Annotated in this window: 206 protein-coding genes and 3 pseudogenes (2 of these 209 cut by a window edge); 171 read left to right on the forward strand and 38 right to left on the reverse strand. The window is 41.2% G+C overall.

Features of this window, described 5'->3' with window-relative positions:
* The 11 genes from MKY52_RS19320 to MKY52_RS19370 form a co-directional block, all read left to right on the forward strand.
* On the forward strand, positions 1-542 hold the end of the coding sequence (locus MKY52_RS19320) for an ROK family transcriptional regulator (RefSeq protein WP_341044248.1). 622 nt of this gene lie to the left of the window's left edge; the window shows 542 of its 1,164 coding nt (coding positions 623-1,164); its start codon lies beyond the left edge, outside the window; the stop codon is at positions 540-542.
* Between the two features lie 28 nt (positions 543-570).
* Complete coding sequence (locus tag MKY52_RS19325; RefSeq protein WP_341052857.1) at positions 571-1,575, forward strand: asparaginase; 1,005 nt, start codon at positions 571-573, stop codon at positions 1,573-1,575.
* Positions 1,576-1,664: 89 nt separating this feature from the next.
* On the forward strand, positions 1,665-3,269 hold the full coding sequence (locus tag MKY52_RS19330; RefSeq protein ID WP_341052859.1) for a glutathione ABC transporter substrate-binding protein: 1,605 nt from the start codon (positions 1,665-1,667) through the stop codon (positions 3,267-3,269).
* Positions 3,270-3,382: 113 nt separating this feature from the next.
* On the forward strand, positions 3,383-4,306 hold the full coding sequence (locus MKY52_RS19335) for an ABC transporter permease subunit (RefSeq protein WP_042189920.1): 924 nt from the start codon (positions 3,383-3,385) through the stop codon (positions 4,304-4,306).
* Between the two features lie 69 nt (positions 4,307-4,375).
* Positions 4,376-5,287, forward strand: coding sequence for an ABC transporter permease (locus MKY52_RS19340; RefSeq protein WP_042189918.1), 912 nt, complete (start codon positions 4,376-4,378; stop codon positions 5,285-5,287).
* A 13-nt stretch (positions 5,288-5,300) separates the two neighbouring features.
* A complete protein-coding gene (locus tag MKY52_RS19345) occupies positions 5,301-6,302 on the forward strand; it encodes an ABC transporter ATP-binding protein (protein WP_042189916.1) in 1,002 nt (333 codons plus the stop codon).
* A complete protein-coding gene (locus MKY52_RS19350; RefSeq protein WP_341052860.1) occupies positions 6,299-7,291 on the forward strand; it encodes an ABC transporter ATP-binding protein in 993 nt (330 codons plus the stop codon). Before MKY52_RS19345 ends, MKY52_RS19350 begins: the two co-directional genes overlap by 4 nt.
* A 41-nt stretch (positions 7,292-7,332) precedes the next feature.
* A complete protein-coding gene (locus tag MKY52_RS19355; RefSeq protein ID WP_341052862.1) occupies positions 7,333-8,787 on the forward strand; it encodes a M17 family metallopeptidase in 1,455 nt (484 codons plus the stop codon).
* Between the two features lie 24 nt (positions 8,788-8,811).
* The gene (locus MKY52_RS19360; protein WP_341052864.1) at positions 8,812-9,504 is read left to right on the forward strand and encodes a copper homeostasis protein CutC; all 693 of its coding nucleotides are present in this window, start codon (positions 8,812-8,814) and stop codon (positions 9,502-9,504) included.
* Positions 9,505-9,531: 27 nt separating this feature from the next.
* A complete protein-coding gene (locus MKY52_RS19365; RefSeq protein WP_341052865.1) occupies positions 9,532-10,482 on the forward strand; it encodes an ROK family protein in 951 nt (316 codons plus the stop codon).
* A gap of 49 nt (positions 10,483-10,531) precedes the next feature.
* Entirely contained in the window at positions 10,532-11,806 is a 1,275-nt protein-coding gene (locus tag MKY52_RS19370) for an alpha-L-fucosidase (protein ID WP_076286578.1), read from the forward strand.
* Between the two features lie 404 nt (positions 11,807-12,210).
* On the opposite strand, the gene MKY52_RS19375 is transcribed toward MKY52_RS19370, so the two are convergent.
* Together MKY52_RS19375 and MKY52_RS19380 are read right to left on the reverse strand one after the other, a co-directional pair.
* Positions 12,211-13,206 carry an HAAS signaling domain-containing protein gene (locus MKY52_RS19375; RefSeq protein ID WP_341052867.1) on the reverse strand — a complete coding sequence of 332 codons (996 nt, stop codon included), beginning with the start codon at positions 13,204-13,206 and terminating at the stop codon, positions 12,211-12,213.
* Positions 13,193-13,540: a PadR family transcriptional regulator gene (locus MKY52_RS19380; RefSeq protein ID WP_341052869.1), complete on the reverse strand. Its 348-nt coding sequence runs from the start codon at positions 13,538-13,540 to the stop codon at positions 13,193-13,195. Before MKY52_RS19380 ends, MKY52_RS19375 begins: the two co-directional genes overlap by 14 nt.
* 529 nt (positions 13,541-14,069) lie before the next feature.
* Between MKY52_RS19380 and MKY52_RS19385 the strand changes: the two genes are divergently transcribed.
* The 4 genes from MKY52_RS19385 (at position 14,070) to MKY52_RS19400 (ending at position 18,106) form a co-directional block, all read left to right on the forward strand.
* Positions 14,070-14,537, forward strand: coding sequence for a MarR family winged helix-turn-helix transcriptional regulator (locus tag MKY52_RS19385; RefSeq protein WP_341052870.1), 468 nt, complete (start codon positions 14,070-14,072; stop codon positions 14,535-14,537).
* Between the two features lie 96 nt (positions 14,538-14,633).
* Complete coding sequence (locus MKY52_RS19390) at positions 14,634-15,605, forward strand: ring-cleaving dioxygenase (RefSeq protein WP_341052871.1); 972 nt, start codon at positions 14,634-14,636, stop codon at positions 15,603-15,605.
* Between the two features lie 32 nt (positions 15,606-15,637).
* Positions 15,638-16,699, forward strand: coding sequence for an LLM class flavin-dependent oxidoreductase (locus MKY52_RS19395; RefSeq protein ID WP_341052872.1), 1,062 nt, complete (start codon positions 15,638-15,640; stop codon positions 16,697-16,699).
* Between the two features lie 312 nt (positions 16,700-17,011).
* The gene (locus MKY52_RS19400) at positions 17,012-18,106 is read left to right on the forward strand and encodes a winged helix DNA-binding domain-containing protein (RefSeq protein ID WP_341052874.1); all 1,095 of its coding nucleotides are present in this window, start codon (positions 17,012-17,014) and stop codon (positions 18,104-18,106) included.
* A 210-nt stretch (positions 18,107-18,316) separates the two neighbouring features.
* Here the strand turns inward: MKY52_RS19400 and baiCD are convergent, their stop codons facing one another.
* The gene (baiCD, locus tag MKY52_RS19405; protein WP_341052875.1) at positions 18,317-20,242 is read right to left on the reverse strand and encodes a bile acid Fe-S flavoenzyme BaiCD; all 1,926 of its coding nucleotides are present in this window, start codon (positions 20,240-20,242) and stop codon (positions 18,317-18,319) included.
* 176 nt (positions 20,243-20,418) lie between these two features.
* Here baiCD and MKY52_RS19410 point away from each other — a divergent pair, with 176 nt between their 5' ends.
* Positions 20,419-20,952 carry a PadR family transcriptional regulator gene (locus MKY52_RS19410; RefSeq protein ID WP_341052876.1) on the forward strand — a complete coding sequence of 178 codons (534 nt, stop codon included), beginning with the start codon at positions 20,419-20,421 and terminating at the stop codon, positions 20,950-20,952.
* Positions 20,953-21,010: 58 nt separating this feature from the next.
* Positions 21,011-21,541: a hypothetical protein gene (locus MKY52_RS19415; RefSeq protein ID WP_341052877.1), complete on the forward strand. Its 531-nt coding sequence runs from the start codon at positions 21,011-21,013 to the stop codon at positions 21,539-21,541.
* Between the two features lie 105 nt (positions 21,542-21,646).
* Here the strand turns inward: MKY52_RS19415 and MKY52_RS19420 are convergent, their stop codons facing one another.
* Positions 21,647-22,912 (reverse strand): alkaline phosphatase, encoded by a 1,266-nt coding sequence (locus MKY52_RS19420; RefSeq protein ID WP_341052878.1) that lies wholly within the window; start codon positions 22,910-22,912, stop codon positions 21,647-21,649.
* 128 nt (positions 22,913-23,040) lie between these two features.
* Positions 23,041-23,514 (reverse strand): methyltransferase family protein, encoded by a 474-nt coding sequence (locus tag MKY52_RS19425; RefSeq protein WP_341052879.1) that lies wholly within the window; start codon positions 23,512-23,514, stop codon positions 23,041-23,043.
* A 242-nt stretch (positions 23,515-23,756) separates the two neighbouring features.
* Between MKY52_RS19425 and MKY52_RS19430 the strand changes: the two genes are divergently transcribed.
* Positions 23,757-24,290, forward strand: coding sequence for a peptidase M56 (locus MKY52_RS19430; protein WP_341052881.1), 534 nt, complete (start codon positions 23,757-23,759; stop codon positions 24,288-24,290).
* Here MKY52_RS19430 and MKY52_RS19435 read toward each other — a convergent pair.
* The gene (locus MKY52_RS19435; RefSeq protein ID WP_341052882.1) at positions 24,260-24,808 is read right to left on the reverse strand and encodes a MepB family protein; all 549 of its coding nucleotides are present in this window, start codon (positions 24,806-24,808) and stop codon (positions 24,260-24,262) included. The genes MKY52_RS19430 and MKY52_RS19435 overlap by 31 nt on opposite strands.
* 119 nt (positions 24,809-24,927) lie before the next feature.
* Between MKY52_RS19435 and MKY52_RS19440 the strand changes: the two genes are divergently transcribed.
* The 12 genes from MKY52_RS19440 to MKY52_RS19490 all read left to right on the forward strand — a co-directional run bounded on the left by MKY52_RS19440 (position 24,928) and on the right by MKY52_RS19490 (position 34,483).
* Positions 24,928-25,809: a phosphotransferase family protein gene (locus MKY52_RS19440; protein WP_341052883.1), complete on the forward strand. Its 882-nt coding sequence runs from the start codon at positions 24,928-24,930 to the stop codon at positions 25,807-25,809.
* A gap of 131 nt (positions 25,810-25,940) precedes the next feature.
* A complete protein-coding gene (locus MKY52_RS30380) occupies positions 25,941-26,138 on the forward strand; it encodes a cysteine-rich CWC family protein (protein ID WP_197071231.1) in 198 nt (65 codons plus the stop codon).
* Between the two features lie 87 nt (positions 26,139-26,225).
* The gene (locus tag MKY52_RS19445; RefSeq protein ID WP_341052885.1) at positions 26,226-26,792 is read left to right on the forward strand and encodes a 5' nucleotidase, NT5C type; all 567 of its coding nucleotides are present in this window, start codon (positions 26,226-26,228) and stop codon (positions 26,790-26,792) included.
* Positions 26,793-26,948: 156 nt separating this feature from the next.
* Entirely contained in the window at positions 26,949-27,275 is a 327-nt protein-coding gene (locus tag MKY52_RS19450; RefSeq protein WP_042189881.1) for a PadR family transcriptional regulator, read from the forward strand.
* Between the two features lie 6 nt (positions 27,276-27,281).
* Complete coding sequence (locus MKY52_RS19455; RefSeq protein ID WP_341052887.1) at positions 27,282-28,055, forward strand: permease prefix domain 1-containing protein; 774 nt, start codon at positions 27,282-27,284, stop codon at positions 28,053-28,055.
* A gap of 18 nt (positions 28,056-28,073) precedes the next feature.
* Complete coding sequence (locus MKY52_RS19460) at positions 28,074-28,235, forward strand: hypothetical protein (RefSeq protein ID WP_341052888.1); 162 nt, start codon at positions 28,074-28,076, stop codon at positions 28,233-28,235.
* 152 nt (positions 28,236-28,387) lie between these two features.
* On the forward strand, positions 28,388-29,011 hold the full coding sequence (locus MKY52_RS19465) for a TetR/AcrR family transcriptional regulator (protein ID WP_339242482.1): 624 nt from the start codon (positions 28,388-28,390) through the stop codon (positions 29,009-29,011).
* Positions 29,012-29,056: 45 nt separating this feature from the next.
* On the forward strand, positions 29,057-31,396 hold the full coding sequence (locus MKY52_RS19470; protein ID WP_341052891.1) for an ABC transporter permease: 2,340 nt from the start codon (positions 29,057-29,059) through the stop codon (positions 31,394-31,396).
* Between the two features lie 15 nt (positions 31,397-31,411).
* Positions 31,412-32,176 carry an ABC transporter ATP-binding protein gene (locus MKY52_RS19475; protein WP_341052892.1) on the forward strand — a complete coding sequence of 255 codons (765 nt, stop codon included), beginning with the start codon at positions 31,412-31,414 and terminating at the stop codon, positions 32,174-32,176.
* 23 nt (positions 32,177-32,199) lie between these two features.
* Positions 32,200-33,231, forward strand: a complete 1,032-nt coding sequence (locus MKY52_RS19480; protein ID WP_341052894.1) for a phosphotransferase — start codon at positions 32,200-32,202, stop codon at positions 33,229-33,231.
* A 14-nt stretch (positions 33,232-33,245) separates the two neighbouring features.
* On the forward strand, positions 33,246-33,734 hold the full coding sequence (locus MKY52_RS19485; RefSeq protein WP_341052895.1) for a GNAT family N-acetyltransferase: 489 nt from the start codon (positions 33,246-33,248) through the stop codon (positions 33,732-33,734).
* A complete protein-coding gene (locus MKY52_RS19490) occupies positions 33,731-34,483 on the forward strand; it encodes a hypothetical protein (RefSeq protein ID WP_341052896.1) in 753 nt (250 codons plus the stop codon). The genes MKY52_RS19485 and MKY52_RS19490 overlap by 4 nt, the downstream gene beginning before the upstream one ends.
* Before the next feature lie 23 nt (positions 34,484-34,506).
* Here the strand turns inward: MKY52_RS19490 and MKY52_RS19495 are convergent, their stop codons facing one another.
* On the reverse strand, positions 34,507-35,772 hold the full coding sequence (locus tag MKY52_RS19495) for an MFS transporter (protein WP_341052897.1): 1,266 nt from the start codon (positions 35,770-35,772) through the stop codon (positions 34,507-34,509).
* Between the two features lie 49 nt (positions 35,773-35,821).
* The gene (locus MKY52_RS19500) at positions 35,822-36,733 is read right to left on the reverse strand and encodes a LacI family DNA-binding transcriptional regulator (RefSeq protein ID WP_341052898.1); all 912 of its coding nucleotides are present in this window, start codon (positions 36,731-36,733) and stop codon (positions 35,822-35,824) included.
* A gap of 311 nt (positions 36,734-37,044) precedes the next feature.
* Here MKY52_RS19500 and MKY52_RS19505 point away from each other — a divergent pair, with 311 nt between their 5' ends.
* The gene (locus tag MKY52_RS19505) at positions 37,045-37,596 is read left to right on the forward strand and encodes a polymer-forming cytoskeletal protein (protein WP_042189865.1); all 552 of its coding nucleotides are present in this window, start codon (positions 37,045-37,047) and stop codon (positions 37,594-37,596) included.
* A gap of 138 nt (positions 37,597-37,734) precedes the next feature.
* The gene (locus MKY52_RS19510) at positions 37,735-37,980 is read left to right on the forward strand and encodes a hypothetical protein (RefSeq protein ID WP_042189863.1); all 246 of its coding nucleotides are present in this window, start codon (positions 37,735-37,737) and stop codon (positions 37,978-37,980) included.
* 64 nt (positions 37,981-38,044) lie between these two features.
* On the opposite strand, the gene MKY52_RS19515 is transcribed toward MKY52_RS19510, so the two are convergent.
* Positions 38,045-38,662: a histidine phosphatase family protein gene (locus MKY52_RS19515; RefSeq protein WP_341052899.1), complete on the reverse strand. Its 618-nt coding sequence runs from the start codon at positions 38,660-38,662 to the stop codon at positions 38,045-38,047.
* Positions 38,663-38,818: 156 nt separating this feature from the next.
* Here MKY52_RS19515 and MKY52_RS19520 point away from each other — a divergent pair, with 156 nt between their 5' ends.
* Complete coding sequence (locus tag MKY52_RS19520; protein WP_341052901.1) at positions 38,819-39,754, forward strand: LysR family transcriptional regulator; 936 nt, start codon at positions 38,819-38,821, stop codon at positions 39,752-39,754.
* 42 nt (positions 39,755-39,796) lie between these two features.
* On the opposite strand, the gene MKY52_RS19525 is transcribed toward MKY52_RS19520, so the two are convergent.
* The 3 genes from MKY52_RS19525 to MKY52_RS19535 are packed head-to-tail and all read right to left on the reverse strand — an operon-like array spanning position 39,797 to position 44,634.
* Positions 39,797-41,626: an ABC transporter ATP-binding protein gene (locus tag MKY52_RS19525; RefSeq protein ID WP_341052902.1), complete on the reverse strand. Its 1,830-nt coding sequence runs from the start codon at positions 41,624-41,626 to the stop codon at positions 39,797-39,799.
* Positions 41,623-43,464, reverse strand: a complete 1,842-nt coding sequence (locus MKY52_RS19530) for an ABC transporter ATP-binding protein (protein ID WP_341052903.1) — start codon at positions 43,462-43,464, stop codon at positions 41,623-41,625. Before MKY52_RS19530 ends, MKY52_RS19525 begins: the two co-directional genes overlap by 4 nt.
* A gap of 42 nt (positions 43,465-43,506) precedes the next feature.
* On the reverse strand, positions 43,507-44,634 hold the full coding sequence (locus tag MKY52_RS19535) for a helix-turn-helix domain-containing protein (protein WP_143759557.1): 1,128 nt from the start codon (positions 44,632-44,634) through the stop codon (positions 43,507-43,509).
* A 183-nt stretch (positions 44,635-44,817) separates the two neighbouring features.
* Here MKY52_RS19535 and MKY52_RS19540 point away from each other — a divergent pair, with 183 nt between their 5' ends.
* From MKY52_RS19540 to rbsB, 8 genes are all read left to right on the forward strand, one after another.
* Positions 44,818-45,294, forward strand: coding sequence for a DinB family protein (locus MKY52_RS19540; RefSeq protein WP_341052904.1), 477 nt, complete (start codon positions 44,818-44,820; stop codon positions 45,292-45,294).
* A gap of 42 nt (positions 45,295-45,336) precedes the next feature.
* Positions 45,337-45,732, forward strand: a complete 396-nt coding sequence (locus MKY52_RS19545; RefSeq protein WP_341052906.1) for a VOC family protein — start codon at positions 45,337-45,339, stop codon at positions 45,730-45,732.
* A gap of 140 nt (positions 45,733-45,872) precedes the next feature.
* On the forward strand, positions 45,873-46,853 hold the full coding sequence (locus tag MKY52_RS19550; protein WP_042189849.1) for a LacI family DNA-binding transcriptional regulator: 981 nt from the start codon (positions 45,873-45,875) through the stop codon (positions 46,851-46,853).
* A 27-nt stretch (positions 46,854-46,880) separates the two neighbouring features.
* Positions 46,881-47,759 carry a ribokinase gene (rbsK, locus tag MKY52_RS19555; RefSeq protein WP_341052908.1) on the forward strand — a complete coding sequence of 293 codons (879 nt, stop codon included), beginning with the start codon at positions 46,881-46,883 and terminating at the stop codon, positions 47,757-47,759.
* A gap of 2 nt (positions 47,760-47,761) precedes the next feature.
* A complete protein-coding gene (gene rbsD / locus MKY52_RS19560; protein WP_042189845.1) occupies positions 47,762-48,160 on the forward strand; it encodes a D-ribose pyranase in 399 nt (132 codons plus the stop codon).
* 18 nt (positions 48,161-48,178) lie between these two features.
* Positions 48,179-49,660, forward strand: coding sequence for a sugar ABC transporter ATP-binding protein (locus tag MKY52_RS19565; protein ID WP_076286606.1), 1,482 nt, complete (start codon positions 48,179-48,181; stop codon positions 49,658-49,660).
* A gap of 2 nt (positions 49,661-49,662) precedes the next feature.
* On the forward strand, positions 49,663-50,631 hold the full coding sequence (locus MKY52_RS19570) for an ABC transporter permease subunit (protein WP_042189841.1): 969 nt from the start codon (positions 49,663-49,665) through the stop codon (positions 50,629-50,631).
* 12 nt (positions 50,632-50,643) lie between these two features.
* Positions 50,644-51,561: a ribose ABC transporter substrate-binding protein RbsB gene (rbsB, locus tag MKY52_RS19575; RefSeq protein WP_076286607.1), complete on the forward strand. Its 918-nt coding sequence runs from the start codon at positions 50,644-50,646 to the stop codon at positions 51,559-51,561.
* 68 nt (positions 51,562-51,629) lie between these two features.
* Here rbsB and MKY52_RS19580 read toward each other — a convergent pair whose 3' ends face one another.
* Positions 51,630-53,498 carry an LTA synthase family protein gene (locus tag MKY52_RS19580; RefSeq protein WP_341052910.1) on the reverse strand — a complete coding sequence of 623 codons (1,869 nt, stop codon included), beginning with the start codon at positions 53,496-53,498 and terminating at the stop codon, positions 51,630-51,632.
* Between the two features lie 207 nt (positions 53,499-53,705).
* Here MKY52_RS19580 and MKY52_RS19585 point away from each other — a divergent pair, with 207 nt between their 5' ends.
* From MKY52_RS19585 to MKY52_RS30385, 19 genes and pseudogenes are all read left to right on the forward strand, one after another.
* The gene (locus MKY52_RS19585) at positions 53,706-54,257 is read left to right on the forward strand and encodes a sigma-70 family RNA polymerase sigma factor (RefSeq protein ID WP_149646933.1); all 552 of its coding nucleotides are present in this window, start codon (positions 53,706-53,708) and stop codon (positions 54,255-54,257) included.
* Positions 54,247-55,545 carry a DUF4179 domain-containing protein gene (locus tag MKY52_RS19590; RefSeq protein WP_341052911.1) on the forward strand — a complete coding sequence of 433 codons (1,299 nt, stop codon included), beginning with the start codon at positions 54,247-54,249 and terminating at the stop codon, positions 55,543-55,545. The genes MKY52_RS19585 and MKY52_RS19590 overlap by 11 nt, the downstream gene beginning before the upstream one ends.
* Positions 55,546-55,613: 68 nt before the next feature.
* The gene (locus MKY52_RS19595; protein ID WP_341052912.1) at positions 55,614-56,075 is read left to right on the forward strand and encodes a hypothetical protein; all 462 of its coding nucleotides are present in this window, start codon (positions 55,614-55,616) and stop codon (positions 56,073-56,075) included.
* A 143-nt stretch (positions 56,076-56,218) separates the two neighbouring features.
* Positions 56,219-56,704, forward strand: a complete 486-nt coding sequence (locus MKY52_RS19600) for a hypothetical protein (RefSeq protein WP_341052913.1) — start codon at positions 56,219-56,221, stop codon at positions 56,702-56,704.
* A gap of 194 nt (positions 56,705-56,898) precedes the next feature.
* Positions 56,899-58,869, forward strand: a complete 1,971-nt coding sequence (locus tag MKY52_RS19605) for a serine hydrolase (RefSeq protein WP_341052914.1) — start codon at positions 56,899-56,901, stop codon at positions 58,867-58,869.
* Between the two features lie 142 nt (positions 58,870-59,011).
* The gene (locus tag MKY52_RS19610) at positions 59,012-59,743 is read left to right on the forward strand and encodes a class I SAM-dependent DNA methyltransferase (RefSeq protein ID WP_341052915.1); all 732 of its coding nucleotides are present in this window, start codon (positions 59,012-59,014) and stop codon (positions 59,741-59,743) included.
* A 65-nt stretch (positions 59,744-59,808) separates the two neighbouring features.
* A complete protein-coding gene (locus tag MKY52_RS19615) occupies positions 59,809-60,405 on the forward strand; it encodes a hypothetical protein (RefSeq protein WP_341052916.1) in 597 nt (198 codons plus the stop codon).
* 20 nt (positions 60,406-60,425) lie between these two features.
* The gene (cysC, locus tag MKY52_RS19620) at positions 60,426-60,965 is read left to right on the forward strand and encodes an adenylyl-sulfate kinase (protein ID WP_341053462.1); all 540 of its coding nucleotides are present in this window, start codon (positions 60,426-60,428) and stop codon (positions 60,963-60,965) included.
* A gap of 191 nt (positions 60,966-61,156) precedes the next feature.
* Positions 61,157-63,136: an AraC family transcriptional regulator gene (locus MKY52_RS19625; protein WP_341052917.1), complete on the forward strand. Its 1,980-nt coding sequence runs from the start codon at positions 61,157-61,159 to the stop codon at positions 63,134-63,136.
* An 86-nt stretch (positions 63,137-63,222) separates the two neighbouring features.
* Complete coding sequence (locus MKY52_RS19630) at positions 63,223-64,251, forward strand: FecCD family ABC transporter permease (RefSeq protein WP_379423697.1); 1,029 nt, start codon at positions 63,223-63,225, stop codon at positions 64,249-64,251.
* Positions 64,244-65,245, forward strand: a complete 1,002-nt coding sequence (locus tag MKY52_RS19635; protein WP_341052918.1) for a FecCD family ABC transporter permease — start codon at positions 64,244-64,246, stop codon at positions 65,243-65,245. The genes MKY52_RS19630 and MKY52_RS19635 overlap by 8 nt, the downstream gene beginning before the upstream one ends.
* A gap of 39 nt (positions 65,246-65,284) precedes the next feature.
* Entirely contained in the window at positions 65,285-66,346 is a 1,062-nt protein-coding gene (locus MKY52_RS19640; RefSeq protein WP_341052919.1) for an NAD(P)/FAD-dependent oxidoreductase, read from the forward strand.
* A gap of 107 nt (positions 66,347-66,453) precedes the next feature.
* The gene (locus MKY52_RS19645) at positions 66,454-67,233 is read left to right on the forward strand and encodes an SDR family oxidoreductase (protein WP_340971289.1); all 780 of its coding nucleotides are present in this window, start codon (positions 66,454-66,456) and stop codon (positions 67,231-67,233) included.
* A 139-nt stretch (positions 67,234-67,372) separates the two neighbouring features.
* Positions 67,373-67,849, forward strand: coding sequence for a GNAT family N-acetyltransferase (locus MKY52_RS19650; RefSeq protein ID WP_094874754.1), 477 nt, complete (start codon positions 67,373-67,375; stop codon positions 67,847-67,849).
* Between the two features lie 68 nt (positions 67,850-67,917).
* On the forward strand, positions 67,918-68,622 hold the full coding sequence (locus MKY52_RS19655; RefSeq protein WP_341052921.1) for a class I SAM-dependent methyltransferase: 705 nt from the start codon (positions 67,918-67,920) through the stop codon (positions 68,620-68,622).
* Positions 68,623-68,641: 19 nt separating this feature from the next.
* Positions 68,642-69,394, forward strand: coding sequence for a DUF4184 family protein (locus MKY52_RS19660; protein WP_341052923.1), 753 nt, complete (start codon positions 68,642-68,644; stop codon positions 69,392-69,394).
* A gap of 169 nt (positions 69,395-69,563) precedes the next feature.
* On the forward strand, positions 69,564-70,802 hold the full coding sequence (locus MKY52_RS19665; RefSeq protein ID WP_341052924.1) for an ATP-binding protein: 1,239 nt from the start codon (positions 69,564-69,566) through the stop codon (positions 70,800-70,802).
* Between the two features lie 125 nt (positions 70,803-70,927).
* Positions 70,928-71,590 (forward strand): DUF421 domain-containing protein, encoded by a 663-nt coding sequence (locus tag MKY52_RS19670; protein WP_341052927.1) that lies wholly within the window; start codon positions 70,928-70,930, stop codon positions 71,588-71,590.
* Between the two features lie 41 nt (positions 71,591-71,631).
* Positions 71,632-72,105, forward strand: a pseudogene (locus tag MKY52_RS30385) (GNAT family N-acetyltransferase).
* 47 nt (positions 72,106-72,152) lie between these two features.
* Here MKY52_RS30385 and MKY52_RS19685 read toward each other — a convergent pair.
* Both MKY52_RS19685 and MKY52_RS19690 read right to left on the reverse strand, forming a co-directional pair.
* Positions 72,153-73,562 (reverse strand): MDR family MFS transporter, encoded by a 1,410-nt coding sequence (locus MKY52_RS19685; RefSeq protein ID WP_341052930.1) that lies wholly within the window; start codon positions 73,560-73,562, stop codon positions 72,153-72,155.
* An 86-nt stretch (positions 73,563-73,648) separates the two neighbouring features.
* Positions 73,649-74,074 carry a MarR family winged helix-turn-helix transcriptional regulator gene (locus MKY52_RS19690; RefSeq protein WP_341052932.1) on the reverse strand — a complete coding sequence of 142 codons (426 nt, stop codon included), beginning with the start codon at positions 74,072-74,074 and terminating at the stop codon, positions 73,649-73,651.
* 223 nt (positions 74,075-74,297) lie between these two features.
* Between MKY52_RS19690 and MKY52_RS19695 the strand changes: the two genes are divergently transcribed.
* The 6 genes from MKY52_RS19695 to MKY52_RS19720 all read left to right on the forward strand — a co-directional run bounded on the left by MKY52_RS19695 (position 74,298) and on the right by MKY52_RS19720 (position 78,910).
* Entirely contained in the window at positions 74,298-74,819 is a 522-nt protein-coding gene (locus MKY52_RS19695) for a CAP domain-containing protein (protein ID WP_341052933.1), read from the forward strand.
* Between the two features lie 169 nt (positions 74,820-74,988).
* Positions 74,989-76,242 carry a stalk domain-containing protein gene (locus MKY52_RS19700; RefSeq protein ID WP_341052934.1) on the forward strand — a complete coding sequence of 418 codons (1,254 nt, stop codon included), beginning with the start codon at positions 74,989-74,991 and terminating at the stop codon, positions 76,240-76,242.
* 127 nt (positions 76,243-76,369) lie between these two features.
* Complete coding sequence (locus MKY52_RS19705) at positions 76,370-76,741, forward strand: AraC family ligand binding domain-containing protein (protein ID WP_341052935.1); 372 nt, start codon at positions 76,370-76,372, stop codon at positions 76,739-76,741.
* Between the two features lie 4 nt (positions 76,742-76,745).
* Positions 76,746-77,042, forward strand: a complete 297-nt coding sequence (locus MKY52_RS19710) for a helix-turn-helix domain-containing protein (protein ID WP_341052936.1) — start codon at positions 76,746-76,748, stop codon at positions 77,040-77,042.
* Between the two features lie 73 nt (positions 77,043-77,115).
* Positions 77,116-78,345, forward strand: coding sequence for a multidrug efflux MFS transporter (locus tag MKY52_RS19715; protein WP_341052937.1), 1,230 nt, complete (start codon positions 77,116-77,118; stop codon positions 78,343-78,345).
* Positions 78,317-78,910, forward strand: coding sequence for a hydrolase (locus MKY52_RS19720; RefSeq protein ID WP_341052938.1), 594 nt, complete (start codon positions 78,317-78,319; stop codon positions 78,908-78,910). The genes MKY52_RS19715 and MKY52_RS19720 overlap by 29 nt, the downstream gene beginning before the upstream one ends.
* A 69-nt stretch (positions 78,911-78,979) precedes the next feature.
* Here the strand turns inward: MKY52_RS19720 and MKY52_RS19725 are convergent, their stop codons facing one another.
* Positions 78,980-79,792: an undecaprenyl-diphosphate phosphatase gene (locus MKY52_RS19725; RefSeq protein ID WP_042189788.1), complete on the reverse strand. Its 813-nt coding sequence runs from the start codon at positions 79,790-79,792 to the stop codon at positions 78,980-78,982.
* Positions 79,793-80,068: 276 nt separating this feature from the next.
* Between MKY52_RS19725 and MKY52_RS19730 the strand changes: the two genes are divergently transcribed.
* The 4 genes from MKY52_RS19730 to MKY52_RS19745 all read left to right on the forward strand — a co-directional run bounded on the left by MKY52_RS19730 (position 80,069) and on the right by MKY52_RS19745 (position 87,529).
* Positions 80,069-80,635, forward strand: a complete 567-nt coding sequence (locus MKY52_RS19730) for a GNAT family N-acetyltransferase (protein WP_341052939.1) — start codon at positions 80,069-80,071, stop codon at positions 80,633-80,635.
* A 149-nt stretch (positions 80,636-80,784) separates the two neighbouring features.
* Positions 80,785-82,290 carry a hypothetical protein gene (locus MKY52_RS19735; RefSeq protein WP_341052940.1) on the forward strand — a complete coding sequence of 502 codons (1,506 nt, stop codon included), beginning with the start codon at positions 80,785-80,787 and terminating at the stop codon, positions 82,288-82,290.
* A gap of 12 nt (positions 82,291-82,302) precedes the next feature.
* A complete protein-coding gene (locus MKY52_RS19740) occupies positions 82,303-83,061 on the forward strand; it encodes a DUF6063 family protein (protein WP_042189773.1) in 759 nt (252 codons plus the stop codon).
* Positions 83,048-87,529: a hypothetical protein gene (locus tag MKY52_RS19745; protein WP_341052941.1), complete on the forward strand. Its 4,482-nt coding sequence runs from the start codon at positions 83,048-83,050 to the stop codon at positions 87,527-87,529. Before MKY52_RS19740 ends, MKY52_RS19745 begins: the two co-directional genes overlap by 14 nt.
* Positions 87,530-88,357: 828 nt before the next feature.
* On the opposite strand, the gene MKY52_RS19750 is transcribed toward MKY52_RS19745, so the two are convergent.
* The gene (locus MKY52_RS19750; RefSeq protein ID WP_341052942.1) at positions 88,358-89,821 is read right to left on the reverse strand and encodes an ATP-binding protein; all 1,464 of its coding nucleotides are present in this window, start codon (positions 89,819-89,821) and stop codon (positions 88,358-88,360) included.
* Between the two features lie 205 nt (positions 89,822-90,026).
* Here MKY52_RS19750 and MKY52_RS19755 point away from each other — a divergent pair, with 205 nt between their 5' ends.
* Together MKY52_RS19755 and MKY52_RS19760 are read left to right on the forward strand one after the other, a co-directional pair.
* Positions 90,027-90,749 (forward strand): MOSC domain-containing protein, encoded by a 723-nt coding sequence (locus MKY52_RS19755; RefSeq protein ID WP_341052943.1) that lies wholly within the window; start codon positions 90,027-90,029, stop codon positions 90,747-90,749.
* An 83-nt stretch (positions 90,750-90,832) separates the two neighbouring features.
* Positions 90,833-92,902: a serine hydrolase domain-containing protein gene (locus MKY52_RS19760; protein ID WP_341052944.1), complete on the forward strand. Its 2,070-nt coding sequence runs from the start codon at positions 90,833-90,835 to the stop codon at positions 92,900-92,902.
* Positions 92,903-92,997: 95 nt separating this feature from the next.
* Here the strand turns inward: MKY52_RS19760 and MKY52_RS19765 are convergent, their stop codons facing one another.
* Positions 92,998-93,429 (reverse strand): flavodoxin domain-containing protein, encoded by a 432-nt coding sequence (locus tag MKY52_RS19765; protein WP_340971244.1) that lies wholly within the window; start codon positions 93,427-93,429, stop codon positions 92,998-93,000.
* Between the two features lie 413 nt (positions 93,430-93,842).
* Between MKY52_RS19765 and MKY52_RS19770 the strand changes: the two genes are divergently transcribed.
* The 4 genes from MKY52_RS19770 (at position 93,843) to MKY52_RS19785 (ending at position 95,363) form a co-directional block, all read left to right on the forward strand.
* Entirely contained in the window at positions 93,843-94,184 is a 342-nt protein-coding gene (locus tag MKY52_RS19770) for a DUF4181 domain-containing protein (protein WP_341052945.1), read from the forward strand.
* 80 nt (positions 94,185-94,264) lie between these two features.
* The gene (locus tag MKY52_RS19775; RefSeq protein WP_341052947.1) at positions 94,265-94,645 is read left to right on the forward strand and encodes a phosphatase PAP2 family protein; all 381 of its coding nucleotides are present in this window, start codon (positions 94,265-94,267) and stop codon (positions 94,643-94,645) included.
* An 84-nt stretch (positions 94,646-94,729) separates the two neighbouring features.
* Complete coding sequence (locus MKY52_RS19780; protein WP_341052949.1) at positions 94,730-95,044, forward strand: MFS transporter; 315 nt, start codon at positions 94,730-94,732, stop codon at positions 95,042-95,044.
* On the forward strand, positions 95,019-95,363 hold the full coding sequence (locus MKY52_RS19785; RefSeq protein WP_341052951.1) for an MFS transporter: 345 nt from the start codon (positions 95,019-95,021) through the stop codon (positions 95,361-95,363). Before MKY52_RS19780 ends, MKY52_RS19785 begins: the two co-directional genes overlap by 26 nt.
* Positions 95,364-95,615: 252 nt before the next feature.
* On the opposite strand, the gene MKY52_RS19790 is transcribed toward MKY52_RS19785, so the two are convergent.
* The gene (locus MKY52_RS19790) at positions 95,616-96,461 is read right to left on the reverse strand and encodes a lipase family protein (RefSeq protein WP_341052952.1); all 846 of its coding nucleotides are present in this window, start codon (positions 96,459-96,461) and stop codon (positions 95,616-95,618) included.
* 492 nt (positions 96,462-96,953) lie between these two features.
* Complete coding sequence (locus tag MKY52_RS19795) at positions 96,954-97,730, reverse strand: hypothetical protein (protein ID WP_341052954.1); 777 nt, start codon at positions 97,728-97,730, stop codon at positions 96,954-96,956.
* 184 nt (positions 97,731-97,914) lie between these two features.
* On the opposite strand from MKY52_RS19795, the gene MKY52_RS19800 reads away from it, so the two are divergent.
* Entirely contained in the window at positions 97,915-98,949 is a 1,035-nt protein-coding gene (locus MKY52_RS19800) for a YheC/YheD family protein (protein ID WP_341052956.1), read from the forward strand.
* A 390-nt stretch (positions 98,950-99,339) separates the two neighbouring features.
* Here the strand turns inward: MKY52_RS19800 and MKY52_RS19805 are convergent, their stop codons facing one another.
* Complete coding sequence (locus MKY52_RS19805) at positions 99,340-99,483, reverse strand: hypothetical protein (protein ID WP_341052957.1); 144 nt, start codon at positions 99,481-99,483, stop codon at positions 99,340-99,342.
* A 139-nt stretch (positions 99,484-99,622) separates the two neighbouring features.
* Between MKY52_RS19805 and MKY52_RS30390 the strand changes: the two genes are divergently transcribed.
* From MKY52_RS30390 to nagA, 7 genes are all read left to right on the forward strand, one after another.
* On the forward strand, positions 99,623-99,760 hold the full coding sequence (locus MKY52_RS30390) for an extracellular solute-binding protein (protein ID WP_445671025.1): 138 nt from the start codon (positions 99,623-99,625) through the stop codon (positions 99,758-99,760).
* A 417-nt stretch (positions 99,761-100,177) separates the two neighbouring features.
* Positions 100,178-100,885, forward strand: coding sequence for a DNA alkylation repair protein (locus MKY52_RS19810; RefSeq protein ID WP_341052958.1), 708 nt, complete (start codon positions 100,178-100,180; stop codon positions 100,883-100,885).
* A 111-nt stretch (positions 100,886-100,996) separates the two neighbouring features.
* The gene (locus tag MKY52_RS19815) at positions 100,997-102,286 is read left to right on the forward strand and encodes an L-cysteine desulfidase family protein (RefSeq protein WP_076299336.1); all 1,290 of its coding nucleotides are present in this window, start codon (positions 100,997-100,999) and stop codon (positions 102,284-102,286) included.
* A gap of 196 nt (positions 102,287-102,482) precedes the next feature.
* Positions 102,483-103,949, forward strand: a complete 1,467-nt coding sequence (locus tag MKY52_RS19820; protein WP_341052959.1) for a protein adenylyltransferase SelO — start codon at positions 102,483-102,485, stop codon at positions 103,947-103,949.
* A gap of 38 nt (positions 103,950-103,987) precedes the next feature.
* Complete coding sequence (locus tag MKY52_RS19825; RefSeq protein WP_341052961.1) at positions 103,988-104,467, forward strand: DinB family protein; 480 nt, start codon at positions 103,988-103,990, stop codon at positions 104,465-104,467.
* 164 nt (positions 104,468-104,631) lie between these two features.
* Complete coding sequence (locus MKY52_RS19830) at positions 104,632-105,417, forward strand: DeoR/GlpR family DNA-binding transcription regulator (protein WP_081382852.1); 786 nt, start codon at positions 104,632-104,634, stop codon at positions 105,415-105,417.
* A 23-nt stretch (positions 105,418-105,440) separates the two neighbouring features.
* Entirely contained in the window at positions 105,441-106,583 is a 1,143-nt protein-coding gene (nagA, locus tag MKY52_RS19835) for an N-acetylglucosamine-6-phosphate deacetylase (protein ID WP_341052962.1), read from the forward strand.
* 27 nt (positions 106,584-106,610) lie between these two features.
* On the opposite strand, the gene MKY52_RS19840 is transcribed toward nagA, so the two are convergent.
* A complete protein-coding gene (locus MKY52_RS19840) occupies positions 106,611-107,384 on the reverse strand; it encodes an AraC family transcriptional regulator (RefSeq protein ID WP_341052963.1) in 774 nt (257 codons plus the stop codon).
* 18 nt (positions 107,385-107,402) lie between these two features.
* On the reverse strand, positions 107,403-107,984 hold the full coding sequence (locus tag MKY52_RS19845) for a LysE family translocator (RefSeq protein WP_341052964.1): 582 nt from the start codon (positions 107,982-107,984) through the stop codon (positions 107,403-107,405).
* A gap of 86 nt (positions 107,985-108,070) precedes the next feature.
* Here MKY52_RS19845 and MKY52_RS19850 point away from each other — a divergent pair, with 86 nt between their 5' ends.
* The 12 genes from MKY52_RS19850 to MKY52_RS19905 all read left to right on the forward strand — a co-directional run bounded on the left by MKY52_RS19850 (position 108,071) and on the right by MKY52_RS19905 (position 122,580).
* Positions 108,071-108,619: a GNAT family N-acetyltransferase gene (locus MKY52_RS19850; RefSeq protein WP_341052965.1), complete on the forward strand. Its 549-nt coding sequence runs from the start codon at positions 108,071-108,073 to the stop codon at positions 108,617-108,619.
* A gap of 141 nt (positions 108,620-108,760) precedes the next feature.
* Positions 108,761-109,765, forward strand: a complete 1,005-nt coding sequence (locus tag MKY52_RS19855) for a Gfo/Idh/MocA family protein (RefSeq protein WP_076286539.1) — start codon at positions 108,761-108,763, stop codon at positions 109,763-109,765.
* Positions 109,766-109,795: 30 nt separating this feature from the next.
* Positions 109,796-110,713: a helix-turn-helix domain-containing protein gene (locus tag MKY52_RS19860; protein WP_231573306.1), complete on the forward strand. Its 918-nt coding sequence runs from the start codon at positions 109,796-109,798 to the stop codon at positions 110,711-110,713.
* 17 nt (positions 110,714-110,730) lie between these two features.
* Positions 110,731-111,813, forward strand: coding sequence for a Gfo/Idh/MocA family protein (locus MKY52_RS19865; RefSeq protein WP_149646976.1), 1,083 nt, complete (start codon positions 110,731-110,733; stop codon positions 111,811-111,813).
* 140 nt (positions 111,814-111,953) lie between these two features.
* On the forward strand, positions 111,954-112,658 hold the full coding sequence (locus tag MKY52_RS19870; protein WP_341052968.1) for a response regulator transcription factor: 705 nt from the start codon (positions 111,954-111,956) through the stop codon (positions 112,656-112,658).
* 3 nt (positions 112,659-112,661) lie between these two features.
* Entirely contained in the window at positions 112,662-114,044 is a 1,383-nt protein-coding gene (locus MKY52_RS19875; RefSeq protein WP_341052971.1) for a sensor histidine kinase, read from the forward strand.
* Positions 114,045-114,137: 93 nt separating this feature from the next.
* Complete coding sequence (locus MKY52_RS19880; RefSeq protein ID WP_341052972.1) at positions 114,138-114,671, forward strand: hypothetical protein; 534 nt, start codon at positions 114,138-114,140, stop codon at positions 114,669-114,671.
* 128 nt (positions 114,672-114,799) lie between these two features.
* Positions 114,800-115,921, forward strand: a complete 1,122-nt coding sequence (locus MKY52_RS19885) for an FtsW/RodA/SpoVE family cell cycle protein (RefSeq protein ID WP_341052975.1) — start codon at positions 114,800-114,802, stop codon at positions 115,919-115,921.
* Between the two features lie 30 nt (positions 115,922-115,951).
* On the forward strand, positions 115,952-116,971 hold the full coding sequence (locus MKY52_RS19890; protein ID WP_341052977.1) for an LCP family protein: 1,020 nt from the start codon (positions 115,952-115,954) through the stop codon (positions 116,969-116,971).
* 176 nt (positions 116,972-117,147) lie between these two features.
* Positions 117,148-118,323 (forward strand): MFS transporter, encoded by a 1,176-nt coding sequence (locus MKY52_RS19895; protein WP_341052979.1) that lies wholly within the window; start codon positions 117,148-117,150, stop codon positions 118,321-118,323.
* 218 nt (positions 118,324-118,541) lie between these two features.
* Positions 118,542-121,718, forward strand: a complete 3,177-nt coding sequence (locus tag MKY52_RS19900) for a GNAT family N-acetyltransferase (RefSeq protein WP_341052981.1) — start codon at positions 118,542-118,544, stop codon at positions 121,716-121,718.
* Complete coding sequence (locus tag MKY52_RS19905) at positions 121,705-122,580, forward strand: amidohydrolase family protein (RefSeq protein ID WP_042189698.1); 876 nt, start codon at positions 121,705-121,707, stop codon at positions 122,578-122,580. The genes MKY52_RS19900 and MKY52_RS19905 overlap by 14 nt, the downstream gene beginning before the upstream one ends.
* A gap of 130 nt (positions 122,581-122,710) precedes the next feature.
* Here MKY52_RS19905 and MKY52_RS19910 read toward each other — a convergent pair whose 3' ends face one another.
* A complete protein-coding gene (locus tag MKY52_RS19910; RefSeq protein ID WP_341052983.1) occupies positions 122,711-123,265 on the reverse strand; it encodes a helix-turn-helix domain-containing protein in 555 nt (184 codons plus the stop codon).
* Between the two features lie 124 nt (positions 123,266-123,389).
* On the opposite strand from MKY52_RS19910, the gene MKY52_RS19915 reads away from it, so the two are divergent.
* From MKY52_RS19915 to MKY52_RS19925, 3 genes are all read left to right on the forward strand, one after another.
* Positions 123,390-123,971 (forward strand): LysE family transporter, encoded by a 582-nt coding sequence (locus MKY52_RS19915; protein ID WP_341052985.1) that lies wholly within the window; start codon positions 123,390-123,392, stop codon positions 123,969-123,971.
* Between the two features lie 118 nt (positions 123,972-124,089).
* Entirely contained in the window at positions 124,090-125,490 is a 1,401-nt protein-coding gene (locus tag MKY52_RS19920; protein ID WP_341052988.1) for an ADP-ribosylglycohydrolase family protein, read from the forward strand.
* Positions 125,491-125,578: 88 nt separating this feature from the next.
* Positions 125,579-126,382: a CAP domain-containing protein gene (locus MKY52_RS19925; RefSeq protein ID WP_341052990.1), complete on the forward strand. Its 804-nt coding sequence runs from the start codon at positions 125,579-125,581 to the stop codon at positions 126,380-126,382.
* A 137-nt stretch (positions 126,383-126,519) separates the two neighbouring features.
* Here the strand turns inward: MKY52_RS19925 and MKY52_RS19930 are convergent, their stop codons facing one another.
* A complete protein-coding gene (locus tag MKY52_RS19930) occupies positions 126,520-126,798 on the reverse strand; it encodes a hypothetical protein (protein ID WP_341052992.1) in 279 nt (92 codons plus the stop codon).
* Positions 126,799-126,902: 104 nt separating this feature from the next.
* Between MKY52_RS19930 and MKY52_RS19935 the strand changes: the two genes are divergently transcribed.
* The 7 genes from MKY52_RS19935 to hcp all read left to right on the forward strand — a co-directional run bounded on the left by MKY52_RS19935 (position 126,903) and on the right by hcp (position 135,779).
* Entirely contained in the window at positions 126,903-128,459 is a 1,557-nt protein-coding gene (locus tag MKY52_RS19935; RefSeq protein WP_081382849.1) for a spore germination protein, read from the forward strand.
* Complete coding sequence (locus tag MKY52_RS19940) at positions 128,449-129,630, forward strand: Ger(x)C family spore germination protein (protein WP_339797060.1); 1,182 nt, start codon at positions 128,449-128,451, stop codon at positions 129,628-129,630. Before MKY52_RS19935 ends, MKY52_RS19940 begins: the two co-directional genes overlap by 11 nt.
* A gap of 33 nt (positions 129,631-129,663) precedes the next feature.
* Positions 129,664-130,770 carry a GerAB/ArcD/ProY family transporter gene (locus tag MKY52_RS19945; protein ID WP_339242306.1) on the forward strand — a complete coding sequence of 369 codons (1,107 nt, stop codon included), beginning with the start codon at positions 129,664-129,666 and terminating at the stop codon, positions 130,768-130,770.
* A 92-nt stretch (positions 130,771-130,862) separates the two neighbouring features.
* A complete protein-coding gene (locus tag MKY52_RS19950) occupies positions 130,863-131,288 on the forward strand; it encodes a MarR family winged helix-turn-helix transcriptional regulator (RefSeq protein WP_042189684.1) in 426 nt (141 codons plus the stop codon).
* Positions 131,289-131,440: 152 nt separating this feature from the next.
* The gene (locus MKY52_RS19955) at positions 131,441-132,826 is read left to right on the forward strand and encodes an MFS transporter (RefSeq protein ID WP_341052998.1); all 1,386 of its coding nucleotides are present in this window, start codon (positions 131,441-131,443) and stop codon (positions 132,824-132,826) included.
* Positions 132,827-132,992: 166 nt separating this feature from the next.
* Positions 132,993-134,393 carry an MFS transporter gene (locus tag MKY52_RS19960; RefSeq protein ID WP_341053000.1) on the forward strand — a complete coding sequence of 467 codons (1,401 nt, stop codon included), beginning with the start codon at positions 132,993-132,995 and terminating at the stop codon, positions 134,391-134,393.
* Positions 134,394-134,486: 93 nt separating this feature from the next.
* Positions 134,487-135,779, forward strand: a complete 1,293-nt coding sequence (gene hcp, locus MKY52_RS19965; protein WP_042189677.1) for a hydroxylamine reductase — start codon at positions 134,487-134,489, stop codon at positions 135,777-135,779.
* Positions 135,780-135,972: 193 nt separating this feature from the next.
* Here hcp and MKY52_RS19970 read toward each other — a convergent pair whose 3' ends face one another.
* Positions 135,973-136,863: a LysR family transcriptional regulator gene (locus MKY52_RS19970; protein ID WP_341053003.1), complete on the reverse strand. Its 891-nt coding sequence runs from the start codon at positions 136,861-136,863 to the stop codon at positions 135,973-135,975.
* Positions 136,864-137,037: 174 nt separating this feature from the next.
* On the opposite strand from MKY52_RS19970, the gene MKY52_RS19975 reads away from it, so the two are divergent.
* Positions 137,038-137,616, forward strand: coding sequence for a sugar O-acetyltransferase (locus MKY52_RS19975; RefSeq protein WP_341053006.1), 579 nt, complete (start codon positions 137,038-137,040; stop codon positions 137,614-137,616).
* A gap of 139 nt (positions 137,617-137,755) precedes the next feature.
* Here the strand turns inward: MKY52_RS19975 and MKY52_RS19980 are convergent, their stop codons facing one another.
* Entirely contained in the window at positions 137,756-138,229 is a 474-nt protein-coding gene (locus MKY52_RS19980) for a hypothetical protein (RefSeq protein WP_341053009.1), read from the reverse strand.
* 269 nt (positions 138,230-138,498) lie between these two features.
* Between MKY52_RS19980 and MKY52_RS19985 the strand changes: the two genes are divergently transcribed.
* From MKY52_RS19985 to MKY52_RS20035, 11 genes are all read left to right on the forward strand, one after another.
* On the forward strand, positions 138,499-139,776 hold the full coding sequence (locus tag MKY52_RS19985) for a hypothetical protein (RefSeq protein WP_341053011.1): 1,278 nt from the start codon (positions 138,499-138,501) through the stop codon (positions 139,774-139,776).
* A gap of 75 nt (positions 139,777-139,851) precedes the next feature.
* Positions 139,852-140,262: a DUF6855 family protein gene (locus tag MKY52_RS19990; RefSeq protein ID WP_341053013.1), complete on the forward strand. Its 411-nt coding sequence runs from the start codon at positions 139,852-139,854 to the stop codon at positions 140,260-140,262.
* A gap of 182 nt (positions 140,263-140,444) precedes the next feature.
* A complete protein-coding gene (locus tag MKY52_RS19995; RefSeq protein WP_341053015.1) occupies positions 140,445-141,989 on the forward strand; it encodes a flavocytochrome c in 1,545 nt (514 codons plus the stop codon).
* Between the two features lie 155 nt (positions 141,990-142,144).
* Entirely contained in the window at positions 142,145-143,752 is a 1,608-nt protein-coding gene (gene dcuS, locus MKY52_RS20000) for a DcuS/MalK family sensor histidine kinase (protein ID WP_341053017.1), read from the forward strand.
* A complete protein-coding gene (locus MKY52_RS20005; protein ID WP_341053019.1) occupies positions 143,749-144,456 on the forward strand; it encodes a response regulator in 708 nt (235 codons plus the stop codon). The genes dcuS and MKY52_RS20005 overlap by 4 nt, the downstream gene beginning before the upstream one ends.
* A gap of 179 nt (positions 144,457-144,635) precedes the next feature.
* Complete coding sequence (locus tag MKY52_RS20010; RefSeq protein WP_076299311.1) at positions 144,636-145,979, forward strand: 2-hydroxycarboxylate transporter family protein; 1,344 nt, start codon at positions 144,636-144,638, stop codon at positions 145,977-145,979.
* Between the two features lie 74 nt (positions 145,980-146,053).
* A complete protein-coding gene (locus MKY52_RS20015) occupies positions 146,054-147,238 on the forward strand; it encodes an NAD(P)-dependent malic enzyme (protein ID WP_341053021.1) in 1,185 nt (394 codons plus the stop codon).
* Positions 147,239-147,434: 196 nt separating this feature from the next.
* The gene (locus tag MKY52_RS20020; protein WP_339265816.1) at positions 147,435-147,989 is read left to right on the forward strand and encodes a MarR family winged helix-turn-helix transcriptional regulator; all 555 of its coding nucleotides are present in this window, start codon (positions 147,435-147,437) and stop codon (positions 147,987-147,989) included.
* A gap of 108 nt (positions 147,990-148,097) precedes the next feature.
* Complete coding sequence (locus tag MKY52_RS20025; protein WP_341053023.1) at positions 148,098-149,906, forward strand: ABC transporter ATP-binding protein; 1,809 nt, start codon at positions 148,098-148,100, stop codon at positions 149,904-149,906.
* A 12-nt stretch (positions 149,907-149,918) separates the two neighbouring features.
* Positions 149,919-151,127, forward strand: a complete 1,209-nt coding sequence (locus MKY52_RS20030) for an MFS transporter (protein ID WP_341053026.1) — start codon at positions 149,919-149,921, stop codon at positions 151,125-151,127.
* A 1,144-nt stretch (positions 151,128-152,271) separates the two neighbouring features.
* Positions 152,272-154,266 carry a serine hydrolase gene (locus MKY52_RS20035; protein ID WP_341053028.1) on the forward strand — a complete coding sequence of 665 codons (1,995 nt, stop codon included), beginning with the start codon at positions 152,272-152,274 and terminating at the stop codon, positions 154,264-154,266.
* Between the two features lie 222 nt (positions 154,267-154,488).
* Here the strand turns inward: MKY52_RS20035 and MKY52_RS20040 are convergent, their stop codons facing one another.
* A complete protein-coding gene (locus MKY52_RS20040; protein ID WP_341053030.1) occupies positions 154,489-155,667 on the reverse strand; it encodes an MFS transporter in 1,179 nt (392 codons plus the stop codon).
* Positions 155,668-155,791: 124 nt separating this feature from the next.
* Here MKY52_RS20040 and MKY52_RS20045 point away from each other — a divergent pair, with 124 nt between their 5' ends.
* The 9 genes from MKY52_RS20045 to MKY52_RS20085 all read left to right on the forward strand — a co-directional run bounded on the left by MKY52_RS20045 (position 155,792) and on the right by MKY52_RS20085 (position 162,568).
* Positions 155,792-156,370 (forward strand): TetR/AcrR family transcriptional regulator, encoded by a 579-nt coding sequence (locus MKY52_RS20045; RefSeq protein ID WP_341053031.1) that lies wholly within the window; start codon positions 155,792-155,794, stop codon positions 156,368-156,370.
* 143 nt (positions 156,371-156,513) lie between these two features.
* On the forward strand, positions 156,514-157,113 hold the full coding sequence (locus MKY52_RS20050; protein ID WP_068585996.1) for a short chain dehydrogenase: 600 nt from the start codon (positions 156,514-156,516) through the stop codon (positions 157,111-157,113).
* 99 nt (positions 157,114-157,212) lie between these two features.
* On the forward strand, positions 157,213-157,374 hold the full coding sequence (locus MKY52_RS20055) for a hypothetical protein (protein ID WP_341053035.1): 162 nt from the start codon (positions 157,213-157,215) through the stop codon (positions 157,372-157,374).
* An 863-nt stretch (positions 157,375-158,237) separates the two neighbouring features.
* The gene (locus tag MKY52_RS20060) at positions 158,238-158,867 is read left to right on the forward strand and encodes a TetR/AcrR family transcriptional regulator (RefSeq protein ID WP_341053037.1); all 630 of its coding nucleotides are present in this window, start codon (positions 158,238-158,240) and stop codon (positions 158,865-158,867) included.
* A gap of 175 nt (positions 158,868-159,042) precedes the next feature.
* Positions 159,043-159,300, forward strand: a complete 258-nt coding sequence (locus MKY52_RS20065) for a hypothetical protein (protein ID WP_341053039.1) — start codon at positions 159,043-159,045, stop codon at positions 159,298-159,300.
* Positions 159,297-159,839 (forward strand): alpha/beta hydrolase, encoded by a 543-nt coding sequence (locus MKY52_RS20070; RefSeq protein WP_341053040.1) that lies wholly within the window; start codon positions 159,297-159,299, stop codon positions 159,837-159,839. The genes MKY52_RS20065 and MKY52_RS20070 overlap by 4 nt, the downstream gene beginning before the upstream one ends.
* A 562-nt stretch (positions 159,840-160,401) precedes the next feature.
* Positions 160,402-160,872, forward strand: a complete 471-nt coding sequence (locus MKY52_RS20075) for a hypothetical protein (RefSeq protein ID WP_341053042.1) — start codon at positions 160,402-160,404, stop codon at positions 160,870-160,872.
* A 361-nt stretch (positions 160,873-161,233) separates the two neighbouring features.
* Complete coding sequence (locus MKY52_RS20080) at positions 161,234-161,839, forward strand: YkoP family protein (protein WP_445670999.1); 606 nt, start codon at positions 161,234-161,236, stop codon at positions 161,837-161,839.
* Positions 161,840-161,917: 78 nt separating this feature from the next.
* A complete protein-coding gene (locus MKY52_RS20085; RefSeq protein WP_445671026.1) occupies positions 161,918-162,568 on the forward strand; it encodes a polysaccharide deacetylase family protein in 651 nt (216 codons plus the stop codon).
* 21 nt (positions 162,569-162,589) lie between these two features.
* Here the strand turns inward: MKY52_RS20085 and MKY52_RS20090 are convergent, their stop codons facing one another.
* Positions 162,590-163,429 (reverse strand): AraC family transcriptional regulator, encoded by an 840-nt coding sequence (locus MKY52_RS20090; protein WP_341053043.1) that lies wholly within the window; start codon positions 163,427-163,429, stop codon positions 162,590-162,592.
* A gap of 271 nt (positions 163,430-163,700) precedes the next feature.
* Here MKY52_RS20090 and MKY52_RS20095 point away from each other — a divergent pair, with 271 nt between their 5' ends.
* Together MKY52_RS20095 and MKY52_RS20100 are read left to right on the forward strand one after the other, a co-directional pair.
* Entirely contained in the window at positions 163,701-164,573 is an 873-nt protein-coding gene (locus MKY52_RS20095; protein WP_445671027.1) for a chitosanase, read from the forward strand.
* A gap of 89 nt (positions 164,574-164,662) precedes the next feature.
* Positions 164,663-167,251 (forward strand): metallophosphoesterase, encoded by a 2,589-nt coding sequence (locus MKY52_RS20100; RefSeq protein WP_341053046.1) that lies wholly within the window; start codon positions 164,663-164,665, stop codon positions 167,249-167,251.
* Between the two features lie 99 nt (positions 167,252-167,350).
* Here MKY52_RS20100 and MKY52_RS20105 read toward each other — a convergent pair whose 3' ends face one another.
* Positions 167,351-168,640: a lytic polysaccharide monooxygenase gene (locus MKY52_RS20105; protein ID WP_445671028.1), complete on the reverse strand. Its 1,290-nt coding sequence runs from the start codon at positions 168,638-168,640 to the stop codon at positions 167,351-167,353.
* Positions 168,641-169,349: 709 nt separating this feature from the next.
* Between MKY52_RS20105 and MKY52_RS20110 the strand changes: the two genes are divergently transcribed.
* From MKY52_RS20110 to MKY52_RS20120, 3 genes are read left to right on the forward strand one after another with little or no spacing between them, the layout of a single operon-like run.
* Positions 169,350-170,675, forward strand: a complete 1,326-nt coding sequence (locus MKY52_RS20110; RefSeq protein ID WP_341053048.1) for a glycosyltransferase — start codon at positions 169,350-169,352, stop codon at positions 170,673-170,675.
* Between the two features lie 44 nt (positions 170,676-170,719).
* Entirely contained in the window at positions 170,720-171,820 is a 1,101-nt protein-coding gene (locus MKY52_RS20115) for an acyltransferase (protein ID WP_341053049.1), read from the forward strand.
* A gap of 4 nt (positions 171,821-171,824) precedes the next feature.
* A complete protein-coding gene (locus MKY52_RS20120; protein ID WP_341053465.1) occupies positions 171,825-172,961 on the forward strand; it encodes a glycoside hydrolase family 18 protein in 1,137 nt (378 codons plus the stop codon).
* Between the two features lie 193 nt (positions 172,962-173,154).
* Here the strand turns inward: MKY52_RS20120 and MKY52_RS20125 are convergent, their stop codons facing one another.
* Positions 173,155-173,946 (reverse strand): M23 family metallopeptidase, encoded by a 792-nt coding sequence (locus MKY52_RS20125; protein ID WP_341053050.1) that lies wholly within the window; start codon positions 173,944-173,946, stop codon positions 173,155-173,157.
* A gap of 281 nt (positions 173,947-174,227) precedes the next feature.
* On the opposite strand from MKY52_RS20125, the gene MKY52_RS20130 reads away from it, so the two are divergent.
* Together MKY52_RS20130 and MKY52_RS20135 are read left to right on the forward strand one after the other, a co-directional pair.
* Positions 174,228-174,602, forward strand: coding sequence for a hypothetical protein (locus MKY52_RS20130; protein ID WP_340971142.1), 375 nt, complete (start codon positions 174,228-174,230; stop codon positions 174,600-174,602).
* A 174-nt stretch (positions 174,603-174,776) separates the two neighbouring features.
* Positions 174,777-176,417 (forward strand): alkaline phosphatase, encoded by a 1,641-nt coding sequence (locus tag MKY52_RS20135; protein WP_341053051.1) that lies wholly within the window; start codon positions 174,777-174,779, stop codon positions 176,415-176,417.
* Positions 176,418-176,549: 132 nt separating this feature from the next.
* Here MKY52_RS20135 and MKY52_RS20140 read toward each other — a convergent pair whose 3' ends face one another.
* Entirely contained in the window at positions 176,550-177,596 is a 1,047-nt protein-coding gene (locus MKY52_RS20140; RefSeq protein WP_341053052.1) for a DUF418 domain-containing protein, read from the reverse strand.
* A 184-nt stretch (positions 177,597-177,780) separates the two neighbouring features.
* On the opposite strand from MKY52_RS20140, the gene MKY52_RS20145 reads away from it, so the two are divergent.
* From MKY52_RS20145 to MKY52_RS20160, 4 genes are all read left to right on the forward strand, one after another.
* Positions 177,781-178,929, forward strand: coding sequence for a VanZ family protein (locus MKY52_RS20145; RefSeq protein WP_076299299.1), 1,149 nt, complete (start codon positions 177,781-177,783; stop codon positions 178,927-178,929).
* A gap of 152 nt (positions 178,930-179,081) precedes the next feature.
* Positions 179,082-179,849 (forward strand): ABC transporter ATP-binding protein, encoded by a 768-nt coding sequence (locus MKY52_RS20150; protein ID WP_341053054.1) that lies wholly within the window; start codon positions 179,082-179,084, stop codon positions 179,847-179,849.
* The gene (locus MKY52_RS20155; RefSeq protein ID WP_341053055.1) at positions 179,836-181,755 is read left to right on the forward strand and encodes an ABC transporter permease; all 1,920 of its coding nucleotides are present in this window, start codon (positions 179,836-179,838) and stop codon (positions 181,753-181,755) included. Before MKY52_RS20150 ends, MKY52_RS20155 begins: the two co-directional genes overlap by 14 nt.
* Before the next feature lie 5 nt (positions 181,756-181,760).
* The gene (locus MKY52_RS20160; protein WP_341053056.1) at positions 181,761-182,114 is read left to right on the forward strand and encodes a YxeA family protein; all 354 of its coding nucleotides are present in this window, start codon (positions 181,761-181,763) and stop codon (positions 182,112-182,114) included.
* Positions 182,115-182,196: 82 nt separating this feature from the next.
* Here MKY52_RS20160 and MKY52_RS20165 read toward each other — a convergent pair whose 3' ends face one another.
* Together MKY52_RS20165 and MKY52_RS20170 are read right to left on the reverse strand one after the other, a co-directional pair.
* Positions 182,197-183,588, reverse strand: a complete 1,392-nt coding sequence (locus MKY52_RS20165) for a sensor histidine kinase (RefSeq protein ID WP_341053057.1) — start codon at positions 183,586-183,588, stop codon at positions 182,197-182,199.
* 6 nt (positions 183,589-183,594) lie between these two features.
* Positions 183,595-184,296, reverse strand: a complete 702-nt coding sequence (locus MKY52_RS20170) for a response regulator transcription factor (protein ID WP_341053058.1) — start codon at positions 184,294-184,296, stop codon at positions 183,595-183,597.
* Between the two features lie 88 nt (positions 184,297-184,384).
* Here MKY52_RS20170 and MKY52_RS30395 point away from each other — a divergent pair.
* From MKY52_RS30395 to MKY52_RS20230, 14 genes and pseudogenes are all read left to right on the forward strand, one after another.
* A pseudogene (locus MKY52_RS30395) lies at positions 184,385-184,537 on the forward strand (hypothetical protein); the annotation flags it as partial.
* A 13-nt stretch (positions 184,538-184,550) separates the two neighbouring features.
* A complete protein-coding gene (locus MKY52_RS30400) occupies positions 184,551-184,745 on the forward strand; it encodes an MMPL family transporter (protein ID WP_445671000.1) in 195 nt (64 codons plus the stop codon).
* A 41-nt stretch (positions 184,746-184,786) separates the two neighbouring features.
* Positions 184,787-184,972, forward strand: coding sequence for a hypothetical protein (locus MKY52_RS30405; protein ID WP_445671001.1), 186 nt, complete (start codon positions 184,787-184,789; stop codon positions 184,970-184,972).
* Between the two features lie 305 nt (positions 184,973-185,277).
* Positions 185,278-186,141 (forward strand): MurR/RpiR family transcriptional regulator, encoded by an 864-nt coding sequence (locus tag MKY52_RS20180; RefSeq protein ID WP_060622962.1) that lies wholly within the window; start codon positions 185,278-185,280, stop codon positions 186,139-186,141.
* Between the two features lie 570 nt (positions 186,142-186,711).
* Positions 186,712-187,617, forward strand: a complete 906-nt coding sequence (murQ, locus tag MKY52_RS20185; protein ID WP_341053060.1) for an N-acetylmuramic acid 6-phosphate etherase — start codon at positions 186,712-186,714, stop codon at positions 187,615-187,617.
* Positions 187,618-187,674: 57 nt separating this feature from the next.
* Entirely contained in the window at positions 187,675-189,129 is a 1,455-nt protein-coding gene (locus MKY52_RS20190) for an ABC transporter substrate-binding protein (protein WP_036688723.1), read from the forward strand.
* A 104-nt stretch (positions 189,130-189,233) separates the two neighbouring features.
* A complete protein-coding gene (locus MKY52_RS20195; protein ID WP_060622964.1) occupies positions 189,234-190,136 on the forward strand; it encodes a carbohydrate ABC transporter permease in 903 nt (300 codons plus the stop codon).
* Between the two features lie 18 nt (positions 190,137-190,154).
* Positions 190,155-191,015 (forward strand): carbohydrate ABC transporter permease, encoded by an 861-nt coding sequence (locus MKY52_RS20200; protein ID WP_341053061.1) that lies wholly within the window; start codon positions 190,155-190,157, stop codon positions 191,013-191,015.
* Positions 191,015-192,235: an anhydro-N-acetylmuramic acid kinase gene (locus MKY52_RS20205; protein WP_341053062.1), complete on the forward strand. Its 1,221-nt coding sequence runs from the start codon at positions 191,015-191,017 to the stop codon at positions 192,233-192,235. The genes MKY52_RS20200 and MKY52_RS20205 overlap by 1 nt, the downstream gene beginning before the upstream one ends.
* Complete coding sequence (locus MKY52_RS20210) at positions 192,236-193,207, forward strand: GNAT family N-acetyltransferase (RefSeq protein WP_341053064.1); 972 nt, start codon at positions 192,236-192,238, stop codon at positions 193,205-193,207.
* 2 nt (positions 193,208-193,209) lie between these two features.
* Entirely contained in the window at positions 193,210-193,917 is a 708-nt protein-coding gene (locus tag MKY52_RS20215; protein WP_341053066.1) for a PIG-L deacetylase family protein, read from the forward strand.
* A gap of 98 nt (positions 193,918-194,015) precedes the next feature.
* Positions 194,016-195,158 carry an exo-beta-N-acetylmuramidase NamZ family protein gene (locus MKY52_RS20220; RefSeq protein ID WP_076316285.1) on the forward strand — a complete coding sequence of 381 codons (1,143 nt, stop codon included), beginning with the start codon at positions 194,016-194,018 and terminating at the stop codon, positions 195,156-195,158.
* A 17-nt stretch (positions 195,159-195,175) separates the two neighbouring features.
* Positions 195,176-196,738: a glycoside hydrolase family 3 protein gene (locus tag MKY52_RS20225; protein WP_341053070.1), complete on the forward strand. Its 1,563-nt coding sequence runs from the start codon at positions 195,176-195,178 to the stop codon at positions 196,736-196,738.
* A gap of 128 nt (positions 196,739-196,866) precedes the next feature.
* Positions 196,867-197,784: an N-acetylglucosamine kinase gene (locus tag MKY52_RS20230; RefSeq protein ID WP_341053072.1), complete on the forward strand. Its 918-nt coding sequence runs from the start codon at positions 196,867-196,869 to the stop codon at positions 197,782-197,784.
* Positions 197,785-197,880: 96 nt separating this feature from the next.
* Here the strand turns inward: MKY52_RS20230 and MKY52_RS20235 are convergent, their stop codons facing one another.
* Positions 197,881-199,089, reverse strand: a complete 1,209-nt coding sequence (locus tag MKY52_RS20235; protein WP_341053073.1) for a GNAT family N-acetyltransferase — start codon at positions 199,087-199,089, stop codon at positions 197,881-197,883.
* Between the two features lie 228 nt (positions 199,090-199,317).
* Here MKY52_RS20235 and MKY52_RS30410 point away from each other — a divergent pair.
* From MKY52_RS30410 to MKY52_RS20300, 11 genes and pseudogenes are all read left to right on the forward strand, one after another.
* A pseudogene (locus MKY52_RS30410) lies at positions 199,318-200,154 on the forward strand (MurR/RpiR family transcriptional regulator).
* 131 nt (positions 200,155-200,285) lie between these two features.
* Positions 200,286-200,804 (forward strand): GyrI-like domain-containing protein, encoded by a 519-nt coding sequence (locus MKY52_RS20255; RefSeq protein WP_341053468.1) that lies wholly within the window; start codon positions 200,286-200,288, stop codon positions 200,802-200,804.
* A gap of 134 nt (positions 200,805-200,938) precedes the next feature.
* Complete coding sequence (locus MKY52_RS20260; RefSeq protein WP_341053076.1) at positions 200,939-201,640, forward strand: hypothetical protein; 702 nt, start codon at positions 200,939-200,941, stop codon at positions 201,638-201,640.
* 773 nt (positions 201,641-202,413) lie between these two features.
* Positions 202,414-202,551, forward strand: coding sequence for a hypothetical protein (locus MKY52_RS20265; protein ID WP_341053077.1), 138 nt, complete (start codon positions 202,414-202,416; stop codon positions 202,549-202,551).
* A gap of 529 nt (positions 202,552-203,080) precedes the next feature.
* Positions 203,081-204,625: a TIGR02677 family protein gene (locus tag MKY52_RS20270; RefSeq protein ID WP_341053078.1), complete on the forward strand. Its 1,545-nt coding sequence runs from the start codon at positions 203,081-203,083 to the stop codon at positions 204,623-204,625.
* Positions 204,597-205,790: a TIGR02678 family protein gene (locus MKY52_RS20275; RefSeq protein ID WP_341053079.1), complete on the forward strand. Its 1,194-nt coding sequence runs from the start codon at positions 204,597-204,599 to the stop codon at positions 205,788-205,790. The genes MKY52_RS20270 and MKY52_RS20275 overlap by 29 nt, the downstream gene beginning before the upstream one ends.
* 2 nt (positions 205,791-205,792) lie before the next feature.
* A complete protein-coding gene (locus tag MKY52_RS20280) occupies positions 205,793-209,980 on the forward strand; it encodes a TIGR02680 family protein (RefSeq protein WP_341053081.1) in 4,188 nt (1,395 codons plus the stop codon).
* Between the two features lie 199 nt (positions 209,981-210,179).
* On the forward strand, positions 210,180-212,306 hold the full coding sequence (locus MKY52_RS20285) for a protein kinase domain-containing protein (protein WP_341053082.1): 2,127 nt from the start codon (positions 210,180-210,182) through the stop codon (positions 212,304-212,306).
* A 529-nt stretch (positions 212,307-212,835) separates the two neighbouring features.
* Positions 212,836-213,504: a hypothetical protein gene (locus MKY52_RS20290; protein ID WP_341053084.1), complete on the forward strand. Its 669-nt coding sequence runs from the start codon at positions 212,836-212,838 to the stop codon at positions 213,502-213,504.
* A 160-nt stretch (positions 213,505-213,664) separates the two neighbouring features.
* Positions 213,665-214,210, forward strand: a complete 546-nt coding sequence (locus MKY52_RS20295) for a hypothetical protein (protein WP_341053085.1) — start codon at positions 213,665-213,667, stop codon at positions 214,208-214,210.
* 241 nt (positions 214,211-214,451) lie between these two features.
* On the forward strand, positions 214,452-215,666 hold the full coding sequence (locus tag MKY52_RS20300) for a Shedu immune nuclease family protein (protein ID WP_341053087.1): 1,215 nt from the start codon (positions 214,452-214,454) through the stop codon (positions 215,664-215,666).
* A gap of 862 nt (positions 215,667-216,528) precedes the next feature.
* Here the strand turns inward: MKY52_RS20300 and MKY52_RS20305 are convergent.
* Together MKY52_RS20305 and MKY52_RS20310 are read right to left on the reverse strand one after the other, a co-directional pair.
* Positions 216,529-216,741 (reverse strand): hypothetical protein, encoded by a 213-nt coding sequence (locus MKY52_RS20305; RefSeq protein WP_341053088.1) that lies wholly within the window; start codon positions 216,739-216,741, stop codon positions 216,529-216,531.
* A gap of 230 nt (positions 216,742-216,971) precedes the next feature.
* Complete coding sequence (locus MKY52_RS20310) at positions 216,972-217,205, reverse strand: hypothetical protein (RefSeq protein WP_341053089.1); 234 nt, start codon at positions 217,203-217,205, stop codon at positions 216,972-216,974.
* 1,346 nt (positions 217,206-218,551) lie between these two features.
* Here MKY52_RS20310 and MKY52_RS20315 point away from each other — a divergent pair.
* Positions 218,552-219,640, forward strand: coding sequence for a DUF1648 domain-containing protein (locus MKY52_RS20315; RefSeq protein WP_341053091.1), 1,089 nt, complete (start codon positions 218,552-218,554; stop codon positions 219,638-219,640).
* Positions 219,641-219,850: 210 nt separating this feature from the next.
* A complete protein-coding gene (locus MKY52_RS20320; protein WP_076179944.1) occupies positions 219,851-220,840 on the forward strand; it encodes an aldo/keto reductase family protein in 990 nt (329 codons plus the stop codon).
* A gap of 8 nt (positions 220,841-220,848) precedes the next feature.
* On the opposite strand, the gene MKY52_RS20325 is transcribed toward MKY52_RS20320, so the two are convergent.
* A complete protein-coding gene (locus MKY52_RS20325) occupies positions 220,849-221,748 on the reverse strand; it encodes a LysR family transcriptional regulator (protein WP_341053092.1) in 900 nt (299 codons plus the stop codon).
* Positions 221,749-221,995: 247 nt separating this feature from the next.
* On the opposite strand from MKY52_RS20325, the gene MKY52_RS20330 reads away from it, so the two are divergent.
* The 6 genes from MKY52_RS20330 to MKY52_RS20355 form a co-directional block, all read left to right on the forward strand.
* Positions 221,996-222,853 carry a sugar phosphate isomerase/epimerase family protein gene (locus tag MKY52_RS20330; protein ID WP_341053094.1) on the forward strand — a complete coding sequence of 286 codons (858 nt, stop codon included), beginning with the start codon at positions 221,996-221,998 and terminating at the stop codon, positions 222,851-222,853.
* Between the two features lie 140 nt (positions 222,854-222,993).
* A complete protein-coding gene (locus MKY52_RS20335; protein WP_341053095.1) occupies positions 222,994-224,493 on the forward strand; it encodes a sensor histidine kinase in 1,500 nt (499 codons plus the stop codon).
* Complete coding sequence (locus tag MKY52_RS20340) at positions 224,471-225,163, forward strand: response regulator transcription factor (protein WP_341053097.1); 693 nt, start codon at positions 224,471-224,473, stop codon at positions 225,161-225,163. The genes MKY52_RS20335 and MKY52_RS20340 overlap by 23 nt, the downstream gene beginning before the upstream one ends.
* Before the next feature lie 149 nt (positions 225,164-225,312).
* Positions 225,313-226,824: an S-layer homology domain-containing protein gene (locus tag MKY52_RS20345; RefSeq protein WP_341053098.1), complete on the forward strand. Its 1,512-nt coding sequence runs from the start codon at positions 225,313-225,315 to the stop codon at positions 226,822-226,824.
* Between the two features lie 141 nt (positions 226,825-226,965).
* On the forward strand, positions 226,966-227,574 hold the full coding sequence (locus tag MKY52_RS20350; protein WP_262495720.1) for an ankyrin repeat domain-containing protein: 609 nt from the start codon (positions 226,966-226,968) through the stop codon (positions 227,572-227,574).
* A gap of 167 nt (positions 227,575-227,741) precedes the next feature.
* On the forward strand, positions 227,742-230,686 hold the 5' portion of the coding sequence (locus tag MKY52_RS20355; protein WP_341053100.1) for an ATP-binding protein. 178 nt of this gene lie beyond the right edge of the window; the window shows 2,945 of its 3,123 coding nt (coding positions 1-2,945); the start codon lies at positions 227,742-227,744; the stop codon falls past the right edge of the window.

A 230,686-nucleotide genomic window follows, 5' to 3' on the forward strand; every position in this document is an offset into this window, starting at 1 on the left:
GATCTGTCCGTACCGCACTATTGGGCTTCGGGCAAGGCGTTGGCTCGGCGATGATCCTTGAGGGAGAGATCTATCGCGGGGTGATGAACAGTGCTGGTGAAATAGGCCATACGACAGTGGATCCTAACGGAATGATGTGCGAGTGCGGTAAGGCGGGTTGCTTACAGACCTACATAAATATCAGTTCATTGTTGTCGGAAGCCAATCGGATTCGTCCGATTCGCACGATTGAGGAGTTATTTGAAGCAAAGGATGCAGGAGAGCATTGGGCGGTTCATTTGATCGAGCGTGCACTCATGTATATGGCGATTACTATCAACAATGTCGTATGCATGTATAACCCCGATAGTGTGATCCTGAGTGGAGAACTCGTAGACAAATTCCCGGATATTTATGAAGCAGTTGAGAAGCTATATCTTTCACGCTTCACATGGGAACCCCTTCGTGGGTCTTTCTCCATTCATCGTTCGATGTTGAACGAGAATGGTGTAATTATCGGATCTGGACTACTATCGCAAAATCGTTTTTTCGCATTGGATTAAAATAATTACATCGAAGGAGGTTGTACAGATGGGGTTTACAACATTAGTAGAAGAATATCGCGGTGGCTTACTGGAGAATGTCCATTATGGTGCAGTTAGCGTGGTCGATGAGAAAGGTAATATTTTGTATAAAGCAGGTAATCCGGAGCATATGACCTATCTTCGTTCAGCTGCTAAACCATTCCAAGCTTTACCGGTTATGAAGCGTCGGATCGATGAAGTTTACGGTTTGACAAGTAAGGAAGCCTCACTCTTTACTGCTTCGCATCGGGGAGAGGCCTTTCATATTGAAGCACTTGAATCTCTTTTTCAGAAAATGGGATTAAAAGAAGAGGGACTTCATTGTTGTTCTACATACCCACTGAATGAGGAAGCCAAGGCAGAACGCCATCGGGCGAATGAGCCCACTCGCAAAATCTTTCATAATTGCTCAGGTAAACATGCAGGGTTAATGGGCCTTAGCAAATATATGGGTTGGGATATAGATACTTATTATGATCCTAACCATCCCGTGCAACAGGAGATCATTGATATCATGGCTTATATCGCAGAAGTATCGAAGGAATCCATTCCTCAAGGGATTGATGGTTGTGGTCTTCCTATCTTCGCACTCCCTCTTCATAAAATCGCTTATTCATATTTAAAGCTAGCCTGTCCTGATTTGATTGAGAATACGGAAATACGTAACGCAGCTGCTGCGACTGCAAAGCTTATGAACGATAATCCGGTGATGATTGCAGATACGAAATTCGTCTGCTCAGAGCTACTGAAGGATGATAATCTGACGGCAAAGGGCGGCGCTAAAGGTGTATATGGGATTGGACTCCGAAAGGAGCGAATTGGTATCTCACTAAAAGTATCCGATGGTTCTGAGCAAGTCTGGCCTTGTATCATCGCATCGATTCTGGAACGTTTAGGCTATAGCAATCAAGATACGATTGATCGTTTATATGCACTCGTGCCGAACACTATTGTTAATGATGGCGGCACAGTTGTAGGCGAACGCCGTGCTATATTCCAATGGGAAGTCTGATTATAAGGATCGAGAATAATCTTCAAGTCTCATGAATAATTGGACTGGGAGCTTTTCTAATACATCGTTTCTAAAGGGGAGTGTATAACATGAAAGCAAAAGGAAAAGTATGGTCAATGTTTTTGCTGCTGCTTATTACAGTAGTAGTGACTGCAGGGTGCGGCAACAAAGCGAACAACGAGGGACAAGGCGGCAATACCGCTGGTGGAACTGAAACTAGCACCCCAACTACAAAAAATGATAAAGACATTGTAATTGCCATCAATGCTAACTTTATTACGCTGGACCCTCATAACGCAAGCGATACACATTCAATCAGCGCTGCCAGAACGATGTACGAAGGTCTAATGGGTTTTGATGAGAATATGAACGTAGTTCCTGTCCTTGCTGCTAGCCATTCCATAAGTGAAGACGGGTTGGTCTACACGTTCAACTTACAAGAGAACGTTAAATTCCAAGACGGTACTGACTTCAATGCTGAAGCGGTTAAAGTAAACATCGCCCGTATTCAAGATGAGAAGAACAATCTGAGACTGCGCAAAAGCTTTGCAAAGGTAGCCAAAGTGGAGACTCCTGATGCCAAAACCGTGGTTATTACACTCAGCGAGCCATACAACGCATTTTTAAATAAAGTAGCTATGGCACCTATTATTAGCCCGAAAGCTTTAGAAGAAAACGGAGCTGATATTTCGAAAAAACCTGTAGGAACGGGTCCGTTTAAGTTCAAAGAATGGGTGCAAGGTGATCGTCTAGTTGTTGAGAAGAATCCGGATTACTGGCAAAAGGACTTGCCGAAAGTGGATAGTATAACCTTTAGACCCGTACCAGAGAATGGCTCACGGATTGCGATGCTGAAGACTGGTGAGGCTGATTTCATTTATCCAATGCCTACCGAGCAAGTATCCGAGGTTGAAGGCCTTGAAGGAATTACTATAGATACCATCGATTCAACCATTGTTCGTTATGTAACTTTGAATACGATGAAGAAACCTTTCGATGATGTAAAGGTACGTCAAGCCATTAACTATGCTATCAACAAAGATGCGTATATCAAGGTGGTGAAATCGGGTCTTGGCGCTAAGCTCGATTCCACGATGTCATCCAAAACACAATATTATTCCCCACAAACAGGTTATGACTATGACATTGAAAAAGCTAAACAATTGCTTGCTGAAGCGGGATATCCTGACGGATTCGAAACCGAAATTTGGGGAGAAAACGAATCTGAAACGATGAAGGGTATGCAATTTATCCAACAACAGCTAGCGCTTGTAGGCATTAAAGTAGAAGTGAAGTCCATGGAAGGCGGTACTTTATCCGACCAAATTAACGCTGCTAAAACACCTGAAGAAGCAAAAATTCAAATGTGGTATGTCAGCTGGTCTCCATCCTCCGGTGATGCAGATGGTGCTACTAGAGGTTTGTTCAGTAGTGAAATGTTCCCACCTGCTGGCTCGAATACAGCTTATTATAAAAATGACAATGTAGATAAATGGATTGCTGAAGCAAACAAATCTGTTGATCCAGAAGCGGCTAAATCCATTTATGCAAATATTCAGAAAACAGTATGGGAAGATGCTCCGTGGGCATTTATGGGCGTTGACCAAATCATCTCAGGCAAAAGATCGAATCTGGAAGGTGTCAAAGTCTTCCCGGATGGTTCCATTAATGTCCTAAATGCAGAAGTGAAATAATTCAAGTCAAACGCAAGATTTAATTTCCCAAGAATTGAACGAGGCCGCTTCTTAAGAATGGTAGGAAGCGGCCTCAACTAAATCATTTGTCGATACTGAAGGGGGCTTATGAGTTGGGTAGATATGCTTTACAAAGACTCCTCGGGGTTATTCCGTTGCTATTCATTGTATCGGTATTAGTCTTTCTGTTTATTCACTTAATTCCGGGCGATCCGGCCCGGCTTATTGCGGGTAAAGACGCCACACTTGAAGAGATTCATGGCATTCAAGAGCAACTAGGTCTCAATCTGCCGCTGTGGAATCAATACATAAACTACATGAGCGATCTACTAAGTGGTAATCTGGGCAATTCGATTCGATCAGGGATTCCAGTAACCGATATGCTAGAAAGTAGAATAATGCCTACCTTGTGGTTAACGTTTCTCAGCATGGCTTGGGCGCTTGTCATTGGTCTTCTAATTGGTGTTATTTCAGCGGTTTATCGTAATAGATGGCCTGATCACTTAGGCACATTGACAGCCATTTCGGGGATGTCGATTCCTGGATTCTGGTTAGGTTTGGTACTCATTCAAATTTTCTCGGTAGAGCTTGGTTGGTTTCCGACCGGTGGTGTAGATTCCTGGAAGTCGTATATTCTTCCTTCCATTACACTTGGAATGGGAATTATGTCGATGCTGGCTCGTTACTCACGGTCATCGATGCTAGAAACGTTACGGGAGGATTATATCCGTACTGGACGTGCGAAAGGCTTACGCGAGTATGTTGTTATTAGCAGGCATGCGCTGCGCAATTCTCTTATACAGGTCGTTACTGTAGCTGGACTTCAATTTGGGTTCTTGCTTGGTGGATCGGTAATGGTTGAGACAGTGTTCAGTATTCCTGGCCTTGGTAGACTGCTGGTGGATTCCATTTTGTTCCGGGATTATACAGTTATTCAAGCTTTGCTGCTGCTGTTTTCAACACAATTTATCCTTATCAATTTAATAGTAGATTTATTGTATGGCGTGCTCAATCCGAAAATCAGGTTTTCTCAGTAAGGTAGAGTAACTGAGAGGCAGAATTACGATAGTTTTCTATAGGGTGAATATAGGATTAGGAGGGATATCATGAGCGACAATTCGGCGGTAATGGGAACTAATTCTCCTATACCCGGAGAGGTAATAGCCCCGGAGAAAACAAAAGGCCGCGCGGGTGTTTTTATTCGCAAGTTCAGCAAACAAAAGATGCCCCTTGTGGCTGCATTTTTTATCATATTGCTTTTTTTAATTGCCATTTTCGGGCCATTTCTGACCCCTTATAATCCTGATGAACCGAACTATGATGCGCTAATGCAGGGTCCGTCTGCCAAGCATTGGGCGGGAACGGATGAATACGGCCGTGATATTCTAAGTCGCTTAATTGATGGTACAAGGTTGACTTTGGCGGTCAGTCTGAGTTCCGTATTGATAGCAGGTGTACTTGGAACCATCCTTGGTCTTGTCAGTGGATATTATGGCGGTTGGCTGGATCGGATTATTATGCGTGGCAGTGACGTATTGTTCTCATTCCCTGATTTACTGCTTGCCATTGGGATCGTCGCTATACTTGGGCCTGGTTTATCCAACGTTGTGATTGCCGTTGCAGTCTTCGGTACACCCTCGTTTGCCCGCATTATTCGGAGCGTAACATTGTCTGCGAAGGAAACGTTGTTTGTTGAAGCTGCCCGTTCAATGGGTGCAAAGAATCGTCGAATCATTTGGCGACATATTTTTCCTGAAACAGTCCCTAGTATCATCGTTAATCTATCCATGAAAATTGGTGGGGCAATCTTAGCCGCTGCGTCACTGAGCTTTCTTGGAATGGGTGCGAAGCCAACGGAGCCCGATTGGGGGGCAATGTTAAGCATGGGGCGCGATTATTTAAGTATAGCTCCACATATCGTTTATTTTCCTGGTTTAGCTATATTTTTAACAGTACTTGCATTTAACCTGGTCGGGGACGGACTGCGCGATGCTCTTGATCCCAAAATGAAAAACTAAGGAGGGACAAGACATGACTCAAAATTTGCTGGAAGTACAAGGGCTGAAAACGGAGTTTAAACGCGGCGATGGAAGTATAACGGCAGTTGCAGGTGTTGACTTTGTGATTAAGAAAGGTGAAGTGCTGGGTCTAGTTGGAGAATCCGGCTGTGGCAAAAGCGTTACCTCACTGTCGATTATGCGGCTCCTTAAGGATACGCCAGGCAGAATTTCTGGCGGATCTGTTCGTTTCGAGGGAACGGATCTGACAAAGGTTACGGACAAAGAGATGCGCCAGATACGGGGAAATGAAATGGCGATGATTTTTCAGGAGCCGATGACTTCGCTTAATCCTGTGCTGAAGATTGGTTTGCAATTGATGGAGCCGATAATGTTGCATTTGGGTTATGGTCGGAAGAAGGCTCGTGAACATGCCATTCATATGTTGCGGTTAGTTGGTATACCACGTGCGGAAGACTTGGTGGATGAATATCCGCATCAGCTCTCTGGCGGTATGAGGCAGCGTGTCATGATTGCGATGGCGATGTCTTGCCACCCGAAACTGCTGATTGCAGATGAACCAACAACGGCGCTTGATGTAACGATTCAAGCTCAAATCCTAGATCTAATGAAGCACCTGAAAGAAGAACAGGATATGGGAATGCTGCTCATTACCCATGACCTTGGTGTAGTAGCAGAACTATGCGACCGTGTAGTCGTTATGTATGCTGGTCGTGTAGTGGAGGAAGCTTCCGTTCATGAGCTATTTGCAAGACCGCAGCATCCATATACGAAGGGATTAATTCAATCCGTTCCTAAGCTGCGTCAAAACGTACGTCGCTTGGATTCCATTAAAGGGAATGTACCTGATCTATCACAAATGCCAGCAGGTTGTAAGTTTGCGCCACGCTGCGATTATGTCACAGAGCGTTGTCTCTCGCAGGAGCCAGAGTTACTCCCGATTGAGGGACTAGAGCGAAAGAGTCGTTGTTGGCTTACACAGCAGGAGAACACGGAAGGAGGGGAACGTTTGTGAAGGAGACTCCACTCATTGAAGTTAAAAGTCTGAAAAAGTTGTTTTCGGTGAAGAAGGGCTTTTTCGGAACTACTAGATATTTGCACGCAGTTGATGGGATCTCATTCGCTATACGTAAAGGAGAAACGTTCAGCCTTGTGGGTGAAAGTGGCTGTGGTAAATCTACTACGGGTAGATTAGTGACTCGCTTGCTGGAGCCGAATGACGGTGAAGTGTGGTTTAAGGGTCAAAATATTAGCCATATCTCAGACAATCAAATGCGGCCTATTCGTAAAGATATACAGATGGTGTTCCAAGACCCCTATGCTTCGCTTAATCCACGGTTGAAGGTGAAGGATCTTGTGGCTGAACCTCTGCTCATTCATACAAAGCTCTCGTCCAAAGAACGGGATAAACTAGCATGCGAGTTACTAGAGACAGTGGGATTGAATAGTATCCACGCCGAGCGCTACGCTTTTGAGTTCAGCGGTGGACAGCGACAACGGATTGGAATCGCCAGGGCGTTGTCTGTTCGCCCAAGCTTAATCGTGGCAGATGAGCCTGTGTCAGCACTGGATGTTTCAATTCAGTCACAAGTGCTAAATCTGTTGCAGGATCTGCAGGAAGAGTATGGCCTGACATATTTATTCATTTCACACGATCTAAGTGTTGTTGAGCATATTAGTGATCGAATCGGAGTTATGTATCTTGGTTCGCTCGTAGAGACGGCGGATAAGGATACCTTGTATGATCGTCCAATGCATCCATACACACAAGCACTTCTATCTTCTGTACCTGTACCCGATCCTACCTTAAAGAAGGAGCGCATTATTCTGAAGGGAGATCTTCCAAGTCCGGTTGATCCACCGTCGGGATGCCGTTTTCATACAAGATGTCCTTCCTGTATGGAAATCTGTAAGCAGCATGTTCCGATATTCCGAGAAGTCGAACCAGGTCATGAGGTTGCGTGTCATTTATTTGATGAAGAAATGCTGAAATTAGAGCGGTAACTGAAATTGTGAGATAACTTTACGGAAAAGAAGGGACAGCGATGAATATCTTATTCGATTCCGCTAATGTGGCGGATACTATTGTCTATTTAGCTTATGACGAGGAGTCTTTTCCTTTTAAGCTGGGAGCGCCCCACAAACAGTGCAGCAGTGTGACTTGGTTACATGCTCGCACTGAGGAAGAGTCTGATGTGTTAGCGGTAGGAATGGGAAAGCGCAAGGATATTACGCTTGAGAGGATTCGCCGAGCGGGTGGAGCTGCTGCTCGTGCAATTCTGAAGGAAGGACGCAGTAGTGCTACGCTTGTTCGCTTAGCATCCGAGGCTATAAATAGGAATAAGGATATTACTGCTGCTGATGAATTACAAGCTTGGATGGAAGGTTGGATTCTCGGCTTGTACCGTTTCCAAACTTATCGGGGAACTACCAAGGTGGAAGGCTCTGTTGATTTACAACTTCAATCGATAGATTGGCCTGAGCTGTCATCGATTGAATTGGAAGCTGTACGGGTTTCTGCACAGATACGCGCTGAAGGAGCCGTAGTTGCTCGCGATCTTGTGAATGAGGTACCTGGGACACTGAACCCTGATCGTTTTGCGGAATGGATGGCAGAATTTTTCGACCGTGATGATGATGCTTTGAAAGTCCATATCTATCGAGGACAGGAGCTTGTGGAACTTCAGATGAATGGGTTGCTCGCAGTTGGAGCGGGGAGTAAGCACGCTCCAGCCCTAGTTGAAATTCGTTACAAGAGTAACCCTGAATTACCGATGTTAGCACTGGTAGGTAAAGGTGTAACCTTTGACTTAGGTGGCATGAATGTGAAGACGGCTAGCGATATCAGCGATGCACGCATGGATATGGGGGGTGCAGCTGCTGTAATTGGGGCTATGGATATTTTGATACGGAAGCGTGCCAATGTAAATGTGACCGCACTTATTCCAGTCGTTGATAATGTGCCAGATGCTGAGGCGATGTTACCTTCGTCTGTTATCCGCTACCCTAACGGGGTAACTGTTCAGGTTGCGAATACGGATGGCGAGGGTCGACTTATCATAGCGGATGCGCTTATTCATGCCGCGAATATCGGAGCAAACCAAGCTGTTGATATCGCTACCCTAACTGGAAATGTCGGTGCGGCGCTCGGATTAGGCATCGCGGGCATATGGGGCGATGCAGATATAACGCAGAGCCTGGTTGAGATCGGGGAGCGCAATGGAGAACGACTGTGGCCCATGCCGTTAATGGATGAATATGAAGCAGATCTCCGGAGTAATTACGCTGATCTCCGCAATGTTAGTACTTCCCCCTTTGCAGGTGCGATTACAGCAGCCCTATTTATTCGGCGCTTTGTAGCAGAATCGATGAGCTGGGTTCATATTGATATGGCTGGGACAGTACAGTACAAACAGGATGTAGGGTACTCAGAAGCTGGAGCGACGGGATATGGTGCACGCCTGCTCGCCGATTATGTCATGAAGCAAGTGCATCATTAACAACTGGAAGAGTGGGTGAAAGTTATGAGATTGGAAATCATCGCTACTTGTATGGATGATGCTCTAACGGCTGAGGCGAATGGCGCAGATCGTCTTGAGCTCATTACTGCCATTACGGAAGGTGGATTAACACCAGGAATAGGGTTGGTGGAGCAGGTAGCCAAATCGGTTAGCATTCCTGTCTTTGTTATGGTCCGTCCGCACAGTCGATCATTCAACTATTCCAAGGATGATATTTTGACCATGGCTGCAGAGATCAGGCAGATTGCAGCCAGTGGTGCTTCGGGAGTTGTTCTTGGCGCATTAACACCGGAAAAAAAGATCGATGAGCATGCGCTTGAAATATTATTGCCGTTGACAGATAGCTTACAAGTAACCTTCCATCGTGCTTTTGACGAGCTGGAGGACCAAATTGCAGGTTATCGGACGCTTTGTAATTACCCGCAAATCACTCGTATACTTACCTCTGCTGGACCAGGTCCGGCACCTGAAGCCATTCCCGCTATGCGTAGGCTAGTAGAGGAATCAAGAGGTAGTTCGATAAGTATATTGGCTGGAAGTGGTTTGAAGCCAGAAGGTATTACATCGTTTATTCAACAGACGGGAGTCACAGAAGTACATTTTGGATCGGCTGTTCGTCATGGCAAAGATGCTTTGTCGCCAATCGATCCAGTAGCCCTGCGGGCGTTAGCTAAGAATATTCATTCGAACGGCTAATAATAGATAGTGAAAAGGTGAATGGTTATGCATAAGGCTGAGAGCTATGTAGTAGGAATTGATTTAGGCGGAACAAAAATTGCCGCAGCATTATTCGATTCAAAGGGTACCGTGTTGAATCGGGAATTAATGGAGACAGCTGGCGCGCACACCGCTGAAGAGGTGGTGCAGCGAATGATCGGAATGATCCGCTCTGTATCCGAAGGGCGACCGCTGATTGGAGTTGGACTGGCTTCTCCTGGAGCTGTGAATAGCCAGGATGGAATCGTAATTCACGGTACCAATCTTCCTGAATGGGATAATGTTCCACTGAAACATTGGATGGAGTCAGAACTTGGCATAGAAGTGAAAGTGGTAAACGATGCGAACGCTGCGGCTTGGGGCGAGTATGTAAGAGGAGCTGGCAAAGGCTCGAACAACATGGTGTATGTTACCTTCAGCACAGGAATTGGAGCTGGAATTGTTATGGATGGTGAGCTACTGCTCGGAACGAACTCGTTTGCTGGAGAACTCGGTCATAATATTATTGACCCGAACGGAACGGAATGTAGCTGTGGAAGATATGGATGCTGGGAAGTATTTGCTTCGGGTACAGCAATTCGGGATATGGCACTGCGGAGTATGGAGAGCAGAACGTCGATGATTACAGAGCTGGCTAGTAGAAGTGGTGAAAAGATTAATTCTCGACACGTCTTCGAAGCGATGGCACTAAAAGATCCGGTGGCTGTCGAGGTGATTGAGCGAACGATTCATTATATGGCGATTGGATTAGCTAACGCGGTACATACGTTTAATCCTGATCGCATTGTAATTGGTGGAGGCGTAAGCAAAGCTGGTGAACTACTGTTTCCAGCGCTGAGAGAGAAAACAGAGGAACTTGTCATGAAGCCATATAAAGGAACTTATACTATTGAATCAGCAGGTCTGAGGGATGACGTAGGTCTTATAGGCGCTGCAGCATTATTTCATACCGTCTAGACTATCTGATCTATTTATCAAAGCTAGCGAAAACGGAGGGGCTGAAGAGATGGGTACAAGAGAAGAAAGAACGAGATGGTTCTTACAGGATAGATTCGGTATGTTCATTCATTGGGGATTATATTCCATTCCAGCACGAGGTGAGTGGATTCGTGGAAACGAGCGAATGAGTAGAGAGCATTATATGACGTATTTCGATGAATTTGACGCATCTCGATATGACCCGAAGAAGTGGGCCAGCGCAGCAAAAGCAGCGGGGCAGAAGTATGCGGTTCTTACGACCAAACACCACGACGGATTCTGCTTGTTTGATAGCAAGCTAACAGATTTTAAAGCGACTAACACGCCTGCTGGACGTGATCTCGTTCGAGAATATGTAGACGCTTTCCGGGCGGAAGGTATTGCTGTAGGTCTGTATTACTCTATTATTGATTGGCATCATGATGACTACCCTGGATATGGTGATAAAGCGCATCCGGATCGGGATAACGAAGCGGCTAAAGACAAGCCCATTGATTTTGATCGATACTTGGAGTATATGCATGGACAAGTGAAGGAACTGTTGACGAATTACGGCAAAATCGACATCATGTGGTTTGACTTCTCCTACGACAATATGACCGGAGAGAAATGGAAAGCAACGGAGCTAATCCGTATGATTCGCTCTATCCAGCCGGATATTATTATCGACAATCGTTTGGGTGGGAATATCCGCGCGGCCGAGCCAGAAGAATATGCTGGAGATTTCTTTTCTCCAGAGCAGATCATTCCTCCCGGTGGCATTGTTGACGTGAATGGTCAATCCATTCCATGGGAAGCATGCATTACGCTTAATGATAACTGGGGTTACCATTCCGAAGATAAAAATTATAAATCAACCCAGCAGGTCATTCGCTCAATGGTCGAATGTATCAGCAAGAATGGCAACCTCCTCCTTAATGTTGGACCAGATGCTAAGGGTGAAATGACAAGGGAATCACTGGTTATCCTTGACGAAGTTGGGGAGTGGATGCGCCTTAATGGCGATAGTATTTATGGATGCGGGAAGTCTTCGCTGCCTAAGCCAGAGTGGGGACGTTATACGCAAAAGGGCAACAAGTTGTATGCACACGTCTACGACCGTGGAATTGGCCCGATCTATTTCCAAGGCCTGAAAGGTAAGATTAAAAAGGCTAGATTACTACGTGATGGTACCGAGCTAAAGGTGGAGGTGCCGTGGATGGCTGAGGAATATTCGGATGTTGACGGTGGAGCGTTTATTACATTAAAAGGGGCTAAGCTTCCCGACGAGATGGATACGGTTATTGAGCTTGAGCTTCTTTAATTAAACCAGATAGAGTGTCCCATAAGTCATGAATGGCTGCTGGGGCACTCTATTGTTTTTTGATTGATTCCTATAATAATTACGACATATACAAAGTACCTATCGGGCACAGATAACTCTAATCGAAGTATTATTGCATTTTGGGGATGTTAACGGACCGTATAGACACTATTGGTATGAAAAACACCATTTATGAACCTCTTTCAAGGGAATAGCTGCACTGGAGTCCGAAACTCTGTTTGAAAGGCTGGAAATTCGCAAATAACGTCCTCTGGGTCCGTAACACTTAGAGGGTGCTGACTGACACTGTGAAAGCTGTTGAAGCTGTTGAAGCAGGCAGCCAACGAATCAGAATACAAAGCGGCGATTCTCCAAATAACAGGAGAATCGCCGTTCTGTGCATACTAAAGGCGAGCCTTGCGGAAGCCTTCATATATATTGAGGACCGCAATTAAAATCAAGACCGCTATTCCTCCACCTACTAGCCCCGTTTCAAACTGGTTAGCTGTAGTGGTTAATAAATTAGACATGTAGTTAATGAATTCTTGGTTAAATACATTCGGATTTATAAGGATAATAGCGAATACAATAAGCACAATGAGCTCGAGGGCCGTATTACATAATGCTAATTCTCTAGTCCATTGTCTCTTGATTAATTTATATATAGTTAATGCGACTTCTAATCCGATCACAATAAGAATAATAGGCCAATAATCAAGTAACACATGCTGATTAAAAGCTGGGGCTACGAAGTTAAGTGCGCCTTCACCGCCTCTATAGACTCTGATCAGGTGTTCAGCATTAAAATAAACAGTAGCCCAAATGGCAGTCCACAGTAAACTTCCGAACACTTCGAAGCTTGTAATTGCTTTTTTCTTATGGACAAGCGCGATATCCTTCAAATCATCAGGAGTCCATTTCCTTAATTTTGTAGTAAGTGGATGACCTTCTTTTCCTTTATCCGCACGTTCGATAATAGCGAACACAACAGTTATCCAAAAAAAGACTTGGATTCCTACTTCAAGGAAGGTTCCAATTCCTGTACTTAAAACAGTAGTAACAATATCCGCAACTGTTTTATCGCCGTTATAGCCAATCAAGTAATCAGCAACCAGAGCGATTAAAGAAACAACTACAGCGATGGGTATAATCATTTTTAATAACGTAACATATAAATCGAAATAGCGTGGGCCGATGAGATACATGGGCTGATCGCGGTACTCACTAGCTAAAATAGCTGGATTGCCCAATTTTGTAAGGACTGCTTTTACCTCTTTTTCGTCATAATCATCCGGTAACATATCCTCGATGGTTGATCGTAATTCGAGAGCGATATCCTCCCGATTTTGTTCCGGTAACCTCCGAGTCACTTCGTGAATGTAAATCTCAATCAGATTCATGGTCATCCTCCCCTTGTAATAGGCCGTAGAGTTCTTTCGAATTCTTAAGCCATTCTTCCTTTAGCTGTAAAAAAATTTCTACGCCATAGTCACTTAGAACATAATACTTACGGGGTCTGCTCTCGGATGTGTCCCAGCTGCTAGTCACTAATTCCTGTTTCTCTAATCGGCGAAGTAATGGATATAGGGTGCTTTGATCGATGGTGATGCTGGATTCCTCCAACAATTGAACAAGCGAATATCCATACTGGGGTGTTCGTAATTGACTTAAAACGGCTAGCGTTAACGTACCTCTTCTAAGCTCTGTGATTAAAGAATTTAATAAAGTACTCATTCACCCACCTCATTATTTAAAATATAAGGATTTATAATCTCTTATAAATTGTTCTTATATTTTTGGTTTAAACGCTTGCTGTCCTTGAGAGGACGTCGAAGCCGTTTATACTTACTATGTGTCATACAGTATTCGATCTATACTATGCATCATACACTATTGTTGTTCTAACATCAATTGAATAAAATAATCTTCTAAGAAATAAATAAGAAAATTTTTCTGTTTTGTGAAGCAATTTGATTAAAAGGAGGTTGTGAAATGATTCCATTTTTTAGTGACATCCCGAATGCTTCTACATGGGAGGTAGTTAAACCGGTTCATAGCGGTTGGTCAAAGGGAAGTTACTAATATGCTGAGCCGAGCGGAGAGTGTTCTGGAGTGGTATGATGATTTTCAAACCTATAATCCGAAGTGGTATTTGGCAAGCGTGTAGGATTTCTACTGAGCTTGACTCTTCGTCAGTTTACTAGTATACTCATATTAACAAATCAAATAACACATAAAATAAACAAACGATGGACGTGACCAAATGAGAAACAATGGATTCACTGAAGAGAACCAATTAAGCTTATTGATCTGGTTGCGGCTGGTTAGGGTATATGAGAATAGTAACGATCTTTCCAATGAATTCTTGAAGCAATTTAACTTAACAGTTAATCAATTCGATACCTTGGTACAAATATTATTACATCAGCCTGTAACACAGATGGAAATTGCCGAGCATCTAACCATTACTAAAGGTGGGGTATCCCATATGCTTGGCAGATTAGAGAAAGAAGGATGGATTGAACGCAAACAGGATTGGAAAGTGAAGTACATTACTTTAACGGAAAAGGGCCAAACACTTATTGAGAAGGTACTGCCCTTGCAATCGGATTTCCAAGCCTCGTTATTCGATCCACTGACAGATGAGGAGAAGAAAGTGTTTTACAGCATGCTTAAAAAGATTCATCGCCATAGCCAAGATGAGAATCGACTCCCGCGAGGTGTTCAGTAGTATCGCAAAAGCTTTATTGATAATAAAGCTTACTTTTTTCCTCATCAGTATACTAGTAAACTTAAATTCGACAAAACTCATTAGGAGGTTTTTAAAATGAAACAACAACCCATAAACGGACAACATCATGTGTCTATGCTTACTAAGGACGCTAAACAAAACTTATGGTTTTATACAGAGGTACTGGGACTGAGACTTGTAAAGAAAACGGTCAATCAAGATGATCCATCCATGTACCATCTATTTTATGGAAATCGTAATGGTGCTCCTGGAACCGAAGTATCTTTCTTTGAAATGCCAAATGCAGGTCAGACCCGCAAAGGGACGAACAGTATTAGCTCTTTCTCCCTTCTTGTTCCTAGCGATGAAGCCTTGTCATATTGGGCTAGTCGATTAGATTCTTTTGAAGTTCCTCATGAAGCGATTGTAAGTATCGGGGAACGTAAGTCGCTTACATTTTATGATAGAGATGAATTGACGGTCCATTTAGTATCGGCTGAAAAAGATAACGGTATCGAGCTAGTTGAACCGTGGATTACAGAAGACATCCCTCCAAAGTATGCCATCGTTGGGTTAGGACCCGTTGAATTGACTGTACGTGAAGCTGGCCGCACAAAGGCGGTTTTGGAAGATATTTTGGGCTATACACAAGGTCGGACAGTACCCTCCATGGGGGATTCGAAAGTGATGGTAGATATATATGAAACGGGGAAGGGTGGTTTATACACCGAGCTCCACGTCAAAGAAGTAAATGATAAAGATCGGGAGAGACCAGGTAAAGGGAGCATCCATCATGTGGCTATAAGAGTGAAGGATATCGAAGAACTAACCGAATGGGCCGCCAAGATCACTGCTGCAGGCTTTAAAAATACAGGGGTCATTGATCGTTATTACTTCCATTCCTTGTATTTCCGGGATCCGAACCATATTCTTTTTGAGCTTGCTACAGATGGCCCGGGATTTGAGATTGATGAAACTTTTGACGCGCTAGGAGAGAATTTAACCTTACCTTCATTTCTGGAAGAACGTCGTGAAGAGATTGAATCGAAGCTTCATCCTATCCGCTAAACCTAATACAACTTTGAAAAGAGGACATAATCATGATGGAACAATATAGAATCGATGAGAAAAAAGGGTTGGAGCTAGGTTTATACACGTTAGGTGATCACACCACAGACGCCTTAACAGGAAAAGCAATTAGTGAACGACAACGGATTCAAGAGATCGTAGCTGCTGCCAAATTAGCTGAGGATGCTGGATTAGATGTATTTGGAGTAGGCGAGAGTCATCAACCGAAATTCATTACCTCAGCTGCTTCGGTTGTCCTTGGAGCCATTGCAAATGCAACCGAACGTATAAAGCTTGTCAGTTCAGCAACTGTGCTAAGTACAGCAGATCCTGTACGTGTATATGAGGACTTTTCAACATTGGATTTGTTATCAGGCGGTAGAGCAGAGATTGTTGCTGGACGTGGATCGCGTCTCGGGGCCTATGAACTTTTTGGTTATGACGTAAGAGATTATGAAGAATTGTTCGAAGAGAAAATTGAATTGCTCATGAAAATAAATGAGTCCGATCGCATAACGTGGGAAGGGAAATTCCGCCCTGCATTAAATGATATGGAAATCTTCCCTAAGCCCTTAAATGGAAAGTTGCCAATTTGGCGAGCGGTTGGGGGACCTCCAGCAAGTGCAATTAAGGCGGGAAGAATGGGGATCCCGATGATGCTGACCACCCTTGGTGGACCGTCATCTGCCTTTAAAGGTTCTGTAGACGCGTATCGTATGGTTGCTGCAGAGTCAGGGTTTAATCCAGCAGAACTTCCCATCAGTACAACTTCTTTAATGTATATTGATCCGGATTCACAAAAAGCATTTCGCGATTATTATCCATATATCAACCACTTGATGAAAGAACTTCGTGGGTCATACTATCCGAAAGAACAATTTGGGGAAGCGATGAGTGTGAGAAATGCACTGCTCGTGGGAAGCCCGCAACAAATTGTGGAGAAGATCCTCTATCAACATGAGATGTATGGCCATAATCGTTTTCTAGCTCAGATTGATGTCGGTGGGTTACCTTATGCTCAAGTGGAACAAATTATTGACCTGTTCGCATCTGAAGTAGCACCAGCCGTAAGACGTGCTACAGCTAAGAAATAAGAAAGAGGGGATAGTATGAAGATCATTGGGATTTCAGGATCCATTGTTGGATCGAAGACTAGAATTGCTGTACAGCAAGCACTTAACAACATCATCTAATGTACGAAGTGCAACAGAAACCTTTTTTTGAGGTCTGTATATGACTTTCTATTGCACATTATGCAATGGAATGGAGCTCATATTCTAATTTAATCTCGTATTTCAATAGAATCAATAGTAATATCGACATAGACATGAGCAAGGACGTAACCATTTTGTTAAATAACTGGAAGTATATAATTTGAGGATTCATTTCTGAAAAGGGGGAGTAGTGTGACGAATAACCTTATTGCAAATAGTAGGTTGTATAATCAAATGATTGCAGGCTCTTTACATCACACACCAGAGCAGGTCGTGAAAAAAATGGGGGCTATGCAAGCGCAAGACTATATGCAGGCGGTTTGGGCCATCGGACTACGTTCTCCTGCTACGAAATTAGCTGATATAGAGCGTGCAATCGCTGGGCGTAAGATTATTCTTACTTGGACGCTGCGAGGTACGCTTCATTTCGTCCCAGCAGAAGATGTAAAATGGATGCTACAGCTCTCTGCACCGCGTTTAGCATCACAAACGAAGCGGCGAATGGCTGAGCTTGGACTTGATGATCAGACACTGGAGCGATGTAGAGAAATTATTGTGGATGCTCTAAAGGGCGGGAAGCAGATGGATCGTTCGGTCCTACTTCAGCTAATAGAAGAGGAAGGCATCCACACGGGGAATCAACGCGGTTATCACATGCTCTGGAATAGTGCCTATCAAGGACTGATTTGTTTTGGTCCGATGAATGGTAAACAGCAAACGATTGTATTGTTAGAGGAATGGGTGCCAGATTGCCGAGAGCTATCTTACGAACAATCGTTGCAAGAACTCGCGTTGCGGTATTTTACAGCCCGTGGATTGGCGACCGTTCAGGACTTCGCTTGGTGGGCAGGCATAACTCTTACTGATGCAAGACATGGGCTGGAGTGTGTGACCAATGAACTTCAATCGGCGGATATAAATGGCAGCGAGCATTGGATGTCTAGCCATCGAGTAGTTTCAGCGGATGAAGAGTCAGGTATCTATTTACTTCCGGGTTTCGATGAGTACATTCTTGGTTATAAAGACCGGAGTGCTGTACTTGAACCTGAGACGGCTCCTTTGATTGTGCCTGGGAATAATGGTGTTTTCCTTCCGATGATTGTTGTTGGTGGCCAAGTTATAGGTACATGGAAACGTTCGATTAAGAAAAAAGGAATTGAGATAGTCATTCATCCATTTAGAGTGCTTGGAAATGCTGAAGAAGCTGTGTTTAAAGCTGCTGAAAGATATGCTGCTTTTATCGGGCTGCCGATACTCAATTTTAGCGTGTCTTCTACATTGACATGAAAATGAAAATATCGTTCAGGGGTGAAGATCATGTTCATGAATGAGGACGAGTTAAGGTGCTTTATTGAAGACGAATACATATGGAACAGGTGCAGGCACTAACGCACTTATTAGCCCCTGAAAGTTGATTTTTCAGATAGTTCTGATAAGAACGTAACCCGGCAGGTGCGACCTGCCGGGTTTATTCATAAATCTAATTGACTATATGAACTAGATTCGTCTAGCTAATTCTGCACCCTCCCAAATAGCATTAAGCGCTCTGCGAGCTTGCACTGCATCCCCAATTACATGATAAGGAATGGAGCTTTCCTCCAAGAAGTTCTGAAGGGATTGCTTGTTTAGGGCACGTGATCCTACTGCGATTACTACATAATCGGCTGGCAGGCTGAAAAGCTCCCCATCTTTTTCAACCATCACGCTATTCTTTTGGATCGTCATGCACTTGCTGTTGGTCATTAATTTAACATTGTGGCCATATAAGCTTTCCATTACACAGATCTTACGAAGGATACCCAGATCATTTGCTACATCGGCTTGCATTTCTACAACAGTGATTTGATTTCCGCGTTCGACCAGGAGCTCAGCGACCTCGAGACCGACCAAACCCCCTCCAATAATAACAACTCGACCTTCAGGATGAGCTGTTCCCCATAATACATCATGTGAATTTACAACATGACTACTCAGAACACCTTCTACTGGAGGAATAATCGGGGCTGATCCGATTGCAAGAATGACTTCATCCGGACTGATTTCTTGAATAAGCTCTGGAGTAACCTCCGTATTCATTCGGATTTCTACACCTTCACGTTTAGCGGTCTCTCCCATATTCAGAGCAGCCGCGGCCATTTCTTCTTTACGCGGTGCGGCACCAGCGATATAAAGCTGTCCGCCTAGAATGTCATTCTTTTCGCATAAAATTGGAGAATGCCCACGACGTTTCAGTGTGATTGCTGCTTCTAATCCGGCTGGCCCACCACCGGCTATAAGTACTTTTTTTGGTGTGCTCGCTCGCTGTAATTCATATTCACTTTCTCTTCCGGTAGCAGGATTAAATAAACAGCTGATGAAAGGCACCTTCGGATTTACGAATCCATCGAAGCAGCCTTGATCACAACCCACACATTTAACAATGGTGTCCGCACGTCCAGCTAATGCTTTGTTACAGAATTCAGGATCTGCCAATTGAGCGCGGCCAATAGCTACGAAATCAGCCAGCCCTTCGGCAATAATTCGATTAGCAATAGCTGGATCGTTAATACGACCTACAGCTATAACTGGAATGTTAACCACGGATTTAATTTGTGCTGCATTATCTACATTGAAGCCCACAGGTAGATCGATAGGTGGTACTTCATATTTGATAGCTGCGCCTGCTGGAACTCCGCGCGATACATTAATCGCATCAATACCAGCATCCTCAGCGAGCTTCGAGAAGAGCTTCATATCTTCCAGGGTAAGTCCGCCGGGAAGATCCTCGATAGCAGAGATTCTCATCAAGATAGGGAACCTAGGTCCAACGGCTTCTCGAATGGCACGGATACAAGCGAGCGGAAAGCGACAACGATTCTCCCAGGAACCGCCGTACTCATCCTGACGGAAGTTCATCGCTGGGCTTAGAAATTGTTGTGGCAAATAACCATGACCAGCATGGAATTCTACACTGTCAAATCCAGCTTTTTTCGCACGTGAAGCAGCATCTGCGTAAGCTTGAACCATCTCACTAACTTCGTGATTCTTCAGCTCTCGGGGGATATGTGTTACACCCTCGAAAGGGACAGGGGAGGAGGAGACTTGAATCAGGTTGGGAGTTACTTTCCCTCCATGCCATAACTGAAGACAGCTTTTGCCGCCTGCATCACGAATAGCATGAGCCAATTGGCTCATACCAGGAATGAATTTATCATCAAAAATGGCTGGAGCATCCTCAGAAGCAGCCGTTGGGTGAACGGTTGTTACTTCAACTGTATTTAAGCCGTTACCTCCTTTTGCGCGTGCTACATGGTAATCAATCAAGCGCTCGCTGACATACCCACCCGGAGCATTCATTTTTGTTCCCATGGCAGGCAAAATGACCCGGTTCTTAAGCTCCATATTTCCTATCGTACCTTTGCTGAACAAATGTGCGAATTCCATGCTATAACTTCCTCTCTATATATAGGTTAAAAATAACTAGGTTATTTTAACCTATAATATCGAACGGAACGATAAAAGTATGTGCATTAAATCACGAAGTATTTGGCACAAATGCAGTCCTTGAGGTAAGATAAGAAAATGACCGGAAATGAAGTCCGGTAGTTCGGAGGATGAATATGGATATTGAAGTCTTGATTCTGGCTCAATTAATGAAAGGGTCAAAACATGGTTATGAGATTAAAAAAAATATCATTTTCGTAATGAGTAACGATAAAATCGTTAATAATAATTCGCTGTATCCGAAGCTGAAATTGTTTGAAAAGCGAGGTTGGGTGATTAAAAAAACGGAAATGCAGGAAAACCGGCCTAAACGGTATGTGTATTCCATCACAGCCGAGGGTGAGGAGCGGTTTCATATCTGCTTGAACGAATTTTCACTGGAGACTATTCGTATTGATAATGAATGGTCTATTCGTCTTGCTTATTATGAGCTACTGGATCAGGAGGCCCGCCGAAGATTACTTGATTACAGAGAAACTTACATGAAAGAGAAGCTGGAACATTTACAACAGTTATCCCTAGTGGTTGGGAACGGTAAAGATTTGGATTACTCTGAAGAGCTATATTTTTATACCCGAAGTATGGTATTACATGAGCTAGAGTTAATCCATGAGCTTTCCCATAAACTGGACGCCTTGGATATGCATTGATCCGTATCTCGCTGTCGATCATCATTGTAACTGAAATTAATCAAGAAGGGGGTTTTCCTTGAGAAAAGTATACTTATTAACCCTTGGTCTTGTACTCCTGTTTATTTTTTCAGCCTGCGATCAAGAACAGGCAAGTGATTCTGTAATTAAGGAAGTAACGGTTACATCCAAGGGGAGAGTCATTCAATCTGTCTTAAAGCCACTTGAAAGGAACACTAATTCAGAAGAAGTTAATGTATCTTTCCAAAGCCTTATGGCTGAACCGGATGTTTCAATTCCCTATGTGAAGCTTGGAGAAATCATAGAAATCAAATTTAGCAATACAGCCCCAAACAGCTACAAATTGACAGATTATATTTTGAAAGATAATGGTACTTTAAAGTATAAAAAAGAAACAGCAGAGCCGGTAAATGTTGAATGGGCGGATAAGACAGCTACTTTTAAGCTCGATTCGAATATGGCGGCTTTTCTTAGTTCAGATAGTAAGGATTATGAATCAGGGGCAACTATACGGGGATTTCGACTGACAGGCGAGTGGCTAGACCAGACTAAGGAAATCACGTTTGTTATTCGAACAGATGCTAAGTAGGTATGGAGATCATCATAGTGTATAAGGGAGAACCCGGGATTGCGATTCATCAATCAAAAAGACTAACCAGAAAGTCTGGCTAGTCTTTTATGTTGTTCGATCTTTTTATTTCACTTTAATACCCATGGCTTGCGCAACCTTAGTGAATACTTCGGTATTTTCGTATACTCCTGTAAACAACTGAGCGTTTTTGCCCATGGCCGTAATTGGAATATCCACTGCTGTATGACCTGAAGTTGTCCAGTCTACAACGAAATTCTGTTTGGAGTTAGCGATGGCAAACGGACCATCTTCTTTGGAAATGCCGTCACCTGATTCATCTTCAGCGTCTACGGCTTCAATAGAGAATCCACCTGTTTCATGGTCGGCGAGAACTAGGACAAGGGTATCCGGATTCTTTTTAGCGAAATCTTTGGCAATCTGTACGGACTTATCTAACTCTTGCCCCGCTTTAATCGTCATCTTGGCATTGTTTTGGTGTGCAAATTCGTCAGTACCCTCTTCTTCAACCATCAGGAAAAATCCTTTTTTATTTGCTGCAAGCGTGTCTATCGCTTTCTTCGTCATTTCAGGGAGGGATACAACCGGGTTGTAGATATCTCCTTCACCCTCTGGCTTTTGCTGGAACATTTCCTCATTTGCAAATAACCCGAGAAGCTTGCCGCTTTTCGCCTTTTGCATATCGGTTTTGTTCGTTACGTAGGAGTATCCAAGCTGTTTAGCTTTGTCTACAAGGTTCCCTTGCGTTCCTTTGCTCTTCTCTGAAGGATCTTCAGCTGGCTCATCTGCGAACTTACCTGGATTCCCAGCAGGATACCAGAAGTCTTCGCCTCCACCGAGAAGAACGTCAACTTTGCTCTTGGTCAGAAGCTGCAGAGCGATATCACTTTGTTTGGAGCGATCTTCAACATGAGCACCGAAGGCAGCGCCTGTAGCATCAGTAATTTGGCTGGTAGTTACAACGCCTGTAGATTTCCCTGCTGATTTTGCATATTCCATAATGGTTTGTACGGACTTTTTATCTGCATTCATCCCAATGGCACCGTTATAAGTCTTGACTCCGCTGGCATAGGCTGTGGCTGAAGCAGCTGAATCTGTAATAGGGACAGTGGAGCTTGTATGAATTAGTCCAGCATATGGCATAGAATCCATCGCTAGATTTCCTTTTTCACCTACTGTAGCTAGGCGGATGGCATTGCGCTGGGCAGTACCCATTCCGTCACCGACAAACAGAATCACATTTCTTGTGTTTGATGAAGCTGCATTGGCCTGATTTGGTGCTTGTGTAGTGACTACGTTGGAAACGAAGAGAGCAGTTGCTGCAGTCGCTACAATTGCCGTCTTAACGCCGTACTTTTTCGGTGATTTCATAATTTCCCTCCTAATGTATGTTTACAACCTCATACTATAGTAATTACATTAAGAGAATGTTTTCGGATATTGTAAAAAATGTAAATTGTAGCGTGCTTGAAAGGATAGGATTTACAGCAGGTAAGATTTCAAAATAAAATATATCTAGGTGTATTATTACAATATTGAATATATTCATCTCCGAATACAGATTTTAAATGCTGCTCTTCCTGAAGTATAAGTAAATGAATGGCTACAATGTTAAGAAAGAATATAATTATTGTTAATGAATTTGGATACATAAGATACAATCCAAGAAACATGAGATCAAAACCGACAAATGCGGCATTTCTACTGAATTTATATATACCGTGCGTGATGAGTTTTGTTACAGTAGACTTATCAATCCCAACTCTCCACGAAGTACGCATGGCAATCATTGCTTGTATGAAAATGGAACATCCGAGGGCTACTACACCAACACCGATAAAGTGAATCGCCGGATGATTAAAATGTTCTCTTACTAGTGTAACTATGTATGACTCCGCTAAGGAAAACGTAAACCACGCTGCTCCCCACACAAAAGTAGTAGTCTTAACGAACAGCTCGGTATAATGGATCATAGATCGTTTATTTCCTTTAGCTAATACGTTTCCTTTAATGTGGTTCTTTTTGTAAAGTATAAGGAGCTTTAAAAGGTAAGAAATAAGGAATATGGAGAAAAGAATTAGGGATAGGATATTTTTTAGATTACTCAATGTAATTTCCCCCTCACTAATACATATGAATGATTGCTCATATGTTTGCTTATATCTTATTTCCTGATGCTGTGCATGTCAACTAAATATTGATTTAGGGGGATAATGTGAAAACGTCAACGTATAAAAGATGGTGGTTAGGGGTCCTGATTATTGCGGCTATTGCATTAGTAAGTACTGGAATCGGAATGCTGGTCAAGTCATCGGGGTTGTCAACATATATTTCAAAAGAGTATAAGGTCACTTTGAAGTATCCCTCCGAGTGGGTAGTGAATCCAGAATATGCTGAGAGGTATCAGGGGGATGACGGATTTTTTCAATTATCCGCTATTTCTGGAGAGGGGTTATCCATCGATGAAGTAGCAAACATGGATGCATTTCATCAACTGAAGCCTTATGGCTCCGATCCACAAATCATTGAACTGACACTAGAGGGGCTAAAAGCGGAAGAGAAAGCACGATTGATTGTGCCTTCTGCTGATCAGGAAGAGGAATGGAATCATCAGGCTGCTATTATTTTGAAATATCCAGAAGCGGTGAAAATAGGAGATTCTTTGTACAATTATTTTATTTTATGGGGGGCGGATATAAAACATGTGGAGGACATAGGTCAGACTGTTCGATTTACTGGAAAACCGTAAAGTGTTTGCACACGAAGAAAGTCTGCTGGCTTAATTACCGGTATTTCTAGGAAATATTCCAACTGCCATTTTTGTGTTTTTTGAGCTTGACGACTCGTGGGATTATCCCATGGCGGGTACACTCGTAGTGCTCTTTTGCCACCGTCACCTTTATTGGATAATATATCTTGTATACCTAGCACAGCTTTTGGAAATACAAATTGACCAAAGTGATTCTCGTTGCGCGTACTTATAACGAAGAGATCAGCAGGATCTGATATATCATAGGGTTGGATGGGGCCATCTCCAATTCTCTCCCATAACGTGACAAACTGCCCGATCTTTGTAGGTGTGATTTTTGCAACACGGAATCTAATGGATAGCGCGTTTAAATTAAAGATATACGCCCCATAATCAGCATTGTGTGGTTCATGAATGAGGTCAGAGCAATCAAGATTGCACGGGTTATATACAAGCTCTTGGGTAGCAAGCAGATCACTATGAATGATACCTGAAAAGCTATGATTCTTAAATTTCATCTGTTCAAATCTCCCGGTTGAGTTCCTTAGAAACTCCTAATGTTCTCAATCTTAATGCAAGAATAGGGAGTTCACAACCGTGAACAGAGCACCTTTCCCTTGAGACTGGAGGTAGTCGTATGAAATCCATACATAAATTAATTGAAATTTTTAAGCTGAGTGTTTTGAATATAGAGTCTGTTCCAGAGTCGTTTAGTTCTGAAGTGTATAAACTTACTCTTAATAATCTAGACAACGTATACGTGAAAATTCCATACAACAGGGATAAACTGGTTCGCGAATTTGATATGCTTGAAAGACTAAAGGGTGTTATACCTGTTCCAAAAGTATTGGATTTCTGGGACGGAGATAATAGGAGTGTCGGTGCATTGCTTCTCTCCGCTATAGATGGGGTGCCTTGTAGGAGTAACATTGATCAGAGTCTTGCGTTTAAAATCGGTAATTATCATGCCATGCTTCATGAAGTTACCATGCCAGCGTATGGATGTTATGGATCCGATGGTTTTCAGATGGTAGAGAACAATAGCTGGAGATTATACCTGAAAAATAATTTTGAAAAGTGGAAAGAACCTTGTAAGGAACTCCTTCATCCTGATTTATTTGAGAAATGTATTACTCACTTTGATAGCGTATATTCGGCGTTACCTGAACCTGATGGGCCTTGTGTTGTTCATATGGATTTTCGACCAGGCAATATATTAATAAAAGATAATGAAGTCGTTGGTATAATTGATTACGAGAGCGCTCGTGGTGGTTCCTCTGAAATTGATTTTACAAAAATAAACCGATATGTCTGGGAAGTGAACCCGCTAACACGGCTCCCGTATGTGCAAGGCTACGAATCGGTTCGTCCTTTACTTGATCTGGAAGCTATAATACCGTTTTATAGTTTTTATGATGCTTTTAGTGCGGTAGTTTGGTGTAAAACCAGAGGGATTGAGAACAATAAGGCATTTCTTCAGGAAAGTATAGAGGTATTGCAAAGATCTATGCTTTATTGAATAATCCTTTGCTTGGTAACGCTAGACTTAGAATGTTTAGAGGCGGTTATGAAGGAAGTATTTGAATTTCAAGGAAAAGAAAAGTAAATAAATAGAAGTGAAATGTTTAATCGTATGGGGGAGTAGAAGCTTTGGAAATAAAAAATAAACAAGTTGAACAACGGTATTGTCCTTTATGTAAAGAATTAAATCATTGTGGTGCTAATAGTGGTGATTGTTGGTGTTTTCATACGGAAATTCCTGCAGAACTACTAGAAAGGGTGCCTTTGGAACTGAGTGGTAAAGCCTGTATCTGTCAAAGATGCGTAGAGGCGTTTAAAAAACATTAAATTGAAATTTAACTAACTCAAGACGAAAACAGTAATTATATTGTGTATACTTAAATAGTAATATAAAAAAACATATGGGGGACACAGATGAGAAAGCCTATAATTGCAGTTGATATGGATGACACGATATGCCATCTAGTCAAACGAGCTATATACCATAACAACAATGATTTCCCCACTCATGTACTGAAGTACGAGGAAATGCTTGATTGGAATACGGATCATTTACGTCATCCAGATTGTACACAAGATGTATTCTATGGGCGGCCTGGTTTATATGAGGAGCTTGAATTATTCGACGAGCATGTTGTAGGTGAAATGGAGAAGCTGCACAATGCTTATGATGTTATTATTGTTACGGCGGCCCAGCCCAGTGCGGTTGTTGAAAAATGGAACTGGCTGCAGAAGCATATGCCGTTTATTCCCATCGAAAATTTCTTCCCATGCAAACGAAAGAATCTTATTAATTATGATCTTCTGATCGATGACGGGGTTCACAACTTGGTTCCTGCATTGCAGGACGGAAGGAAAGTACTTTGTATTCCGCATCCATGGAATTTGAGAGCCCGTGAACAATATGGATTTCCATTATTGACCTCCTGGGAAGGTGCGAAAGAGAAGATTGATCAGATTTTTGAAAATTCAAGAGACTAGCTGATTTGAGGAGAGTTGCTCACATAGAGCAACTCTCTTTTTTAATACTTTTTAGATTTTTTTGCCTATTTTTTTCGTAACTACTTCATCTGTCGTAGTAATTATGGTATACTGCAACTACTACGACAGATGAAGTAATCATAGGGGGTACCATTTTTGATCAGCAGTGATGTTATACGTGGTTACAATGATACGATGATCCTCTACATGCTGCTCGATGGGGAATCCTACGGGTACGAGATTTCTAAGAATATCAGGCAGCTGACTCAGGAGAAGTATGTCATGAAGGAGACAACGCTGTATTCCGCCTTTACCCGGCTGGAGAAGAACGGGTACATTGAATCCTTTTATCTGGATGAGAGTCTTGGCAAGCGGCGCACATATTACCGGATTACCCCGCTGGGTCTCGCCTATTACCGAGAAAAATGTGAGGAATGGAAGGTTACGCAGGAAGTTGTAAACCAATTTATCAAGGAGTGGTGATAGTGCATGGAGACGATCATAGTATATCTGGATAATATGTTTGCGGGTCTGCCGAAGACTCCGGAACTGGAGCATTTGAAGCAGGAGCTGCTGTCCGGGATGGAAGATAAGTACCTGGAGCTGAAGCGGGATGGCAAGTCTGAGAATGAGGCGATCGGTATCGTTATTTCGGAATTCGGCAATATTGAGGAGCTGACTGCTGAGCTAGGCATCCGTCCAGCCGGACAGGAGAAGACTGTGCCCATGCTTAGTGAAGAAGAGGTTTATGCTTATGCGGCTGCTAAACGTAGCTCTGGATTATGGACCGGTCTTGGTGTTTTTCTCTGCGCATGCGGGGTGGCGCTATTGATTACTCTTAGTACATTGTTTGAAAATAATGCTGATATGGCTGATAAAGGTTCGATGCTGGGGATGGTCGGAATGTTCGTGCTGGTCGCTGTGGCCGTTGGGATGTTCATTCATAGCGGCATGAAACTCGAGCGCTTCGAAAGTCTAGAGCAAGGCTTTCAGCTACCTTATGCGCTCAAAACGGCGCTTCAGCGCAGTCAAGCCCTTTATGCTCCGACTTATCGCCTTGCTTTGATTGTGGGCGTCTGTCTTTGTGTGCTGTCGCCAACCTTTATCTTCGCAACTTCGTATTTCAACGATGATTACGCTGCTTATGGAGTTTCTGCCTTTCTGGTGATTGCAGCAACTGCGGTGTTCTTGTTTGTCTATTACGGAAATATCCAAGAAACTTATAAGAAGCTACTGAATGAGCCACATATCGATGCAAAGTAGAAGGGAAAAGAACAATTTGTGAGGGCTGTGTTGTGGCCGTTGGCGACAGCGATTTTTCTGTTTACGGGCTTTGTCTATGGACGCTGGGACGTCAACTGGGCTGTGTTCCCAATTGCTGGCATCCTGTCCGGTATGTTCAGCAATGTGTATCATATTTTAAAGCGCAAAAAAGTCTCCTGATTATGCTGACTGCACATTAAGGTAACCTCATCCTTTGGAGGTTACCTTTTTTCTTTTGTCCAATTTGCTGGAACATCATTGACATGATGTATTAAATGTATTTAAATGGAATAGACCGACGGTCGGTCTATGAAAAGGAGGACTCAGCATAAATGAGAATTTCCAAAGAAGCGGAAGAACGCAGAAATGAAATATTAGATAAGGCAGAAATGCTTTTTTTTACGAAAGGTTATGCGAGAACTACAGTGAACGACATCTTGCAGGAGATCGGGATTGCCAAGGGCACGTTCTACTATTATTTCAAGTCGAAGGAGGAGGTTATGGAAGCAGTGGTCACACGATTCATCGATGCTGGAGTAGACGTTGCGAAGATCATTGCTGCTGATTCAAAGCTCTCCGTACATGAAAAGCTACTACAAATCATAATGGCACAGAAACCTGATTCGGAGAGAAAAGGTCACATGATTGAACAGTTTCATCAAGCTGAGAATGCACTAATCCATCAGAAAAGCTTGGCTGAAACTATTTTGAAGCTAACACCTGTGTTGACAGAGGTGATTGAGCAGGGAATCGAGGAGAGCTTGTTCCACTGTCCTTATCCTAAAGAAACGATGGAATTTCTGTTGGTTGCCTCACAATTTTTATTGGATGAAGGGATTTTCAAGTGGCAGCCGGAAGAGATCATTCTCAAAATTCAGAGCTTTATTTATATTATGGAGACTACGTTGGGAGCTGAAAAAGGAAGCTTTTCCTACGTAACGCAAATGTTTGAGTAAGGTCCGGGCAGGGAGGATGAATGAGACGTAGGGGAGAGATCGTCAATGCTGCTACAAATTGTGAAAAAAGATTTTCAAAGAAATAAAATCATAACGATCGTCTTATTTATTTTTATGATGTTATCGGCGTTGCTTGCTGCTTGTGCTTCTCAAGTCATTATGGAATTATCCGGTTCTTTAAGTGATTTGCTGGATAAATCAAAGGCTCCCCATTTTGTTCAAATGCATTCTGGTCCAATAGATAACGCAGATATTCAAAAATTCGCCTCTACAAATCCACTTGTTAAGAATCAACAAACAGTAGAAATGCTAAGGATAGATGGCTCGCAGATTGTCTTAGGTAACAGCAATAAGTCGGAAGAGAACAGCGTAATGGATATAGGTTTTGTTAAGCAGAACCCATCATTTGATTTGCTGCTGAACTTAGAGAATCAAGTGATTAGGGTAGCTGAAGGAGAAATCGCAGTTCCTATTTATTATATGAAGCAGAATGATCTGAACATTGGTGATCAGGTTACCCTTTCCAATGGACAGTTAGATCAAAAATTTATTGTTACGGATTTTGTTCGAGACATCCAAATGAATCCAGCTATTGTTAGCTCTAAGCGCTTTGTCGTAAATGACACGGATTATAATGTACTAAAGAAGAACCATGGAGAAGTTGAGTACTTAATTGAATTTCAAATCACCGATTTAAGTAGACTTAGCGAGTTCCGGAATATCTATCAATCCTCAGATATGCCCGCTAAAGGACCAATGATAGACTATCCTTTGTTTAAGACGCTGAATGCGCTGACAGATGGGATTATTGCAGTTGTCATTATTTTGGTAAGTATCCTTCTTATGATTATTGCCGTCCTATGTTTAAGGTTCACGATGATCGCGACTTTAGAGGAGGATTATAGAGAGATTGGCGTCATGAAAGCAATTGGGATCTCACAGCGAGATATTAGAAGGATCTATTTGGCAAAATATATGGTGATGGCAGCATGCGCTTCACTGCTAGGATATTTATTATCTTTGGGTGTGGTGCGATTGTTTACAGCGAATATCACATTGTATTTGGGGACTGCTCCGAAAACGATCCTTCAGCCTATTGTTCCAGTCTTAGCGGTCGGTTTGATCTTCGGGATGATTGTGTTCTTTTGCAGAGTTATTCTTAGAAGGTTTAATCGTATAACAGTAGTAGACGCTTTAAGGTCAGGGACTGTGGGAGAGTTGAAAGGCAATAAAAGTAGAGTAGTGCTGAGTAAGCGCAGGCATATAAATGTGAATCTTTTTCTTGGCCTAAAGGATGTTTATGGACGCTTCACCATGTTTGGATTGTTATTCTTCGTATTTGTGATCTGTCTGTTTATCATTCTTGTACCAGTAAATATATTGAATACCCTTCAGTCTCCTCGGTTTATTTCTTATATGGGTGTAGGTCAGAGTGACATGAGAATAGATTTGCAGCCATCTGATCAAATAGAGAAGCGATTTAATGAACTGATAACGACGCTAAATAAGGACTCCGAAATAGCTAAATTCTCACCATTAATTACTTCTCGATTTAAAGTGCTAGGCAGCGATGGCGTATGGGAGAACATCAATGTTGAAACAGGAGATTTCTCTTTTTTTCCGCTCACCTATATTAACGGAGGAATCCCTGAAAGTGGGGATGAGATTGCCCTTTCTGATCTGAATGCCAAGGAATGGAACAAAAGGGTAGGGGATAGCGTTCTTTTGGAGGTAGATGGCACTTCGAAAAAATTGACGGTTAGCGGGATCTACCAAGATATAACGAACGGTGGTCGAACTGCAAAAGCCCGATTACCTTATGACCCGAAGTCCGTGCTATGGTATATCGTAGCTTTAGATGTGAATCCGAATGTTTCCGTTCAGGAGAAAATGGATCAATATGCAAAGTTATTTTATCCAGCCAAAGTTACTCATCTAGAAAGCTATTTATCTCAGACGCTCGGGAATACGATTCGCCAATTAAAGCTGGTCACTGGCTTATCCATTGCTATCTCGATATCAATTTCAGTATTGATTACAGCTTTATTTCTAAAAATGCTGCTAGCGAAGGACGTCTCGCAAATTGCAATTTTGAGAAGCATTGGCTTTACGTTAGAAGATATTCGAAAGCAATATCAGGTAAGGCTACTACTGGTTTCTGGTCTTGGAATCATTCTCGGAACCTTTGCAGCTAATACCATCGGTCAAAAATTCACTCAATTACTCGGATCCTTTATGGGAGCATCCCAAATACAGTTTGTAGTTAATCCGGTAATAGCTTATCTTGTTCTCCCTCTTTTTTTCATGCTCATTGTAGCACTCACAACCGTAGTAAGCACGATATCGATGAAGAAATCCAATTTATCTAAACTGATTGTCGAATGAGGGTGAGGTGGTAGTATGTTCATATTAGAGACGAAGGGTTTAAATAAAACCTTTGTAACCGGGCAAGGAACCCCGCAGACGGTATTAAAAGATGTTCATCTACAGGTATCAAAGGGAGAATTCGTAGCTATAATGGGGCCTTCTGGCTCAGGGAAATCAACATTGCTCTATACGATCAGCGGCATGGACCGGATGACTTCAGGAAGTGTTGTTTTTAAAGGGCAGGACATCAGTGGTCTTTCTGAGAGTGAATTAGCTGAACTGCGTTTAAATCAAATGGGATTTATTTTTCAGCAGATGCATCTTTTAAAAAACCTGACTATTCGGGACAATATCATCTTATCCGCTTATCGAGCTAAAATCGTTAGTCGTAGAACCATCAATAACAGAGCCGCTGAGTTAATGAAAAAAACCGGAATCTCCGCACTCGCTGAGCGTGATATTACACAAGTGTCGGGTGGACAACTGCAAAGAGCAGCGATCTGCAGGTCAATCATCAATGAGCCTGATATTCTATTTGGTGATGAACCAACAGGTGCATTGAACTCTAAAGCTGCTAGTGAAATTATGGAGATATTAATAGATATTAATCAGACGGGTACAACGATTCTACTGGCTACACATGATGCGAAAGTCGCTGCTCAGGCAGAACGTGTCCTGTATATGCTGGATGGCAGCATAGCTTCTGAGCAATGGCTTGGCAAATTCAATCGCATAAATGAAGATTTAAAAGAGCGGGAAGAGAAGTTGTCGGCTTGGTTATTGAAGTTGGGATTCTGATTGATAGGAAAGGGATACATAACATGGGAAATCTGAATTATAACTTAAATTTCGAAATGCTATGTGCAAAATACGGGTTAGGTCATTTGAAAAATGAACCAGAACAGGTAACAGGTGGTCTTCTACACAGAATGTATCGTCTACAAACGGATAAAGCACTCTATGCAGTGAAAGCTCTAAATCCTCAAATTATGCATCGGGATACAGCCATGAACAACTATACTCTTTCTGAAAAAGTTGCGAATATGGCTTATCAAAATGGAATAAATGCAGTACCGGCCATCGTATCCAAAGATAGTTTTATGCATGAATTCGAGGGTCAATTCTATTTATTATTTCCATGGATCGAAGGTAAGGCATTGCCATCAGGAGGTATTAATATAGGGTGTTGTAAAAAGATTGGCGAAAACCTTGCTAAAATTCATAAGATCGATTTCGCTACACTTCTTGATCATCATTCTAATGGAAAGCTTGAGGCAGTAAATACATCAACTGTTCGTTGGAATGAATATGCACTAACAGCAAAACAGGATGGTTTGGAATGGTCTAGCTTGCTATTAGATAACCTGAACCAAATAAATCATTGGGAACAACTTGTAGATTCTTCAGCGGAACAATTATTGAATCATATGGTGATCAGCCATCGGGATTTAGATCAAAAAAATGTACTATGGGATGAGCATCAGATACCCATTATTATTGACTGGGAAGCAGCAGGACCTATCCATCCAACCCAAGAGCTAATAGATGTAGCCCTTTATTGGTCAGGCTTTGAATCGGGAAGTGTAAGCAAAGATGCTTTCTGTACGCTTATTAATGCATACCGCGATCATGGCGGCGAGATTTATGCTAACTGGTCCGATGTGCTAAACTATGGTTTTCATGGGAAGCTAGAATGGTTAGCTTATAATGTCAGACGATCACTCGGACTGGAGAGTACGGATGATGCGGAGCGAGAGCTTGGAACGCTTGAAGTAATAAATACAATCACTGCTTTAAATGACTATGATCACTTTATTCCTCAGTGTATCGAATGGTGTAACCAAGATTACTAAAGGAGAACTTATATATGAATGTAGTAAACGCTACTATGGAGGATATAAGAGGATGGCTGGAGCTGGCGGCAGAGGTGGAGTCCCTTTTTGGGCCGATGGTCGATGATCCGAATTTCACTCTAGCGTTAGAAAAAAATATCAGTCGACAAAGCGCTTTTTGTGTACGAGAAAACAATGGTTCGCCAGGTTCAAGATTACTTGGAGCTGTGTTATTCTCTTCATCCAATGCCCCTAATTACAAGATTGGGTGGTTATCTGTTTCAGCCATAGAGAGAAATAAAGGAGTTGCGACAGCCCTTCTTAACAATATTCTCGAAAGTATCGAAACCCCAGCAGAGATATTCGTTACTACATTTGGTGAGGATCATCCAGAGGGTCAACCTGCTAGAAGATTTTATCAGAAGTTTGGTTTCTTTCCTATGCAGGATGGGGTTCCAAATGGCCTCGAAGGTGGCTCAAGACAAAATTTCAAGCTGACGATCGCTCACAAGGATTCATTATGAAAAAAATAATTTATTTATCGGTGATTTCATTTTTCTTGCTAGCGATTTCTTTCAGCCCATTGTTCAACTATATCCGTGAGTATATGATTTCAGATCAAATCAATCAGCGTTATGAGATCAACCATGCTGAGAAAGGGTATAACACGTTAAACGTTCAAGAACTAACGGTTGATGATAAGCATATTAAGATCCAAGAAGAAAATACAGGCAGGAAAGCAGAATTGACCCTTTGGGATGAAGAGGAGAGTGTCCCGCCTGGAGATATTGTGAAAGTTCAGTTTTTATTAAATGGTCAAAAAATCTCAACCCCTGATGAAATATGGTTGTCTAATCGGGAACGAGGAAGCAGATATTTCTCATGGATAGATATCCTTACTGTTACGGATCGAAAGACTGGCGAGAAAGAAATTAATATAGTCCAAAGACTTACAGATGATAGTCAGCCGATGGAAAAGAGAAAATGGAAAATAATCACGATCTCACATGATGGCAGTATAGAAGAAAAGGTGCTGAGTTATGCTCAAAGAAGTGACAATCATCTAGGGGTGAAGCTTATCGAGTTCTCGGGTACATCACTTATGGGTATGGGCTACTATTCGGATATTACTAAAAGTTATCCAAGTGTATTTTTCCCTCTAATTTATCCATTTTTAACAGGTATCGTGGGAATCTTCTTATTGATCATTATAGTTGTTCAATTACTGATCGAGCTTCATAATAGGCGTGTTATTAGGAGAAACGGGCGATAACGGTCATAAGATATGTTCTAAAATTACTTATAATTACGAATCACCTTTAACTTGGTCAAGATTAATAAAGCAAATAGTAGTAGCAGGACTCCGATGGAACCCATGACAGGGGCTGGACTGAAGTGATCGGACAGGAATGAAACAGCTGTAAGACCAAGTGAGGGTGCTACACTCATAATGGAGCCAAGTACACCGAAGACTCTACCTTGTATATCCTCCGAAACTTCCAGTCTGAGGATTGTATTTATCAGCAATGTACAGAATGAGAACATAAAGCCGATTAGAAGAATGAGGGGAATGGCTAAGGCAGCAGTAGTGACGAACGATAACAGGAGGTACAGGGGACCCAGACACAGCAGTCCAGTCATGATAAAGAAGCCGCGATTCTTTAATTTGGAGCCGAGAAACAAGATCATGCTGGAACCAATCATATAACCTAGAGGAATACAGGCTTCCATGAGTCCAAACTGAAAGGGACTAGAATTCCATACTTTGACGGCCATAACTTGCGTTAGCATCAGTGAAGGCATAAAGAACAAAGTGAGCGTAGGAAGCATGATGATTATTGCTCGGGCGAAGGGGTATCTCCATATATAACGAACGCCATCCGCAAGATCCTGTTTAAATTTTCTTTCTTCTTTAGGTCCGGTATTCACTCGGTTTGGGAGTGGAAGGGAGCGGACAGCAAGAACTAGTAGAAAGGAAACGAAAAATGTAGCTCCATCAAATAATATGGCATCTGCCGCTCCAAAACTCGCTACAAAAATACCTCCAGCGGAATACCCAATCGTCCGAAAGACATTCTCTGACAGGTTCAGAATCCCGACTGCTTTTTGTACATGTTCTTTTCCAACTACAGTGGTAATTGAAGCTTGATACGCAGGGGATTGGAATAATGCTGAGACTGTCGTAAGTCCCGTTAATATGGCCACGATAATGAATGATGTAGAAGACATGGAAATGGCCAAAGCAAGCGTAACTGCTAGACCGCAGCTTATCAAATCAGTGATTAACATAATACTTCTGCGATTGATCCTGTCTGCGAGTGTGCCTCCTATCGATCCGAGTAAAGAACTGAGCAATAAATTGATTATCGTAATAATGGCAATCATTTTAGCGCTTCCGGTCGTCTGAAGTACCCATAAACTTAAAGCAATGCTGTGAAAGGTATTTCCAAACAAAGAAATGGAATAGGAGCTGAGTAGCAGCATAAATCTCCGGTTTCCCCAAAGGGTTGGATAGGATTGAGCGGTGGTGGATGCATGTTTTGCTAATACAGGATCTGTCATGGGTAACTCTCCTCTCAACTTAAACGCTTAAGTGAATATCGAAAAAAAATTAATCAACAAAATAACGATTATTCTCTTGTTTGGAGTAGTCAGGACGATGTAATAACTCCTGCATTAGTTCAAAAGCAGTGGCTGATTTATCCCCAGTGAATATGAATTTCTGAACGTCTTCTCCAAGCATTTCTGGGCAATTACAGGTACATAGAACAGAAAGACGTGCGAATACCCCGGATTTTTCAACACAACTTCCGATAAACTCATTAATAATTATGGCCTCTTTGTAGATCCCCTCCGATAAGATTGTATTCAATTCTTTCATATTTTGAACTTTGAATATTGCTTTCTCAGGTAAAGGAAGACTATCTTGGATAAAGTTAGTGAGCAGGGAGTTATTGAAGCTCTCCATAATTAAACAAACCTGTGAAAGATCCTCCGGCATTACCTTTTGTAGAGCTGAACGATAATTGTAAAGAACTTGCTTAAACAGCTTATCTTCAATCATGCTGTCGATCAAAATCAAGGGGATACCTTCTACAAAATGATTGGAAATCGAATAGAAGGATTCATCGTGCACATCGATCAGAAAGACGGCTTCGAGCTTTCTTTCGACGATGATATTCAGAGAAGGATGGTCAGTACCAAGAGAATATAGCAGCGTATGATATCCGGCATCCGTTAAACGCTGTTCCAAAGCACGAATAAATGTGAATTGGGCATAGAGTTTCCAAGTTGGCATATAAGCAGAATTATGGACAAGTACCCCTACTAATCCCGTTTTTTTATTGGCAAGCGAACGGGCTGCTAGATTAGGAATGTAATGAAGTTCTTCGGCAAGTGACAGAATTTGATTGCGGGTCTTCTCAGGAATGGTTTGGTTATCGACGCGGTTCAGAACATAGCTTACAGTCGCAACGGAGACATTAGCTTGTAGCGCGATGTCTTTCATTGTAGTTTTTTTCACCAGTAAACTTCTCCCTTGCTGAGATATTTATTTCCAAATATTATCATTAACACTTGAAAAGAGTCAACGATTGACTTTATACCAAGAAGCAAATGATGCTTGTGTTCATTTTTATAATTTGGGTAAATAGATTTAAGAACCTAAATCAGTCAGCGAGAAGAGGTGTGACTCATGGGAACGAATCTTAATCGGGAAGAGCGCGCGCTGTGAAACCGCTTTAGATACTGACACAAATTTGTGAAATTATTCACTTAATTATTAAGAATTTTAATATATAATTAATTCATAATCAAAATTAGGGGGAATCGAAAATGAGACTATTTAAAATGATTTTAGTGGCTGGGGTTTCGGTAGCAGTATTGGCAGGTTGTGGAGCAAATGAGGATAAAGCAAACAATTCGGCGGCAACTTCAGCTCCGGCTGCTGAGCAGACAGATGCTGTCACTACAGCTTCGATCGTGAATCAAGCAGATGCATTTACTAAGGCTGTTAGCAAAGATGGAAACTGGATTGTTGCGATTCTAAATGATGTAACGATTCCTGATGAGGTTGTTGTAGCTGGAGAATTCCGTAATAAAGGAGCCGCAGATGGCGACATCTACCGTAAGATTGCCCTTTATTCGCAAGATGCTGATCACAAGATCACTGCTACTTATACACTAACCGTACCAAAGTTTACAGTACAAAGTGAGAATTTGAAAGTTGAAGGCGGAACGATTAAAGGCGATGTTTATGTAGAAGCGAAAGGCTTTACTCTGCCTGAAACCGCCACTATTGATGGTAACCTCTACTTCGCAAGCGAAGATCTGAAAACATCAGCTGTTATTGATGGAAAAGTGACTGGAACAACAGAAGTTAAATAATTTCGTAATCAACTTATACAGTAGAAGCCAATCCATAGACTATGGGTTGGCTTTTTTCTTTTTGTGATTATGTGATCTTCAGTTGATTTTCTTAATATTGAACTTATAATATTACTACCACTACTAGGAGGAACACATATGTCTAAGGAGTATTCACGCACATATATCGAAAGTGTAAAACTTGAAATGTTAAATAGATTGGGACTTAAGCAAGTGTTTTTTAAGGAGCAAATAGGTGACGGCCTGATTTTTGAAGCGGTTGGTTTTGATAAAGGGAGCAAGCATCGTTTTTGTGTTAGACCGAAGACGAAAACAATTGACGAATTTATTTCAGGAAAATGGATGAAGGTCCGCAGCTTTACAATCAAAAGTGTGGAAATTTAAAATTCAAGTCTAAAAAGGGAACCCCATTTAAATCGGAGTTTCCTTTTTTATTTTTGAGAAGGATTCATTGATAATGTGAAGTATCGCCGTACAGATCGATGGTTGTATGGTTGTCAGTTAGGGTTACTTTACACAATGCTGTAGAGAGAATATCCGGTAGTTCCCCTAATTCCTGCAATGATTTATTGAGAAAATGAGCCATAATTACTTTCAGGGTCATCCGATGCGTGACAATAAGTACCTCATGTCCTTCATTATCGTTAATGATACGCTCAATAGTCGGCGTTACTCTTTGTTCAAGCTGACTATAGGTCTCACCTGGGGCTAGAGGAATAAAAAGATCAGGTCTGGTGAAAAAATGGGTGTACTGTAATGGATATTCTTGTTCAATCTGATCTGTGTTCATTCCTTCCCAAATGCCCATGTTAATTTCCATTAATGAAGCTTGCTGTTGAATCGGTAAACTCCGATTTCCTCGTAAAATCTGCGCAGTATGCAATGCTCTTGGACTAGTACTAGAATAAATGGCTCCTAAATTCTCACCTTCCAAACGTTCTCTCAACCATTCCGCTTGCTGTTCACCCAAGGTTGTTAACGCTGAATTTTGATGTCCTTGCATTCTTTTCTGCAAATTCCATTCGGTCTGCCCGTGACGGGTTAAAAATAATACTGTCTCTTTCATTAACGAAACCTCCCTTTTGAATAGTTGTAAGTATAAGATAAATAATTATAAATAAAAAATATATAATAGTTAATATCCATAATGTATAGTTATAGTAAGAAAGCCGAAGGTCTGTTAAACAATGATTTTATTTTATATAGTTAGGAAGAATTCAGGATGAACTATCATGTATTAAAATTGTTTTATTATGTTGCAATAACAGGGAGTGTGACCAAAGCCTCTGAACGTTTGCACATCAGTCAACCCGCTATATCAGCGCAGATCCGCAAATTTGAACGGGAGAATAATATCGTATTATTAGAGGTCATAGGAAAGAGAATGGTGCTAACACCGATTGGGAGAAAACTGATCGATCCACTTGAAAAGTTATTTGCTATGGGTGAACAGGTACAGCAGATTATTGAGGATTATCATAAATTTCCTGCGGGCCATATTCGGATTGCAGGTAATTATCTGGCCACAAGCATACTCATTCCCCGGTGGGCATCATTATACAAACAATCTTTTCCGGAGGTTAAAATTCAGATCTCTACTGCTAATTCTCATGAAGTCATGGAAAAATTAAATAACTTTGAAGCAGACGTAGCGATTTATAGTGATATGGCGTTTCCTTCTCATCATACAGGGGTGTTCGAACATCGGGAGTTGTACAAGGACGAGTATGTGTTCGTAGTTTCTTCAAATCATTCTTTAGCCAAGCAGGAGGTTAGCTTTGAGGAAGTGATGGCTGAGGCATTTATTATGAGGGAGGAAGGTAGTGCAGCCAGAGAGAGAATTGTACAATTATGTGAAGAAAGAAAGGTACAACAACCGAAGATCGAACTGCAATTTAATGGAGTAAATGAGGTTATTCAAGCCGTGATTGCCGGTTATGGGATTAGTTTTGTATCTGCGTTGTTAGCAAAGCCTTATCTTGATCACGGTATGTTAGCCAAGGTCGAAGTGGAAAATGTAGTCTCTAAGCATTCGATATGGATGAGCCACAGAAAGAAAGAGCTTCAAGAAAGCTATATCCAGTCATTTATTAAGCTCGTCATGAAACGATTAAAAGAAGAGGATAATTTATACTCGATTCCAACGCATACACCTTAATTAAAATAACTAATGAATTACGGTGTATGCATTGAACTGAGATCAAAGACTGGAATGTAATTGAAGCAACTCAGGTGCACTAATGTCTTCTGCTTCAGAAGATTTAAATTGAATGTTATATAATTGTGAGTATAGCCCATTCATTTCTAATAAAGACTCATGTGTACCTTCCTCAACAATCGAACCCTGATTTAACACGATAATTCTAGATGCTTCACGTATGGTGGATAGTCTGTGTGCAATAACCAATGTGGTTCGATTCTTCATCAACAAATCAAGAGATTGCTGAATCATTCGCTCAGATTCGTTATCGAGTGCGGAAGTTGCTTCATCTAGAAGAAGGAGTGGAGCATCACGAAGAAAAGCTCTGGCAATGGCTATGCGTTGTCTTTGTCCACCAGATAAAGTCGATCCATGTTCACCTAGGATAGTGTCATAACCATGGGGCATCTTCGTAATAAACTCTTCTGCACCTGCGAGCCGAGCGGCTTCTCGAATATCCTCTTCGCTAGCTGTACTAGAACTGAAGGCGATATTGTCTCGTATAGTTCCTGAGAACAAATAAGGGGTTTGGGGAACATAGGTAATCATTGCACGTGCTTCTTCAAGCTGATCATGTACAGACTTTCCATAAACCGTGATGCTTCCTGCAGTAGGCTCATAAAGTCCATTACATAATCGAACGAGCGTCGTCTTCCCTGACCCGCTTGGCCCGACAACCGCGATAGTTTCTCCATGTTGTATATGAATATTAAGCCCTGTAAATAGGGAGGCTTCATTATCCGTTTTACCCGAATAGTTGTAGTGGACATCCTCTATTTGTAATGCAGCTACCTCTACGGAAGCGAATGTTGATGAGCTGGATTCTGGCAAAGGATGAGTAGCTCCTTCATCAGGTGCATCAAGTATAGCGAATACGCGGTCAGCTGCACCTAAAGCCTCCTGGACACCTCCCCATGTTTGAGACATATGGACAAAAGGCCATTGAACCCTACCCATCAAAATAATAAAAGCGAGTACTTCACCTGCTGATGTTCCGCCACTTAGAGCTGATAACGCAATTAAAGCGGCGCATGTCACCATTACGAGATTGTTGATAAAGGCAGAAGATTGCCATAAGAGACCATTCAGAAGCGATTTTCGCAGCTGCATTCTTCTTAACTTCTCACGTTCTAACGCATATTTATTTAAGAGAGTTTCTTCAAGCGAAAAGGCTCTGACGACCTTCATTCCTTGAAGCGTTTCTTGTAAGATTCCTCGCAATTCCGCCTCTTTTGCATATATTTGAGTAGATAATTTTCGTAATCTGCGATCAAAGAAACGTCCGGAAAGAAAAACAAGGGGGCCTGATCCAAGAGCTAACAGGGCGATCCAGACATCCATTCTGGCCAAATATAGAAAGGAAATGAAACACAGAAGTAGATTATAGCCTAAATCGTATACAATGCTATTTATCATCCCCATGGCCATCCCTGCATCCTTAGTGTTACGCGAAGTCAAATCACCTGAATGCATGGACTGAAGGTAACGAAATGGAAGTCGGTGACTTTTGTCAAACAGCTTCGCACGAATATCCCAAGCCATCCGACTTTGCATAACAAAGCGGAAGTAATGCTGCACCATAAGACAGCAGATAATGATGACACAAGCAATGGCACAGATTACAGTTATACGTGTTAATGCATCCATATTGGCGTTGTTGATCGTATCAATAAATACTTGCTGAATGGCTGCAAATCCTATGTCCATTACGAGTTTAGCAGAGAGCAGGAGTACAGCCACAATAAATCCAATTCGATAAGGGCTAGCGTAAGAGATTAATCTACGTAGAGCATACCCCAATTTTAGATTTTTGAATTCCATCTCATTCATATCTCTACCTCCCTGACCAGAGTAGAAATATCAGCCTTCTTCATTGAGGTCTCAACCATATTGTAATACTGACCTTGTAAAGTCATTAACTCCAGATGAGTCCCAGCTTCAACAATAGAACCCGCCTCCATATAATAAATGTGATCTGCATTTCTGATGGTAGATAGTCTATGCGCGATAACAACCGTTGTACGATCATGCATGAGTTCTTGCAGGGCCTGGCCGACAATCTCCTCATTATGGCTATCAAGTGCAGCTGTGGGTTCATCAAGAAGGAGAAGCTTAGGCGCTCGGACAAACGCTCTGGCAATAGATAGCCGCTGCCTTTCGCCGCCAGATAAGGTATGGCCCCGTTCCCCAATAGAAGTCTGATATTGAAGTGGAGTTCTCATAATAAATTCATGTATCCCCGCACTTTTTGCTGCTTTAATAATTTCTTCAAAGGTTGCGTCAGGTCTTCCCCATGCAATATTTTCATATAGAGTTCCAGTGAACAGATAAGGCTCTTGAGAAACATAAGCCAAATGATTACGCCAAGACCGAGGGGGAATGCTGCTTAACGGCAACTTACCAGATTGGATGACCCCTTCATTAGGTTCATAGGTTGCGAGTATTAATTGAAGGAGGGTGCTTTTCCCACTGCCACTAGGACCGGCAAACGCAGTTACTTTACCTGGTTCTATGGTTAGATTAACGTTAGTTAATACTTGATGATTACCATAATGAAAACCTACATTCTCAAAGGTGATAGGGTACAAGCCACTAATTGCTTGGTTGTTATTCATCGGCGTTTCTTTATGAGAATCTTCCTGATTACATTCACGGCTTGCGTCTTCTTCTGGTAAATCGATGACTTCAAACAATCGTTTACCTTGCGCCAGCGAGGCTTGTAATTCTGTCCATAGATTAGCCAGCTTTGATACAGGGTTTGTAATTTGCTCGAAACAAATAAGAAATGCCGCTACTGCTCCCACATCCAATCTCCCTTGGATAACTAGATATCCGCCGTAGGAGAGAACATATAGCAATCCACTAAGAATAACGGCAAAGGGCATATTATAGCCCACAGCTTCTAAGCGTGTGACAGGTAAATGAATGTTGAAATATTGCCTAACACGTTGTGTGAATTGATTATGCAGCTTAGGTGCAAGGGAGAAGGCACGCACAACCTCAGCACCCTGTACCGTATCTTGAATAAACATTTGTTGAGCGGTTTCAATTTGCTGTCTTTGCTCGTGCATGGAACGTAGGCGGGAAGTGAAGGGAATCATCACAAGTGGAACAAGCGAGCAAATCAATATAGTTCCGAGCGTTAAGACATATTGGAGTGAGAGCAGATAAGTTAGGAGAAATGTAATTTGCATCAGATTACTGAATAGTTCAATGGTCTTCTGATTGATACCTTGCTGAGCAGCTGGGGCAGAATCATTGATACGACTAATGAGATCAGCAGAATGATAACGATCCAAATCTTTCATCTGTACGTTTAATAATCTAGCTAGCAGTGATACCTGAAGCTTGGAGGTCGACTTGAATTCAAGCACACCTGATAAGTAAGTCAATAAGAAGCTGGCTAAAGCATCTACAATAACGATTACTAGAGCAAAGATAGCACCAGACATCAAAAAGGACATGTTCTGATTCGTAGCAGCGTTGATTATACGTCGTAAAGATTCGGCTATCCCAACTGTTGCAAGGGAAACGACGGCAGCTAAGAGACATAATATGAGGTACCAGCCTAAATAGGGTTTTCCAAGTTTCAGTAAACGCATAAAAGTGTTAGAAACTACTTTGGATTTTTTGATCGAGTCTGCTTCTATGTTTGTAGATCCATTCAATTTAGACCCTCCCCACTATGGTTTTAATTTGCTGTGGTTCACTTAAAAGATAGGAGGTTCCTCATCGAGCATGACTTTTGTGGTGACGGCAAGTAATTCTCTCAATTTATCCATTCGAAGATGGTAATATAATCGATGATCGGTTCTTTTTAGTTCGATAAGGTCTAAAAAGAATAGGAAGTTGGCATGATAAGTTACTGCCGCGGGCGTTATGCCAAGTGCTGATGCAATTTCTTGTCCATAGTGAGGGCGATTCCTTAATAGTAGCAAGAAGTCTAAACGTCGTTTATCCGAGAATGCTTTTAAAAAAAGTTCAGTTTTCTCTCGATCAGCAGCAGGTCCGAATACATGATCATTAAAAATGCCGAATATAACCCAAGCGATACGAGAACTTCCTGCGTAAAAGAAGAGAACATGATTCCCAACTTGTGAGAAAAAGCTGACATGAAAAGTAGTGGGAACATCATAAACTGCAGGTTCATTTTTGTTGATATCACGAATGAATCTTTCAGGATTCGCTAGGAACAAACCTTCATAACGCTGAGAGGCTTGTTCAGACTCCCTTTTTAACTCCTCTTTCCAAAGTGAAAAGACATCCTTGTAGAACTGGTTTAAGAGCTGCATATAACGTAGCTTAGTTTCTTCGGGATAAGCAAGGCACTCTAGTAATGGCCCCTGCGCTTCAATCACATCCAGCTGCGGTTTTGTTCTTGCCACAAGCTCAGCCATTAAGCGGGTATCCTTCTTGACGATTTCCCAATCGTTTCCTTCTAGCAACTCATCTAATTTATCGTAATACACACCATATACCATTTCAGCGACTACCTTTTCTGCAGGACTCTTTTCCAGTCGATTTATCCATGCTTCAGCTGTTTGTGGTTCTGGACAGGTGCAAATGGATTCATAGAAAGCAAAATCGAGTGCTTTATGAAAAAAGTTGTACTGGAAAAAAAACTGAAGTTCTCGGTAGGAGTGAGGTGACAACCGTGCTCGTGCATCTTTATGATAAGACAACGCTTGTGGGTCCATTTCAAGTTTGTAATCCTCAGCTGCCTTAAGCAACTGCTCTTCACAAGCAATCATTCCCATAGAAACAATGAATTCCAAAGCTTCGTTGTACGCAAATTTTATGTTCGATAGTAAGGTATCTTTCATGTTATCTTCCATCATAACCTCCGATAATTCTTGTTATAGAATTTAAATGTTGGGATAATACAAGTAATATTTAATGATTACTTAATGTTAAAATAAACCATTCGCTTTCTTTTGTAAAGGGATATTTTACAATTCGTACTAACTGCTGGGATTCGGTTGTCGTGCATGGTAAACTATGGATAAAAGATAGGAGGGGCTATGATGGAGCAAATCGTGTTCAAACAAATTGAATTTGTACGTAGTGTTACTGTTCGTGCAGTTGAAGAACTTTCCGAGGAACTACTAGATATCATTCCACAGGGCTTTAATAACAACATTAGATGGAACTTGGGACATATTTATTTGGTGCAAGAGAAGTTCGCTTTTCATTCCGCTAGGGAGCTTATGCAATTGCCGGAAAGCTTTGAACGATTATTTGCAAAAGGTACTAAACCTGCAGAGTGGAGCGAGAAACCACCAACACTTGAAGTGTTAATTGAGATGCTTTCGGAGCAACCCAAACGCATTCAGGAAGCTATGCACAATCGCTTAAGTGAGCAAGTAACCCCTCTTACAACGGGTAGTGGATTAACCTTAAATACAATCGGAGAATTCATAAATTTCACGCTTTACCATGAAGGGATGCATTTTAATTCAATCAAACTATTAAATCGATTTGCTGATAAAAGTCTTTAGAGATCTTTAGTAGACAAAAGTCTAAGGTCAAGGAGGTATTCGATGGAGGTTGGAAGAATTTTAGGTATTGCATATAATGTGATCCCAGTTAAAGACTTGGAGAAATCTGCAGCTTGGTTTGTGAAACATTTTGGTTTTAATATTAGGGATCGAAGAGAAGGCAATCTAAGCTTATTTAGAGAGAATAGACCGATCCTATGTTTAACACAAAGTGATCATGATTCTAGAGCTGTGTTCGAGGTAAGGGATAAGAAAAGATGGGTGATCACTTTCTTTACTAATGATGTCGTAACACTTCACTACAATTTGAGTTGTGAAGATGTGAAAGTCGGAAACATTAGCGATGAAGGTGAGTATGGGAAGTTTTTTGTATTTGAAGATCTGGATGGTAATTTATTTGATGTTTGGGAACACCATGATTGTGAACTGGTTTATTAGCCTCACTAAGGATATCGAGTTCAATCGATATCTTTTGTTATATATTGGAACGAAAAAAGATTTGTAATGAAAACGGTTTTATGATAATCTAATTAATGTAATACATGTAACCGGTTACACATTGGGGGATGAAATAAATCATGATGACGATTAAAGATGTTGCAAAAATAGCTGGAGTGTCGGTAGCAACCGTTTCTAGGGTGTTAAATGAATCTGGTTATGTGAATATCGATACTCGAAAAAAAGTTGAGGCAGCTATCAAAGAAATGAATTATACCCCTAATGAGGTTGCAAGGTCATTGTATAAACGGAAATCCAAATTAATAGGACTTCTATTGCCTGACATTACGAACCCATTCTTCCCGCAATTAGCACGTGGGATAGAAGATCGGATGCAGGAGCATGGTTATCGGATAATCTTTGGTAATAGTGATGAGAACGAGGAAAAGGAATTGGATTATATTCAAACCTTTATCCAAAATAATGTCATTGGCATGATCTCATCAACCAATTTTCCCGAGAAAGATATTTATTCTAATTTGAAAATTCCGGTTGTATTTCTTGACCGTACTTCTAATGACAGTCCCTCCGTATATGCAGATGGCAGAAAAGGCGGACGCCTTGCTGCTCAAGAAATCATTGCACGGGGAAGCACCAAGATTACAGTTATGCAAGGACCGGCGCATATTAAACCGGCGCAAGATCGATTTCAAGGTGCAATTGAAGTACTTGATGAAATGGGAATCACTTATCAAGTGATCCAGACTTCATCCTTCTCCCACACGGAAGCGGAACAATGGGCTGTAGAGTTGTTTGATAAATATATAGATACAGATGGTGTAATTGCCAGTAATGATATCGTGGCGACAGCAGTTATTCATGAAGCACATCGCTTAGGTAAAAGAGTGCCACAGGATCTCCAAATCATTGGATTCGATGATATCCCACTCAGCAGCCTGTTGTCACCTTCGTTATCTACTATCCGTCAGCCTGCACATGACATGGGCCGTGAAGCAGCTGGTTTACTTATTAAGTTAATTGAGCAAGATAAAGTAGAAGATAAAATCATTCAATTACCCGTCAGCTTTGTGGAGCGGGAAACAACAAGAAGAAAAGAATAGATGACAACATAAGAAAGGTTGATGGACATGGCTAAGATTTGTGTAATCGGAAGTTGTTCAATGGATTTGGTGGTGACCTCATCCAAGCGACCTCACGCAGGGGAAACTGTTCTTGGAGAGAGCTTCGCTACCGTTCCAGGAGGCAAGGGAGCGAATCAGGCTGTAGCTGCTTCACGTTTGGGCGCAGAAGTTACGATGGTTGGTTGTGTAGGTGAAGATTTCTATGGTACGGAGATCATGGAGAATCTCAAGAGAAATCGGGTTCTTACCACTAATGTGGAACCGGTTACACATGTTGAGAGCGGGACAGCTCACATCATTTTGGCAGAAGGTGATAACAGCATTATCGTTGTAAAAGGAGCTAATGATTTAGTCACTCCTGAGTTGGTTGAGCGAGCACTTGATGTTATAAAAGGGTCTGATATGGTGCTAATCCAACAAGAAATACCCGAAGAAACGGTGTCTTATGTAAGTGAGCTTTGCCATAAATTCAATGTACCTATGCTGCTTAATCCAGCACCTGCTCGTCCCATCAGTGAAATGATTATAGAAAATGCCGCCTATCTGACACCGAACGAACATGAATGTACGATTTTATTCCCTGGGATGAGTACTACAGATGCTTTACGGAAGTATCCCAACAAGCTGTTTATAACAGAAGGAAGCAATGGCGTACGATTTTACGATGGAGAACAAGAAATTCTGGTTCCTACTTACAAAGTGAACGCTATAGATACGACTGGAGCTGGAGATACTTTTAATGCGGCATTTGCAGTTGCTTTAGCTGAAGGCAGCTCCATTCTGGATAGTGTAAAGTTTGCCAATCGAGCAGCATCTTTATCCGTTACTAAATTTGGTGCTCAAGGTGGTATGCCAACAAGAGCAGAGGTGGAGGCGAATCTGTAATTATGAAGAAACACGGAGTATTAAATAGTCATATTTCTAAAGTGCTTGCGGACTTAGGTCACACCGATACGATTGTCATCGCAGATGTTGGGCTTCCTGTTCCACCGGGTATTCCGAAGATTGATTTGGCGGTTAAACTAGGGGTTCCTAGCTTCCAAGATATCGTTGATATGATTTCAGAGGATATGGTCATCGAAAAGGTGATCGTTGCAGAGGAATTAGAGACTGATAATAAAGTCACCTCTCAATACTTGAATAATAAATTTAAGGGAATACCGATAGAGGCGTATTCACATGAGCAATTTAAGCAGCTGACCCAGCAGGCTAAGGTTATTATTCGCACGGGTGAAGCTAAGCCATATGCAAACTGTATTTTACAAGCTGGGGTCTATTTTGGATAAAAAGGGGGTTCTAAGTGTATGCACATTACGATGAAAGATATTCATAAGTCTTTTGGCGCTAACCGTGTATTGACCGGTGTGGATTTTGAACTTAAGGATGGTGAAGTTCATGCCCTGATGGGTGAGAATGGCGCAGGTAAGTCTACGCTGATGAATATTCTGATCGGTCTGCACCAACGTGACCAAGGTACCATTCGTATAGATGATCAGGAGAAATACTTTACGAATCCCAAAGAGGCAGAACAATATGGAATCGCATTTATCCATCAGGAGCTGAATGTATGGCCAGATATGACGGTTCTGGATAATCTGTTCATTGGCAAGGAACGAACATCCAAATTCGGCCTGTTAAATAGGAAAGAGATGAAAGCGTTAGCAAATGAACAGTTTGCTAAGCTCTCTGTGACCATTCCTTTGAACCAAGAGGCGGGGGAATGTTCAGTAGGTGAAAAACAGATGATTGAGATCGCTAAAGCGCTTATGACTCATGCGAAAGTTATTGTTATGGACGAACCTACCGCTGCATTAACCGAGAGAGAAATACAGAAACTATTTGAAGTCATTGCCTCGCTAAAGAAAGAAGGCGTCTCAATCGTCTATATTTCGCATCGGATGGAAGAAATTTTTACGATATGTGATCGAATCACCGTGATGCGAGACGGGAAAACCGTAGACACGAAGCCCATTCCTGAAACTAATTTTGACGATGTAGTTCGGAAGATGGTAGGTCGTGAATTAACGGATCGGTTCCCTGAGCGTACTTCTAAACCCGGAGAAGTGGTTCTTGAAGTTAAGAATGCTTCAAAGAAAGGGCAATTTAAAAATGCTAATTTCTCTGTGCGAGCTGGCGAAATCATAGGATTCTCTGGATTAATGGGATCTGGACGTACAGAGATGATGAGAACCTTATTCGGATTAGAATCATTAGACCAAGGTGAGATTTGGGTGAAGGGACAGAAGATTACCATTCGGAATCCCAATGACGCTATGCAAGCTGGAATCGGCTTTGTTACAGAAGACCGCAAAGATGAGGGGTTAATCCTAGATTTCTCTATTCGAGATAATATGGTACTGACGAATTTATACGACTTCGCCCCTAAGGGTGTAATCAATGCTAAGAAGGAACAAGAATTCGTGGACATGCTTATTAAACGGCTACACATTAAGACACAATCATCATCCACTTTGGTCCGGAATTTATCTGGGGGTAATCAACAAAAAGTAGTTATCGCCAAATGGATTGGTATTGGCCTCAGTGTTCTTATCCTTGATGAGCCTACACGCGGCGTCGATGTTGGGGCAAAACGGGAAATTTATCAGCTTATGAACGAATTAACTGAACGAGGTGTCGCCATTATTATGGTATCCTCAGAACTTCCTGAAGTCTTAGGGATGAGTGACCGCATCGTAGTTGTTCATGAAGGGGAAATCAGTGGAGAACTTTCACAACAAGAAGCTACGCAAGAAAAAATCATGACGTTAGCTACAGGGGGGCAATAGTAATGACTACTATCAAAGATGAGAGTGTAAAGAAAGGTTTCCAAATTGGGCAAATCACGCAGAAATTAGGGCCATTACTAGGGCTAATCATTCTAATTATTATCGTAACCGTGCTGAACCCAAGCTTTATGGAACCCCTTAATATACTGAACTTGCTTAGACAAGTCGCAATTAATGCGCTTATCGCTTTTGGAATGACCTTTGTTATTCTAACGGGTGGTATCGATTTATCAGTAGGGTCTATTCTAGCTTTATCCAGTGCCTTCACAGCCAACTTGATGTTGTCAGGCTGGGATCCAATCTTAGCTATTGTTGTGGGTTGTTTAGCGGGTGGACTGATGGGGATGGTCAACGGACTGATGATTACGAAAGGCAGAATGGCGCCTTTTATTGCTACACTGGCGACCATGACTATTTTCCGCGGATTAACGCTTGTATACACGGACGGTAATCCGATCACAGGTCTTGGTGACAGCATGACGTTCCAATTGTTTGGTCGTGGATATTTACTAGGAATACCTGTACCTGCTATCACGATGATTATTGTATTCGCTGTCTTGTGGATTGTACTGCATAAAACGCCATTTGGCCGTAAAACGTATGCCATTGGGGGTAATGAGAAAGCTTCCATTATTTCAGGGATCAAAGTAGACCGCATCAAAATAATGATCTATTCCTTAACCGGTATGTTATCAGCATTGGCTGGCGCCATCTTGACCTCTAGATTGAACTCAGCGCAACCAACAGCAGGTACATCCTATGAGTTGGATGCGATCGCGGCAGTAGTATTAGGGGGGACGAGCTTAACAGGTGGCCGTGGCCGTATCGTAGGCACATTAATTGGTGCTCTTATTATCGGGATTCTGAACAATGGCTTGAACTTGCTCGGCGTATCATCATTTTACCAAATGGTAGTTAAAGGGATCGTTATTGCGATTGCTGTACTCATAGACCGTAAGAAAGCCGTATAAGGGGGATTCCACATGAAAAAGCTCACATTAATTTTTACTTCCTTACTCTTGATTCTTATGACGGGCTGTTCCTTAGAGCCTCCAGAGTGGGCAAAGCCGAACAGCGGCGGGGGCCCAGGGAATATGAAGATTGGATTATCCATATCTACCTTGAACAATCCGTTCTTTGTATCTGTTAAAGATGGAGTTTTGGCAGAAGCTAAGAAGCTTGGTATGGAGGTTCTCGTTATCGATGCGCAGAATGATTCAGCTAAGCAAAGTAATGACGTTGAAGATTTAATGCAAAAAGGTGTAAATGCGCTGTTAATCAATCCAGTAGACTCTTCAGCGATCTCGACGGTTGTTCAGACAGCTAACAGTCTAGATATTCCAGTCGTTACTTTGGACCGTTCTGCAGATAAGGGAGATATTAAAGCCCTTGTTGCCTCTGATAATGTAAAAGGTGGATCAATGGCAGCTGAATATATTGTAGAGCAGCTTGGAAAAGGTGCAAAGGTTATAGAACTAGAAGGATCACCGGGAGCATCAGCTACCCGTGAACGCGGGAAAGGATTCCATGAAATTGCCGACACGCAGCTTGAGGTGATTGCGAAGCAAACTGCTGATTTTGACCGTACGAAAGGGTTGACCGTTATGGAGAACCTTCTCCAAGGAAATCCAGATGTACAAGCGGTTTTCGCTCATAATGATGAGATGGCTCTTGGTGCTATAGAAGCGATTCAGAGTTCAGGTAAGAATATTCCTGTCATCGGTTTTGATGGAAATGAAGATGCACTTAAATCCATTGAGGCGGGTAAACTCACAGGAACCGTTGCTCAGCAGCCTGCATTAATTGGGCAGTTAGCGATTCAAGCAGCGAAAGACGTATTAGATGGCAAGACGGTTGAGAAACTGATTGCCGCACCTCTAAAACTGGTCGTAAAAGAATAAGTAAATGACTATAGAAAAACACTGCATTCGCCGATTTGGTGAGTGCAGTGTTTTTGATATATATAAGCTTATTTTTCCTCAATTACTCTATCCGGTAACTGTGTTACATAACTATCTGATAGATGGAGAAGCTCTAAAGCACGATCGAACTCATCCTCGGTCGTTTGTTGCGTGTGGTTACCATCGCCAGATAAGGTATAATGCTGACCATCCTCGAAGCCACTGCCAGATAGGAAGAGCTCTTCATTATTCACGAACGATCCTGTTGGCAAATAATAGCGCTGAGGAAGTAGGTTATAAGTCGATTGATTCAATAAATCTTGTCCGAAATGAATATGATCCGCAAGAGAAACACCTAATAAATTAGATACAGTAGGCAAAATATCCACTTGACCGCCCAACTGTTCTTTTACACTTGGCGTTGTAATCCCCGTCGCTGATAGGATCAATGGAATATTAATTAATTCGCGTTCCGTATATTCATGACCAAGGATTTCCTGTAATAAGACGTGATCGTTCTCTTTTAGAGAGAAGATAGGAAGTCCGCGGTGATCTCCGTACAATGCAATCAAGCTGTTATCCCATACCCCATTTTGTTTGAGCTCATCAATAAAAAGCCCCAGTGCATAGTCAGCATAATTTTGAGCACGAATATAATCTCCGACTAATGTTCCTTCGAATCGTTCTGGAAGGGCCATTTTGTATTTATCCTCAGGGATCGAGAACGGATTATGCGCTGACATCGAAATAACATGGGAGTAGAATGGCTGATCCTTCTGATCCATCCTTGCTAGCTCTGCAGCTGTTTTCTCATACAACACCTCATCAGAAGCTCCGTAAAATACCGTGTCCTCTTCACCATAATATTCCTTATCGTAATATCGATTAAATCCTAAGGCAGTATAAAGCTCGCCACGGTTCCAAAAGTCGACTTCATTGGTATGGAATGTTGCCGTATCATAACCTTGCGCTTGAAGCAGCTTAGGTAAGCTTGGAAGCTCTTTTGGCGCATACATTTGAGTGGCTGGACCATCAGGTGGAACATAGAAAGAAGTATTTACAATAAATTCGGCGTCAGAAGTATTTCCTTGTCCAACCTGCTGGTAGAAACGCGGAAAGTAATAACTGCTAGCCGCAAGCTTATTCATATTCGGCGTAATTTCTACTCCATCAATCTTTAGATTGATTAAGAAGTTCTGGAAAGACTCCATCTGAAGAATGACCAGGTTCTTTCCTTTGGCGGCTCCAAATTGAACCGGATTTGAGGTTGCTTGAATTCCTTTGGTCTCGTTAATCGCTGTTTGTGTAATCTTAGCGACGTCGATTTGTTCTTCTTCTTGATTGGCTAATAGAGAGTAAGCTTCATAATTGAGAATGCCCATTTGCTCGGCTTTAACGGTTTCGTTCATACTGGCTCGGTTTGGAAAAATATTCATTGCGCAAATGACGATGGAAATACAGAACAAGATCGCAACCGCTTTCCGGTTACTTTTACGCGACATGGCTTTTTTCCAATTAAGTGCCTTCTGTTTTCTCAACATGACCAAACCAATGACAATGATATCCACGAAAATAAGCATATATTGCGGACGCATGACTGAGAAAATACTTTTCTTAACGGCTCCAACTTGCTTGACCTGATCTAATACTTGTGAAGTAGCAATAATGCCAAAATGATTATGATATACAATGAGTGAGAAAAATAGTGTAGTGATCAACACATTGACCAGCATGTAGATGGCAATTTTTCGTTTCGTTGCAAACCATTCAATCATGCAAAAGACTAGAAGCACAAAAGGGATTTCTTTAAGCCATGTGTTCCACGTTGGCCCGTCTTCAAAGAGAAAATACCAAGCAAAATAACTTTTAACTAGCATAATGAGAGAGAAAAATAATAGGGATCTTTTACTGAGTGTACGAGGTTCTTTAAACGGCATCTCTTATGCCCATCCTTTTCTTTTAGATTAGTTCATTCTATTACTTGAAGTGTTTAAAATCAACTAGATTGGGGTATAGAAGAAACTTATTTTCCTTAATATTACATTTAGGTGAATGAAACCATACATAGTATATAAAAAATTATTTTTATGGGAAATGAACTTTTTAAGTTACTCCTAACTCTTATAGGGGAGAGAGGTGAAGGCATGGATGTTGCTCGTTGGGTGAAAAAAGCCAAAAAGGGAAATAAAGAAGCATTGCTCCACTTAATCATGTCTGAAAAAGACGTTTATTATAGGCTAGCGTTCAGCTATATGGGGAATGCGCATGATGCCATGGATGCCATGGACGAAATGATCGTCACACTTTATGAAAAGATCGGTCAACTAAAGAAAGAAGAAGCATTTTATAGCTGGAGTAAGACGATTTTGGTGAATGGCTGTAAACGACTCCTTCATAAGCGCGGCAAGCTGGTGCTGTTAGAGGATTGGAGTAAGGTTGACGACAGGGAAATAGGCCAAGTAGTGAGTAGTAATGATCCTTATCGCAGAAGTGAGCAGCAAATGGATATGGAGACCTTGTTGTTACAAGTAAATGAACATCAGAGAGAAGCGATTCAATTAAAGTATTTTCATGATCTCGATTATCAAACGATAGCTGACATTACAAAGGTTTCGATAGGAACGGTTAAATCAAGAATTTATCATGGATTACAAACGCTCAAAAATCAGTACAGAGGTGATGTTGATGAACAATAATATCGAGCAACAATTAGCTGATGAGAAGACGCGCATAGCGTCCATTACCGCACCTGAAGAATTAGAAATGAGATTAAGAAAGGCTTTGAATTCGGTTCCCGCAAAAAGAACGAAAAGAATAGCACCGATTTGGAAGGTTGCGGCGGTTGTTTTATTGGTGACAGTAATCTCTGGACAAAATTACAATGCTTTTGCTTATTATGGTAAGCAGCTTTTTGGCTTTGATGAATTGCTTAATGGTACGACTTTACAACAGCTAAATGAAGAAGGGTTGGGACAAAACATCAACAAGAAAACTACGTTACTAGACGGAACAACTCTTACCATTAACGGAATTATGGCGGACGCCAATCAATTCATTATGTATTACACCTTAACTAACCCCAATGGACTAGAGGATATGTCTGTAGACGCTTTTAGACCCTCAAAAATAAGTGGTTTTTTAACCGATTCTAACGTAGTAAGTGGTACATCATTAATCAATGAAGAGCATACGGAGATTAAAGGACAGATGTCGTTTGACAGCGTAAATCCATTTTCGAAAAAACTAACGTTACACTTTTGGCAGCAGCTGGAAGAGAACAGTCAGATGAGCGAAGGAACAGTTACGTTTCCTTATAACCCTAATGAGGCCATGGAAACTCAGATTAAACAATCGATTAACAAGAAGGTTAAAGTCGACAAAGGTACGATTACCTTCAAGTCGATCACAGCTACACCAACGATGACTGTAATAAAAGGGAAGCTGGATGTCGATAATTTTGATCGAGTGAATCTAGGATTACATGGAATACAATTAATTGTTAATGGAACGCCTGTAGAGATCTTGGGTAGTGGCAATCAAACCTCATTAGGTGGAAGAACATTTGATATTCGCTTCGACACATTGCCTAAGGAGCTACATTCCATGCAGCTAGTCGTAAAAGAGTTTCCTGGATATCAAAAGCTGGACGAAAAGTATTCTCTGACTTCCCTTAGTGATAAGCTTTTTATGTTGGGCGATAAAGAATTATGGTTAAAGGATGTGTCCAAAACCGCTCAAGGCATCGAAATAACAATCGCTACGGATGATGATGTAATGCTGGATGGTGTGTCTATTGAAACGAACAACGGGAGTACAACTTTAAAAACAACGATTAATCAAAAAGAGGTAAAACAAACGGATGGTAAACTAATGAAAGAACGAACTTTATTATTTGATACACAAAGTGAGCCTGAGTCATTACTAATAGAAGGATTGCATTATTTGAAAGCATATAATAAGGTGATTGAGATTCCAGTAAAGTGAAGAAATGTGCAATATCCATTTTTTATAACATATGGTAATCTATATGGACGTGAGAAAAGGAGGGGCACATGGATAATACAGGGGTATACGAGGTGAGTCGTCCTTCTTTAATGTCACTTCTGCTATCTATGATTTTTTCAAGTGGCATACTTTTGACAAGCGTCATAAATAATATGGATGGTAAAGTACTTCCATATATCGGATTTTTTTGGGTAATCTTTTGTCTGATAGTTGTAATCGTATTGCTCTATAGGATCATTACGATTAGAAGGTTCATTGAAATCAAGTTTCTTCCGGACTCAATAATAGTTGAAAATAAAGAAATTGAAGCAAACCGAATTGAGAATATTTATGTAAAGGGCTATTTCAAACCGGTAATAGGGATTAAACCTGTAGATCATAAATTTGCTCCCTATAGATTATGTTTTAGTTTTCTTGAACAGGAATACAGGGGAATGAAAGAACTAACCAAATGGGCTGAACGTAATCAAGTTAAACTGTCTCACAGAAGATTTATGAGATGGCTCTAAAGGGCTTTGACAATACAAGGGTGTTCCAAGAGCCTTGAAATGGCTGATGGGGCGCCCCGTCTTTTTTCTCCATATACCAAGATGTAATATCCATTTTTTATAACATATGGTAATCTATATGGACGTGAGAAAAGGAGGGGCACATGGATCATATAGGGGTTTATAGAGTAAGGCGTCCGTCGTTAATACCACTGCTGATAAGCATCAGTGTGCTATTGGGTATTCAATTATTTCAAATTTATAACCTGAACCATCGCTATACAGCTAGCGACGATTTAGTGCTTTCTTGTTTACTTTATGGTCAGGCTATTTTTTGTCTGATTGTCGCAATCATGTTAGTCTACAGGATATTTACCATCAGAAGGGTTGTTGAAATTCAGATTCAACCGGAATCTATATTAATAGAAGATCTAAGAATAGAAGCAGATCGGATTAATGATATTTATATAAAAGGATATTTTAGCCCTGTAGTTGGGATTAGACCTAAAGTGAATAAATTTGTTCCTTATAAGTTATGTTTTAATTTTCTTTCCCAAAAAGATGAAGATGAAGTGATGAAACAGTTAAAAGCTTGGGGCGAACGAAATCAGATCAAAGTAACTCATAAAAATTTTTCGAGATGGTTATAAGCTACTCTAGTAGAATATGCGAAATGAAAGACACTGACTCCTTGTTGGTGTCTTTTTTTGATTAGACTGACACGTCATATGACATGTAACAAAGCTAAGTGGTGACAGAACGTTTCTAGCTTGAATGACATTCCGTTTGTGATACTCAGAGCAGGTTCACTGTTCACAAATCACCCAATAGAGGAGAATGGATTATGAAGAAAAAGACACGCAGGCTCAGCGTCATCGCACTATTATTATCAACAGCTGTATTTACAGCATGTTCAGCACCAGTCTCCACTAACGCAACCAGTTCGAAAGGATCTTTTAATGGAAAAGAAATCGAGGCTTTCGCGGATCCTATATTTGCGCAGAAAATGAAGGAATACAATGTGAACGGATCTAATTTTGTAGTGGTTAAAGACGGAAAGGTGCTCGTGAATAAAGGGTACGGATATGCGGACAAAGAAAAGAAAACACTTGTCGATAAGAATACCGTCTTTCAGATCGCATCCGTGTCGAAGACATTTACTGCTTTAGCAGCTTTGCAGCTAGTGGAACAAGGAAAGATGGATCTTGATCACGATATCAATGCGTATCTTGGAGGAATGAAAGTACCTAATGAAACGGAAACTCCGTTAACCTTAAGAAGTATGTTGTCATACACTACGGGCTTTGATTACCCGGATAAAGCTAACTTTGTTGCACCGGAATATGTAGATCAAGACATCCCCATGAAAAAGTTTATGACGGAGCATATGCCGACGGTGGTTCGGACACCTGGTGAAGCTTACACCTATGATAATTTTGCATTTTTACTTGCGGGTTATGCGATTCAGAACGTAAGTGGTATCCCGTTTTATAAGTATATGGAGAACCATGTGTTCAAACCGTTAGGAATGAATTCTACTAGTGCTCGATTTACCCCAGAGCATTTAGCTAGAATGGCCACGCATTATGGACCAGATGGTAAACCTCATCCAACCTTTGGGCATGCGCCTACCGATGGACCACAGGGCAGCATCCTTTCCACAGGAGAAGATATGGCTAAATATTTAACTCTTTTTCAACAACAAGGTAGTGTGAATGGGAAGCAAATCATTAGTAAAGAAACCACGAAGATGATGCAAACCTACTCTGTATTTGCGAATGAATCGCTTCCGATGACGACGGTTGGAGGATTTGAAGGGTATCGTAATGATCTGATGAATGGCTATCATGTAGTTCTCAAAGGTGGAAATATGCCTGGTCATCAATCACTGATTGTATTATTACCAGAGGAGAATACCGCTTTCTACATGTCTTATAACAATGACACAATGATGAGCTTAGATATTTATGAAGCCTTGATGGATCACTATTTCCCTGAAAAGAAAGCACCAGAGGCGCCAACGTATCTCCCATTGCCTGCATCAGAAGCTGCTAAATATACTGGAACTTATTTGAATACCAGATTCTATTTCTTGAAATCGAACTTCACCTATGCAGATGGCAATCTGATTATGGAAACTGGAACAAGCGGTACACATACGTTACGAATGATTAATCCGCTATTGTTCGAAGATGAATCCGGCAATAAATTAGCCTTTAAAAAAGATCATAAAGATCAGATCGAATACTTTTATTATACGAATCCTAATAGCCCAGACTTTGTTTCAGATGCTCGAAAGGTTCACACGAAGCCAGCATTCGATGATGTATCTGAGAAGAGCGCTTATAAATCTTACATCGACAACCTGTATTCGCTTGATGTGATAAGTGCTAAATCTGGCAACAATTTCGAACCACAGGGAACGATGACGCAAGGTGAGTTTATGGATGCTCTAATTCTTGCCCATGGATGGTACGGCTTTCCTCATTTAATTGAGGGGAATAAAGAATTAACGAAAAAAGGAATCCCTGGTTTTGATCGTAATGCTGTCATCACAAGACAAGTAGCAGCCGTTATGATTCAAAATCTAAAACAAGCTAAGCAAGCTTCAGAAATTAAGCTTAAAGGTGACACAGACTCATGGGCCACTGATTCGATCATAGCATTAGTGTCACAAGGCATTGTAGATCCTGATACAAAAGTGAATGATAATGGGTCTGTCGATTTTCGTTCTAAAAAGCCTTTGCTTCGCCAAGAAGCGAGTGCATTACTTGATCTTGCTTTTGGATACTATACGTTGCCAATCAAACACTAAGAATTGGACACCTCAGAGAGACTCTTTGGGGTGTTTTTTTTAATGATAGGTTTAAGAGGTAAATGAAATTATCGGTAGTATAAGGTTGTTTTAAATGCTAAAATTACCCAAAAGAATTTTCTTACAGCAAGGAGGTATTCTGTTGGATTACAAGGGGTCATCGGTGTATGACAATGAAGATTTTTTCTATAACTATTTATTGAGAAGAAACAGAGCGGATAGCCCAAATAACATTATTGAAAAGCCGGTTATATATGATCTTATGGGTGATGTACTTGGGAAAAAGGTGCTCGATTTAGGATGCGGGGATGCTAAGTTCGGATATGAGTTGCTTGAGCAGGGATGTATCTTTTACGAAGGTGTGGAAGGTTCAAGTAATATGGTCAAAGCGGCAAAAGAACTGTTAAATACATCTAAAAGTGAGATTCACCATGCTACTATGGAGAGTTGGAATTACCCAAAAGAGCAATATGATTTGGTAATCTCTCGGTTGGCTATTCATTATTTACAAGACCTAGAACCAATCTTTGGTAGTATCCGTAGTGCGCTTATCCCTAATGGTCAGTTTATTTTTAGTGTACAGCATCCGGTTCTAACATCATCCATGAAAAGTGCAACAACTTCAGAAAGAAAGTCGGACTGGACCGTCGATAACTATTTTGAAATGGGTAAGAGAATGGAGCCTTGGATTGGAGAAAGTGTAGTTAAGTACCACAGAACTTTTGAAGAGTATTTTCAGTCACTGAAAAATGTAGGATTTAAAATAGAGGATATTAGAGAATGTAAACCAAATCCTCAGTTTTTTGATAGTGAAGGCGAATATAAGAGAAGGATGAGAATCCCACTTTTTCTCGTGTTTAAATGTATAAAATAGTTTGTTGAAGTAACGCTAGTCTAATGAGCATATGAATGAAAAGAATTGCAATAAGGAGGACTAAGATGAAACGGATGCAGTTTATACGCCCAACCGAGCATTACGATCAAAGAATAACTGATATCGATGAGCAGATTTGTGCATTGATAAAACAACGTAAGGAACGCTCGGATAATAATCCAGGATTCCCATCTTTTGAGTATATTTCAGATTGGGCGGCGAAGTTTGAACTCTACGAGGATTTTTTGAAAACGGTATTTGGGACATTATTTAGTGAAGATCATTTTAAGCCGATGGTCGAGCCAACGGGTTTTAGAAAACATATTGCTGTTCTACAATCTATTGAGGCAGATGAGTTCTTCTATACACTGACCTCTATACGACAATACAGTAATGCAAGTGTTGTCACGCTTAGTATAGATTGGGATATTACCTCTGAATTATATGCCAATAAACTTAACCATTTTGAGCTGTATATAGGAGAAGCGTATGACAGTAGAATGACGAATGGCGGAAGTTCATCAGGGCATGCAGCTTATAACTACGTAGTATCTCCGCAACTCCCCGACGATATCTCCGGTATTAAATTAGAGTTCAGGGAATTTAGTTCACCCTTAAAGAAGGATGGGACAGGTACTGAAATTGTGTTTAAGCTAGAATAACTATACAAAGTATTTTAACAATAGAATCTAGCAGGAAGAGGTACGTATCTATGAATCAAATGATCTGGCTAACTGGACTATCGGGTTCAGGTAAATCTACGCTTGCAGAGGAACTGAAAAATCACATTGAGAATTGCTACATTCTGGACGGTGATACATTGAGGAGAGGTATTAATCAGGATCTTCAATTTAGCGAAGAGGATCGATTGGAAGTTGGCAGAAGAATTGGTGAGATTGGTAAGATTCTGCTTGATGCGAACCTGAATGTGATCGTTGCCTCGATCTCTCCCTATCGCTCTACACGCGATAAGGTCCGTTCTCTCATAGGGGATTCCTACAAGGAAGTTTATGTTCAATGTCCTTTGGAAGTATGTGAGGAGAGAGATCCGAAAGGTCTATATAAACAAGCAAGAGCCGGACAAATCAAGCATTTTACGGGCATTGATTCTCCATATGAGGAGCCCATTAGCCCGGATGTGATCGTGGAGACGGATAAGTTTTCCTTAGATGAATGTGTGTCGAAAATCCTTCAACACACATCAGCTATGGGGAGGAAATAAAACATTTATTAAATTTGATAGAAAAGACGAGCAAACGAATCAACTGTTGCTCGTCTTTTTTACGTTCCATTGTCAGTAACACCGCTGGAAAATAGTTCTGAGAATATCATTGTAAATGATAATCATTATCATATATGATGGGGGTATAAATCTCTCAACATGGAGTGATAGAGAAGGGGGAGCGCAAGACGGTGACATTGAATGATCAAGCTTTGCTATGGAATCAGGCATTCATCAAGATCATAGATATACGACATACAAGAATGGAACAAGGCGAGGAGCAGCATGCGTACAGAATGCCCTCAAGCGTCTTCTTATATGTGACTAGAGGTAGCGCACATCTCCAATTGGACGGCATAGCACACCGCATCAGCCGGTTTTCCTTGCTCCATGGGGGCAAGGGTCTCTACCTTGATATTACGGCAGATGAGCTGCTGGAATACTATATTATTTTGTATAAAGCGGTACTAGCACTACCATCCCGTCAAGAAACGATCAAGCTGATGGAGAAGCACAATCCGTTTCAAATGCAATATGTATTTAAGCCCCATTATCCGATTTCCGTTTTCCATCATGTCACCTCCATGAGCAAGGAGTGGCATCGTTCAGATCTACTCAATAAGCTTCAAGTTAAAGCGATATTTTATCAAATGGTTTATGAAATTCTAGAGCAGATGGAACGCCAGAATATCATAGCCGTTAAGCCTGACTTGGTGGCCCAAGCGGTTCGTTATATTCATGAACGCTATCGGGAGCCGATAACGCTTGAGACGCTGCTTGAACATCTTAGTTGCAGCTCCAGACAGCTACTGCACGCCTTTAAGAAGCAAGTGAGAACGAGCCCGATCGATTATTTGATTCAATTGCGGATGAGCAAAGCGAAGCAGTTGCTTCTATCCACAGATTTCACGCTGAAGGAAATTGCCGAGAGTGTAGGCTATACCGACAGCTATTATTTCAGCCGTATCTTCAAGAAATACGAGGGTGTTTCTCCCACCAGCTTTAAAGAAGCAGCGTTGCAACAGGAGCAGCGTCGAAATAATCCATCCTTCGTGTTCAGATCTCCCATTGTTGCTAGAAGGCAGCAACGTTATATTGGTAATGAGTTTGAGAATCATTATCAATATAAAAGAGAAGGGGAAATACCGATGTATCGTAAGTCAAGAACAACAATGGCAGCAACCTTATTATTTTGTTTCGTTCTCTTTTTGAGTGCATGCTCGACAGGGGGAACGAATGTCACGCCGACTAGCAACAGCACTTCTACTAATAATGTTGCAACTTCCTCAAGTCCAGCTGCGAGTCCGTCGACGGATGTAAGCAATGACACAAGAGTGATTAAGCATGCGATGGGGGAAGAAACGCTTACCGGCGCCCCTGAACGTGTTGTCATATTGACCAATGAAGGAACAGAGGCACTTTTGGCACTGGGCATCAAACCGGTCGGAGCCGTTCAGTCTTGGATTGGTGACCCTTGGTACGACCATATCAAGAAAGACATGGAAGGCGTTACGGTTGTGGGAGACGAGCTTCAGCCGAATATTGAATTGATCGCGAGCCTCAAGCCGGATCTGATTATCGGTAATAAGGTCAGACAAGAGAAAATCTACGACCAATTAAAGCAGATAGCTCCGACGATATTCTCCGATGACCTGGCAGGAGATTGGAAGATTAATTTCAAGCTCTACTCCGAAGCTTTAAACAAGCAGGAAGAAGGAGCGCAGGCGATGGCGGACTTCGATAAACGAGTTGCGGAAGTAAAGGCGAAGCTCGGTAGCAAAGCAGACACGAAAGTGTCGGTGGTGCGCTTCTCCGCGAAACAAGTGCGTATTTATCAGAAGCAAACGTTCTCCGGCGTGCTCTTGAGCCAATTAGGAATTGCCCGGCCTGAGTCGCAGGATAAAGACTCCTTTATCGAAGTTATGACCAAAGAGACGATTCCTAGCATGGATGGTGATGTGCTCTTCTATTTCGTGTCGGAGACTCCGGGCAAGGACGATGCATCGAAGGTCGTGGAGGAATGGAAAAAAGATCCGTTGTTCCAAAATTTGAGCGTTTCAAAGAACAACAAGGTGATTCAAGTCGATGAAGCGATCTGGAACTCGGCAGGCGGATATGAAGCAGCCAATCTGTTGCTGGACGAACTCGTTAAATACTTTGATGTGAAATAATAAAGGCGGATCGAATCAACAAGCTGGCGCTGTATTCGCGTCAGCTTGTTGACGATTCCGGCAGTTTAGTTGTTAAGACTGCTCTAATGAATAGGAGGCTCGGTGCAGACGTGAATGGTTCTTTCCTAAGCAAGCGAAAGCTCGCCGGCCTAGTTGTCGGCGCGATTCTACTTCTAATTAGTATGTTATGCAGTGTATTGTACGGTCTTCATCAATTCAGCTTGAAAGATCTATGGCTGGCTTACAGTCAATTCAACGGTTCCAACGAACATCTTATTCTGACGAAGGTTCGTGTTCCCCGAACCCTGATTGCGGCACTGGTGGGGGCAAGTTTAGCAGTAGCCGGGGCTATTATGCAGGTTCTGACAAGAAATCCGCTGGCTTCGCCCTCTGTCTTCGGTGTAAATGCTGGCGCTGTGCTATTTATTGTCATCGGGCTACTCGTATTCGGTTCCTCGTTAACGATGAGCGGCATGGTCTGGCTTGCTTTCGCAGGTGCGGTCGCAACATCGGTGGTCGTCTATACGCTTGGATTGCAAGGAGGCGGTTTCGAGCCGGTAAAGCTGACCTTGGCCGGCGCTTGTATGGCAGCTTTCGCTTCCTCTATTACATCCGGCATTATTCTAATTAATAAGCAGTCGTTGGAATCTGCCCTATTCTGGATGATTGGCTCTGTAGAAGGAAGAAATCTGGAGCATTTACTGATGGTTCTGCCTTATATGGCGATAGGAATGACGATCTCACTATTACTCTCGGGCTCGTTAAATATTATGGCGATTGGAGACGATAGCGCGAAGAGCTTGGGACAGCGTCTAACGCTGGTCCGCGTGCTGTCTGCTACGGCAATTGTACTATTGGCGGGAAGCTCGGTAGCAGCAGCTGGTCCGATTGCTTTCATAGGACTTATTGTCCCTCACTTATGCAGATACATCGTTGGGCATGATTTTAGATGGCTGCTTCCTTATACCGCATTAGTTGGGGCGATCCTTTTGGTGACTGCGGATTTAGCATCGCGCTTTATTCTGGAATCCAGAGAAGTTCCGGTTGGTGTCGCAACGGCGATTATCGGCGTTCCCTTTCTGATCCATGTGGCTAGGAGGAAACAGCATGCTTAAAGCGCGTATAGCGAAGCATTCGTTCTTGTTGTTTTTAGGTTTAACTTGTCTCGTTGCCGCCTTGTCGCTCCTTAGTTTATCCGTTGGGGGAGTTAGCGTACCATTAAAAGAGGTACTTGCTTCTCTTACGGGGCGAAACGCAGAAGCCAGTAACCTGATCATTATGCAGTTCCGTTTGCCTCGAATAGTAGCCGCTATACTCATTGGCGCAGCATTGGCAGTAGCGGGTGCGCTTTTACAGGGCGTCATCCGCAATCCTCTCGCTTCGCCCGATCTGCTGGGTGTAACCGGAGGGGCATCGGTAGCTGTGGTTGCCTTCATGACTTTCGTGACCGGCTACAGTATCCACTGGGTACCGTTCATTGCCATCGGCGGCGCGTTGGTTGCGACAACTATTAATTATGTATTTGCTTGGAAAAAAGGCGTGTCGCCGTTTCGGCTGGTGCTGATCGGCATTGGCATTTCTACCGCAATGGGCGCGCTCACTACGTTTCTTCTAATTAGCGGGCCGGCTTATTTGGCCGCACAAGTGCTGAATTGGATGACGGGAAGCATCTACGGCACCAATTGGAGTTATATTGAAGTGCTGTGGCCGTGGGTAGCGGTATTCATTCCTTTATCGCTACTGCTCGCGAAGGAATTAAATGTGCAATCCTTAGGTGAGGATGTCGCTCGCGGGCTTGGAAGCAGGCTTCAGCTAAGCCGAATGATTCTCTTATTTTATAGCGTTGCACTTGCCGGTGCTGCAGTTGGTGTAGCCGGGACGATATCGTTCATCGGATTGATGGCACCGCATATCGCCAGAATGCTTGTTGGAAATTCTTACAAGCTGATCATCCTGGTATCCGCATTAATTGGTGCAATCATTCTACTGTTGGCGGATTTGGCAGGAAGAATGCTTTTTCAACCGCTAGATGTTCCGGCAGGCGTGTTCACAGCAGGCATTGGAGCTCCTTTTTTCATGTATCTGCTGTTTAAGCGCAAGAAGATTTAGATCTTCTTTCAAGAGGATGAGAATAGAGGGAGGCAAAGAATGGTTCAGAAATTGGAGCTTTTTGACGTAACTATAATCGGTGGAGGACCGGCGGGGTTGTATGCTGCCTTTTACAGTGGAATGCGCGACATGAAGACGAAACTGATTGAGGCGAGAGAGGAACTCGGAGGAAGGACATTAATGTATCCGGAGAAGATCGTCTGGGATGTCGGCGGCATGGCCCCGAATCGCGCAGCGCAGCTGACAAAGCTCATGATCCAGCAAGCTCAAACTTTTGATCCGACCATTGTACTGGGTCAACAAATTACCGGGTTGGTGAGATTGGTTGATGGCACGATGCGTATAACATCTGCGACCGGAGAGCAGCATTGGAGCCGGACGCTGATTTTGGCCATAGGCCATGGTGCGCTAAAGCTTGCTAAGCTTAACCTGCCCGGAGCTGAAAATTACGAAAAGGATAATCTCCATTATAACGTTACGGATGTGGCAAGCTTTCGCGGTAAAAGAGTGCTAATCTCCGGAGGCGGTGATTCAGCTGTCGATTGGGCTAATGAACTAGTAGGAATCGCTTCATCGGTTACGCTCGTGCACAGGCGGGATCGATTCAGTGGTATGGAACGGAATGTGAGGCGGATGAACGCATCGAACGTTCAAGTTCTTACGCCATATGCCATTAAGAATTTATACGGGAATGGCAATCGCCTTTATGCTGTTTCAATCGCTCCATTAAATGCGGATGGGGAATGGACGGATGAAACAGAACAGGAGCGTCTTGCGGTGGATGCCGTCCTAATTAATCATGGGCTACGCGGGGATTTAGGTCCTATTGTGGATTGGGGGTTAGTGAGAGAGGATAGGAATTTTAATGCGGACGAGAAGCTGGCAACCAATCTTCCAGGAGTGTTCGTGGCTGGAGATACGGCAAATTACGGCAGCAAGCTTTATCTTATTGCTGGAGCTTTTACGGATGCAGCGTTAGCCGTGAACAGCGCCAAGTTGTATATCGAGCCGGATGCGTCAACAAGAGCGCAGGTCTCCTCACATAACAGTAAGTTTGATGAGAAGAACAGGGCGTTAGAACTTGTAGAGGAACGAAGCTGAAGGAAGGAATTCACACTATTTTTTTATAGTATAAGTTTGTTGCATCTGCTAATGTCTATGTATTCCTACCTTTCTATCCTTCTACTTAATGATCGGAGGTGTTATAGATGAACTCATTGAAAAATAAAATAGCAATCGTTACTGGAGCAAGCAGATCCACAGGAATTGGAACAGCCATATGCCGTTCACTTGCAAGCCAGGGGGCAGATATTTTCTTTACGCATTGGCATCCTTTTGATGAAACGGAAGGGAATGGTGGAGAAAAGGAATGGCCGGAGCAACTTTGTGCAGAACTGAAAAGCTTGGGAGTCAGGGCGAGTCACATGGAAGCAGATTTTTCCAATCCTGAAATCTCAATAAAGATTATGGATCAGGTAGAACAAACTTTAGGAAATGCTTCCATTTTGATTAACAATGCAGCTTATTGCGTGCCCACGAATTATCAGAACCTGAGCATCACTTCGTTAGATCAACACTATGTAGTGAACAATCGTGGCACGGTTTTACTCAGTACTGAATTTGCCAGAAGATTCGAAAAGAATCATTCAAAGGGGACTCCAGGTAGAATTATTTTTATGGTTTCTAAAGGGCCTGACCCTGATAACCTGGCTTATATATTGACAAAGGGTGCATTAATTGGATTAATTGAACCTCTTTCTGTTGGTTTAGCTCCGCTTCATATCACAGTCAATGGTTTTGATCCGGGTCCTACGGATTCCGGGTGGATAACGGATGAGATGAAAACTCATTTTTTACCTATGTTTCCAATGGGAAGAATCGGTTTGCCAGAAGATGCAGCTAGAGGCATTAGTTTCTTAGCGAGTGATGATTCGCAGTGGATTACGGGGCAAGTGATTAAGTCTGAAGGTGGATTTCTAGGGAAATAAAAGACATAAGTACTTCATCCTGGCTACCGATTGAACGGTAGCCTTTTTTAGCTAGTGGGCAGACTTTCGCTACAAAACATGGAAATTGATGATATAATATCCAAACTCAATAATTTAGATATGAAAGGAGAAGCCCGGCATGATTACTCTCAGAAAGATCACACTAGAAAACCGACGTGCTATTTTCAATTTGGAGGTTTCAGACGATCAACGTCGCTTCGTAGCGTCCAATTTATCAAGCATGGCTTCGTGTTATGTCCTTGTAACCAATGGTGGTCATCCATTTCCGTTTGCGATTTACGCGGATGAAGAGCCGGTTGGTTTTGTGATGATGACTTATGGTATTACTGGATATGAAGTGCCATCCTTTGTAAATGATAGCTATTGTATCCTGCGACTAATGATTGATAAACGATACCAGAATCAGGGCTACGGCCGAGAAGCCATGACAAGAATTTTAGAATTTATCCGCACTTTACCGGCAGGCCCCGCACAATATTGCTGGATTTCTTATAAGGCTGATAACTTGCCCGCTAAAAGGCTCTATGAAAGCTTCGGTTTCCGTGACAGCGGCGAAATTATTGAAGAAGAGCTAACAACCGTATTGCGACTTTGATTTGCTTTATACTTTTCAAAGGTAGTTTCTTCAGCATAATGCTTGATTTAGAAAGCCCGAGGTGTGATATGGAAAGAGTAGCGAATATTAGAACGGAAGAGAAGAGATATCATGATATGTGTTACGATAGTTATAATTTATTCGAGCCAGGTTCCTGGCTATATAGACCTGTACAAACGGCAATCGATCTATTAGAAGCGTACACTGATCAAGAATATTTAAGTGTACTAGATTTAGGATCTGGGATTGGTAGGAATAGTATACCCATAGCGGAATCCATGAAAAATCGAAATGGTAAGGTTGTTTGCGTGAATTTATTAGAGTCGGCCATAGAAAAATTAGAGAGTTATAGTCAGAAATTTGGGGTCGAACCCTTTATTGTGACAAGATTATCAGACATTGAACATTTCGTTATCGATAAGGAGGAGTATGATATTATTTTAGCAGTGTCTTCTTTGGAACATGTAAGTTCGGAGAAGGTACTTCACAGAAAACTTAATGAAATGATTTGTGGAACAAAAACAAATGGGACCAATTGCATTATTATCGGATCGAACATACAAGAGGTAAACCTTGAAAATGGACAAGAATTAGATCCAATGTTTGAAGTGAATTTATCTACAGAAAAAATGCTGGACTTATTAGTTCATCAGTACACTGAATGGGAAGTTCAACATCAATTTGTAAAACAATTAGAATATGAAATTGAAAGAAACGGACAAGCTGTAAAACTTACAACAGATTGTATTACCTTTGTTGCTAAGAAGTTATAAATAACACTAGGAGATGGTTATGCCTTTTACCTTTGCTCATCCTATATTTGCACTTCCGTTTAAATATGTGAAACCAAAATATTTTAGTATTACAGGCTTGATATTAGGAAGTATGTCGCCTGATTTTGAGTATTTTATTATGCTTGAGCCCTATCAAAGTATAGGCCATTCTATAACAGGACTATTTTTGCAGGCGATTCCCCTATGTGTGATCCTTGCAGTGATTTTTCATGTCATCGTAAAGGAAATATTAGTATTGCATCTTCCTTCAAACTATAATATTGATCAACGAGCATACAATACCTTAAGCAAGTGGAGATTGAATCCTAAGGGCTGGGTAGTGTTTATCCTATCTGTGATTATTGGTTTTTTAACTCATGTGTTCATCGATGGATTTACACATTTCAATGGTTACTTTGTTGAGCGATATTCCCCTCTAAGAGACCTAATGATTTATAATCTTCCTCTTTATAAAATACTGCAGCATTCTTTTTCGGCATTCGGATTACTCATGCTAACCTGGATGATAATTGGTTCTTTGAATCGACACCATGAAACGATAACGATAATACCAGCGGTTTCTACGAAACAAAAGATTGTTTTCTGGACATCAGTAGTTGTTGTAGCAGTTGTTTTGACCAGTATAAAGTTATTTTTTAGTTCGAGCGGGAATATAATCGGTATTCTTGTGGTTTCACCTATAACGGGGATATGCTTAGGAATTGTACTTGTATCGCTCATTATAAGATTGCTACAAACAACAAAACAATAAAAATCATCGCTTCATCAAAGCATCCATAGGGTGCTTTTGTTTTTTATTATTTAAAAAATGGTTGAGAAATACATAGTTAATAAGGGGAACTTTACTTATAATATTATTTTAGCGTATTTTTCCAGTACGCTGTATTTTAAGCAACACTAGGCTGAAAGGAAGTTATCCCTTGTTTGAGACTTTGCTTTTGAATTTCTTGTTTTTATTGTTTCCAATCTTAATTTTTCTACTTTTCTTTGAGAATCGTGCTTTTGCTTATAATAGTAAGATTCTAGTTCTACTGTCGGCAGTGACCATGTGTCTCTGTATAGCCAAACCTTTTAAACTCGATATGGGCTTTATTTTTGATTTGAGATATGTTCCGTTTATTATTGTGGCTCTTTTTGGTGGATACAAGAACGTTCTACCGCTATATATCCTTTTAAATATCTATCGATTCTATGTAGGTGGAGAGGGTACGTTACAATCCTTTCTTTTCGCCACTTCAATCCTGATTCTGGTTCCTCTATATAGTAAAAAGTTCCTAAAACTAGATTCGAAAAGTCGCATCATCGCGGCAACAATAATTTCTTTTCTGACAATGGGATTTTACCTAATTATATTAGGTTTTACACAGGGGAGTTTAAATAGGGAATATTGGTTTCTCACCTTAAATGCCTTTACGACGCATGTCGGGGTAATGTGTATCAATATGATCTTAATAGAAAAGATTATTACTAATATTAAGAATCGCGACCGAATTATGCAATCTGAAAGATTAAATGTCGTGAGCGAGCTAGCGGCAAGTGTATCACATGAAATCAGAAACCCGCTTACAGTGACCAGCGGTTTTTTGCAGCTGTTGAATAAATCTAAGACGATCACAAGGGAGGAGAAACAGTACGTAGAGTTATCTCTATTAGAATTACAGAGGGCTGAAAAAATCGTGAGTGACTATCTTTCATTTGCTAAGCCGCAATCCGATAATATGGTTTATTCCAACATGCAGGAGGAGTCAGAATATACTAAGAATATCATCATGCCTTATGCCACTATGCACAAAGTAGAGGTCAAATTTAATTTTAATAATTCACTATTCAAAAATTATGATCGGAACCAAATACAGCAATGTCTTATTAATCTATATAAAAACGGAATCGAAGCCATGAAGGAAAAGGACGGTGGTACGCTGTTCATCGATATTTCGGAAAAAAAACAAAATATTATTATCAGTATTCGCGATACTGGCATTGGAATGACAAAGGAAGAAATATCGCGTCTCGGTAAACCGTATTATTCGACCAAAGCTGAAGGTACGGGACTGGGGATGCTTATGGTCTACAGTACCATTGATAAAGTGAAGGGCATTGTTGAAGTTGATAGTGAAAAAGGCAAAGGCACAACGTTCCTTATCACCATTCCAACATAAGGGCAAGTTGCAGAGCGTCTCGTTTGCTGTTTATCCCCCACTAGGAGTGTGTAATACCTTTCATGAATGGATTTCGTGTCATAAGGGCAACGACCCTGTGCGAAGTCCCATCTGGGGGTGCAGTAATGGAGATATTTGTAACTATAGGTGTCAAACTGATCATTAGTTTCTTTGGTTTGTGGATCATTACCTTTATTACTGGCCGCAAGACGCTTAGCCAATTGACACCTCTCGATTTCTTGTCATCATTGATTTTAAGTGAGATTGTAGGGAATACGATATACGATGATGAGGTGAAGATCTGGCATCTGCTTTTTGGGCTTTTCATCTGGACCGCTTTTTCTTATTTGTTTGAAAAGGCAACGACCCATTTTGTGAAGTTCGGGAACATGGCGGAAGGCCGGACGGTGTTGCTTATTGACGATGGCAAAGTGAATCAGGATTTGATGGAGAAATACGATATTGAGTTTACCCAACTGCTGTTTATGCTGCGGCAGCAGAATATTTTTTCTCTAAGTGAAGTGAAGTATGCTCTGCTCGAAACGAATGGCTCACTGTCGGTTATGCGCAAGTCTGAAGAGGAGCAATCGGAGCAGTCTTCCTCTTTTTCCATTACAGTTATTGATAAAGGTAGGCTGCTGGAAGATTCGATGCGTGGCAGAACGATGAATAAGATACAGATCCAGGAATGGATCGAGGAGCAAGGTTATAAACGCGTTGAGGACATTGCTTATGCTGAATACAAGGAAGACGGATCACTCTATATCATACCTAAAAACAAACCATAAACCTTGTTAATAGTAATATATTTTAATGGAGGTACATCTTTATGGGGATTTCTTTATGTAAAGCAGACGTAAGTGATGCGGAATTTATTCATCAAATGCAAGTCAAAGCCTTTATGCCATTACTGGAGAAATATAAGGATTATGAAACCAGCCCAGCCAATGAATCCGTAGAACAAATGATAAACCGAATTAATCAGTCTTTTACAGAGTATTAAATAATTAAGACTTCTGATATTGCTGTGGGCGGTGTCCGAATCGTTAAAAAGGAAAACAATACTTATCGTGTCAGCCCCATATTTATTATGCCAGAATACCAGGGGATGGGGATCGCCCAACAGGTTTTTGCAATTATTGAACAGAGATATAATGACGCGAAAAAATGGGAGCTGGATAGTATTGAGCAAGAGCAGAGGAACTGTTATTTATATGAAAAGGTAGGATATAAACGAACGGAAGAAACAAAGCGAATAAACGATAAATTAACTTTAGTATTTTATGAAAAAACTATTGATTAAAATATAGACAGCGGACAGCTTATGTCCACTGTCTTTTTTGATTAAAATTAATAAACTCTAATACGCTTCACAAATAACGATAAAATTAATCCGATAACTGCAATTGCTGCGATAAATAAGTATGCATGTGTAATTCCTGCGGTTAAAATTTCAGCCTGTGCAGCAGTTGGATGTGTATTAGCGAATCGTGTTTGTCCGCTAGACATTAGTGTAACAGCGAACGTTGTACCAAGAGCACCTGCGATTTGTTGAAGTGTGTTCATAACAGCAGCACCATCCGGATAGTATTTCACGGGTAATTGATTTAAGCCATTGGTTTGAGCGGGCATAATGACCATAGCTAATCCGATAAACATAGCGCAGTGTATTAAAATAAAGGTCAGGTTACTGGTTTCAGTAGAATTGCTTGTAAATAGAAAACCTGCAATGGTTGCGATGGAGAATCCAAGCGGCAGCAATAATTTTGGACCGAATTTATCAAATATTCTACCCGTAACTGGAGCCATAGCTCCGTTAATCACACTGCCTGGAAGGAGTAGAATTCCTGCAGCTGTAGCTGATAACAATAAACCTCCTTTTAAATATAACGGTAATAAAATGGCAGAGGATAAAATGATCATCATTCCTAAAAAGACCATTATCAGACCTATTGTAAACATAGGATATTTAAACACTCGTAAATTTAGCATCGGCGTTTCCAACTTAAACTGTCTTAATACAAACAGGATTAAGCTGATGACACCAACGATAAGAGGCAGATAGACAATGATTTCACTTAAAGCATGATCAGCGATGTTGCTAAATCCAAATACGATGCCACCAAATCCGAAAGTAGAAAGTAGAATGGATAAAATATCTATTTTAGGTTTAGAGATTTTGGCTACATTTTTGATAAATGTTAATCCGAATCCAAATGTAAATAATAATAAAGGTAAACTTGTCCAAAAGATAAACTCCCAGCCAAAATGATCCACGATCAAACCAGACAAAGTTGGCCCGATGGCCGGTGCGCACATAATAACAAGTCCCATCATCCCCATGACAGTTCCACGTTTATGTGCAGGGAAAATTATTAGAATAATGTTCGTCATTAGGGGCAGCAATAAACCAGTTCCCATGGCTTGCACTAAACGCGCAATTAATAAGGAGGTGAAATTGGGGGAGAGGGCAGCAATTAAAGTACCAATGATAGATAATAACAAGGATGCTGTGAATAATTGTCTAGTGGTAAACCATTGCATTAATAGGGCGGATATCGGAACGAGGATACCTAATACAAGTAAATATCCTGTGGTTAGCCATTGAACCGTTGAGGCGTTGATTGAAAATTCATCCATTAAGTTGGTAAAAGCCATATTTAAGGCGGTTTCACTAAATAGCCCGACGAATGCTCCTAGCATAAGGGAGAAGGCCATTAGGGCGGGACGTTTAACTTGAACAGCTGCTGTTGATTCCATGATAGGGATAAACCTCTTTTCAGAATTGATTCGTATTATTTTTGAAGAATAGATGATATGTCAACTATAGAGCGGAGGATATGCATTTATGCCTCACTTACATTATTCTGCACACGAGTTAACAAAGTTTTTAGCGCTGAGTACTCCGCAGGAGAGAATCCTGTCGCTATAATTTCGTTTAATTTAATTGTCACCTCATTGATTGTAGTCTCTAATTTCCTGCCTTCGTCTGTGACAAAAACATTTACCGAACGACGGTCTTGCATACTTGTTACTTTATGAATGTACCCTTTGTTCTCTAAGCTAGCGATCATTCGGGCAACACTGGCTTTATCCTTCCCAAGTTTATTAGCAATCTCGTTCTGAGATAGACCTTCTTTCTCAAGCAACAAAGCCATAAGTAAATGTTGTTCAGGCGCAAGCCGAACGGGTGCAAGCAATTTCGTTAAATAATTGGCTATTTCTAAGTGTAAATCTCGAATCACTAATCCTAGTGGGTCTTTGGAATCCATGTGATCTCTCCTAATCAAAATATAGATGATATATCAACGTTCATGATTTGTTTATATTAACATAAAGTAACTAATACAAGTCAAGTTAAAGAAAAATCAAGTTAATAATTCCTCGGTACTAGCTCACGAATAGTAGATCTATTAAAAATTTATAGATTTTAGTACAAGCGTGAAGATCTCTTCCACAATATATTGTTATAAATACATTGCTGGAGGGGAATTTATGAGAAAAAGAATATCATCAATAAGAGGAGTCAAGAGTTCACTTTCTAAAGGATCAACGCTGAAACGCACTTCGAGTAAACCGACGAAAAGAGTAGGGCGGTCAAGAATTCATATTAGACAAGCTAATGCGTTTGAACTACAAGTATTTAGATTGGTCAACGAAGAACGGACGAGTAGAGGAATTGCTGCCTTAACTCTAAATACGCAGCTTACTGATCTTGCAGTTTTGAAATCAAGAGATATGAGGGATAATAATTATTTTAGCCATACCTCTCCAACTTATGGCACCCCATCTCAAATGTTAGATCGATTTGGAGTGGCTTGGCGTGCTTATGGAGAAAATATTGCAGCAGGGCAAGCAACACCTGAAGCAGTAATGAGAACGTGGATGAATAGTGCTGGTCATAGAGCTAATATTTTGGATCCTCGCTTTACGGATATTGGGGTTGGTTATGTAGGGGGAACAGCTACTAGTCAATATCAACATTATTGGACACAACTCTTTATACAGAAACCATAAGAATAATATGGAGAAACCACTCTATAATGAAATGCGCCTCGGTTTGTGTTTAACTAATGAGGCGAATCTCAATTACGGAGTGTTTTTTTTGTTATTTATGTCCCACTGTTCAGAAACCTTTTTTAGAGAATGTCGTCTAACAAGATATGGAATTTTGAGGAGGGGAACTATGCGTAAAAAATGGATACTTATAGGCGTCTTGCTGCTTATGGCAATCACTCCATTGATTGATGTCACAAAGATACAAGCCGCAAAAGTATTGTTTGACGGAACTAGTAGTGCGGAGCAACTAAAAGCACTAGCTTCGATTAATAAAATTCGGCAACAAATGGGGTTGGATGATGTGAAACTTGATCCTGCCCTCGTTAAGGCGGCGATTAATCATGCTCGCTACGCTAATGCTAATTTTACGATAAAGTCTGAAGGCGATTTATCTATAGAAGTGAAAGGTCGTGAGTTCTTTACCCAACAAACGCCTAAAGAGAGAGTATTAACTTCGGGTTTTAGCGGAGAAGTACCGGGAATTATGGAAACCGTATATATGAAAGAGCGGGCCTATGATGAATTTGATATGGCTTCAGAGATTAACGAGCTAGCAGTTATGCATGATCGCAGGGAAGTGATGCTGACCCCGGCAGTTGCTTCTATTGGCATTGCACGAGTGGGTAAGTCTACCGTAATTGTTGGTGCTGTGAAGTCAGAAGGCGTAATGATTACACCAGCGACTGCGAGCGTATTTCCTTATGATGGAATGACGGGAGTGTGGTCAGGCAACATTTACAAAATGAATGCACAGCAGTTAATTCAAGGAGAAGCTACAACACTTACGGTCTTTAGTAGTCTACGGGATGTAGCGGACATAAAGGCTAAACTAAGCACACAGGCAGGCAACCGCCACATTAGTATCCCGCTTAGTGTGAAGAAACTCAATTCTGGTTACGGGTATGTATTAACAGCGCAGCGTCAGTTGAGGGGGGATCGGGAGTATACCGCGGAGGTTTCATTTCAATCTGGTGGCGAAATGCTAGTGAAAAAATGGACCTTTAAGACAAGCCCATTCCTGTATCAGTTGAACATTGATGATATGCCACTTCTATCAGCACCGCCGCTAAACATTGTGAATGGCATTTCAGAAGTGCCCATGCGTTATCTCTTTGAGTTATTTGGAGCCAGGGTAGAATGGAACAAGGCAACTCGCACGATTACCGCTGAAAAAAATGGACTTTCTCTGAAGATGACCATCGACGATCATACAGCCTACATTAATGGACAAGCTGTGCAGATGAATAGCCCACCTCATCTATACGGTTACGCGACCTATGTTCCTCTCCGATTTATATCCGAAACGTTCGGATATGATGTAGAATACGATCCGATCGAACGTTCGGTGGACATTTGGACAGGTCTTTATGAATATAAATAATCTATTTTTCCACATACTATATTGTAATTATAGATACTTCAACGACCCCAAGAGAAATTGGAGCAAGCTCGTTAGAACCCTTCAGCATCATGAACTTCTCTTAGTGACTGGAGGGAAGGGCAGCTTTATGATGGAGCGAAAACGACATTCGTTTAAAGCTGGTATGTTATTCTATATTTCTCCAGATGTTAAGCATTCAATAGAGATAGATGCTGAAGATCCCTTATGCTTTCTGTCCGTTCATTTCAACTATGCGAAGGTGAGCATGAACGAGGAGAACTGGGGAATTAGTGGTGATGTGGATTCACTCCATTTGCAAGCTGTATCCGAATTGAAGGATTATTATCAAGTGGAAGATATCTTCGGACAAATGATTCAGAGCTGGAATACTAAGCTGCCAGGGTATGAATTTGTAGCGAAGACTTTGTTACAGCAGCTTAAATACACAAAAACAAAGTCAAAATTACGCTACATCATTAAAGGTGGAAAAAATTATTAATTATATGCATCAAAAGATCAATGAGAAAGTTAGCTTGAGCGAATTGTCAGATTTGGTACAGCTTTCTCCTGCTTATTTATCGCGAGTCTTTAAAGAGATTACAGGTTATTCGATCATTGAGTTTTTTAATAAAATGAAAATTGATAAAGCGAAAGAGCTGATTCTTGCAGGGGACATAAAAATCAAAGCGGTTGCGCAAACCCTTGGATTTACGGATGAATTTTATTTCAGCAGAATTTTCAAAAGAATGACAGGTATCAGCCCTTCGGAATTTCAGAGCAAAAATGTCCATGGATTTTAGAATAATGCATGGTATAGAGCCAATCTGACTGTTAACATGAGGTTGTTATTGTTAGCAGAAAGAAGGCTTTTTTATGTCCATGTGGAAAAGGAATTTGATCGTTTGCTGGTTTGGTATGTTTGTAACGGGTATAGGTATGAGCCAGATTGCGCCAGTATTGCCACTTTACATTAAGCATCTTGGCGTGGATAATGCCGATTCCGTTGCTCAGTTTTCTGGCATTGCTTTTGGGATTACCTTTATCGTTTCAGCCATATTTTCACCCATTTGGGGACTGGCGGCAGACAGGTTCGGACGGAAACCAATGCTTTTGCGGGCAAGTCTTGGGATGGCGATTGTGATCAGCTGTATGGGTTTTGCACCTAATGTGTATGTATTAATTGCACTAAGATTATTACAGGGCACAATAACGGGTTATAGTACAGCTTGTACTACATTAATCGCAACTCAGACGGATAAGGAACATGCAGGATATGCTTTAGGAACCCTTTCAACAGCCAGTATTGCTGGAGCCTTGCTTGGCCCAACGATTGGTGGTTTCATTGCAGAAAGCATGGGTTTACAAAGTTCATTTTTTGTTACGGGTGGACTGATGCTGGTTGCCTTCATTACAACGGCTTTGTTCGTGAAGGAATCTTTTCATCGTGAAGATAAAAAGACGCTGAGTATCAAGGAGGTCTGGAGCAGTGTTCCAGAGAAGAGCCTAACGCTAACCTTGTTTTTAACCTTCTTTATTCTAACTGTTGCTTTATACTCAGTAGAACCAATTATTACGGTATATGTTACTCAGCTCTCCAAGAGTGCTAGTCATGTGGCTCTGCTTGCAGGGATGACCTTCTCAGCTTCAGGGCTGGCTAACATCATTGCTGCTCCAAGGCTTGGCAAGTTGTCTGACCGAATAGGTGCTCAAAAAGTTATACTAGTTGCGCTTATAGCGGCAGGACTTCTGTTTATCCCACAAGCGTTTGTTCAGAATCCTTGGCAGTTAATGGGTCTGCGTTTTCTACTAGGATTAGCGGCAGGTGGGTTAATACCTTCTGTGAATATCCTCGTTAAGAAAATAACACCAGATGCGCATACAGGCAGAGTATTTGGATTTAACATGTCGGCAGGTTATCTTGGCACATTTGCGGGTTCGGTTCTAGGTGGGCAAGTGGCAGCCTGGTTTGGGATCCGAGATGTATTCTTTATTACTAGTGTTTTGCTATTGATAAATGCAGGCTGGGTTTATTTTAAAGTATATAAAAAACTAAGCTTAAATGGGAGAGAAGACAATGGAAGACTTAAAGAGATCAGAAACTGAATGTATTGATGCAAAGAAAACGGCGCTGGTTGTAATCGACTTGCAAAATGGAATTGTTAACATGCCTAATAAGGCTCCACATACAGGTGAGCAGGTGGTTCAGAAAGGTAGCAGTTTAGTTCAAGCCTTCACGGAAAAGGGGGCATTTGTAGTACTTGTAAGAGTATCCTCGTTAGATGGACAGGATATGTTAAGACCTCAAACAGATCTGAAGATGAATGCAGGAGCCATTCCAGAAGGTTGGGATACCTTGGTGCCTGAATTATCTGACTTCAAAAACGCACATGTGATATCTAAACGTCAGTGGGGGGCATTCTTCGGAACGGATCTTGATTTACAGCTACGGCGTCGTGGTATAGATACAATTGTCTTGTGTGGTATTTCTACATCCATCGGTGTGGATACGACAGCTAGAGAAGCTTATCAGCTTGGTTACAACCAAGTTTTTGTGGAAGATGCAATGACTGCTTCTACGAAAGAAGAGCATGACTATGTGTGTAAAACCATTTTCCCTAGGATCGGCAAGATTCGGTCGAGTGTTGAAGTAATATCCCTGTTAAAATAGGATGAAAAGCCCTCATGCTCTCTGTAATCCCAGAGATTGTCATGAGGGCTTTTGTTTGAAATCATGTACTTACATGAAGATAAGGAGTAGTATCCCAGCCAAGAAGCAGTAATAAGAGAAGTACTTCAAATTACCTTTAGCCATAATCCCCATAAACCAGCGCATAGAAAAATACGTAACGATTAGTGTAGTGATAAATGCAATTAAGTATGGAATTGCTAGTTGCGCTCGGTTCGGGTCACTGGCAATATCAGATGCACCCATAACAAGTCCGCCCAGACTGATTGGAATATACAGCATAAAAGAAAAGCGTAAAGCAGTTTCTTGCTTCATTCCCACAGCAATGGAAGAGATGACCGTTGCGCCTGAGCGACTTATTCCAGGAATAAGAGCTACAGCTTGGGCAAGTCCGACTATGACTGCATCCTTCGCTTTTAAATCCCCATCTTGTTTACGACCGCGAAGATTACGAATTAACCATAAAGCAACCCCGGTTACCAGCAATGCGATGGACACGGTGTGTACTGACGAGAAGATCTCCTCAATTTGGTCCTTAAAGAACAAGGCTACGATAACCGCAGGCATGGTGCCAATGATAATGTACAAAGAGAACATAAAATCTGACTTATATTCCTCTTTGCGGGTCAGAATAAATTGAACGAATCCAGTGATCAATCTTCCGATATCTTTGCGGAAAATAAAGCAAATCGCAATTAGAGAAGCCGTATTTGTTAGGATTTCAAATGATAGCCCATTCTGTTTTAAGCCTAGCAATTTCTGCGCGATGATTAAATGGCCGCTCGAGGAAACGGGGATTGGCTCAGTTGCCCCTTGAACAAACCCTAGAAACAAGTATTTAAGCCACAGTATAATATCTTCCATTTTTCCTCCCAGTATTTTTGTAATCTTTTTAATCATATCTCATTCAATGAAGAAATGACAATAGAACCATCGTGCCATATCTAAGTTCATCCCCTTAAATGAGGACTTGACTGAACCAGTTATAATATTCTTGAATGGCTTCTTCACTAACCGAGCCTATCGCGAAAGTAAACTAAATGAGGTGGAACTATTAGTAGTTCATTAATTAAAATTCATCGGCAGGACATTCCGAAAGCCGCCAGCGTTCTGGCAGAAGCCTTCGCAAAGGATGATCCATTGTATCAGCATATTTTGCCTGATGAAACAACCAGACTCCGCGTATTAAACATTTTTTTTCATCGTTATATTGAGATGTTGTATCCTTATTCGGATTTACTAACGACGTCAACAAATTATGAAGCTGTCGCCTTGGTGTTCCATTCGGAGCGTCAGAGCGGGACATTGATTTCGAACGTCAACTATATGAAACAAATTGGGCTTGCGATTCTCAAGTGTTTACCGATTTGCCGAATCATTGGTGTGCGAGGATTTATTCGAGGGTTAGCCACTTTGCGCAGTATGAGCTCCTTATGGTTATCGATGTTTGGAGATCAGAAGTATATGCATTTGGATATGCTTGTAGTGCAAGAACGTTACCGTGGGCAAGGATATGTATCAAAAATTATGATGCCGCTGCTCGCCGAGTGCCGCGAGAAGAATGCATTATGCACGTTAGAGACACAGACGCTAAGTAATCTTCCCATCTATGAGCATTATCAATTCCGCACGGTTAAGGTTATCCCTTTACCCAACAGTACATTAGAGCAGTATTGCATGGTATGTACTCCAGATTCTGCAGAGTAGAAATGCTTGTATAGAATCTATTATTTTGTTTAACAATAAATAGCACAACCTTCGATGAATTGATATAATAGAAACATATATTCGCGTACTTCAGAACCCTATACGGATGTATACGGGTTTTATTTTTATTTGGTGAGGATGGCAGAAAGATGAATTGGTCGGATTTTGGCGAACGAAATAAACGATTGAATCCCCTATGGAATCTGGGGGCTGGGATGAACCTTGGCGAAATCCAACCGTACAAAGAAATGGTATCTTTAAGCATCTTGTTGCAAGTCTATTATTTGGAGCTAGAATCCAATGAGAGAAGATCCAAGGAAGATATAATAGCGTTGGCTTGGACTGCATTGGAACGGTTCAATATTGCGAATCTCGGGACTACCGAATCCGTAGAACGTTTAGTAGACGGCCTGCTCTGGAGCGGAAATGGTGGGGATTTCGAATCCTATTATTATGATGATGCGGCTCGGCAAATGTCTGTGCAGAAATATAAGTATTTCATGGTGGATGAGGATGCGACCCGCAGTAGCTGGGAAGAGAGCGGCAGAACAATCTATCGTCTCTCCGAGTATGCCATGGAGCTTATTTTTATGAGTCATGAGATTATCGAAGAGTTCCAGATCAGCATCAAGCTGCTCGAGATTCAGATGCATATTAAGCATGGACGTGTAACTAGGGCGCTTCAGGATGTGAATGAGCTTATCTCCCGGGTTAGGAAGATGACTCATGAGCAGCAGGAATACCGGAATGCATTGCGCCGTAACCCGAAGCATATTTTTAGTGAATTCGGAGTGGCTCGACATCAGCGACTTGAAGAAATTCATCAGCAATTCGATGAAGAACGCAAGCATTTTGATAATATTCATCGTTCTCTGGCCCGGCTAGCCAATGACGAGAAAGATGTGATCGACTTTAATGAGATCCGTATTCTTTCTGAACGAGTCGAGCTCTCAAGGCGTGTACACGATGAGCTGGCTGAGATAGTCTTGAATATTTTCGAGGTGGAGACCAACTTAAGATTGAACTTTCCTGAACTATTCTGGGGAGCCGCCGGCTTTAATTTTCGTACGCATGTATGGGAGGAATGGGTTAAAGAAGAGGGTCTGCCAAGCGGTGACAGTCTTGATCTGCTGCTAGGTGGATTGTTCGCTCCGAATCAGGATTTTGTCTATCCACTTCCTTGGGCTTGGGAGGAACAAGAGGTTGGTTTTATCCCGGATATAGTAATAGATGAACTTGAAGATGAGCTCTATGCTGAGAATGCTCAATATATTCCTAAAGGCATTCCATGGGCGGAAGTCGTTGAACTGTGGAAGCCTGTGTTCAGTGCACTAGCCCAGCGAGGGAGCTTTACGTTTACTACAGAAGCTTTTACCGAGGAGGAATTAACAAGATGGGCACGCACACCAGATGCTGTCGATCTGTGGGTGCAGTTTTTTCATTCAGAGATTGTAGTACAGGAACAGGCTCCGGAGAACAGCAACGGATCTGATGAATGCCAACTGCTAATCAGGTACGTACTAGCGGATGATCCTCAACTGGAGAGCTTGCACGGCAAGCTATTGCGGACGAGCATTGCGCAAGAATCAGCCCTAAGGGTACGCTGGTCTGGTCTAGACATGAGCCCATATACTATTACGATCGTGGAGAGGTGAGAGGTTACTAGCATGAGTTATACATTAGAACAGGTACAGCAAGCTTCACGGCTATTTTTTGAATTACTTCGTAAAAAAGTAATCCCTCTCGATGATCCTGCGGCAGCGGAATGCCTGCAGGATGCAGGAACATATGATGCGCTTCAATATGTTGCCAAGGAGGCAGGCTGCCGAGTGATGAATTCGGGACACCGTCTCCATTTGTTGGTCAATCCACTCGGGTCAGTGTTCGCCACCAACTTTACCCAGTTGAAGAATAAATACTCACGAATTGAGCGCAAAACTCATTTACATATCATTAATATCATCATCCTTGTGTTTCTGGCCGAGATGGATCAGGACGAGACTCACTTTAAGTCCGGGCAGGACAGTATGTCCTATATACAGATATCCGATCAGGTGTCTTCACTTTTCCAAGCATGGATGCAGATGGATGATGAAGGTAGGTTTAGTCAGCAGTGGCGCTTAGATATCCAAGCGATGTCGAAGGTGTGGACTAACCTCTATATGCAAACTAAGAGTCAGGAAGAGAGCGATCTTCTGACAAGAGGCGCAGGCTCACGAATTGGGCTGATTCATGAAGGCATGAAGCTCCTGGAAGAGGAGAAGCTCGTGTTCATCTCGGAGTCAGAGAAGCGGATATTCCCACGGGAAGAGCTTTATGAGAGAATGCGGTATTTATATCATGATGTTGACCGGTATCAGGAATTGAAGAAGCTCATCGGACGAACTTTAGCTGAGAAAGACGGTGCTATTAATGCCGCGGATTGAACGCATACGGATTACGGGACTTAAATATGAGAAAATGCTCAAGAAATATGATGATATGATTCTGGACCTCTGTAACGAAGAGGGGCCAAGCAATACGCTTATTACGCTAATGAATGGTGGCGGGAAGGGCGTACTGCTGCAATCCATATTTCAGTTATTAATGCCCAAAACGCCATGGGGAAAAGACAGTGAGAACCAGGTGGAAGCATTTTTTCATAATCATAAAAAACAACTTAAACCTTATACCTTTCATGTAGCTATCGAATGGCATCTGGACAACAATGAGCGTAATGAATATATGACGACTGGTATTGCTATGACGGCACATAACTCACTGGATCAGCAGGATATTAAAGTGGATTACCTTCTATACGCACTTACGGATTATGGCGATGCGTCTGAACTCACCCTTTCGACGTTGCCACTCTTCGATGAAGAGACTGCTGAACCTACGAGTTTTGAAACGATCCAGCAATTTATACGAGATCGGCGGGGAGAAATTGTACCTTTCGGTAGCCATAGCTCGGATTTAAAAAGATATTATGATTTCCTGGCTACCCGGGATATCCATATCGCCGAGTGGCGCAATATGCGGCGGATCAATGGGGAAGAGGGCGGTATTAAAGGTTATTTTAAGAAGAATGACGCCTTTACCAACCATAACTTATTCGAAAAGCTAATTATCCCTGAGATCGGCTCCAGTCTAAATGAGGGACCCAAAGAAGAAGACAATACGCTGCAGCGGATGTTTATTGACACGGCGACAGTAGCTCAACGTCTACCGATGCTTGAACAGCGGGAACAGGTCTATACAGAGTTTCTTGGCATGGCTGCACCTTTATACGAGCTGGTGAAGCTAGGAGTAGAGGCAGAGAGTGTTGTTCAAGAAACGGAACTTCGTGGGCGTCAGATCTTTACGGTTATTCATGAAGAACAGAGAAATGCGGAAGAAGAGCGAAGTAAGGTTGGTAATGAACTGGCGGGGCGTTATCAGGATGCGAAGCAATTGCGATTTGAGACAGACAATCTAAAGTATTTGAGCAGCAAGGAAGAAATGGAACTGAAACAAGAAGAGTTCAAAAAGCTTAGTGATGATCAGAGACGTGCACGTGGACGGTTGGACGATTCCAAGACTCAGGAGAAAAAGCTTGAAGTGGCTCATTTCTTAGCTAAACGTATGCTCCACACACGACAAATTGAGCAATGGCAGAAAGAAATTCAAGCGATCGAAGGATCTCTGGAGATGAAAGAACGTCAAGAGGTCATTCAGACGGCTAAAGAAAAGCTTCGTAAACAATGGGATGTGGTGTCAAGCCTCTGGCAACAAACGATCAGAGGATTTGGAAACGCTGAGCGAGCACTGACGACTGAAGAAAAAGGTCTGCGCAAGGAGCGGGAGAGCTTCCTGTTGGAGTTAGCAGGCCTGGATATCCAGATTAATGAATTGACGCTATCTATCCGTCAATATACAGAAGAACTCGGAACATTCGCAGCTCAGCATGGTCAGGACGCTGCACATGCTCCGGTGGCGGCGCTTCAACGTACGATTTCAGCTGCCAAAACGATACTTCTGGATATGGAAGTGCTAGACGAACAGCATAAAGAGGCAGAGAACCGAAAGCTGGCACTGCATAAGAATCACGCAGAACTCAGCGAGAAGCATCGCTCTTATGAACGAGAGGTAGACGAGCTCGGGGCACTGCTTGATTCGCAGACCTATAAAGAATCACAATTATGGTCACAGATTGTTGTTCTACTGGAAATGTTTGATGAACATAATCGTTTGGGAGCTACTGGCCTTTTTGAAGAGCAGGATACGATTCAACTACGATTTATCCGAAAAATGGATGAAGTGGAGCAGCAGACAAAACGTTCCAGACGAGAGTACTACAATCAGCTTATGGACGTGGAACTTCAGAATCAATCCTACTGGCTGCCGAATTCAGATATTCTCGCGGTCAAGGATACACTCGATTCGCTCAAGATTCAATCCACACCGGGCAGTTCCTATTTAAATGATCGTCCATACCTTGAACGTGAGGAAGAACTAGAGCGCCATCCACTCCTTCCTTATAGTCTGATTGTTACCCGGCGCGAAGCTGATAAAATTAAACCGGATTTGCTGAAGGACACACTGCTGAAATCAGCGGTGCCTATCTTTATCCGTGAAGAGATGGCAGCTTCAGATCCAGTATCTTTTAAGCTTCTAGCTAACCAAGGCCCACAAATGGTACTGGAGCCAGATCGGTTCTTAAACTTTAAGAGCGGTATTCAGGCGAAGCTTAAGGAGCAAGAACAAGTGCTTCAGGACGCGGAGGCTTATTTATCGAAGTTGAAATCTGTGCGTCAGGAATATGAGCGGTTATATCAAACAGAGAACACTGTGACGATTACAGCCAAACGCAATACCCTTATGAAACTGCAAAGTGAACTTCAGCAGAGCATTATCAGTCTGAGCAGCGAGATTAATGAGAACGAGAGCACGCTTGCTCGGATCGGTCGTGAACTTATCGAGAATAAGGTGCTTAGTGCAGAGCATGAGCAGAGAGCAGCAGCGTTGCAAGGTTGGATTGAACGTTCGAAGAAACATGAGCAGGATCAAAAGGAGAAGAAAAAGTATACAGATCGTAAGAGTCTAGTGAGCAAAGAGCTTGCGAGTAAGGACCAGCAACTCGAGCATCTTGAAGCGCAAATGGTAAGTCTTGGCGGAGAGCGCGAGAAATGGATGGGAGATGCCAAGTATGCTCTGTTTCCTAGACTGCAGCATTGGTTCCCTGAAATTGTATTTCCGACATATCATCAGCTTTCGGATGATATGGAACCCACACCAATAGATCCCGTAGAGCAGAACCTTCTGTTGCAGCAGCTCAGTACCGTTGAAAGTCTGCAGCAATCGCTGACGGAGAATGAGCTTGAAATTCGAACAAGAGCCGCCCAGATTAAAGCGGCGAGCGAGAATCTAATGGAGCTTGAAGCCAGCCTGAATCAAGTGGATGAGAATTGGCGGAAGGTAACAGAGCCTGCTGAATCTACTGAATCCATTATGGCTGCAAGAAACCGTCAAAAGTCGGAAACTGCTTCACTGGAAGAAGACTATCAGATGGTTCACGATTCTTTCATCCGTTGCCAGACCGAATTGGAGAATTTGCAGAAGGAATTGCGTAAGGTAGAAAAAGGAATCAAAGAGAAACATGAGCGTGCCGTGGAAATTTGGAATGAGCAACTCGAGCAAAAAGAGGCGGACATTCAGGAGCGTTCCCAAGAGAATGAGCTCATGCTTAACCAGTGTAAACGATCTTTGGAAAGAATGGATGCGCTTATTCAGACGTTATCCAATCAAATCAAGATCATGAATGCACATATTGAGGATCGGGTCAATCTACGGACTGTGCCAGAAGAATTAATGCTGAGCGTAAGAGAAGGCTGTGAGTCACTGGTTGCTGACTGGCTTCTTCGTATTAAGGATAGCCGAGTTAGACGGGACGAGGTCTCCAGAAAGGTGAAGGAAGAGAAAAATTCATTAACCGGAAAACTTGCCAAAAACGAACGGAATTCTGAACTGGAGACCAAGATTCTAGATCGTTTAAATACGGTTCATTGGGATAACTTCGCTATTGCTCAGCAAGTTCTAGATTCGATGTTACGTAGTTCACGCGATCAGATTGAGAGCATTCAAAGCGATAAGGAGGATATGGATCTGTCCCGCAAGATGTGGGTAGCCCGTGCTTCTTATCGTGTAGTACAAATCATTGATATTATGAAGCGAATGGAACGTCGGATGATTATTCATAATGAGAATAATTATGCCTTCCCGCTGGTACGCCTGAATTATAAGAATATCAATATACCGAGATCTAGCGATGAGGTAGAGCCGATGGTCAGCGACTATTTCAATCGGTGTATCCATGAATTGCTCTCAAAATATCCAAAGATTGAACAAGTACCAGCATTAGTAATCAAAGAGGTTATTAATGACGGGCGAATCGTCTATGCGGCGCTTCAGAATCGCTTCCCGATTCTTCAGGTATATAAACCAGTAACGGAAAATTACTTCCTCTACGCCGCTCCGGAAGACTACCATTATTCCGACTGGGAGATCATCAATCGGGGTGCGCTGGATGAGGCTGTCGGCAGCGGTGGACAGCGTCAATCTGTACAGCTACTGGTAGCCATGATGATCATGACGCATAAACGTGTGAATCGTGAGAACAAAGGATGGACGGTCTTTTTATATGACAATCCTTTTGGAGAAATGGTATCTAATAATGTGCTTGATCCCGTATTTGAAATTTCTAAGGCTCTTAAATTTCAGTGGCTGATTGTAACGCCACCGGAGCTAGTGAAGAATGACGTTAGCGTTCGCTTTGGTGTGTACTGGCAGCTCTATTTCGGAGGTGTTAAAGGGGATATGTTAGAATCCACCCTAGTCAAGGGAGGAAGAAAGCTCATTCCTGTTTCGCTTTTTTGATCCCTTGTATCAATAATGAAAGAAGCTTAGTAGCATAATGCTGCTGGAGCTTCTTTTTCGTTATACATTATCTTTATCTTTCTCGCTTATAACGCTTACCGGCCTTAAAGGACGCCGAAGGCGTATATGCTTACTATAATAGAATTAATAAAATTTCGAGACTGCGGAGAAATGTATGCGAAAAACCGAATACAATGTGCCGCCGGTAACGTAAACGAGCCGAATGTATGCGAAAAACCGAATACAATGTGCCGCCGTAACGTAAACGAGCAGAATGTATGCGAAAAACCGAATACAATGTGCTGACGATAACGTAAACGAGCCGAATGTATGCGAAAAACCGAATACAATGTGCTGACGGTAACATAAACGAGCCAAATGTATGCGAAAAACCGAATACAATGTGCCGCCGGTAACGTAAACGAGCCGAATGTATGCGAAAAACCGAATACAATGTGCCGACAGTATCGTTAACGAGCCAAATGTATGCGAAAAACCGAATACAATGTGCCGCCGTAACCTAAACGAGCAGAATATATGCGAAAAACTGAATACAATGTGCCGCCGGTAACGTAAACGAGCCGAATGTATGCGAAAAACCGAATACAATATGCCGACAGTATCGTTAACGAGCCCAATGTATGCGAAAAACCGAATACAAGGTGCCGCCGGTAACGTAAACGAGCCAGCACCGTTATTCTCCCCAAATTACCCGTGAATGGGTTTGTTATTAGGGAATAAGTGCAATATGGTCCGTTAAGCGGAACCTCACTACGAAGGTATGGATACTAGTATGAATAAGGATCATTCATTGCGGCACTTCATATGCTATACCGCAGCTTCCTCTGGCTCTAAAATTTTTGGAATGGTTACCGTAAATGTAGTGCCTTGCTCAGGAACACTTTCTACAGTGATCGCTCCGCCATGATTATGTACAATATTCTGCGTGATCATAAATCCAAGGCCTGTTCCTGTTTCTTTTGTCGTATAAAATGGTTTACCAAGTGCTTTAATCTGTTCCTCTGTCATCCCGCAACCTTCATCTTGCACGCTGATTCGGGCTTCGCTTTCATTTGTAAGCACGTGAATATATATATTTCCTCCACTATTCATGGCTTCCATCGCATTTTTAAGTAAATTAATAAATACCTGTTTCAGCTGATAAGCCTCACCATGGATCCATATGGAGTGATCTGTACAGACAGGGAGGATCTGAAGGTTTTTCAGTGCAGCTTGTCCATTCATTAGTGTGGTGACTTGTTCTAGTAAAGATAATAAATCCACTGGTTTACTGACATGTGTCGTTTGTGGCTTGGATAAAACCAGCAGCTCGTTGACGATAAATTCGATGCGTTTCAATTCTGACTCAATAATGAAAAAATATTTATCATTCATGCGCTCGGAAGAGCGAAGCAGCTTCATAAAGCCGTTAATGGCGGTAAGCGGATTTCTGATTTCATGCGCGATTCCAGCTGCTAATTGCCCTGCGGTAGATAATTTCTCGGATTGGATTAGCCGTTCTTCTTCCAGCATTTGCTGAGAGACATCTTTAAATATTCCGATAAATGCCATGTTTCCATTGAAGATAATCGGTAATGTGAATCCATCCACAAATTTCTGCTGACCATTTAAGCAATTAATTAAGTAGCAAACAGAGCCAATCGTGTCACCACTATAATATCTTTCCCTTCGTTCTTGGAGGATTGCATGATTGGTAAGGTCTACAATATTAGTAGTGGATGTACCCACCAATTGATTCAGGCTCTCCGCATGGATTAACTGTAAGCCCGCTGAATTCACATACTGAATAATCCCTTTTGCTGTAATAACAACGATCAGAGGTAATCCCTCCAGGAGTTGCAGGAATGATTTATCTTTTTCTAGTAGACTGCTTTCCGCTTCTTGCAGCTGAGTTTCTATATGCCTGATCAAGGTCTTGTTCTCAAATTGAGTAAAATAATATAGGGGTGCACCATTAGCTCCCGAAACGATAGATATGGAGATCTCTATTGATAACAGCTGTCCGGTTGGTAGGTAGTAGTCCTGTTGGAATCGATGCGGATGGATGTTCATAGAGGAAAGAGACCTTCCAAGCTCAGCAATTTCATGGATTTGACTTAGAAGGGTTCGGACGGATGGTGAAGGTGTTATTAACTCGTTATGATCATATCCCAATAGGGTACTTAGGGCTGAATTCCATTTTAGGAACGTTCCATCTAACGAAACTAGAGCCATTCCAATTACAGCATGTGTAAAAGAAAAATCAAAACTTTGGAATTCATTGGACCGCACTGCTATTCACCTCTCATATTCTTTCCACTATATGTAATAGTCATAGTATAAAACATATATTCAAGTAAAATATATAAATTTTTATGTGATCGAGAATCGTTCGAAATAGCTATGTGTTATTGTGAAAATAAGGGTGCAAGAGTCAAACGATTTCAGGTAGAATTAAAGGATATGTTGTATTTTTAGAAAGTGGAGGGGTTGTACCGTGCAATCAATCGTTGGTGAAATCAGAGAAATTAATCGCTATCCAGTCAAGTCATTTGCAGGTGAACGATTGGAAAGCTGTGTGATAGAACCGTATGGAATGTTAGGGGATCGCTTCTGTGCCTTTTATGATGAGTCAAAAGAGGGCTGGTGGCGGTATTTTACGGCTAGAAATAATCCTAAAATGCTTACTTACCAAGCGCAATTTATCAATGGAGAAATTCATGTAAGGGCATCGGATGGACGAACCTTTGGGTGGGATGAGCATTTATTGGAAGAAATCCAAAGCCAAACTAAAACGCGAATTACCATGTCTAGTATAAAAGCTTCACATCCACAGCCAGAGCACCCGCAATTGTTATCGGTGGATGGCGCCAGTATTTTACTCATCACGGATGCTAGTTTGAAGAAGCTAGAGGCTGCGTGGGGACATTCCTTAGATCAGCGACGGTTTCGTGGGAACTTTGTTATAGCTCTAAGCGATGAATCTCTTTTCGAAGGGGATTGGATCGGGCGGCAGCTCTCCATAGGAGATGTTCAGCTACAGGTAGATAGTTTTTGTGAGAGATGTATGGTTATCACGATGGACCCAGATAGTCAGGAAAGAGACCCTAAATTATTGAAAAAACTAAACCAAGAATTTGAACTACACTTCGGAGTGTACGCTTCTGTAGTTAAGACAGGGGAAATCAGAATCGGAGACAAAGTAGAATTAATGGATTAGATAATGATATAAACGTCCTTTACATTCTTATATGGATAAATTACCCTTTATAGGAATGGAAAATTCAGAGTGGGAGGGAATGTATGATGAAGAAAATAATATCCCTGTTGATGGTATCTTTACTTTTAGTAGTTTATCTTCCTACGAATGCACTAGCAGCGGATAGTAGCAAAACACAAACATATGTGAACACTCAGAAGGTCGCGGCAGAGAAGGCAGCATTCTTAACGGAAAAGATAGGAACGACAAGTCTCCAATATGCTCTTATCGATGGCGATAATATCGTTATGAGCGGCACAGCTGGATACAGCCATGTGGAGAGCAAGACAGCACCAAGCACTACAACGATGTATGGAATTGGCTCGACGAGTAAAATGTATACGACCGCTTCTATTATGAAGCTCGTTGATCAAGGAAAGGTAGATTTGGATGCACCTGTCGTATCGTATCTGAATCATTTTACGATGGAAGATTCACGTTATAAGCAAATCACCGTACGAATGCTGCTGAATCATTCATCAGGTCTTGGGGGTTCGAACTTATCAAACTCTTTCTTATTCAATGATTCTGATTCTATCGCCAAAGATAATTTGCTGGCGACTTTGACAACTCAACGCCTAAAGGCAGATCCAGGAGCCTACTCAGTATATTGTAATGATGGATTTACGCTGGCGGAGTTGATTGTTGAGAAAGTCAGTGGAATGGACTTCACTACATTCATCCATCAGAATTTTACAGGTCCTTTAGGGCTTGGGCATACGAAAACGCCACTAGATTCTGTGGATTCTAGACAGCTGGCAAGTGTATACAATGCTACCTATCCTGCCGCTTTACCCCAAGAGACGATTAACGTGATTGGAACAGGGGGCATCTATTCTACGGCTGAAGATTTGGTGCGGTTTGCAACTATTTTCACTGGAGGATCGAAAGAAATTCTGTCAGAAAAATCAGTAAAAGCGATGGAGCAAGAGGAGTACAAGCGTGGAATGTGGCCAAAAGGAAAAGATAATTCGTTTGCGTATGGATTGGGCTGGGACAGTGTAAATTTATATCCATTCAATCAGTACGAGATCAAAGCTCTGACAAAGGGTGGGGATACAACTCTGTATCATACTTCACTTGTTGTATTGCCTGATCAGAAGATGGCAGCAGCTGTGGTATCTTCTGGTGGGGATAGCACAACCGATCAGATGCTTGCTAACGAAATATTGCTCAGTGCGCTACAAGAAAAGGGAGTTATCAAGGAACGAAAACCTACACCTACATTTAAAGCTTCGAACAAAGAGGTTATGCCGCAGGAATTGCTGGATTATGCTGGTGTCTATGCTGATTCTACACAACTGATGAAGATAGAGATTAGTAAAGCTGGGGAATTAAGTGTATCTTCGATTATGGCACCTACATTTCCAGCTCAGAAATTTTCGTATAATACAAACGGTGAATTCTTAGATGAAACGGGTACTAATAAAGTCAGCTTTGTGAAGGAAAGCAATGGTCGTGTCTACCTTTGGATTCAAGGGTACGGGGTCATTCCAGGGCTTGGTGAGACTGCTCTTTCTCAATATTCAGCTGAAAAGCTAGAGGCAAACGCTTTATCCAATGAGATCTTATCAGCTTGGCAGCAGCGTCAAGGGAAATTGTATTTTGATGTCAGTGAGAAGTATAGCTCACAATTTTACATGAGTATGCCAGTAGCTGGAATTGCTATGTTCCCTGATGCACCGGGCTATATGGGCTCAAATAAAATAACTGGGCCGAATAAAGCTGAAATGACCGTGCAAATTCCAACTTTAGGTGGGCGCGATCTTGCGGATATTGTTTTTGAAAATAAAGAGGGCGTGGAGTATCTCAAGATTGGAAACCAATTATTTATAACGCAGGATGCCATTAAACCTATCTATGCCGGCCCGCAATCATTGGTAACCATTCAAGCAGATGGATATGCGAGATGGTATGAAGTACCTGAGACAGCATCAGGCAAGTTGATGACAGTAGGGCTACCACCTAAAGGTTCCTTTGCTGTCTATGATGCGAATGGTGTGTGTGTAAATTTCTCTACTGTCAGTGGTCTTACGAAAGTTAAACTTCCGAATAACGGGAAGATTGTATTTGTAAGCGATGTGGGTGCGAAGTTTGAATTGACAATCAAGTAGTAATAAACCATTTAAGTATATTTTATTAAAAAAGATCCTGTTATCCAGATAATATATCTGGATAACAGGATTTTTATTAGAAAATTCTATATTCCCTATTTAAAATTCTTAGAAAACTCTTTTATTTTATCTACAAAAATCCCCTTGAGCTGATCAGTACCTTCTTTGGGAGCCTTATAGGCTTTATAACCGCCAAAGGATTCGATGCAAACCGCAGCTTTTTTTAAATCATCTGGGAAATTCTTCTCAATTAATTCCTCCGTAGTCTTTGGTTTTTCGTTACAAATATAGTAGCCCATCTTCTTATTTAGTAACTCATCTTTATTTTTTTTGATAAAATCACGAATCGCTTTATATATTTTCTCGTCTCTTACTCCAGCACCTAAAATAATGCTATCAAATGCCTCAAGACTTGGCTTCTCTATTTCAATATTACAGATCTTACTCTGAGGAAGCTCTTCTGATAATACCTTTGCGCATTGCTCTGTTGCCCCTGATTTTGTAGCGTATAGAATAAGTACTGCCATTGTGGTCCCTCTTTTCAGTTTAAATTGTTCAGGTTTAAAAATACCCTCACAAATCGAATATCTTGATAATCAAGGTATTATCTATACTATCGAAAATGCAGATCTTTTGTCAAGTTAGCAACAAGTTCTCATGCGTTAATCAAACACCCTTATTATGGTATCATAGGGATAATTACGCTATCACTAACTACATCTTTTAAGAATCAAACGATAAAGAGGGGAGTGGAGATAAGTTGAGTATTATCGTAATGCTAGTCATCTATTTTTTGCTTGGAGTATTCGTGATTAAATTAGGCATCGATAACTCTAGAAGTACGCAAATATCAAAAGAAATATTAAATGAGTTAAGAGAAATCAAAGAACTAATGATAAGAAATAAATATGAATAACTTCTTAGAAGGAGGGCATCAGGATTGATCATTCCATTTTTATTATTAATTATTGCTTTTTCTGGTTATTTTTTAAGGATATGGATTGTTGGCCCGGATAAAGAAAAACTTTCTGACGACGGTAATGAGCTAAATATAAAAGGTAAATTAATACTCGGACTTATTGGATTAATTTCGGTAATTGTCATAATGATAGCTGATGGCGTACAGGGGATGGGAATGAAGTGGTTTTGGATTGTATTCATAATTATTTCCCTAGGATTTCAGTCATTTATTGATTGGAAATTTATAAAGCATACGAAACAACATATCGTTTCACTGATTTTGTTAGTTGAAGGTGTGGTGTTAGTTTATTTCCTTTTCTAATCGTTTGTACCATAAAGCCTAATCTCCTGTCAGCGTGCACAGGGGATTAGGCTTTTTTTGCTAGGATGCGTTTTCGTAATATGGAGGGCGATTATTCTCTATTTACAAGCTGGTTTCTCCCCGAAGGTATTCAAGAGAACGACGTCACAACGGAAGCATACAAATCCTTTCCTTCGGTTCACTCTGCCAATGGCTGGACTATGATGCTGTGGATGCTGTGGATGATGTTTATGCCTTTCGCTAATAAATGGCGCAATATCATGCTTGTCTGTGCGGTAGTGTGGGGAATCAGCACCTCGACTAGCCGCGTCATTATGGGAGATCATTTTGCAACGGATGTATTATTTGGAGCATTTTGTATGCTGCTGTTCTGTAAGCTCTTTAAGGTTGATCTGTATCCTAATAGTCAGCCTAACGCTACCGCTCTGTTAAAAGATAAAAATGCCCCCTATTTTCGTTAAAATACGGACAGTTTAAATGAATCAGCTTCAGTTCAATGCGATTAAGAAAGCGTTAACAAAATGCGGCGCAGGTGAGATGGTAGTATGAATGAAAATCAAATGCCATGGAGAGAGCGAATTAGTTATGGGCTAAAGGATACCGCGTCAAATCTGATATTCCAGATAACAACACTTTACCTCATGTACTTCTATACGGATGTGTTTGGTCTGAACCCAGGTGCGGTAGCTGTGGTATTTCTTGTTGCACGGGTAATCGACGCGATCGTTGAGCCGTTCATTGGTGTCATGATTGACCGCACGCAAACAAAGTGGGGGGAAATGCAGACCCTATTTTCTTTGGCTTGCTGTTCCTTTCAGTTTGACTGCAGTTCTTATGATTTTGACGTCGGATTTTGGTGATACGGGCAAACTTGTATACGCATACATTTCGTACACCGTGCTCGGTATTATGTATTCCGGTATTAATCTACCACTGTCTGCAATCCTGCCAAGTCTGACTAGTAATTCTAATGAACGTACAGTCATCAATACGGTTCGTATGATATTCGCCGTGATTGGGGTTGTTACAGTTAGTGCTGGAACGATGCCGCTTGTGAAAGCTTTTGGTGGTGGCGATCAAGCAAAGAGTTTCCTGGTCACCATGATCTTGTTCTCAAGCATTGCACTGCTGTTGTTTCTAAACATGTTTGCGAACACTAAAGAACGCGTAAAGAGTTAATCCTGTGGATCCGTTTTGTGGCTATTGGGATACACAACTATAATTAGACGTTGGAGCTTACAGATATTCAACCAGGCTCGTATACGATCAAAAGACATACAATTAACAGACAAAATTGAAGCGTTTTCGACCTGTGGGTATGAATGGGGGCGCCTCATCCTATAGATGCTGACACCCTTAATTATTTGAAGCAAGCGAGCTGCCCGCAACTGACCTTTGAACAAATCGAAATAACGAGCACCTATTCGTTAATTAGTAAGTTGTCTCCGCATGAGGTGCAGTTGGTGGAATTGATGCGCTTATGATGGGGTTATTTACAACTGGACAGAATCCTGGTTTCGTTAGACAAAGTTCCTCGGAGTAGTGTGGTTGAAGCTTGGATAGCTCTGTGAAATAGTAGCTGATCATATGATTACCACTTGCCGATCCATTCTGAAATGACAGTGATAAAAAAGTGTGGACATGACTGTAATAGTACTTCGTTTCCCGTTTAGGTAGCCTGTATACATGTGGAGGCGCGTAGGTAACAACATCAAAAAGATTCGCATAACGGTAACTCTTGCGGACGTATTGTTTAAAAGCATTAACGAAGTTAGGATCGCCTACACGTGGTGAGCCATAGGTGAACAGAATAGGTGAGAGGTGTGAGGTGTTGGCCGCAAGATCAATAGCACATAAAGTGGCGAGTGCTCCGCCAAGACTGTGACCAGTAATGTATAAGGTCTTATCGGGAGATAACTTAGCGACTGTAGAGATAATTCCATCGCGCGCTGATGAGTAGATATTCGTGAAACCGCGGTGGGTAAGGGTATCTTCTTTAATGTAATTGAATCTCTCTTGTGAGGCCATAACGTTTGACATCCAATCAGTTGTGGAGCTGGTTCCTCGGAAGGCAACGATAATCTCTTTTGGAGATTCCAAAATAAATCCAAAGCGTTCCCACACCTCGCTGATGGATCTTGCTTCAATCGTATCCACGATCTGATAACCTAATGGAACGATGAACGAACCATCTTTATTTGAGAACTGCGCATAGGTCTGTCCGCAGATAGCAGCTAGAAAGATAGCCCTTTGCTCTTGATCATTTTTGGTACCCATGTGCATCCCGCCCCTCTTCCTAAACTATATTAGGGGGACGAGGGAGAGATTCCTATATCATGCGAGACCCTGTACTAATGAAAGGGCTAAATTCAACACCGTTGAATACCTACTTCAGATTATCTGTTATTAGGAGGTTTAACGATATGAATCTAACTTTAGTGTACGTAAATGATTAAATTAAGGGTATTAATGAAGTGAAATGCTATGGTTTTAAAATCATTTGTCTTGAATGCGGGGAGCTTTGAGAAGTTTATGAATCGGAAAGCGTAGTAAGTAATGTCATGGCTATTTCTATTGAAAAAAAGATACCGTTCCATAGTAACTGTGAACGGTATCTTTTTTTTGGGTTCGGGCAGATTAAACAGCCGAATGCTGCGCCCTTTTGTAACCTTGGGCGGACTCAGGAGATATTATTTGTTCAAAGTCTATAAATATATTAAAAAGAGAGCTGACGGTTCCGACCACCTGCTCTCTTTATCGAACTAAAAATCAGGTATTAATCTCAGTCGCTGTTAATGTTCCTTCGTTAATTGTAATGGTAATATTACCTTCTCCAGGAATCGTTCCTGTTGCTCTTAAGGTGTAACTATGTTGCCCAACAGGAGGTCCCATATCACAGCATGTCAGTGCCGTTGTAATCGGGCTGTTGGCAGATACGGGAGTGTCACTTGCTGTACACAATAGAGTCACGCCATCCCGAAGGATAGTAAATGAAATGGTAGGACTAGCAGCAGACGGAGTCCACGTGGCATAGGCGGTAAGCCAGACAATGTTTCCGGGTTTATCTACAGTTATATTAACTGTGGCCAAATCGGCTACTGGGGCAGCAGTGGTAAGAACGATTCCAGCGAACTCAGCACAAGCAAATTCAATAAAGAGTCCTGGCGTTCCAGCCGGGCCTTGTGGTCCTGTAGGTCCAATAGGGCCTTGCACCCCTGCGGGTCCTTGCGGTCCTGTGGCCCCAATGGCACCTTGCGGTCCTGCGGGTCCTTGCGGTCCTGCGGCACCTTGCGATCCTGGCGTTCCAGCCGGGCCTTGTGGTCCTGTAGGTCCAATAGGGCCTTGCACCCCTGCGGGTCCTTGCGGTCCTGTGGCCCCAATGGCACCTTGCGGTCCTGCGGCACCTTGCGGTCCTGGAGGTCCCTGCTTTCCTGTAGGCCCAATGGGTCCTTGCACTCCTGAAGGACCTTGTGGTCCTTGCACTCCTGCAGGACCTTGTGGTCCTTGTGGCCCTGGTGGTCCTGGTGGTCCTGGTAATCTTCCCATAACACACACTCCTTTGAATAGTGGGTATATCTCACCCTGCCTACAATGTATTCCGTAAAAATAGATGTGTGTCAGTAGTCAAATGACTTGATAATATTGCCTACTATGTTGATGTCCCATGCATATTAGCTGAATTCACATATTCTACATCAAGGAAACCATTTCATGCAGAAAGGGGATCAAGATGAAGAATGTTGAAACGCTAGGTATTATGGTTACTAACGCCAGGCAACGGAAGGTGACTTTAAAAAATTACATGAAGAATCATCATTTTTCAAAATTAAGGATGTTCAGTTTTTCCCCAACTGATATTGATTGGGAGCATAGACGTATTAGAGGCCTTCATCTTCGTAATATGAAGTGGGAAACGGGTAGCTTTTCATTTCCGAAGGTGATTTATAACCGTTGTTACAATTCAGAGATGGAGACTATTGAACGGTTGGAGCAGATTATTGGAAGGAACAAGTGTTTCAATCAAATTAACCAATTTGACAAGTTGGAGATTCATCAGGCTATAAATCGTTGGCTAAGTCCACATGTCCCCGATACATTGCCTTACAGTAACGATAACTTGGAACAAATGATTCACCTTCATAAATTGGTTTTTTTGAAGCCCTGCCGCGGCCATATGGGAAAAGGCGTTTATCGAATCGAACAGCGTGATACTGGAGAACTGCATATTTCTAACCACTATGTTATGCCCAGCATTATCGTAGGATCTATAAGTCAGTTACTTACCGAATCCGAACGGTTTGTAGGTCAAGTCCCCCATTTAATTCAGAAGGGGATATTTACCAATAATCTTAACAACCGCACTTTTGATATCAGGGTGCTTGTACAAAAAAATAAAAATGGTCTTTGGTCCACTACTAATGTTATCAGTCGAGTATCATACGCAGGCTGTTTCAATACAAGCATATACGAAAGAGCCTGCCTAACGATGGTTGTGTTGAAGAAGCTATACCCGGCAAAATCCGTTAGGCATATGATGAATACTATCTATAACTTAAGTTTACGAACAGCAGAGATCCTTGAGTTGGATTCCGGCATCCATCTATGTGAGGTTAGTGTAGATTTGGTCATTGACTTGGAAGGACATATTTGGATCATTGAAGTTAACGGTATGCCACAAAAGAGCCTTTATGATGAACTTCCTATATCCCGAAGAGCCATATACTCTCGTCCACTTGAATACGGCTATTACCTAAGTAAACGATAATTTTTTAGATGATGCAGCATATGCGGAATTACTTGTATAGGTTCTTGCCTTTGTAATGGCTAATGAAGTTCAAAATTCAAGACAGTTGTGTTTTGTTGGTTTCTTTCGCTTCGGAAGTGCCTCATTATGCATGCGCTGTACGGTGCTGGCCGAGGTTTGCTGCAGGCGGGCACAGTGCGAGCCGTTGCCCAAGCGCTTGTTCGACGATGTGGGAGCTAAAGAGCCAACTGTAGCGATGATTAGGCCTGACAAATCGTACGACCATCCAAATCCGGCTTTGCAAGATTGCAGTACAAGCGGATGAAAGGGCACGTGTAGAAAGGTTTTTTTCGCAAACATTAGCAGATTTCGGACCGTCCGCATTCGCGTAGACGGAGACCTCATACCGTTTTAACAGATTGTCCTTGCTGCAAAGCTGGAACAAAGCGGTATGTAATCGGCACGCCGGTCCCCTTGTCCTCGATGCAAGGACAGCATGATTTTGGCGGCTTGCATCCCCATCTCGTAGGCAGGCTGACGAATGGTCGTAATCACACTCCAAGCCTGCTTCCTCCGTTGCTTTCTTGTATCCGCTCACCGGAAAATAAGAAATCTCGCAAGTATAATGTCATAAGAATTGCGGAAACGAATTTAACTATGATATGTAATACAATCCTTATCCACGAAGTACGGTCTGGAAGAAGGTATTTATACGGTTCCGCAGCAACCGTATGCTGTACTCTCTTTCTATAACAAAGATGTGTATGAGAAAGCAGGTATAACAAAAGCACCTGCGACTTGGGACGAATTCAGTTTAGTGGGAAACGGTTAGTTGATTTAATGTTTATCTCGGCATTATCTGTTCCGGGGCTACTAATCTCGATTCCATTGTTTTCGTTATTTTATTCATTGAATCGACATCCAATAGCATTAGCTCTTCAATCCATCGTAGTAGGATATACGAATACTGGTAATTACTCGGGTATTTTTGCTGCATCACTTCTGGTGTTTTTGCCCACGTTTATACTTTATCTTCTTGTGTCCAGAAAGATCGTTGCTGGGACTACAATCGGTTCTGTAAAAGGTTGAGGTAATAACCACCTAATAATATAGGTGGTTCTTTGCGCACCCATAAGGATTCCTTAGGAAACTTAACTTGCGACAAGGAAACCCATACAGTACACTTTCTTTAACTAGTACAAACCTAAGATAGCTTGGGAAAGAACATTGAAAAAGGAAGTGTTAAATAGTGGATTTAGAAATGGTCATGCAGGAGCTGGAAGCGCTTGGCAAGGAACGAACCAAGAAAATATATATGTCTAATGGAGCAAAGGAACCGTTATTTGGCGTGGCTACCGGAGCAATGAAGCCAATCTTCAAGAAAACCAAAATAAATCAGCCATTGGCTGAGGAACTTTACGCGACAGGGAACTATGATGCCATGTATTTTGCCGGCATCATTGCTGATCCCAATGCAATGACGGAAGCGGATTATGACCGATGGATGGATGCGGCTTATTTTTATATGCTGTCCGACTTTGTAGTGGCAGTAACCTTGGCAGAAGCGGATATTGCACAACAAGTTGCCGATAAATGGATCGCGAGTGGTGAAGAGCTGAGAATGTCAGCGGGCTGGAGCTGTTACTGCTGGCTGCTTGGCAGTCGGCCGGATGTTGAGTTTTCCGAAAGCAAGCTTGCTGGTATGCTTGAGATGGTGGAAAATACGATTTATGATTCTCCAGAACGTACCCAATACGCAATGAATAACTTCATGTACACAGTGGCCGTATCTTATTTGCCACTTCATGATAAGGCCAGTGAAACTGCAAGAACTGTAGGGCCAATTGAAGTTGATAAGAATAAGGCAAAGAGTAAATTGATTCACGCGTACGCAAATATTCAAAAAGCAGTCGACAAAGCTCGGCTAGGTTTTAAACGCAAGCATGTAAGATGTTGATCTAGCAGAAGCTTCTAGAGAAGAAAAAGGAAAAAGGATTCCCTGAAACTTCACTCTGCGTTACTATATAGAAATGACTCCAAGTGGGAGAGAGAAGGGGGAAAAGCATACATGGGCAACTTATTGGAAATTTTGCACAAGGAAGTCGTACCGGCAGAAGGCTGCACAGAGCCGATCGCAGTTGCGTATGCCGTCTCCTTGGCGGCAGAGCTTCTCGAGGAAGAAATAACGGGGATTCAGCTGCATCTCAGTGGTAATATTATTAAAAATGCAATGGGAGTGGGTATCCCTGGGACAGGCCAGACAGGTCTGCCTATCGCAGCAGCCCTTGGTGCGGTGGTCGGACGTTCGCACAAGGAGCTGGAAATCCTATCAGGCCTGACTCAGGATGAGCTAAAGCTGGCAAATGACCTGCTTGATCGAAAGCTGCTAAAAGTGGAGATAATGGACACTCCTGAGAAATTATATATTGAAGCACAGGTGAAGACAGAGAATCATACAGCGACTGCCATCCTTGCTAAAGAACACACTAATATAGAATATCTGGCTCTGGACGGGAAAAAAGTGACACCTAAGAAGTCTAAAGCAGATTGTGGCAAGCCTGGACTTTCTGATACTGAAGCTTACGAAGGCTCTGTAGATCGGATATTCGAGTTTATAACTACGGCTCCATTTTCTGACCTTAGCTTCCTCTTGGAAGGCGCTCGGATGAACAAAGCGATTTCCGAAGAGGGACTCCGAGGCGATTATGGGTTGCAAGTAGGGAAGAAGATGAATCAGCAATCTGCTGTGAATTTGTTCGGCAATGATGTAGCGAACAAAATAATAGCGGCTACTGCTGCGGCTTCAGATGCTCGTATGGATGGCAGTGCAATGCCTGTGATGACAACAGCGGGCAGCGGTAATCAAGGCATCGCCTGTACGCTTCCTGTTATATCTTTGGCGGAATTACTTGGCAAGGATGAAGAGACGCTAGCTCGGGCGCTTGCACTAAGTAATCTGGTCACTGTGCATATCAAGCATTATATTGGGCGGTTGTCGCCTTTATGTGGTTCAGGAATTGCAGGTGGAGTTGGAGCGAATAGCGGGATCATTTATCTCATGGACGGCACTCTTGAGCAGATCAAGCATGGGATACAGAATACGATAGCCTCTTTATCAGGCATGATTTGCGACGGTGCAAATTCAACCTGTGCGTTGAAGATATCTACCTCCACCAATACGGCGATTCAGGCAGCCACACTGGCGATGAACAATATTGCTCCTACAACCAAGGATGGAGTTATTTTCGAAGAGGTGGAAGACACTATCCGCAACATGGAGCGGCTGGTTCAGGAAGGTCTGGCGGATACTGACAAGACCATCTTAAATATCATGCTCTCCAAAGGCGGAGCGAATTAGTTTCCTTTAAGGTAATAACAGGTTAGAACATCATAATTTAAGACCGTCTGGTTCCCTACATGAATGGCAGGAGACTGGGCGGTCTTTTTATCTATTCAGTAAGGGTATTTGTTATTGCGAAGATTTGCATTAAATTTTAACATAACTTATTCTGAGATCATAAAGGCATAGACTGATGGTATAAAAAGGAGATATTATGACGGAGAAGATAGATATAGGATGGAACTTTGAGAACAGTTATGCTCATCTGCCGGAATCCATGTTTACAAGGATCAAACCAACTCCTGTGCGTAAGCCGGAGTTAGTTATTTTAAATGAACCATTGGCTACTGCCTTAGGGCTGAATAGCACAACACTACATAGTAAGGATGGTGTTCAGAATCTTGCAGGCAATGAAGTCCCTGAAGGTACTGTAACGCTTGCTCAAGCATATGCTGGACATCAATTCGGACATTTTACCATGTTAGGTGACGGCCGAGCTGCGCTGATTGGTGAGCAGATCACACCCCAAGGTGAACGCGTAGACATTCAGCTTAAGGGCGCGGGAAGAACACCATATTCTCGTGGTGGCGATGGCAGAGCCGGACTTGGACCGATGCTTCGTGAATATATCATCAGCGAAGCCATGCATGGTTTGGGTATTCCTACCACTCGCAGCTTGGCAGTGGTAACTACTGGAGAAACGATCATTCGAGAAACAGAGCAGCCTGGTGCTATTCTGACCCGAGTTGCTGCAAGTCATCTACGGGTGGGCACCTTTCAATATGTTGCAGCGTGGGGTACTGTTGAGGATGTCCGTACTCTGGCAGATTACACATTACAAAGACATTATCCGGAAGCTATTTCTCAGGAGAATCGTTATCTTTTCCTGCTTCGGGAAGTGATTGGACGTCAGGCTGAATTAATTGCCAAGTGGCAGCTGGTAGGATTTATTCACGGAGTAATGAACACCGACAACATGGCGCTTAGCGGAGAAACGATTGATTATGGTCCTTGCGCCTTCATGGATGTGTATCATCCAGAAACGGTATTCAGTTCCATTGACCAGCAGGGTCGTTATGCCTATGGCAATCAACCGGGTATTGCCTCTTGGAATCTCGCGAGATTCGCGGAGACTCTCCTGCCATTGCTGGCTGATGATCAAGAACAGGCGATTCAGCTCGCTGAAGAGGAAATTGCAGATTTTAAAGAGCGATCTTACCATCACTGGCTCTCAGGTATGAGGGCGAAGCTCGGAATCTTCAACGAAGAGGTAGAGGATGTAGCGCTAATTGAGGATCTGCTAGATTTGATGCAGAAATATCGGGCAGACTATACCAATACCTTCCGTGCCCTAACTTTAGAGAAGCTGGAAGAAACCGCTCTGTTTGGTGCAGCGGAATTTACGAAGTGGCATGAGTTATGGCAGGCTAGACTTAGCAGACAGCAGCAATCGAAAGAGGTTTCGCTGCAGCTAATGCGCAATAGTAATCCTGCGATCATTCCGCGGAACCACAGGGTAGAAGAAGCACTCCAAGCGGCAGTACAACAGGAAGATTACAGTGTGATGGAGCGATTGCTTAAAGCTCTTTCCAATCCTTACGCTTATTCCCCTGAACAGGATGAATACTCGGCACTACCTGAGGAATCAGCACGTCCATATCGAACCTTCTGCGGCACTTGATTTGCTGATAATGATCTAAATAATGAGGTGAAGTAAGAATGTTTCATGCATATGATGTTCTGGCTAACCAGTTGCTAGCTAATGCGAATGATCCAAGTTGGTATGTGCCCTTTGAGGTAGCCGTAAAAGACTTAAGCGAAGAAGAAGCATTTTGGAAAGTAACGGAAGAAAGCAATAGTATTGCTGAGATAGTGCAGCATCTGCTCTACTGGAATGAAACTTGGCATACAAGGTATAAAGAAAAGAGTGTCCATGCGGTTCCTTCAGTGGATAACAATAATACCTTTGTCGTTGCAGAAGGAGTAACGTTCCAAGAGCTTCAACAACAACTCTTAGAAGTTCTTTTATGTTGGCAGGAACTGATTACAAAGGAACAATTGGATGCCGATGTTCAAGAATTCCAAGGCAGTCAGTGGTGGGAAGTAATAGGCAATGTGACAACACATAACGCGTATCACGTGGGGCAAATCGTTTTTATTCGAAAGATCCAAAAGAGTTGGAATCGCACTATGAAGTGAATTGAAGGACGTTAACGGATGTACATTCATCTGGCTAACGTCTTTTTTGCGAATATCAATGAAGATAAGTTGCGCAAAATACTTACATATACTTATAATTACTTATTTAATACTTGAAAATACTTACTTAATAACTTATGATGACTTTAGGAGGTGCATACATGATGTTTCAAGAGGAGAGATTGTTAAAAATACTCGAATATTTGAAACAACACCAATCGATGAGTGTTCAAGAGATCTGTACGCAATTTGATGTATCCAGAGATACCGCACGTAGGGATATTGTTAGATTAGTACAAGAAGGTGTTGTGATCCGAACGCATGGAGGGGTATCGTTACCTGAGTTACAAAAAGAATTGTTATCTTATCAGGATCGATTGATCGATGAATCTGAGAGTAAACAGAGGATAGGGAAGGCTGCGGCGCAGCTTATCCAAGATCATGAGACTGTGATTTTAGATGTATCAACCACCGTGCAGTTTGTAGCAGAACAGATCAGCGCTAAGGATATTACGGTTGTCACGCACTCGATTGATAACGTAGGGATCTTGTCACAGCGGGAGGATCTGCAAATTTATGTTCTTGGTGGTTACTTGAATGTGAAAAACCGCCTGTTATATGGCCCTTCTATTATCGATAAACTTAGTGAAATCCGTGCTGATAAAGCCTTTATTGGAGCATCCGCGATCCGTGCTGATGGACTCTACTATCCATATGAAGAAGATGTGCGGGTGAAGAGAGAAATGGCCCGAAGATCAGATCAAGTCATCTTAGTGGCTGATCACACCAAATTTATTGGCAAATCATTTTTCCGTCTAGACTTTGAGTTCGTTGACATTTTAATTACCGATCGGGAACTCCCAAGTGAGATCAGAGAAATTCTAGATCAGAAGAACATCACAGTAATTGAATGTCCAGAAGAAACTGAAGAGGCTCGAGAGCAAGACTGATAACGAAACAGAGGAGGATATTTATGTCTTATATTCTGCAAAATGTACAAGTGGCACTTCAGAATCGTATTGTCCCAGCGGCTAATGTGTGGATTTCTGAAGGGAAAATCATAAAGATAGATACAGAGGATCTTTCGATTCCAGAGGGACAATATGAACGGATCGACGGTGGTGGCCATTTATTAGTACCCGGGATGATAGATGTTCATATTCATGGCGCCAATGGCTTCGATATGATGGACGGTACGGAAAAGAGTATTCAAGAGGTCTCAAGTGCTTGTGCTTCATCTGGCTGTACCTCATTTTTGGCTACCTCCGTGAGTTCTACGCTAGAAGATCTTTTAGAAATGATTCGTAGTGTCAAGCGTGTGATCGGACATGAGGTGGGCGCTAAGATCGCAGGTATTCATTTAGAAGGACCTTACTTGAACCCGAAGCGAAAAGGAATGCAGAACGAAAAGTTTCTACGCCACCCCAACTTAGAGGAAATGAACCTGATTTTTGAAGAGGCGGGTTCACTCATTAAGATGGTTACAATCGCTCCGGAGTTGCCGGGAGGGATGGAGCTCATTTCCTTTTTGAAAGAAAAGGGTGTAGTTATAGCCATCGCTCATTCAGATGCCACATATGAAGAAGCTAAACAAGCCTTTGCGTCGGGGGCAAGTCATGTTACGCATTGTTTTAATGGCATGCGTCCTATCCATCATCGAGACCCAGGGGTAATTGTGGCTGCTTTTGAAGAGAAGCATGTAAGTCTTCAAGCGATTGTGGACAACGTCCATCTGCACCCTGCAATTATTCGATTAATGCATACCTTGAAAGGACCAGAAGGAATGGTCTTGATTACAGATGCACTGCAAGCTATGGGATTAGGTGATGGGGATTATATGTTTGGAGGCCATCATGTTACGGTATCCGAGGGGGTAGCGAGACTGAAGGATGGAACGCTAGCTTCAAGCACAGTGACTATGAATGAAGCTTTACGTTATACTGTCGAAACTGGAATTCCATTGATAGACGCCGTAAAGATGGCTTCAACTACGCCGGCCAATATTCTTGGACTTCAACAAAAGGGGACAATAACATCCGGCTTTGATGCTGATCTGGTCCTCTTGGATGATGAATTTAAAGTGTGCTGGACAATGGTGAATGGTCAAATTTCATAAATCATGATGAATACAGGTTACATCTGCTCAATGCAGTTGTAACCTGTATTCATGTGCGGTTATGCCAAACACGCTTTTAAAATGCCGGTTCAAATGAGTTAAATCCACAAATCCACAATCTACTACAGCGGCATAGATATCCTTAGTTTTCTCAATGGACTGCTTGGCATGCTCTACCTTGCAATTTAAGAAAAATTGATAAGGTGATATTCCTGTATGTGTCTTAAACTCTCGGATAAATTGATATTTGGAAAGTCCAAACTCTTTACAGAGATCATCTAGTTTCAGTACATGTTCTAAACTGCAGTACATCATTTCCTTTGCTTTTTTGACAAATTTATTATTTATCCTGTGCTCTGTAACTAGTTCAGTATTAGATACTAGATGAACCAGGCTTAACAACAGCTCATTGCACAAGGACTCCTCTTTGCCATTCTGGATGGCATGACTTAGCGCTAATATGCACTGTGCCAATTTGTCATCGTATAGGATGGGAGAGGCGAAGCGGAGTTCTTTTTTTCCTAGGATCTCTTGTATCAAGGTTGGCTTGATATATAGCATGACATAATCAATACCTGCTTTATCATATGAATTGCCGTCATGCGTCTGCTCGGGATTAAATAGCATTACGCCATTTTTATGAGAGGATTGCAAGCTACCATCAAGGTTATATTGCTGAATGCCACGTAAGGTGACACCGATTGCGTATTCCTCATGGCAATGTTTTTTATAAGTGAAATCACTCATGCTAGCTGACAATGTTAGGATATCTGCTGACTTTTTATAGTTGAATTTCTCCACGCTCTTAACCTCCACGACTTATAGGATTCCCGATATCATAATGGCAGAGTATACTAAAAATAGTGCCATCAGAGTATTTAGAACTTTTTGGTGATTTTGCAGAAATGCTCTGAAGATTGCCCCAAATACAACCCATGTCGTAAAAGCAAAAAATCCGATCACAGTTATAATTATAACAAACATAAATAAGGTGAGAGAAGAAGTATAGAATGGCATTACATAGCTGGGAATGACTGTTAAAGTAAATAAGAGCACTTTAGGATTCACAAGCTGCATAAGTAAACCCGACCGAAAATTGGCATTTGGATTAGGCTTGTCTTCCATTGCACCCATTTTAAAGATTTTATAAGCAAGATAGAGCATATATATACTTCCGACGACTTGCATAATTATCAGGATATTTGGGATGACCTCCACCAGAACACGATTCATCAAGGTAGAAAGGATAAGCAATAGACCAAAAGCCATCGTAGCCCCGTATACATACCGCATGGTTTTCTTAGCCCCTGAATGTTGCACGGAAGAAAGAATAACAATATTGGCAGGACCGGGTGAACATGTAACTACAATGCAATAGAGAAAAAAGGAAATTATATTCATGATGACCTCCAGTAAAAGTTGTCTTATGAATATAAACCTCATAACTTGATTGTTTATAGTACATTATTGCAGAGGAGATCAACATAATGAATGAGACAAAACATTTAACTATTAGTACACTCACTGAGGGCGATTATGTATCTACATGCCGGGTATTTGAAGAATCAATATCGGATGCCTTTAACAAAGAAGGATTAGGTCACTTACTAGAGGATATACAAAGTGAAACCGATCATAAAAAGCAAAAGGCGCTATCTTCACTGGAACAGGCAAACTCGGATATTTATTTCTTTATCGCTAAAATCAATGGGAAGGTTGTGGGTACGATTTCCTATGGTCCCTGTGGTGAGACTATTCAAATCTGTGCACAACATCAGTTGGATCATTTGGGGGAATTGGGGAGTTTATACGTGTTGCCAAGCTATCAGGGGCAAGGGATTGGTTCGGCATTAATTAAGAAAATGATGAAATTATTAAACGAACAAGGGATCGAGCAATTTTGTTTGGACAGTGGCTATAAACGCGCACAAATCAAGTGGCAGCGTAAATTTGGGGAGCCTTATAAGGTAGTAAAAGATTATTGGGGACCCGATTCCGATCATATGGTTTGGTTGTGTAATGTAAGAAGTGATTAAATGGAAATTGTACATCATATGAAACGAATGTGTCGTAATATTATATATTAGATGTCGCATTTTCCTACTAATAAAGGGTTTTGTTCTGTGATATTTTATTAGTAGATGTCAGAATAACATATATACGGGAGGCACAAGCAAATGACGATTAGAATTGGTAAGATTAGCTATTGGCATGTACATGCTTGGGACTATACGAAGCAAGCTCAAGAACATGAGGATACTGTATTGGCTGCAGTTTGGGATGAAGATGCAGAGCGTGGGAAAAAAGCTGCCGAAAGCTTAAATGTTCCTTTTTTCGAATCACTGGATGACCTGCTTGCGCAAGAGGATATAGATGCCGTCATAGTGGATGCGCCGACCAATGTGCACAGAGATGTAATTGTTGCTGCGGCTAAAGCGGGCAAACATATTTTTACGGAAAAAGTAATTGCCCCCACACATAAAGAAGTTGAAGAGATCATAAGCGCAGTGGAAGAGAACGAGGTGAAGCTGACCGTATCCTTGCCACGTCTAAATGATGGATACGCATTAACGATTCAAGAAGTTCTAAGTCAAGAACTGCTCGGAGAGATTACTTACGTTAGAGTTCGCTTATCTCATAATGGGGCTACAGAAAACTGGCTTCCCGATCATTTCTATAGCTTGGAACAATGTGGTGGCGGAGCTTTGATTGATCTAGGCTGTCATCCTATGTATTTGACGAAGCTTTTCTTAGGTCAAGATGTGACCGGTGTAAGTGCTAATTTTGGTTATGTAACGGGCAAGGAAGTAGAAGATAATGCAGTGGTAACATTATTTACGGATTCAGGAGCAATTGGTGTGGTCGAGGCTGGTTTCGTGAATAGTCATTCGCCGTTTACCATCGAGGTACATGGAACCGAAGGAACTCTTCTTTACGGAACACCAGAGGATAAGCTTCTTCTTAGAAGTAACAAATCCGCTGACAAAGAGGAAGGATGGAAAGAAGTAGCGCTACATGCTAATCGTGAAAGCGCATTCCATCAGTGGGTTAATCATATCCAAAAGGATACTTTCGCCACCGAGAATGTTCAAATTGCTGTGGAGCTTACGAGATTAATGGAGGCGGCGAATCGTTCTGCTAAAGAAGCTCGTATGATTCGGTTAGCAGATCTAGACGCTTAACCGGTCTCCACCTGTTAGGAGGATTTAACATTGAGTAACTTTCCCTATGAGATGATGTTTGAGAAGCATGATATGCTCGAAAGATTGGATATTTCAATCCAATGGGGACATTACGAGATAACAGTTCTTAGATTTCATTTGACCTCTTTTCCGCCGGGAAGAGTCATAGATTTCCATAATCATTCTGAATTCGAATTTCATTTTATTCCAAGAGGAAAGGGAGAAGTGACTCTTGGCGATTTAAAATACCCCTTGTCTGAGGGAATGTTTTATTTAACCGGACCGGGTGTCATGCACCGCCAAGAGGCGGATCCAGATGATTCTATGGAAGAACTGTGTCTACATGTGGACATCAAAGAGAAGATCAGAGAGGAGGTTGATCCTTGGGAGGTTGCGGAGGCTGAGACCTGTGTTCAGAAGCTAAAGCAGCTACCACTAGTTCCAGCGCAAGATTATCACAGCGCTATGAAATGTTTTCTTGAAGCCTATGAAGCTTGTGAAGGTAAACTAACGGGATATTACACTTCCATTAAACATCTCGTAATCAGCATTTTATTAAAGGCAGTAAGAGCGTATGATGCAGGTGGAATTCGAACAGAAGCACCTGTTAGAGATATGTCAACTTATCGGTACCAATACGCCATTCAATATATGGAAGCTAATTATTCAGGAGCTGTTACCTTGGAGAATGTTGCTGAAAAGCTGAATATTAGTTCAAGGCAGCTGCAGCGAGTGTTTAAACAAGTTAACGCCGATCAATCTTTCAGTAGGGCGCTTGAGGATATAAGGTTGAAAGCGGTCTGCCGTAAGCTTGAAGAAAGCAATTGTCCGATCGAACAAATCGCTCAAACGGAAGGGTTTACGAATGCTACATATTTGCATATTGTCTTCCGCAAGCGGTTAGGCATGACTCCAGCAACTTATCGAAATACAAAACAAACTAATTAGAAGTGAGGGTGAAAGATATGAGTAAAGTGTTTCGCGTAGGAATTATTGGATGTGGTGGAATTGCGAATGGCAAGCATCTTCCAAGTTTGAGCAAGCAAAGTAAAGTGGAGATCGTAGCTTTTTGTGACATTATTAAAGAACGTGCTGAAGAAGCAGCGGAGAAATACGGTACTAGCGAAGCTGCTGTATATACGGATTACACAGAACTATTAAAAGATCATTCGATTGATATTATTCATGTGCTTACGCCGAATGATGCTCATGCAGAAATTTCAATTGCAGCCCTTGAAGCAGGAAAACATGTTATGTGCGAAAAACCAATGGCCAAAACGGCAGCAGATGCCAAACGAATGGTGGAAGCAGCGAAACGTACAGGCAAGAAACTAACCATTGGATATGACAACCGCTACAGAGAAGACAGCTTATATTTGAAAAAAGCATGTGAGTCCGGGGAGCTTGGTCATATCTATTTTGCAAAAGCACATGCCATCAGACGGAGAGCGGTACCGACATGGGGAGTATTCCTCGATGAAGAGAAGCAAGGTGGAGGACCTCTGATCGATATCGGAACCCATGCGCTGGATCTAACGCTGTGGATGATGGATAACTATAAACCAAAAGTCGTGCTGGGCACTAAATATCACGAACTGTCTCAAAAAGAAGAGGCCGCCAACGCTTGGGGACCTTGGGACCCTAAAAAGTTCACCGTAGAGGACTCAGCCTTTGGGATGGTCGTAATGGAGAATGGCGCCACAATTATGCTGGAAGCGAGCTGGGCACTCAATTCTCTGGATGTGCATGAAGCGAAATGCAGCTTGAGCGGGACTGAAGCAGGCGCAGATATGAAGGACGGACTTAGAATTAATGGAGAGAAATTCAGCAAGCTGTACACCAATAAAATTGAGCTTGGTGCAGGCGGCGTTGCTTACTATGAAGGAAAAGCAGAAAGTGCACCTGACATCGAATTAAGAAAGTGGATCGAGGCTATTGAACAGGATAAAGACCCGGTTGTAACACCTGAACAGGCTTATGTTGTTTCGCAAATATTAGAAGCGATTTATGAATCTGCACAAACGGGTAAGGCTGTGTATTTGGATTAGATTTTTGACAAGCATAGCGATATAGAGTAATATCCACTTGTGATTTAATTACAGGGATCTGAGACAAGACTCTCTCTTTACTGGGAGAGTTTTTTTGTTTTCTTTGCATGTTTGAATACTGGGTTATAGGGGTGAAGAGCATGAACACTGTAGAACGCAATCAAGTACTTATTGTGGAAGATGACGATAATATTAGACGGTTTATAGCTATCAATTTAACGAATAATGGGTTTGTGGTTAGTGAGGCTGCTTTTGGAGAAGCAGCATTGCAGAGCTTTGAGACGAACCGGCCAGATGTTATTGTACTGGACATCATGTTGCCGGATTTAAATGGGTTTGAGATCTGCCGGAAGCTAAGAGAGCAGGATCCTGGGGTAATTATCATTTTTTTAACAGCACGAGGACAAGATCTGGATAAAATCAATGGCCTTGAAATTGGTGCCGACGATTACATTGTGAAACCTTTTAATCCATTAGAACTGGTGGCACGGATCAAAGCGATATTGCGTCGTACAGAAACAGCTTTAAAACCGCAAAAAACTATCCTTCAAGCTGGACCGATTCGCCTGGATTTGAACTCGAACAAGATGTTTAAGCACGATGACATTATTGAACTAACCCCGAAGGAATTCCAGTTGATGAAGACCTTTTTAGAGCATCCGGATACAGCACTATCTAGGAATGAATTAATGAACCTGGTCTGGGGTGAGGATTTTATTGGTGATCCAAAGACAGTAGATGTTCACGTGCGTAAGCTAAGAGAGAAGATTGAAGAGGACGCCTCTAACCCGCATTGGATTGAGACTGTATGGGGGCTCGGATACCGCTTTAGAAAGGATGGTTGAAGAATGGGTATTCAGAAAAGATTAGTAGGAAGCTATTTTGTAGTGATCTGTCTTACTGTGCTCATTCTTGAGATTATTCTTAATTTATCTGTACGTTATTATTATTTTCATAATATAGAGCAAACCCTGATGAATCAAGCAGAGCTGTCGGCTTCTTTTTATCAGCAATATTTTAGCGACGAGGATTTAGAGGCACAATCGAATAGGTTGTTAAAGGGCTTTGCCAGCCATTCCGATGCACAGGTACAGATTATTAATGCTGAAGGTCGGCTGTTGCAGGATTCTAATGGAATCCAAGGCGATTTTACGATGACAGATAATATGGATGTGCAAGCAGCCATAAAAGGGCAGCCCGGCAGTTGGAAGGGTGAGGACCCTGTAACCGAGGAAGCTATTTTTACGGTGTCCTATCCTTTACAAGCCAAAGGTAACATCGTTGGAGAAGTAAGGTTTATTACCTCCTTAACGGAAACGATACATACAGTTAATCAAATTGCGGTTTTGCTGATCGGGGTAGGTTTGCTCGTGATTGGTATTGTCACCTTGCTTGGATTATTACTATCTTGGACCATAACCAGATCCATTAAAGATCTGAAACAGGCAGCAGACCAAATGTCCGAAGGAGATTTCAGCATAAGAGTACAAAAGCGTTATCAAGACGAGCTTGGTTCCTTGGCAGATACATTGAATATGATGGCCAGTCGAATATCGAAAAGTGAACAGCTTAAGAATGATTTTATCGCATCCGTATCCCATGAACTTCGTACGCCATTGACCTCTATCAAAGGCTGGGTAATCACCTTGAAGGCGGGTGGGGAGAGTAACCAGGCTCTGTTTCATGATGGGCTAGATATCATTGATTCTGAAAGTGACAGGTTAACTCATATGGTGGATGAATTATTGGATTTCTCCAAATTGGATTACGGAAGAATCGCAATTCACCTCACGACTGTGGATCTAACAGAGCTGTTGCAGCATATTGGCAGACAACTCACCCCTAGAGCAACCCGACAAGGCATCTTGCTTCAAGTGAAAATAGAAGAGAATCTGCCTGTCATTCAAGCTGACGAGAATCGTGTGAAGCAAGTCATGATTAATCTCATTGATAATTCGCTCAAATTCACTAGTTCCTCAGGTCGAATTCTTATTACTGCCCATACGATTCCAGGGAAAGTTGTAATTACAGTTGAGGATACTGGGTCAGGCATCGCAGAAGCGGATTTAGTGAATGTGCGGCGAAAATTCTACAAAGGGGATCAACAGGCGTCAGGCAGCGGTTTAGGACTGTCCATCTCGGAACAGATCATTACATTGCATCATGGCGAGCTGCGAATAAGCAGTATTGTAGGTAAGGGGACGATTGTCCAATTTGACTTGCCGATATAAATAAAGCTTAAATTTAACTATTTCATAACCACTTTCATCTCTTTCACAGATAAAATACTATATATGCGGACAAGCGAGGAGTCGATGATCCAAATGCCGAGCAAATTCATAAAAATAGGTGCTATGTTAACAACGATACTATTGCTCGGAGGATGCGGAGTGCCGGCGACACCAGGAGAGCTCATTAAGCCTCCATCATCAGAAGCAAGCCTGCAGCGAGACAAAACGAGCCAGGAATTTATCAAATGGCTTCCCGACAAAGCTCAATTGATAACTCCGTTGGATGGACAAGAGGATAATGCTATCTCCTTTGGGGATATGGATGGAGACGGTATCGACGAAGCTGTAGTTGTATATGAGTACAGTAAAAACAAAGGTTCTTCTATAAAAGCAATGCTGCTTAGGCAGGAAAATGAAGCGTGGCAAAAGATTTCGGAGGTTGAGGGGTTTGGGTATGGTCTGGATTATGCCGGATTTTATGATGTCGATGATGATGGCCATAACGAACTCGCGCTGGGCTGGTCATTGGGCGAGGCGGGGAACGGACTGGATATTTATACGCTGAGTGAAGATAAATTAAAGCTGTTATCGAAGAAGGCGTATCAGGACAAATTTGATCTGAGATAATCATTCCACTTTATAATCCGCTACACTTCAGCTTCATCTTGAAACAAGATGTATTAGTGCTCAGGCGGATTATTTATGATGCTCATTTTACAACAAGAAAAATACAGAAATTAAATAGAGGTTGTATCATGTTTCTCACCACCAAAATTGCAAAGCTGGACAGATCCGTACTTTTTCTCGTAACATGCCTAGTTGGTATTGGTACTGTTGCTATTTATGGCGCGACTACGGATACACGGTTAGATGGTCTTTACATCAGTTCGTTGTATTTATTTGCTTTATTTTGCATACCCATGTTATTCATCGCATTGGTAGATTATAAGATTCTATTAGGCTGGTTAGCATATCTCTTTTATAGCGTAGGTATTGGTCTACTTGTGCTAGTCAAGCTGGTTGGGGAAAACCTCAATGGTGCCGTGCGTTGGTTAAGTATTGGAAGCTTTCAGCTCCAGCCCTCCGAACTGGCTAAAATATGTACGGTGCTGCTCATTGCTCATCTATTGGGTAAACGAGAAGGACAGCAGCTTCGCTTTTTTCAAGATTTAGTGCCGGTTTGTTTCGTTTTTTTTATTCCTTTTATTTTGATCATGGATCAACCCGATTTGGGTACAGCGCTCGTTTTTGCGGGCATATTGCTTAGTATGCTTTGGATAGGTAACATCCGTGCTCTATATATGATCTTGATCCTCGGTGTGGTGATCATTTCGATTGGCACGATACTATGGCTCTATTATGCCAACTTCGATTTGTTATCCAAGATTGTCGAGCCCCATCAATTGTCACGAATTCAGGCTTTTTTGGACCCGCAGAGTGATCCCGATAAATCTTGGCATGTCAAAAACGCAATGATAGCCATTGGCTCCGGAGGATTATCGGGTAGTGAAGGTATTTTTTTGCGAAAAGGATATATTCCATACGCATATTCCGATTCGATCTATGTAGTCATCGGTGCAAAATACGGTTTTATAGGTTCATCCATTTTGCTGATGCTATATTTATTGCTCGTCTATCGAATGATCTTTATCGCACTCGAAAGCAGGGATCGTGCAGGGGCATATGTTGTCACCGGGTTTATCGCCATGATTATCTTTCAAGTTTCTGTTAACCTTGGAATGCATCTTGGATTGCTGCCCCTGACGGGGATATCCTTGCCGTTTATTAGTTATGGAGGTAGCTCGTTACTTACTAATATGATTGCGATTGGCATAGTGCTAAGTGTGAAAGTCCATCAGGATGAAAGCACGGATTGAAAAAGCTACTGGAACTGAGTGGAGGGAATTATGACTAACAAAGGCAAATGGACAACAACTCGTAAAATTCTGACGAGCATTGGACTTATCTTAGGCGTAACGATTATCGGAATTGGAGTATATGCAGGGTATTTATACAAAAAGACGGATAACGCGATAGAGCGCATGGCTGCTCCAGTCAACGTCCAGCCAACCGCTGCCCCAGAGGAAAAAAAGGAGACGGTATCGGTTGAACCTATGATTTTTCTGCTTGCCGGGGTAGATAGTCGGGACGGTGGTGGTGGGGTAATGAATACGGATGTGCTAATGCTTGTCAGCTTCAATCCTGACACGAAGTCGACGAGTTTCTTATCTATACCGAGGGATTTGTTGCTAAAACCTAAATCGTTGCCCTCTCGCAAAGCTAATTATTATTATGCTTACCATTACATAAAAGATAAAACTGAAGCTATCCCTAATACAAAAGAGTTTTTCAGCAATTTACTAGGTCTGCCAATTGATCACATGGTTGTGGTGAATTTTGATGTGCTGAAGGAGACGGTGGACTTGCTTGGCGGGCTAACCATTGATGTCGATATGGATATGAAATATATCGATTCGGCAGACGGGACGAACATCGACTTAAGGAAGGGCTTGCAGAAGCTGGATGGCAAACATGTGCTTGATTTTGTGCGTTACCGCAAATCGAATCAAGGAACGGCTGAATCCTCCGATTTTCAGCGCAATGATCGACAGCAGCAAGTAATTAAGCAGATTCTGGATAAGCTAGGGAATTTCCAAGGCGTGTCCCAATGGGGGAATGTATTGGACATCATCGGTGAAAATGTGAAGACTGATATTCCACAAGCAGATCTCCAGCAATGGTTGTTGAGCTTCCCTAAACTCAAACCAGATCATATCAATTCCTTACATGTGGAATCTCTTTGGAAGAGTCCATACGTGTATGTGAATAAAGAGGATCTTAAACAAGCACTTACTACTCTGAGTACGGAAGCGGGCGTTAGCTCCCAAAGTTCATTGCACCTGGACAATATTGGTACGGTAGATTAAAAGGCTATCACTTAAACTGCTCTTAGGAGCAGTTTTTTTGTGTCCACTAATAATCCCGATAACCTGTAAAGTAATCCGCCAACGGGTAGAGGCCTGACTTCCAGGCATAGTACCATGAACACAGCGATTATGAATCGTATATTGTTTAGGTTTACTTGAGAGGAGAAGGGGATTTCATGAAATACAGACTGGGTATTATGTTTCTAATCGTACTTACAGGGATGATATCGATAGCCGCATTTAATCCGATTATTGGCCCGCTTGCTCGAAATTTGGGACTTAGTGATTTTCAATCAGGATGTTTGGTATCGGTAGCGGGACTTTGCTGGCTGCTCGGAGGATATTTCTGGGAAAAACAAACATTCATGAGCCGAAAATGGCTGCTCGCTTCGATTATGTTCGTCTACATGGCAACACTAGTCATTTTTGCACTGCTGGCTGATTATGCAGTACATGCTGAGAGTAAAACAAGCCTATTTTGGAGTTTCTTTATACTTCGCGCAATCGCCGGTTTTTTCTTTGGAGGTATTCCGGCATTAGCACAAGCTTATGTTATGGGCTGGAGTACAAAAGAGACCCGAACTCAGGGAATGGCATTATTCGGTGCAGCCAATGGACTTGGCTTCGTAGTAGGACCTGCAATGAGCGGAGGAATGGCTTCGCTGGGACTCACCTCACCAATGTACGCCGCAGCGATATTATTATTCACCTTGGCTATTTTATTTCTAGTGTTTATTCCTAAAGAAAGGAATATCGAGATCGAACGGAAGGCGATTTCACTTTCACCCAATGACAAACGGATACGCCTCTATTTATGGATTGGACTATTACTATCGTTTGCTCTGAATATCGTGCAGGTTACTATCGGATTTTTTGTGCAAGACAGCCTTGGATACAGTACTCAGCAAGCCACTCAGTTAATTGGAACGGGTCTGGCTATCTCGGGAATAATGGTGGTGCTCTCGCAAATTGTGATCAGTAAATATCTCAAATGGCATCCTAAAAAAGTGCTGCTCGTAGGGCTATTATTTGTGGCTTTGGGTCTGCTAGGCTTATTATTGTTTATCAGATTGGCTTATGTGGACTTTACATTCTTGGGAATTGGCATCGGCTTTACATTGCTTGGCTACAGTGCGGGTGCTTCAATGGCGGTTCAAGACCATGAGCAAAGAAGCGTTGCTTCCTTTATTGCGGCCCTTCAAGGTGGAGGATCATTCATAGGTCCAGTTATAGGCACAGCTTTATACACCGCTAATATGGCGCTTCCTTATTCTTTCTGCGTGCTGTTGATTGGTATTGTAGGTATCGCGAATTTGAAAAAAAGATCAGCGGATCGTGTGGAGAGTTGTTAAATAGAAATGCTCATAGAGTAGATTCGAAGCTGTCGAGGGAGTCTCGACAGCTTTTTTATTCTGCAGCTTTCTGCTGGCAGTGGCTTTATGTAGAAAATAAGGAGAAAGAGTTTTTTACCTCGTAACAGCCTTCCAATTAATAGTATAATAAGAACTCGTAGGAGTTATTTGAATAAAGTTGTATACATACTCTATTTGAGGAAAAAGGAGCTGAGAGCATGACTGTTAAGACTACAGCGGAACAAATCCGCATTATAGAATATGATCCTTCTTACGCTAAGGCGGTAGCAGAAATGTGGAACCGTAGCAACGAAAGCTGGGGTGGAGGCACCAATCAGAGAACAGAGGATACAGTGCGCCGCGAGATGGAAATCTCGTCCAATCTGAATGTGTTTCTCGCCGTTGATGGTGAGGAAGTGGTCGGCTTCTGCAGTTTTGCTCATTACCGTCAAGACGAAGGAGCTTTGTATGTCCCACTGTTGAATGTACGACCTGATTATCACGGATACAAGGTAGGTCGTAATCTGATTTTGAACGCTGTTCGCACAACAATTGAAGCGGGCTGGCCACGTCTTGATCTGTTTACTTGGGCAGGCAATACGAAGGCCGTACCGATGTATAAGAAATGTGGATTCTTTTGGGAAAAAAATGAGGATTACGTTCATCTGATGAACTTTATTCCGACGGTTCTGCAAACGGAAGCACTCGCTCCTTATTTTGAACAGCTGGATTGGTATGCAGATAGTACCCGTGAACTGCCCATTCAGCCGGATGGTCGCCGGGAGCGTGGTTTTGATTTCTTCGATTACACTTGGCAAAAGGGAGAACTCTCCTTACGTGCAGAATTCGAGAAGACCGGTCGCGGCCTGACAGCTCTTGATACACCTGACTATGAAATCTCCACGGAGATTGACGATCACGATCTTGTATTCGGTTCCACCTACAAGATTCGCTATCATATCAAGAATCGTTCGGCGTCTGATCTGGCTTTTGAGATCAAAGGCCAAAATGACAAAAATATTCGTTTTGCCTTGTCTGCTGCACCAACACTCGCGCCAGGAGAAACAGTTATCGTAGAAGGTGAGTTCGAGTTTGATCCGATTCGTGAAGAGCAAAACGACAAGAAGACTCACCCCGTGGTTATGAGCAAATGGATCATCGGTGGCAAGCGCGCTGAGTTCCGCATAGGTGTTGCTCCTAAATTCCCGCTCAAAATGATGATGGAGTTGCCAACACGTGAGCTGTATCCGGGTCTTCCCGCTGAGCTATATTTGAATGTTGAGAATAATTTTGCAGCGGAAGCGGAATTTTCTTTTGATTTGCCAGAGGAAGAATTTTTGACGTGGGCGGATCGGACAGTAAGCTTCTCGGTTCCAGCTAAAAGTAAGGCTTCCATCCGAGTACCCTTTACCCTAAATTCATATGGCCTTTATTCACGGGATATTGAGGTGACGGCCGTTCCGGTTGGAGAGAAGGCAGTGTCCTTCATCAGCAAATTATCTGTGCTAATGAAAGGAACACATGGCCGCTTTGGTGGGGAAAACGGGGATCAGTGGGTGGCTGTAAACGGCGCCTACTCCGTACATCTTAATAATAACGACAATGGGATGTGGATTGAATATCCCGGCTCGAGCCATAATTTCTGGTTGACCCATCCGAAGTTAGGTAAACCATTCGCCGAAGAATTCTCGAAGAAACAGGCTAAAGAAGTAAAGATCTATTCCGAAGGAGAGGGCCAAATTCTAGAGACTCTGTATGAATCGGATGAATTCCCGGGTCTGGAGATAAAAAGAGTGGCTAAGCTCTTTGCAAACGGAATCGCTGAGTTTTATAGCGAGGTACGCAATACTAGTAACCAAACGTTGGAAGAGGATATGTATTTGCTAACGAATTTCGGATTTTTTGGCAAACGGCTCATCCTGCCTTATCAGGGTCATTACGTAGATATGGGCGATGCTTATTCGGGTGATCCGAGTTATTGGGACAGCGCTCAAATTACGGAAAATTGGTTGTTTAGCAAGGAAGAAAATGTCACATGCGGCGTTTGCTGGGACCCTTCGCTGAAGCTGCTTCGTCCGGAGTATCCACTTGGACTGGAACATAATCTTGGTCAAATCGCTGCTGGAGATGTCGTACGAACAAAGACGCTGGTGTTCGCTTTAAACACCTTCCTGAAGTGGTCGGATTTCCGCACCTTTGCCCGGAAGCAGCTGGATCCGATCACACCTGTGTTGGATGATCATCTTGAATTAACGCTCGGCGGTGGAAATCCGTTTGCGGCGGGGGCGCTTCATGCGGAGTTAATCGAACGAAAGATGACTCCGCTTAATGGAAGCCTCGAGCTGTATGTACTAACGGATAGAGGAGAGGAGCAGAAAGTCGCTGAGATGGAGCTGCAAAGAGAGCAGAATCTGCACTCCGCGGGCTTTGAGCTCTCACCTGAGGAAGCGGAATCTTCTTCAGAACACAGCCAATCAGGACAGAAGGTACGAGTCGTCTATCGTGGAGAGGATCGTATTCAAGAGCGAACCGGCCTCTGGTTCCCTCAAACGGAAACAGCAGCTGTTGTCTGTGGCACAGAAGAGGGACCAGCGGATCCTATTTACACTGTGAGCAACGGAGTTCTTTCTATTGCAGCTGCTCCTGATTTCGGCAGTGTTGTGCATTCCCTGAAGCACCATGGAGAAGAATGGCTGGATAGCTCCTACCCGGAAGCAGCACCACGTTCCTGGTGGAATCCTTGGCATGGTGGACTCGGTGTAGGTATTTCAGGCATAGGTGGATTTAGTCGTTTGGAGGAGCCAAGAAGCGCAGCTTGGACCGAGCAAATGGATGTTCAGGGCAATGTATGGAAAGGATTACGTATCACTACTTCGATCGAGAAGCAGGAAAAGAACCGAGGGATTGTTGTTAATCAGCATTACCTTATGCTCCCCGGCGTCCCTGTGCTCTGTGTGTTGCATTCGGTGACCAATGACAGTGGAATGACCCTGCCGAATTATTCGTTGTCGGAGGAGAATTATATCAAACCTTCGCCAGTCTATGCCGAAGGATGGATGGAATTCTCCAAGGAGGGCAAGTTCTTATTAGGAACGGTTGAAACTTATCTTGAGGCCAAGGGACTATTGCGAATTGGTGCATCTTCGCGTAAGGATATGCTGCATATGGTGAGCAGTCATCCGAATCAGAGTGCCTCGGCGTATGTGAACAATAAGGTATTTAATCACGGCGTGCATCATCATCTTCCGCTTTTAAATGGAGAAACCGTGTGGACACAGCCTTCCTTCCTGATCATGGGAGAACTCGCTCTGAATTCAGAGGATGTCCGCAGTCTTTTGAAGCTGACCTTTGCTAGACCTACTGACAAAAAGGAGATCTTAAATGCCGATCATTGATATTCACATTCATCTGTCGGACATCGACAGCTTTCATCAAACAGCACTGGATCTCTCCAAAGTCGATTACACTGCTGCCGGGCTCAAAGCGGAGTTTGATAAGAACGACGTAATTCTGGGCATTGGAATGGGGGTATCGGAGCAGACGAAGGGAGCTTTCCCTGACTCTACTTCCCCTAATCCGATGGGCCTTGACTTGGAAGACACTGTGCCGCCTTTCTTAATGGAATGCGTGGGGATCAATCCGAATATGCTCGGAGGCAAGGATGCTCAGGAGGAGCTCGACCGAATTGAGGCACGGCTGCAAGCGCCCGAGGTGGCTGGTATTAAGCTCTACGCCGGGTACTATCATCATTACGTTTATGACAAAATCTATTCACCGATCTATGAGTTGGCAGCCAAGTACGGCACGCCTGTCGTCATTCATACCGGTGATACGTACTCGATGAATGGATTGCTTAAGTATGCACATCCTCTTACCGTGGACGAATTAGCATTCCAACGACGTGATGTGAATTTTATGATCTGCCATCTTGGCGATCCGTGGGTGATGGATGCCGCCGAAGTGGTGGCCAAAAATCCAAACGTCTATGCCGATTTGTCCGGTCTTGTGGTCGGTGATCGGCCTCATTTTGAACGGTTCATGAATGAACCTCTGTTCATGGATCATTTTCGCCGGGCCCTGGTGTATTCCGACCACTATGAGAAAATGTTGTTCGGCACGGATTGGCCACTCGCTCCTATTGACCTGTATGCGGAATTTGTCCGCCGACTTGTCCCTGAGCAGCACCACGAAAAAGTATTTTACGAGAATGCCTTCGCCTTATTTCCACGCATCCAACAGCGGATTGCGGCGCTCTAAGCATTACGAACAAGCCATCCTTTAGTTCTTCTAAAGGATGGCTTGTTTTTTGTAAAAGGATATTGGCTCATATAGCAACCCTATCATAGAAAACGTAATCCCAAGGCACAAGTGCCTTGGGATTTTTTTGCTAAGAGGGGTAGTACAAAATCATGCTTAACCGAGTTATTGTTTGTCCTGGATTATGATATACATGGGGTTTGTCTGCGAGGAATGAGATAGAATCACCTGATTTCAAGAGGTATTCATTGTTATTGACACGGAAAGACAATTCTCCGTCAAACACGGTGATTAATTCTTCAGTACCTTCCATATGAGAATTGGCATCAAGGTATCCACCTTTGTCTATCTCCACGGTATAACCTTCAAACCGTTTACTTTCTTCAAATGGAAAAGATAGATACACTCGATATTTTCCGTTATCTTCAAGCAGTGGCTGAATGTCACTTCTTAAGATTACTCTTGTGTCAGGCTTTGGGTAATCTATCAGCGCAGAAAATGAAATTTTTAAGCCATTGGCGATTTTCCAAAGGGTTGTAATGGTTGGTGCCGATTCGCCTCTTTCGATTTGACCAATCATTGTTTTGCTGACGCCTGTTAATTCCGCAACCTTTTCCAGGCTTAACTCTTTACTTTTTCTTATCTTTTTTATATTTTCCGCAATAATTAGATTTATTTCTTCCACTGTAATTACTCCTGTCTCCATTTACTTTATAACGATCGTGATATACAATAAAACGCACGAATGTACGTTATAACGTCTGATGGATACATTATAGCATACAAGTTGGAAGGGGAGATATAATTTAGTGTTTGTTTCTTTGTTTTTATATGCATTTGTTGCAAGTTTTACTCCGGGACCCAATAACATTATGGCAATGACTTTTGCAAACCAAGTTGGGCTGAAAAAAACAATGACATTTTGTTTAGGAGTGGGTACAGGATTTTTTATAATCATATTGTTATGCTCCTACTTTAATCTACTTTTGAATAATCTTCTTCCACAAATTAAATCTATTATGGCTGTAATAGGCGGAGTCTACATGCTGTATTTAGCAGTTAAAATGATTACAAGTAAACAAGCAGAAAGTGATGCAGCTGGAGATAAACACAATAGCTTTGTTGCGGGAATGCTCTTACAATTTATCAATCCAAAAGGGATATTATATGGGATCACAGTTACATCAACATTTATCCTTACCTATCCTTCTTCCTCTTTTAGATTATTGAGTTATTCTTTAATTCTTGCTTTCATCGGTTATATGGGCACTTTTTGTTGGTGTTTGTGTGGTTCTCTTTTCAAAAAAATGATATCTATATATAGAAGTCAATTTAATATTCTGATGGGATTATTGTTGTTGTATTGTGCGGTTTCGATTGTGTTAGGATGAAGGATTTTTAAGGGAAAATCAATATTCGACCAATACTTTTTTGTCTAGTTATTTTTTACTTCTAAAGCTTATGATATTGATGTATTGTGGATAGATACGAGGACAAAGGAGATGCAATATGCTACCATCACTCACATTTCTTAAACTTCAATTAGAGGGAGTTCTGCGTAATAAATTCGAGCAGGGGCATCAAACCTCCGGTTATTTAGCTAAGTTGGAAAAGCTCCCTGCAAGCTATGATGCCTATCTAGAATTCGCCCATAGCTTGGCTGTCATTCCAATGAGGGACAACTGGCCATACTATGAGCCAAACGATTTAGATGAGATATGGCGGGAATGTGATCCGGCTCGACCTCTAGGTCAGGTCGGGATTTTGAATCTGAAGGATAGCTCCAAGCGTGTAGAAGCAGGTTTCCTTGCTTCAGTCTGTGGCTCTATGCTGGGCAAACCGATAGAGGTAAATCCCAGCTTGTCGGAATTACGTCAAGCGTTAACTTCTGTAGGGGAATGGCCACTGAATGATTACATTTCTGAAGAAATTCTCCATGCGCTGGATCGTCGTCATTGGTCTTGGTTTGAGACGACACGAGGGCGAATTCGTTATGTAGCACCTGATGATGATATCAATTACACATTAATGGGAATGATGGTACTAGAACAATTCGGTGATGGTTTTACGAAAAGAAATTTAAGAGATTTATGGTTAAATCATCTTCCGCTAAGTACAACTTGGGGTCCGGAAAGAGCTATTTTGATGCGATCAGGCATTAGCTATTTGGAACATGATAAGGAACTATTCAATCATTCTGAAATAGAGGCTTGGCCTGATTTTATGGTGCAGGGTACGGAACTATGCGGTGCGGCGATTCGTGCAGATGCTTACGGATATGCCTGTCCTGGTCAACCTGCTCTGGCTGCTGAGCTAGCTTGGCGGGATGCAAGTTTTACTCATCGCCGGACCGGCATTTACTCCACGATGTTCATTGCTGCTGCGATTGCTGTTGCTCACGTGCAGCGCGATCCCATTGAAATAATCAATACGGCTCTGCAATTCGTCCCTAAAAGAAGCCGATTCTACGAGATTACTAAAGATTGCCTTGAGATGGTAGCGAATGCAGATGACTGGCTGGAAGCGTATCAGAGCATTAACCATAAGTATGCGAATTATTGTCACTGTGATGTTTATCAGGAAATAGGAACCTTAATTAATACCCTGCGATTTGCAGACAATGTTGGTGATGGAATATGCAAGCAGGTGATGCAAGGAAACGATACGGATAGCTTCGGAGCAACGGCTGGCTCTCTGCTTGGGGTTTATTTCGGTCCTGATCACTTGGAATCAAGGTGGCTTAAACATTTTCAAGATCGGATTCATACGGGGCTTTCTAATTTTCATGAGCAAAGTCTTTCTTGTTTAGCGGAACGGATGGGGCGTTTACCAGAGCTGCTGCAAACCGGTCGTTATCAAGTTCAGCCTAGTGAGCTCTATGTGAGCAAGAATACGGATCTCGATACATAATAAGCTTACAAAAAGTCCACAGCAACAAATGTTGCTGGTGGATTTTTTTGCTTTTAATTTTTTTGAATTAGAGATGAATAATTCAATCGTGCTTTACAAAAACTTTATTCGATTAAGTCACTACTTTGCCAAATCAGGAGGGGTCGTTATTAAACCATTTATCGTAATAGTAGCGCTATTACTCGTTACAGCTTGTTCGGGTAATCAATCTGCCAACAACCAAATGACTACTCAACAAACGAAGGTTGGACATCATGCTGGCAAAACAGCTACAACAACAACCTTAACTCAAGCGTCTTCTATTTCCACAGAGAATGCTGGGAAATCAACGATTAAGACTAAACAAGTACCCGGCGATGTAACGAAATGGCTGGATGGGTTTATCCGCACTACTCCACCTACAGGTGGTACAACAGGGGATCAAACTACTTATCCGCAAACTTCCGCTAAGCCACAGTATTCTGCTAATCCGCAACAATCGGCCAATCCACAATATTCTGCTAATCCGCAAACATCCAACAATGCATCGGCATCTGTGCAGAAAGTGTTGGAACTGGTAAACAAAGAAAGAACAAACGCAGGCTTGAAACCCCTTAGTTTGAATAGTGAGCTGTCGAAAATGGCTTTGGCTAAAGCGCAGGATATGTCCGACAACAATTATTTTGACCATCAGTCACCAACCTACGGATCTCCGTTCGACATGATGAAGGCATTTGGGATCTCCTATAATACAGCAGGTGAAAATATCGCCAAAGGCCAGTCGAGCCCGGAAGAAGTAATGAATCAATGGATGAATAGCCCTGGTCACCGTGCCAACATCCTGAATAGTTCCTTTACTGAAATTGGAATAGGTTACTACAATAGCGAGTGGGTTCAAGAATTTATTGGTTAGTGTGATCAGCAATCTAAACGTCACATGTTAAAAGCTAATTTTTAAACCCCATGTCATCAGACATGGGGTTTATTTTTATAAAGGAGGGTAGTTAATTTCACAGATGGCTGGAAGATCGAAATCGATGTTAATGATCACTATTTCGTCTGGGTTTTGTCGACATGCTCGGATGGTTGATCTTGCGATGATGGAGATTGCTGTGGCAGCCATTTTTGTACCAGTGGCCACATTAAATAAGTTATTGTGCCTACAATCAAGAAATTAAAGATAATGAGTTCTGAGGTACTCATGACGCGAAAAGAAGCCATTAGATTACGAAATGTTTCTTGTATGCTAAAGAGTGAAATGAAGTCAAGCAGAAAGGTCAGTGCTAGTACTAAGATTAATAAGAGTATAGTTACGACGAATATTTTCATACCACTTCCCTGCTTTCATTGTTAATCTTCCAATAATATTTGCTGTTAATGGGTAGAATAATCACGCAAAGAGCAGCAAATAATGGAGAGAAAGGTGAAGGGGCATGGCAGAGGATGGCAATGCAAGTAGCAAAAGTGCTGGAAGCAATCCACAATGGACCGTCCCTTCAATTCCGATTGATTCAACAGAATTAAGAGTCAATTTAGAGCAGATTCGCCAAAAGACAGGGAATAGTGGAGATATAATTATTCGAGAATTTACGATTGGGGGCTCGGAGGAGGAGCTTCAAGCCGCAATTATTTATGTGGATGGCATTGTTAACAATACAACCATTAATCAATTTGTCATGGAAGTCTTGCTGAACGTCATGCTGAGTAATGAACAAAGGACATTAAATGATCTGGTTCAAGTAATCACAGATAAAATTGTTCCAATCGGTGGTCTGAAGACACTTGTTCAATGGGATGAACTCTATGATGCTCTGTTGTGGGGGCAGACCATTTTATTAATTGATGGATCGAATGAAGCCCTAGCGATTGCTACATCGGGCGGTGAAGTCCGCGCTATAGATGAGCCCGGTACGGATACTTCTATTCGAGGATCTCGTGAAGGGTTTGTTGAAAGCCTAACGACAAATATTTCGATGGTTCGGCGTCGCATAAGAAATCCTAATTTATGGCTGGAATCGATGACATTAGGTCAAGTTACACATACCAGGATAGGGATCATGTACATAAATGGGATCGCGGATGATAGCATTGTTGAAGAGGCGAAGCGACGTCTCCGCAAGATCAAATTGGATAGCATTCTGGAATCAGGATATATTGAGAAAATGATAGAAGATCAGAGTTTTACTCCGTTTCCAACGGTCCTACCTACAGAACGCCCAGATACCGTCGCTGCTAATCTTTTAGAAGGAAAAATTGCAATTATGGTGGATGGAACGCCCTTTATGCTAATCATCCCAGCCGTTTTTAATCAATTCTTTCAAATTACAGAGGATTCTTATCATCGGTATGATATCAGTGTTGCATTGCGGCTGTTACGAATCGTAATGTTCATCATTTCGATGATTGGACCTTCTTTCTATATTGCAGCAACAACCTTTCATCAAGAAATGATACCAACGCAGTTAGTGATTTCGCTTGTTTCACAGCTAGAAGCAACGCCATTTACCGCGTTTGTTGAGGCGCTATTAATGGAGGTTATTTTTGAAATTCTGCGTGAAGCGGGTGTTCGTATGCCAAAAGCAATTGGATCAGCAGTATCCATCGTTGGAGCACTTGTCATTGGGCAGGCAGCTGTACAAGCAGGTTTAGTGTCAACGGCAATGGTTATTGTTGTTTCACTTACAGCTATCTCTAGTCTAGCGACGCCTGTTTTCTCAATTGCTGTATCCGCGAGATTGTTACGTTTTCTCCTCATGATCAGTGCAGCAACGTTCGGTTTCTTTGGAATGATTCTTACCTTGATTATGATCATTGCACATATGTGTAGTTTACGTTCATTTGGTGTACCTTACATGGCTCCTTATAGTCCAATGATGCATGTAAAGAATAGTCAGATTCATGCACCTTTACCGATTTGGATGAGACATTTGATTCCAAAATTGATGAAGAAGCCTACAACAGAGCAAGTGGGTGATCAAGATGGGACGTAGAATGGCACGGTTTTGTTTGTCGATGGTTATGATTGCTCTCCTTACGGGTTGCTGGGATAGTCGAGAGTTAACGGATATCGGTTTTGTGGTTGCGATGGCGATTGATAAAGGAGAAAAAAAGAACATTAGGGTTACGGTTCAGATCGTGAATCCTGTAAATGTCTCAAGTACACAAGGAGGAGGTAGCCCAATGCCTTTACCTCCAACCACATATTCAGCAGAAGGAAATAATGTATTTGATGCCACTCGCGTTCTCTCACAAAAACTTTCTAGGCAATTGCATTATGGTCATGCGATAGTTCTCTTGGTAGGTGAAGATTTAGCTACAACACAAGGGATAAAGAAGCTTTTTGACGGCATTGAGCGGGATAGTGAGTTTCGTCCTTCCGCTACAATGGTTATCGCGAGGGGAACGACGGGAGAAGAAATCATTAAACAACGAACGAGTCTCGATAATTCACCTGCCATTAAAATTAAGAAAATGGTAGCTGAAACCGAGAAAGCCTTTGGTGAAAATATTGATGAGAAAATATACCAAGTCATTCAAGCCATCGTCTCATCTGGTAAAGAACCTACGATTACTGGCATTCAACTCGATTCTACAAATAAAGAAGACAAATTAATGGCTAATGGGATTGCTACTTTTAAAGATGGAAAATTAATGAGGTGGTTAGACGGAAATGAAAGCCGTGGATTCTTATGGGTGTTAGGCAGAGTTAATTCGACATTGTTAACCATGGATTGGAATGGTCAGCCACATACAATCGGGATCGAGAATATACGAACCAAATCATCATTTCATTCAAGCTTTGATAAATCCGGTAAACCAATTATTGAGGTGAAGATTGGCGCGGATGCAAATATTGGTGAGGTTGATGTCCCAATTGATGTAACTAACCCGAAATTGTTCTTGCAAATTGAGCGCCTGTACATGCAAGCCGTTCATGATGAAGCGGTAGCCACGATTAAATTAATGCAACAGCAAAAGTCGGACATTTTTGGATTTGGAGAAGTGGTGCATCGTGATCACCCTAAGCAATGGAGAACGTTAAAGCGGGATTGGAACGATGTGACCTTTCCCACCATTGAAGTAAAAGTGAAAGTGGAGGCTTATTTGCGTAATACTGGGTTGCGTAATAGAACCATAATGGAAAGTATCGATAATAGCTGATAAATGAATTGTTCATAGAGAGAAGGAGTGACATTGGAAAAAGCAAAGATCAGTCCCCGTCAATTGCTTATCCTTGTATTGATGTTTGAAATCGTGAGTGCGATTATCTCCGGATTTGGTGCGGAAGCCAAGCAAGATGCATGGATCACCGCAATCCTCGGAATGCTCGGGGGAATTTGTTTATTTCTAATCTATCATCGATTGTCTTTATTTTATCCGGATCTTCCGCTCACGGAATATGCGAAAAAAATATTAGGGCCCGTTGTGGGTCGTATCGTCGCCTTGTTATATGTCGTCTATTTCTTGTTTAATGGGAGTTTTGTAGTCCGTGAATTCGCCTCAATGGCTGTATCCTTTGTTTTTACACAGACTCCCTTTCTCGTTATTATTGCTTTGATGCTACTTTCGGTTATGTATGTCATTGGAAAAGGTATTGAGGTGTTGTCGAGGACAGCAGAGCTCTTTTTTTCTGTGTTACTTCTTGTTACTGTCACCGGTCTAAGCTCGATCCTTACGTCTGGGAATGTAAATCTTCAAAATTTAAGACCTGTACTCGAAGAGGGATGGTTAACCGTGCTGAAGCAATCGATTCCAAGCACCGTTGTATTTCCTTTTGGAGAGATTATAGTGTTTTTGATGTTGTTTCCCTATGTGAATAAACCGCAACAAGTGAAGAAAACAGTGATTACAGGATTATTGATCAGCGGATCTTTTATCGCGTTTGTTACGATGCTAAATGTGTCTGTCCTCGGTGCGGATCTATTTACAAGAACACAATACCCATTGCTGACAACCTCGGAGTTGATTGAGGGAAGAGCTTTACTAGAACGATTGGATGTATTGTTTCTCGTCACGGCTATTGTCGGTGGTTTTTTCCGGATCGGCATTTATTTATATGCGACGCTAATCGGTGCGGCAACATTGTTCGGTATTCCCTCCTATCGCAAATTAATGATCCCCGTGACTATGGTTATGTTTATATGTTCCATTGCGATGGCAGGAAACTATGTAGAATTTATCTATACAGGATTACGTGTCGTCCGGTTCTATGTCCAGATTCCGATGCTGTTTATCATTCCACTAATACTTCTAGTGATGGGCTGGTTTCAAGAGAAGAAGAAGCTGAAATCTGCGAAATAAGGAGCTTATATTCTAGAGTTGCATTTATTAGCCTTTACAATTATACTCGTCATAGCAACTATAATCATGTCAATTATCTGGGGGCCATAACATTGGAATTAGAAAAATACATAGGCGTAATTGTACACCGGGCAGATTTAAAGCTGAATAACTATTATCAAAAAGTGGTAAATCCCTTTGATATTACGGTGGACCAATGGGAGATCCTCGTTATTCTTTGGGAGAGTGAAGGGATTACTCAAAAGGATATTGCTGAAAGACTCTATAAAGATCAAACTAACATTGCACGTATGCTCTTCAAGCTTGAAAAGAAAGGCTTTGTTCATCGTGTAACCCATGAGACGGATAGAAGATCTTTACGTGTATATCTAACCTCTAAAGGGCGTGAAATAAAAGATGAGATTCTTGCTCCCTCTCTTGAAGCGTATAGAAAGACCATTGAAGGTTTAACTGAGGAAGAGGTTGAAACCTTTAGAAGGCTACTTTCTGTCATTCATAATAATGTAAAGGATTTATAGTAGATTTTGTTTGTAAAAAGAGAAGCTCTTCACGCCAATTAGTTGCTATGACGATTATCGTCAAGACCATTTGTTTTGAATCGTTTGTTTTTTTATTACTTAATACTTGCTATAGCAACTAATGCTTCGACAATTATAAGGAGGATACAAAGATGAGAACAAGCAATAATAAAATCGGGATTTTTGATGCCCAGTACAGAGCGTTGACTATCGGTATTATTCTGGCAGTCACAACAGTAGCATTTGAAGGATTGGGTGTTACGACGATTGCACCAAAGGTGGCGCAAAGTTTGAATGCGATCTATTATTATGGTTGGATTTTTAGTGCATTTCTTTTATCCCAAATCATTGGCACAATGGTCATTGGACAGCAGATTGATAAGAATGGTGTATATAAATCATTTGTAGTTTCTATTCTAATCTTTGTTGCGGGTATCGTCATTGCAGCAACTTCCTTCAATATTTACATGTTGATCGGCGGAAGAGCTTTTCAAGGTTTCGGAGCAGGCGCACTTTTAACTTGTGTATACTCCAGCATTACTTTAAGTTACCCTGACAGTCTAAGAACAAAAATACTTGCAGCTTTCTCTAGTGCTTATATTCTTCCAGCATTAATTGGTCCTTATATCGCAGGGCTTTTAGCCGAAAATCTTTCGTGGAGGTTTGTGTTCTGGCTTGTTCTGCCGTTCATTGTTCTATCTGTATGCTTAACGCTCCCATTATTTCGTAAGTTACAAGCTGAAAATAATAATGCTTCATCGACTAAAAGAGGGATGTATAAAGAAATATACGCAATTTTATTAACATTAGGAACAGGGCTGCTATTAGCAGGATTAGGATTTTTACCTTCTTGGAAAGGGAGTTTAATTTCAATTGCAGGGGGCTTGATTATGATTCAGCCTTTACGGAAACTGCTGCCAGAGGGTGCTTTAGTAGTTAGAAAAGGTTTGCCGGCAACCATTGTTACTAGAGGGCTGTTTGTTGCATGCTACTATGCAGTTGAAAGCTATGTTGTGCTAGCTCTAACAAATGTTAAAGGGTTATCGGCAGATATTGCGGGCTTAATCGTTGCTGCTGGGGCTATAAGTTGGTCAATAGCAGCGTGGATGCAATCCAAGCTTGATGAACAAGACCATGGGAGGGGCCGTAGACAACGGGTGACGATTGGCGTTGCTTTTATGATAGTCGGAGTTGCGCTGGTCATAACCGTGATAGGCATTTCAGGTAATGGAATTGTGCTCGCAGTGTTCTCACAAATACTTACCGGTTTAGGAATAGGGCTGGCACATCCAACCACGGGAGCCATTGCGCTCCAGCATGCCGAAGATGGCGATGCAGGTTCAATTTCAGCGAATATTCAATTTATTGATGCGTTTAGTCCTGCACTTAGCATCGGACTAGGGGGTGCCCTAATTACCATTAGTGAAGCCTTTGGATGGGGCGTAATGACAGGAATCCTCTTGGCCTTATCGATCCAGCTTCTTTTCGTAATTTTAAGCTTTATAGCTACTTTCCGAATTGCGAAGAAGGCAAGCTGAAGCAGATATAATATATGACTGTGAAAGCGAGGGGGAAGACAAGGCTGTACTGACTGGAGCCTATTTTAACATCTCATATCCCATCTTTATGGGATTGGTCCTGACAATGGATCTACTTATAATTGTTAGTAATTCTTAGACAAATATGAGTGGGGACGGGATCAGTATGATTGTTGCAAAAAATACAGAGCTAGCGGGCACCCGCAGGCGGCGATTGGGTATGATGGCGGCTATTTGTATGGGAGCTTTTATTTCCCATTTTACAGCCGGAATTATGAATTTATCGCTTCCTTTTTTTATAAATCATTTTCAGACGGAGCTTGCGAAGGGTTTGTGGATCACAACAGGGTACCTACTAGTGATTACTGCGCTTCTCCCTGTGATGGGAAAACTGGGTGATCGTTATGGGTTTCGCCGCATTCATAATCTCGGATATGTGATTTTTACAGTTGGTTCGATCTTGGTCGCTTTTTCACCTAATCTGCCAATATTGCTTACGCTTAGAGTTGTGCAGGGCATAGGTGCTGCGATGTTCCAAGCAACGAATATTGCGCTCATCACCATCCATATGCCGAAAGAGAAACGAGGACATGCACTCGGAATTCTGAGTACGGCTGTCGCACTGGGCGGGATGACAGGCCCTATTGCGGGAGGGTTGATTGCGGAGTGGCTCAGCTGGCAGTGGCTATTTTTGATCCATGTTCCTGTGGCGATTGTGGCTACAGTTATGGCTTACCGGTACATTCCGAGCCGTGTGCAAGATCGTAAGTCGGGAACTGTCAGCATCGTGGGGGCTAGCTTGTTCATGATATGGATCACCTTGCTTCTTCTCGTGATAACAAATGGGAGCAAGTGGGGGTGGGTGTCTACGCAGACGATGGCGAGTTTGATGGGGTTTATCCTGCTGTTGGTCACGTTTCTATTATGGGAACGGAGGCAAAAGACACCTTTTCTACCTCTTCGGGCGCTGAGAATTCCTTCTGTGGCGGGTGGCTTGATCGTTAGCTGTGCCTCTTTTATTCTTTCTAATACCTTGCTTGTCCTTATTCCATTTTATTTGATGGGAGCAGCGGTTCAGTTTTCGTCCTCCACGACCGGTTACATTATGGCGGCTTATCCCATTGCATTGGCTTTTGCAGGTCCTCTTGCAGGCTACTGGTCCGATCGTTATGGTTCTCGTCGGCTGATGCTTATGGGGCTGAGTGCTATGGGAGGCGGGTTCGTCCTGTTGCTAGTATTTTTAGAGAATATCCCGGTCTATGGAATCGCTGCGATTCTATGTCTTATTGGACTTGGGATGGGGCTCATTGCTTCTCCGAATAATAGCTATATTATGCAGCAGACGCCTAAGGAACACGTAGGTTCAATTGGAGGAATAATTGCCTTAACACGAAATGCGGGGATGGTGTTTGGCTCAGCACTTGGACTTGGGATGGTGAGTGGAGAGATAGGGCAGGAAGATCAGCTACAGGCGTTCAAAATGGTTTTTGGGATTAATATTTTCATTTGTATAGGCGTTATTATAATGATGGTTGTTATCAATAGACGGCTATTTAAATCTGCTTGATCTAAAAAAATGTGTGTGTAATCACAACTCAAGGTTTGGTGTTCTGTTACGTTGAGAGTAACGAAAGATTATCTAAATATGGAGGATAACGATATGTTTTGTTACCAGTGTGAACAGACACCGACTGGCGGTTGCACCGTTGTTGGAGTATGCGGCAAAAATGAAACCATTGCGAGTTTACAGGACACGATGATTTTTGCCTTAAAAGGAATTGCAGCATATGCAACACATGCTCGGCAGCTAGGATATAGCGATCCTGAGGTGGATCGTATTACCCACGAAGCTTTGTACATGACCTTGACCAATTCCAACTTTAATACCCAGGAGCATTTGGAAATGGCGATGAAGGTTGGAGATGCGGCGGTTCGCGTCATGGATCTGCTGGATCGTGCGCATACGGATCGCTTCGGGATTCCACAACCAATCACAGTGAGCCAGAATAAAATTGAAGGTCAATGTATTGTGGTGACAGGGCATAACCTGTATGCACTCGAGGAATTGCTGCAGCAGACGGAAGGAAAGGGCATCAACATCTATACCCACTCGGAAATGCTACCTGCCCATGGCTATCCTGCGCTCAAGAAGTATAAACATCTGAAAGGCAACATCGGCAAAGCTTGGTACGATCAACGCAGACTTTTCGAGCAGTTTCCTGGTGCGATTCTTGCAACTACAAACTGTGTGATGCCGATTAAGGGTACGTATGCAGACCGCTTTTTCTCATATGAAGTAGCAGGACTAGAAGGTGTAGCGAAAATCACGAATGACGATTTCTCCCCCCTAATTAATCGTGCGTTGTCATTACCTGCGGCTGATGTAGAGTCAGATCTGGTACTTACGACAGGATATCATCATGAAACAGTAATCGGGCTAGCACCAGAGATCATTCAGGCTGTCAAAGATGGGCATATCCGCCGGTTTTTCGTCATTGCAGGTTGTGATGCGCCAGGTAAAGGTGGGAATTACTACCGCGAGTTGGCGACATCCTTACCGAACGATACCGTCATTTTAACCACTTCTTGCGGAAAATTCCGCTTTAATGACGTAGATTATGGAACTGTTGGAGACACAGGCATTCCGCGTTATATTGACCTTGGGCAATGTAATAATTCTGGTTCTACGGTGAAGATTGCTTTAGCTCTGGCTGAGGCATTTGATTGTACGGTGAACGAGCTGCCTGTCAGCATCGTGCTGTCCTGGTTTGAGCAAAAAGCGGTAGCCATTCTGCTTGGCTTGTTCAGTCTTGGCATTCAGGATATTCGTATCGGACCGAAACCGCCTGAGTTTATCTCAGATGGGGTGTTGGATGTGTTGGTAGAGCTTTTTGGGTTAAAGCTGATTACCACTGCTGAGGAAGATATGAACGCAATGTTGGCGTTGTCCTAGGTTAATCAGGGTGCTTAACACTTGAGACATATGGAGTGCTGTGTGTCATTGGTTAGGGCACAACATTTAATATTGTAAGACTAAGCTCAAGCTGAGAAAAAAGCTTGGGCTTTTCTTGCGTTTTGAAGACAAGCTAACATACAAACACACGTTACAACTGGGGGGATCGCTTTTCCAGGGTTATTGTCTACAGTTATGAATTGTATATTTTTATATTGTTTCGTAGCTGAGCTAAAAATTTATTTGCTGCATTAGAAAACACTTGATGTTTTTTCCAGATAATATTTAAATTAGCCTCTAATTTGGGGTTTAAAGGTTTAAAGCAAAGCTTGCTATCTCCTGATGTATTAATAAGTTTATCCAAGCATAATGCATATCCAATATTTTCCTCTACCATTCGTGCAGCATTGTAAAGTAGATTATAAGTTGCGACAATATTGAGATCCTCAATATTCGCTCCAAACCATCCTGTGAATTCGTTACTGACAGCAGTTTGACGTGAAATTAACAGTGGTTTATCTATTAAATCTATTGGCTGGATGAACTGCTTGTACGCTAGAGGACTATCTTTGCGCATTAAAACACCCCAAACATCAGTAGCAGGTAATTTTATATAATCATATTTTTGTTTATCTGTGGGTTCTATGACAATGCCGAAGTCTAATAATCCACTGTCTAACCTGCTAGTAATATCGTCAGCATTACCACTGTATAAATCAAATCGAATACTTGGATAATGTTCAAGTAATTCTTTTGATGCTTTGGCAATGAAATTCATAGCTTCTGTTTCACCACCACCAATGTAAATTTCTCCGCTAATCAGTTCTTTTGATTCTTTAAAACTGGCTTCGGTTTTATCTACTAGCTCAACGATTTCCTTCGCTTTTTTAAATAAGTACTTCCCTTCATCTGTTAAAGTAATTTTCCGATTACCTCTTTCAAATAAAGTTGCTCCTAATTCCATTTCAAGGTCTTTTAATTGTCTTGATAATGTAGGTTGAGACAAATGCAGCTGTTTTGAAGCAGCCGATATATTCTCTTCATTCGCTACAGCAATGAAATAGCGTAATACACGAATTTCCATAACAGTCTCCTTATTATATCTATGCTTAAAAAGCATAAGAGTGTATTTGGTATAAGTATTAGTCATTTGAATCATATCAACTTATGATGTGAATGAAAAGGGATGTGAGCAAGGTCGCTAACATATGAACCTCATTATCAGAAGTATAATTAAATTGGGCTGGTGATTTTAAAAATGGAGATGAAAGAATTTATTGATTTATGTAAGAAGGGAAATTCAATTTCGGGTGAGGATAAAGAATTGCATGGACTATTAACTCAATGCAGTTATCAAGCTCAAAAGATCACCATGGAATTGAATACATCCTATCATTCAAAAGAAGAAATAGTGGAGATTTTTAGTGAACTTACAGGCAATAAAGTTGATTCGTCGTTTATGTGTTTTCCGCCGTTTTATACAGACTTTGGGAAAAATATCACTGTAGGGAAGAATGTGTTTTTCAACACAGGCTGTTCCTTCCAAGATAGAGGTGGAATTACTATAGGGGATGGTACAATGATTGGTATGAATGTCACGATTGCTACTCTTAATCATGGATTACCTTTAGAAACGAGAAATGTAACCTATTCATCTCCAGTTATCATTGGAGACAATGTATGGATTGGGTCAAACGCTACCATACTGCCCGGGGTGACGATTGGAGATAACTCTGTTGTTGCGGCAGGAGCAGTTGTCACTAAAGATGTTCCAGCGAATACTGTCGTTGCAGGAGTACCGGCAAAAGAGCTTAAAAAAATTATTAACAATTTGTAATACATCTTAAAAACTCAAGCGTAATGCCGCTTGAGTTTTTTTATTCATGCATATGGCATTTCGTTGGTAGGTAATCCAGGCACACAAGCCAAAACGATCATAAAAAAGATTCCCATCAGTGATTACTGGCGGGGTTTTGTTATATGATCATCCCCATTTCACGGAGTCTATCTTTAATTTTCTTTAAACGAGCTTCTTTTTCGGTAGCTTCACTTAATACCTCCAAAGATGTTTCGTTATACTTCTTTATAATCCTCTTTAAAGTTAATTCTTTTATTTCCTTTTTACTCTGCATTGTAATACGAGGGACAATGGTATGGTTTTCAATGGTCTTGGGATCTGCAGAAATTCGTTCTAGTAAACGAAGTAGAAGCATCAGTCTTTTGTGCCCCAACCTCGGAACTTGGTATAGTTTTTTCCATGTAGAATTTAGTAGATGATCAAGGTTTGTATATCCCTTGGAGTATAGAGCATTTATGAGGCCCGTTAAATTTGGTCCCTGCTCTTCTGCATAAGCAACAGTTACAATACAAGCAATATCCTTACTATAAAGATACGCTGGAAGCGGGTAAAATTGTATTAATGCTGCATTTCCATCGATGATGTCATTCATGATGATTTACCTCCATTAAAATATTTGGTCATTATTCACGTATAGAATTCTGGTGAAGGTTGTGCAAAGTATTATTACACTCTGCATTATTAAAACCCAAGCTACTGATCATTTTCTGAACAACATCAAAACCCATTGCATGAGCTTGTAGAATATTCAGAAGATTTTACTATTTAATAAGTAACAATCGACGCCAATATTCGCAGCTGCGTTTCATAATCAACGCTAAGTAATGGTATGATGTAGGCATCAATTTTATGGGGTGCACTATGATGGATATTCGAATCAAAGAACTGCTTGATGCCACACAGCAAAAATATGGGTTGGACAACTACTACTTACACTCTCATGAAATTTATCGCGACGTTACGATTCTGGGAGAGACCAACTATTTTCTTAGTATGGAATGGTTTCCTGCTCATATTAAGGAATGGAAGGGCGATTACAATCCGGAAGGAACTGCCGTCATCACGATTGACCTACAATCCCGTAACTATAAAAGTGTGATTTTTGTTGGCGGGAAATCTTATGCGAATGAGACACCATTCCAAAATATAGATTTTAACGGAGTCATCCGGTGGATTGAAGCTGAGGCAAGGGTATTATACGGTAAACACTTCCACTTAGAGAAGGAACAGAATGGTGAATATCATTTTATTGAAAAAATAGGTAGCATACCAGTCATTCCTGGTGGACGGATCGAGCTTCGCTTCGATGCGGAAGGCAGGCTTGTTTTTTACAGTGTATATGGCCAGTTTCCTTCCAGCTCCCTTCTGCACAAAGAGAACTATACTCTCACACTTCAAACGATAGAGCCACAGGCGAGGAAACAACTACAGCTTATAGAATATCCGGTGTACGAGACGAAGCAACTCCTGCCGATCTATGGGATAGAAGAAATCTACATTTCAAATGACGGAACAACCACCATCCCATTTGAGTTTATATCAGGTACGAGAGCACGACTGAATATTGATCAAGTAATACATTGGGAGCAACAGAATACGGAGCTGGAGCCGTTCGAAAGGACGGAGATACGCCTACTTGAGGTAGTTTCCATTGAGCAGGCAATAGCTAGTGAGCCGCATCCGGACTCATTTCCTATCACAGACGCAGAACAAGCCGAATGTATAGCCGCAGTCGAAGCTGTTTTAAGCCAGCTCTATCCGGATGAATCCGGAGAATGGATATTGAAGACTTTTCAACGGGAAAGAGGACATATTCAGGCAACACTGAGGATGAAGGCGCCAAGTAATCGTATATTCCAGCGTAAGATCCTCCTGTTCATCGATGTGCAGAATTATAAGGTTATAAATTATATGGATAACATGCCAATGCTCGATATGTTTGATGAGTTCAAGAGCGAAGAGGAAATTGCTGTAAGCCATGACGAAGCTTATGACAAGCTCAAGGGATGGTTCGAATTAACACCCGTCTATGTGTATGATCCTGGGCAGATGAAGCATGTGCTGTGCGGGAAGTTAGATTGTAATTATGCTGTGAAGGCCACTAGTGGAGATGTGGTGGAGTTGAGTAGTTTGGAATGATAGTGCAAGGTGATGCAAATATAATAAAATGATTAGAACTTACTAATTTTGTGAGTAACTTTGGGAGTTGAAAATATGTCGACAGCTACAGGTACCAAGGAAAATCCTTGGAAATTAAAGACACCACCGCAAACATCCGAGTATGAAATGTACAAGGTCGAAAAAGACGGTAAAGAAATTATAGTTTGCACTGTAGGGAAAACGGTTTTGCATTATGACTACCGCTGTATTGAAGATCTGCACGCCATGCTTATACAAAATGGTGATTGGATGGAGTTAGGAAGTGCTGATGAGCAAAAACCAGCAAAAGAAGGTACCGTTGAAGCATGGGGGCGTTCACCTGAAAACCCTGTCGGCGGTTGGTATGGATTAAAGAAGGGACTTCGGGGGCGATTCGGAATGTATATCCCACCGTTGCTCGAAGAATTGGGTCTTGCGGAAGTAGAGCATAATCCAAGAAACAATCGGATGAAAGCGATCTTGTAAACGAAGGAGAGCCTAAAGGCTCTTCTTTTTTTGAGCCATGCCCCTAACCGGCGGTCTTTCGTACACATTGCAGTGATTAATTTAGTTACAAAACGTTTTTTTTAGTTACATAAACTTTCAAGAGCAGGGCCTTTGCCGTTAAGCTGATTGTAAAAATATTCACAAGGGGGCAAAGCTATAACATGAATAAAAAAGTAACCACTGCTCTTATTCTCGTTCTCTCAGTCATGCTTGTTATCACAGGATGTGGCAACAGCAACAGCAGCAATGGAAACGGGAACAAGAACACCAGCAAGAACACCAGCAAGATCAACGAGACAAAGGAAACTGAAGCCGTTTCGGGAGCATCCAAAGCTAGCTATACACCGTACGATCAACTAAAAGATAAATATGACATCATCATTATCGGTGCAGGCGGTGCCGGAATGTCTGCTGCACTTGAGGCGAGAGCAAAAGGGATGAACCCGGTTATTTTTGAAAAAATGCCGGTTGCCGGCGGGAATACAACAAAATCATCTTCGGGAATGAATGCTTCTGAAACAAAATTCCAAAAAGAGCAAGGCATTGAAGACAGCAATGATCTCTTTTATGAAGAGACCTTAAAAGGTGGCCATGATACGAACGATAAAGAGATGCTTCGTTTCTTCGTAGACAATTCCGCAAGTGCGATTGATTGGCTGGATTCTATCGGGATTAGATTGAATAATATCACGATTACAGGCGGGATGAACGAAAAACGTACACACCGTCCTGAAGATGGCTCTGCAGTAGGACAATACCTTGTCAAAGGTTTGGTGAAAAACGTACAAGAACAAGGCATTCCCCTTTTTGTTAACGCCAATGTCAAAGAAATTACCGAAAAAGACGGTAAGGTCAATGGCGTCAAAGTCATCTTTGACCAAACGGAGGAGAAAACGATTACAGCGTCTGCTGTCGTGGTGACAACCGGCGGTTTCGGCGCTAATCTAGATATGATTTCAGGAGTCAGATCTGATTTGGAGGGGTACGTTACCACCAACCAGCCGGGCAGCACCGGTGACGGTATCAAGATGATTGAGAAGCTCGGCGGTACCACAGTCGATATGGATCAAATCCAAGTTCACCCGACTGTGCAGCAGGAAAAATCCTATCTCATTGGGGAGGCTGTTCGTGGGGAAGGAGCGATCCTGGTTTCAAGTGTGGGCAAACGTTTCACAAACGAACTGGATACAAGAGATAATGTCACCGCTGCAATCAATAAGCTTCCTGAGAAATCTGCGTTTCTTGTATTTAATTCCGGCGTAAAATCTCGCGCTAAAGCGATTGAACAATATGAAAAAATGGGCTTCGTTATCCAAGGAGATTCGATCGAGGCTTTGGCAACAAAAATGGACGTACCGGCAGATCAGTTGAAAACCACACTGGACAGCTGGAATAGCGCGGTGACGAATAAACAGGATGCCGACTTCGGCAGAACAACCGGAATGGATAATGACTTGTCCGGCGCGCCATATTATGCAATTAAAATCGGCCCGGGAATTCACTACACGATGGGAGGCGTGAAAATCAACACCAACACAGAAGTTTTAAATAAAGACGGACAACCGATTCCAGGCCTTTTTGCAGCAGGAGAAGTTACCGGAGGCTTGCATGGTCAAAACCGGATCGGCGGTAACTCTGTTGCGGAAATCATTATTTTCGGCCGCCAAACGGGTATAAAATCCGCTGAATTCGTAAAAGCACAATAAGTTATCCCCCTGTCTCTTTTCGGCTAGGCAAACAAACGCTTGGGCTCATCTTAGCCATGCGTTTGTTGTTTTATTATAACAGTGTAGCGTATAAGGTCATAGCCAGCCTTGCACGTATACGTTAGAATGAAGAAAAATTTCCGGAGGGACAGCTGTTGAAAATTGGCAAACACACACTTCGGCTGCAAACAACAATTACTTTGATGATTGGTGCAGTTCTTATCATAATGCTGCTAGTGGTCTATGTGCTATTTAGTATAAAGGTTTCCTCACAAACAAAATCCTCGTTGGAACAAAAGGCTGTGATCATTTCCCGTACGTTATCGCGTAACCCTCTAATTATTGAAGCGTTAAACAAATCACGGAGCTCGTCTGAATTGCAAAGCTACACTGAGGAAATCCGATTGTTGAACAATGTGGAATTTGTTGTGGTCATGGATATGAATGCGATCCGATATTCCCATCCGGACAAGGACAAAATTGGTAAGCATTTTATCGGTGGCGACGAAGCCGCAGTCTTGCAGGGGCAGGAAAGCATTTCGGAAGCCGAGGGTTCTTTGGGCCCATCTGTAAGAGCGTTTTCACCTGTCTTTTCTGCAAGCGGGAAACAATTAGGAGCGGTGGCAGTAGGGATATCACTGGGAAACATCAGACTTGCCATAAGAGAGAACGTGGGAATCCTTTATTGGGGATTGCTTATAGGCAGTCTAATAGGGGCTGCGGGAGCATTTCTATTGGCACGTGTTATCAAAAAAATGATGTTTGGCATGGAACCGGCCGCTATTGCTAAGCTTTTGGAAGAGCGCAACTCCATGCTACAGTCAGTTAGGGAGGGAGTCATTGCCGTTGATAAAGAGTCACGTATTACTTTGATTAATACAGAAGCCAGGCGTTTGCTTGCAGCCATTGGCATGCAGGATGATCCTTTGAACCAGTCGGTGGAGAGCTTTTGGCCATCACTACGGATGAATACAGTGCTCAAAACCGGTGAAGCCAGCCAGGACTTGGAGGTGGAGCATAACGGTGTTACGTTACTGGCAAACGTGGTTCCCATTCATGTAAAGGGAGCTGTAGAAGGTGCAATTGCTACATTCCGTGATAAGACGGAGATCAGCATACTTATGGAAAGGTTATCTGGCATCTCCTTATATGCCGAGGCATTGCGTGCCCAGGCACATGAGTTTATGAACAAGCTGCATGTAATATTAGGATTAACACATATGAAAAGGTATGATCGGTTGGAGGCGTATATAACAAGTACTGTCACAACAACACAGGCAGAGATGGGAACGGTGGTGAGACAAGTGAAGGACCCTGTGATGGCGGGATTTCTATTGGGTAAGCTGAGCCGGGCCAGAGAAGCCGGAGTTCAACTGGTGCTTCTGGAGGATGGGGTCCTGCCGGAGCCTAGCGATCCGGAACGCTCCTGCCAACTCATTACGATAGTCGGTAATCTTTTGGATAATGCAATGGAAGCGCCGGAAGGTAGAGGCAGCAAATATATTCATTTCAGCTTTCAATATCAGGATAAGACGCTGATAGTTACGGTTAGCGATAATGGAAGCGGTATCCCAGATGAGAAATTGCCGTATATTTTTCAACAGGGGTATTCGACAAAAGGAAATGACCGAGGCATCGGCTTGTATCTGGTTGAGCGGAGCCTTAAAGCTATGGGAGGTAAGATTGTTTGTGAAACAGGAAAGGGAGAAGGGGCTCGATTTACGGTTAGTTTACCCTATCGAGCAAAGAGTGATGGTCAATGATTAGTGTATTGATTGTAGAAGATGATCCGATGGTAGCCGAGATGAATAAATTCTATTTGGAGCAAGTGGAAGGTTTTCAGTGTAAAGGCTGGGCAAAATCAGTGGGTGAAGCTCTGATCAAATTGGCAGATGAGTCTTTCGAGCTGATTCTGCTGGATATTTACATGAAAGAGAGCAATGGATTGGAACTGCTGTCCGCTCTCCGTCGAGGCAGCAAACGAATAGATGTGATTATCATTTCGGCTGCGAGCGATAAGGACAGTATCCGAGACGCGCTTCAGAACGGTGCAGTGGATTACCTTATTAAACCGTTTGAGTTTCAACGCTTTCTCGCAGCCCTTTCCGCCTACAAGGAGCAGCATTTTCTGTTCCGCAATCAGGATTCCCTGGATCAGTCTGAACTAGATAAGCTAACCGGGTATAGGAAAGAGCCCTCGGCCGTTCAGGATTTATCCAAGGGTTTTACCCGGCATACATTGCGGACGGTCTGGAAAGCGGTGGAGACCCATAATGCAAATTCCTTTAGCACTGAAGAGATTGCAGTTAGTTCCGGAATCTCGCGGGTTTCGGTCGGGAAATATCTTGCCGTCCTCGCAGATATGGGAGCGCTGAACAGTGAGTTGACCTATGGCACCATAGGAAGACCTGTACAGCGATATCGCATGTCTTCCCGCGGCAGTTCTGTGATTTCTAAATTCATATAATTTTTTGGAGTGGGCCGCCGGTTCCGTGTTTTTATAAGGAATCGGCGGTTTTTGATTGCATATTTTTGATAGCGCTTACTTTAATAATTTTCATAATTCAATCAATAATTACGTAAAAACAAAAGCGCTTTCATTTCCGCTACTATAAGGCTAGAAAAGAGTTTAGGAGGAAATGAAAAATGCAAAATACGATTCCATCACCTGTTTCCAAAGGAAAGGAAGGTCCCCTGCCAGAAAAGGCTGCCTTCATTCAAAAATGTAAGCAATTTAAGGTGGGTGTCTTTCCGCTCCCTGTGTATCTAGCTCTGGCAGTGGTCATTCTTCTTGCGAGTGTGGCGGGGAAGCTACCGAATGACATGATTGGTGGGTTCGCTGTCATTATGGTTCTGGGTATTCTGTTGAGTGATATTGGTATGAAGCTTCCCTTGTTGAAAAATATAGGCGGCCCCGCAATCATGGCCCTTATGATCCCATCCCTGTTGATTTATTTGAATTTGTTCAACTCTACTGTGACAGACGCTGTCACCACATTGATGAAAGAGGCCAACTTCCTGTACTTGTACATCTCCATCCTGGTGAGTGGTAGTATGCTCGGCATGCACCGCAAAACATTGGTAGCGGGTATTACGCGGATCTTCATCCCGCTGATCGTCGGGACGATTGCAGCGGTTCTCGGCGGACTACTGGTAGGAACGCTCACAGGTTATAGCATGTATCATACTTTCTTCTTTATTATCGTACCGATCCTTGGCGGTGGAATCGGTGAAGGGATTCTTCCTCTCTCGATTGCATACTCAAGCATTCTGGGTGGACACGAAGCGGGTTATTACGTATCGCAGATGATCCCGTCGGCAATTATCGGCAACGTATTCGCCATCATTGTGGCGGGCTTCCTGAAACGTCTGGGCGAGAAAAAGCCCCATCTAAGCGGTAACGGTACACTAGTCAAATCCGGTGACGATCTACAGCATGACAATCCGGATAACAAACCCAAAGATTTCATGATGATGGGTGCGGGACTTCTGATCGCATGCAGTTTCTTCATTGTTGGGGCATTGCTTGCAGATTATGTAGGGATACCCGGACCGATTGTCATGATTCTGATGGCTGTACTGATCAAATGTGTCAAGGCGCTTCCCGAAAGATTCGAAAATGGGGCTTACCAGTTGTATAAGTTCGTTGCTGGTAACCTGACATGGCCGCTCATGGTAGGTTTGGGCATGCTATACGTTCCTCTGAAGGATGTAGCTGCCATTATCTCTCTACCGTATGTGCTGACGTGCCTCGCCATCGTCTTCAGCATGGTGGTTTCCGGCTATTTTGTGGGAAGAAAAATCAATATGTACCCTGTCGATGCGGCAATTGTAACCGTCTGCCATAGCGGCTTGGGTGGAACCGGAGATGTAGCCATTCTCTCTGCCTCCAATCGTATGCAGCTCATGCCATTTGCCCAGATCTCCACCCGGATCGGCGGCGTCAGCACTGTTATTGTGGCAACTATTCTATTGCGGTTTTGGAGCTGATTAGGATGGATGTCAAGCATACGGCCAGAAAGCTTATAGAGAAAAATATATTGCAATTAACAGGAGGAACAGTAATGAAAATAATGGATGAAGTAATGAAGATGCATGTCGGCGGCAAGCTGGAGACAGGCTTGAAGAACCCTATTCGAAGCATGGAGGATTTATCCAAGGTATATACACCCGGAGTAGCTAAAGTGTGTCAGGCTATCGCCGCAGACCAAAATAAAGCATACGAATATACGATTAAGAAAAATTCGGTTGCGGTCGTTAGTGACGGAACAGCTGTACTCGGACTTGGCGATATCGGTCCCAAAGCAGCCATGCCGGTCATGGAAGGCAAAGCAGCGTTGTTCAAACAGTTTGCAGATGTGGACGCTTTCCCAATCTGCCTGGATACAAAAGATACCGAGGAAATTATCGCGATTGTCAAAGCAATCGCCCCTACCTTCGGAGGCATTAATCTCGAAGATATTTCTTCGCCACGTTGCTTTGAAATTGAAGCGAGACTTAAGCAGGAGCTCGATATTCCAGTCTTCCACGACGATCAGCATGGAACGGCGATTGTGGTACTGGCTGGAATTTTGAATGCGTTAAGAGTATGCAACAAGGACATTAAGAATGTGAAGATAGTGGTGAACGGTATTGGAGCCGCCGGTATCGCCGTATCCAAGATGCTCCTGCATGCCGGTGCTGTAAATTTGATCGGTGTGGACCGCCAGGGTGCAATTAACCGTGCTGTCCATTACGATAAATCGCATTGGAGCGAGTTTGCACTAATTACGAATCCTTATCTGGAGATAGGTTCCTTATCTGAAGTTATTCAGGGTGCTGATGTATTTATCGGACTATCCGCCCCCGGTGCCTTAAAGCTAGGTGATGTAAAAAGAATGGCTGCTGATCCGATTGTATTTGCCATGGCCAATCCTACTCCGGAGATTGATCCTGAAATTGCCGCGCCTTACGTTAAGGTTATGGCGACAGGGCGCTCCGATTTTCCTAACCAAATCAATAATGTTCTCTGTTTTCCCGGTATTTTTCGTGGAGCCCTTGACTGTGGCGCCACTGAAATCAATGAAGATATGAAACTGGCTGCTGCAGAGGCGATATCTTCAGTAATTGACGCCAGTGATCTTCATGAAACTTATATTATGCCGAATGCGTTTGATCCACGGGTAGTGGAGCGTATCCGGGAAGCGGTTATTCGAGCGGCGCTCAAGAGTGGTGTGGCAAGAATAGGTATGTTAATGGAAAGCAATTAAAGCTGTATAAACATCCGATCCGGATTATTCATAAATTAGTTTTTCGGAGTTCTGTGCATATCTCGAATACATGATGTTAGGTAACTCTGCCTCTAGAGTTACCTTTGTTTTTTTATCTGGTTTGCAAAAATAAAAGAAATCAGTTATATTCAATGTAATTAGATAATCTAACTATAGGAGTAAGGAGGTATACAAATTGAAAAGAAAGCCTGCCAAGGAATATACGACCGAGCAACAATTACCGAGACTTGGAACATCGCCTTATTTGAAGTTGATGGAGCGTACAGCCTCATCCGATACCAATCTAAATTCTGCGCACCTGGGCCTAATTATGCTCTGGCTGGGAGATAACATTTTAGACATGGTGGATATTGATTTAGCTGCTTTTGACATCACGGAGAGCAAGCTGGATCTATTACTCCTATTATCTCTTCACGCAGATCAGGAATTGGTTACACCTTCATCCTTAGCAGACCGATTGGGTATTCGCCGATCGTCCGTAACGGCCTTGTTAATATGGCTGGAGAAAAGAAATTTGATTGTTCGTGAACCGTATGCCAAGGATGGCCGTATGACTCACGTTCGTATTAGCGCTGAAGGCAGTACGCTTGTGAATCAAATATTGCCTACGTTCTGGTCTACTTGCGCATCCCTTGTTGATGAATTAGATAAAGAGGAGCAAGCGGTGTTCCAAAAAGTATTGGTTAAACTAAATGCAAGCTTAGAAAAACGACTTGGATCGGGGAGATAATTTTTTTGGTCATATAGTTAGATAATCTAATTACATCAATTCAGAGGTGGATATGATCTGATTTGATAACCGTGATGGATATTACAACATGAAGGTATGTGATGCAAAATGAAACAAACTCAGCATTCAGGGGACCCGCAGCAGAGTCGTGAGCAGCATTTTATATCGCTGCGCATCATGTTTAAGGAGATGTTCTTGCACACAAGGTCGCAATGGGTCTTTCTTATGCTTGGTGCCGTCACAGTGATAGCCATTTCCATTCTTGAATTTATGATCCCTCAGTTAACTAAAGAGATCATAGATCAAATCATCCCTGAAAAAAGGTATTACGCGCTATTCGAAACGGGAGGTCTTATCCTGCTAGCTGCATTGCTGTTGGGGATATTTAACTTCAGTAGCAGTTATGTAATGACAATTGTTAGTCAGAAGGCAATTTTCCAGTTGCGAAACAAATTGCATAAACACACATTAAGTTTGGATTTGAAATTTTTTGACCGAAATCGGACCGGGGATCTTATGGCAAGGTTAACGAGTGATGTAAATCAACTACAGGAACTGGTTTCAGCCGATAGCCTGTCCATTATAGCGGATGTCATAACCTTCGCTGCGATCGTGGGGTACTTATTATATACGGACTGGCAACTAGCATTAATTACACTTATAACCCTGCCTTTTTTATTTATAACATCACGATATTTCAGCCTGCGCATTAAGAGTGCCTATAGAGCGGTACGTCACATATCAGCTCAGTTAAACAACTCACTTCAAGATACGTTGTCAGGCATACGGATGATCAAGTCTTTTGCAAGTGAAGATGCGGAAGCTAAGCAGTTCGAGGCATTGAGCGAACAGCATCGGATAGCCACAGTCTTTGCTTCAAGGTTATCGGGAACTTTCTCGCCAATTATCGATTGGCTGAATTATGTAGGTATGACGTTGGTGCTTCTGTTCGGAGCGTGGCAGGTTATGCATGGGAATATGTCCGTTGGTGATATCGTAGCTTACTTAGCTTACTTGCGTTTGTTGCAAGCGCCCATCCGTTCCTTTAGCAGAATGATTACCAAAGTGCAGCAATCGGCAGCAGCATTCGAGCGCATTCAAGAAGTCTTAACAACCGTTCCAGAGGTTTACGATAAGGAAGGAGCGATTGTTCTACCGCCCGTAAAAGGACAAATTGTGTTTGATGATGTTGAATTTGCATATGAAGAAGGACATCCCATTCTACAAAACTTCCAATTGCAGATTCCATGTAACCAAACTACGGCTTTGGTTGGTTCGTCAGGATCAGGAAAGTCAACGATTGCTTATTTGATTGCCCGTTTGTACGACGTTCAGCGAGGAGACATTTATATTGACAGTTATCCGTTAACGGAAGTGACGGTGAAGTCGCTTCGTCATCAGATGGGGATCGTATCTCAGGACGTAATTCTCCTCAATGGCACGATACGTGAAAATATTGCGTACGGTAAACCTCAGGCCACAGAAGATGAGATCAAAGCGGCTGCCCATGCCGCAAACGCCCACGAATTTATTTCAGCCTTTCCAATGGGCTATGATACGCCCATCGGGGAAAGAGGGGCCAAGCTTTCCGGAGGACAAAAGCAAAGATTGTCAATAGCCAGAGCTTTCTTGACCAATCCTCGCATTCTTATTTTGGACGAAGCTACGGCTGCTCTGGATACGGAATCTGAACAACATATTCAGCATGCGTTATCTGTGCTTCTTCCAGGTCGAACTTGTCTGGTTATCGCCCACCGTCTTTCCACGATTCAAAATGCCGATCAAATTGTTGTATTGGAGCATGGACAGATTGTGGAGTTGGGAAATCATGAAGACCTACTCCGGCGAAATGGGCGATACAAGGAACTATATGAGATGCAATTTCCAACGAAATCTTCCTTCGAACAAATTTTATAATTGAGGTGTAATATGAATAATTCAATCAATTCTACGGGTGCAACTAGAAATTATACGCTTATGACCATGATTCTTTGTTGGACCGGCCTTGTTGTCATGTCCAGTCTATACGTAACGATTCCGCTAATTACATTGTTTGCACAGCTTTTTGAAATTTCCACGACGAATGCTGCCGCTGCGGGAAGTACTTTTTCGATAGGCTTTGCCATTGGTTGCTTAATCTATGGCGCGCTGTCCGATAAATACGGACGGAAGACAGTTATATTTGCAGGGCTCCTTTTCCTGGCATTGATTTCATTAATTCTGGGAACGGTTCACAGCTTTGCATGGATTTTAGCTTTAAGAGGACTACAGGGAGCAGCAGCAGCAACCTTCTCTCCAGTAGCACTTGCCTATGCGGTTGAGATGTATCCAGCGGAAAAACGGGTAACTACCATTGGTTTTATCAGTACAGGATTTCTGATTGCAGGTATTGTAGGTCAAGTGGCTAGTAGTATGCTCAGTGAGCATTATGGCTGGAACGCAGTTTTTTATATTCTTGCCGTTGTTTATGCGTTGACCGCTATATTAGTGTTTTTCTTCCTTCCCAAAGGAGGTATCCAGCAGGCACATGCTAATATCTGGGAGCCTATTAAGCAAATTGGCAAAGTGTTTGTTCAAAAACAATTGGTGTTATGTTATCTAGTGGCATTCGTTCTGCTTATGTCTTTTGTAAGCATGTATACAGTACTGGGTAACTATCTAAGCTCAGCTCCATTTGAGCTAAGCAAGCAAGAAATTCTTTCTGTCCGTTTTGTCGGCATATTAGGTATGCTCGTTTCTCCATTCGCGGGAAGAATATCCAAGCGTGTCGGCGTAGGTATAACGCTTCGCGGTGGATTGCTGCTAGCGATCATTGGTTTGGGGTCTATGGGGATGATTTCTAATCTGCCACTTCTTATTGTGATGAGCATCCTTTTTGTGGCGGGGATCGCACTAGCCGTTCCTTCACTTGTTTCGCTTGTTGGGCAAGTGGGCGGCAAGATGCGCGGGATAGCTGTATCTGTATATACTTTTATATTGTTTACAGGCACAAGCTTTGGTCCGATTATCTCTCTTCAATTGATGAATCATGCAAGTTATTTAATTACGTTTCTTCTATTGGCATGTATTTTGTGCATTGGGTTGATAGCAGCATGTCTTATTCATCATGAGGAAGCAGGGGAGTTAAACAGCCAGTAAATTTGTGATCAATAAACAAAAGACGATGAAATGACATGACGCCGCCTACATTTATCGCATTTGTTATTCCTGCTTCAACCGAAGGTGGCATTTAAGCCAAGTCAAAATTGATTTGAAGGAGAGAATTGAAATGACATAACAAAATGGTTTTATATGAAAATGGCTTTTTAAGAAAACCTACAGTAGATGAAATAGAGCGCATCTGCACTGTGGTTTGGGAAGATTAAATTTAACCATTTATGGGTGGGAAACTCGTCCAATTACTCTTTTTACTCTGAAGTCACGTGAGGCGCGCGATGTGGTCTGGAGAAGCTCATGTCCAAATAGACATGGGTTTTTCTTATCTTTGTAGAGTATATCTATTGGATATAGCTAGTTGTTGACCTACACGTACTTGTTATTGATGGGGTGTTTGTGTGATTCAATTATAAATTATTTCCAGATTATAGTATGAAGCTGAAACTGCCGCGTACTTTATACATTTATAACTTTGGGAAATCTGCTGAAATACTTAAAGAAGTCGGAGAATGTACTCGTACAAAGTGATATAAAAACAAGCCGGAGCGCATGTTGGGCAGCGCACTGGCTTGTTTTTATTTGTGAAGTTTCATCCTGCTCGTTCGTAAGATAAATTCATTCTTGCTATAAGTTGTAATGAAAGATATATTAACGATTTTATTACCAATACTCGGAATCGATTTGATAAAGTGAACCTAAATCATTTGGCATAGTAAAAAAAGAATACCAAATAACCCAACATGAGCAAAGGAACGGCTATGCGAAAGACGTTCATATCCATAAATGATTCCAAATCTATCGAACGTGACAAGAATGTAACATTTCCTCTCCTGCTTGTCATATGAATCAAACGACAGTACCTGGTATGAAAAATATACTAAGTGTATAAGAATTGCCTGTTAAATCTGGCTTGGTTAACCCTGTCTTAGGTCTGAATACAGTTGCAGTTCTTCGAATATGGTTGTTGGTTTTACCAAGTTCAAATGAAATGAAAGTAAGGAGAGGATTTTAATTGAATAAAAATAAGAAGAGAACTCACCGCATGATCGGCATCCTGACGGCTCTACTGACGATTAGCCTCGCTGCAGAAACAAGCACGTACGCTCAGCAGCCGCCTGAATCGAACGTGACTGCCTCCGTCAAACACCTGGCCTCATTCAGCAGTACCGCCCATCCGCTGTTGGAAAGCGCGGCCTCGAAAGATAATACAAGCGGGCCGCGTGAAGCGAAGGAAGTTGAGGCGTTTCTGGACGCTTTTTTTGCCAAGGATGCCATAAAGAAAAAGGCAGGGGCCGTTACGGTATCCGTCGTTCAGGATGGAAAAGTGCTTGTATCCAAAGGCTACGGTGTAACCGACCAAACGTCGAAGTCGCCGGTAGACGCAAGCCGGACCACTTTCCGGGTCGCCTCGGTATCCAAAGTATTTACCGCTGCGGCTATCATGCAACTCGTCGAACAGGGGAAGATTTCACTGCAAGACAATATTGAAGAGTATTTGGACGGTTACAAATTAACCAATCCCTTTGATGTACCGGTTACGATAGAGAATTTGTTAACGCATACGAGTGGTTTTGAAGTGCGTGAACCTTCAGAAGCTAGTTTTTTGACCGATGCTTCCCAAAAGCCGATCGCGCTCAAAGAAAGCATATTCGATCTGCTCCCGCCGGTCATTCGCAAGCCCGGAACGTCATACATGTACGATAACTTCGCATCAAGGCTGCTAGGATACATTGTCCAACAGGCAAGCGGTGAGCCTTTTGGGAGCTATATGAAAAAACATCTGTTTCAACCGCTCGGTATGACTTCAAGCGATTTTAACCTGACTAAGGAGTTGGCTGGACGATTGGCAACTTCTTACGATGCAGAGGGCAGTGCCATCCCGGTGTTCAATTTTTCGCCGAGCGAGTGGCCGGAGGGCAGCATGGTTTCGACAGCCTCCGATATGGCGCTGTTTATGAAAGCTTTCCTTAGCGATGGTCGGGCGGACGACGGAACTGTTATCCTATCACCTGAATCGGTCAAGGCAATGTCGACCTACCATATAGCCATTCATCCGGATTTGCCTGATATGACATATGGCTTTGAATCGCCTTATTTTCCATACAAAACGAACGGCGAAGACGTAATCTCCAAAGGCGGCGACATTCTTGGCTTCAGTTCATTGCTATGGTTTCTGCCCGACCGCAAAACGGGTGTCTTCGTTTCTTACAATGCGAATCAGGATTTGCGTGACGACTTATTTATCGCCTTTTTGGATCATTACTACGACGGTCGTGATTCAACATTCGGGCCAGAGGGCTTCAAGCCGCAGTCCGAGGAGGTTCTCGCCAAGTTCGTAGGTTTGTATTCCGATTTACGAATCAAATTACTGACGAGAGTCGAAATGTCAGGCAACAGCACTCTGATTGTAAGTGACCATATAGGGGGCCGTCATGAGCTGAAACAGGTGGATGATTTGCTGTTCATTGATGAACAGGGCAAGCCGCTTGCATTCAAGTTGGATGCCGACGGCCGTATCATTTATTTAAAATACTCTAATGTATACAGTTATTCGGCCAAAATACCGGAGAAACCGGTAGGGTTTCCGGATGTATTGGCAGATCATCCTTATGCGAGCTACATTCTCGGACTGAAGTCGCTCGGCTATTTGAAGGATGATCCGACAAAGCCGTTTCAACCTCTGCAAGTCGTCACCCGCGGAGAGTTTATCCATGCTTTTAACGCGATGTGGAGTATCCCGGAATCCGCAAACCCGTCCGCTTTTAAGGATGTTGAGAATTCTCCGTTTCGAAAAGATATTCAAGCGGCAGTCGAATCCGGCTTGCTGCAGGGAACGGGGGAAGGCTTGTTCAAACCAGACTGTCCTATCCGCCGCGAAGATGCAGCCACTATCGTGTTTCGCTTACTAGCGGGATCGGGGATTAGGGTGCCAGATTCCACGGCTGCGCTCGCGCCCGGCACGTCGAAATGGGCAGTCGATGCTGTCAGCTCTGCTGTTATCTGGAAGCTTCATGGGCCGGAAGTGACCGAATCGAATGGCATGATTGACTATGGTTCGCGGCGGGCGCTAAATAAACAGGAACTGGCGGCGCTGCTGTTCACGATGCTTCTTCCAGAATAAGTAATCAGGCATATGTTATTTGAGGGGGCGATTATTTGCCCCTCTTTTTTCTTTTTGATCGGAATAACATTTCAATCGATCTTTTATCGTGGAAAGAACGGTGGAATGCCAAGCTGAGGTGGTATGATGGAGAAAGTTATGGATCGATTGCTTTATTATCGGAATTTACGAAGCAATCACGGGAAGGAGACTTTGCGGTTATGGCGTCACGAAACGAGATTTTTATTGAATCGTCTCTTTTACTGGAAATTTTGCCATCAACCTTGTGCCCCAGAAAATTGCAGCAGAAAAAGCTAAACTACAAGTTAGAAAGAGAGGTATAATACTTCCGCCGGAATACAACATGGTACCAATCATCGGCCCTGATGCCATGCCAAGATAACGGATGAGATTGTACACTCCAATAGCCGTAGCCCTCTCCTCTGGAAATAGCTCCGTAAGAAGGGTGATAGGTATAGAGCCTGTCAAGCCCATAAAAAATCCAAAAAGACAAACATCTATAATAAGGAATGAAAGAGAGATTTGAGCAGTAAAAGCAAATAAAATAACGGATAATGCATGAAGTGAAAATCCGTAAATCAGGCTTTTTCGAGCGCCAAATTGATTTAACATCCACCCCCCAAGCTTAATGCTGATAATGGTAGAGAGGGACATTGCGAGCAGTATTATACCGGTCTTTGCAGGTTGAAAAGAGTAAGTTTTGCTCAATATTTGCGGTACAAAGGTCAAATAAATAAAATAGACCATAAATTGAAAAAATCCAAAGATTAAGATGGTTACACTCATCGGATTCTTAAAGATTAAAAAAAAATTCTGAGCGCTGTTATGTTTCGAGCCGGAGAATTCAGGTTTTGTCTCAGGCAATAGGATAAGGTTAGCTATTAAAAGTAAAATGCTGATTGCTGCCAAAAACAAAAAGGTTGCTCCATAACCAAATCGCTCCCCAATTACACCTCCAATTAATGGCCCGATCGCAGGAGCAAGCATTAATAATAATTGGTAAGTAGCCATGCCTTGTGAAAGTGCTTTTCCACGAAATATATCGCCTATTATAGCAGCTGCTACAACTGGAACTGCGGCTGCACCAATTCCCTGAAGAACACGAAAGAATAGCAAAAAACCAATAGATGGCGAGTAAGCACAACCGATAGAAGAAACAATATACACAATAATGGAGGGAATGAGAACGGCTTTTCTCCCTCTTTTATCAGCTAAGGGTCCGAATATCATCTGCATGATTGCTAAGGCTAATGTAAACAAAGAAACGGATAGACTAACCAAATAGCTCGTTGTATGCAGCTCTTCTTGAACTTGTAGAAGCAATGGATTGTATAAGTTTTGTCCCAATGAGGCAACAAAAGCACTAAAACCTATTAAATACAAAATAACACGTAATTTCATAATAACCCTCCTCAATATATGACTGACTACAAGTCAGTAAAACGTATCTTACAACATTGACTTTGAGTCAGTCAATAATTAAAATAAAATTTGAATGATGACAATAGCCGAAAGAAGGATATAAATGGCCAGAATATCCAAAAATCCTGAGGTGCGAAAAGCGGAAATTATGGATGCTTCTTTAGAACTGTTTGCTAATAAAGGATTTGAAGATACAGCAGTAAGTGATATCGTCAAAAAAATTGGTGTGGCGCAAGGAACATTTTATTATTATTTTAAAACTAAAGAAGAGATTATGATTGCGCTTATTGATCGTTTTATGGTCGAACATGAGGAGTATATTAATACCATTGATGAGGATTTACATTTGTCACCTGCTGAAAAGGTAAATGCTATTTTATTTGTAAAGCCTTTTCACCAAAATGTTTCAGATTTTCTTCACCATGAAAATAATGCTTGGATTCATCAAAAATTTCTCGTTAAAAAAATTAATGAAATGACTCCATACTTGTCCCGAATTTTGGCTGAGGGAACTAAAGAAGGATTTTTTAAAGTTGAACATGCACAAGAAACTGCTGAATTTTTACTAACCGCAGTTAATTTCATGTTAGATCCAGGTATCTTCGAGTTGGAGGATAGTAAGCTGGAAGAAAAAAAGAATGTGGTGAAAAATATAGTTAAAAATTTAGTGATAAAAGACTGATTACATCAAAGTAGGGTAAATAAGCAATACAATCCCGTCAAGGGATTAATACTACCTTTGAAAATGTGTTCGCGAGGAAGCAAACTTCTTGATATACAAACAATCACATAAATCTATACATGCTGTATAGGGAGGGTTTTAAAATGAGAATTCTTATAATAGGCGCAACGGGTACAATTGGAAGTGCTGTTCGTAGTGAATTGGCATCGCGGCATGAAATTATTTCGGCTGGACGAAATGGAGCGGATATTTCTGTTGATATTACATCCTCCGAAAGCATCACAACAATGTATCAGGCAGTAGGCAAAGTGGATGCAGTTATTAGTACAACAGGGAGTGCCTATTTTGGATCTCTTCTTGAACTGACTCCAGAAAACAATGAAATTGCTATTCAAAGCAAATTAAAAGGACAAATAAATCTCGTCTTACTTGGACTTAATCATGTGAATGATCAAGGTAGCTTTACTTTGACAACAGGGATTATTATGGATGATCCAATAGTGGGTGGGGTATCATCCGCGATGGCTGGTGGAGCTATTAGAGGTTTCGTTCAGTCGGCGGCAATTGAGATGCCTCGTGGGATACGTATAAACAATGTGAGCCCTAATGTTTTAGTGGAATCAATGAAAAAGTATGGTCCATATTTTCCTGGCTTTGAGCCTGTGCCTGCTAGCAGGGTAGCACAAGCTTTCCGAAAAAGCGTCGAAGGTGCTCAAACAGGGCAAACTTATACTGTTTATTGAGAGGTTCAGCAAGATTTTTATCCTTTTGGTGTTTAGCCATTTTACTTCGTTGCACAGTTGAACTCCCATGAGTGCTACCCATATAGGGTGCGACATTCTGTGATCACCGTGGTGGTTGGAGTCAGACTAACGGTTGGGCTCTATGGCACGATAGTTTATCGACCTTCTTCGCCAGCCGTCCAAACAGTATGGACAGAGGTATCCATGTTCATCCTCTGTGGTGCAGCCCTTTCTTGGGCTGCATGTATGGCTAACGGATAACAATAGTGGAGGAGCTTGCTACGCAGCAGCTCCTCTTTTGTTTCTTGAAATAACGAGCAACGCCTAATTTTCGTATGTTCTTAAAATAAATTATCTTTTTGCATGAACGAATAGCCCCGGTAGTCAGTTCCCTATTATACGTTTTACTGTTTGAAGTTTAAACTAACTAGTGTATTTGTAGAACTATACGGAGGTTCTGGGTTTTTATTATAGAAAGCGACGTGTTCGCCGGGAAATTCAAATGGTTAACAGTTGTCTCACCCGAAGGACCGGATGATGTTGAGTTACTTCTTAAACCACACGACAACGCAGCTGCGAAGACATACCAAGAAGGGCATCCGGGGATTGGAAAGTCTATGTAACTACTAGGGATGGACACTCTATCAACATAAATGTAAAAGCTGAACAGTACTAAATAAATACTGTTAATAAAGGGCCATATCAAAATGAGGAATCCCCTGCGGTTGAGCTAACGGTAGTTCTGTCGAAATAAGCCTATTTTCTTATCTATTGGTTATTCAACCTGTCATTGATGAGATGTTCGCGTGAATCAATTATAAATTATTTCCAGATTATAGTATGGAGCTGAAACTGCTGCGTACTTTATACATTTATACCTTTGGGAAATCTGCTGAAATACTTAAAGAAGTTGGAGCGTTTACTCGTACTAAGTAATATTAAAAAACAAGCCGGAGCGCATGTTGGGCAGCGCTCTGGCTTGTTTTTATTTGTGAAGTTTCATCCTGCTCGTACGTAAGATAAATTCACTCTTGCTAAAAAACGAAATTAAGGATGTATTATTAATTAAATAACCGATCATTTAATTAATTGATTAAGTTTAGTTTAAAGAGAGGGGAATACATTTGGCAAGACCCATTAATGAAGAAAAAAGACTGGAGCGGCGTAAACGTATCCTAAAAGAAGCTGTTGTCCTGTTCGCAGAAAGTGGATATTCTAACACCACAACGGCTATCATTGCGCAGAGTGTGGGAGTGACTCCTGGAACCATTTTTCAATACTTCCCTAGCAAAGAAGCTTTATTCTACGCCGCTGTCCTAGAGCCGCTTGCTGATATTCAGGTGAAATCGCTTGCTTGTCTACAACAAGAGGGGACGCCGGGCGTATTGATTAAGAACATGGTGGAAGAACAATTCAATCATATCTACTTCTATACCAATGAACTGCGGCTTGCTCAATCTGTCTTAGGACAACGAATAAGATTCCCTGAACTTACACAGAAGGTCCTTGAAAGTATAAAGGAAATGACAGATGCGATCGAATGCGTCTATGCCAAGGGGCAGTTAATGGGAGAATTCAACAAAAGCTTTTCTCCAGCAATGATCTCTCGTGCCTATATCTCTTTCTTAAATGGAGTGGCCTTAACGCTTGGAGAAAGTATTCTTCATCATCCCGAGTGGGAAAATCTGAAGGGGCATGCCTTTTATTTGTTCGCACCCACACAACCTAAAGAAAAACTGGAGAAGTCTGAATGAGTAAAACATCAATACAACCCGATCTGACATTTAACGTTCGTGTGAAAAACGGAAGAAAATTTTATGGAGCCTAGGGATCGTACTTTTCCTTGTGATCGCTCTTGTGTTTTTTATATCTTATAAAGTAGTAGACACCTTGTTACACCACCCTAGAGACACTAATGTCAGCTACGGATTGAATATCGATAAAACTCCCTACGAAGAGGTCGAGTTCAAGAGTTTGAAAAATGATAATACGATTAAAGGTACCTTCTTTCCTGTAAGTGGCCTTTCTGATAAAGAAAGTAATAAAACGATTATTGTCGTCCATGGATATACGAGCAATCGTTTAGTCAAAGGGCGGACACAAAAGTTAGTAGAGCATTTCGTTCCGAAAGGCTATAATGTATTGGCATTTGACCTCAGTTCGCAAGGTAATCCGATGGTGATTTGATTACACTGGGCCTCAATGAAAAATACGATTTGCTAGGAGCTGTAAGCTATTTAAAATCCAGAGACCATACGGGTGATAACATTGGAGTTATCGGCTTTTCAATGGGTGCTGCTACTTCTTTGCTAGCCACAAGTGAAAGTGATGACATCAAAGCCGTAATTGCGGATAGTCCTTTTCGTAATGCTGGTCTATTTCTCAGAGAGGGTTTGCCCTTCTTTTCAGGTTTACCTGCGTTTCCATTCAGTTATACATCGACATGGATGGCAAATTGGGCCTTTAAGGTTGATCTTGATTCCATATCTCCTATGGATGCGGTAAAAAAGATGCAAGACAAGCCAGTTATGCTCATTCATGGTACTGGAGATCAGCAAATTAGTTATAAAAATACAGAAGTTATTTACGAATCCTTAAAAGATAACCCAAGTGCAGAAGTATGGTACCCGCAAAATACGGAGCATATCGATGCCATCAATCATTACCCCACTGAATATTTCCAAAGAGTAGATCGCTTTATGGATACCTATATAGGAAAAGAGTAGAAACGACATGAAAGCCGGTGTTCCTTATAGTAGGGAAAAACCGGCTTTTCTGCTATCACTTGATAAAATGATTTAGTAATTCGTATAGTGTAGTTTGATTATTTATATAAGAGGATATAGCATCACTAGCCGTATAGTATCTCTCGCATATATGGCGAAGGTGATCGTATTAAGACTGTAGCTCTTGAACACTCTGAGACTGGTGAAATAGAACAAATTGAAGTCGATGAAGTGATCGTGAGTCATGGATTTGATCGTGATTTTGGGGATTTACTGAAATGGGGTTTAGACAAAGAAGACTATGGTGTGTCTGTTGATCCGCGGATGCGAACAAGTATCCCTGGGATTTTCGGAGCTGGTGTTTCTTCTCATAACGCTCTTTTTTTGAAAAAAACAAAGCCATTGGAAACGAGGGTCGCAGAAACCTCAATGTCATAGAGTCCTAATAGGAGGCATTTTTATATGAAGACAAGCAATTAATTAGGGTTCAGGTATTTCTAAGTTATTGTATAATAATACCATGTGTATAATGTTTTGATCTTTGGGGAGTTGAGTAGCTGTTATGTTGCGAAAATTACTAATTGTTTTGATATTGAATGTAATTAGCATTTTAGCTGTAGACAGGATGACTTTTAAATATAGTTCTGGCGAGAGTATTTCAGGGAATGGAAATCCAGGTTTTATCGCATTGGCTGTAGGATTATTTTTGTTCATTATTTTATTATTCTATGTAGGTGTTTTAATTATGGGTTTCAATAGTAAGAGCAGAAGCAAACTCGTTAATATTACACTCCCAGTAACCTCCATACTTATTTTAGGAATAATGATCATGGGAGAATCATCTAAAATTCGTTCGTTATCTAAAAATCTCAATGGATTTACTAACAATAAAGACTCGGTAGTGTATCGTTTCGGTTGGATTAACCAATATACAAATAACCTGTTTTTTAATGGGTACATTTTTTTCGCCGGTGTGGCACTAACGGTTTTTATCGTTTGGGTAGTGACTTGGAGTTTTAGGTCTAAGTTATAAAATAATGTTTAAATGCCCCACGACAACTAAAAAAGTACCTAATAGAATAGTCAAGGAAAAGTTGCTTCATCTATTGCATATCTTCATAATCCTGTGAATAGCTTTCCGTTATGAGAAAACTGGATACCCAAAATGTAGATCCTAATCAAAATGGTTGTACAAAAATTTGTTTTGCTATACGCGCAGAGAAATTCCGGAGAATAGCGTCAAATAGAAGTAGACGTTAAAAAGATTTAATTTGGTTCATTATGTTCCTTGTTGCAGTCGAACAGTTCTTAAGCTTTTTGTAAGAATCGGATAAGAAAAAAGAAAGTTCCGTTATGTACAATGTATGAAATGAGAGACTATAACCGTATTAAGGATGGTGGATGAGTTGGGTTTCAAAATACGTAAAACCACAGTGCAATCCGTCTGGATGATGTGGGAAAAAGCTTTTGCGTTGCTTTCACATTTTCGCGGATCGCATAAGTCGAGTTTTGGTATATGTACCGTGATGCTAAAAAAACACCGGGGACAGCCAATTGTATGCCAGGACGCCACGGTCATCAACCAGGGTGAGTGGGTGGGAGAGCTCCACCTCGACAATGAAAGAATCCTGAAGTTGATCCAGTCCGAAGGATCGGATCGTGCAGCACTCCAAACGGCTCGCATGCTGCGCAAATCAATGCAACAAATCAATGAAGCCTTCGAATCGCAGTCCGAGTTCAGGCAGGTCAAGGCTTTATTGGGGATTACACTGCTCCATCGGGGATTAACACACGGTCTTGGTTTTGAACAACAAAATATAAAGTCCGGTGTTTTTGAACGCATCACCACCTTTTATCTTCGATTGCTGCTGTCTGCTATGCATCCGGAAGGGAGACAAAGAATCAGTCGGCGAACCGAACAACTGGTCCCGATGTTACTGATTCATTCACGGGCCTCACTGAAGAATCGCTTCTCACCCGGACAGAACTATTCTGGATAAGTCTTAAGCTTGTTATATGGAGGTGTAATTATTCTTACATATCTTATAGGAGGAATACTATGTACCGCCACTCTTTACATGTTTATTCCGAGTTTGATTACGCGAGTGAGCGGCTTTGGTGTCTTTCGCAAAGGAACGGTAAAAAAACAGGTGGCATTCACTTTTGACGATGGGCCACATCCGAAATATACGCCGATATTGCTGGATTTATTGAAGTTGCATCAAGTGAAGGCTACTTTTTTCGTGCTAGGATCGCGAGCGGAGCAGTATCCAGACCTGATCAGAAGAATGGATCGGGAAGGCCATCAGATTGGCATCCATAATTATTGTCATACCTCTAACTGGCTGATGCTGCCCCGTACTATTAGGCGAGAACATCTGGACCGCTCCGCTGATATTATAGAGTCTATTGTCGGGACTAGGCCCGATCATTACCGTCCACCCTGGGGATTAATCAATCTATTTGATTTCTTTCGATACAAACAGTATCGAATTGTTCTATGGTCGCTGAAGGCAGGCGACTGGAACACCCGGGTCTGTCAAACCCGGATGCAGGCCACTCTGTTAGGTGGAATCACCGATGGCTCCGTTGTTTTACTTCACGACAGTGGTGAGACTGTGGGCGCGGACCGGCATGCTCCTTATTTTATGCTGCAAGCTTTAGAGGAAGTGCTAAACCAACTGCAGGCAAGAAACATGCAATTTGTTCGCCTTGACGAAATGTCTTGACGTATTCCAGTGTTTTTGCTGTTAAGTCTTAAATTGTTTGCGGAAGCAGAGCGGCGAGATGCCCATCATTAATTTGAAGGTTCGTCCAAAATGGGAGGTATTATCAAACCCTACCATTCCCGCAATTTCAGTAACATTAAAAGAAGAGCCAACCAGCAAATCACGCGCTTCTTTAATGCGGATGTTATTGATATATTCAATGAAGCTGAACCCGGTGGCTTCTTTAAAAGTTCGGCATAGGTAGGAAGAGCTTATGTCGAATTTCCGTGAAATCTCACAGAGCTTAAGCGGTTCCATATAATGTTGATTTACATAATTAACGATGTCCAGGACTTTCTTATGTGTACGATTGGATTCTACCAATGGGGCTACACGGCTGTCAAATAGTTTACGATTAAGATAGAGGAGCAACTCCACCAATAATAGTTGTTGGTACTGTTCATATCCGCGGGCTTGCTTCTTCCCCTCCTGAATCATCTTCTGAAAAAGCTGTTCGATGAAATACTGATCCTTCCCGGTCATCTTCAAAGCGCGGTAATCACTTTTGAACAACTCGAGTAGTTCCTCACATTGACCGCCGGTGCAGAAATGCTGCAGGAATTCTTTTTTAAACAGCAGTGTAACCCGTTCATACATATTGCATCCAGAATTGACCAGTTTGTGCATTTCATGAATATCCATAAATAGCAACGTACCGCCCGCAACCTGGTAGGTTCTGTCCCCTATAAAATAATAAAAATCCCCGGATATTAAATACAGAATCTCATATGCATCATGATAGTGTCTTGAAGGCATGCTGGTGTATACCTGTTTCTTGCGGCTGATCTCAAAAAGAGTAGACTCATAAAATACCGGTTTCATTCAGCACCTCCTAAGAGGATTGTAGACTTAATCTAGGGGTTGTAGCAATATATGTATAAAAATTAATAATTACAAGAAAATACGTGCTGTTTGGACAAACTTTTTGAGATAAGCTTAAATTGAATTACCAAGTGTTGGAAAAAGGAGGGCTGTCATGCTCAGATAGGTTGGGGATAAGTTTCGCTGCCACTAAAAGTTAAAGCGCTTAAACTATTTGATAAAAGGAGAGATTGCGGTGCTTAATTCAACGAATAGTAAGGTTTCCAAGAAGATGAAATTTTCATTGTTGATCCTGCTCAGTTTTTCAATGATTTTTTCTTATGGCTATCTGTCCAGTGCATCTCAACAGAAAAGTTATGCGGCAGGGAACCCTGATTCTAATTTCTCACCGGCAACACTTCAATTCTTGCGCGACAACACAGGTCTGGATGGTGAGCAGTGGAATAATATTATGATCCTTGTCAACAAACCGGAGCAGGACGATCTGAACTGGATCAATTTTTACGGATATTGTGAAGATATTGATGATGACCGTGGGTATACGATTGGAATATTCGGTGCGACTACAGGCGGCTCAAATGATACCGGTCCCGACGGTCCGGATCTGTTCAAGGCATATGATGCTGCCAAAGGCGCGAGTAATCCTTCGGTTAAAGGCGCATTGGCCCGGATCGGTGTCAAGGGCTCGATGAAAGGGAAGATTCTCGAAATCAATGAAAGCGAAGAGAGCTTCTGCAGAAAAATCGGCAATTTGCAAAATGATCCCGAGTGGAGAGAGGCTATGTGGAAAACGTTCTACAATATCTACATTAAATACAGTGTGGAGCAGGCCCGCAATCGCGGCTTTAACTCGGCATTAACTATTGGTTCCTTCGTGGATGCAGCGCTGAACCATGGAGCTACCGGCGGTTCCGAGACTCTTCAAGGGCTTTTGGGTAAATCAGGAAGCAGCACGGATGAGAAGACTTTCATGACCAAGTTCTATAAAGAACGGACCAAGATTGTAGATACTAATGAGTATAACGATCCGCCAAACGGCAAGAACCGTGTGAAGCAGTGGAGCAATTTACTGAACATGGGTGAGACAGACCTGAAGAACGCAGATTCGGCAATCCTACAAGTCACCGACTGGGAACTTCAATAAGAGGATTGTAAGGGTAGACAGAACCGCCGTTCTTCTCGGTGACGGCGGTTCGATGATAAGTGAGATTAATGAAGAGGGAGATGGGTCGAATGGATAACCACCAATCTTATCTCAAAAACAGATTTCCCAAGGTAATCAGTCTAATGGTTATAGGTTTGCTGCTTGTCATGGAGTTGACCGGTTTTGTTTCAGCAGGAAGGGAGGGGAATGAGGAAGATCTTGCTAGCGAAGTAACTGCAGCTCAGGAAACAATTGCCCAGTGGATTTTTAAAGACAAAGGCGAGAACGGGGTATTTCCAGCTACAAGCGGGGTATATCAAACGGCTTCATCCATTCGTGATGTAGGAACAAATACGGATGCATACACCTATGAGCCCAGTGAGAACAGCGTACGCAACCAGGGCTGGCATGAAGGAACGGGCACTAAATACTGGCTTGCCACGCTTTCTACCCAAGGCTTCGAAGGTATTTTCCTCTCTTCACAGCAAACTTCTTCAAGTACAGGACCTAGGGATTTTAAGGTGCAATACAGTATAGATCAGCAGGAATGGACAGATGTTGCGGGCGGCAACCTTGTTCTAGCCCAGAACAATTTTAATTGTTCCAATAATTCCTGCAAATTAACGAACCTCGCATTGCCTGCGGGAACTAACAATCAAAATGTACTCTATATCCGCTGGGTGGTTAACTCTACGAAAAGCGTAAGCGGGGGAACAGTGTCCAGCTCAGGCTCAAGTAGAATCAAAGATGTAGTAATTAAAGGAACACGTAGCAGCGGCGAACCTGGGGACACTCCCACACTTGAGGTAAGCAAAACTCCCGCTTCAGGGGCTGCAGATGTTTCCCTTAATGCAGAGATCACTGTGAAGTTTAATAAAGCCATCAGTCTCGACAGTGGTTATCAAGTTGTAATCACAGAAAACAATGTTCCTCTTAACAACATTTCTGCTTCGCTCCTCGGTCAAGACTCGGTTAAAGTCAGCCACCCTAATTTTATTGCCGGCAAAACTTATAAAGTGACCATGCCAAAAGAGCTTGTTAAGGGGGCTACGGATGGCCGGGCACCGGAGAACGATATTACCTGGAGCTTTAAGACGAAGTCACCGGATACCGGCAACAAAACACCAACACTGCTGAACATGACTTTTAATGGGGACCCAAAGACAAGTATCGCCTTTGACTGGTATACAGCCGAAACCGTCAGAGGTACAGTAGTGCAAGTGGTGGAGGCCTCCAATGCGGGAGGAAGCGAGTTCCCGGAACAACTGGCAACTTCTTATGAGGGCAGCTCAACAGTTATTGAAACCTTAATGACATCAGGAGACAGAAGTTCCAAGAAGTATAAAAAGTTCGCCAGCCACAAGCTTATTGCAAGCGGTCTTATGCCTGGAACTAAGTATATCTACCGGGCCGGTAACGGTGATGCAGACGGCTGGAGCGAGGCGGGTTCTTTTACCACGGACCAGGCGGATAATCAGGATTTCCATTTCCTCTACGTAACCGACACCCAAGGCTCAAGTAAATCGAATTTCGATCTGTGGCAGGATACTTTTAAGAGAGCTATTGAGAAAACGGTAGATCCCAAGTTTGTTCTTCTTACAGGGGATCTAACGGATGACGGTGATCTGGAGCAGCTGTGGCAGTGGTTCTTGGGTGTGCCGAAAAAAGAATTTGCCAATGTGCCATTTGCACCGATTATCGGCAACCATGAGATAGAGGATTATCCGAATAATAACTTCTATAACCATTTTAATCTTCCAAAAGATGTCGGGACGGGTGCTCATGACGGGTCGGTATATGCTTTCGAATACGGCGATGCCCTGTTTATGCAGATCAATTCCCAGTACGAAGGAGAGGTCAAGCCGTACAAAGCAGATATTCAGTTCACGAAGCAATTGGAATGGATGCGGAATCAGGTTGCAAAGACAGATAAAAAGTGGAAATTCGTCTCTATGCATAAGGGAGCTTATTCCTCAGGGGATAATGCTTCGGCAGAAAGCGACCGGGTAGAATTTTACCGGAAATATCTGATTCCTGTATTTGATGAGCTGGGTGTGGATATGGTGTTTGAGGGACATGACCATATGTATATGAGGTCTTTTCAAATGCTGAATAACGTTCCGATTAAGAATGTCATTACGGATGAGCAAGGAAATGTGCTGAATCCCAAAGGGACCGTGTATCTAATGGGTAACTCGGCCGCTTCGAAATTCTATGCTATTAATCCAGACGCAGACACTTTTTTTGCAGCAAAAAATGATCAGCCCAACAAGAAAATGTTCGTGGATGTTTCCATTACAAACGATGTGCTGAAATTTACATCCTACACAGCAGTTAAAGATAAACCCCTTGCCGTCTATGATGCTTACAGTATTAAGCGGACTGACGTCAAACCCGGCATTGTCGAAAATCCAAGCGCAGTAAGACAGTCAGAGAACCGTGCAGTTCTTTCGTGGAAAGCACCAACAAATAGCCCTGAGCCGGTGCGAGGTTACCGGATTTACGAGAAGAATGATAAAGTCAGCACGAATTGGAGCGTATATGTGCCGGCGGTAAGCGGTCAGACGAGTTACAGCTATACATTAAACGGCATAGATTCTGCTAAAGCCTACAATTTCGTTATTAAAGCAGTGGGGACAAGAAATAATTCGCTTCCAGCAGAGGTAGGAATGCAATGAATCCTCAATTGTATTAAAAAGCAAAAAAACCACGAGGTACAGATTCATTGTATCTCGTGGTTTTACCCGATTTAGGAATTTGATGTTTGTATTACATCATTACTTCAACAACCATAGCGCCGGGGAATTGGCAGGCTCCCAACTGGTTAGCGATGTATGGGCTTGACGACATTCATACACAGAACCATTATAGGTTACCAACGCACCGACTGTGTAAGAGGTATTAGGTGCCCAAGCTGGGGTTGTAGACGCTGTCGCGGTTGTTCCATTGATGGTGCTGGCCGCTGATTGATTGTCTGCGGCGTCGAAGGCATATACACTGAACGTATATGTTGTGCCTGCACTAAGACCTGTTACTGTATAATCCGTTGTGGCTCCAGGTACAGTGGTGATTAATGTCGTTCCTCTATAAATACGGTAGCCTGTAACACCAACATTATCCGTTGACGGATTCCACATTAACTGAATGCTGGAGGATGTTGGGGTCCCCATAACATGTAAGCCGCCGGGGGCTGTTGGTGCTTCCGTATCATTACCGACGGGTGCATTGGTGGTAACACTGACGGAATTGCTTCCATTTGAGACATTGCCAGCAGCGTCTCTTGCCTTGACACTAAAGGTATAGGCAGTATTCGCGGTTAATCCAGATACGGTGTAATTTAATGTTGTGCCGGATACGGTAGCAACCAAAGAAGATCCGTTAAATACTTGGTACCCTGTTACACCGGTATTATCCGTGGATGCGTTCCAGGCCAATGAAACGCTGGTGGATGTTTTTGCAGTTGCCGTCAAAGCTGCTGGCGCGGAAGGAGCTTGGGTATCGACAGGGTTGCTTCCGCTAAAGTTGACATCAATGACATTATAGAAGGCGTTCGGAGTATCTGCGACTTCCCACACAGCCAAGATGACGTGGTATCCACTACGTTCCGGAACGTTAAACGTGTCTGAGTAAGAGAAGGGTGGCTGTACACCTCCATAATTCACCGAATAGAAAGGAGTCAGGTCGAATGAGTCCCGAGTAAGAGCGGCATTAGGATTCCAGTTGGGCTTTGTAATATAGTATTTCCAGCTTGCCGTCGAATGAGCGGCAGTCAGTTTCCAAGTGAAAGTATTTTGTCCAGCAGATATGTTGACTTTAGACCAGCGTGTAGCCGATTGTTCATCAAGCTTAGGAAAAGCTCCGTTAGCGCTTGCAATCTTCCCGTCTGCTGGCCCTGCAGCAGGGAACCCCTTAGGGGCCTCTAGACTTTGGGGCTCATAAACAATCGGGCCACAATCTGTATTTTGTCCGGATTTACAGAGTGCTGCCCTGCTAGCAGGTCCTTCAACATAGCCGTGAGAAAAGGACCTTTCCGGGAATAACATTACAACCAATGAAAAAATCAACATGATACTCCCATAAGCTAGAAACTTTGCCGAAGGTGAATGAGAAATGCGAATAAATGACATTTGATTCCTCCTCTTTTAATGAAATATGCACTGCGAATGAATGATGCATTCAGACCCGAACGTCTTATCTCAATTACAACTCCTTTCTTTGTTGAACGTATTTATATAAACTCATAAAGAGCTCATATATCGACATGAAAGGTAGAGAAAAAGGTGTGTAGGGCTAAATTCATTGAATGATAACAAATGTTGTAACACCATAGTGATTATATGCAAAAAAATGGTATTTGTCTACCAAAAATAGAAAGAATATGATATTTTTAGAATGAAATATCTTCTCCTGAACCCGATCTACATTCCCCCCTATCTTCCCATTTGATTCCTGGAATCTGAAAAATTCATTTAGAATTATGATCAAACGACAAATATATTATTTTCTTAATTTCTCTCTCTCTTTTTTTCTTTTTCTTTTTTTGTGATGAAAAATGAAAACTACTGTATGTAAAATAAAGCGGTAAATTATATATTATTCAGAAAATTACAATAACAACGCTTTCAAAGGTTGCTATTTTTGGTTTTATTTACTATTATTAGTTGGAATTACTTACAAAGGATGTAAGTAATTGATATTAGTGTGGAATTAACTGTCTGGAGAACAGTTCAATTCATAGAATTATAAGCTTTAAGATAGATAAAAAGGAGTGAGGAGATGCAATACTTTTTTTATTTGTCAACCTTCATTTTTATTGGGTTTCAAATTCTTTACACAGTCATCCCTTTGTTTTTCAGTAAAGTTAAAAAGTTGAATAATGATTGTGATGAAAAATCGATTTCCGTTTTAGTTCCTGCTTATAACGAGGAGCTCACCATTAAGAATTGTATAGATGCAATGGAGGGCTTAAATTACAGTAACTATGAAGTCATCATTATTAATGATGGTTCAAAGGATCAGACGTTTCAAAAATTAAATGAGCTATTGGACTTATCCATAAGTGACAGAGAAGCAGAGTGTAAGCTTTCATACGCTGCTATTAAAGGAATTTATTATTCGGAGAAATATGAAAACATATTTGTAATTGATAAATTCAATGGCGGAAAGGCAGATTCTCTCAACGCCGGCATCGATTGTGCGAGTTCTGATATTGTTATTACGCTGGATGCGGATAGCATGCTGGAAATAAACTCGCTTAAATATGTAAGTCAATATTTTCAAGATGATAAGATCATCGCTTTAGGTGGTACGGTGAAGATCGTACAGGGCGCTGAGAAAAGGAACGGAGTTATCCAAGATAAATTTACTGGGAAAGGTATTATAAAAAGCCAAGTCATCAGTTACATCCATGGATTTTATGTTAGAAAGCTAACACAATCCGTTTTTAATTCAATTGTCGTTATTTCAGGCGCATTTGGTGCTTTTTATAAGAGTATATTGGTGGACGTTAACGGGTTTAGAAGTACCGTAGGCGAAGATATTGATATTACCTTAAAAATTCACGAGTTCATTAAAGCGAATAACTTGAATAAGAAGCTCGTCTACGCGCCAGAAGCCGTATGCTACACGGAATGCCCAGAAAACTTAAGTAACTTTTATAAACAAAGAATACGCTGGCAAAAAGCTTTTGTAGATTGCATATTAATCTATTGGTCTAAATTATCGCGAAAGTTTAGCGTTGGCGTCAGTCTCTTTTTTGCTATTGATGGTTTTATCCTAGGTACAGTAACAGCATTTACAAGCGTTTTTTATCTTATACAATCGCTCTTTCTGGGTACCAATTTATTTCAGGCCATTATTCTCTTGTTGTCTGTTATCGTCATTAATGCGCTGCAAATCGGGATTTCTCTCTATTTATGCAAAAAATATGGCAGCAATTATTCAGTTAAAGATTATTTTAGGATGTTTTTGTTTAGCCAAGTTGAATTACTAACCTATCGAAATCTGCTGCTTTATATGAATATCGTAGGCACGTTTAAATACTTTGATAATGACGAGGGCTGGGGATTCGTTGAGAGAAAAGGTGTATCAAGTATCAGCTAGTCTCCAACTGAAACTATCAGCAAACTACTTATCAGGAGGTATTTATGAATCATATATTGAAAGATAAACGAATTATATTTATAGATGTATTAAGAATAATGTCCATCATAGCCGTCATCATTCTACACTACACTGCAGACTTACTTACAAGGACAAATGATTTCAATACAACCTCTTGGTGGATTAGCAACTTTTTTAATTCGATATCCAGATTTGCTGTGCCAGTGTTTTTTATGATAAGTGGTGCAATGATCCTTAGAGTGGAAGTGAAATCATATCGGCAGTTTTATATTAAAAAAGTACTTCCTTTAATCATTTCCTTAGTTAGCTGGTCACTCATTTATGCCGTTTACACCCAATATTTCATTAAAAAAAGCAGCATGGGCGTTTATGATTTTTTTATTCATTTTTCGTACGGTTTAATCTTTGATAAAAATTATATACATTTATGGTTTCTATACGCGATTATTGCGATCTATATAACAGTTCCATTAATTAGTAAGTTGGTAAAAGTGTGCAGTGAAAAGGATTTAAAATATTATCTGCTGATCTGGTTCCTGATAAGTGTGGTTTATAAATTCATCTCCGATCTTGTATTCAGATTGACCTCCGAATATATCAATATTCCTATAACCAATATCCCTTTGTTCATGGGTTATCTAGGATACTTTATCCTGGGATATTATCTCTTTAACTATACGATATCGATGAAATCCAAAAATCTTTTCTTTAATTTAGGCATTATATCCTTTTTTGTAACGCCAATAGCAACCTATTTTTCTTCCTTGTACAGTGGTGTGCTAGATGAAATGTTCTATGGCAACTATTCACTCACGACATTTTTTATGGCTATTGGAACGTTTATCTATTTTAAAGAAAAAGAAACCGCCATTAGCGAGAAGTTTAATTACAAAGTCAAAAAAATAATTAGCTCCGTTTCCAAAGCTAGCTTTAGTATCTACTTAATTCATTTGTTGGTTGAAATAATGGTATCCAGAAGAGCAGAAATACAAGCTACTCTATTCCAATCTATAGGCAATCTTACTTTTAATGTCATTATGATATTCTTAATCAGCTATTTCACGGTTAAAGTCTTAAATCTAAATAGATATATTACACATGTCTTATTTGGGGGAAGAAGTTAATATGATGAAAATAAGTCTATATACAAAAGTCTTCCTGGCTATATTAGTTATAGGCATGGGAATTTACTATTACAATCTCAATGATTCAGACAAAAAAATAACTTCCGTGTACATACCGTTATGGAAAGACTTTAAAGATCTTAATCTAAAAGACAAAAACATTGATATTGCTATTCTCGCCTTTGCCAAAATTGATAAAACCAATGTATATTTTGATCTGGACCCTGCTAAAAATGAGATCATTAAAGAAAATATAAAGAAACTACAAGGAAATAATAAAAAAACGAGCTTCATCCTTGGTGTTGGCGGCTATAAAGCGGACGGATTCTCCGATGCTTCATTGGATGGAAACCGGTACAACTTTACTGAGAGTATGATCGCAATGGTTAAGGAGTTAGATTTAGATGGGATCGATATAGACTGGGAATATCCAGCCTTTGATTCCTGGAATACGACTAAAGCCCGACCTGAGGATACCAAGAACTTTACTAGTCTAATGAAGGAACTTGATGAAAAATTGGATAGACTCCCGCGTAAAAATAAAAATTACTATTTAACCTTTGCTGCAGGGAATGAAGAGTGGTTCTTCAAAAACGTTGAAGTTAAAAAAGTAGAAAAGTATGTGGATTTCATTAATGTCATGAGCTATGACTTGACTGGAGCTTGGTCAGATACAACAGGGTATAATTCAAATTTATTTATAGATAAGCATAAAAAGAGCAAAACCAGCGTGGATCGCATTATTCATTTATATTTAGATCGTTATGTTGATCCGAACAAGCTTCTCCTAGGTATTCCAGCTTATTCCTACGGATGGGAGAATGTTAAAAGTGATGTGAATAAGGACGCCTCATTTTTACTGGGTAAACCTATCAATATCGACAAAGTAGATTTAAGCTACAAGACGATAAAAGAAAAATATATGAACCAAGATGGATTTAAACGATACTTTGACGAAACAGCGAAGACGGCCTATTTGTATGATGGTGATACTTTTATTACGTATGAAGATAAAGAGGCCTTGCAGGCAAAAGTTAAATATATCAAAGATAAAAAACTGGCTGGTGTCATGGTGTGGGAGTATTCTCAAGACTCTGACGACGGCATTGTTAAGTACTTATCTGATAATCTGAATAAGTAGCAAGCAAAATAGAAGAGGAATAGTCTGAAGAGGCTTATTCCTCTTTTTTGTGTTTTCTTTCTTTAGCTATCCTAAAGCTGATTTGAAGTCTATGCCCGAAGTCGTCCGCATCTTTGCTGAACATCATCGTTGTTAAAGCTGTCCATTCCTCCTACGGTAACTCCTCCGAAAGACAGCTTCACTCTTCACCAGATCATGGTTCATTGCGCATTGGCGTGACTTCTGTTCCTTTTAACGGCATAGCCTTTGCATTTGTATCTTCAAAGTATAACGGCAGCCCTTCTGCTAGAATAGGCAAAAGGGTTTGGGTTGGGTCTTGGCGCTGATGATGAATATGCAGGTGGGGTTCTGATGTGGAACCACTATTTCCTACATGTCCAAGCACTTCACCGGCATTGACGTGATCTCCAACTGCAACGGTAACACTATCTTTTTTGAGATGGTTAAGTAATAAGTAGGTTCCCGTCGCATCAATTCTGAGATAAACGTGATTTCCTTCCATGGAAATGAAGTTTTCGGTACCTGGCACAATATCAGATTCATCGTCAAAAGCTGCAATAACCGTTCCAGATACCGGTGATAGGACCTTTTGCTTCCAAATTCCGTATTCTTCCAGATTAGTACTTCCTCTATTATAGGGTTCCATGACTAAATCATAGGCCCAACGTTCCGAAGGCCAAGTGGCATGAGGCAGATTATTGTCGGTGGAATCACCACCCCAGCCAACAACTGTTTGCTCAGAAAATGGCCATTTAACTGTGACTGAAGGGTGGACGTTGATTATACGTACAGGATATGCCAACTGTATAATATTCATGGTTAGGAGGAAATGTGAAGCTAATACAGTACATAAAACGAGAGGCATCCATTTATCGGAAATTTTTTTCTTCTTGATAATAGAAACTAATATTAAAAAGATATTTAATAATACTCCTACGAAACCTAGAATTGGGATGATAAATTTAAGTGACACCAGGTAAGCCATTAATCAAAAATACGCAGATCCATGACAGTAATGCTGCAGCTAAAATTGTACTACCTAAATACCCGAATGCTTGAATTATTCTTTTCATATTCGCTCCTAACGTATAAGAAAGTATATAGTAGTTAGACGAATATAACTGGAAAATCACTTCGACTGCTATTTTGGATAATATCACCGCAGGGAAATCTGAAAAACAAACATTTGTACAACTATATTTGTCTTGTACCGTTCTTTGAATTTGGTAATAGACTAAATCAATCTCAGAGAAGGAGTTGATTTAGTTGGCCAACAGTGATGTACGTCTTGCTCTATGGTCGGGTACTAATTTTACCAATCGCCGGATTCGATTCAGACGTGGAGGAGTTGCGGTTCGTGATCTTGGAGCATTTCGGTTTAACAACGTTCTTTCGAGTTTCCGACTCAGAAATGTTGTGGAGAGCTCTCAAGTAACGCTTGTACTATTTTCACGAATTAACTTTCAGGGATCGTTCCGTGTGTTCCGTGGCAGCCAAAACGTAGCGAACTTGAATAATTTTAACTTTAACAATGTCACATCTTCGTTGATATTGGTAGGCCGTATCCTTACAAGCTCCGAAATTTCCCAAATTCAAAGCACTGGTAGAGCGCCTCGAGATATCCTCGTAATAAGACAATAATAATGCATAGGGTGCCCCTAGGGCGCCTTTTTTTTTGGCAATTATCAGTAGCACAGGTCAAGTCAAAATATGCACAGAATTTAATATATAAAAAGAGAATAGGTGCTGCTCCCGCAAACAATCCTCCTTTAAACTAGATACGTACTTAACAAAATCTGCTAGAGGAGGATTCAAATGCGCAAAAAGGTTATCGGGAGAATTTGCAGTACAGTTATGGTTTGCAGTCTGCTTGCAGCAGGTAACGGAACGACCTACGCCAGTGGCGCCAATAACTCTGATGCTCCTACCAACAAATCGGTCAAGAACGTAATCCTGTTTATTACGGATGGGATGAGCTTATCCGATGTGAACTTGGCCAGATGGTATCAGGGAGGACAGGCGCTTGCAATGGATAAGTATTTCAGCGGGCTGGTCAGAACCTATTCTACGGATTCACTTACCACAGATTCCGCTGCGGGAGCTACGGCTTATGCCACTGGCCATAAGGTTAAGAGTGAGACGGTATCCATACTGCCCGACCGAATCACGATGCCGTTCGTGGATGCAGTTAAGCCAGAGGACGTGAACAAACCTCTACTTACGATTATGGATGCAGCGAGAATGGCAGGGAAAAGTACAGGAACGGTATTTACTTGTGAATTAACGGATGCGACGCCGGCTACATTTTTAAGTCATGCATACACGCGTGACAATGCGCAGTCTATTGCAGAACAGATGGTCTACAGTGGCGTAGATGTTCTTCTCGGGGGTGGCTCCGGGTATTTGCTACCCGGCAAAGAAGATATTAACCGTAAGGACGGAGAAGATTTAACCAAAGTCCTGAAATCAAATGGGTATGAATACGTAACGGATAAAGCAGGTTTAATGAATTCTAAAACGAATAAAATCTGGGGGTTGTTCAACCCCGAAGCACTGGATGCTGATTTTGACCTGAACCCGCAAAAGCAACCGAGCCTTGCTGAAATGACCAATGTAGCGATAGAGAAGTTGTCACAGAACGAGAATGGTTTTATTCTGATGGTCGAAGCAAGCCAGATTGACTGGTATGGTCATGATAACGATCCAGTGGGGATTATGAGTGAGACATTAGCGTTTGATAAAGCCTTCAAAGCCGCTGTTGACTTTGCAGAAAAAGACGGAAATACCGCAGTCTTGTCCGTTTCGGATCATGCTACTGGCGGGCTCAATATGACGAACTATGATTCCACCAAAGACCTAGTCTCCGTGTTGAAGAAAGCGAAGCACACCAGTTATTACATTGAAGGCAGTATTAATGAGAGCAATTTTAAAAAGGTCCTTGCGGATAATTATGGACTTAGTGATTTAACTAAAGAAGAAGCGAATCAAGTCAGATTAGGAATGAAAGATAACCTTTCACCGGTCATCGGTAAAATCTTGGGGAATAAGATAGGCGTAACCTTCTCTACGGATGATCACACATCGGAAGAAGTTGGATTGTTCGCCTACCATCCGGCTAATTATAAACCGACCGATTTCGTGAACAGCGGTGTAATCCAGAATACGGATGTGAATAAGTATATTCAAGAAGTGACCGGACTAAATCTGACGCAACTTCAGGATACACTGTACGTATCCAGTGATAAATTCAAGGCCAAAGGAGCTACAATCACCCTAGACAAGACCGATAAGACTAATCCGGTGGTTGTAGTGAAAAAAGCAGGCCAAGTTCTCAAGCTGCCTATAGATAAAAACATCGCCATTCTGGATGGCAAAACAACGAAACTCAATGTACTGACAGTAATGATTAAAGATAAGGTGTGGGTTTCACAGGATGCATTAGACTTGATTCTCTGAATATTCGAGTTCATGGTATGATTCTTCGACTAAAAGTTAAAGCGCTTAAACCCAAAAACCCCTTATAAAAAAGGGGTTTTTGGGTTGGGAAAAGAAATTTCGACTTGAATTGAGAAGAGGAAAGCGAAGCTTTTATCGTTTTGTTGCAGGCTTTGTTCCATAGGTCATCAAGCGCCAAAGCTTTTCTAAAGGTCCCATGGAAAAGAACTTGAACCAGATGGTACTAAAAATGATTTGAATTATATAAATCAGAACAGCGATGTAGAGAATATCTTTGGGTGAAACGACTTCGAGACCTATCATTGAAATGATTGCCGTCCCTATAATGCTTTGAGCTACATAATTTGTAAATGCCATTTGACCCACCCGGGATATGGGTGTCAGGAATTTCACCATTTGTTTGTTTTCTAATAGCAGAAATAATGTTGTTAAGTAAAACAAAGTGGTTGGAAGTGATCCTAAGCCCGTAACTGAATCTACATTGCTGCTCCCGCTTTGAGAAGCGTTCCAAATCCATAATGAGAAACCAACGAACAAAAGAAATGATGCCATTTGAATCCATCTAATTGGTTTTGATAATTCTTGTATATGTGTCAGCCAACCTGACTTTGCAGTTAAAAAACCGGCTAAAAACATAATAAAGATTTGCATAGCGTCATTAGAAAAAATATCAAGGATAGATGAGATTTCCCCTTGAGAGGGTGAAAATATTTTTACCATCAAGGAAATGATGTAAATGGATGTCATACCAATAAGCCACTTTTTAAGTGTAGAAACCGTTGTGTGATAAAAAGGGATCAGAAACAATCCGATAATGGCGTATACGGGTAGAATGGTTCCCCAAAAGATAAACACATGAATGATTCCCAGCAGTAAGAGGATCAGTAAACGTCTAGCCATACGCCATCTAGGTTTATCTCCCCTACTTTCGGCTCTTGAGGCGAAAATGTATAGACCTACTCCAAATAGGAATGAAAAAATAGAGAAGAACTTTTTTTGTACGAAGATGATTATCAAAGTATTGATGATTCCATTAATGCCACTATAGTCTGGTAAGGGATCTCCTTCAATAATAACTTTAAAGGCTCCAACATTTATAAGCAGAATGCCAAAAAGAGCAAGTCCGCGAATGATGTCGAGTGAAATGATTCTTTCTTTTTGTGAAATCGAGGGATTCATTAAAAGTTCTCCTTTGAAAATAGTTTCATTTGCTTAGAAGTCAGTATAAGTTGCGAACCTTACATTAAATTGATGCCAACATTACAGGATCCTTAAATATGATAAAATGTTCCAACTTCAGTTGAATTAGAATCAGTTTTATGGTTAATATGAATACTAAATAATTATGGGGTGTGAACTAGAAATGTCAGCATATACTCAACCAATCTTTGTGGCAGCGATCTTTTTTGTTGTTTTAGCATTTGCCTTATTTGTCCCATGGCTCATTTATACATATAGAAAGTATAACTATCTGCCATTTTCTACCACGTTAATTTCATTTTCGTTTATTTTTTACTTTCTAGCTGCGTTATTTTTAGTCTTATTGCCGTTGCCAGAGATACGCGATACTTGTTCACTACAAAAACCGGGCACACAACATTATTCACTTATGCCATTTCAATTTATAGTGAGCACCTTAGGGAATAGTGGTATCGTGTTATCACAGCCTGCAACTTATAGACTGTTATTTAGCCAACCCTCATTCTATCAAGCTTTTTTTAATTTCTTGCTATTATTACCTTTTGGTGTTTATTTGCGATATTTTTTTCAAGACAAGAAACACTGGAAAAAAGCGCTAGCAATCACGTTCTTATTAACATTATTTTATGAGATAACACAGGTAACAGGTATTTACGGGATTTATAATTGCCCTTATCGTATTTTTGATGTGGACGATTTATTGTTGAATACTACCGGCGGGGTACTGGGCTTCTTTATTGCTCCAGCCGTGTTGGCGTTATTCCCATCAAAAAAGAAAATTAATGAGAAAGCAGATAGATTATTGGCTCTTGATGAAGTAAGAGGGATGTCTGTGTTGCTGGCTGTTATTATTGATATATTTATCAGCAACATAGTAGTTAAAGTTGTGCTGAGTATGACCAACGTTAATATGGTTAGTGAATTTATTGTGAGCACAATTACACTTTCTGTAACCTTGTTTATTATTCCATGGATTTGGAATGGATCGACAATCGGTACGAAAATAATGCGTTATCGTTATGATAGTAAAATAAGTCGAGTGGAAACGAACAAGCGGTTATTTAAACGCTTTGGTGCCATTTACGCGATGTACTTCATAACAGTCATTGCGAATACTTTGAATAACGTGGAACTATCAATGGATTCTCCATTTTATAAGGCATCTATATTCTTAACGTTAGGTGCAGCATTGACCTCTATCATTTTAACGATCGTGTTGTTCATTCATGTTATATTAGTCGTCTTTGGCAAACAAAAACGCCGCTTTTACTTTGATGAAGCTTCTGATTTATATACAACGAGAAAAAAATGAATTTTTTTCAATCGTAAAGAGGTACTCCGTAGTCTTAAATGGCTACTGGGTACCCCTTTTTTTGGATTTAAGCTTATTGTAAGGTTGGCATGAATTTGCTGTAAGGTTCACAGCCTATAGTATAAGTATCAGCAAATTATGAGGTGAAATGAATGGAACCATTATTAAAAGTAGAAAACATAAAAAAAGTGTACGGGAAGTTAAGTGCTGCATACACAGCCTTAGAAAACGTGTCTTTTGACATTCATGAAGGTGAGTTTGTAGGGATTATGGGACCTTCGGGCGCTGGAAAATCAACCTTGCTAAATTTGTTAGCAACCATTGATTCTCCAACTGAAGGGAAGATTTATATGAAGAACAAGAGTATTCATGATATGAAGGAAGCAGCCTTGTCAGACTTCAGACGTGAACATCTCGGCTTCATCTTCCAAGATTACAATTTACTCGATTCCTTGACTGTAAAGGAGAACATATTGCTTCCTCTGGCGATTGCTAAAATTCCAGCGAAGAAAATCAATCACCTCGTGACTCAGATTTCTAAAGTATTTGGGATTGAAGATCTACTGGCAAAATATCCTTACCAAATCTCTGGTGGTCAAAAGCAAAGAACCGCTGCGGCTAGAGCGCTCGTGACAGAGCCTGCACTGATTTTGGCTGATGAACCAACAGGTGCGCTTGACTCTAAATCAGCAACAGATTTATTGGAAAGCTTAAGCACTTTAAATGAAAATAACAATTCGACCATTATGATGGTGACCCATGATGCCTTTGCCGCAAGCTTCTGCCGCCGGATTGTTTTCATCAAGGATGGTTCATTTTCAACAGAAATCTATCGTCGTGATCAGACACGCAAAGCCTTCTTCCAAGAGATCTTAGATGTTCATGCGGCCATTGGGGGTGAGGTTGATGACGTTATTTAGTCTAGCAAGAAAAAATATAGCACGAAACTTCTCTCAATATTTCTTATACATTGCATCGATGGTGTTTAGTATCATCATTTACTTTACATTTGTGACCTTGAAATATAGCAATACGATAGCAGAACAGACGGCTTCATCCCAAAAACTAGGCTCACTAATGAGTGGGGCGGCAGTCATTCTCATCTTTTTCGTGTTCATATTTATAGCTTATTCCAATTCATTTTTTATGAAAAAACGTAAAAAAGAAGTCGCATTGTATGCGTTGCTAGGGGTACGTAATCGTCAAATAGGTTTTATGCTCTTTTTCGAAAATTTATTGTTAGGATTATTCTCTTTAGTAGTAGGAGTTGTACTTGGGTTCCTATGTTCAAAAGGATTTATGACGATTTTAATTCATTTAATGGGTTATGACGTTGTAGCACCCTTTACATTTTCAGCGGCGGCAGCGATGAACACGGCTATCGTATTTCTAGTTATATTCTTAGTTACATCGTTTCAAGGCTATCGCTTGATCTATCAATTTAAGCTGATTGATTTATTTCATGCTTCCAAAAAGGGAGAAGTGGCGCCTAAACCATCTATGATAGTAGCTGTTCTTGGAGTGTTACTCTGTGTCTTGGGCTATTGGCTTGCAATGCAGGACCTTTTCACTTCTAAGGTATGGGAAAAAATTGGATTCCCCTTGACTGTATTAATTATTTTAACATCGGTTATTTTGGGTACATTTTTATTGTTCCACAGTGTGACTGGCTTTGTGTTAGCAATGATTAAGAAAAATGAAAAGTGGCTTTGGAAAGGCCTTCATGTCATTACTATTTCGCAGCTGCTCTATCGTATTCGTGGGAACGCACGTACATTAACTGTGATTGCCGTGTTGAGTGCTACGACAGTAACTGCCGGTGGAGCGGTCTATGGCCTTTATTACAATACGAATGACTCGGCGAAAACGATTAATCCGAATACCTTTATGTATCAATCCACAGATGCAGAAATGGACAAGCAAGTGAGTGCTGTAGTATCAGATACAAAATACGATAAAAATATTGAAGCACTATCCATTACGTTTCATACGAAAGAGTTAAACTCGTCGTCAACATTCGATAGCTCTGATAAAAGAGAATATACAGTTATCGATGAAAAAACATACAACCAATTAGCAAGTCTACAACATAAAGAAAAATTAGATGTAAAGGACGGCTACGCGGTTATTTTAGATATCGGATATGACAAAAGGTTCTCACCAATATATACAGGAAAAACTATAACAACAGGAAACGGCCATCCTCTCACATTCCAAAGCTTTAAAACGCAAAGCGTATTGAATGTAGGTACAGCAGGTATAACCGTGGTAGTCTCGGATGACCAGTATAAAGTGTTGCAAAATGATGGGGAAGTGCTGCACTATCGTGTTCTTGGGGTAGATGATGCTTCTGTAGATTTATCTAAAAAAATTGCAAACCAATTACCTGAAGAAGCGCTATTTTCAAGTGGTCCACAAGATTACCAAACAAGTTTGGAAGGTGTGGGTTCTCTGCTGTTTATCGGAAGTTTCCTTGGTCTAGTATTTCTGGCTGCTACAGGCAGTATCATTTATTTTAAGGTTTTAACAGAGGCAGAAGAGGATAAATCACAGTACAATATGCTGCATAAAGTGGGTGTCAGTGCAAAAGAAATGCGAAAATCAATTGCGTCACAGGTATTCGTTATCTTTGTTGTACCGCTTGTAGTAGGGTTATTGCATAGTGTAGTGGCTTTAAAAGCATTCTCTAGTCTACTGATGATAGATTTAGCAAAACCTGTGTTGCTCTGGATGATTGCTTATACCGTAATTTACGGGTTGTATTATTTCTTAACCGTAGCTTCTTACAATCGTATTATCACACTAAATAATAGAACAGAAGGATGATTGAGATGAAAAAATTTCTAATTACTATGGGTATTTTGTTTGTTATTGGAGTTGTAGGGGTCTTTGCTATAGCCAAGATTGATTTCAATCGCTTCAATGCCGAAAATTACTACTTACAAATCACAGAGGATGGGGAACCCCATGAATATAAACTGAGCGATGGTTCAGTCATGACCTCTTATTCTTATACACTAGAGGCTACAAATGCCAAAGGTACTACAATTTCACTGGAATTTAATGCACAAAAAAATCTTCGTAAAGGCGCCTACTTGAAAATGTATGTAAAAAAAGGTGATCAAGTCTCCTCATACGATGAAGTGAAATTAGAGGATATTCCGCTAAAGGCACTAAAAAACTAATAAATTGAAGAAGGGCTGTCTCCAATAAAGTAAGTGGAGAACAGCCCTTTTCTCTGCCTAATGAGTAAGTAAGTCATCTGTATTATAAAAGTATAGTAATGGTGGTACCGGTATTTTCATCGCTCGTCAAATCGAGGTTCCCCTCATGAGCCCAAATAATGTCTCTTGCGATGGCCATACCTAACCCAGTTCCATGCTTACTCGTTGTGTTTGTACCCCGATAGTAGCGTTCGAAAACCTGTTCCAGATCTTTAGCTGGAATACCCTGGCCATTATCAGAAATTGTAATTTGGGTATGCGGACTAATGGTTTCCACTCGAATCTTCACCACAACATTTTCATCGTTATGCACCAGCGCGTTGTAGATAAAGTTAAGGATCGCTCGTTTTAGTAATTTTTTATCTACTTTATGTACGGCTTTAACCACATTTGCCTCAAACTCTATCTGCCGTTCACCAAAGGTCGGGTCATTTAAAAGTTCAATCGTCATTTCTCGTAGAAACTGAACGAGATTCACATCTTCAAATTGCAGGGATAGCTGGTGATTACGCAAACGCGTCGTTAAATTGAGGTCATCTAACAAATCTTTCATATACATCGATTTACTCTTGATAATTGACGTGTATTCCTGTAATTCTTGGGCTGTTAAATCTGTGGCACTGTCGTTAATAAATTCTGCATAACCTTGAATAGAAGCAAGTGGTGTTTTCATGTCATGTGAAACATTGCTAATCCATTCCTCACGCATTTGGTCGAGATGTTTACGTTCCTCTTCATGCCGATCGAGCTTTTCAGATAGCTCATTCATATTACGAAAAACATCTTCATAAACACCTTTGGGAGTAGGCATTTTCTTAAAACGTCGTTCCCTGAGCTGTTGAATACCCTCTATTAATGTATGAAGGGGTGCAGTTAACTTTTTCCCAAATAGAAATCCAATGAGGATTACAATAAGCACATCAACGATTAAAAAAATGGAAAGAAAAACATTAACATCTTTGAAAATTTTAGCGTAGTCATAGGTCATTACGTACCGGCCTATTTTAGGATTATTAATCCCTAAAAAGTAACTGAAATTTTGGGCTTCGCTGACAAAAACCGTCGTGCGTGCATCTAATTCTTTATATTTATACATTTGTACAATTTCAATAGGAGAATACTCTGTTTTCAATTCTTCAGGGGTATAAAAGGCAGCTACTTGTTCCCCTTGGTCATTCAAGAATTGTACCCAGGCGCTCATTTCTTGCAGTTTTTTGAGACCTTCTTCGTTCACAACAGGTTTGCCAGCCTGTAATTCTACGTATTGTGAAAAGGTTCGGCTAAAGGTTTCTGCAGATGCTTCTTCAGTGCCAAAGTTATTATTATTTACCTTTATAACGAATAAGGAAAGGAACAAAATCGCGTTTACAATACCAACGATCACAACAATAGTCATAACCGATCTTAAAAAGCGGAGTGTCAATTTCCATTTCAATTTGTCTCACTCCTTGGTATGTAATTTATAACCTAACCCTTTAACCGTTAATAAAAAGGTTGGCTTTGAAGGGTCTACCTCAATTTTTTCGCGTAAGCGCCGAATATGTACCATCACTGTATTATCGGAACCAAAAAAATCTTCACCCCATACCTGTTCAAACAAGGTTTCTTTGCTTATGATCTGATTCGGATGATGCATGAAACAGCTCATTAAACCGACTTCTTTGGCGGTAAGCACAAGGGGTTCGCCATTCTTTTTTAATTCTGTCTCATTGGCACTAAGCTCAAAGGGGCCCACTTGCAAACTTTTCGGAGCCTTTTTTTCCTCTGTAAAGCCAGCTCTTCTCAGTTGTGCCTTTACCCGATAAGCAACTTCTTTGGGACTGAACGGTTTAGTAATATAATCATCGCCACCTATCGCCAGTCCTAACAGCTTATTAATTTCCTCATCCTTTGCAGACATAAATAAGATCGGTGCATTTGATGTTTCCCGAATTTTTCTGCATAAGTCATAGCCTTCTCCATCTGGTAGCATAATATCTAGCAAGATAAGTTCAGGATTATACTCCTGAAACTTGTCCCATCCCTCTGCAACTGTCCCGGCAGTTACAACGTCTGCAATACCTTCTTTATGTAAAACTGCCTTCATCAGACGAGCTAAATCATCTTCATCGTCTATGATTAATACCCATTTATGACTTGCCATTTGTTTCCCTCCAAATCCGTCTTTATGTACATTATTACATTATAAAGGACTCTTTATTTCTTGCGCAAAAAAATCGCAAAAGAAAGGCTTGCATGAAGATGGGTATTACTTAGACGAACATAGCAAAGCAATATTCGGTGATTTATTAAAATTCATTCTAGATATAGCCAAATCAGGTAAGGAGGAGAAATTGTTACGCCGCCCTTTGAAGATGTTCGCTAAAATGATGGAAGAAGGTGAGTTACTGTATTCGCTTGAGCTCGAAGAAGAACTTGCAGACAGCTTTTGGAATGCCATTAGATGGCAGCGACTTGCAAGGAGTGCAAGCAGCCTTAACAGGAACAACTGCAACCAATGCTGATTTGCAGAATATTTCACAGGATGACTTTGTACGTACAGCCGTGATTATGCTGGTCGGAATCATAATTGTGCTAATATGGTTGGTGTAGTATTGTCTGCTGCCTTTATTCTAGGAGGCACCTGCGCCGCGTTGATTCCTTCGGGCGTAATGACACTTATACAGGTAGCATTCGTATTAATCATTGCACTATTATTACTAAGTGTAGCGGCCATGCCGGTGTTCTTGACTGCATTAAAGCAGCTTGCTAGCCAATTAAATGGTTCAAGCAACGGTGCTACATCAAAGAATGTAGTTGACAAATTGAGTCATATTTAGGCGGTAGTAAAATTTAAAAATACATGCGTATTACGTATGCTGAGAACAATAGAAAGAATCTTCGGGGACCTTTGTGGTCCCTTATTTCACCATATCAGAAAGTATATAATTATCGACTATACCTTACAACTTTATTACGCTATAATCAACGTAAAGTCACCAGATGACCTAAGAGTAGGATGATTTTAATAGATTAATTAATATTAGCTTTTGATATGCCAAAACGTATTTTGTTATTGAAATAGGTTGTTTATATTGTTTATGATATTATTAAAGGTGTTAATTAAATCTAGAGTAGGTAGATTATGAGTCTAAATGACAACGTATTAATTAAAATTCGTGAGATGCGAGAGAGTTTTACACCAGTTGAACGATTGGTCGGAGATTACATTTTAGAAAATACGGAAGAGATCCCTCATTTGTCGATTAAGGAATTGGCTCAATCGAGTAAGACAAGCGATGCATCTGTCCTTCGTTTCTGTAAGACGATGGGTTACAGCGGATACCGCAATTTTATTGTGAGTATATCGGCATCTTTGGGTTCTCGTGATGAGGATTCAAAGGCTCAATATACAGATATTCAGCCAGGTGATGATCTCTCGACAATTATATCAAATATTTCATTGAATAATTGCAAGTCCATTGAGGATACGCTTAGTGTTATTGATCGAAAAGAAATTACAAGAGCTGTAGAATTACTATGTCATAGTAAGCGAATTGTTTTCTTTGGAATAGGTGCTTCGGGACTCGTTTGTATGGACGGGGAACAGAAGTTCTCGCGAATTAATAAGATGTGTCATGCCTATACAGATGGTCATAGTCAGCTCACGGCAGCAACTTTACTTGAGAAAGATGATGTTGCCATTTTCATTTCTAACTCTGGAGCAACTAGTGATATTATTGATGCACTGGAAATTGCCCAAAAGAATAGAGCGAAATGTATTGCGATTACGAAGTACAATAAAAGTGAGCTTGCGGAGCGGGCGGATATTGTACTGAGTATATCCACACCTGAAATAACAATCCGTAGTGGGGCTATGGGCTCGCGTATTGCGATGCTTACGATCATCGACATATTATTTGCTGGTGTCGCAAGTGCAGAATATGAAGAAGTAAAAACCTACTTAACAAAAACGCATAATATATTAAAGAAAAAACTTAGAAATTAGGTTCTGATAGAATGAATGTGGAGGAAAGCATTGATCATGGATCAATGCTTTCTTTTTTTTTGTATTTCATTCACTTCGTATACTTAAATATACTATTTATCAATCCATGTCAGATTATCTACATGATGAATACGTTGATCTAATGAATATAATAAGTAGTTTAATTCAATAATTAATAGCTTGGCACACAATTATGAGGAAGAAAATGAATGGAATCGAAGACGAAACATCATCCGGTTGAACACGGATGATGTAACTTTATGTTTCGTTGGAGCGAAAATCAGCAAATAATACATTTTTTTAAATCGATTTAACCTTAGAGCCATAGCGATCAAAGCAATTGGTAAAAATTTAAATTGCATCTTGTAAGCGCTTTATAAATGTGGTATAACATAGTGTGTAAGGAATGAAATAAAACATCAGAATTTATTTTCTTTATGAAATTATATTTCAAAATCTATTGACGAAGCGATGGTGTTGTATTAGTATAAGAACATAATAATTGTAAGTTAATCTAACGCGTTTTGTTAATTACATGACAGATTAAGGCTGGGAAGAAGGAGGATGGCTATGAATGACTACCTTGCGGGATTGACAACAGAGGCTGTGAATCCAGACACATTAATGATTGATGAATGTACTACGGAAGAAATGATCCAGTTAATGAATCAACAAGATGCACTGGTCCCCAGAGCTATAGCTGAGGAGATTCCGCAGATTGCAAAGGCGGTAGATATTCTACATCATAGGTTGTCTAATGGTGGAAGAATGTTTTACATAGGAGCTGGCTCATCAGGAAGATTAGGTGTTCTGGATGCTTCCGAATGTCCTCCTACCTTTGGTACAGATCCTTCCTTGGTGCAGGGCTATATTGCTGGTGGTGATATTGCTTTGCGTACTGCGGTTGAAGGCTGTGAAGACGATATGGATGAAGGGATCGCATTAATCAAAAGCATTGGTGTAACAAACAAAGATGTACTTATTGGGATTTCGGCAAGCGGTAGTGCAAACTACGTTATTGCAGCTTTAGCGAAAGCAAAGGAACTTGGAGCAGCCACTATCGGTGTTTGTAACAACAGAGGCTCAAAGTTCGAACCCATTGTAGATGTTTGTATAACACCTGTTGTAGGACCGGAGGTCATTAGCGGTTCGACTCGATTAAAGGCAGGAACTGCTCAGAAGTTGGTGCTTAATATGCTGACAACATGCACAATGGTCAAGTTAGGAAAAACGTACAACAACTTGATGGTTGATCTGAAGGCTAGTAATTTTAAGCTCGTAGATCGCTCGATTCGTATCATCATGAACACGACTGGTGTAGATACATCAACCGCCGCAGAAACACTTGAAAAAGCATCTATGAACTGTAAGCTGGCAATTATGATGATTAAATCGGGGTTAGATGCAAAAGAAGCAGAACAAGTACTTAACGCAAACGGAGGACGCTTGAAACAGGCAATCGCATCATTGGTTTAGGTGTGAAAAGTGGAATAACAGGATGGATGCTATTAATAATTGAGGAGGCTGTTTTCGATGAAAAAAAGATCACGTGGATTAACTCTGTTTTTGTCAGGAATCATGATGGTATCACTATTATCGGCTTGCGGAGGAAACGGAAATAACGCTCCAGCTTCTACAGATTCCGGTAACACAGGAACTAGTAACGGTGGTTCTGAGCCTAAAAAGGATACGATTACAGCACTTTTACCTCCGATATCAGCGAACTATCAAACACGTTTTGCTGATATGGAAAAAGAATTTAATACACTACATCCTAACTTGACTTTGAAAATCGAGCCAGCGAGCTGGGAAGATATGACGCAAAAACTTGATACTCAAGTAAATGCAGGTTCTCCTCCAGATATTGCTTTTATCGGTGCTTCAGGAATTTCGAAATATGCAGCACTTAATGTACTAATCGACCTTAACGGTGCCCTTTCTGATGAAGCCAAGGCAGATTATGACGAAGTTCCATTGAAATATTTCCAACTAGGTGACGCTCAATACGGCCTACCAGCGTATATGGAAATCCACACTATCGGTGGTAACAAACAATTCCTTGAAGAAGCCGGAATTGATTGGAAAAGCATTCAACAAAACGGTTGGACTTATGAAGAGTTCCGTAATGCAATTTCTAAAGGCGTAGTGAAAAATGATAAAGGTGAAACTACTCGTTATGGTTTCGTGTTCGCAACATCTGGTGTAGCATCTAAAGACTATCTAGCTATTCTTGCTAAAACTGCAGGTTTACCAGATTACTTCGATAAAGATCTTAAATATACGTATACAAGCAAAAACTTCTTGGGGCTACTTACATCTATTCGCGAAATGATCAACGATGGTTCTATGCCTAAAGAGCTAAGCTCTATCGATGCTGGTAAACGGTGGAACATGTTCCTAACGGGTCAAACGATGATCACAGGTAAAGGTTTATCTGCATTTGAAAACTCTGCTCGTCTAAACAATGAGAAGATTAAAGCGAACGATGGTTCAGCTGTTGCAGATTCTATTGAAGTTGATTATATTTCACTTCCAGTCCCAACATTCAACGGTGCCGATTATGTCCCTACTTCAATCGTTGATGGTTATATCGCACTTCGTGGTAAAAAAGCTCCATCTGAAGAGCACATCAAAAATATTGCCCTAGCAACGAATTTCTTGTCTTCTGGTTCAATTGCTGCTAACTACAGTAATGAGCTGTTCTTATCACCAATTACTGAATCTGCACGTAATGCAGAAGTACTTGAAAAATTCCCTCGTAACGAAGATAACGTTGCTGCAGGTAAAGCTATGATGGCAAAAGCGCTTCCGGCTCGTACAGATATTCCTACTGATCTGGCTGCTGAAGCATTAAAAATTGAAACAGAAGTTATTATTCCTAAACTACAAGCCTTACTTGCAAATGAGATTGCTCCACAAGAAATGTATGATGCAGTTAAAGCAGCTGCAATTAAATCTTTCGGTAAAGATGGTATTGTAGTTGACTAGTCTGTCTTAGGCTGACATGTGAAAGCTGTGCGTAGCTAGAACGTACAGCTTTCCTTCTAAATTAGCTAGAGCTTGTACTGTTTTTAGAAGAGAGGTGCGACCCAATGAATCAAACGTTGACTAAAAGAAAAAAATTGAAACTCGAAAGTGACTCAGGTTGGGGATACGCGTTTATCGCAGTAGCACTTATTGCGTTTTCTTTATTTACCGCATATCCAGTCATCAATGCTTTTATTATCAGCTTACAAAAATATGGTCCATTAGGATCCACTTTTGTCGGCATGGATAACTTCGTTAACTCGTTTTCAGATGAACTTTTCTGGAAAGCACTGAAAAACACGTTAGTATATACGCTATTAACTGTTCCGTTTAATATTCTTCTATCATTTTTAATTTCAATTTTGATTATTCCTTTCAAGAAAAAAACACAAACGATCTTTAAAGCACTATATTACTTGCCAGCCGTAGCATCTGGTGTAGCGCTTTCTGTTGTGTGGCTGTGGATCTTCGATCCGTTAAAATCAGGTATTGCCAATAAGCTCGTGAGTTTTTTAGGTATTGAAAATCAAAACTGGCTTGGTTCCAGTGCAACTGCTATGTTCTCACTTGTGTTAATGTCATGGTTATCAAGTCATGGTACAGCAATTATTATTTATATAGCCGCATTACTCGCTATTGATAACAGCTATTATGAAGCAGCTGAAATTGACGGCGCGTCTTTCCTGCAAAAGCTTTGGTTTATCGTTGTCCCTTTCCTTAAGCCAACAACGCTATTCCTACTTGTTACTGGTGTTATCGGTTCCTTCCAAGTATTCCAAAACGCTTATCTTATGACAGGCGGTGGACCAGACCATGCAACAACAATGGTAGGTTTGTTAATCTTTAACAATGCGTTCACATATTTTGAGTTTGGTGAGGCAGCGGCACAATCATTAGTTCTAGCAGCGATTATCGGATTTATATCATTCCTTCAATTCAAGTTTATAGGTAAAGATGTAGAATACTAGGAAAAGGAGCAGAATACTATGGGTTTGTACAACAATAGCTTAAGAAGCAAAGGGTATCTGTTTATGCGTAATGGTGCAAACATTACGTTCCTTATCCTATTTGCCGCAGCTACCATATTCCCGATATACTTTATGGTCATCTCCTCGTTCGGTGATCCGGTAGAAGCTGGTGCAATGAGCTATTCTATCCTACCATCGAAGATATCATTTGAATCTTATAAATTCTTCTTTAACTTCAGCCCACATACATGGGACTGGTTATTGAACTCCTTTATAGTGGCAGCGTGTATCACGGTATCTAACGTATTTTTTGCTACACTTGCTGGATATGCTTTTGCAAAAATGAAATTTAAAGGGAAAAACATTTTGTTCGCTATTTTGCTGGGATCTATGATGATTCCTGTTCAAGTCACTCAGGTTCCACTATATATTTTGATCGTAAACATTTTTGAATTACAAAATACGTACACAGCGTTGATTATGCCGAGCATAGTAACGGTATACAATATCTTCTTGGTTAAGCAGTTCATGTCCTCCATTCCAGGTGAAATTATTGAATCTGCTAAAATCGAAGGTTGTTCCCAGCCTAAAATCTTCTGGTATATCATTATGCCTCTATCTAAAACAATTATGGCAGTACTAGCAATCCTAACGTTCATGGCGGCATGGAATGACTTTTTCTGGCCGTTCCTAGTAACGAATACGATGGATATGCAAACCATTCAGGTCGGCTTGAAAAACTTTCGCTTTGCGAATACAACTTACTTTGCACCGATGATGGCGGGGGCAACCATTTCAGCAGTTCCAATGTTTATTTTGTTCTTCAGTTTACAAAAATACTTCCTCGAAGGGGTAACAGTTGGAGCGGTGAAAGGTTAATGGACAAACAATCAAAAGTTGATGCAACATACTTAGTTGGCTTGATGTCCGGTACATCAGTAGATGGTATTGATGCAGCAGTAGTTAAGCTTTTCCCATCAGCCGAAAAAGAGCATGGAGTAGAGATTGAATTACTGGCTTTTGAAAACACACCTTTTGAGATGCAAGTTAGAAACTCCATATTTGAGCTTTTTGATCCCGCTAGCGCTACGATTGATAAGGTTGGCGCAATGAATATGTGGCTTGGCGAATTATACGCCCAAGCCACATTATCCGTTATAGGGAAATGCGGCCTTTCGCCTTCGCAAATATTCGCAGTAGGATCGCATGGTCAAACAATCTATCATGCTCCGGATGAGAATGTTATGGGCGGTTATAATCTGCATTGTACCGTTCAGATTGGGGATGGTGCAGTTATCGCCAATCGCACAGGAATTCCTTGCGTATCAGACTTTCGAGTTGCTGACATGGCAATGGGTGGACAAGGAGCTCCGTTAGTACCATTTACCGAATACTTATTGTTTAACAATCCAAAGAAAACACTTCTGATGCAAAATATTGGCGGAATAGGCAATGTGACTGTTTTGCCTGTAAAGGCCTCACCGGATGAGGTATTTGCTTTTGATACGGGTCCTGGAAATATGATTATCGATGGCCTTGTATCGCAATTATTTGCACCAATGACAATGGATGTTAATGGCGAAATTGGTGCGGGCGGTCAAGTGATTGATGAGCTATTGAAATGGATGCAGCAGGATAATTATTATACGATGCCGTTACCAAAATCGACAGGCAGAGAACGGTTTGGCCAACAATACGTGGCACAAATTATTGAAATGATGAAGGTTAATCACTGGAAAGCAGAAGATGTTGTTGCAACAGCTACGTACTTAACTGCCTGGAGCATCGTCGATAGCTATGAACGGTATATTGCACCGCAGCACCAGGCTGAGCAATTGTTAATTGGCGGCGGTGGAAGCTATAACAAGACGCTTTTGCGTGATTTACAGCACTTATTTGCACCGCATAACGTGCAGGTGCTGACGCAGGAGGATATCGGTGGTAATAGTGATGCTAAGGAAGCAATTGCTTTTGCTCTGCTAGCGTGTTACACGATGGAGCGCTTACCAAACAATATCCCGCTAGTAACTGGAGCTTCACAGCCAGTAGTAATGGGCAAAATTTCCTGGCCCTATATTGGACGTTCACAGGAGGCTTAAATGTTGCAAATCAGACCCTTTTCAATTGAAGATCACTCTGCAGTTGTAGAGCTTTGGAATCGTGAGGCTACAAAATATGATTATAAACCATTTACAGAGCGAGAGTTTCAAGATACATTCATCGACCATCCTTATTTTGACGCTGACTGTATATGGGTAGGCTGTGACGAAAAAGGGATTGTTGGTTTTGCAGCTGGCTGCTGCGGTGACGATCTCCCTCTTGGAGATGTGGCCGGTTATATTACGAGTGTTATTATAGATACCCATGTGGCTTCTCTGGAGCTTTACGATGCTTTTCTATTGCGTTTAGAAAAAAGATTCCAAGAACTTGGGAAAAGACAAGCGGATGTATTGTTTTTCAACCCTGTTAAGCTGAAGTGGAGTATACCAAGTGCACCTCAGCATGAGCATAATAATGCCCCGGGCATCAGTAAGGACCAGCCATTATATGAAGCTTTAATGGCTAGAGGCTACGAAGATCGAGCGACGCAATGCGGCATGTATTTAAAACTCGGAAGCTTTATTGTTCCCGAAGATATTTTAGATAAGGAAACCAAAGCAAATAGCAAGGACTATTACATTGGGCGCTATGTCCCTGATTTACATACAGGGCTTGAAGCAACGCTTGCTGCCCTGCAAAATCCGCAGTGGAAGAAGGATATTGTTACTGATGTGAAGGTTGGCGCACCACTTGTAGTAGCTGTGTACGGCAACGAGGTTGTGGGCTTTGCAGGTCCAATTATTTCGCAGCCTGATGGAAGAGCATTTTTTTGCGGTATCGGAGTGCACCCAGAGCATGAGGGTCATGGCCTTGGCAGTGTATTATTTTTCAGAATGGTTGAAGCTTTTCAAAATGTGGGCTGTCAATATATCTCTCTATTCACTGGAAATAATAATCCGGCTCTTCGAATCTATCAAAAAGCGGGCTTTACTATTGAAAAACAATTTTCTATATTGCGGAGGGAACTTTAAAGATGAGTGAAAAATTCACAGTATTAGCAATTGGAGCGCATGTTGGTGATGTGGAGCTAGCTTCTGGTGGTGTGCTTGCTAGTCATAGTTTAAAGGGAGATCGCATTGTGACACTAGCGTTAACTGCGGGTGAACGAGGGGTCCCGGCAGGACAGGATATGAAGGAATATCGTCAGCAAAAAGTGAAAGAGGCACAGGTTTTTGCGGATATGCTAGGCGGTGAAGCCATTGTATTCGATGATTATTGTGACGGAGAGTTGCCTGACAATCAAGATATTCGTATGGAGGTTTGTGATGTAATTCGTCGCGTGAAGCCTAACATTATTATTACACACTGGAAAAACAGTATGCATAAGGACCATGCGCTAACGCATCATATCGTAAATGATGCCCGTTTCTTCGCAAGTCTATCATCCTTTGAACGAGCGCTCCCCGCGCACTTTGCAGCAAGATTATATTACTCCGAAAACTGGGAGGATGCGGTTGATTATGTCCCTTACGTATATGTGGATTTCGATCAAGCGGCATTTGATCTATGGATAGATGCTTTAAGCAAGCATTGGTTTGTGACGAATAGCAAATCTTTCAAATACATGGATTACTATAAAGCACTAGCAGTTGTTCGCGGCTGTGAAGCAAGAAAGACATATGCAGAAGCATTTATGGTGCCTGCTGAAACGGTGAAGGTTAGGCAGTCTAGTCTTTGGTAACTATTCAACTAGCTAAGAGGGAGTGTTTCTATGTATAGCAGGAAACATTCCCTTGTTCTATCAATTTATGCGAAAAAGCAGCTAGGAGGCAGCTTCATATGGTGTTAAATGGGATTGATTCTATAACGAATTATCGTTATTTGTTCGAAGGTAAGCGCGTAGGATTGATTACAGCGCCGACAGGTCTTACGAAGGATTTTGCATCAACGATTACTATATTACATGAAAATTTTAATCTTGCTGCGATGTTTTCACCTGAGCATGGCGTTCGCGGAGATTTGGATGCAGGGGCAGTAGTAGACACTTACATGGATCCTTTTACGAATGTTCCAGTCTATAGCTTGTACCGTAAAGACTCCAAGCGTTTAACAAAAGAAATGCTGAATGAAGTAGACATCATTGTATACGATATTCAAGATGTTGGTGTACGCTACTACACATTTATTTATACGATGCTGTATGCACTTGAAGATTGTGCAAATGCAGGTGTAGAATTTGTTGTTCTTGATCGTGTTAATCCGCTTAACGGGGTAACGGTAGAAGGGAATGTCTTGAAGCCCGGCTTCAAATCATTTGTTGGAAATTACGAGCTAGCCGTGCGATACGGCTTAACAGCAGGTGAGGTAGCAACGATGGCAAATGATCAAATGAATTGGAATGCATCGCTGCATGTCGTTCGTTTGGAAGGCTGGGAACGGAGCATGTCCTTTCCGGATACAGGATTAACCTGGGTTCATCCTTCACTTGGAATACCACGATATGAAACGGCGTTATTATATACAGGAACATGTTTATTTGAAGGCACAAACTGCTCCGAAGGACGTGGAACAACGTTCCCTTTTGAAATGATTGGTGCTCCGTTCATTCAAGCGCAGCAATTGGCAGATGAGATGAATGCAAAAGGTATCCCGGGTGTGCTTTTTCGTCCAGTTCATTTCAAGCCAACGTCATCTAAACATTGTGGCGAGCTATGCGGCGGGGTACAAATTTACATTACAGATCTCCAAGTGCTGAGGCCTTTAGAAGTTGGGGTAACCTTATTATTTACGATAAGAGATTTGTACGAGCAATTTTCATTCCTGCCTCCTGTGAAGGAGGGCTCTCGTCCATTTATCGATTTGCTGGGGGGAGACAACATGTATCGTACGGAAAATATGCAAGCCAAGCAGCTGCTTGAACAGTTTGCAGCGGAAAGCAAGCAATTTGCAGAAATAACACAGCAGTATCATTTATATCGCTAGAGGAAGGTGAATAATTGATGAGAACAATAGAACATATGAGCTTGCGCGAAAAGATTGGACAAATGTTCGTAACAGGCTTCCCTTCAACCGAGATCACTCCTGAGCTGAAGGAAGTTATTGAGCATTATAAAGTCGGCAATATTATTTTATTCTCACATAATATCGACAATAAATATCAATTAGGCGAGCTTGTTACTGAGCTGCAGCAATGGTACACGACACATACTGGTATCCCGGGTTTTATTACGATCGACCAAGAAGGCGGTCGAGTCACTCGTATGCCTAAAGACGCGACCAATGTTGCTGGAGCCATGGCAATTGCTTCTTCAGGACGACCTGAAAATGCGTATGCAGCAGGCAGAATGACTGCCAGAGAATTGAAAGCATTAGGTATTAATTTTAATCTAGCTCCAGTTGTGGACGTTAACAATAATGCATTGAATCCAGTCATAAATGTTCGTTCATATGGTGATTCTGTTGCAACAGTATCCCAGTATGGAATTCAAATGATGAAGGGATTGCTCGATGGAGGCGTCATGTCCTCACTTAAGCATTTTCCAGGTCATGGTGATACAAATGTCGATTCACATATTGGCTTGCCTACCATTGAAAAAACACTTGAGGAATTAGAGCAGCTTGAGCTGCTGCCGTTTAAGGCCGCAATTGAGCAAGGCGCTCAAGCGATTATGAGTGCACATATTTTATTTCCGAAAATTGAAAAATCCGGTGTGCCCGGAACTATGTCTCATACCATTATTACAGAGATATTAAAAGGAAAATTAGGATATAAAGGGTTAGTTGTATCGGATTGTTTAGAAATGGACGCGATCAAACGATACTATGGTACGGCAAAAGGAGCGTTAGGAGCTGTTAAAGCAGGTATTGATTTGGTATTCATTAGTCATACTCCAGAGACAGTGAAGGAAGCGATTCATTTGATCGAAGAAGCTGTAGCCACCGGTGATTTGGATGAAGCGCTGATTGATGCAGCTGTTACAAAAATTTTAGCTTATAAAGCACAATATGCGACGATTGAGGAGCTAGATTATGAACTAGTTGGCTGCGATGTACATCACCGAGCAAATGAGCTAATGCGTACGGAAACGATCTGCCTCATTAAAGGTGAGCTCCAGCCCATTCATACCGGTGACGAGCAAGTGTTATTTATGGGTTCCTATTCATACCGCACCGATCTTGCGTCCAGCAGCTTGAATCAAGCTCTTAGCTTTCCGCAATATATGGGGGAGCATTTTAATACAGCTTATGAGATTATCGACATTGATCCGAGCGAGGAGCAAATCAACGCTGCGCTGCCAAAGGTACAAGGCTACAAGCATATTGTTATCGGCTTGTTCAATGCGCGTGAAAACAAAGGTCAGCTTGCGCTTGTTCAGAAGCTGCTGGCAGCAGGCTGCAAAGTAACGGCCATTACATTAGGTCGCCCGTATGATTTACCGTTAATCGAAGGCGAGTTCTGCGGAATTGCGGCATTTGAGTATACACTTGATGCATTCAAATCACTCCTTCCAATCCTAAATGGTGAGGTTGTACCCACCGCCAATATTACGATACAGATGTAGACAAGCATAAAAGCCTTCGGCGTCCTTTCAAGGACGGCAAGCGTTTCTGCGAGAAAAATAAGGATAATATATCGCGTTAAACATATAAATTCTTATCTTTGAAAAAAGTACAACAAGGGGACATAGGTATGGCATTTATCGTTGGAATTGATGGGGGTGGCACGAAAACAGCTGTCACCATTACGCATGACCAGGAAGACGCTTTATTCACCTTTACTGTAGGGCCTATTAATTATAACGGTGGTGATGCTGATGCTATTGCCGCCTCCTTTGAGGAAATTTTTAGTCAAACGAGGCTCTACTGCGGTAATTTACAAGAAGTTGCTCATATATGTATAGGTGCGGCAGGAATAAGTAATCCGTTGGTCATCAATTTTTTGGAGCAGCATGTGAGAAATAACGGTTATATCGGGCAATTAACGATTACAGGCGATCAAGAAACCGCATTATACGGGGCACAAAATGCGATGCAAGGCATCATTCTCATTGCCGGTACAGGATCGATTTGCTTTGGGGTCAATGAAAAAGGAGAGCAGCATCGCACAGGAGGCTTTGGTCATCTGATTGATGACGAGGGAAGCGGTTATAGCATTGGGCGCGATCTATTATCCGTATTAGTTCAAGTGGAGGACGGAAGAATAACCGATACGGTCATCCCAGCGATGGTATATGAGCAGCTTGGATTAAGCACTGTGAAAGAGATTATTGGCTTTGTTTATGATAAAAATACGACGAAAAAAGATATTGCGCAGCTCGCACCGATTATGACGACCGCATGCGAGAAGGGCGATGCACATGCAATAGCGTTAGCGGAGAAATGTGCAGCCAATCTATATGAGCTTGTTGTGCCTGTTATTGAACGGCTTAAGCTATATGAAAGTCCGATTGCGATTGCAGGAAGTGTGCTGCAAAAGTCTCGCTTTGTGAAAGAAGCCTTGGAGCGAAAGCTCGCACAGAGCTACCCGCAAACAAAGCTGATTTTGCCGATTAAGGATGCAGCCTACGGTGCTGTCCTGTTAGGAAGATCAAAAATGAACAACGACTAGTTTTTGTCGCTATGGAAAAATAAGGGTGTGTCATAAGTCCGAGCAGTTGGACTTGCGACACACCCTTATTTTAAAATGGTAGGAATCAAAAATGGCTTAAAATTTATCGGTCAAATAAAACACGGCTTGTTGTTTCGGAAATAGAGCTTGAAGGATGTTAGCGTGCTCAGTACTGTCCTTTGCTGCGCCTGCTTCATTATAGCCGAACATGATATAAGTCATTAGCTCGCGTTCATCTACTTCTATTGAAGTATAGGGATTGGTATGATTACTAGCATCGGAAACAGAAAGCTGCTTTTGCTTATAATCCAAGTAGATACAGTCCTCATTGCTGCGAAGTGCAATATGCAGCTCCTGGTCTGCAATTATGTTGCTACGGTTTAGGCGATCTTCTAATTCAGGCTGAAGCTTATGGAAAGTTGAACTGAGATTGATCATTTTCCACATCGCCATATTGATTTGAATTGAATTTGCTTGATGCTGTTGGTAATAGGAATATAGCTTATGGTCCTCTGGGAGCATCGCTAATATTTGCTTTGCATTTTGGCGCAGCTGACATAAGGCATGAAACAAAGCTTCAACGCCGTTTTCCGCTTCGTTCAAATACAATAATTCATTAATAAATACTTGTTCAGTATCTTTCTTTTCAATGATGCCATAAGCAACGATTTTTTCATTTCTGCGAAGGAGCAAGCAGTCAACTTTCTTCCATTCCGGCCAGGTCAATAAATCATTCCAATACGTTCTACTTCGGATCACGGTGTAGGTGCGATTCTTATTGAATTCTTCATAGATAAAACGGATATCATCGAGATAACAGGCTTCAAAAGGAATGATTTCATCACTGTTTTGCTGCTGCTCCAAACTTGTTGGTTTTTCAATTGCGAAAGCAGTCTCGGGAATAAGTCTCCAGCCAGCCTTTTCATAAAACGCATGCTTGCTAGCCAAAAGCAAGCTTATATCATAATCGTTTTCTTTCATATAGTTGGTCTGCGCATGAAGAATTTTGTGTGCAAGCCCCAGCCCGCGGTAATTTAGATCTGTACCGACACTCCCCATTGCACCCGTTTTCAAGATCGCTTGACCGACTCTAATATGAAACGGAAAAATTTGTACATTAGATGCAATCTTATCGTCAACCATCGCAAACCATGTTGTATCTGGATCATATGTGGTGTCTAGGTCTAATCTTTCTTGGAAAAAAGCTCGGCCTACGGAAAAGCATTCATCTAAAATATCGTAAATCTTTTCAAGCTGCTCTCTAGTTGGATGGTTCATTACGATGATGTTTGGTGTCGTCGTCATCTTTCATTTCCTCCTGCGACGTAATGTTGGGATAAATTTAATAAATGAAAAAAATGTTTTTTGAAATTTAATTTCTTACATATATTTTAATATTGAAAAAAAAATTCGTCAATAATGGAACGTGTGGAATCATAGATAAACCGTTCAAGAACTTTTTGCGAAAAATCGGAAATATTTTCATACCAATGATTCCTGCATTTGTTGGAGCGGGTTTAATTGCGGGGAAGTATGATTTCGCAAATTGAGCTAGACTTAAATGAATTGCCAGAATCAGAGAAAAAAGTAGCGGAGTACATTCTTGCAAATGCTAAAGAAGTACTGCATATGACCATACATGAGTTAGCGACAAAAGCGGAGGCAAGCAGTGCCGCGGTTGTTCGTTTTTATCGGTCGCTTGGAATAGAGGGCTTTCCAGCGCTGAAAATCCGTTTATCAGCGGAAGTAGAAAATACGCAGTATGTTGGCTACTTTGATGTTGAATCGAATGAAACGGTGCATTCTATCATTGATAAAATGTTGTCGAACACCATACTGACCTTTCAGAATACGGCCAGTTAACTCGACGCACAATCTATAGAGCAGGCAGTGAGCCTGTTACAACATGCAGAAGTGATTTATGATTATGGGATAGGTGCCTCATTTATTATTGCAGAAGATGCAGCACAAAAATGGCTTCGGCTTGGCAAAAATGTATATGCGATTTCAGATCGTCATTTATTAGCAGCAGCCATGGCTACGAAATCAGAAAACGCCGTCTTCTAGGGAATTTCGTATAGCGGTGAAACGAGAGAGGTTATTCAATTAATAAAACGAGCTAAGGAGCAGGGGATAAAAACAATCAGCCTAACTCGTCCAGGAAATAACAAGCTCTCTCAGCTTGCTGATGTTTCTTTATTTACATCACGTGCGCCGGAAGCGCAGCTTCGTAGTGCGGCAACAAGCTCTAGATTTGCTCAATTGTTTGTGCTCGATATTGTCTTTAGCGCATATGCATCTGCTCAGCATGATTTTACTGTGGAGCAGCTAGCGAAGACAAGAAAAATGATTGAAATTTTGAATGATTAAATTGCGATAAGAAGCTTCTACCAGAGTATGGTGGAAGTTTTTTATTGTAAAGTGCTTTAAGCAGATCGAACTATTCTTCCACTTAATAGTATAATCAAATAGTATTCCTTATTTTTAATGGAGGAGATTTTCTGGAAGCTAAAGTAGTAACATTATCCCCTTTTCATGTTGTAGGTTACAAAATTGAAGCAGATATTAATGAGTTTGAGTCTGGTCTTGGTAAGAACATTTATGATTCGCTATTTGAAAGAAAAGACGAAATTCAAGACAAGAAAAATGAGAATGTAATCTTAATACAGATTTATCCTATGGAGCCCGATTTTAATCCTCAGGTTGACAGGTTTACACATATTCTTTGTTATGAAGTAAGTAAACAAGGTGATGTTCCGTTAGATATGATAGGTCATGCTGTCGGTGAGAGTAAGTATGTTACTTACACACATCAGGGACTTGAATCGGAACTTAGTCGTTCATATGACTATTTATATGGCCAATGGATTAGAGAAACTGGAAATGAACCAAAGGATTATGATTTTGAAATCTGGGATGAAAGATATAAACCCGAAAGTCTAGACAATGAGATTGATTTGTTTGTGGCATTGCGCGAACATGTCGGTGATGAGATGCTCGTGAAAATCAATTGTTTATAGCAGCTTCCTCAAGTAGACTATAAAGGATTATTATTTAGGAAAAAATGTATAATGCAATAAAGAGCATCTATCGGATGTCTTGTCACATTATTTATTTAGATGTAATGTGGTAATAACATGGAAGAGGTAAGAAGATGGACAACATTGTAAAAGAATCTTTGATAGGTTTGACAAAAGCGGGTATTTCGGTGATTCCATTTGCAGGCGGCGCAATTAATGAGGCGCTGTTTGAAATCAGAGGTAGAATTGCACAAAGGAGAATAAATGATTTTGTAGAAAGCTTTTTGATATATTTAAATGAATTAGGGATTAATTTGGATGAAGATACCATTACCTCCGATGAATTTAATGATATTTATGTATCAATAATTAGACGTGTTGCAGATATAAAAAGTGAGCATAAACTAAGAATCTTTAAGGAAATTTTAGTTGCAAATGGTTTAAGCATTTATGAATCAGATTTTAAGGAAACATTTTTGGATTTGGTTACAAAACTGGATTTTTTAGAAGTTGAAATTTTGAGGTTATTTGAAAATACAGGAAGGTCAGGAAATATGGATATCGGTGAAGGAGACGATGGAACGATAATAACATTAACTTCTGCTTCTCATAAAGAAAAAATTATTGACAAGATAAAAAAAGAGTTACCACAATTGTCTACTATTGATGCTCATGGAAAGTATGAATTTTATATTTGTGATTTAATTTCTAAAGCTTTATTAGTTGATATGAAAACTGTAGGTACCACATTTAAAGATATTGGTAAAGATGGATTGACGGTTCTTTACATAACTGATTTCGGAAAAGAATTTTTAAAATTTATTAGGAATGGATAGTACGCCTTTACAATTCTAAATGATGAAATCTGCTCCGGTAGCCATAGGCACGGGAGCATCTCGATATTATTAAACAACACGATACTTCAAATACAAATCCCCAACCCGCTTCAGAACTTCTTCATTCTCCGGATGGAAATGCACCGCCCATTTCATGTACTTAATGGCTTTACTTAATTCCTCTGACTCTAAGCAGACATCAGATATGAATTGACTAAGCGTAAAAAGTCTGTCTTCCCACTTATTACGCAAACCCAATATTCAATCATTGGACAATGTCCTAAAAGCAGATATATGAACAGGAAGGACAGTTTAGGGAGCTGTGGAGCGTCGCGGTGACACGTGAAGATAAGAATCGCGCGTTAAAGAAGTTGATGGAGCGGATAGTGTATAATCCGAAAGGGAATCTGGTGGAATTATAGGCATGTTATAAGTTTGAATAGGATAAGTCTTTGGAGGCGTCTGGAAAAAATTCCAAACGCCTTTTTTAATATGGTACAATATACCTAAATTGGCTATTATCAGATTTACAACTTCATATAGAGGCAATAAATAGAGTAAAGAGCTTTATCCTTATTAAGGAAAGTAATCTATTATAGCTTTGATGTATTAGGAGAGATCAGGAATAAAGTTACATATTTTAGCATTTGAAAGAAATTGATTTTTATGAATTATTGGAACAATAAACAACACAATACAGTTTCTAATTGAAAGTTTATTTTTTTTCATTCATGAATGACGGAATGGACTATTATAATTTGGATGAGCTAATTATGAAGATTAATGAAACCCTAGAATTGGCTAGGTATCAGGAGAACAGTTACTGGTCGGGTTATTTCGGAGAAGAGTTTGCAGATCTATATAATCTAATTGACGAAGTCAGAAACGACAAGAGTTTCAGGGATTCTTAGAACAGCATAACATGGAGATTTATATTGAACGCGATTGGTATATTGATTCGAGTACGTTTATGATATTTTTCTTTGATGATTACGAGGATAAATCACTGAGTCCAGCACTGTTGATTATCCTAGTTTTAACATTACTTTTTAAAGAATAATTAAGAAACGATAATTGCTTACATAGATCATTATCATAATTTGCTAAATGACAATGATAACGCATTATGAAAGTAGTAAAGTAGGTGGCATATCTAGGACAACTATGATTTCTTGGGCTCAAAGAAGCAGTTTTAAATAACAATATAGTCCCAATACTTCGAAATGTAACTTGAAAAAGAATATTCTTGAAAATTAATAAGGAAGTCTGAACTTCAATTAACTTCCGATTCAAGCATCGGGACGTTCACCCCTCGGTTCGGCAAAGGTAATGCCAGGGGAGAGGATTCGGCCGATCTCCAATATCGATATTTACAAATAAAAAACAGAAACTACATTTACCGAATTATGTAAAACAGGAATTGGAAAAGGAGTGTTTCATTTGGATTTGTCATTAACGCGTGCTATAAAAGAAGCAAGTTATTTGTCAACACAAAAAACGAACCGATATCGTCCAATATTAAGATACATGTATGAGCAACATCGTATATTTAATAATGAAGTTTTACCGATAGAAATTTTCACGCATCTTAAACAATTTTTTGAATTTGGGGATTATACGCTCGAAGAGCAAGATGCTGATTTATCGGTTTTAGTTGAAAACAATAACTTAGTGTTGAACCAAGATAATTCAGATGCTGTTACATTGGAAGAACTTATTAGGAATCGAAAAACATATTCACTAACGGATTATACGATTGAATTTGAAAAAATGCTTATTTATATGGAGAAAAAACTTCACCGTATACGTGGTGGTTCTTTGGATAAAAAACTCACTGAGCATCTATATAATGCGCTTGTAAAATTAAACGGATTCTCCATGCAAACCGAGTTGGATTCGTCTTCGCTTGTTCAACTATATGAAGCGTGGGAGGAGCTGTTCGAACGGTTTACAAAGCTTGATAATGATGCTTCGGATTATTTGAATCATATCAGCGGTGATAAATTGGATAGCAAAATGGAAACCGATGCCTTCATCGTATTTAAAAATCAGTTCTGTTCTTATTTAACGGATTTCATGGTTGAACTTAACCGCAATTCGCCTGCGATAATTAATATTATTACACGTATTTCGGAGAAGAAAATTCACAACATCGTAATGCAGCTCGTCCGGCATAAGAAAAATATGCCGACCACTACGGTTGTGTCGGATAAAGAGTATTCCGATACCTTTTTTGATGTATGGACAGGTATCCGTAACTGGTTTTTGGCAAGTGATACTAAATCGAGCAAAGCGTTTCAACTTGAGGCTCGTACTCGGGATGCCATCAGTAAAATGTCTAAGCTTGCGCATTTTTATGCGGAGCGACAATTTGTGAAAAAAAGTCGAGTAACAGAATTTTTACGACTTGCAGATATGGTGCATGAGTCCGGCAACTTGGAAGAAGCCCATCAAGTTTTTTCTTATCTATTCGGATTCGAAGGCATCCAGCATTTCAAAGTCGCACAGAAACCGTCTGATAAGAATGATGGTACGGTATGGGATTTTGACCCGGATGAGCTAGATGTGACGTATCGTATTCGACCACCATCTGAGAGAACCATAAAACAAAATTTGAAGGTATCGAAAGTGAGCCAGGAGGCACTCAAACAGCAACGATTGCTCGCAGAGCGGCTGACATACGAAGAAAGTGTATTAAAAGCGATCGTGGAGCAGCCTTGCTTAATCTTGAAGAATTTGGAAACGAGAGTTGAGCCGTTTGTTCGAAAGGCATTATTGGATTGGATAAGTGCGGCGCTATTGAATCCAGTTGGCTACGGCATCTATGAGGGTACCACAGAACTGGGCGTGAAATTTAAACTTCATAAGGTTAGTAACGATATTATTGAATTGCATTGTTTAGATGGAATCCTCTTCTTGCCCGATTTCCAAATGACATTTACCGAGGTGAAAACGCGTGAAAAAGTTGTCTCAGGAGTCTCTTAATTGCATTCATCAATTGCTCGATAATTTTTGGGTTGTGCGCAAGGAGAATCCAGAGCTTTTTTATGAAATTAAACAAAACGAAGGGTTTCTGCGGGATTACTTTAAGCACTACTTCCGTTTTAAGTTGGTAGTTGGGACAGATTTTGCAAAGGTTGAGAAGTTTCAAGTAACGCCTCAACCGTCAACAGGCATATCAGATTTCAAAGAGGTGAAAGACTACACCATTTTTTACTGTGTACTTGCGTTTTTGGATGGAAAGGCATCAAAACAATTTACGCTGTCAGATGTTTGCCAAGCGGTCGTTTCGTACTACCCAAGAAGTTCCAAGGAATCGGTCAATGAAAACCCTCTACCATTAACATGGAAGGGTAACGAAGGCTATAAAAACCGACTATCACTAGTCCGTGTATTGAAAGAAGCTGTTCGACGGTGTCTGATAGAAGTGATGGATAAAAACATAGAAGACTTCCAAGACAGAGAAACGAATGATGCACTGCTGCGTTCAACCGGGCTTGTGAAATATTTTATGCGTAATATTGGTTTTAATATTGAAGGAGAATTGAGACTAAATGATATTATGTTGATTCAAGAAACTCAGGAACGGGAATTAGGTCTAGAAAGAAAGCATTTACTGTACCGGAAACTGTTTTTAGAGCCAGCCTTGTATCGGCATGAAGTATCGGCTACAGATTTTGATTACTTAAGACATTACAGTCGCCACTTAAATGAACATGCCGAAAAATACTACGATATGAATCTGGATGTCTACGGAAGCAGTGCTTTTTTAGTAAAAGAGAACGTAAGCACGTTTCGCCGGTTCTTTCCAGCTAGTAATGCTGAATCGAACCTACTTGTTCAGTTTGCAACGTTGTTAAGACTTAAAATCATCGACGATGATGACAGTCTCGGTGAACAAAAAGATGGGACAGTCATTTTAACAAATGTTGATTTGGATATTATGTGTCGGCAGCTCATAGATGAGAATAGTCACGGATGGACGACGGGCCTAAAAAGTATGAGTATCACTGAAATTAAGAATATAATTAAAAATATGCTATTTGAATGGAAATTAGCAGAGACAACGCAAGAAGGCGATTTGAAACTATACGATGTAATCGGAAGATTCTTTGAAAAATCTAAAGAAGAAAATAATAAAGGAGTATGATGATGACTAATCATACACAGCGTTGGAAGCCTCATCGCTTCATCCTATTTAACTATTGGTATTTTAATTATGAAGAATATTACTTCAAGAACGGAAGACTGTTACTGCGTGGTCATAATGGTGCGGGAAAGTCGATTGCCATGAATACGCTTTTTACATTCATGCTAGATGGAAACAAAGACCCTAAGCGGTTGGATCCATTTGAGTCAAGTGACCGCAAGTTTTATGACATCTTGCTTGGAGAAGAGTCATTAAACAAGGACATTATCGAGCGCATTGGTTATGTTGTGATTGAATATAAGTTAACGAACACGGAGCAGTATATCACGACTGGATTTGGACTACATTCCAAACGAAAAAACAGAAGGTTGGAAGATGCCTGGGGGTTTGTGATTCATGACCGTCATCGGCGTATTGGGCGTGGACCAAATCCGATCTCACTCTATAAGGTAGAAGTACTAGATGATTCACCGGAGCAAATTCCCTTAGATAGAAAACAAATAACGACAGCAATCGGCGAGAGTGGTACGGTCGTTGATAGTAAAGATTACGCGGAACTGATTAATAAGCAACTGTTCAAGTTTCCAGATGTAACAGGACTTAAGCTTTTTACCGATGTACTCGTACGGCTTAAGAGCCCTAAATTAACCAAAGGAGGAGGGCCAGACGATTTAAAAGAAACCTTGAACGAATCATTACCGCCATTATCCGATCATGAATTGTCCGCTCTAACCACTACCGTGGAAGCACAAGACCAAACACAGCGGGAAATTCTAAAAACGCAAAACGACCTTGGTTTTGCAACGAAACTGGATAAAGGTTATGACGATTATGTTTCATACGTATTCGCGGAGAAGGCTAAGTATTATTTGGAAAGCAAAAATACGTGGGATAATATTGCTTTAGAGCATCAGAGAGTACAAAGAGATATTGAGACCAAGAGTGTTGACTATGATGAAACTGAGCAAAAAATCCGAAACATTGAACGTGAAATTGAAGGGTTGAAGCAAGCAAGACAGGAATTGGGGCATGATAAAATAGTGGATTTGGATGATACTCTTCAATCTGCCAGACAAGAGCTAGCGCGAATATTGAATGAGAAATCAGTCAAAAAGAATCGCTATGAGTTAAATGATAAATCATTAATGGATGCTAATAACGAACGGCGTAATATTGAAAATGAATTGTGGGCAATTGATAAAGAACTTAAAGTCGCGTTGGAGAGTTTGGAGGAACTGGGGATAGATTCAGCATTTGAAGACATCTATCTAGCATTCTCTGACCATTTCAAACGGAATGAAAAAAATGGGGATTATCTTTTTTTAAATTGGGAGTCTGAAATAAGAATCAGGCTTCAAAGACTCGGAGGACTTCTCAAACAAATTAAAGAACTGGACCAAAAGAAGCGCGATCTAGATGTTATGAGACAACAAATTGATGTGAAACAAGACGTTCTTGAAAAAGAAAGGAAAAGGCGCACTACTCTTGCGAATATCTATGATATGGAACGAAACAACGCTTATATAGAGCTTGAAAACTGGATGAATGAAATAACAGCTCTTGTGCTTAGCGTTAATAGTAGTACGAGTGTGAAACGGATGTTTAATGGATATCTGGAAAATGTGACTGAGGAGCAATTGATGTTGCCAATCTCGGGTGAACGCGAAGTACAAGTGACCCAATGTATTAAAGAGCAAGCATGGCTAGAAGCACAAATTCGATCAAAGGTTGAAGAAAGAGATCTTGCTAAAGAAGAAGTCGTTGTTCTTGAGAGAACTGATGAAATTGAACCTGAACTTCCAATAGCCAAGGAGAACCAGATACGGGAGTTCAAAGAAAAAGGGATATCGTATGTACCTTTTTACGCTGTGGTTGATTTCAAAAAAAATCTTACTGAGGAGCAGAAGTCACGTTTGGAATCGGTACTTACCGAAACTGGTATACTAACTTCACTGATTGTACCCGCTAACCGTTATATCGAAGCGTTGTCTGGAACGGTTCTTAGTACTCATCAGGCTCAGGTACCAAACAATCTAACAAAGTATCTAGATGTTTCGGTTTCGTCTACGGGCGATGTGAGTCATGATGATGTGCTAGCAGTTCTGAAGGGGATTTCGGTTTCTAATGCGGACGTCCATTTTGTAACGGCTGAAGGATCATTTAAAGGTTCTTTTACAGCCGGAACTGCTTCGCAGTATGGTGTAGCTAAATATATTGGAAAGCATGCGCGGGAACAAGAGCGACTTCGCATAATTGCAGTGTTAAAAGAAAAGATTGCTGCTCTTAAGCTTGAAATTGATAAGCTTGAAGTAATTTCTAATGAAAGTAAAACGCGACAAAGGAAAATTGAAGTTGAGTACCGGTCATTCCCGAAATTTTCGGTTCTAAAGGATGCCAAAGAACAATTTGAAGTCGTTGCAAAACGCATTGCAGAATTGTTGGAGCCTGAGATCTCGTCGTTAAATGAAAAATTCAAAGAACTGAACACCTACGTGGAGACAAAAATCAGGAACCTAAATGTAGAGTTCGAAGATATGACTATTGAGAAAAATGAACAAACCGTAAATGATGCGTGTGATGGCTTACGAAATTTTGAGCGAGCGTTATCAAATCTGAAGAGTTCTTATCGTTCCCGAGGGGATAAACAAAGTCTTTTAAAGAATCAAGATGACAAGATAGGTACTTTAAAAGATGTTATGGATGAGGCAAGGGCTGACGTTCTATCACTAGATGGGCAAATCAAAAGCATAGATACTCGAATAGAAAGCTATGAAAAGCAGTTACAAGACATTGGCGCGGATAGTATTCGTAAGCTTGCCCAAAGTATTAACGATAAGCTGGAACAATTTCCAATAAATCAAAGGGCACTGGACAGGGAACTTAGTGAACTGAAAAACGATTTAAAAAATCTTCGTGACCGCCTTCCGGCTGGTGCTCAGAAAGAACGTTTTATGCAGGAGCTTGTTTTGGCATGGGAAATTGCTTTATTTCAAGATGTAAAAGATTTCAGTGGCAAATTTGGGCTTGAAATCGAATCAGATACGGAATCGCTTGCTGAGAATATCATGTCCAAGTTCGGGCAGCTCCTCTCGAAAAAGGATAGAGTAAAAAATAAAAGCGATTTAGGCAATGTATTCTCGGATGCGGACAAGGGTTTACCAGAATACAATTTAACGATGGAACCGTTAGAATATGAAGTCGATTTTTCTCATATGGCTAGTGATGATGAAAGTCGTGTGGAAATGCTTAAAATGATAGCTAGACGTGAAAAAATTACACTAGAGTATCAGTCGCGTCGTGTTTCGCCCTCGTTTGCCAAAATCAAACTGACCGAGCAAGATAAAATGCTTGCAGAGGTAATGGCTGAAAAGGACCGTGAGATTTACGAAGATATCCTGATTAATCATGTGGGAGAAACCATAAAAAGCAAAATTCAAAATTCAAAAGAATGGGTATCACGTATCAATACAATAATGGAAGAGACGCAGAACTCCAGTGGACTAAAGTTTGATGTCGAGTGGTCACCGAAAAAAAGTGACAGTGAACAAGAACTCGATACACTAGAATTGGTTCGATTTCTAGAGAAGGATCCTATGTGGCTTGCGAATCCCGATAGGAAAAGGATTGCCCAGCATTTTCGTTCCAAGGTATATGAGGCGAAACGCAAAGCTGAGTTGAGCGGTACATCGACCTTCATGGAAGATATTAAGTCAGTCTTGGATTATCGAGAATGGTATGAGTTCATTATTTATTACGAAAAAACAGGTGAAAAGCGCAAAGAAATGAAGAAAAGCAATTACAACACATTCTCTGGTGGTGAGCGAGCAATGGCGATGTATACGCCACTTCTAGCAGCTGTTGATGCACGTTTGCAAAATGCTCACTGTGAAGCTCCTCGTATATTTGCATTAGATGAAGCGTTTGCAGGCGTAGATGATAACAATATCAAAGAAGCATTCAAAGTTATTGAGATGTACGACTTTGATTACACATTAAACTCTCAATCCTTATGGGGATGTTTCGATGTAGTGCCTGATCTGTCGATTTATGTTCTGAATCGAATGGGGAATTCAAATCTTGTTAATTCAATTTCTTACTCATGGAATGGCATTAAGAAGACACGTGTAGAAGAGCCTTATGAAGCAAGCGAGGACATTCAATCTTCGGTTGCTCAGGTTACATTGTTTTGAGTTATTTGGTGTTCACCACGTGCAGCGGAGGTGAATGGAATTCTTCATGAAGTTGGCAAATAGGACGAATTATGAGGAATAATGTGACAAGATGATGGGTTTTCTATAACCCTTACGTTTCTCTTAAAAAGACGAAAGAACTTAGCATAATATGCTTGCTAAAAGCTTATAGAAAAACATACCGGAGGAAACTGGATAGATGGAATCATCATTACAGCAATTAGTCGAGATTTTCCGGAACATCGATGGCTTTAACAGAGTGTTCTTGCTTTTTCGTCAAAAATACAGAAGTTATGGAAGAATTACCAGAAGTACGATAGTTAATCTTGAAGTTCCAACATCTGATGAATTGCGGGTATTAAACGGTTTTTTTGGTTCGGTTTATGGAAATGAGAAGGTAATTCCAATTGCCGCTGACAAAATTGAAAAGGAAATTCGGAATAGTAAATATCGAGAATTATTCGATGGATATGATCTAAATGATTTATTAAAAATGTACTACGGGGGGGAATTAACTTCAAAAAGTGAAGACAAGCAGCGTTATGATACGGAAAAGAAGAAATTTTTCCAAACACTTTTGAGTGATTATCCGATGGAAAGTTCATTCTACCAATTCATTTTATTTATCATGACTTATAAAAACGCACCATTTATTCATATTATGCACAAAAAGAGGCCGGACTCCTTAAAACATTTGCTTGAATTAATTAATAAAATATTTAATTACCTCCCTTTAAAGAGTAACATCTATTTACCAATGCTTGCTTATGAATTTACTGGTGACTATGATTACTTCAGTCCTAAATCTGATGGCGGTAAAATGTTGTTGTTTGCATTACAAGTATTAAAACATTTGACATTAGGAACTGAACTCATTCCAAATCCAAATGAAGAACAGATTGAAGATATTTTAAAAGGTAATAATATTTTGTTCTGTCCAGATGCTAATAAAAAAACAAATCGTTTATGGATTTTAGATAATGAAGAGGAAAGAGATTATCAATTAATTCCCTTAAAAAAGATTGGTGAAGGATCCTTTGCAGAAGTATATAGAGTGTTTGATCCTATATTAAAAAAAGAATTAGCATGTAAAGTTCTTTTCGAAAGATCCCGTATGTTTAAAAATAATGAAGTAGAAGGAGACGATCATTATCTCCGATTCAAAAGAGAAGTGAAGTTTCTAAAAGAGAAAGCTTCTCATAGAAATATAATTGAAATTAGCAAAATACAACTAGTGAATGAGCCATTCCTTTTCACAATGCCTTTGGCAGATGCTTCATTAGATGAATGGTTGGGACTGAATTCCAATATATCGGAAGATATAAGATTAAGTATTTTTGAAGATATTTTAAGTGGTATAGCTTATCTTCATGACCGTAAAATTAGTCATCGAGATTTAGCTCCTCATAATATTTTGTTATTTAAAGAGAGTGACGGGACTATAGTAGTAAAAGTTGCTGATTTTGGACTAGCAAAAGATAAGCGATCACAATCGAAATCAACAGGACTCTTTGTTTATGGTTATGGAAGAGCAGGTTATACCGCGCCAGAACAATTAAACAGTTTGAAGAGTGCCGATCATTTATCTGATATTTATTCATTAGGTGCAATGCTCTATTATTTATTAAGTGGGAGATCACCAGAAGAACGATACAGGAAGACAGTAAACTATCAGCTAATTGTTATGAAGGCTATGGAGGAGGAGCGTACTAAACGGTATCAGACTACTAAAGAACTTATTGACGACATTAATATTATGGATAAAAAAAGTATGAGAACAGAAAATTTTCCGTTTTATAGTTTGGAAAATTATGAATTTAAAGATTTTTCGGCCGATGTTAATTATGTTTTAAAGTTTATTGCATCAGTTCAAGTTGAGGATTCTGATAGGGTTATTGAAAATTTTATAGTGCCATTCAAATCAATTCCGATAAATGTATTTGTGGAGTGTGCCAAATATGACGCACTAATGATTCCTTTTGTACAGATGACTGAAGAAAATATATCCAATATATCAAACAATAATGAAGCGGACTGGGATCAAGTATCTTTACTTATAGATTGTATTTACTATGAGACACAAAATATAGCATTACAAATAAATGTTACAAGGATATTAATGAATATTGCATTGAAATTTAATAATCTTATGGCGCAATCATTACTTGTTGGTGTCCTAGTGTCAATGAATAGTTTTACTTTAATATCTCAACAAATAGCATTTATAATTGAAACAAATTATTCGGATTATCGTGATTTGCTGAAATGTTTGTTACAGGAAATTGAATACCCTCATGAGATACAAGGAGTACTGAATGATTACTAGTTGAATTCTTCCAACTCAAGTCTTACCTCACCTTTTTAGCTAAACTGAACTTAAGCAATACTTTACCCAAATCCAACGAGGCGATTCTCCATGACAACTCAAAAATTACCCAATAGATTAGCCGGAGAAAAGTTGTCATATCTGCTGCAAAATGTAAAAAATGGTGAACTGGTTGCCTTGATCCAAATAAGCTTTTGAAGTCGCCAAGCGCAACAACAAGCCTGTCTTCTTAACTATAGGGTATAGGTGATGTTAGTAACACACACGAACCTCTCATTGATGAGATGTTCGCGTGAATCAATTATTTAAAGAAGCTTCTGCTGGTGTTTTGGCGGAAGTTTTTTTGTTTGAACTATAGGATTGGAATCATCATATTCTTCTATTCCATAGTATAATATGCCTATAGGTCATCGGGACGTTCGGCCAAATTATATTTGAATATTGTGAGGAAGCTGGTAGTTTCACGAAGTTCGTGAATATAATGGTATCCCAAAGGACGTAGTAATTAATTTTATTTGGAGGTATTTAAGTGGAAAAAGCAATAAACCCGGCAGACAGAAAAACATATACAATTAAAGATTGGTTGATTAATTTTGGACCAGACTATTTAGGGGAGTGTATGGTATGTAATAACACTTTGAAGATACGTGCTGATCATACACAGGGGAAAACTGCTCATTTTTGGCATAATCAGCCACACACTAATTGTCCTACAATTAATCAAAATTCTCTTGGATATAATAATCTATATCCCACAACCGTTGATGAAGAAAATGCAAAAAAAGTTAAAGATGAATTTGTTGCGAACTATTATTATATTTATTTAAAATGTGACCAATTATGCGACGGTGGGCTTAAATTTCCTGTGTTTAGAAACTTAATCGAAAAAGCCAATAAACAAAGAATATGGTTTTACAAGGATTTGTCAATTGATTATATTCCTTATATTCTGCTTACTCTTGAAGAGTCATTTAAATTAAGCACAAAATATTCCAAAAAATCTTTTTACTTCTGCTTTGAACCCAATTTGAGAAATTATGATGATTTATGGATCAGAACTAACCTTAAAAAGAAGATATGGAGAATACATACTGACGAATCAAAAAATATTGAGGAATTCATTATTAACAGTAATTTACCAAAAGAGCCATTTTGGGTTGAGAAATCAAGAGAAAGAATGAAAAATTTATTAAAGTGAAATTATTACAGGGTCCCTTCTAATAACAATATAATCACGCTGCGGACCGTTCGGTCCTGGATCTGCCAGTAGATAATTCGGAAAGTGGAAACTGGCAGACAACCCTACGGGTTTGTGAATACGAGAACGTTAGCTGAAATGCGAAGATTGGAGGCAGGTCATGGCTGTATATATGTCTTTTGTTAAAAGAGCTGTTGGCAATGCATTAAATCGATTAATTAACTATGATCTATATTTATTGGAGAACGATGTAAATGAGAGATCAATCACGCATAAGATAGGTGAATATCTTCAACAAGAGTTTGGATCATTCTACTCGGTAGATTGTGAGTATAACAGGAATTTCTTAAATATACATAGATCTAAAAAGATTTATATTTTGGATCGAAAACTAGAAGAATTAGCTGAAGGTAAAACTGCCCTAGAGATTATTACAGATAAAGCTTATCGTGAGCTATCAGTTTATCCTGATATTATTGTACATAAGCGAGGTAAATCAAAAAATTTATTAGTAATAGAAGTAAAGAAATCAAGCAGTAGAATAAATAATGACTTTGATTTTTTGAAATTAGATGCATATACAGATCCGTCAGAAGCAAATAACTTACATTATGAATATGGTCTGTTTATTAAGCTAAATGTTATGCCATTTAGCATGCCTGAATTAATATGGTTTAAGGATGGGCAAAGAATAGAAGGACTATGAGGGTATATTCAAAGCACTTCAGCTAACATCATATTCACGCGGCGGGCCTTGCGGCCCTTGGTCTGCTCGAGGCGTTTCGAGGAAGTGTACCTAGGCAGACGATCCTGCGAACTTAACCGCATCGAGGCCGCCCCGTTGAGGCTCGGAATCGTGTTTAACAATCCAATAAATATAAATTATAAGTTTAATATAAGTAATAAGATTCAGTTTATGACAAAGTAAAGTTTATTAAGGAGACTATATGATTAGATTTGAAGAAATTGGTAATGAAATAATAATTCAATATACACCAAGAGACGGATTATATTGGATAACTAATAAATTCGATAATGACGAAGAAATAACTATAGGAAAAACCTTTTATTTTAAAAAGGGCGATTTATATAAGAAGAACGATTTAGAAGAATTTAATGTAATAGAAGAAATACAATTTTATTTTGCAAAATTAGAAGGAGACTATTTTAGAATTAGAAAAACTGCAATAGGGATAGAGAATGAGCTATTTATTCACAAAAGTATAAAACTTAAACTGAATATATTTAAAACATGGAATAATATATCTATTTTCAAGAAGATTTCTGATGTAATAGAAGGGGATTTATTTATTGGTCCAAAAGAATCGGATTTACCTATAGAAGAATTCCGTAAACTATTAAAAGTATTTCCTAACTCTACTGAACTGCAGAAATATTCTAATGCAAGAATTAGTCATTTATTAAAAGAGTATGTAAATGTAAAGCAAGATTTTGAATTGGACTATAATTCTTACATGTCTAAAAAGTCAGTGGATAAAAGTACTAAATCAAGCTTAAGCTCTTCATTCGCTGAGTATGAAATCACTAAGTATCGGATAGTATTGAATCGTCTTAAAGATATGCTGGAAAATGAGAAAGGCTATTCTGAATTAGACTGGCAAAACGAAATTATTGACGTTTTAATATTGATTTACCCTAAATATATCACAGTATTTAAAGAAGTAAGTGTCTACGACGATTACGATTTGAAAGAAAGAAGATTAGATTATATGCTCGTTGACTCAAATGGAAATATTGATGTTGTTGAAATAAAAAAGCCTAATTTTAATGCCTTAATTTCGACAAGAACATATAGAGATAATTATGTCCCCGTTAGAGAACTTTCAGGTACTATCATGCAAGTAGAAAAGTATCTGTTTCATTTAAACAAGTCGGGTAGACTAGGTGAATTAAAGCTAACAAATAAATATAAGGATTTGCTTCCAGATGGTCTCAAGATTAACATAACAAATCCTAATGCTATCATAATTCTTGGAAGAGAAGAAGAGCTTGGTATTGAACAACTTCGAGATTTAGAAGTTATTAAAAGAAAATATAAAAATGTGATGGATATTGTTACATATGATAATCTTATTAGAAGATTAGAAAGAATTATTGAAAAGTTTCAAAAGTCAATTGCCGAAAGCAGATTAAAGAAGTGACTCCATCTTATAACATATATTCAAGCAGTGGCTCCTTATGGTGTTCTTCTGAGAAGTTTTAAGGACGCTGATACAACAAAATCCTGAAGGCTAAGTGCGGCCGTGCACGTAACAGACTGTGTTAGGTGGGTGAGGAAAGTGAATGCTAGAACGTCAGACGAAATTATTTTGATAAGGAATGGGCTATTTAATGGATACCTTAGCAAATTTATTTGAGTTAATTACAAAAAAAGAAGCGAAATATTGGAAATGCTATTTATTCCATGTATCGTTATTTTTCTAGCAGGACTCTATTGGAATCATGAGTTAGATATCATTTATTTCAGTTTACCTAAACCTATTTAGCTACCTGATGTAATAGAAGTAATTACAATTGTACTTTCTTTATTTGCAAGAGTTGGATTCATTATATTTACAATCTCATTTGGGTTAATCCTTCTAATTTTCATTATTAAACATAAAATTAATTTTAGTAGAGATTATGAAGAAGATATTTGGAGAAAACCTGGAATATATTCTTTGTTATTCATGATTGAAATCTCGAAATGGTGGTACGTGCTTTATTGTCTTCAAATTCTTTATGAAACTAAAAAATCTACTGGTTTATTAGTTTTTAATTCTGATTCTCAAATTGCTTTTATTGAGTTGCTGCTCCAGTTACCTGGATTATTATATTTATTGACATTCACAGTAAAATGGTTTTTAGGAAGAACGTAAGGGTAAAGGGTATCCTTGGGATGATAGTAACTTAGTTTAGCAAAATTCGTGCTGCGAGCTAATGCCCTCGTTTTGAGGAAAATGAATTGGATCTTTTACATAAATTAACTCCCGCAGCTAAAGGAGTGGGAGTTTTACAATCCTTCTAATGATATTTTGCTGCCTCAATTACAAGCTCCAATCGACTATACCTCAAATACAAATCCCCAATTCGCTTCAACATCTCTTCATTATCCGGTTGAAAGTGAACCGTCCATTCCATATATTCAAAGGCTTTACTTAATTCCCCTGACTCCAAGCAAACTTCAGCCATGAACTGACTTAGCGTAAAAAGTCTTTCTTCCCATTGATTACGCAAACCCAATATCCAATCATCGGACAATGTTCTAAATGAGTTCTTATGAAGCTGATCAAACAATTGCGTACAAAGTTGCTGTTTATGTATGGGATTCTGTTCAATCTAAGCGTCATCCAGGAGTTTAATAAATGCAGTTAAGTCACATTCAATATTCCCGCTCAAGTAAATATGTTCTTTGTCCAACATAAGAAAATGGTATTCATCATTCTTAATGATCTTACGCAGATGAGTTAAGTACTTCCGTAATTATGCCGCGCTTTTCCTGCTGCAACCTCACCCCATAAATCATCACATAGTTGTTCTCTTGTTACTGAGGGGTTCATGACCAAATAGATGAGAATTTGCTTGGCGTAGCGCTGATTCCAGCCTTCAACAATTTGCTCCACATTAACTAATATTCGGAAATTATTAAATAAATCGACTCTTATTATGTTCTCAGATGTAACTTGGTTTTGTTCATCCATCCTTTCAAATAGTTCATTATGAAGTGCTTGAAGAAACGCATCTTCACTTTTGGGTGATGCATTGCATTCTGAAAAAAGTGATGGATCTGCTTGTAAGTTTCTTCAGGCTGATCATATAACGTCATATTTGATGAATTGATAATCGTCATACATTGCGAATTTGGAATATAAGTAGTCTGTAAACCGGATAAATAGGTCGGATAAATGGGGTCAAGATCACCTGAAACGATGACTACAGGTTTGGTATTTCCTTTAAGCTGGACAAAAATTTCATCATGAATGTCTACAAAAGCTTCCCAAAGCTCAAAATAGGTTTCAAGTGAAACCTTATAGAAGCCTTCATATAATTGTGAAATCTCAGGACTGTCTGATGTATAAAGAGTGATGTTTGGAATGACATAATCGGCTAGTAGCTCTATTGAGTTATTTTGAACTACCGAACTTCAATGCTCTGTGAATTTAGCTGCTGTGCTTTTTGGAAAAAATAATGGAATAGAGTGCAGGCTACATTCTAAGACCATTTCCGGTTTGAAAATTCCGAGCAGCACGGCACATATGCTTCCTGCTCCATGATCAACAGCGAAAAAAGAAGAAATATTGAGCTGCTCTAGAAGAAAAAGAGTGAATAGCAGTCTCCAAGCTACTCTGTCTGGCCCTTTATCGCTCAATCCATGTCTGCGCAAATCATAGCGAAGATATGATAGTGTTGCTGCAAATAAGGAACAATCAAATCCCAGGAAAGTAAATTCATACCCGCTCCTTGGATAATCAGGATAGCGTCTATTTGTTGGTTAAGAGAGTTAGAGTGAAGATATTCATAATAAATGTTCATACCATTTCGATCAATATAAGGCATATGCTGTTCAGTTTCCTCTCATCATTAAATCGTAAGATTAATCGCATTCAGCACCGAGTGTCACTTTAGCGTCCATAGGAATCAATCGACAAGAGTTTGATAATGTTTATATATTATCCACACAAGTCATCCAAATTGCAGAATATTTAAAGTAAGTGTCCGAAATCCTGTCTATCGTTTCGTGGCTATGCATCGAAAAAAATTGGGATAATGAAAACCAGTCCTTTACCTACACAGAATTTCAAACAGATGTACTTGCCATAATTCAGTTTCAGATGAGTAGCTCTGCGTAGCGAAAAAACTGGATAAATTGTTAATTTCACCCCTACAGTCACTAAAATCGATTATAATAAAATTTATGTTCAAGTCGATCACCTATCCTAAGTTAATAGGATCATCATACGCAAAAAGGCATAGCGCTGAATCGCCTATGCTATAAGGGTTATAGAGTTTTTAAATACACACTTATGTATAAGAGGAGGCGAATGATATGACGATAATGCCTGTTATAGTAATGATCTTTGTATTTGTACCTGCCATTGTACTCATGGTAAGCATGCCTTATTTAACAAAAGAGACGATTAGTTTTGGGGTCACCGTCAGCCCTGTACAATTCCATAGTGAGCCTCTACGCCAGATGCGGAAGTCATATGCTAGGATTAGTGCTACCTTGCATACCATCCTATTCATTGTTTGTATCATCTGTCTAATATACGGTGATGAACATTCCAAGCAACAAAGTTGGATCATTGTCACTTATTCACTCGCCATGGTCGTAATCTCCCTAGTCATAAACATTAGCTATCATTTCAAAATGAAAAGTTTACTACCTATGCTGCCTATTGCTCTGGAACCATCGATCATGGCAGTGGACACTGGATTTCGGAAAAGAAACATTGGCTTGTCTAATAATTGGTTCCTCATTCATGTTTTAATTACTGTTGTTAGTATTGTAACTGTGCTATACAACTACGATCTGATTCCTGATCAGATTCCGATCCATTACAACAGCAGTTGGAACGTAGACCGCTATGCAGCTAAATCTTTTAGTTCTGTGTTTATGCCTACGATAATGCAAGTGTTCATAACACTTTTGTTCATATTTGAGAATTGGAGTATTCGCAGAGTAAAGCAGCAGGTTCAACCCAATGATCCTAACCGTTCCATCAGACAAGACGCAACTTACCGCCGTACTTGGTCATATTTTATGCTTACAGCAAGCTTCTTAATGGTTATCCTGTTTTCTGTTGTGCAACTAAACATGATATCTCTGCTTAACATGAATTTCGCTATCCCTATTATCCTAATCATAATAGCCCTTATTATCATATACGCCTTTGCCTTAACGTTCTGGGCTGGTCAGGGCGAAAGCCGCTTGAAGCGATCTGCCGATAGCTCCAATGTCAGACCTGTCCATGATGATGATAAATGGCGATTAGGTATGATTTATTTCAATCGTAAAGATCCAAACCTAATCGTCAAGAAAAGGCTCGGAGTCGGCTGGGGATTAAATTTCGGTCACCCAGTAAGCTGGCTGTTTTGGCTCGGAATTATTGTACTGTTAGTTGTGGTGCGGTAACAAGGTTTGGAGGTTAATACTCACCGGAGTATAGGCGAAGTTAGAGTTTCGAAACAGAATATTTACCGAAAAAAACGCCTAAAGGGCGTTTTTTATTATCTTTAAGTATCTCAGTAATATCTTTTTTGAATTAAATCGCATATCAAAGAGTATTTCTCGTATTAATATCTCTTTGTTACAATCAGATTGTTATCTAAAGGAGGGTATAAATTGAACTATCGCAAATTAGGAACGAGTGGTTTACATCTAAGTGAGATTGCTTATGGTAATTGGATTACACATGGTGCTCAAGTGGACAATGATACTGCCCATGCTTGTGTTCACGCTGCATTGGATGTAGGGATCACAACATTTGATACTGCAGATGTATATTCCGATACGAAAGCTGAGATGGTGCTGGGCCAAGCATTAAAAGGAGTGCACAGAGCTGATATCGAATTATGTACCAAGGTGTGCCATCCCACAGGGACGGGACGTAACGCAAGAGGTCTGTCCCGCAAGCATATTATGGAGGCGTGCCATGCTTCACTGAACAGATTACAGACCGATTACATTGATATCTATTATGCGCATCGCTTTGACGCAACAGTATCCCTTGAAGAGACCTTCTTGGCTTTTTCGGATCTGGTACGTCAAGGTAAGGTTCTCTATGTCGGGATAAGTGAGTGGACGGCGGATCAGATAGCAGAAGGTGCTATTTTGGCGAGGGAATTGAAGGTGCCATTGGTGGCTAGTCAACCTCAATATTCGATGTTATGGCGTGTGATGGAGACGGAGGTAGTTCAAGCTTGTGAGCGGGAAGGGATTGGACAGGTGGTCTGGTCACCGCTTGCTCAAGGGATTCTTTCAGGTAAATATATGCCAGGGCAACCATTGCCAGAGGGTTCTCGTGCTTCAACCGCTGCGGGCTCACCATTTATGAATAAATTGGCGGGTCAGTGGCTTCGGACTGAGGTGCTTGAGGCGATCTCGAATCTCTCTACCATCGCCAGCGAAGTTGGGTTGACGCTTCCGCAGTTGGCTATAGCATGGGTGTTGCAAAATCCACAAGTCTCATCTGCAATTATTGGGGCATCCAAGCCTGAGCAAGTAATAGAAAATGCCAAAGCTGCGGGAGTTCGTCTGGATAGGGAAGTTATGATGCAAATCGATAGGGTGCTAGAAGGACTCGTTGAACGTGATCCTAGAAAAACGGGCTGAATATTATATCATTCACCATTAATAACTTCTGAACTCATTTGTCCTATGATCTCTAGTAACGCGGATAAGGAGGCACGATCGCAATCGGTTCTCCAAGCGGCATAAAGGGGAATCGATGGTGTGCTTTCTTCAAAGGCACGAAATACGACACCTTCGCGCTGAAAAATAGCAACGGAAGAGGGAACAATAGAAACTCCAAGATTAGCGGCTACCAAGTTTACAATGGTGTACATCTGAATGGCTTCCTGTACTACATTCGGATACATGTCGTGTTGGGCGCAGAAGCTCATAATGAGGTCATGAAAAGGAGCTCCTAAATGGCGTGGGAACGATATAAAAGGCTCTAAAGCTAAAGAACGAATGGATAATACCGGTAAATGAGCTAGGTGATGCTGCTCTGGCAAAACGGCAATAAGCGATTCATTGACTAAGGGACGATGGTCGATATGTTTGCCCGACTCTGTATAACGTACAAATCCAATGTGAATCGTTCCTTCATGTAAAGCCTGCCACTGCTGAGCAGACGTCATCTCATGTAATGTGAGTTGTACTTGTGGATAACGTTCCCGAAACATTTTTAACATATTAACCAATACTCCACCAGCTGCAGAATCTATAAATCCAATGTTCAAATGTCCGATAATTCCTTGATCGACTAATTGTGTTGTTTTAATAGAGCGTTCCAGTTGAGATAAAATGGATTTAGCCTCCTCTAGAAATACCGCCCCCGCTGGCGTTAGACGAACTTGTCTTTTGTTCCGTTCTAATAGTTTCACACCCATCTCATTCTCCAGAGCTTGAATTTGCTGGCTTAAGGGAGGCTGCGTCATATTTAGCTTCTCTGCTGCACGGTTAAAATGCAGTTCCTCTGCTACTGCGATAAAGTATTGCAATTTTTTTATGTCCATACTGTTCAATCTCCCTTGAAATGCTTCTCCAAGCAAGTATAAGGATCTTTGAACGAAAATGAAAGGAAGGGCATGTCGTCTCCCCTACATAAACTTACCTCCTCCATCTTAATTTTTGACAAAAAACATTATTGCAATTAAATCGTAGAATTTGTTAAAGGGGACTAGAGATGGTTTTATTCGAGTGCACGATGCGCTAGACTAGAAATGACGAACTGTTAGATTGGTCATAAGGGGGAGAACGACGATGATAAGAGGATTAACAACAGCAGGTTTGGGTGAGATGGGTTCTAATGAAGAATATATCAGACTTGCGAGCCAATTCGGCTTTCAGTCGATAGACGCAAATCCATTGGAGTTAGTGCAGCAGTATGGTAAGGATGGGGCTGTTCAATTGCTGGAAAGTCATGGCATCATGTTAGGATCATTTGGTTTAGCGGTAGATTGGCGCACGACAGAGGATAGCTTCAGGGAAGGGTTGAAATCGCTTACCCAAATGGCTGAGGCCGCTGCTGCATTAAATTGTACGACATGTTGTACATATATTTTACCTTCGACAGATCTTCCGGTCGCACCGTTCATAAATGCAGCCACGAGACGTTTAAGACTATGTGCAGAAATATTAGGCGCTTATGGAATTACATTAGCCTTAGAGTTCGTTGGCCCCCATCACTTACGTACACAATGGGCAAATCCATTGATCTGGTCGATGCAGGATACGTTGAACTGGATGGAGACGATTCAAGTAAGGAACATCGGATTGTTATTGGATTCTTACCATTGGCATACGAATGGATTAACGAGTGAGGATCTGCTGAAATTACAACCGCATCAAATTGCATATGTCCATATTAATGATGCTAAACCTCTACCGATAGAGGAATTGTTAGATTTCGATCGATTGTATCCAGGGGAAGGAACTATTGATCTCACAGGATTCTTGGGAAGCCTGAAAAAGATCGGGTATACCGGTGTGATCGCCCAAGAAGTCCTAGCACCAGCTTCCACGCAAAGTTCATCTGAATTATTTTCTCGTTCTAAAGCAGGCTTCGATAAAGTATTCTCATCACTGGAAAATGCATCAGTCATTAATGAGATCGCGTAAATTAAGTTCTATAAAAACTTCTGCCGAGTGTTGGTAGAAGTTTTTTTCTGTTAGCAAACGCTCTCCCCATGTGATAGTATTTCACTAAAATACGGAGATGACTATTTAGCGGCTCCAATGCTAGTGAGAGGGGAACAGTCGTGTCGATTCGGATAAAATTACTGTTATCTTATACGGGAATGCTAGTCGTTAGTTTACTTATCATCGTAATGACGGCAGCTTTATTTACAATTGCATCTACTGGAGATGTTCACAGTCTTCGGGATTTTTATAAAGTGCACTATCAATTAAATCCGTTGTCGGAGCAAGAGGAGTCGATTTTTTTAGAATTAAAGTATTTAGCTAAGCATGACCCGGATGAATTGCAGAACAAGGATTTGTTACTGGAATATGATTTTAAGCTAAAGACAGAGAAAGCGGGACTATTTGTAAGGCGAGTGAATGACCCTGTGTTTGAATCACGCACCTTCAATCAACCTGATTTAAAGGATGCTTTACCTCCTTACGATCTCAATAACTATCAGATTCGTAACACGTTTAATATTAAAGAAAGATTTTATGGCTATGCCAAATTTGACTTTAAATATTCGGATGGGGTGAAAGGCAGTGTTTTCGTCATCAAAGAGCATAGCCCTTTTGCGGAACTCACACGGAGGCTGCTACCAATCTTTTCATTGATATTAATTGGCGTTCTTGTGATTGCGAATGTGCTATTATATCGCTGGATTACACGAAGTGTTATTAAGCCACTGAACAAGTTAAGGGATTCCGCAGAACGAATTCAAGAGGGTGACCTTCAATTTGAACTTAACCTGCAATCCAAAGATGAGATTGGGGAGTTAAATAAAGCATTCGAAACGATGAGACAGAGGTTGCAAGAGTCAGTGAACCTTCGTCTGCAATATGAGGAGAATCGGAAAGAATTAATCTCAAATATCTCACATGATTTACGTACTCCGATTACGAATATTAAAGGGTTTATTGAAGGCATACGAGATGGTGTCGCCAATACACCTGAGAAGATGGACATGTACGTCGACATTATTTATAACAAAACCATTGGAATGGATAAATTGGTTGATGAATTGTTCCTATATTCCAAGCTGGATTTGAATCAGGTCCCATTTTCGTTCGAAGCTGTGGATATTATTGCATTCCTTGAGGATTGTATCGAAGAGATGCGCTACCATAACGAAAATAAAGGAGTTTCATTTCAGCTAGACGACCATAACTCCGAGCGTATTGAGGTTGTTGCAGATTTGGATAAATTAAAACGGGTATTACTGAATGTAATTGGAAATGCGCTGAAGTATATGGACAAGCCGGACCCTTTAATCCGTTTTTCTCTGCAAGTGGATAGTGAATGGGTGACTGTTGAAGTGAAGGATAATGGAATGGGTATTGATGCTGAAGCACTTCCACATATCTTTGAACGGTTTTATCGTGCAGAGCCTTCTCGGAATCTATCGACAGGCGGTAGCGGACTTGGTCTTGCGATAGCTCGTCAGATTATTGAAGGGCATGGTGGGTCGATATGGATGGAAAGTGAACCAGGTGTGGGATCAAGCTTGTTCTTTACTTTAAAGCGAACGACCGATGAAGGAGGATTTCATTCGCATGACACGGATTCTGATTATTGAAGATGAGGCAACGATAGCGCAATTGGAAAAAGATTATTTTGAACTGAACGGTTTTGCCGTTGATATATGTCATACAGGTTCTGAAGGGCTTGGGCATGCTCTTGAAGGGGATTATAATCTTATTATCGTAGATTTGCAGTTACCTGGCATCGATGGCTTTGAATTATGCCGCCGTATTAGGGAGGCTAAGGAAGTGCCGATCTTTATCGTATCTGCGAAGAAAGAGGAGATCGATAAGCTTCGGGCGTTTAATCTCGGAGCGGATGATTATATTACGAAGCCCTTTAGTCCAAGTGAATTAGTGGCAAGAGCGAAAGCGCACCTAACGAGATATGAACGCATGCTCAGCAAGCTAGAGCCAATGGAGAAGCATGAGATCCAAATCCGTGGAGTTCATATCGATAAAAATGCCCGCAGAGTGTATGTACGTAATCATGAGGTTTTGTTTACCGCGCGGGAGTTCGATGTACTGGTCTTTTTAGCGAGTCATCCGAATCGGGTATTCAGCAAAGATGATTTATTCGAACGGATCTGGGGGATGGACTCCAGCGGAGATATCGCAACGGTTACGGTTCATATTCGCAAAATACGGGAGAAGCTGGAAGCGGACCCCTCGAATCCACAATATATTGAAACGGTGTGGGGTGCGGGATACCGGTTTACGGTGTAATGGCGTTTTTCTTTAAGATTTTCGATAATTTTAAGCTCTAGTTAATACTTTATTAATAAATCGTTTCTGGGGAGTTTATTTCTTTCCTTTATCATTCAGTTATAGACATGAGCAACAAATAACTTAATGATTTTAGAGGGGGAAATACAGTGAGAATCGTTTCTAAAAAAGCAGCAGCATTAATGATCGCAGCAACACTAGGCGCAACTTCTTTACCCTTTGCCGTGTTAAATGTACAAGCAGCACCTACATCAGGCAACATAGGAATATCCGCAGCTGCATCTAAGTTTTCAGATAAAGAAATTCAAGAAGCCGTTGAAGTACTTGCGGGACTAGGTGTGTTACAGGGTTATTCAGATCATTCGATGGGTGTGCACCATCCAATCAATCGTGCAGAATTAGCGAAAATGGTAGTATTGACTTTTAAATTACAAAGCGCTGAAGAGAACACTGCCCCATTCACCGATGTGAATTCGAACGTATGGTATTACAAATATGCGTCAGTACTTGTTGGTTTAGGGATAATGGAAACGGAAGATGGTAAATTTAGCCCTAATAAAACGGTAACGGATGAAGAAATCGTGCAAGTTGTATCGAAGGCGTTGAAGCGTGATGTCTTATCGGTTAACTACTGGGCTAATAAATTGAAATCCACTTCTGGACCTGTAACACGTGGCGAAACAGCGGCCTTACTGAATACAGCACGTAAAGCAATGCCATCCGATAAAGCTCAAATTACAAGTGTGAAATCGATCAATGAAATTACATTAATCGTAACCTTGGATGCTCCTTTGACAGCTGAGAATGAGGTGTTTGCTAAAGCAAAAGAAGATTTTGTATTCAATGACGGTCTAACCTTAACGAATATGCCGCGGCTGAAATCGGGTTCTGTTGCAACGTACATTGTTCCTACATCGGTGCAAAAAGCTGGAACAACCTATAATTTAACGTACAAAGGTAAGAATGCAGGATCATTTGTAGGAAACGCAGCCAAGGTGGATATGACAGCAACCACTCAGGTAACCAACGACACCTTTGAGATTGAAGCTCTGAAAACAAATGGCGTCATTGACTATGGATATGTCATCTCTGCATACAGTGGTGGACGTGGTGCTAACGCATTTGTTTTGGATGAGAACAACAGAGCAAATGGCATCACGTATCAAATCATTCCTTCCATGCAAGGTAGACAAGTAACGATTACCCCAGAAGGTGGAGAATCCATCGTTGCCAAGTATGTTCCATTTACACAATCAACAGATGGTAAGATTGAGCCGAAATTCCGGCTTCCTGAAGGACAAGTCTTGAAACCGGGTGTGAAATATACCGTAACATCTGACTGGGCCAATATAGCAAATCCTTCATTCGAAGCAAAAGAAATATCTCCACTGCAAATCTCTGGCGCTGAAGCTGTCAGCGATACATCCATCAATGTATCCTTGGCTCAAGACCCTGGCGATGAATTGTTTTCGGGCCGTAGTGTACAACTAACCGCTCCAAACAGAGACAAATGGGTTGCAACCTATAAATTCTCCAGTCGTAAAGGTGCTGTTGGTGTATTCGATATTACGAATAGCGGTAAATTGGCTGCTGGGACAGTGTATACTGTAACACCACTAGGCGCATGGGCAACTTCTCAAGCCACATTCACTTCGAAATAAGGGGAGTCTACATGAAAGGTGTTGAATGTCATGCGCTTTCTCGTCCTAACACTCTTACTCTTTATATCAGGATGTCAGACCGATGATTTCAAGGTGTTAAACAACAAAGGGCAGCAATCAACTCAGGAGGTGAATAATGAAATGGATAAGCTGAACCAAGCGCTGTTAGCAGCGACTCGTCAAGGAGATAAGGAGCTTATAACAAAACTATTAACAGACGGTGCAGATATTGATGTTACAGATAATGAGGGTAGAACGCCCGCTTTAATCGCTGTACACACGAATCAACTGGATATATTCAAATTATTGCTTGAAAAAGGTGCCAATATCAATATCCGCGACAATCGCTCGGATAATCCACTTCTTTATGCAGGCGCTGAAGGAATGCTTGATTTTGTGAAGGTATCTATTGCTGCAGGTGCTGATACCTCAATTGTGAATAGGTTTGGGGGGACCGCACTCATCCCTGCTGCAGACCGTGGTCATGTGGATATTGTGGAAGAACTTCTTACAAGTTCTGACGTCAATATTGATCATGTCAATAATCTGGGTTGGACTGCATTACTAGAAGCTATCATACTAGGCGATGGGGGCAAAGAACATCAGGCTATAGTGCAATTGTTAATACATCATGGTGCTGATATTCATATAGCAGATTCTAACGGAGTTAGTCCCTTACAGCATGCGCAAAATAGGGGTTATCAAGAAATGGTAGAAATGCTAATGAACAAGAGTAGTGATTCGATATAATTTAAAAAAAGGGAACTCCGCTCAAAACGGAGTTTCTTTTTTTTGTCCTTTGAAACTAGGATTACCCACCTCTATAAACATCATAATATAGTATAATCAGACTATAATATTCAATAGTGGAAGATGGGAATATAGCACTATTAAATTTATCGAAGAATGAGGCGTACATGAGAACTTTGGAGAATAAAATTAAGCTAAGTCATATGTTATACATAGTAGTATTTATCGGTCTGTTGATTGTTGTGCGATGGGGCTGGCATAATCATTTTTCGTTATCCAATCCACCTGCTGTGAAGCAAGGTGTATTAGATTTACGTGGGGTGGATATTGAATCACTAAGCTCTTTTCCGCTGGATGGTGAATGGGAATTTTATCCTGAACAATGGGTGAATGCTACCAATATTGATAACGCTACGAAGGGGCAGAGGCTTCAGGTGCCGGGTAACTGGAATGCTATATTTAAGCCTGAAGAGCAAAAAAAGGCATATGGATACGGAACTTATCATTTGCGAATTCTGCTGGATCAACCCTTATCTGAGCCACTTAGCTTTTGGTTCCAATCTATCTATACTGCATCTGAAGTGGAGATTAATGGAACAGTTCTCTCACGGTTTGGTGAGTTATCTGAAGAGAAAGAAGGCCATGTTTCTGTCGCGAAGTCATTCCTGATCAGTTATACATCGATAGATCAGAAACAAATGGATCTGTTTGTTCGGGCATCAAATTATGAGTCTCCGTTAAAAGGAGGCATTGTTAGGTCTGTAGAGTTTGGCATTCAACATGAGATAGATACAGTCTACTGGAATTCCATCGGCTTGCAGCTAATCGTAGGGGTACTGCTTCTACTACATGGGCTGTATTTATTGATCATCTATTTGATGGATGTGCGAAAAACAGAGTTGATTATTTTCTTCTCGATGATGGTTGCAGCGGCTGTATCCATTGGGGTTGAACATAATGGACTATTGTTCCGGTTTCTTCAGGTTGATTTTGCCTGGACGTTGAAGCTAAAGGTTCTTTCGTATATAGGGTTCTGCTTGTTCCTGTTCCTGATGGGTAGAGAGCTTTATGGGAATCTGCGGAAAGGCAAGGCCTTTTATAGTTACATCTTCTCACTCCTCGTTTTTACACTATTTATAATCTTTGGTCCAGAAGAGACAGTGCTATATTCAATCGAAAAAGGGGTCTATATGATCCTGTATTACGTTCCAGTATGTTGGACGGCTTATTATTTTATAAAGATGGTATCCATTCGAGCTGAGGGTGCACTATTTTTATTATGTTCAGTGCTTGCTGTGATTAACAATATACTATGGGCGTCTGTTTATTACGTAGGAACCTCGCAATTTATGTTTTATCCGGTAGATTTAATTGCTGCACTAGCCACTTTTTCTGCTTATTGGTTTAGAAGATACTTTAATCAGTCCCATCAGAATGTGTTATTAAACGCTCAATTGGCAGAGACGAATAAATTAAAAGACCGTTTTCTGGCGAATACGTCACATGAACTACGGACTCCCCTACATGGAATTATGAATATTGCCCAGAGCGTGTTAACGAGGAAAAAACATGTGCTGGATGAAGAGAGTCAGCGTGATATGGAACTGCTAATTATGGTTAGTCGGCGGATGTCGCTCATGCTGAATGATTTGCTTGATGTGGTGAGATTGCAGGATAAACGGATTGTGATGAATATAAAAGCAGTGCATGTAAGCTCCTTGGCTGAGGGCGTGCTGGATATGTTACGCTTCCTTACCGGTGGAACAAAGGTGGAGCTTAGCATGCATATTAATGAGGATTTGCCGCGTGTACATGCTGATGAGGAGCGATTGGTACAGATTCTGATAAATCTTGTTCATAATGCACTTAAGTATACCGAACAGGGTAAGGTTGAACTGGTCGCTGAACAAGTGGGTAGGGATGTATGGATACATGTTACGGATACAGGAATAGGTATGGATGAGGCATTGAAGAAACGTGTCTTTATGCGCTATGAACAAGGGGCTTACGGGGAAGGTGGTATTGGACTGGGACTTAGCATCTGCAAGGAACTGGTCGAGCTGCACGGGAGTGAATTATTGCTGCAATCGCAGCCGGGTCAGGGGAGTAAGTTCAGCTTCAAATTACCCGTAGTAGATGAGCGTGTTCAATCATCTATTTCGGATGTTCAACTAGAAAAGGATACGATAACATTATCACCATTCAGCGCATGGATAACAGCTGAGACATCTACTATGGTAGCTGCCACATATTCCACGAAGGAAGTAGAGCCACTCTCTAAGGTTGATTCAGACTCTGATATTATACGTGTTCTGGCAGTTGACGATGATTCGGTCAATCTAAAAGTTTTACAAAATATTTTGTCAGATGGAACCTATCAGATGGTGACTGCGACTTCTGCACGGGAAGCGCTGGATAAGTTAAACCATGATCGATTTGATCTGATCATCACTGATGTGATGATGCCGGGCATGTCTGGTTATGAATTGACAAGATTGATTCGTGAGCGGTTCACGATGTATGAATTACCTATTATACTACTGACTGCTCGTAGTGAGCGGGAGGATGTCTATGCGGGCTTCTTGGCTGGAGCAAATGATTATGTTACCAAACCGGTAGATGCGATGGAATTGAAGTATCGAGCCTTGTCCCTTTCATCTATGAAGCGAGCGGTCAATGATCGGTTGAGGATGGAGGGTGCTTATTTACAAGCGCAGATCCATCCACACTTTCTCTTCAATACACTGAATTCGATCATGTCCTTAAGTGACTTTGACACTGCCAAAATGAGAGAGCTATCAGATGCATTCACAACTTATTTGCGCATAAGTTTTGACTTCTTAAATGCAGGCAAGCTCGTTACGCTGTCACAGGAGCTTAAACTGGTGGAGAATTATATATATATCCAGCAGCAACGTTTTGAAGAGAGACTCCATGTGGAATGGGAAGTAGATGCAAATCTTGAAATGTTGATGCCTCCGCTTACGATTCAACCACTAGTTGAGAATGCTGTTCGACATGGCGTTTTAAGTCGCGCTAAAGGTGGAACACTGCGTATTCACATTGAGACACGTGCGGATGCTGTTCATTTTAACATTGTAGATACAGGGAT

The organism is Paenibacillus sp. FSL P4-0184 (genome assembly GCF_038004625.1).
In the GTDB taxonomy this organism is placed as follows: domain Bacteria; phylum Bacillota; class Bacilli; order Paenibacillales; family Paenibacillaceae; genus Paenibacillus_AQ.

Excerpts from the sequence above, each read along its gene's own strand:
- MKY52_RS19325 (WP_341052857.1), top strand. The coding sequence starts at position 571 with ATGGGGTTTACAACATTAGTAGAAGAATATCGCGGTGGCTTACTGGAG.
- MKY52_RS19330 (WP_341052859.1), top strand. The coding sequence starts at position 1,665 with ATGAAAGCAAAAGGAAAAGTATGGTCAATGTTTTTGCTGCTGCTTATT.
- MKY52_RS19340 (WP_042189918.1), top strand. The coding sequence starts at position 4,376 with ATGAGCGACAATTCGGCGGTAATGGGAACTAATTCTCCTATACCCGGA.
- MKY52_RS19345 (WP_042189916.1), top strand. The coding sequence starts at position 5,301 with ATGACTCAAAATTTGCTGGAAGTACAAGGGCTGAAAACGGAGTTTAAA.
- MKY52_RS19355 (WP_341052862.1), top strand. The coding sequence starts at position 7,333 with ATGAATATCTTATTCGATTCCGCTAATGTGGCGGATACTATTGTCTAT.
- MKY52_RS19360 (WP_341052864.1), top strand. The coding sequence starts at position 8,812 with ATGAGATTGGAAATCATCGCTACTTGTATGGATGATGCTCTAACGGCT.
- MKY52_RS19365 (WP_341052865.1), top strand. The coding sequence starts at position 9,532 with ATGCATAAGGCTGAGAGCTATGTAGTAGGAATTGATTTAGGCGGAACA.
- MKY52_RS19370 (WP_076286578.1), top strand. The coding sequence starts at position 10,532 with ATGGGTACAAGAGAAGAAAGAACGAGATGGTTCTTACAGGATAGATTC.
- MKY52_RS19375 (WP_341052867.1), bottom strand. The coding sequence starts at position 13,206 with ATGAATCTGATTGAGATTTACATTCACGAAGTGACTCGGAGGTTACCG.
- MKY52_RS19380 (WP_341052869.1), bottom strand. The coding sequence starts at position 13,540 with ATGAGTACTTTATTAAATTCTTTAATCACAGAGCTTAGAAGAGGTACG.
- MKY52_RS19385 (WP_341052870.1), top strand. The coding sequence starts at position 14,070 with ATGAGAAACAATGGATTCACTGAAGAGAACCAATTAAGCTTATTGATC.
- MKY52_RS19390 (WP_341052871.1), top strand. The coding sequence starts at position 14,634 with ATGAAACAACAACCCATAAACGGACAACATCATGTGTCTATGCTTACT.
- MKY52_RS19395 (WP_341052872.1), top strand. The coding sequence starts at position 15,638 with ATGATGGAACAATATAGAATCGATGAGAAAAAAGGGTTGGAGCTAGGT.
- baiCD (WP_341052875.1), bottom strand. The coding sequence starts at position 20,242 with ATGGAATTCGCACATTTGTTCAGCAAAGGTACGATAGGAAATATGGAG.
- MKY52_RS19410 (WP_341052876.1), top strand. The coding sequence starts at position 20,419 with ATGGATATTGAAGTCTTGATTCTGGCTCAATTAATGAAAGGGTCAAAA.
- MKY52_RS19420 (WP_341052878.1), bottom strand. The coding sequence starts at position 22,912 with ATGAAATCACCGAAAAAGTACGGCGTTAAGACGGCAATTGTAGCGACT.
- MKY52_RS19425 (WP_341052879.1), bottom strand. The coding sequence starts at position 23,514 with ATGATCCATTATACCGAGCTGTTCGTTAAGACTACTACTTTTGTGTGG.
- MKY52_RS19435 (WP_341052882.1), bottom strand. The coding sequence starts at position 24,808 with ATGAAATTTAAGAATCATAGCTTTTCAGGTATCATTCATAGTGATCTG.
- MKY52_RS19440 (WP_341052883.1), top strand. The coding sequence starts at position 24,928 with ATGAAATCCATACATAAATTAATTGAAATTTTTAAGCTGAGTGTTTTG.
- MKY52_RS19445 (WP_341052885.1), top strand. The coding sequence starts at position 26,226 with ATGAGAAAGCCTATAATTGCAGTTGATATGGATGACACGATATGCCAT.
- MKY52_RS19455 (WP_341052887.1), top strand. The coding sequence starts at position 27,282 with ATGGAGACGATCATAGTATATCTGGATAATATGTTTGCGGGTCTGCCG.
- MKY52_RS19465 (WP_339242482.1), top strand. The coding sequence starts at position 28,388 with ATGAGAATTTCCAAAGAAGCGGAAGAACGCAGAAATGAAATATTAGAT.
- MKY52_RS19470 (WP_341052891.1), top strand. The coding sequence starts at position 29,057 with ATGCTGCTACAAATTGTGAAAAAAGATTTTCAAAGAAATAAAATCATA.
- MKY52_RS19475 (WP_341052892.1), top strand. The coding sequence starts at position 31,412 with ATGTTCATATTAGAGACGAAGGGTTTAAATAAAACCTTTGTAACCGGG.
- MKY52_RS19480 (WP_341052894.1), top strand. The coding sequence starts at position 32,200 with ATGGGAAATCTGAATTATAACTTAAATTTCGAAATGCTATGTGCAAAA.
- MKY52_RS19485 (WP_341052895.1), top strand. The coding sequence starts at position 33,246 with ATGAATGTAGTAAACGCTACTATGGAGGATATAAGAGGATGGCTGGAG.
- MKY52_RS19490 (WP_341052896.1), top strand. The coding sequence starts at position 33,731 with ATGAAAAAAATAATTTATTTATCGGTGATTTCATTTTTCTTGCTAGCG.
- MKY52_RS19495 (WP_341052897.1), bottom strand. The coding sequence starts at position 35,772 with ATGACAGATCCTGTATTAGCAAAACATGCATCCACCACCGCTCAATCC.
- MKY52_RS19505 (WP_042189865.1), top strand. The coding sequence starts at position 37,045 with ATGAGACTATTTAAAATGATTTTAGTGGCTGGGGTTTCGGTAGCAGTA.
- MKY52_RS19510 (WP_042189863.1), top strand. The coding sequence starts at position 37,735 with ATGTCTAAGGAGTATTCACGCACATATATCGAAAGTGTAAAACTTGAA.
- MKY52_RS19515 (WP_341052899.1), bottom strand. The coding sequence starts at position 38,662 with ATGAAAGAGACAGTATTATTTTTAACCCGTCACGGGCAGACCGAATGG.
- MKY52_RS19520 (WP_341052901.1), top strand. The coding sequence starts at position 38,819 with ATGAACTATCATGTATTAAAATTGTTTTATTATGTTGCAATAACAGGG.
- MKY52_RS19525 (WP_341052902.1), bottom strand. The coding sequence starts at position 41,626 with ATGAATGAGATGGAATTCAAAAATCTAAAATTGGGGTATGCTCTACGT.
- MKY52_RS19535 (WP_143759557.1), bottom strand. The coding sequence starts at position 44,634 with ATGATGGAAGATAACATGAAAGATACCTTACTATCGAACATAAAATTT.
- MKY52_RS19540 (WP_341052904.1), top strand. The coding sequence starts at position 44,818 with ATGATGGAGCAAATCGTGTTCAAACAAATTGAATTTGTACGTAGTGTT.
- MKY52_RS19545 (WP_341052906.1), top strand. The coding sequence starts at position 45,337 with ATGGAGGTTGGAAGAATTTTAGGTATTGCATATAATGTGATCCCAGTT.
- MKY52_RS19550 (WP_042189849.1), top strand. The coding sequence starts at position 45,873 with ATGATGACGATTAAAGATGTTGCAAAAATAGCTGGAGTGTCGGTAGCA.
- rbsK (WP_341052908.1), top strand. The coding sequence starts at position 46,881 with ATGGCTAAGATTTGTGTAATCGGAAGTTGTTCAATGGATTTGGTGGTG.
- rbsD (WP_042189845.1), top strand. The coding sequence starts at position 47,762 with ATGAAGAAACACGGAGTATTAAATAGTCATATTTCTAAAGTGCTTGCG.
- MKY52_RS19565 (WP_076286606.1), top strand. The coding sequence starts at position 48,179 with ATGCACATTACGATGAAAGATATTCATAAGTCTTTTGGCGCTAACCGT.
- MKY52_RS19570 (WP_042189841.1), top strand. The coding sequence starts at position 49,663 with ATGACTACTATCAAAGATGAGAGTGTAAAGAAAGGTTTCCAAATTGGG.
- rbsB (WP_076286607.1), top strand. The coding sequence starts at position 50,644 with ATGAAAAAGCTCACATTAATTTTTACTTCCTTACTCTTGATTCTTATG.
- MKY52_RS19580 (WP_341052910.1), bottom strand. The coding sequence starts at position 53,498 with ATGCCGTTTAAAGAACCTCGTACACTCAGTAAAAGATCCCTATTATTT.
- MKY52_RS19585 (WP_149646933.1), top strand. The coding sequence starts at position 53,706 with ATGGATGTTGCTCGTTGGGTGAAAAAAGCCAAAAAGGGAAATAAAGAA.
- MKY52_RS19590 (WP_341052911.1), top strand. The coding sequence starts at position 54,247 with ATGAACAATAATATCGAGCAACAATTAGCTGATGAGAAGACGCGCATA.
- MKY52_RS19595 (WP_341052912.1), top strand. The coding sequence starts at position 55,614 with ATGGATAATACAGGGGTATACGAGGTGAGTCGTCCTTCTTTAATGTCA.
- MKY52_RS19600 (WP_341052913.1), top strand. The coding sequence starts at position 56,219 with ATGGATCATATAGGGGTTTATAGAGTAAGGCGTCCGTCGTTAATACCA.
- MKY52_RS19605 (WP_341052914.1), top strand. The coding sequence starts at position 56,899 with ATGAAGAAAAAGACACGCAGGCTCAGCGTCATCGCACTATTATTATCA.
- MKY52_RS19615 (WP_341052916.1), top strand. The coding sequence starts at position 59,809 with ATGAAACGGATGCAGTTTATACGCCCAACCGAGCATTACGATCAAAGA.
- MKY52_RS19630 (WP_379423697.1), top strand. The coding sequence starts at position 63,223 with ATGAATAGGAGGCTCGGTGCAGACGTGAATGGTTCTTTCCTAAGCAAG.
- MKY52_RS19635 (WP_341052918.1), top strand. The coding sequence starts at position 64,244 with ATGCTTAAAGCGCGTATAGCGAAGCATTCGTTCTTGTTGTTTTTAGGT.
- MKY52_RS19640 (WP_341052919.1), top strand. The coding sequence starts at position 65,285 with ATGGTTCAGAAATTGGAGCTTTTTGACGTAACTATAATCGGTGGAGGA.
- MKY52_RS19645 (WP_340971289.1), top strand. The coding sequence starts at position 66,454 with ATGAACTCATTGAAAAATAAAATAGCAATCGTTACTGGAGCAAGCAGA.
- MKY52_RS19650 (WP_094874754.1), top strand. The coding sequence starts at position 67,373 with ATGATTACTCTCAGAAAGATCACACTAGAAAACCGACGTGCTATTTTC.
- MKY52_RS19655 (WP_341052921.1), top strand. The coding sequence starts at position 67,918 with ATGGAAAGAGTAGCGAATATTAGAACGGAAGAGAAGAGATATCATGAT.
- MKY52_RS19660 (WP_341052923.1), top strand. The coding sequence starts at position 68,642 with ATGCCTTTTACCTTTGCTCATCCTATATTTGCACTTCCGTTTAAATAT.
- MKY52_RS19670 (WP_341052927.1), top strand. The coding sequence starts at position 70,928 with ATGGAGATATTTGTAACTATAGGTGTCAAACTGATCATTAGTTTCTTT.
- MKY52_RS19685 (WP_341052930.1), bottom strand. The coding sequence starts at position 73,562 with ATGGAATCAACAGCAGCTGTTCAAGTTAAACGTCCCGCCCTAATGGCC.
- MKY52_RS19690 (WP_341052932.1), bottom strand. The coding sequence starts at position 74,074 with ATGGATTCCAAAGACCCACTAGGATTAGTGATTCGAGATTTACACTTA.
- MKY52_RS19695 (WP_341052933.1), top strand. The coding sequence starts at position 74,298 with ATGAGAAAAAGAATATCATCAATAAGAGGAGTCAAGAGTTCACTTTCT.
- MKY52_RS19700 (WP_341052934.1), top strand. The coding sequence starts at position 74,989 with ATGCGTAAAAAATGGATACTTATAGGCGTCTTGCTGCTTATGGCAATC.
- MKY52_RS19705 (WP_341052935.1), top strand. The coding sequence starts at position 76,370 with ATGATGGAGCGAAAACGACATTCGTTTAAAGCTGGTATGTTATTCTAT.
- MKY52_RS19710 (WP_341052936.1), top strand. The coding sequence starts at position 76,746 with ATGCATCAAAAGATCAATGAGAAAGTTAGCTTGAGCGAATTGTCAGAT.
- MKY52_RS19715 (WP_341052937.1), top strand. The coding sequence starts at position 77,116 with ATGTCCATGTGGAAAAGGAATTTGATCGTTTGCTGGTTTGGTATGTTT.
- MKY52_RS19720 (WP_341052938.1), top strand. The coding sequence starts at position 78,317 with ATGGAAGACTTAAAGAGATCAGAAACTGAATGTATTGATGCAAAGAAA.
- MKY52_RS19725 (WP_042189788.1), bottom strand. The coding sequence starts at position 79,792 with ATGGAAGATATTATACTGTGGCTTAAATACTTGTTTCTAGGGTTTGTT.
- MKY52_RS19735 (WP_341052940.1), top strand. The coding sequence starts at position 80,785 with ATGAATTGGTCGGATTTTGGCGAACGAAATAAACGATTGAATCCCCTA.
- MKY52_RS19740 (WP_042189773.1), top strand. The coding sequence starts at position 82,303 with ATGAGTTATACATTAGAACAGGTACAGCAAGCTTCACGGCTATTTTTT.
- MKY52_RS19745 (WP_341052941.1), top strand. The coding sequence starts at position 83,048 with ATGCCGCGGATTGAACGCATACGGATTACGGGACTTAAATATGAGAAA.
- MKY52_RS19760 (WP_341052944.1), top strand. The coding sequence starts at position 90,833 with ATGATGAAGAAAATAATATCCCTGTTGATGGTATCTTTACTTTTAGTA.
- MKY52_RS19765 (WP_340971244.1), bottom strand. The coding sequence starts at position 93,429 with ATGGCAGTACTTATTCTATACGCTACAAAATCAGGGGCAACAGAGCAA.
- MKY52_RS19775 (WP_341052947.1), top strand. The coding sequence starts at position 94,265 with ATGGAGGGCGATTATTCTCTATTTACAAGCTGGTTTCTCCCCGAAGGT.
- MKY52_RS19780 (WP_341052949.1), top strand. The coding sequence starts at position 94,730 with ATGAATGAAAATCAAATGCCATGGAGAGAGCGAATTAGTTATGGGCTA.
- MKY52_RS19785 (WP_341052951.1), top strand. The coding sequence starts at position 95,019 with ATGATTTTGACGTCGGATTTTGGTGATACGGGCAAACTTGTATACGCA.
- MKY52_RS19790 (WP_341052952.1), bottom strand. The coding sequence starts at position 96,461 with ATGGGTACCAAAAATGATCAAGAGCAAAGGGCTATCTTTCTAGCTGCT.
- MKY52_RS19795 (WP_341052954.1), bottom strand. The coding sequence starts at position 97,730 with ATGGGAAGATTACCAGGACCACCAGGACCACCAGGGCCACAAGGACCA.
- MKY52_RS19800 (WP_341052956.1), top strand. The coding sequence starts at position 97,915 with ATGAAGAATGTTGAAACGCTAGGTATTATGGTTACTAACGCCAGGCAA.
- MKY52_RS19815 (WP_076299336.1), top strand. The coding sequence starts at position 100,997 with ATGGGCAACTTATTGGAAATTTTGCACAAGGAAGTCGTACCGGCAGAA.
- MKY52_RS19820 (WP_341052959.1), top strand. The coding sequence starts at position 102,483 with ATGACGGAGAAGATAGATATAGGATGGAACTTTGAGAACAGTTATGCT.
- MKY52_RS19825 (WP_341052961.1), top strand. The coding sequence starts at position 103,988 with ATGTTTCATGCATATGATGTTCTGGCTAACCAGTTGCTAGCTAATGCG.
- MKY52_RS19830 (WP_081382852.1), top strand. The coding sequence starts at position 104,632 with ATGTTTCAAGAGGAGAGATTGTTAAAAATACTCGAATATTTGAAACAA.
- nagA (WP_341052962.1), top strand. The coding sequence starts at position 105,441 with ATGTCTTATATTCTGCAAAATGTACAAGTGGCACTTCAGAATCGTATT.
- MKY52_RS19845 (WP_341052964.1), bottom strand. The coding sequence starts at position 107,984 with ATGAATATAATTTCCTTTTTTCTCTATTGCATTGTAGTTACATGTTCA.
- MKY52_RS19850 (WP_341052965.1), top strand. The coding sequence starts at position 108,071 with ATGAATGAGACAAAACATTTAACTATTAGTACACTCACTGAGGGCGAT.
- MKY52_RS19855 (WP_076286539.1), top strand. The coding sequence starts at position 108,761 with ATGACGATTAGAATTGGTAAGATTAGCTATTGGCATGTACATGCTTGG.
- MKY52_RS19865 (WP_149646976.1), top strand. The coding sequence starts at position 110,731 with ATGAGTAAAGTGTTTCGCGTAGGAATTATTGGATGTGGTGGAATTGCG.
- MKY52_RS19870 (WP_341052968.1), top strand. The coding sequence starts at position 111,954 with ATGAACACTGTAGAACGCAATCAAGTACTTATTGTGGAAGATGACGAT.
- MKY52_RS19875 (WP_341052971.1), top strand. The coding sequence starts at position 112,662 with ATGGGTATTCAGAAAAGATTAGTAGGAAGCTATTTTGTAGTGATCTGT.
- MKY52_RS19880 (WP_341052972.1), top strand. The coding sequence starts at position 114,138 with ATGCCGAGCAAATTCATAAAAATAGGTGCTATGTTAACAACGATACTA.
- MKY52_RS19885 (WP_341052975.1), top strand. The coding sequence starts at position 114,800 with ATGTTTCTCACCACCAAAATTGCAAAGCTGGACAGATCCGTACTTTTT.
- MKY52_RS19890 (WP_341052977.1), top strand. The coding sequence starts at position 115,952 with ATGACTAACAAAGGCAAATGGACAACAACTCGTAAAATTCTGACGAGC.
- MKY52_RS19895 (WP_341052979.1), top strand. The coding sequence starts at position 117,148 with ATGAAATACAGACTGGGTATTATGTTTCTAATCGTACTTACAGGGATG.
- MKY52_RS19900 (WP_341052981.1), top strand. The coding sequence starts at position 118,542 with ATGACTGTTAAGACTACAGCGGAACAAATCCGCATTATAGAATATGAT.
- MKY52_RS19905 (WP_042189698.1), top strand. The coding sequence starts at position 121,705 with ATGCCGATCATTGATATTCACATTCATCTGTCGGACATCGACAGCTTT.
- MKY52_RS19920 (WP_341052988.1), top strand. The coding sequence starts at position 124,090 with ATGCTACCATCACTCACATTTCTTAAACTTCAATTAGAGGGAGTTCTG.
- MKY52_RS19930 (WP_341052992.1), bottom strand. The coding sequence starts at position 126,798 with ATGAAAATATTCGTCGTAACTATACTCTTATTAATCTTAGTACTAGCA.
- MKY52_RS19935 (WP_081382849.1), top strand. The coding sequence starts at position 126,903 with ATGGCAGAGGATGGCAATGCAAGTAGCAAAAGTGCTGGAAGCAATCCA.
- MKY52_RS19940 (WP_339797060.1), top strand. The coding sequence starts at position 128,449 with ATGGGACGTAGAATGGCACGGTTTTGTTTGTCGATGGTTATGATTGCT.
- MKY52_RS19955 (WP_341052998.1), top strand. The coding sequence starts at position 131,441 with ATGAGAACAAGCAATAATAAAATCGGGATTTTTGATGCCCAGTACAGA.
- MKY52_RS19960 (WP_341053000.1), top strand. The coding sequence starts at position 132,993 with ATGATTGTTGCAAAAAATACAGAGCTAGCGGGCACCCGCAGGCGGCGA.
- hcp (WP_042189677.1), top strand. The coding sequence starts at position 134,487 with ATGTTTTGTTACCAGTGTGAACAGACACCGACTGGCGGTTGCACCGTT.
- MKY52_RS19970 (WP_341053003.1), bottom strand. The coding sequence starts at position 136,863 with ATGGAAATTCGTGTATTACGCTATTTCATTGCTGTAGCGAATGAAGAG.
- MKY52_RS19975 (WP_341053006.1), top strand. The coding sequence starts at position 137,038 with ATGGAGATGAAAGAATTTATTGATTTATGTAAGAAGGGAAATTCAATT.
- MKY52_RS19980 (WP_341053009.1), bottom strand. The coding sequence starts at position 138,229 with ATGAATGACATCATCGATGGAAATGCAGCATTAATACAATTTTACCCG.
- MKY52_RS19985 (WP_341053011.1), top strand. The coding sequence starts at position 138,499 with ATGATGGATATTCGAATCAAAGAACTGCTTGATGCCACACAGCAAAAA.
- MKY52_RS19990 (WP_341053013.1), top strand. The coding sequence starts at position 139,852 with ATGTCGACAGCTACAGGTACCAAGGAAAATCCTTGGAAATTAAAGACA.
- MKY52_RS19995 (WP_341053015.1), top strand. The coding sequence starts at position 140,445 with ATGAATAAAAAAGTAACCACTGCTCTTATTCTCGTTCTCTCAGTCATG.
- MKY52_RS20005 (WP_341053019.1), top strand. The coding sequence starts at position 143,749 with ATGATTAGTGTATTGATTGTAGAAGATGATCCGATGGTAGCCGAGATG.
- MKY52_RS20010 (WP_076299311.1), top strand. The coding sequence starts at position 144,636 with ATGCAAAATACGATTCCATCACCTGTTTCCAAAGGAAAGGAAGGTCCC.
- MKY52_RS20015 (WP_341053021.1), top strand. The coding sequence starts at position 146,054 with ATGAAAATAATGGATGAAGTAATGAAGATGCATGTCGGCGGCAAGCTG.
- MKY52_RS20025 (WP_341053023.1), top strand. The coding sequence starts at position 148,098 with ATGAAACAAACTCAGCATTCAGGGGACCCGCAGCAGAGTCGTGAGCAG.
- MKY52_RS20030 (WP_341053026.1), top strand. The coding sequence starts at position 149,919 with ATGAATAATTCAATCAATTCTACGGGTGCAACTAGAAATTATACGCTT.
- MKY52_RS20040 (WP_341053030.1), bottom strand. The coding sequence starts at position 155,667 with ATGAAATTACGTGTTATTTTGTATTTAATAGGTTTTAGTGCTTTTGTT.
- MKY52_RS20045 (WP_341053031.1), top strand. The coding sequence starts at position 155,792 with ATGGCCAGAATATCCAAAAATCCTGAGGTGCGAAAAGCGGAAATTATG.
- MKY52_RS20050 (WP_068585996.1), top strand. The coding sequence starts at position 156,514 with ATGAGAATTCTTATAATAGGCGCAACGGGTACAATTGGAAGTGCTGTT.
- MKY52_RS20075 (WP_341053042.1), top strand. The coding sequence starts at position 160,402 with ATGTTGCGAAAATTACTAATTGTTTTGATATTGAATGTAATTAGCATT.
- MKY52_RS20080 (WP_445670999.1), top strand. The coding sequence starts at position 161,234 with ATGGTGGATGAGTTGGGTTTCAAAATACGTAAAACCACAGTGCAATCC.
- MKY52_RS20085 (WP_445671026.1), top strand. The coding sequence starts at position 161,918 with ATGTTTATTCCGAGTTTGATTACGCGAGTGAGCGGCTTTGGTGTCTTT.
- MKY52_RS20090 (WP_341053043.1), bottom strand. The coding sequence starts at position 163,429 with ATGAAACCGGTATTTTATGAGTCTACTCTTTTTGAGATCAGCCGCAAG.
- MKY52_RS20095 (WP_445671027.1), top strand. The coding sequence starts at position 163,701 with ATGAAATTTTCATTGTTGATCCTGCTCAGTTTTTCAATGATTTTTTCT.
- MKY52_RS20100 (WP_341053046.1), top strand. The coding sequence starts at position 164,663 with ATGGATAACCACCAATCTTATCTCAAAAACAGATTTCCCAAGGTAATC.
- MKY52_RS20105 (WP_445671028.1), bottom strand. The coding sequence starts at position 168,640 with ATGTTGATTTTTTCATTGGTTGTAATGTTATTCCCGGAAAGGTCCTTT.
- MKY52_RS20110 (WP_341053048.1), top strand. The coding sequence starts at position 169,350 with ATGCAATACTTTTTTTATTTGTCAACCTTCATTTTTATTGGGTTTCAA.
- MKY52_RS20115 (WP_341053049.1), top strand. The coding sequence starts at position 170,720 with ATGAATCATATATTGAAAGATAAACGAATTATATTTATAGATGTATTA.
- MKY52_RS20120 (WP_341053465.1), top strand. The coding sequence starts at position 171,825 with ATGAAAATAAGTCTATATACAAAAGTCTTCCTGGCTATATTAGTTATA.
- MKY52_RS20125 (WP_341053050.1), bottom strand. The coding sequence starts at position 173,946 with ATGGCTTACCTGGTGTCACTTAAATTTATCATCCCAATTCTAGGTTTC.
- MKY52_RS20135 (WP_341053051.1), top strand. The coding sequence starts at position 174,777 with ATGCGCAAAAAGGTTATCGGGAGAATTTGCAGTACAGTTATGGTTTGC.
- MKY52_RS20140 (WP_341053052.1), bottom strand. The coding sequence starts at position 177,596 with ATGAATCCCTCGATTTCACAAAAAGAAAGAATCATTTCACTCGACATC.
- MKY52_RS20145 (WP_076299299.1), top strand. The coding sequence starts at position 177,781 with ATGTCAGCATATACTCAACCAATCTTTGTGGCAGCGATCTTTTTTGTT.
- MKY52_RS20150 (WP_341053054.1), top strand. The coding sequence starts at position 179,082 with ATGGAACCATTATTAAAAGTAGAAAACATAAAAAAAGTGTACGGGAAG.
- MKY52_RS20155 (WP_341053055.1), top strand. The coding sequence starts at position 179,836 with ATGACGTTATTTAGTCTAGCAAGAAAAAATATAGCACGAAACTTCTCT.
- MKY52_RS20160 (WP_341053056.1), top strand. The coding sequence starts at position 181,761 with ATGAAAAAATTTCTAATTACTATGGGTATTTTGTTTGTTATTGGAGTT.
- MKY52_RS20170 (WP_341053058.1), bottom strand. The coding sequence starts at position 184,296 with ATGGCAAGTCATAAATGGGTATTAATCATAGACGATGAAGATGATTTA.
- MKY52_RS20180 (WP_060622962.1), top strand. The coding sequence starts at position 185,278 with ATGAGTCTAAATGACAACGTATTAATTAAAATTCGTGAGATGCGAGAG.
- murQ (WP_341053060.1), top strand. The coding sequence starts at position 186,712 with ATGAATGACTACCTTGCGGGATTGACAACAGAGGCTGTGAATCCAGAC.
- MKY52_RS20190 (WP_036688723.1), top strand. The coding sequence starts at position 187,675 with ATGAAAAAAAGATCACGTGGATTAACTCTGTTTTTGTCAGGAATCATG.
- MKY52_RS20195 (WP_060622964.1), top strand. The coding sequence starts at position 189,234 with ATGAATCAAACGTTGACTAAAAGAAAAAAATTGAAACTCGAAAGTGAC.
- MKY52_RS20200 (WP_341053061.1), top strand. The coding sequence starts at position 190,155 with ATGGGTTTGTACAACAATAGCTTAAGAAGCAAAGGGTATCTGTTTATG.
- MKY52_RS20205 (WP_341053062.1), top strand. The coding sequence starts at position 191,015 with ATGGACAAACAATCAAAAGTTGATGCAACATACTTAGTTGGCTTGATG.
- MKY52_RS20210 (WP_341053064.1), top strand. The coding sequence starts at position 192,236 with ATGTTGCAAATCAGACCCTTTTCAATTGAAGATCACTCTGCAGTTGTA.
- MKY52_RS20215 (WP_341053066.1), top strand. The coding sequence starts at position 193,210 with ATGAGTGAAAAATTCACAGTATTAGCAATTGGAGCGCATGTTGGTGAT.
- MKY52_RS20220 (WP_076316285.1), top strand. The coding sequence starts at position 194,016 with ATGGTGTTAAATGGGATTGATTCTATAACGAATTATCGTTATTTGTTC.
- MKY52_RS20225 (WP_341053070.1), top strand. The coding sequence starts at position 195,176 with ATGAGAACAATAGAACATATGAGCTTGCGCGAAAAGATTGGACAAATG.
- MKY52_RS20230 (WP_341053072.1), top strand. The coding sequence starts at position 196,867 with ATGGCATTTATCGTTGGAATTGATGGGGGTGGCACGAAAACAGCTGTC.
- MKY52_RS20235 (WP_341053073.1), bottom strand. The coding sequence starts at position 199,089 with ATGACGACGACACCAAACATCATCGTAATGAACCATCCAACTAGAGAG.
- MKY52_RS20260 (WP_341053076.1), top strand. The coding sequence starts at position 200,939 with ATGGACAACATTGTAAAAGAATCTTTGATAGGTTTGACAAAAGCGGGT.
- MKY52_RS20265 (WP_341053077.1), top strand. The coding sequence starts at position 202,414 with ATGAAGATTAATGAAACCCTAGAATTGGCTAGGTATCAGGAGAACAGT.
- MKY52_RS20280 (WP_341053081.1), top strand. The coding sequence starts at position 205,793 with ATGACTAATCATACACAGCGTTGGAAGCCTCATCGCTTCATCCTATTT.
- MKY52_RS20285 (WP_341053082.1), top strand. The coding sequence starts at position 210,180 with ATGGAATCATCATTACAGCAATTAGTCGAGATTTTCCGGAACATCGAT.
- MKY52_RS20295 (WP_341053085.1), top strand. The coding sequence starts at position 213,665 with ATGGCTGTATATATGTCTTTTGTTAAAAGAGCTGTTGGCAATGCATTA.
- MKY52_RS20300 (WP_341053087.1), top strand. The coding sequence starts at position 214,452 with ATGATTAGATTTGAAGAAATTGGTAATGAAATAATAATTCAATATACA.
- MKY52_RS20310 (WP_341053089.1), bottom strand. The coding sequence starts at position 217,205 with ATGGATGAACAAAACCAAGTTACATCTGAGAACATAATAAGAGTCGAT.
- MKY52_RS20315 (WP_341053091.1), top strand. The coding sequence starts at position 218,552 with ATGACGATAATGCCTGTTATAGTAATGATCTTTGTATTTGTACCTGCC.
- MKY52_RS20325 (WP_341053092.1), bottom strand. The coding sequence starts at position 221,748 with ATGGACATAAAAAAATTGCAATACTTTATCGCAGTAGCAGAGGAACTG.
- MKY52_RS20330 (WP_341053094.1), top strand. The coding sequence starts at position 221,996 with ATGATAAGAGGATTAACAACAGCAGGTTTGGGTGAGATGGGTTCTAAT.
- MKY52_RS20340 (WP_341053097.1), top strand. The coding sequence starts at position 224,471 with ATGACACGGATTCTGATTATTGAAGATGAGGCAACGATAGCGCAATTG.
- MKY52_RS20350 (WP_262495720.1), top strand. The coding sequence starts at position 226,966 with ATGGATAAGCTGAACCAAGCGCTGTTAGCAGCGACTCGTCAAGGAGAT.